Genomic DNA, 230,686 nt, shown 5'->3' with positions numbered 1-230,686 from the left:
GTGGTTGTGTGGCATCACAAGAAGGTGCACATATTCGTAAACGTGCGCCTTTTGTCGATATTATTTTTGGACCACAAACTTTTCACCGCTTACCAGAGATGATTGAACAAATTCGTAATGGTAATGGTCATCATGTGGTTGATGTTAGTTTTCCTGAAATTGAAAAATTTGACCGTTTACCGGAACCGCGTAGTGAAGGTCCTACAGCTTTCGTATCAATTATGGAAGGATGTAATAAATACTGTACTTATTGTGTAGTTCCTTACACCCGTGGGGAAGAGGTGAGCCGACCTTGTGATGATGTCATATATGAAATAGCTCAACTTGCTGAACAAGGGGTGCGAGAAGTTAATTTATTAGGTCAAAATGTCAATGCTTATCGCGGTCCAACCTTTGATGGTGATATCTGTTCTTTTGCTGAACTGTTACGTTTGGTTGCTGCTATTGATGGTATTGACCGTATTCGCTTCACAACTAGCCATCCAATTGAATTTACCGATGACATTATTGATGTCTATCGTGATACACCAGAACTGGTTAACTTTTTACATTTACCAGTACAAAGTGGTTCTGACCGAGTTTTAAATTTAATGAAACGAACTCATACGGCAATTGAATATAAATCAATTATTCGCAAATTGCGTAAAGTTCGTCCTGATATTCAAATTAGTTCAGATTTTATTGTTGGATTCCCTGGTGAGACTCACGAAGATTTTGAACAAACCATGAAATTAATCGCTGATGTTAATTTCGATCTAAGTTACAGCTTTGTCTATTCTGCTCGCCCAGGTACGCCCGCTGCGGAAATGGAAGATAATGTTTCTGAAGAAGAGAAAAAACAACGTCTCTATATTCTTCAAGAAAGAATCAATCAACAAGCAATGCAATTTAGTCGTCGTATGTTAAATACGGTACAACGTATTTTAGTTGAAGGCCCTTCTAAAAAGGATCTTATGGAGTTAACTGGTCGAACAGAAAATAATCGCATTGTCAATTTTGAAGGCCATCCGGATATGATTGGTAAATTTGTTGATGTTGAAATTACCGATGTTTATCCTAACTCATTACGTGGTAAAGTAGTGAGAACTGAAGATCAGATGGATCTACGGGTGAGTGAATCACCAATATCGGTTATATCTCGTACTCGTAAAGAAAATAATTTAGGTGTTGGTATTTATCAACCATAATTATAAAAAGTAGAGTAATTAAAATAATAATAAAAGATGATAATAAATTAGTAAGGAAAAGAAAATGTTTATTATATTTGGTACCAAAGGACGTGAAGTCACAGAAAATACAGGACAATTTAATTGCCCAAACTGTTGTTCTCAGCAGAATATTACCGGCGATCAAAAACAGCAACAGTATACGCAAATAAAGGTAGCTAAATATTTTACTTTATTTTTTATTCCTATTTTTGATTATGAAACTTTAGGTCGATATATTAAGTGCCAACATTGTAATTCTGATTATAATGAAAAGGTTTTAGAGTATATTCCACCTACATTTGAACAACAAGTTGCCTCTTATATTGAACAAGAGTTAAAAGGTGGCACACCGATTACAATGGTTGTGAATAAATTAAAAAGCCAAGGATTAGATAACGACCAAGCAACTAGTGCGGTGGATAATGTAGTTGGTGGCAATATTGTTACTTGCCATAATTGCAATATGGATTTCCTAAAAGGTATTGAAAAATGCTCTTTATGTGAAGGACGTATTGGTAATTAAAATAAACAATTTGAGGACATATCTTTGAATATTACGACATATGAAACAATGCTCGAACCAGCTGATAATCAGCGGCTTAATAGTCTTTGTGGTCCTTATGATGACAATATAAAACAACTCGAACGCCGTTTAGGAATTGAAATAAATCATCGAGGTAACTTATTTGCTGTAACTGGTGATGCAATCAGTATAAAAGCGGCGTCTGAAATATTACAATCGCTCTATAAGCAAACTAAAGTAAAAGATAAGATTGTTGATATTGAGCCGGAACAGATACATTTAGCGATCAAAGAATCAGGTGCACTAGAAAAAGCTAGTGAGCACTTACCTTCTTATGTTGATATGTATGCCAATAAACAAGTGATGATAAAAACTAAGCGTGGCGTGATAAAACCACGCACGCCTAATCAAGCACAATATATTGCCCATGTATTAGATTATGATATTGCGTTTGGTATAGGCCCTGCTGGTACGGGTAAAACGTATTTAGCTGTTGCTGCTGCAGTTGATGCACTGGAAAAACAACAAATTCGTCGAATTGTGTTAACCCGCCCTGCTGTAGAAGCCGGTGAAAAACTTGGTTTTTTACCCGGTGATTTAAGTCAAAAAGTTGATCCTTACTTACGTCCACTTTACGATGCATTATTTGAAATGCTTGGTTTTGAAAAAGTCGAAAAACTGATTGAAAAAAGTGTTATTGAAGTAGCTCCATTAGCCTACATGCGTGGACGAACTCTTAATGATGCTTTTATTATTCTTGATGAAAGTCAAAATACCACTATAGAACAAATGAAGATGTTTTTGACCCGCATTGGTTTTAACTCTAAAGCGGTGATCACAGGCGATATTACTCAAATTGATTTACCGCGTCATCAAAAATCGGGATTACGTCACGCGATAGAAGTGTTAAGCGAGGTTGATGATATTAGTTTTAATTTTTTCAAGAGCGAAGATGTGGTGCGTCATCCTGTGGTGGCTAGAATTGTTAATGCTTATGAAAAATGGGAACAACAAGAACACAAGCAACAACAGTCATAAACAGAATTTAGAGGAGCTAGATTATCTCTATTTCAGGTAAAAATCAAAAAGGCAATATTCGCGATCACTCAGCAGAAACAAATCTATTTCTGCGTAGAGCACTGTTTGCGTTTGTGGTAATAATTCTATTAGTTTTTGTATTATTAGCTAATTTAGCTGATTTGCAAATTTTAAACTTTAGTTATTACAGTACTAAATCAAACAATAATCGTATTGAAATTATCCCAATTCCGCCTAGTCGCGGTATGATTTATGATCGTAATGGCACGCCATTGGCGATAAATAATATTACTTATCAACTTAATATAGTTCCTGATAAAACTAAAAACCTTAACGAACAGTTTGAACAATTAAAAAAAATTGTTGATTTAACTGATGAAGATATCGAAAATTTTCAAAAGGAAAGACGAAATTATCGAGCTCATCGTCCAGTACCACTTAAAGAAAATTTAACCGATAAGCAGATAGCCCGTTTTATTGTTGATCAGCATCGTTTCCCATTTGTATCTATTGTTAAAATTCAACATCGATATTATCCATACGGCTCTTCGCTCACTCATATTCTTGGTTATATATCCAAAATAAACTCTCAAGATAAGCAACGCCTAGAAGAACAAAATAAAGCTAGTAATTATGTGGCCACATTTAATATTGGTAAAATGGGGATTGAAAGATATTACGAAGATGTCTTACATGGTACTGCTGGTAATGAAAAGGTTGAAGTAAATAGCCGAGGTCGTATTGTTCGTTTACTTGAACAACATCCACCACAAGCGGGTGAAGATATCTATTTATCTATTAACCTGAAATTACAACTCTATATTGAATCATTGCTTGCTGGTCGTAAAGCGTCAGTGGTGGCCATTGATCCCAATAATGGTGAAGTGTTGGCAATGGTTTCGACGCCAAGTTATGACTCAAATGACTTTGTTGGTGGTATTTCAAGTAAAAAATATAAAGAGTTACTAAATGATCCAAGTAAACCTCTTTTCAATCGCGCCTTACTCGGTGCCTATCCACCAGCTTCAACAGTCAAACCGTTTATTTCGATAGCGGCATTGAGTGAAGGTGTTGTTTCACCAAAGAGCGTAATTAATGATCCGGGTTGGTGGCAACTGCCAGGTACAGAAAGGCGTTACCGAGACTGGTTAAAATGGGGACATGGTCGTGTTGATGTTTTAAGAGCGATTGAAGAATCCGTAGATACTTACTTTTACCAAGTTGCTTATGATATGGGCATAGATCGTTTAAATTTATGGATGAAAAAATTTGGTTATGGTGAGCGAACTGGTATCGATATTTCTCCTAATGAAGAGTCACGTGCCGTCATGCCAAGTCGCGAATGGAAAATGAAACGCCATAAAAAATCGTGGTTACAAGGTGATACCATTCCAGTTGGTATTGGTCAAGGTTATTGGACAGCAACGCCAATGCAAATGGTTAAAGCATTGTCTATAATGATAAATAATGGTAAAACTTTTACTCCACACTTTTTATTATATAAAAAGAGTGACATTATTAATACCAATCAAAACCAACCAAAAATTGAACCATCAAAATATGTGGAAAACAACAGTCTTATTAATATTAATCCAGCCTACTGGGCATTAGCAAAAGAAGGTATGCATCGAGTTATGTTTGGTTCACATGGCACTGCACGAAAAGTTTATGCTGATGCTAAATATCAAGCTGCAGGTAAGTCTGGCACAGCTCAAGTTTATGGATTAAAAGAGAACGAAACCTATAATGCCAATCACATACCTGAACATTTACGTGATCATGCTTTATTTATTGCTTATGCACCTTATGATAAACCGAAAATAGCGTTGGCCATTGTTTTAGAAAACGGTGGAGGAGGTAGCTCTAATGGTGGTGCGGTCGCGCGTAAGATACTTGATTATTATCTGGAAGGTGATAACTCAGCAGAATTAAAAGATGACTCACCGAATATAGGACATGAAGATTAATTATGAGTAATATTAAGAGATCTTTTTGGCAAAAGATACATATTGATCCACTTTTTTGCTTATTTATCACCTTACTTCTTGGTTATAGCCTTTATATATTATGGAGCGCTAGTGGTCAAAGTATTGATATGATGCAAAAGCGGGTGATCCAAATAGTACTTGGTTTTTTTGCAATGATTGTCTTTGCTCAATTTTCACCAAGAACCTATGAAAAATGGGCGCCTTATCTCTATGTTGTATGTATTATTATATTATTATTAGTTGATATTTTTGGTTATACCAGCAAAGGGGCTCAGCGTTGGTTAGATTTAGGTGTTATTCGCTTTCAACCTTCAGAAATAGCTAAAATAGCCGTGCCTTTAATGGTGGCTAAATTTATTCATCGTGATGGTTGTCCACCACCGCTGAAAACTACCGTACAAACATTAGCTATTATTGGTGTACCATCGCTGTTGGTAGCAATGCAACCTGATTTGGGAACTGCTATTTTAATTATCATGTCAGGTATTTTTATCATCTTTTTGGCAGGAATTAATTGGCGATTTATTCTTTTTGCCTTGATATTGATCGCGATATTTTTGCCGATTATGTGGTTCTACTTAATGCATGATTATCAACGTGAACGGGTTTTAACATTATTTAATCCTGAGCGTGATCCTAATGGTACAGGTTATCATATTCTCCAGTCTAAAACGGCAATTGGATCCGGTGGAATATGGGGTAAAGGTTGGCTGCAAGGTACTCAATCACAGTTGGAATTTTTACCAGAAAGACATACCGATTTTATTTTTTCAGTTATTGCAGAAGAATTTGGATTTATTGGTTCTATTATTTTGTTAGTCTTGTTTTTATGCTTAATTATACGTGGATTAATTATTGCTTCACAGGCACAAACGACCTTTGGGCGAATACTTTCTGGTGGCTTAATTTTAGTCTTTTTTGTCTACGTATTTATTAATATCGGTATGGTCAGTGGCATCTTACCAGTTGTTGGTGTACCATTACCATTAATAAGTTATGGTGGCTCATCATTAGTCGTTTTAATGGCAAGTTTTGGCATTATGATGTCTATTCACACACATCGATACATGTTATCTAAAAACATATAACGGAATTTTTATCAATGAAAAAGAAATTTAAATTATCTTTTGGGTTATTGTCGCTCGCAATATGTTCTTCGGCCTCGGCGGAAATGATTTTTCCTATTCCCGCTATTCCACAATTAAATGCTGAAGCATATATCTTAATGGATGCCAAGTCTGGTGAAATTTTAGCACAATACAATGCTGAACAACAGCGTGACCCAGCAAGCTTAACCAAAATGATGACCAGTTATGTTGTTGGTCAAGCTTTAGAGTCAGGCAGAATTAAAAATGATGATATGGTTCTAGTTAGTAAAGATGCATGGGCAACAGGCAATCCTGTATTAAAAGGCTCGTCTTTAATGTTTTTAGAAGTCGGTAAAACTGTTCGGGTGGCAGATTTAAACAAAGGTATCATTATCCAATCAGGTAATGATGCGTGTATTGCGATGGCTGAACATGTTGCGGGTAGCCAAGGTGCATTTGTTAATTTAATGAATGAATATGCAAAAAAAATTGGCTTACAACACACTCACTTTGAAACTGTACATGGTCTTGATGCACCAGGTCAATATACAACTGCTAAAGATATGGCATTGTTAGGTCAAGCTTTAATTCGTGACTTACCAACAGAATACGCTATTTATAAAGAAAAAGAATTTACCTATAATCTTTCTAAACCACAATTGAATCGTAATGGTTTACTATGGGATACCTCGTTAAATGTAGATGGCATTAAAACCGGGCATACTGCAGCGGCTGGTTATAATCTTGTGGCATCAGCAGTGGATGGTAACACTCGTTTAATTTCGGCCGTATTAGGAGGTCGAACATTTAAAGGTCGTGAAGAAGAAAGTAAAAAATTACTTACTTGGGGATTTCGGTTTTTTGAAACGGCAAATCCAGTAAAACCGAATGATCCGTTAGTGAATAAGTCAGTTTGGTATGGTGATAAAAATAAAGTTAAACTCGGTTCTATCAATGGCGCATATATCTCAGTGCCAAAAGGCCGTGCAGCGGATGTTAAAATACAATACAGCATTGATGATTATATTTATGCACCAATTAGCAAAGGAACACCGGTTGGCAAAATCCAATTTTTATTAGATGATAAAGTTATCAATGAACAACCTTTAGTTACTCTTGAAAATGTTGAGGAAACTGGATTCTTCGGCGGTATTTGGGATTGGATAAAATTACAATTCCATAAATTTTTTAATTAATTTCTTCTTTATAGCCGCTGTTTAACTTTTATTTATGCAGCGGTTTTTTATTACTTGCTATAAGTAAATTCTAACTCTATAACATTTCAGTTACTACTATTTTTGGCGTTAAAGAAAATGTTTCCTCTCCTCAATATTTTGGTAATAAGTTGTATAATTTCCAACAAACATTAAGAATGATATAAATTCCTTGATACCTTTAAAATAGATGTATGGAGATTAAGCAATATTGCCAAATTATTAATAAATCTATAAATGTTTTTTGTTGACTTTCAAAAACTATTTTTTCATTATATTTTGCTAAAAAAATTATAGATAGTCGTTAAGGTTTATCGACCTAGGGAGAGGGTTCACCAAGATAAAGCAAAATTCGCGACATTGAGGAAAAGATCTCTTCTAAAATTAATTCTACAAATGAAGGTAACACAGAAAATAAATAAGTTAACATCATCAACCCACATAATAATGTCAGTGGAAAACCGACCACAAAAATTGATAGCTGTGGAGTGATTCGATTTAATAAACCTAATGACAGGTTAATAATAAGTAATAGCGTCAGTAAAGGTAACGCCAACATAACACCGTTATTGAATAGTAGGCTTGTGGTTTCAATCAAAGCTAAATAGCCATTTTCTTTTAACGGTGAAATACTAATAGGAATAATAGTAAAACTATTAGCTAAACCATAGATTAACCATAAATGGCCATCTAAACTTAGAAATACTAATAAGGCAGTAATATTAATTAAACGTGATAATACTGAGGTAGATGGTCCGCCAACAGGATCATAAACCGTCGCCATACCTAACCCCATTTGCATGCCAATTAATTCACCGGAAAACCTAACAGTCATAAAGGTGATTTGTACAGAATAACCGATTATGATGCCAATCATAATTTGTTGTCCAATGACCCAGATGCCCATTAGTGAATAAATGGTAAGATTATCGTCTAACTTTGGTAAGGGTAAAACAATCACAATCAGTATTGCTAAACCTATTTTGACACGGTTTGGTACTTCTCTTTCACCAGTAATAGGTGCGACCATAATTAAAGCTAAAATGCGGACAAAAGGAAGAAAACTTGATCTAACCCAAGAAAAATAATCAATATTCAAAAAATCCTGAATAGCTAAATCCATTAAAATTAACTTGTTAAGTTGGGAATATTCGTAATGACAAGGCTAATATAGTCGATCATTGTTGTTAGCATTGATGGGCCTAAAATAATTAGTACCACGATGACAGCCAAAATTTTAGGAATAAAAGTTAAGGTCATTTCATTAATTTGTGTTGCAGCTTGTAGTAAACTGACAATTAATCCTGTAACCAATGCCGCTAGTAATAGAGGACCAGCAATTGATCCGGCAACTTTGATAGCTTGCATGGCGAAATGGCTAATAAATTCAGATTGCATATTGATCCCCCTGCTTTATCTTTGCTAACTAAAAAAGCTTTGTGCTAATGAACCTAACAATAGGTGCCAGCCATCAGCTAGTACAAACAGCATAATTTTAAACGGTAGTGATACCGTTGCGGGTGGTACCATCATCATACCTAATGCCATTAAGGTACTGGCAACAACCAAATCAATTACCAAGAATGGAATAAAAAGCGTAAAACCAATTTGAAAGGCTGTTTTTAACTCACTAGCTACAAAAGCAGGAACCAAAATTCGTAGTGGGATTTCTTCACGAGTTTGAATTTCAGTAGCATGGGACATATTTACAAATAAAGCTAAATCACTTTCACGAGTTTGAGTTAGCATAAATTCGCGAAGCGGTTTAGTTGCCTCTTCTAGCCCTTCTTCCATGGTGATTTTTTGTTCAGAATAAGGAAGATACGCATCTTGATATATTTTATCTAGTGTTGGTGACATAATAAAAAATGTCATAAATAGCGCTATACCTAAAATTAATTGATTAGGTGGTGCTGATTGGGTGCCAAGTGCACTACGCAATAATCCTAATACAATAATGATACGAGTAAAACTCGTCATTAACAATAGAATAATTGGGATAAAAGTCAGTAAAGTTAAAAAAACTAAGGTTTCAACAGGTAATGACCAATTTTGCCCTTCTTGATTAGCTGTTTGAGCAACAATCGTTAACGGTGATAATCCTGCAAAACTATATTGGTTAACAAACAATAAGCTTAGCAAAATAATATGTTTTAACCGCACGATGAGTTGCTCCTTTTTGCAGCATTTAATACTGACTGCAATATCTGATTAAATGATTTATTTTTTGATGTTTGCTCAACACCCTGAGGTTCTGCTAATAACATTTCGGTATGTTCTTCATTTATAGTATGTAGTAATGTCATTTGCTGAGCAGTAACCCCAACAACCAGTAATTGATGGTCAACATAAACCAGAAGAATACGCTCTTTAGCACTTATATTGTATGTTGCTTTAACATCAATGAATTGCTTGGAGGATTTTCTCCAACCTGATCGTTTTAATATCCATCCTAAAAAAAAGATAACAGCAATTACACAAAAAAATGCCGAACCAATTTGGCTATATAGACCTGATTCTATCGAAAAAGACGATAAGGTCTGAACATTGTTGGTTAGGGCAGGCTCTGTCATGGTTATCTCAGTTATTTGCTTTTAGCGGCTTAATCTACGTACACGCTCAGATGGAGTCATAATATCGGTAATTCGTACACCATAATTGTCACCAACCACAACGATTTCACCTTGGGCAATTAAGTAACCATTAATGAGAATATCTAAAGGTTCGCCAGCCAAGCCATCTAAGGCAACAACCGAACCTTGAGTTAAATTTAACAAATCTTTAATGGTCATTTTGGTTCGACCAAGTTCAACACTTAGATTAACAGGAATATCTAAAATAAGATTGATATCTTGTTTTTTGATATCTGTTGGTTGTGGTGAAAGAGTTTCAAAAATAGCCTCTTTGGTTACTGACTCTTCATTAGCTACATTACTTGGTTGACTATCATCACCATTGTTTGGAATATCATTCATTGAACACTCCTTCATTCAATTGTTCTATAACTGGGTTGCTTATCTGTTCTACTTGAATTGCATATTGTCTGTTCACACTACCGTAATGACCTTTTAATACCGGTACACCACCAATGGTGACATCAAGGCTAGTTGGTTTTTCGATATCCAAAATATCGTTTACCTTTAAGGCCAATAATTTGGCAACTGTTGTTTGAATATTAGCAAAGTTAGCTACTAGCTCAACGGTTGATTGTTTAATACCGCTAGTCAGTGAACTCATCCAGACGTTATCATCTTGGTTAGTTTGATTTTCGCTCGGTGGCTTAATTAAAAGCTCTTTGATTGGCTCAATCATTGTATAAGGAATACAAATATAAAAATTAGCTTTAATGTTGCCAATTTCAACTAAAAATGTTGAGATTAATATAACATCGTCGGGTGAACTGGTGATATTAGTAAATCTGCTTTCTACTTCTGAACGAATGTACTCTATTTCGATATTGTAGACATCAATCCAAGAATTTTGGTAAGTGGTTAAGGCAAGATTTAACACCCGTCTAATGATTTCTTGTTCGGTGTGCGTATATTCTCGCTCTTTTTTATAAACATTCGATATATGTCCATCCCCACCAAAAAGCGTATCAACGACAATAAAAACTAATTCTGGCGAAAATGAAAATAAGCAACTTCCCCGTAAAGGGTTAAGATGAACTAAATTTAAATGATTGAGAGCCGAAACACTAGAAAACTCTTTAAACGTTTTCGATTCAATATGCGATGTAATAACATCAGTATTACGGCGTAATAAGTTAAATAATCCAATTCTAAACTGACGTGCAAAGCGTTCATTAATAATTTCTAACGCGGGTAGCCGCTCAGGGATAAAGTTATGTTTAACTGATATATCATAAGGTTTAACTTCATTCCGTTTACTTTGCGGTGAACGATAATTCTGCTCTACATCATTATTACTTATGTTTGCTGAATTTTCTTGTGAATACTCTGCTGAAGGTTCACTTATATCGGTATTAGATTGAAGATCATCAGACATGATAACTACCTTACAATAAAATCAGTGAATAAAACTTCATCAACTTGTACTGAACGTCTTGTATCGTATTGGCGAGATAAGGCCGCTTTTATCTGTTCTTGTAATTCAAGTTTGCCTGATTCTGTCTTTAAATTATTAATATACTGTTTAGAAGTTAAAAGTAATACATTACTTCTTACTTCAGGTAGATAATCTAATAATATATTCTTTTGTTCTTTATCAGCGACACGCAATACAATACCAACATAAAGAATTTTATTGGTTTCTAAATTGTCTTCAGATGGCGGTAGTGAAATAGTGAACGGTTTTAATGTTAAAAACACTGGTGATAACACTTCAGGCTCTAACTGAGCATTAGCCATATTTCTAGCTTGACTTTGTAACCATAAATAACCAGCGAAACCTGTTGCTACTAGAGTATTTAAAATAAGTATCACATTTAAAACACTTACTTTTTTATTTGTAGTTTCCATATTTATTATTGTCTCAATGAAATTTAACGAAATCTTTATAACTATCTAAATAACCAAAAGTTACCGAAATAATAAATCATGCTTTAATAATTAATTTGAAGAATAGGCAGTAAAAACATTACCTATTCAACCTTTTTGATATTTAGTTATCTAAATCTAATTTTGCATTAAATACTATTATTTAGGCAAAAATACTTAATCCTGACTGCGTGACATTTGAGCGATGTTCAGGTTTAGGTAAAGATTGATTTTTTTCATTTAATAACTGTTCTGTTTTTGATTGTTGTTCTTGTTTATAAGGTGAAGACTGTTTGGAATCATTCATCATTGAAGAATCACTGATATCGGTCTGTTGTAATGTAATACCGTGTTCTTCCAATGAAGTTCTTAACTGTGGTAGTGCTGATTCTAAAACGCTTTTAACCATGTTATGTGCAACAGCCATATGCAGGTTCATCTTGTCATCAATAAGTGCTAATTTAATATGCAGTGAACCAAGTTCTTCCGGATGTAATTTTATTTCCGCATTTTGAATACCTTGACGACAAATTAAGCTAATTTTTTCATTTAATGCGGTTTGCCATTTTGCAACATCCATTGGCATCGGTAAATTTAAGTCTAATGTTGTCTGTTTTTCAACTAGTGGTGTTGAAGTCGATAATAGATTTTGGCCATTTACCGCTGTTACTAATTCTGGTTCTTGGTTAGTATTGGCGATTTTGCTAGCAATAACTTGGTTTTCAAAAATTGATGATGATGTGGATAATAGATTTTGACCATCTGGTTCTTGGCTAGTATTGGCAATTTTACTATCAGTAGATTGGCTTTCAAAAAGCGATGCTGATGTAGATAATAGATTTTGATTATTTTCCGTTGTAACTAACGCTGATCCTTGGTTGTTCTTGGCAATATTGTTATCAACAATTGTTGCCGATATTTTACTATTTTCCGCTGTAATTAATGCAGGATCTTGGTTAGTATTATTAACCATTGTTGCAGTGGATAATGGCGTTTGACCATTTCCAGCTGCCGCTAATACCGATTCCTGATTGTTATTAGCGCTATTGTTATCAAAAAGTTGTTTTTCGGTAATCGGTGTTGATGAGGATAATTGATTTTGACTACTTCCAGCTGTCACTAATGTTGGTTCTTGGTTGGTATTAGCGATATTGCTATCAAAAAGTTGCTTTTCAGCAATTGGCGTTGATGTAGATAATAGATTTTGGCTATTTCCTGATGCTACTAATGCTATTTCTTGATTAGAATTAATGATTTTGTTATCAGCAAGATTGTTGGCAACGCTTTGTTGTAAATTGTTAAAGCTATTACTGCTTTGAGTCTTAGTAAGGTTGCTGTTTGGTAAAGTTTGATCTGCTTTTGCCGATTCAACTAAATTTATATTTTTTGAGGTTTTATGCTGATCATTTGCTTTGTTGATAAATTGTTCACTATTATTGATAGAAGTAAGGATCTCTGCCGCTTTTTGATCGATACTGGTTGGTTGTTTTACATTATTGGCAAGCTTGGCATCAAGAAGTGAATCATTGGCCTTAGTGTTCCCTTTTAACAATGGTTTATTCTCATCTATCTGTTCAATAGTCTGTCTGTTAGTGATAGCCATTGTTGACTCTTGTTCGGCTTGCAAATTGAGTGGTGATGCAAACAGCATGAATAATTCATCACTATTATTGCTATCTTCTTCCCTATTTAGCTTTTCTTTGAGCGAGTTTAAATTGATTAGTTTTTTATTGTCACTTAAATCTTGCTGTTTTTCAGTGAACTGTAACAATTGTCGAAAAAAATCGTCTTCAATAACAGATAACTCGCTGTCGTTAAATTCCAACGGTTGAGATGATATTAATGGTATATCGCTAAGTTTATTAATATTCATTCAAAATTCTCCTTGTTAACTGCTGTTGTGCAAATTCATCTGTTAATTTTTGTTGTAAACGAATTTGTTGTAACATTTGTTTTTTATCTTGTTTATCTAATAATGTGGTATAGGTCTTGAGGCTTTTTTGTGATTTATTAAGCTCATTAGTGATCTGTTTTTGTTTAATATCTAAGGTTAATAATAGCTTTTTCTGTTGTGCTATACCTAGTTCTATCGCTGAAAGGAAGGAATTAAAATTACTTAGTTCCGCTCCATTAATACCTTTTGATAAAGCCTTATTCAGGCGTTGTTGATATTCTTCATAATAATCATTTAAAACGTTAAGTTGTGATTGTGCATTACATTTGTTGTCGTGCGCATATTTTAATTTTATCAATTTGTCATCGACTGATTTTTCAGCTAACTTTTTTAATGTTAAAAAGGCAAATTTACTATTATATTGATTGTTCATTATTCTTTCCTAATTTGTCAGTTTGAATCTACAATACTGACTAATTGTTGATAAGCCTCTTGATAACTACAATGCTCATAAATACCTTGCTGTAAAAATTGCTGCATAGCAGGATAAAGCAAAATTGCTTTATCTAATATAGGATCGGTTCCTGGTATATAAGCACCAACGTTAATTAAATCACGATTTCGTTGGAAGCTTGAAAATAATTGTTTAAATACCCGTGATTTTTTTTCATCTTCTGGTTTAGTGAGATCTGTCATCACTCGGCTGATTGAAGCTTCAATATCAATAGCAGGGTAATGACCCGATTCGGCAAGTGAACGGGATAAGACAATATGACCGTCAAGGATGGCTCTGGCAGAATCAGCAATTGGATCTTGTTGATCATCACCTTCGGTTAACACGGTATAAAAAGCGGTAATAGCACCTTTACCTTTTGCATCATTACCGGCTCTTTCAACTAATGCTGGTAATTTGGCAAATACTGATGGTGGATAGCCTTTAGTTGCTGGCGGTTCACCGATTGCTAAAGCTATTTCACGTTGTGCCATGGCGTATCGGGTTAAGGAATCCATGATGAGTAAGACATTAAATCCTTGATCACGAAAATTTTCAGCGATTTTAGTGGCGTATGCTGCACCTTGTAAACGTAATAATGGCGATACATCGGCTGGTGCAGCAACAACAACAGAGCGTGCTAAACCTTCTTCACCTAAAATATTTTCAATAAAATCTTTTACTTCTCGACCTCGTTCACCGATTAAACCAACTACAATTATATCGGCTTTGGTATAGCGAGCCATCATGCCCAGCAAAACACTTTTACCCACACCAGAACCAGCAAAGAGTCCCATTCGCTGACCTTGCCCAACAGTTAATAATGCATTGATTGCACGAATGCCAACATCAAGAATTTGATGAATAGGTGCTCTTGTTAGTGGGTTGAGTGTTTTATTGATTAAACCTTCATATTCAATATTTTCAGGTAGTGGTTTACCATCGAGTGGTTTTCCCATTGCATCAACAATCCGACCTAATAAACCTATACCTAAAGGCAAAACTTTGTGGCTAAAATGCGTTAAATCGTATCGTGATGTGTAAACTCGGGCATCTAATAATATGCCGTCGGTAGATTCAAATGGCATTAAATATAAAGTTTTACCTTTAAAACCAATTACTTCACATTCAACAGCTTGGATGGTTCCATCTAATTGTCGTTCAACAAAACAGTTGGATCCTAATGGTAATTTTAGACCAACGGCTTCTAAAACTAGGCCAGAAGCTTTAACTAATCGACCATATTGGCGAATTAATGATGCAGATTGTAATTTCTGTTTCGCACTTTCAATTTTAGTTGCCCATTGCGTACAAAATTCCACTTTAATGCTCATCTCCATGCACACTGTCTGAAATGATTTGCCAGTGAGTAGTTACACTTGCGTCGATTTCATTAGTTTGGGTAAATATTCTGCAACCACCTAATTCAATATTAGCATCGGCAATAAATTGCCATTCATTTTGTTGCAATTTATCATCTATTAGAGGTTCAAGCCATACAAAATCCTTAGGATTTACTTTTACCACAATCGGTGGATTAACAACAGTGTTTTGTTCAATTAATGATTTTATGGTATACATTAATTGTCTTTGCTCAACTTCAGATAGAGAACCAATCGTCTTTTGGGCAGCGATTAAAGCTAGATCAAACAGCTTTGGAACAATTTTTTCATCAATTTGATTTATAGATTGTTGAAAGCTATCTGCTAATTTTTTGATTATATCTAAAGTTTTTAATTTTTCTTCAGTTAGCTGTTGCTCTATTTTTTCACGCCCTTCCTGTTGACCAATTTCTAACCCTTGCTCATAACCTGTTTGCTTGCCAACATTAAAGCCTTCTTGATAGGCTTCTTCTCTTGCTTGTTGTTTGATATTTTCTAATTCTAGCACTATTTCAGGGCTATTAATATCAATAACATCATCAGCCTTCTCTTGCATTTCTGCTTCAGGCTGATGCTCGCTTTCTTCCAACTCTTCTATTTTGTCTTGGTTGGTTGATGGTGTTAGTTCTGTTATCGCTAAATCTTGGAAGTGTAGCGGTTTCCAACTTGATGAATTAGTTTGGTTATACATATTCTTCATCATCATTACTTAGGATTATCTCACCTGTTTCAGCTAAACGACGAGCAATTTCCAAAATTTTCTTCTGTTCAGATTCAACTTGTGATAAGCGTACAGGTGGTCTGTTTTGTAAATCTTCGCGTAATATTGATGCAGCACGTTGAGACATATTTGATAATATTTTTTCGCGTAACGGTTCTGTTGCACCTTTCATCGCGATGATTAAAGTCTCATTATCCACTTCTTTGATAAGACGTTGGATACTCTTATCATCAACATCAACCAGATTTTCAAACAAGAACATTTCATCAATAATTTTTTGTGAAAGTTCATCGTCATATTCACGTATTGCATTGATAACAAGTCCTTCTTGCTGCGATTTCATTAGATTAATGATTTCTGCTGCGGTGCGGATGCCACCCATATTGTTAAGCTTCACATTTTGTCCATGTAGTAAGGTTGATAATGATGTTGATAACACTTCTAATGCTGAAGGTTCTACCCCACCGAAGGTTGCAATACGTACCATTACGTCATTGCGTAAATCGTCATCAAATAAATTTAAAATATCAGCAGCTAATTCACGGTCCAAATGAACTAATATAGTAGCAATAATTTGCGGATGTTCTTTCTCTATTAAATCAACGGCTTGAGCTGCTTCCACATAATTGAGCATTTTTAAACCATCTGTGGTATCTTCAATATTATTACCTAACAGTTCATCAAGTATGTGACCGGCTTTTTCAGTGCCAAGTGATTTTTCTAGGATTGTTCGCAAATAACCGTTAGTGTCGGTATTTAATACAGCGCAATCATCAAGTGCTGTTTGACACTCATTAAGAATATTTTTAAGTTGTTCTTGAGTTAATTGCGGTAACCCCATCATGGCACTACTAATTTGTTGTACCTCTTTCTGATTTAAATATTGCATTACTTTTGCAGCTAGCTCTTCACCTAAGATCATTAAAATTGTCGCTGCTTTTTGAGATTCAGTTAAACTCATTACTTGGTGTCCTTCTTATTCATCCAACCACGTATAATTAATGCCATTACGCGCGGATCTTTTTCGACAATTTTTCGAATGTATTGCTGTTGTTGCATATTATCTTCAAGAATTTTCTGTTGTAGTTTACTATGAGCTTTATAATCAAGCTTATCTTCAGTTATTATTGGGCTCTCAACTGAAGTGCTATCAGTTTTAATAAGATATTGTCTTTGGATCTTAAGCCATACTGAACGTAACACTTTACGCCATGCTAACCAGATAATGAAGATTAAGGTCAGATATTTAATCGCTGTTTTCAAAAAGTCGAAAACTTCATGTGATTGGAAAAATGCAGTTGTGTCACTATCATCATTTTGATCTGTGAATTTCATATTAGCTACGGTTAATGAATCTCCACGCGAGTCTGAAAAGCCCATAGCTTGACGGGCAAGCGCTTCAATATGCGTTAGTTCCTTTTCATTTAATTCTACCCATTGGTCGGTTGGGTAATTTTCGCTTTCTGAATTTTCTTCATTTAAAGATGCGGCTTCATCGGCTGTGATAAATTTATAATTAACTAAAACGGCTACTGATAAACGCTTGATACGCCCTTCTGGAATTTTGCTGTGAATAACTTGGCGATTAACTTCAAAATTCAACGTACTATTCGATTGTGAATGATACATTTTTTGTTTGCCGTCTTTATCATTTGCCGCTTCTCCATCAATTGGAGCACTTGGGGTTGGCACTGGTTGATTGGATAAAGCGCCTGGCACACCGCCTATAGTACCACTAGAAGCTATTTCTTGGTTCTGTACTTGTTGCTTACTGCGAATAGTTTGATTGGCAACATCGCTATTAGGATCATAGATTTCAGATGTTGATTCTTGGCGACTAAAGTCAATCTCAGCATTAACTTGTACCTTAACATTCTGTTTACCTAAAATCGGTATAATAATTTTCTCAACCCTTTCACGGATTAAATTTTCAACACGTTCGCTATATTCTAGCTGTGCAACATTAACAATAGCGTCACGGTATTTTTCACCCGTTAATAAATTACCATTTTGATCGATGATAGTTACTTTATCCGCTTGTAGTTCCGGTACACTGCTCGAAACTAAATGGATAATGGCATCAATCTGGCCTTGTGATAGACTACGACCAGGTAATAACGTTAATGCGACTGATGCGGAAGGGAATTTTCTCTCTCTAACGAATAAAGATGGTTTTGGCATTGCCAAATGGACTCTGGCATCATCAACACTACTAATGATTGAGATCGTTCTTGATAGTTCGCCTTCTAATGCTCGTTGATAGTTGATTTGTTCATTGAACTGACTCATACCAAAACTTTCTTTGTCGAGTAGTTCAAAACCGATAGAGCCGCCTTTTGGTAAACCCATTTGAGCAACACGCAGGCGAGTATCATAAATTTTATTTTCTGGAACTAAGATGGCTGTGCCTGAAGATGAAAATTTATAAGGAATATTCATCTTATCAAGTTGGCTGATAATCTCACCGCCATCTTTTTCATTTAAATTACTAAATAAAACACCATAATTATCGCTTTTAAGCCATAAATAGGCAATACTACTTACAGCAATTAAAACTACTCCTATAATAAGGAGTAGCATTTTTTGATTTTGTTTTAATTGATTGATAAACGGTAACTTATTCAATATTGATTCGCCTTTGTTACCCTCAGTCTGGCTATCCATATGTTTCCCAATTCTAAACAGGTTAGATTAATTCTATGGTTTATTATCTGTGTATTTAAAAAAATCAATAGCTAAAAAAGCACACGCTTTACCCTTTAGTTATCGCTTTTAGATTGTTTCCTTTATGATAATTTAGCGGGTAATTTGATTAAGAAGAATAAGTGAACTTTGTTATTATGAATAGTATCGAGGCTTTCAACCCTGCAATATTAACCAATCTAGGTTTTTCACCAGAACAACCAATAAACGACAAATATAGTTTTGTTGCTGAATTAAAAATGGCATTAGATAAAATTAGTCAAACACAAATAGAGGCTAGTAAGCAAGCTAGAGCTTTTGAGATGGGAGAACCGAATATCTCATTGAATGAAGTTATGGTTAGTATGCAAAAGTCTTCTGTTTCTTTACAATTTGGTGTTCAAGTTCGTAATAAACTAGTGGCTGCATATCAAGAAATCATGAATATGAATGTTTAGACCTTTATTCGATCGGTAACACTCAAGTTAATCGATAGTGTTTGGGTTTAAATAGTGTCGTTAATGAGTTGCCAATTTTTGTAAAAAGTTGGCATAACATATTTATTTTTATTGACTAAAAATAGTTAGTCTACTTCTCCCCCTGTTTCCCCTCGCCTTGTTATAATTTAAATCATTAATTAGTTTTTTATTTATAGCTGATACTGATTGTGACGATTTTATCGTTATCGTATTTTAAAATAGTGCTCTAAAACCAATAGCCTTTTATTATCTTGTATATAATGGATATAATTTGATCTACATATAGATTTTATTGCGAATGATGGAAAAGGGTTGAAAAAAATAATAGTAGTTGTCAGTTAATTACTATTTAGCATATCAACTAATTACTAAATATAGGTTTGTGTGTCAGTATTTAAACTCTTGCTATATCTAGTTACTTAAAGATTTATTTATATCTTGTCATATAATAACGTCATATTTTTAGAAATAGATTGCATGAAAGACTAATGAAAATTCCTAAGATAAAAAGGGGGAAATAATTTATACAAAAGTAGAGTCTTTTGGGGGGATGTCATTATAGTGAACTCCGTCACCAAATTATTGTTTCTATTAAAAGATGTGAATTATTGTGAAGTATCTTAATTATTGGTGTGAGTAAAAAGTATGCTTGATTTTAATTAAAATTAAAAAAGTTTGAGGAAAGGAGTTTTTAACTCATTAAAAAAACTCAAAAATCTTTTCCTCAATCTTAAATCTTATGTTATCTATTTTTAATTGGTTAACTAATTAACCCAATAGTTTTTATTAATTTATACTAAGTTAGCTATTTTTTGATAACTATCTATTTTAGTTTGATAATCAACTTGTTCACCAATTAGTTCAGCTAGTTCACTATGCCGTCTATGAATTAACTTTTCTAGTTGCAGTTGGTAGCTAAGAATATTCTTGATATACATTCGAATACTATCTTGCTGCGATGATGATATATCATTAATAAGATTTATATCATCATTTAGCTGGATATTTTCGGCTAATTGATGATATTTAGCTTGTAAATTGATTAATGATTCCCAGTTTTCTTGTTGCGCATTCTCTAGCATCTGTTCAACAACATAATTAAGTTGTTCATATTGTTCTAACAATAAATTGGCGTTCAACACTGATACACTCATTATTCTGCTATTTTTCGCCAAGCTTGCGCAATGTTATCAAGCAAATCGAAGCAAACTTGTAGTTTTTGTTTATCGCTATGTAAATTAGCCAAAACCAGTTGATGAATAATATAGTGATAAAGTTGATCTAAATTTTCGGCAATTTCCCCACCTTTTTCTAAATCAAGACAACTCTTAAGCCCATTATCAATGATATTAATTGCTTTTGAAATGGCTTCTCCTTTACCAGCAATATCGCCCTTTTCTATGTATAAACTAGCTAATTGTATGGAATTAAGAGCGGCGTCAAATAACAAAACAATAAGCTGGTGAGGCGAAGATTGACTAACACTGGTTTCTAAATCAACTTGTTTATAAGCTTGAGATCCCATTTTATACATTGTGTTGTCCTTTATTTTTTCAAATTTGCCATCATATCAAATTGTGAAGTTAAGTAAGTACTTAAACTATTCAATTCATTGATTAATACATCTAATCGAGTAAATTGCGCACGATAAAGATCAATGGTTTTGTCAATTGAATCATTGATTTGCTCATAGCGTTTATCTAATGATTTCAAGGTGGTATTTAAACCATCAGTTGCATTATCAATCGAGCCATTTCTATCGATGAAGCTACTGACTTTAGCGAAAATTTCGTTAGCTATACCCGTTTCACCATTACCCGTAAATAAAGTTGCTACCGCTTCACTGTTTTCTTTAAGTACATCTTCCAGCTGGCTTTCTTTAATAACCAAATTACCATTATTGTCCATATTTATACCAATTTGTGCCAATACTGAATATTCACCAGTTTGGCCTTTAGCAAATATTGAACGAATACTTTGATCTATGTTACGTAGTGTTGAATTACCAATCAGTGGGCCATTATCATCATTCAATTTATCTGAATTGGCTTCACTAGGAGTAAATTTAGTTAAGGTTGATATGGTTGATTTTAACTGATTAAAAGCCTCCACCCACTCTTTAAGTGCCGCTTGAGCTTTTTCATTGTCGGCCGTGATAGTTAAATTTTGTGGGGTGGTTGTTACCGCTTTTAAGTTGATATCAACACCAGGAATAACATCTTTAACTGTATTGGAACTACTATTAATAGCAATACCGTTAAAGTTAAATTTGGCATTTTTCGCTTCAACTACCTGACTCATTGCCGATGTACTTGGTTGATTAATATCAAAACCAATTAATGAATTGAGGTTATTATCATCTGATGATATAGACGTGATGGCTTGTTGTTCACCAGTTTCTTTCGATGTGATAACTAGCTGATAACTATTGGTTCCTGAACGTACAATCGTCGCATTTACGGTTGAGTCACTGGTTGAACCATCTGCATTAACAATCTGGGCTTGATTAATTGCGTTAGCTATCGATTCTAAAGAGGTTTCATCTTCAGCTAATGAGATATCTAACCTGTTGCCATTGGCTTGTTGAATGGTAATTGTGCGTGTTGAATTATTATTGCCTAACGCTATATTTTTATCATTAATGGCGTTGGTGGTAACGCTGTGAGCAGTGGCAAGTTGTTCCACATTAATCACATAATTACCTAATTGTGCATTGCTACTAACAGTGCTAGTAAAGTAGTTATCACTGCCTATCACTGTGCGAGCTTGGAAGAGTTCTTTTTTTTGCAATTTCGCTGTTGCACTGTTGAATGTTGATAGTGCACTTTTTAATTTACCAAAACCACTTATTTTATTATTAACTGCTTTTTGTTGCGCTTTTATTGGGGTTAGGCGATTTTTTTCAGAAGCTTCTAATTTATCTAATATTTCATTTAAATCTAAACCAGAACCAACCCCTAATACATTCATTGCCATGATTAATTATCCTATTGTGAATTCTTTTATCCTTCAATTTATCGACCAAAATAATAAAAAGTTTAGGTTGGATAGAAAATTTATTAATAATAAAAGAACAGATTGTAGTTGTTTGGTAAAAAGTGTATATTTTTTTAGTAAGTGAAATTTAAATAACAATATGAATTTTATACATAATATTGTTTTTTTGGTGTTGATTTTTGAGGATTAAATTTATTCTTGCTAAAAAATATTAAAGTTTCCTTTTTTTATACCGATAACTTAACCATCAGCAAAAATATTGAGTAATTTTTCAATATCCCGTTGATCTTACTAATTATATTAAAGGAGATAAAAAATGGCTCAGGTAATTAATACCAATACTATGTCTTTACAAGCAAGATTTAATCTTAATAAATCTCAAAATGCGCTTTCAACTTCAATTCAGCGCTTATCATCAGGTTTACGTATTAACAGCGCTAAAGATGATGCTGCAGGCCAAGCAATTGCGACCCGTTTTACAGCAAGCATTCGTGGTTTAACTCAAGCTGCACGTAATGCAAACGACGGTATTTCAATCGCACAAACTGCTGAAGGCGGAATGGACGAAATCACTAGTAATATACAACGTATTCGTGAGTTAACTGTTCAGGCACTAAATGATAGTAACACTGCTAGTGATCGTCAATCAATTCAAGATGAAATCTCAGAACGTCTACTGGAAATCGACCGTATTGCAACACAAACTTCGTTTAATGGCAAAAAAGTTTTAAATAGTACCGAGACACTTAATATTCAAGTGGGATCACTAGATGGTGAAATCATTAAAGTGAGCTTGATGGATCTTAGTACAGCTTCATTAGGTATCGATACTTTAAATGTAACATCAATAGTTAGCGGAGCAACTACTCCTGTAGTTCTATTGAGTACTATCGATAATGCATTAACAGATATTGCTCAATTACGTGGTAAACTAGGTGCATCACAAAATCGTTTTGAGTCGACTGTAGCTAATATTACCAATACTGTAAATAATCTTAGCGCTGCACGTAGCCGTATTGAAGATGCTGATTACTCTGTAGAAGTATCTGAAATGACTCGTAATCAAATCTTACAACAAGCTGGTACTGCAGTATTAGCCCAAGCTAACCAAATACCACAAAATGTATTAGCATTATTACAATAAGGTATATCTCTAGAATTTTAACTATTCTAATTTGGTACTATAGCAATAATGGTATTTTCATACCATTATTGCTAATAATGGTAATTACCTATTTTTTAATGTTTTATTCTAGACATTAACTGAGATAATTATTGTCATAATATCTGTTAGCATTTTTTTAATTGGTTCAGGAAATGAGTGATAGCTTGTATAACTCTCAAGGCGTAGTGAATCAAATCGATTGGCAACAGTATATCTATCTAGTTCGTAATGAGGCGTTAAAATTGGCGGTTCGTTTACCAATAACTATTGAACTTGATGATTTACTGCAAGTTGGCTACATTGGTTTATTAGACACGATAAAACGTTATGATGCTTCACAAGGTTATACCTTTACCACATTTGCTATTCCTAGAATAAAAGGAGCAATGTTAGACGAGTTGCGTAGTCGAGATTGGTTGCCAAGGCAAACTCGCAAAAGAATTAAAGATGTTACTAATGCTATTAACGAATTAGAACAAATCTTAGGTGTTCCACCTAATGATCACCAGATAGCTGCACATATGCAATTGTCGCTTAGTGAATATCATAAAGTATTATTAGATTCAAATTATAGCCAGCTCTGTTCTTTCGATGAGGTACAAACAAAATTAGGTGATAATTTGGATTCTCTGATCGAGTCGGACATAGATAACAACCCTTTTTCTACAATTATAAATGATGAAACGCGTAATATCATTATTGAGCAAATCAATAATTTACCTGAAAAAGAAAAGATGGTTTTAGTGCTTTATTATCAAGAAGAGTTGAATTTAAAAGAGATTGGCAAAGTATTGGATATTAGTGAATCTCGAGTAAGCCAATTACATAGTCAAGCTATTAAACGTATACAAAGCAAAATATAATATATTAAAAAAAAATAAAAAAAAGAAAAAAATTAAAAAATAAATTGAAAATAAATTGAAATGATTTTTTTATTGACCTTTGGCTTTTAAAAATGTAACTTTAACCAATATAAAGAAAATAAGCTGTATTTTAATAATTTTGCGTTTTTTTTGCGCACAATAAAGGATATGGATTGTGGTGGTTAAATTGGGAAATATACAAGATGATGATGTTTTGAAATGTATACATCATTTAAATCTTTCAACACTTTTATTAAGCCAACGGATGATTGAAAAAGATAAAGTGATGGCAATGTATCGATTGGGAATTGATGAAAAAACCGCAGATATTTTGAGTAATTTAAGTGCGTCTCAAATGTTGGTTTTATCGGAAACCAATCAATTAACTTTTCAATTTCGGTTTAAAAATTCAGCAATGATTGAAAAATTAACTGAAGAGTCTCGCATTAGTGATATAAAGCAAATGCATACAGGGATCCTTCTATCAAGCTTGCTTTTAGATTCTATTAATAAGTAGGTAAATAGTAAGATGAGTGGCACAAGTATTATTCAAGAATATAAAGAAGTTCAATTAGCTATTCGATTAATTACTCTTGGCGCTAGAATTCAAATGTTGGAAAGTGAAACCAATTTAAGCCGCGGAAAGTTAATTAAACTCTACAAAGAGATTCAAGGATGCCCTCCACCTAAAGGTTTACTTCCTTTTTCAACAACTTGGTTTATGACTTGGGAACCCAATATTCATTCAAGCATGTTTTATAATGCTTACCAATTTTTAGTTAAGCATGGCACTAAATCTGGTGTTCATGCTATTGTTAAAGCTTATGAGCTTTATTTAGAACAATGTTCTGTACCAAGTGATGAAGAGCCTGTTTTGGGATTAACTCGCGCATGGATTTTAGTCAAATTTGTTGAAAGTAATGTTATGCAGCAATCATGTTGTAAAGAGTGTAAAGGTCGCTTTATTACTCATGCTTACCAACCGCATAATAGCTTTATTTGCAGTTTATGCCAACCTCCTTCAAGGGCAGAAAAAAATAGTAAAACACAGGCAGAGAACAAAGCAAAATGTTTACAAGTTTTATCAATACCTAGCGCATTCAATTTGGTCACAGCAAATCAGATGATGATTTAGGTAAAATTTACAATTAATCAAAAACAAATTAGTTATATTTTATGGAGATAAAAGAGAGCCAATGCTAATAATAATAGGATATATTGTAGTTATCGCTTCTGCTTTAGTGGGTTACGTGTTAACTGGAGGGTATTTGGCAGTACTTTTTCAACCATTAGAGTTCCTCATAATTGGTGGTACAGCTATTGGTGCTTTTATTGTGAGTAATGAAAAAAAAGCAATAAAAGCAACACTTAAATCATTGGGTAGTTTATTTAAAACATCAAATTATAATAAAGCCCTTTATTTAACATTAATTAATTTAATGTATAACCTTCTAACTAAAGTGCGTCAAAATGGCGGATTATCAATCGAGCAAGATATTGATAATCCTAGAGAAAGTGCGTTATTTAAAAAATATCCACTCATTTTAGCCAATCCACAAATCTGTGATTTTATTACTGATTATTTTCGTTTAATGATCAGTGGAAATACTGATGTATACGAAATTGAAGCCTTAATGAATGAGGAAATAGAGACTTGTACTAATGAGTTAGAAAAACCAGCTTATGCCATTTCTTGTGTAGGTGATGGGTTGCCGGCTTTTGGGATCGTCGCCGCAGTTATGGGCGTTATTAATACATTAGCACAAGCAGACAGACCAGCCAATGAGTTGGGTGAACTTATTGCACATGCCATGGTTGGAACCTTTTTAGGTATTTTGCTGGCATATGGATTTGTTTCACCGTTGGCAGCTTTATTAAGGCAAAAAAATGCAGATACAGTAAAAATCTTAGAATGTATAAAAGTTATTCTTATTGCTAGTATGCATGATTATGCGCCACAAATTTGTATTGAGTTTGGTCGAAAAACTATTTTTTCGCATGAACGGCCTTCTTTCTTTGAATTAGAGAAATATATTCAAGAAGTGAAAGATAAAAACGCTAACTCAAAAGAAAATAGAGAATAATGAAAAATAAATCATTAAAAATAATTATTTCTAAAAAGAAGTCCAAGCATGGCATTACTCATCACAATGGTTCGTGGAAGATTGCTTATGCTGACTTTATGACCGCCTTGATGGCGCTTTTTTTAGTGTTATGGTTGATAACTAAATCAAGTCCAACAGAACTACAAGGGATCGCAGAATACTTTAGAACGCCATTGATACTTGGTCATCATGGTGGCAAGAACATTAGTGACAGCAATAGTCCTATACCTGGTGGTGGCGATGATGTCACTAAAGATTCAGGTGAAGAAAACGAAAACCCATTAAATGACGAACTGGTTAAGTCAGATCCTAATGAAGATGAGAGAAATAGGCTGATTGAGACTGCTCGTAAGATTTATGAAGAATTTGAATTAGATCCTAGATTACAAAAATTAGCGGCTAATCTTATTATTGAGCTAACTGAAATGGGGTTAAGAATTCAGATTTTAGCCACTGATGACAAACCGATGTTTGATGTTGGTAGTGCGGTTATTCATCCTAATATGCAAGAAATTTTGTACGCATTAGCACCAATAATTAATTCATTACCTAACAAAATGACACTATCTGGTCATACCGATGAGCGTCAGTATATAACTGGCGATCGAGGCTATAGCAACTGGGAATTGTCGGCAGACAGAGCAAATTCATCCAGACGAGAACTGATTGCTGGTGGATTAGATTCAAATAAGATTATTCGAATCATTGCGTTAGCTGACACGGTTGGTTTGAATAATTCTACTTACAGTAAAGATGCAAATCGTCGTATTAGTATTTTAATTTTAAATAAATCTGCTCAACAGTATATTGAAGAAGAAAATACAATGACAGGTATTGATTTTTTAAAACATTTTAAACAAAATCAATCAGAATAATATCAATAACCATAATTTGTTGAAGTGCTAAAAATTAAAATTAATTAAAAATCCAATTTTATCTAAAAAAAACTAAAGTTTTATGATTTTAGTCCGATACAAGGAATAACCCTTTAAGTTAATAAGTTTTATTGTTGACTAAATTTTTATTTAGGAGCTTTTATGTCAGGTTCATTGTTGAATTCAGGTATTAGTGGATTAAATGCAGCACAAAATATGCTTAATGTAATAAGCAATAATATCAGCAATACACATACAGTTGGTTATAATCGTCAACAACAAATTTTACGTCCAGCAAGGGAAACGAAATATAATTTTGGTTTTGTTGGTAACGGTGTAGTGATCTCATCAACGAATCGAGTCTTTAATGGCTTGGTTGTGGATCAATTACGTCAGGCACAGTCGCAAAATGGTGCGGCGAAATCTTATTATAGTGAGTTGTCAAAAATTGATAACTTATTAGTTGATAATGATACTAGTATTTCTTCGCAATTAAACAACCTCTTTGCAAGTCTAAATAAACTCTCTTCAAATGCTGGTGATTTAGCAATTAAACAATCTGTCATAAATGATCTTAACTCTTTAGTTGGTCAGTTTAATAAAACTGAATTGAGTTTAAAAAATCAGATTGCCGATATCAATTCTGAAATTGTTAACAATGTTAATGAAGTTAACTTTCGTCTTCAACAAATTGCTGAACTTAATCAAAAAATAGCAAGATTGGAAGCTGTAGGTAATGGTAATGAACCAAATGCATTACTTGATGAACGTGATCAATTGGTTAATGAATTATACGAAATAATTGGAATAACTGTTACTGAGCAAAATGGACAATATAATATTTCATTGCCTAATGGTTTAAATTTAGTCCAAGGATCATCAGTAAATCTATTATCTGTACAGCCATCTAAAGATGATCCATCTTTAAACGCGATTATTTACAGACATAATTCAGGGGCAACTCAAGAACTAACAAGTAAAAATATCGCATCTGGTCGACTAAATGGATTGTTATCTCTTCGTGATGGACCGCTTACTGAAGCTCGTAACCAATTAGGTTTGATCGCATTAAATTTAGCTGAACGCTTTAATGAAGTACATATGTCAGGTGTTGATGTAAATGGTGTCGCTGGCGAGAAATTATTTGACTATCATAAACCTAGTAGTATTGTTAATTCTCGAAATCAGGGTAATGCGACGGCTGCGATTAGTTATACGTCAGTAACTGAGGTAAAAGCGTCTAATTATAAGATTGAATTTAATGGCAGCGACTGGGTGGTAATCAGACAATCTGATAACCAGCAAATTACACCACGTGTTGTCGGTAGTACTTTAGAGTTTGATGGATTATCTATTGCAATAAGTGGCACACCAGTCGCAGGGGATAGCATCTTAATTAAACCTGTTGCCGATATAGCATCATCACTAGAGTTATTAGTTAAAGATGTGAATAAGCTAGCAACTGGTATTAATGATAGTGAAAATGGTCATGGCGATAACCGTAATGTAATTAAATTGCTAGATATACAAAATGAAAAACTAATTAATGGTACCAAAACCTTAAATACTGCGTATAACGCATTAGTTAGTTATGTAGGTGGTCAAACGCATACAGCCAAAGTTTCTGCACAATCTAGTCAGAATATTGCACAAGAGATTAATGCACAAAATCAAGAAATTTCGGGTGTTGATATTGAAGAAGAATATATTTCGATGCAAGTTTATATGCGTTATTACCAAGCTAATGCAAGAATCATTGATACGGCAACAGTAATATTTGATACCATTTTAGGTTTAGCTAAATAATAAAAGGATTTCGTTATGCGTATTAGTACTAATTTAATGTTTCAAAAACATTTAACAAGTATTACAAATACTAATGTAAAATGGCAAGAGTCAGGTTCGCATTTATCAACAGGTAAAAAAATATTAGCACCTTCTGATGATCCTATTGGCTCATCACAATCATTAATCCTAAAACAGGCTCAATCAAGAAATGATCAATTTCAATCAGCTCGCGAAAATGCTAATGACTCATTGAGTCGCCAAGAAACAGTATTACAAGAAGCAAATACTGTTATACATTCGATCCAAGAGACATTAGTTTATGCCGGTGATGAAACGTTAACAGATTTAGATAGATTAAATTTAGCCGATAAACTAAAAGGATTAAAAGAAGAGTTATTTTCTTTAGCTAATGCCAAAGATGCTAATGGTAATTATCTGTTTGCTGGTTATAAAAATGACACTCCGCCTTTTGTTATCAGTGCTGGTCAGGTTAGTTATGTCGGCGGTTCAGCAAACATTAATGTTTTTATCGATGAGACGCATGAAGTATCATTAAGTTTTACAGGCTCTCAAATTTTTATGACAGGTGCAAATCCTAATGCTGAAAGTAATATTTTTGCCAGTATTGATTATGCATTAGAAGCGTTAGAAACTGGTATCGATAGTTCTAATCCCGCGGCAATTGCGCAATTTAGAGATGGTTTATCCAAGGCTAGTCAGGGGATCGCTAATTCGTTTGAAAACATATCAACTGTTAGAGCGGCAGGTGGTAATGTATTAACTGAACTAGAACGACTAACTATGCATGGAAAGGCTTTAGATAATGAATTTGAAACACAAATTAGTTTGATTGAAGATGTTGATTGGTATGAAGAAATTTCAAAGTATATGATGCTACAAGTCAACTTACAAGCTGCACAATATACGTTTAAATCGTTACAAAATATGTCTTTATTTCAACAGGCGAATTAATTTAATGTGATTAACCTTTAGTTGGTTCAACATTAATATTACCGTTAAAAATAAGGAAGTAAAAGCTTCCTTATTTTTAACTTTTTAAGATCCATTTATCAAATATCACTTTATCTTCTCCATAAACACCACCAAATAGTATGGAAATATAAATTCATAAAATTAACTATGTTGTTTATGCTTTTTCAAGCATGAGCTAATTTAAACACGATCTAATTTATGGATACAATAAGCATATCAAATAAAAAGTTATAGCTTAGTTTCAAATATTATTTATGATTATAATGAAAAATTTTTCCCAAAAGTTATTGTAGCTGATAGTTTCTTTAATCAATTTGTGATGTAATTAATTGTGTCAATATTTGACAAATCAGTAGCAAGCAATTGGTAGCTATTTGGGATTAGCTGATGCTATTATAGCTAAACAATTAAACAATCAGCCAAGTATATTGGTCAATATTAGTACTCTATCGAACCATTATAACTAATATATGATTAGCACAGTCATTATTTATGATAACTAATCAAACATACCTCGGTATTGAACCTAACGTTTTACTAGGAACATAAAGCCATAACTTGACCTAATATAATAACGAATTATCTTTATAAACTATTCTTGAAAAGCAATATGTTTAAAATCAGATATCGATTTTGGTGGCGTTTTTTTAGTAATGTCTTCAATACGACTAATAATTTGAATCAACTTATCGCTATAGTTAGGATCGGTTGAATAGCGTGCTTGTTGCAACGCTTTAGCGGCGGTTCTCGCATCTGGTGCGTTAATCACTTCCTGATAGCGTGGGTTTTTGGTTAGTAAATTAAGATAATCAGCTAATGCGTGTTGTTTACTGTTATAAACTCTAAATTCGTCTTGAATTTTAACCATGCTGTCATTTATAAATTCTCGTGTTGTCGAGCGAGTTGAATTACCTTTCCATGATGAAGTTGCTTTTATACCGAAATAATTGTAACTTGATTGGTTATCTATTGTTTTTATTAGATTTCTACCCCACCCTGTTTCTAAAGCGGCTTGAGCAATAATAACTTCATAGGGAATACCAGAAGTTTTGGAAGCCTTTTTAGCTGTTTCAAACCACTCAACTACAAATTGAGTGATATGATCTTTATCTAAATCACTGTTTGAGTTTTGTAAAGCTAACTCGTTAGGCTTAGCTAAGTTATTGGCCTTATATTGTTGGTAAAGCCTTAGGCCTAATGCCTCTGGTGACAAATTTGATTGGTTATCACTAAATAATGATTGTGCTAACCTTATGTTATTTTGGTTATTATCAGTTTGAGATTGCCGATTATTAATATTAATCGGTGTGTTTGATTGGTTATTTAATTGTTTGTTAGCATCATTGGTTAGTCCAAAACCTTTATCTGTTGCAGGCTGAGTAATTTGTTGATCAGATACTGAAGTAAATAATTGCAATTCAGATTGCTCAGATAAATCGTTATTAGTAACGGTTTTTGGTATAGATTGCTCCAACAAATTCGTAAATTGTGTTTCAAACTTATCTGTAATTTGTTTGATATTTTCACTTGAACGACCGACTACATTGGGCCTTAATTGGCCCATGTCTGAAAAATCATAAGTAAAGCGATTAATGACCTGGTTTACTACATTTTTCATATCAATAATTCTACTTTATTGCCCTTTATTGAGACCATCAAACATTGTTTGCAAGGATAATTCATTGACGTTAGCTTGGGATAGATTATTGGTTTTATACTGCTGGTAAAGTATTTGACCTAATGCTTCAGGTGTTAAATTTGATGATTGGTTATTATCACCAAATAATGATTGTGCTAATTGCTTATTAGTTTGGTTATTATTATTGGTTTGAGATTGATTGTTAATATTAACCGCTTTGTTTGATTGATTGGTTAATTGTTTGGCAATAATGTCGGATAACCCAAAACCTTTACCTGCTGCTTGTTGAGCAATTTGTTGATCAAACATTGAGGTAAATAATTGCATTGAAGATTGATTAAATAAACCACCACTAGGCACAGCTTTGCGCATAGATTGCATCATCATATTTATAAATAATGTTTCAAATTGATCAGCAACTTTTTTGATACTTTCACTTGATCCACTAACTGCCTCTCGTCTTAATTGGCTAATGCTTGAAAAATCATAAGCAAAACGATTAATAGACTGATTTACTATATCTTTCATATCGGTATCCTACTTTAAATAGTTTCCAATGAGGCGTGTAAGCAACCTGCACTTTTTAATGCCTCAAGTATCGACATTAATTCTGTAGGATTTGCGCCTAATAAATTAAGTGAGTTAATAACTCGATTTAAATCAGCGCCAGAAGGTAAATTATGTAGTGCTCCGCCATCTTGTTGTATGCTAACTTCATTATCAGGAACAACAGCAGTCCTACCGCCAGCAAAAGGAGTATTCGGTTGGCTAACTCTTAATTGATTGTTTACAACAACAGATAAATTACCATGAGCAACCGCACAATTGTCTAATTGAACTCTTTGATTCATCACAACCACGCCAGTGCGAGTATTAATCACAACTTTGGCTGAAATTGGCGTTGAGCTAATTTCGAGATTTTGAATTTTAGATAATAATTTAACTCTTGTTTGACTGTCTTGTGGCATGATTAATTTAACGGTCATACCGTCTAAAGGAATTGCGATATTTTTTTGCACCTTGTTAATTGCTTCAGCGATTTTAGCAGCCAAAGTAAAGTCAAATTGGTTAAGGTGTAAGTGAATAGTCCTTTCTTCATCTAAACGAGTAGTTAATTCTCTTTCAATTGTAGCTCCACCAGGAATTGCTGCGCCCGCTGTTTGATTGACACTTACACGGCTTCCTCTAGCGCTTGCGCCCATACCACCAACAAAAAGATTACCCTGTGCAATGGCATAAACTTGGTTGTCGGCGCCTTTTAATGGCGTCATGATCAATGTACCGCCACGTAGACTTTTCGCATTACCTAATGAAGATACAACTACATCGATTTGTTGTCCAATACGAGCATAAGAAGGCAGTTTTGCGGTTACCATTACCGCAGCAACATTTTTCAACTGCATGTTACTAGCTGAAGGAACAGTAATACCTAATTGTGAAAGCATATTAGTTATACTTTGTATGGTAAATGGGGTTTGTGAGGTTTGGTCTCCAGTACCATCTAGTCCAACAACAATTCCGTAGCCAACTAAGGCGTTTTCACGTACACCTTGAACTGTAACTAAATCTCGTATTCGCTCTGCATAACTATAAGGTACAACAACTAGTACCATTAAGATAAAACAGATGAAACTACGTAATTTATTAAACATATTTAGACTCATTAAAATGGTGAAAGGTTTAAAAATAGGCGCTGCAACCAACCCATAGTTTGCGCTTCGTCAATGTAACCGTTACCTACATATTCAATACGGGCATCAGCAACTTGAGTTGATATAACGGTATTATTACCACTTATTGTTCTTGGATTAACAACACCTGAGAATCGAATAAATTCTGTTCCCTGATTTATGGCAATTTGTTTTTCGCCAATAACTTTTAAATTACCATTAACCATTACATCTTGAACGGTGACAGTAATTGTTCCGCTAAAAGTGTTTTTTGCATTTGCCCCACCAGAACCTTTAAAATCATTATTACCTGAGAAATCAGCATCTACTTTTCCTCGACCAACAAGCCCATCTAAAAATTTAGGTACTGTTGTTACCCCTAAATTTGTACTGCTATTACGGCCAGCATTAATCGATGAGCTTTTACTAGCACTAACGTTTTCTTGTAAAACGATTGTTAGTATGTCTCCAATATTGCGTGGCCGACGATCTTCAAACATTGGTTGATAACCATAACTACTTGGTTGTGAGGCTTGATAAATCGAGCCACTCGAATTTGCAATTACTGGCATTTGAGGAACAATACTCGTTTGCCCTTCAACCAATGGTTTTTTAGGTAATTGGCTACAACTAACTAAAAATAGTGCTACTAAAATATAAAGATATCTCATATACCTATCATTTTGTTAGATTTATAACTGATTTAAACGTTGCAACATTTGGTCAGAGGCCGATATTGCTTTACTATTGATTTCATAAGCACGTTGTACTTGAATCATGTTAACTAGCTCTTCCGCAACATTTACGTTAGATGTTTCGAGATAACCTTGATATAGTAACCCCGCGCCATTTAAACCTGGTGTATTTTCAGTCGGTGCCCCCGAACTTTCGGTTTCTAAATAAAGATTTTCACCAACGCTTTCAAGACCTGTTTCGTTGATAAACGTATGTAATGTCAACTGGCCAATTTGCACTTGGGTTGTTTGGTTAGCCAAAGTTACACTAACAATACCGTCTCGTGCCACAGTCATTTTGATGGCATTTGTTGGAATGTTAATTGTTGGTTGAATTTCATAACCAGTAGCGGTAACTAACTGACCGTTTTGATTAACTTGAAAAGCACCACTTCGTGTATAGGCAAGTGTTCCATCAGGCATTAGAATTTGGAAAAAACCTTGTCCGTTAATAGCGACATCATTACTGTTATCAGTTAATTCCAAATTGCCTTGGCTATGGATACGTTCTGTAGCAACAGGTCTAACGCCGGTACCAATTTGTAATCCAGAAGGCAATGTTGTTTGTTCAGATGATTGTGCACCCGGTTGACGAATAGTTTGGTATAATAGATCTTCAAAAACTGCTCGTTGGCGTTTAAAGCCACCAGTACTAACATTGGCTAGATTATTGGAAATTATATCCATATTCATTTGTTGCGCACTTAAACCAGTTTTTGCAATCCATAATGATTTAATCATTATTATTTCCTATTTTAATTAAGTTAATGATAATATTTGATTAGCTTTTTGTGCATTTTCATCTGCAGTAGAAATTTGTTTCATCTGCATTTCAAATTGACGAGCATGACTAATCAAATCCACCATTGCAGTAACAGGATTAACATTACTGCCTTCTAATACCCCAGTCATAAGTTTGGCGTTAGGGTTATCTTCTAACACTGCTCCACGGTTATTAATTGTTGCTTCAGTCGCATGGAAAAAACCATCATCACCTCGCACAATTTCATCACGTTCAAGGTGAACTTTTTTTATTTTTCCCCCTTGAGCAATGGTAGTGGGTTTATCGCCAGCACCTAAAGTTGATAAAGTCCCGTCTGCACTAACAGTAACTTGCGAATTCTGAGGAACAGTTAATACGCCATTATCACCAAGTAGTGGATAGCCTTTAATGTTAAGGGTACCATTTTCATCGATTTGAATTGCACCATCACGCGTATATCCTTCACTGCCATCAGGTAATTGTACCGCTAGCCAATCGTCTTGAGATAAGGCAACATCTAAATTTTGTCCAGTGTAATTAAATGCCCCCATTGTTGAATCGTATGTTGGGGTTGTTGCAGCAACCAGAGTCCTTGTTTGCATACTATTACCTACAATGGGAACCGCTTTCATAGCCACTAATTGAGCACGAAAGCCCACTGTTGATACATTAGCTAAGTTATGACTGGTTATGGACTGTTGATTTAATGTCTGGCTTGCACCAGACATAGCAGTATAAATAACGCGATCCATAAATATCCCTTAAATTATCTTAGATTAACTAAAGTATTAAGTATTTGATCTTGAGTCTTAATGGTTTGAGAATTAGATTGATAATTACGTTGAGCAACAATCATATTGACTAATTCTTGGCTCATATCAACATTCGATGCTTCAACAGCACCACTAGTTAATATACCAAAAGTCCCTGTATTGGCCATGCCTAATACTTCTCCGCCAGAATTAATGGTAGACCGCCAGTTATTATTACCAACTGGTTCTAATCCATTAAGATTAGCGAAATCAGCCATCGCAATTTGGCCTAATATCATTGTTTGTTGGTTAGAATAAACACCATAAATTGTGCCATCATCATTAATATTAAAGCCAATCAGATCACCTGCTGCAAAACCATCAGCGTAAGGAGATTTAACACTACCGGCTTCCTTACCTAAATTTTGTTGAGTACTGTTTAGATATGACAAGGTAAAAGTATTATTTGCTGAACCATTTATCCCATTAACATTAATAGTCATATCTGGATTACTAATTAATCTGCCTGCTGTGTCAAATTCCATTTGCCCTAATGGCTGAAGGGTGGCGGTTGGATCACTATTATCAATATAATGAACATCCCAATGGTTATCAGAGGTTTTTACATAAATAAGTTGAACATTATGTTGATTACCTAAGGAATCATAAGTTGTGATCGTGTTGGAGTAGTTGAAGGTATCAGAATCTTCTGCATCGACAGGTGACCTAACAGGTACTTCGTTATTTGAGTTTAAGTTTATTTGCATAGAAGCTTTAGTCGTTGCTGTTGCATTCAACATTACTTGCGAAATCTGTAATGGAGCAGGTGTTGCCCCTTGCTGAATTTTTGGAGGCATACCTGTTGTTGGATAACCAGTTAAGTGGAAGCCTTCTGTAGATATAATATTACGTTCAGCATCTAATTGAAACTGACCGTTACGGGTATAGTAGACTTGTCCGCCACTATCAATTAAGCGGAAAAAACCATTACCTGAAATTGCGACATCTAAATTATTATTCGTTGCTGTTGTTATACCATCATTAAAATTTTGCATAACATCGGCAATTTTTACGCCCATTCCTACTTTTGATCCAGCATAAAAATCAGCAAATGCGATGCTAGAACTTTTAAAGCCCACAGTTGCTGCGTTGGCAATATTATTACCAATGACATCTAAGTGTTTTGATGCGGCATTCATACCACTAATTGCTTGAGAAAATCCCATATTAACTTATTCTCCTTCAAAGAATTTGACGTACTTCGTCAATACTAATTGAACCAAGTATTCCTAAATCAAGTAATATTTGGTTGTTAACTTTGCTTTTAATTATTCCGTACACAAACGAGTAAGATAATGGTGTTGATGATATTTTTTTCCCATCAGAGCTAGCATCGACCGAAAACGTATAACTACCATCTGGTGCTTGTGTTTCATCATTGAGTTTGCCCGTCCAAGTAAAAGTACATACTCCAGCTGAAACCGGACCTAGATCAATCTCATTCACGACCTTACCGTTTTGATCTCTTATGGTGATAATCACTGAATCAGCATTACTTAAAAGTTCAAATCCGGACGGCGTGATAATTGTCTCTTTTTGGCTCTCTGAGTCTTCACCATCACTATTTGATGAGGCGACTAAAATTTTATTACCAGGAACCATGACCCCTTTGCCAATCATATTACTTGCATTAACTGACATACTATCGTCAATTTGACCTGAGACGACATTTAAAGTTGTATTAAGTCGTTCAATTCCCGCTAAAGTATTAATTTGTGCAAGTTGCGAGGTTAACTGGCTATTGTCCATGGGATTAGTCGGGTCCTGATTTTTCATTTGGGCAATAAGCAACGTCAGGAAATTATCTTGTAATTCCTGACTAGAGTTACCATCAGATGTAGTTTTTTTTACCGTTTGAGGACTTGCGGTACTTGGTGTTCCAGATACTGTTACATTTGAAATACCCATTAATTAAGCCCTTTTATTGCCCTAAGGTAAGTGTTTTTAGCATCAAACTTTTTGCTGTATTAATCACCTCAACATTCGCTTGATAACTTCGAGATGCTGAAATAGTATTAACCATTTCTGCCACTACATCAACATTAGGTTTTTGAATGTATCCTCTTTCATCAGCTAAAGGATGATTAGGTTCATACACTAAATTCATTGGTGCTGGGTCTTCAATCACTTCAGATACTTTTACTCCAGCTACGCTATTTTGGTAACCATAATTATCAACTTCGAAAATAACTTGTTTGGCTCGATAAGCTTGACCTGAAGTACTGGTAATACTATCGGCATTAGCTAAATTACTGGCACTAACATTCATTCGTTGAGTTTGGGCCATTAAAGCTGAACCTGAAATAGAAAAAATAGAGAAACTCATATTTGTTATCCTTGTTGTAATACGGAAACTACATTTTTAAATTGTTCACCTAAAAATGTTAAATTACTTTGATAATGAATACTGTTATCCATAAAAGCCGTTCGCTCTTGATCCATTTCAACAGTATTACCATCAGCCGATGACTGATAAGGAACGCGATAAAGAAGACGATAGTCAAGTGAACCCGTAATATTTGTTTGAATATGTCTTGCAGATGTAACACTAAGCTTTATACTATTAAAAGTATGTTGATTATTGATTGCTTTCTTTAATTCAACATTAAAGTCAATATCTCTAGCTTGATAATTAGGCGTATCACTATTAGCCACATTGGCTGCAAGTATGTTTTGTCGCTTTTCACGAACATCTAGTGCCTTTTCATGGAAATTAACAAAAGTATCTAATTTATTTAGCATAGAATGATCTCATTTTTTCTCAATATAAAGAATTTTAAGCAAATCAAAAAAAAATCATCGTATAAATAACGATAAAAATAGCCCTTATTTCAACATTCAATAATTGGTTGATACAGTAAAATTTAACCATCAATAGTATAAAAAAAATGCGGATATGCCTAATTTTATTAAATTTATATGTTTTTTTGCTATGTTGTGTACCTCAAAAATAGTTTTAGCCACATCGCTAGAAAAACAGATAGAAAAACAGATTAGTGATCTAGTTTATCAACAAATTAATGTTGAAAATGTTACTATTGATTATCCAACTTCAAAGCCTGAGTTAAATTGTGATGCACCGAGTTTAACGATTTTAAATAAAAATAAGCAATGGGGAAATTTGACTATTAGCGCCAAGTGTGAAAATAGCACTAAATATATTCAAATTTATGTTGCTGTGACTGGTAGTTATGTGGTGGCGAATCAATCAATAGGTGCTGGAACGCTAATGACGGAGCAACTGTTGAAAATACAATCTGGTCGATTAGATAAATTACCGTCAAATATTATTTTAAATAAATCTGAGGTATTAAATCATATTGCTTTACGTAATATCGATAAAGGTGAGCCAATAAAAAATTCAATGTTACAGAAAAATTGGCATGTTAAAGCAGGTCAGACTGTAAAAGTTATTGTTAATGATGATGGTTATTCAATTACTACTAATGGTAAAGCGCTTAGCAATGGTGCACTAGATGAATTAATAAATATCAAACTTAATACGGGTAATGTTGTAGAAGGTGTTGTCACGGAAGACGGCATCATAATTTTGAATAAATAATATTAATGATTTTTTGATTTTTGCCGATAATTGGATCAACTATCCTATAAAACCATAATCATAACATTAATTGAAGGTATATTATGAGTATAGACGCAACAAAAAAGGTTACTACCGTATCTGGGTTACCTAATCGTAATCTAATAAATAAGCAAAATAAAAAAACAAGGGTATCTGCGCCGCAATCGAGTAGTTTAACGTTTAATAGTAATGTTAAATTGAACCAAAACACTATAGCAATGTTACATTCCACTGAGAATGATATTGATATCAATAAAATTGAAAAGATTAAACAAGCCATTACTGAAGGTAAATTAGCCATCAATCCGCATAAAATTGCTGATGAAATTATTAAGCAAACTTTTGAAAATATTGACTGCTAGTTATTATTGAAGGAATGTCGTCATGTTAGAATTAGATAACATTTTTAATAGTATAACGGTTATGTTGCAGGATCTTTCAGTTATTTTAGAAGCTGAACAGCAAATATTAATTGAAAATAGTTCAATAAATGAATTGAATGAAATTATAAATCAAAAAAGCCAATTGCTTATTGAGTTAAAATTAATTGATGAAAAACGGCTAAAAGTAAGTGAACAATACAATGTGCAATCACCTTATAGTGAAAACCAAGAGATAGCTTTGAAATGGCAAGCAATTACAGATACTACTCAACGATTAGCTCAAATTAATCGAGACAATGGTATACTTATTCAAAATCGAATGAACGTAACTCAAAAATCAATCGATTATTTGAAAAACATGAATAATCCCTCTGTTTATACTTATAATGGTTATCAACAATCAGAAACTATTTCTTCTGAACGCGCTAAAGTTTAATCTTTTTGAGTTATCTAACGGTAAACGAGATAAATAACCGTTAAATTAGGGTCTTATTAAGCCAATAACTTTATCAAGTTGAGTTCATACTGTGTTATCAAGGTAAACGGTAATTAGATAATAAAATTGATTTAGTTAAGATATGGCTGATGATAGTGATCTAGATAAAAGTGAACAACCCACCGAAAGTAAATTAAAAAAAGCTAAGGAAAAGGGGCAAATTCCGCGATCTCGTGAATTGACATCGTTAATTATATTACTAGTTGGTATCATGCTGTTCTTGTCAATGGGCGCAAATTTTGTCGCTAGGTTAAAAACGATTATTAAACAAGCTATCTTGGTTGCCTACCGAACCGATGATGATAAACAAATTATCTTCAATTTAATTGATTTATTAAGCGCAGGATTTTGGGCGATTTTTCCTATTTTTTTTGGATTAGTAATTATTGCTATCATTGCACCACTTAGTGTTGGTGGTTTACTTTTTAGCTTACAATCAATCAAACCCAATTTTAGTAAATTGAATCCTATCAGTGGTTTTAAACGACTATTTGGGGTCCGAATTTTATCAGAACTATTTAAAAGCATTCTTAAAGTGGTTTTAATTGGTTTTGTCGCATCGCTTTTTTTAATAAGTCAATTTTCAAATATGCTTTCGCTACCAAATATGTATTTAAATAATGCATTATCGGATGCCATGCAGATGATTATCTATTCTGGATTATTATGCGTTTTAGCATTAATCCCTATGGTTGGGTTTGATATTTTTTATCAGATCTGGAGCAATTTTAGAAAATTAAAAATGTCAAAACAAGAAGTTAAAGATGAGTTTAAGGAACAAGAAGGAAACTCTCAAATCAAAGGTCGTATTCGCCAAGTGCAACAAGCAATGTCAAGGCGTCGAATGATGAGTGATGTTCCTAAAGCCAATGTCATTATAACTAACCCTACCCATTATGCTGTTGCGCTACAATATGATGAAAAAACCATGTCGGCACCAAAACTTTTAGCCAAAGGTACCGATAATATTGCTCTCAAAATTAAAGAAATTGCCAAAGAGCATAATATTCCACAATTAGAGGCTCCACCTCTAGCTCGTGCATTATATCGCTATGGTGAAATAGGAAAAAACATCCCAACAGAACTCTATGCGGCTGTTGCACAAATTTTAGCGTGGGTTTATCAATTAAAACGTTGGTATAAACATGGTGGTGATAAACCACGTAAACCGACAAATATTCCGATCCCTGAATCTTTATCAATGAATGAATAAATAAAGGCAACACTCTATTGTTATGATGAAATCAAAATTTACTAATTTATTATCAATAAATGCATTAAAGAAAGGTCATTATCAAATTTTAACTGGGCCATTGCTAATTTTATTGATTCTTTCAATGATGGTATTACCTTTACCAGCATTTGTTTTGGATCTGTTTTTTACTTTTAATATTGCATTATCAATTATCATTTTAATTGTTGCGTTGTTTACTAAGCGAGTCTTAGATTTTGCGGCGTTTCCTACCGTTTTGCTTTTTGCAACGTTATTGCGTTTATCCCTTAATGTTGCCTCAACTAGAGTGGTGTTACTAAAAGGCCATACTGGTAGTGATGCGGCTGGTCGAGTTATTGAAGCGTTTGGCCATTTTTTGGTTGGTGGTAACTTTGCTATTGGTATTGTTGTCTTTGTTATTTTAGTCATCATCAACTTTATGGTTATTACTAAAGGTGCAGGTAGGATAGCTGAAGTTGGTGCTCGCTTCGCATTAGATGGTATGCCAGGCAAACAAATGGCAATTGATGCTGATCTCAATGCAGGATTGATTGGTGAAGACGAAGCTAAAGCACGACGAGCAGAAGTTACCCAAGAAGCTGATTTTTATGGGTCAATGGATGGGGCAAGTAAATTCGTACGTGGTGATGCTATTGCCGGTTTACTAATTATGGTTATTACCATCGTTGGTGGCTTATTAGTTGGGGTTATTCAACATGGTATGACGTTATCAGATGCTAGTCAAACCTATGTACTTCTAACTATTGGTGATGGTTTAGTTGCACAGATTCCTTCATTGATTATTTCAACCGCTGCTGGTGTTATTGTGACTCGGGTTACTTCACAAGAAAACATTAGTGACCAAATGCTTAAACAGTTATTTAATAATCCACAAGTATTAATATTAACTGCGGTGGTTATTGGTTTACTTGGACTTATTCCAGGAATGCCAAATTTGGTATTTTTAATGTTTACTGCGATTTTATCACTAATTTCTTGGTGGTTAAGCAAACAAAAGAAAACCGAAAAGTCAATTGATAAAACAAAAACCAATGAACAAGCGACCAAATCTGTGAGCATTGAACCTTCTTGGACTGACGTAAGTATTGAAGATAGTTTAGCGATGGAAGTTGGATACGGACTCATTCCTATGGTTGATCAAAACCAAAATGGTGAATTACTTGGTCGAATTCGTAGTTTGCGCAAAAAGTTTGCGCAAACATTAGGTTTTTTACCGCCTCAAATTCATATTCGCGATAATCTCTCGTTATCACCCTACCAATACAAATTTTTCATAAAAGGTGGTGAAGTTGGCCAAGGCGAAATTATGAATAATAAATGGTTGGCAATCAACCCAGGTACAGTGACCGAAACCATAGAAGGTATTGAAACCACTGAACCAGCTTTTGGTTTGCCTGCATTTTGGATAGATAAAAACGATAGAGAAAAGGCGCAAATGTTGGGTTATACCGTTGTTGATACCAGCACCATGATTGCTACCCATTTCAATCATTTATTAACTCAATTTGCGAGTGACTTATTGGGTCGTCTAGAAACACAAGAATTACTCGATAGAATAAAACAAGAAGTACCTAAATTAGTTGAGGATTTTATTCCTGATGTAGTGCCATTAACTACTTTCCATAAAATTCTTCAAAACTTACTGGCTGAAAAAGTATCAATTCGTGATATGCGCACAATTATTGAAACAATTTGTGAACAGGCTCCAAACCAAAATGACCCATACCATTTATTGAGCGTGGTTAGAATAGCTTTAGGAAGAGTTATTACTCAGCAGTGGTTCCCAGGGGCTGGGCCTATAAGAGTCATCGGATTAAATATCAATTTAGAACGATTATTACTCCAAGCCTTACAAAATACCAGTAATGTTGAACCAGGTTTAGCGGAAGATATTATTAATCAAGTTAAACAAGCTATTCATCAACAAGATGCAATTGGTGCTCCGCCTGTTTTATTGGTTAATCATTCATTGCGGGCTATGCTTTCGCAATTTTTAAGAGCTAGTTTCCCACAACTGGCGGTATTATCAAACTTAGAAATAACTGATAACCGAGAAATTAAAGTGACATATCAAATTGGCAGCGACACGTGATAACACGTTAAATCTGCTGCCATTTAATTGTCACTTAAAATTTATTTGTTTTCAAAAATGGTCCCTTTTTTGAAAGGCGAATTTTTAAAAGTATATTTGGTTAATAAGATATAACTTATTCCACCAACAACAAAGCCGACAATCCATGTTAAGCTTACTTCATAAAATGCAGCCGCCGAACCGATTAGCATAGCTAGAATCGCGGCTGGATTATAGCCAGAGAATTGACCATTATTATCATATAACCTGTTTATATCAATTTTTTGGCGACGCAATAGATAATATTCCACCAATAAAATTGCCACAATTGGTCCCAAGAATGCGGAATAAATTAAAATAAATAAACCTAATCCTTTTGCTGAGGTATCTTGAACTAAAACCCAAGGGAAAGAAGCGATAGCTAATAACCCGGTAATGGTCACCGCTACTTTATATTTAGCTTTTGTTAATAACGTAATTACGTAAGCTGGTGGGATGATATTCGCAACGATATTTACCGCAACAGTACCTAACACGATAAAGGCTGATACCACGATGGTGATATATGGATTATTTACCACAATTGCAAATGCTTTAACTGGATTAGAGTTACCGGTGACTGACGCCAACATCACCCCAATGGTAATAATAAAGCCGTAAGCGACAAATATTGGTAAAAAATAGAGAAGACCTCTTTTGCGATTGCTAAAACCGCTTTTCAGTTCTCGCGAATAATCTGCTGCACTTAAGAAGATTGCAGCATAATTACCTAAAAACATCATAATAAAACCACAAAATGGTAATCCCCAAGTTCCTTCTGTGTTCACCCATTTATCTATAATAATCTCTTGATGATTATTGAGTAATATAATAAAGACATAAATTAATGCACAAAGAATAACTACTGAAATTAACGTTTCTACCCATTTTATGGCATGGAATCCATATAGTGATAAGACAATTTGGAAAAATTGCAAAATAAGGAAACAGATAAATACATTATTAAAATCGCCATTAGATAATATTTTAATAATTTCATTGAGTGCTGTTGCACCTATCCAACTTTGAAATCCATACCAAACGATAGCCGGGATGCCGCGTAGTAATGAAGAAATAATCGCGCCTTTTATCCCAAATGACATCCGCAGTTGTACCACGTAAGGAATACCGGTGCGATAACCTAAACGATCATTAAAGACAAAAATGGTGGTAATAATTAATATGGCAATAAACGTTGCGGCAAACGTTTGGAAAATATTCATGGTGGCAACACCCGCTACTACTAAGCTCGCCCCTAAAGTCATATTACCCAAATTCATACCATCACCAATCCACATAAAGGAATAGGCTAAAGGATTCATAGTTCGATCTTTGCTAGATTTGGGTAAGAGCGAACTATCAATCTGCGTCGGTGTCGTCGGTGATTGTGCTGTGTTATTCTTCATGGTTTTCCTTTCCTACTTATTTTTTATCTATTTTTTATTGTTTTATATAATGATTAACGTCGAATAAATGTCCCTCTTGGAGTTGAATCAACACCAGAATTTATCTGATAAATGGTTTCACCACGTAATAGTGTTTGCACAACTTGGGCGCCAATTTGTCGTCCTACATAAGGGCTAAATTTATTGCGATATTCGAGATCTTGTTCTTTTAATACATAGTTTGAATGAGGTTTAATAAAGATAATATCCGCGTCTTTACCAACTTTAATCGAGCCTTTGGCTGGTAAGTTATATCTTTCGGCTGGATTTTTAGCGATGATATCGGCAAATTGTTTTAACGACATACCACGCTTTTGTACAGCTTCATCAAACAGGATATCGACATTATTTTGTACTCCAGAGATTCCGCCCCATGCATCAAAAGCATTAGCTTTATCTTTTAGATCGTAAGTGCATGGTGAATGGTCAGAAACGGCCGTGATAATGTGACCAGCAAAGAGATACTTCCATAATCCTTCTTGAGCTTGTTGATCACGAATTGGTGGTGAACATTTTGCAATTGGTCCAATGGCGTCTAGCTGATCAGTAGTAAAATAGAGATAATGGATACAGGTTTCACAAGTCACATTTACACCTTCTTGGCGTGCTTTGATCACTTCCTCAACTCCTTCTGGGCAAGCTACATGGCAAATGTGAATTGGGCATCCAGTTTGCTTAGCAAAAAAGATAGCTCGACGAATAGCTTCAACTTCAGTAAAGGCCGGACGAGTAGCCACATATTGTGATAATGTGCTTTCGCCTCGCGCTTTAGCTTGTTGCCCTAAGATATCTGTAATGGCGGCATTTTCTGCATGAATGGCTAACACTTTACCGGTTTTGGCAATTTGGCGCATCCCTTCCCATAGGGCATAATCATTTACATTAGCAAAATCACCATCAAGATTGGGATCTCCACAGGTTGCCATAAAGCATTTAAATGCCGCGACGCCTTCTTCAACTTGTTCGGCAATACCATTATTAGTCAGGTTATAAGGTACTAAGCCACCATAAGAAGCTACATCGACATAGAGTTTTCCTTCACCGGCAGCATATTTAGTGCGAAGTGTTTCACCACTAGTTGTTGCTGGAAGTTGATTCAGTGGCATTTCAACAAAAGTTGTAACTCCGCCTTTTGCACATGCTTTGGTTCCTGTGACATAGCCTTCCCACTCATGACGTACACCGCCAGGTTCACTAATATGAACATGAATATCAACCATTCCGGGGCTAACAATCAAGCCCTCAGCATCAATAATTTTATCGGCTTGCACTAAATTAGGGCCAATTGCTGCAATTTTGCCATTTTTTATTGCAACATCGCTAAAGATCTCGCCAGATTCGAGAATAACAAGGCCATTTTTAATGATTAGATCGTACTGCATAATAGTTTTCCCAAGTAAAATGATTACAAATTAAACGTATAATAAATCATATTATCAGTATTATTGGTATTATCAAATTATTCATAATAATCTTTGATTTATGCAATAAACGTGCCAATTAATAAACAACTAAGTAATAACAGACATGACCTTATTTTCTTAGATTGATGATGCACTAAAATGATCCATTTGCATGCATTGGATTAATTGTTTTGCACTATTTTGGGGTAGTAGCAGGGAAGATTGCATTAGATGTATAAAATAAAAGATTAATTTATGTGCCTTACATTAAAATCAACCATTTGATTGTTGACTCTCTTAATGTAAGGCTTAATAAGAATATTATTCAGTGGCAACAGTAAAACGTTGTTTGATATGTTTTGCTTTTTCTGCTTCATCAATCATGGCGATCGCATAGTCAGCGTAGCTGATTTGACTTTTTCCTTGGCTGTTAACCAAAATTTCTTCGCCACCAACAATGTAATGACCTGTTCTTGGGCCATCAGCAATAAATTCAATCGCTGGACTTAGATAGGTCCATTGCACATCATTACAATTTCTTAATTGATCTAAAGCTTTCGCCATATTATTGGCTAATGGTTTAAATTCATCAGGGAAATCCGGTGAATCAACTAAACGAACAGTATGCTCTGGATTGACATATAAACTACCTGCACCCCCAACAACTAATAAACGATTAGGTTTACCGCTTAAAATATCGGTTAAATGTTTTAGACTAGTTTGATGTAGTGGTAGCGATTCAGGCGCCCAAGTACCAAATGCATCAATGATCACATCAAATGGTTTTAAATCGTCATAAGTTAATTGAAACAAATCTTTTACTAATACTTCCGCTTTTGAATCGGTATTTGAACTAGGATTACGCACGATTGCGGTAACATCATGCCCTCGAGATAATGCTTCTTTAACCAACAATTGTCCTGATTTACCATTTGCACCAATTACTGCAATTTTCATCTTATTCTCCTTATTACGATTTAGATAAATTAATTTTTTTAGCTTAATATCCAAAGTTTCTATTGTAAAGTAGGTACTAAGTAGTAATATAGTTACCAATTGGATACTATTGTTGAAATTAAAGGAAAATTATTATGCAGGCGATCGAAAATTTACCGCCATGTCCTGTTGAAACCACCCTATTATTAATGGGGGACAAATGGAAAGTGCTAATTGTTCGAGACTTACTTTCTGGCACCAAACGTTTTGGTCAACTAAAAAAATCACTCAACGGCATCTCACAAAAAGTTCTCACTTCGCATTTAAGAACGATGGAAAAAAATGGCTTAATTACCCGCAAAGTGTATGCCCAAGTGCCACCTAAAGTGGAATATACCTTAACCGAGGTTGGACAAAGCTTAAAACAGGTGCATGATGCGATGTTAGATTGGGGGAGCATCTACAAATTAAAATACAGTAAATAAGATCAGAATTAGCGATAATCTTATCATTGATATGATTATCGCTATTTTGTTCAATCTATATTACTATGATTTAATTGATATTCATTCCGTAAATTGATTATGAGTAAGTCACTAACTAATTTAACCATTAAAGATATTGCCAAATTGAGTGGTGTTAGTAAATCCACTGTTTCGCGAGTCATTAATCACGATCCAATGGTGAAGGAATCAACTCGCAATAAAGTGATGGCAATCATTGAACAATATCAATTTACGCCATCGAAATCGGCTAGAGCAATGCGTGGTTATGGTAATAAAGTTATTGGCATTATTGTCACTCGCCTCGATTCCATCTCGGAAAATCATGCTGTTCGAAGTATGTTACCCATTTTTTATGCTAATGGTTATGATCCGATTATTATTGAGAGCCAATTTAGTGCGCCTAAAGTTGAAGAGCACCTGAGAATGTTAAAAGAAAAACAAGCTGATGGGGTGGTGGTTTTTGCTTTTACTGGATTAGAGAGTTCTCGGTTAGCATTTTGGCGAAATAAATGTGTGGTTATTGCAAGGCCTTTTCCTGATTATTCTTGTATTTGTTATGACGATGTGGGTGCGGTAAACAAAGCATTAACCTATTTATATCAAAAAGAGAAACACAAAAAAATTGGTTATATCGGTATAACTAAACAAGATCAGACCACCGGTGAACTACGTTATCAAGCCTATACTGATTTTTGTCATACTCATAAAATTAAGCCAAATGCGGTGCTTGGTAAGTTAAGTTTTTATTCAGGTTATGAACTTGCTGAATCAGTCTTACTTGATTCGCCAACAGCGATCGTTTGTGCCACCGATTCAATTGCCTTAGGTTTAAATAAATACTTATCTGAAAAAAATATTAATAATATTGTTGTTATTAGTATCGGTAATAGCGATCTTCTTAATTTTTTATTTACCGAAACGATTATCGTCGATCTTGGTTTTGATAAAGCTGGCACCTATGCCGCAAATGAACTCTTGCAAACGCTACAGAGCGAAGTAAAAGCGAAAATCATTACGGTGCCTTCCCAAATTGTTAATTAACGATTTTTAATCCTATAGTGCGATATTGCCGCAAAATTGTGAGGTTTGTCACAAAAAGGGAACGTTCCCATTTATTTAAATAGTAATTCCATTTATGCTTAATCTCTATCAAATTAGGATCGAAATGATTTAACGAACCCCCCAAAATATTGGCTTAAATTAAAAATAAGGAGACTTAACAATGGCGAAAGCACCTAAAGTTTCAACTGCATCAATTATGCAATTAATTGAGCTGGTTGGTGGAAAAGAAAATATTGCTAGTGTCACCCATTGTTTAACCAGATTAAGATTTGCGCTTGCCAATCCGAAAATAGCCGATGTTGCAGCCATTGAAGAATTACCATTTGTCAAAGGTTGCTTTAATAATGCAGGCCAATTTCAAATTATTATCGGTACTGATGTTGACAGTTATTACAAATTACTCATTGAACAATTAAATATCGACGAAGCGACGAAAGAGCAAACTAAAGCCGCAGCTAAGCAAAATATGTCGTGGTTTGAACGGTTAATTTCAAACTTAGCTGAAATCTTTGTACCATTGTTGCCTGCTTTAATTGCTGGTGGTTTATTACTTGGCTTGCGTAATGTGATTGGTGAAATGCCAACTATTGACAATAAACCTCTAATACACACTTTCACTTGGCTGATACCAATTAACAATTTCTTATGGTTACCGTGTGAGGCTATCTTCGACTTCTTACCGGTGGCCATTTGCTGGTCTACGGTGAAAAAAATGGGAGGATCCCCCGTTTTGGGCATTGTATTAGGCATCACATTAGTTTCACCACAACTGATGAATGCTTATGATTTGGGCAAAATTGTTCCTCAAGTCTGGGATTTTGGTTGGTTTACCATTGCTAAAGTGGGTTATCAAGCACAAGTTATACCGTCAATTTTTGCTGGTTTAGCTTTAGGATGGATTGAAACACGGCTTCGTAAAATTATTCCTGATTACTTAAATTTAGTGATTGTACCAATCGTTGCCTTAATGCTGTCAGTTGTCTTAGCACACTTTGTTTTAGGGCCTATTGGACGCATGCTTGGCAATGGGATTGTTTATGTGGTTAAGTATTTAATGACCGGTGATTATGCCTTTATTGGTTCAGCTATTTTTGGCTTCTTCTATGCACCTTTGGTTATTACAGGTATTCATCACACCACATTAGCTATCGATATGCAGATGACCGAAAGTATGGGTGGCACGCCTATTTGGCCAATTATCGCCTTATCCAATATCGCCCAGGCATCAGCTGTGGTTGGTATCATCTTAATAAGTAAAAAACATAATGAACGAGAAGTATCTATTCCTGCGGCAATATCTGGTTATCTCGGTGTGACAGAGCCAGCGATGTATGGTATCAATTTACGTTATAAATTCCCGATGTTTTGCGCCATGATTGGTGCCGCTTGTGCCGGATTAATTTGTGGTTTATATGGAGTGTTATCTAATAGTATTGGCGTCGGTGGATTACCCGGTATCCTATCGATAAAACCAGTCTTCTGGTCGATTTATGCCTTGGCTATGTTGGTGGCGATTGTGGTGCCAATCGTATTAACCGCCATTGTTTACAAAATAAAACAGAAAAAAGGCACGTTAAATATCCGATAACGGTTATAAATAGGGGATTCTCTACGGTTTTAACCGCTGGTGAATTTGAATCTACTGATTAAAAATAAAGAGCAAGCGATGAATAAAATAGCTATTCCATGGTGGCAAAACGGTACCATTTATCAAATCTATCCTAAAAGTTTTCAAGCCAGTCAAGATCAGGCAACCGGTGATTTGTTAGGTATTATCAGCCGATTAGATTATCTAAAAAAACTCGGTATTAGTGCCATTTGGTTAACGCCGATTTATCCATCACCACAAATTGATAATGGCTATGATGTTGCCGATTATTACGATATCGACCCAGCCTATGGCTCAATGGCCGATTTTGAATTACTGATTAAACAGGCGCATGAGCGTGGGATCCGTATTATGATGGATATGGTGTTCAATCACACCTCGACCGAGCATCCATGGTTTAAATCAGCTTTAGATAAAGCCAGCCCGTACCGCTCATTTTATATCTGGAAAGATGCTAAGGCTGACGGTAGTGAGCCAAATAATTGGCGCTCCAAGTTTGGTGGTAAAGCATGGCAATGGCATGAACAATCTGGGCAATATTACTTACACCTATTTGCCAAAGAGCAAGCTGATCTCAATTGGGAAAATCCACAAGTTCGCAACGAAATTAAAAAAGTATGCCAGTTTTGGGCAGATAAAGGTGTTGATGCATTAAGATTGGATGTGATTAATTTGGTCTCCAAACAACAGGATTTTGCTGATGACAACAATGGTGATGGTCGACGTTTCTATACCGATGGTCCTAAAATCCACGAGTTTTTACAAGAGATGAGTCGCGATGCTTTCCAACCTAATGATCTCAAAACCGTTGGTGAAATGTCCTCGACCTCATTAGCCAACTGTTTGCAATATGCCTCATTAGACGGAAAAGAGCTCACTATGACTTTTAACTTTCATCATTTAAAAGTCGATTATCCAAACGGCTATAAATGGGCATTAGCCAAACCGGATCTACTCCAGTTAAAAAATATTATCGGCGAGTGGCAAACCGGGATGCATGCTAAAGCATGGAATGCCATTTTTTGGTGTAATCATGACCAACCACGAATTGTGTCGCGCTTAGGTAATGAAAACCAATATCACCGTGAATCCGCGAAAATGCTTGCTATGTTGCTATATGGATTACAAGGCACGCCATATCTCTATCAAGGTGAAGAGATCGGCATGACCAATCCACATTTTAATAATATTAACCAATATCGTGATGTTGAAAGTTTAAATATCTACCAAGAAAAAATAGCTGAAGGGATCAATGAAGCGGAAATTTTAGCCATATTAGCGAGTAAATCACGTGATAACAGTCGTACGCCTATGCAATGGGATGATAGCCTAAATGCTGGTTTCACAACGGGGCAACCATGGATTGAGGTAGCAAATAATTACTCACAAATTAATGTCAAAGCCGCATTGGCTGATCAGAATTCGATCTTTTACTGCTATCAAACATTAATTAAGTTACGTAAAGAGTATCCAATCTTTATTTTTGGTGATTATCAAGATTTAACCGCCAATATTGCTGATTATTGGTGTTACTTGCGCCGTTATAATAATCAACAACTATTAGTGATAATCAATCTAACCGAAAAACCGGTTAACTGGCAGTTACCAAAAAACTTACAAAGTACTAATTGGCAAAGATTATTGAGTAATTATCAGCAAGCAACGGCAGTCGGCGCTGAAATCCAATTAAGACCATACGAAGCATTATATTTATTGGCTAATGATGATAAATAATAAGCTTTAGTAAAATTGAATGTAAAAAAGCGCCGTTATTAAAATGAGCGCTTTTTTATTAATCATTATGATTGATATAAGTAATTACGCATCGTTAGCAAAACTGCTAATGCTTTTTGGCTATTAGGTTGATCAGGTAATCGCGATGATAATGATGCAGTTTCGATTTTTGCTAATAGTGATTCAGCAAGTTGCATAATCTCATCATAACTTAATTTACCCTGCTTAATGGCTAACAGTTCATCACGATTAGGTCGTTTATTGGTAATGGTTCCTTTTGTCATGATTTCGTAGGCAACTTGCAATAACCGAATAGTATGCATCATGTTTTTAGCATCAAAGTCATTACCATTTTCAATATTATTTTTATAACGTTGCTGATTCCGATTGGCGACCCATTGCCAATACGCTTTATATTCACGGCAGTGCGATGAGAAACCATCACGATTAAAACTCAAATAAGCCGTTACTTGAGAATCCATTTTAACCGAAGATAAACAGAGTTCCGTGGAATCTTCATGCTGAATAATGCCATGATAACCACAACTACCTGACGCATCATAGAAGAGAGCATATAAATCCCTACCATGAGGTATATTAACCAAACCACAACACTGTTGCTGTAAACCATTTTGGGTTAACCAGTTGGTCATTGGATAAGTATGTTGCCCTTGAATGATATAACAAAAATCCAGTACTGTTTTTCGTTTAACTTCTACTGGATTATTGATTTTTTTATTTAACCCTTTAGCTTTTTTTATTTGCGATATTGCATAATGAGCAAATGTTTGTTCGGTTTGTTTAGATAAAAAAAGATCGAGGGTCAACTGCTGCATAATCGGATGTTGATATAAAATACATTCCGAACTGGAAGCTAACACTTCTAAAATATTAGGGTTATTTTTAAGCAGTAATTCAACAAACCGGCCTAATTCATAATAGACAATATCATTAGAGGCATTACTAATTTGCGGAATGTACTCAAGTCCATAAAATTTTTCTTTTGGTAGGTAAAATACCCCTTTAATATCAGTATCGGATGTTTCCGTGGCTAATCCAAAAGCACGGCTACCACTGATAACTTCAAATAAGATTAAATTTTGCCTTTTTAAATCATCAATTGTCATCTGATATTCTTTTCCCTATTGCAAATCCATCAATGTTTTTATAAAAAATTGATCTAATTTAGCCGGTTTAAAATGTCGTTCAGTTATTGGCGCAACCTGTTGCAAGATATCATTCATCGACTGTTCAATAAATAGTAATATTTCAGGATCGATAGCGATAAGTTGTGATTCAGCCATGGTTGCTTTTTGCTCAATAATCTTATTGATTTTGTTACGTAAATTTTCGGGCAATAGCGTCAATAATGGTGCTATTGCCATCGGAGCGATTTGCTGTTTTTCTAAACACCATTTAGCACATAATAGTGGTCTTAACACATAAAATAACTTTTTGACACCAATTTGTTGTCCTTGATTACTTTGCCAAGCACTTTTCGCTATACCTAAATAGTGAAAAATATTACCGCGGGCATTAAAAAATTCTGCGCATAATTGCCATAATGGCTCAGCAATTGCAGCATTTTGCTGATAAATAATTGGTGACTGCAACCACTCAAATGGCGTAGTATTGGATTTGCGAATTAACTGTAACGTTTTTTTCAAATCCCACCCATGTAAATCCAACTCATCGTCGATTGGAAAAGTAAGATGAGAAGCAGGATTATCAATTGATAAATATTTATCAATTGGATGAATATAAATAAAACGAACATCATAATCACTATTTGGTGAGGGAAATCCCCATGCTCGGCTACCAGACTCGCAGGCAAAAATGATGTTAATGTTATATTGTTGTTCTAATTCAATAAGTTTTTCTTGTATACGGTTTTGCATTTTCAATAACATCCTTATTAATTTTTATAATAACCATCAATTGAACAAAATTTTTAATCATTCATTTCAGCTATTAATGCGGCTAAATCTTCTTTAATCTCGTCATCAGGTTCAATGATTGCCAGTTCTTGTACTGCCGTTTTGATCTTGGCTGACCATAATGACCGTTCCCAAGCTTTTATAGCATTTAATGCCATAGTTCGATGTCGTATTAGCGGGCTTTTTAAAGCGATTAATAATAAATCTTCACCAACCTCAGGAAAACGATCAAGTTCTTGTAATATCAGTAATAATATATAATGTGCATCATCTTCGCCGAATCCATCATCCAATGTAGGTCCGGTTGCGAGTTTAGCGAAATCATATTGTTGATTAGCTAATTGAATAACTTGTTGGATTCTTGATATTGAATCACTTTGCATCAAATTATTCCACTGATCACCATTATATTTTTTCTGATATTCAAATCGTGCTGGCCATGCATCAAAACCATATTGAGAATAAAGTTCTGCTGCTAGCGAAAATTGCTTCTCATTGATAGCCGTTAGTTTTTTTTCAATCAACTCTATCCATTTATCTTGTTGAATAAACTGATTAGCTTTTTCGATTATTTCATCTTTTATTTGTTCGTGCCAGTTAGGCGTATTTTCATCTACCTCTTCAGTAACAAAATTATGTATTAATTTAACCGTTCGTAATATATTCAGATCGACTAAGTTTGGTTGTTTAAGTAGATGAGTTAAATAACTGGCACAAACTTGAGCACCAACATCATAACAATATATATCCTCAGCTGGCCCACCGTTAATTAATGCTTCTAGAATTTCACCGATTGAGCTAATTAATTCATTATCAATACTATTTTGCTCTAACACCTTATCTAATTCACCAGCTACTGCGCAGGTATAAGCAAGATATTCATTCATAATGCTATTTTGATAACCGGCTCTTAACAACCAATCTTTACTTGCTGATGATAATGGATAGTTGGTTAATCGTTCGACGATTTGAATACGTCCCCAACCATCAACTTTTTGAGCTAGTTTCATTAAGGTATTTTCAATATCATTTTCAGATGATAATGTATTTTCTAATGCAATAGCAGAATATAAGCTAAACTCATTATGCATACCGAATAACATAAATAGTTCGGTTTGTTCGGTGGTAAAACAGCCCAATATAGCAATACTAAATTTAATGATTTCACGATCAGGGCTATTAATGGCTAACCAATAGACAAACTCATATAATTTATCAAAATCAACGTCAATGTTCGGTATTGCTTCAGCTAAATCATCAATAAAGCTTAATGTACGTTCAGTGGTGACTAAATTATACAGTTGCTCGATATTTGATTGATTAGGTTGTATTGTTATTTGTTGAAGCAACATTAGCATATTTTCTGCACAATTTTGTTCTGTTGATGCGCCGTGATGATTGATAACACCATCCATTGCTCCATTTGCCCATTTGAATTCGTTATTATCCAAAGATTCATCAGGGAGTGTTTCCGCTATCTCTGGTAATTTATCTGCATTTTGATAAGGGAGTAAAAACTGATAAATACTGATTCTATTGTTATCCCATACTATTGGGAATGGTTGCTCAGTTGTTGTGTTTAAATTCGTTGTCATTGTTTATCCTTAAAATATCTTATCGTTATCGTGAATGATTAATTGTTTATATCAAAATGCTATAAGTAATCATTAGTTATCATATTATTTCCGTCATGATCATCGAGGAAGTTATCCTCGATATCATTTATCCTTTCACACAGACCACTTGTCGTAGTTGATGAACAATCTCAACTAATTCATTTTGTGCCGTCATTACAGCATCAATATCTTTATATGCCATTGGAATTTCATCAATAACATTGGCATCTTTACGACATTCAACATGTGCAGTTGCTTTAATTTGATCTGCGATGGTAAATTTCTTTTTCGCTTCTGTGCGACTCATAACCCGTCCAGCACCATGAGAACAAGAGCAAAAACTTTCTTCATTTCCCAGTCCGCGAACAATGTAGCTTTTCGCTCCCATTGATCCTGGAATAATCCCTAATTCCCCTTTACGGGCAGAAACTGCTCCTTTACGAGTAACAAAAACATTATGTCCAAAATGATTCTCTTTTTGCACATAGTTATGATGACAATTTACGGACTGTATATAACTAGTGAACTCAATATTTAATGTATTTCTAATAGCCATAATAGTGTTATGCATCATAATTTCACGATTTAAACGAGCAAACTCTTGCGCCCAATTTACCGCCATAAGATAATCATCAAAATGTTCAGTCCTTTCAACAAAGTAAGCTAAATCATTATTTGGTAGATATTTATCAATAAAATAAGTTTCCATATCTTTTTTGGCTAATTTAATAAAAAATTCACCGATAGCATTACCGACACCACGCGAACCACTATGTAACATAATCCAGACTTGTTGATTTTCATCTAAACAAACTTCGATAAAGTGATTACCCGTTCCTAGTGTCCCTAAATGACAGTAATTATTTGTTTTTAAAAAACACGGATATTTTTCGGTTAATTTCTCAAATCCTGGTAAAAGCTGTTGCCAATATTGATCTACAATTGCTGGCGCATCTTGCCAACTTCCCTGATCTTGCCCCATATTTTTAGGCGTTGAACCATGTGGCACATTTTTTTCAATCGCTAAACGTAAAGGCGCTAGATCATCAGGTAAATCAGACGCAGTTAATGATGTTTGTACGGCCATCATTCCACAACCAATATCTACCCCAACGGCTGCTGGAATAATAGCGCCCAGAGTAGGAATAACACTCCCGATTGTTGATCCTTTACCCACATGGACATCAGGCATTACGGCAATGTGTTTAAAAATAAATGGCAATTGTGCTGTTTTTAGTAATTGTTCTTTGGCTTCTTGCTCGACTGGTACACCTTTAGTCCACATTTTTACTGGTCTTGAATTTTCAATTTTTATTACTTCATATTGACTCATTTTTATCTTCCTTTTACATCTGGGCAAAATGCACTCCGCCAGTGGTAATATCTTTATATTGGTTAGATTGCACTAAAGGATGTTACCGTTTATCCATTCGTTTATGACCAAAATTCTATTGGTACATTGCGCTATGAGCGCTTTAGTGCTGGTATCTTTTATCACCACAAAGTGACTTGATTATTTAATTTAAACCATCTCAACATATCTGAATATGCTTGCTTAGGTAGCATTAATATTGCGAAAAGCGTGCCAATAAATAAAAAACCATAGCAATTATTTTTTAATTATTTGTTTTTAAATAAGAATAAATGATTTTTTAAAATAAAGATAAAAATTATCATAGTATTTTTAATACACATTTTTATATAATTTTATATATCTATTTATAAAAATATATAAAATTATGAAAAAGAATGTCGTGTTTGGATTTTTAGGGAATGTATTGGATCAACGTGGTAAAGGAAAACGACGCTGGAAGAATTGGCGACCGACTATTGATTTATGTCATCAATCCGATATGCCAGTTACTCGATTAGAACTGCTCTATTCTCCGAACGATTATGAGCTACTTTGTACCATCGTTAAAGATATTAAGATTTTATCACCTCATACTGAAGTAAACCCCATTGAGGTAAACATTGATAATCCATGGGATTTTGAGCAAGTTTATACCTTCCTTTTTGATATTTCGAAAAACTACGCATTTAATTCAGAACAAGAAGAGTATTATTTACATATCACAACAGGTACCCATGTTATGCAGATTTGTTGGTTTTTACTGGCAGAATCACGCTATTTTCCTGCTAAATTATTACAAATGTCCCCTCCGAAAAAAGAGCCTCTGACCGAAAATAATGAAATTAATGAAATTGAGGAAAACGATCCGATTGCGCTTACCCCTTGCGGGATAATGAGTATTATTGATTTAAATTTAAATCGTTACGATAAAATCCTAACCCGTTTTCAGCAATATGCTCAGCAAGCGACCGAGCTATTAAAATCGGGCATCGCAACTCGTAACCCACAATTTAATCAGCTTATTGCCGAAATCGAACAAGTGGCGAGCCGTTCCCATGCACCTATTTTATTATGTGGACCAACGGGCGCGGGTAAATCATTTTTGGCAAAACAGATTTATTTACTCAAACAAACCAATCATCAAATCAAAGGACAATTTGTTGAAATCAATTGCGCCACTCTACGCGGTGATAGCGCAATATCAACCTTGTTTGGTCATGTTAAAGGCGCCTTTACGGGAGCAAATCTTGCGCGCACTGGATTACTTAAAAATGCCGATGGTGGTTTACTGTTTTTAGATGAAATTGGCGAACTGGGACTTGATGAGCAAGCGATGTTATTAAAAGCCATTGAAGAAAAACAATTTTACCCGTTTGGTAGCGACAAACCGATACACAGTGATTTTCAATTAATTGCCGGTACTAATAAAGATCTCAAACAGGCTATAGCGCAAGGTGAGTTTCGTGAAGATCTGTTTGCTCGAATCAATTTGTGGAGTTATCAACTACCGGGCTTAGTGGATAGAAAAGAGGATATTGAACCCAATATTGATTTTGAATTGGCGCGCTATGCCAAAGAATATGGCATTATGCCACGCTTTAATCAACAGTCACGCCAAGCTTATCTTAAATTCGCTACCTCACCACAAGCCTTATGGCAAGGTAACTTTCGTGAATTAAACAGCTCAATTATTCGCATGGCAACCTTAGCACCGCAAGCGAACATTACCACTGAACAGGTTGAACAAGAAATTAAACGCCTAAGTCAAAATTGGACTTCTACACAAAATAGTTATGATGACCTGATACCTAATGAAATTGATGAATTTGACCGTTATCAACTGGAAAAAGTGATCGAAATCTGCCAAAAAAGTAGTAGTTTATCAGAAGCAGGCCGACAATTATTTGCCATATCCCGAACCAAAAAACAACGCAGTAACGATGCTGATCGCTTAAAAAAATACTTAGCTAAATTTGGTCTGAGTTGGGAAAAAATACATAGTTACAACGGATGATCTAATAAAAAAATGATTTACTAGTTTACATATTAATAAACTTTGGTCTAGAATACGCCCACTTTCCTGAATAGTGCTGCTGCAGGAAACAGTAATTATCCTCTCAAATTGAGAGGACGGTATTTTATTGTTTTCTAGGTGGCTATTATGTCTACATTTACCCGTTTACAAAAACGTTTATCCCGATGTGGGATTGAAACTCATTTTAATAATGATATCTATACATTTAATAAACAAGATATTACAGCACAAGTACTGTTACCCAATCCGTTACCTTTAGAAGAAAAAGCAGTTGAGCAATTACTTGATTTTGCATCGGTAACAATGCCCAATAATGACGGCAAAGTTTGCGCTGCAAGGGCTACGCCGGACTTTCATCCCGGCGCGATTGCACCTGTTGGAAGTATTGTTGCCACTACTCCTAATTTAATTATTCCTGCGGCGATAGGCACAGATATTAATTGTGGTATGCGCCTGTTTACTACTGGTTTAAGCCTTAATGAGGTGACTGAACAAAAATCAAAACTCATTGAGCAATTAAAACAGGTGTTATTGCATGATGAGCGCGATGTGCCGGTTACACCCACATCTTTTCAAGCACTCTTTGATGAAGGCCTTACCGCTTGGTTGAATGCTTTACCACAACAAGGTTTATGGAATAGTGTCAATTTTGATCGACTAAGGCATGAGATTAGCAAAATTTCTGGCAATGATCTACTTTCAGCCGATAGCCAGTATGCTCCCGAAGCCTTTTTTGAAAAACGAGCGATTATTCGTCCGGCAAGTTTAGGCACAGTAGGTTCAGGTAACCATTTTGTTGAATTACAAATTGTTGATGAAATTATTGATCGCCATGTCGCTTATCAATTAGGTTTAAAGAAAGATGCTATTGTGGTTATGATCCATACTGGATCACGTGATGTCGGTTTTTATATTGGCAAACGTTGGCAAGATAAAGCCAAAGCATTATGGCCTGCTGATCAAAAATATCCTAAATCAGGTTTATTTGCTTTGACTGACAATCATGCTCAAGAGTATTTGCAAGCGATGGGTGTTGCTGCTCGTTATGCTTGGATAAATCGCATTGTGATCACAGAGCTGGTGCGTAAAACCTTTAACACACTCTTTAAGCAGGATGCGAGTCAATTATTGGTCGATATATCACACAATGTTATTTTTCCTGAAAATGGTATGAATATTCATCGTAAAGGCGCAACACCCGCACACTTAGGTGAAATCGCTTTAATACCCGGATCTATGGGTGATTATTCTTATGTTGCAATCGGAAAAGGTCATCCTGATTGGTTATGGTCTTGCTCGCATGGCGCAGGACGAGCAGAAAAAAGGCAAACGATGCGCAGTAAGAAATTAGCTTCAGATAACTCTTTATTGCCATGGCAATGCGTAACTTTGAAACAAGAGCGACTATTTGAGGAAGCGCCTGCTGCATATAAACCTATTACGCCCGTCATTCAAGCGCAAGAAAACGCTGGTTTGATTCAAACCGCCGTTAAACTTAAACCTTGGATAACGTTTAAAGTATGATGTAAAAAAGATTTCAGTTTCTTTAAAAAATTGGGATCTTTATAGAGAGTAAATAAAGATAATGGCTGATGTCATTATCTTTATTATTTTATTTCTATTATTGCTGATTTGATCTATTATTTTAATCAATCATTAATAACCGGCAGCCAAACCATCACCACGAGGATCGGTTGCCCCCATTAATCTATGATTATCGGCATCAATTAAAATTGCACCTGCATGCCCCATGGTATCGGTATAATCATCAACGACTTTCACATTATGTCCACGCGATTTAAGAGTATCAATAATATTCTTAGCAACTCGCCCTTCTATTTTAAGATCATTGGATGATGCTCCCCAAGTTCGCCCATGTAACCATCTTGGTGCATTAATGGCATCTTGAGGAGACAAATTAAAATCGACAATTCGCGTAACGATGGCAGCTTGAGTTTGTGGTTGCCCTTCTCCTCCCATAGTGCCATAGACCAGATACGGTGCACCCTCTTTAAATAACATAGCCGGATTTAAGGTATGAAAGGTTCGTTTATTGGGCTCTAAACGATTAATATGGTTGGGATCGAGTGAAAAAAAGCTCCCTCTATTTTGTAGCAAAATCCCAGTATCTTTGGCGACAATTCCTGAACCAAAATCATGATAAATACTCTGAATGATAGAAACCGCATTCCCTTGTGCATCAACAACGCCAAACCAAACCGTATCCCCTTTTGGATCTAATGGCTTAATATCGATACGTGCAGTTTGCATATCAATTTGTTTAGCTTGCTCTTGACCATGCTGAGAGGATAATAAGAACTCAAGCGGGATAGGGTTAAAATCAGGATCCGTCAAATATTTATCACGATCGGCAAACGCTTGCTTGGTCGCCTCAATGATTAAATGATAATAATCAGCACTGCCTTCGCCTAATGATTTAACATCAAAATTATTTAATATATTAAGAATCTCTAAAGAAGCCATCCCTTGTGTATTAGGAGGCAAATTATAAGCCGTATACTGTCGATAGTTAACATGAATAGGAGAAACCCATGTTGCTTTATGGTTAGCAAAATCATCTAAGGTCAACACACCGCCATGACGCTTTAAATCATCAACAATTTTCTGAGCAATATTGCCACGATAAAATACCGTTGCACCGTCATTGGCAATAGACTTTAATGAAGTTGCTAAATCAGGTTGTTTGAGAATTTCGCCGATTTGATAGACCTCACCATCGTTTTTTAGAAATACTCTTTTAAACTCATCAAAACGTTTAAGATCGCGAAACTCTTTATCCTTAGTATCAATATTGACTGTAGACAAATAATTTAAACTCGGTGAAACGGCAAATCCATGTTCAGCATAATTGATTGCCGAATCAAACAACTTATTCCACGGTAAAGAGTTATTCATACTTTTTGACGCATATTGATAAGCCTCATCCCAACCAGAAACCACGCCAGGGACGGTATTAGCAGCTAAATAACCACGCGACGGAATTTTATCTAACCCTTGTTGCTTATAAAATGCAATCGTCGCCAGACTACCCGATCGCCCGCTTGCGTTTAATCCCTTAATTTCTTTAGTTTTTGAGTTATAAATTATCCAAAAATTATCACCACCAATAGTATTCATTTGTGGATAAACAACCGCTAATGTCGATGCAACCGCAATAGCAGCATCAACCGCATTACCACCTTGATGTAACACATCCAGACCGGCTTGAGTTGCTAAATAATTTGGCGAAGTCACCATAACATTAGTTGTGATCGGATTAAGACATCGAGAAGGCGTCTCACAATATTTACCTGTTTCTGAAAAAGGCAACGGTTCCGCCTGACACAAGCCACTCACGAGCAACATACTTAATAACAGCTTAACTTTATATTTCTTTTCCATTTTAACCATTCCTCATCTATTAATGATAACTAAGGAATGCATTTTTTATGCCAAAAATTATAAACCCAAAACTATTAAGTAAAATTACCATGACATATCAATTCAGCACCAAAGACGTGAACTCTATCTTCAAGGGCAATAAATATTAATTAATTTAACTAAAAACAGCTCAATAACACGGAAACTATTAAAAAAAATTGCAATGAAACGGTATAGACTCCTGGATAATTTTTACAAATTGTGGAGTTTAAATAGCAAAAGAGAGAAGATTTGAGTTTAAAGATGAAAATCATACTAAACCAAACAAAAGGCTAAATGATTATTGCTAGAATTTATAATAACTAAAAGATGCGCAAATAAAAAATATCAGTAATATTATCGGTTTTGGTTAATCACTGCTCAGTATAAATAAAAATATGTTATATTGCTTTTTGAGTGATTTTATAAGATGTTAAAACTAAAATAATTGAATATTGTTAACTTAAAATACGTTTTATAAATGAAATGATTGAATTAAAAAAATCATTGCAAGGAATGGAGAATGGAAGATAATCAAAATGGAGCAAAGCAATTAGCTCAAGAACAAGAAAATATCACCTTTGAAAAACTCACGCCAACGACTCTTTCGCCTGATGAAATGCGCGGTTATAACGAAGCGCTCGATTTTGTATTCAAAGAAAAAGATTTGCTGAACATTGCTATTAGTGGACCTTATGCCTCAGGAAAAAGCAGTGTATTTAAAACTTATGAAGAAGAGCATGAAGAACTTAATGGTATTCATATTTCACTTTCTTATTTTTCACCTAATCTAAAGTCAAAAATAAAAAACAAAAATCCAGATGATGAATTCACTTTTAATGATGAATTAATGTTAGAAAGAAAGATTATTAACCAACTTATTCATCAAATCGATCCAAAGCAAATTCCCTCGACAGATTTTAAAGTTAAAGCTGAGTCAAAAAGCTGGATTAATATATTTTGGGCGAGCATTATTTCTTTGTTTTTCTGTTGTTTTATTTATATTGATAAAACACTATTAAATAAATGGTTAGAAGAGCCGACTCAATTAACTTTGATACTTATCGGTTCGTTATTTGCTCTGATAACTTTTGTTTCTTATAAATTTATCGATCTTCAAAATAGAAAAAATCTTATTAGAAAACTAAAAATTTTTCAGAATGAGATTGATATTTCATCATCAGAATGTGATGTTTCTTACTTTGATAAATATTTGGATGAAATTATTTATATCTTAGATAAATCAAAATTAGATTTTATCGTTTTTGAAGATATTGATCGTTATGATGATAACCTGATACTCAGTAAATTAAGAGAATTAAATTATATCTATAATAAAAGACAAAAAAATAATAAGAAAAAACTATTTAAATTTATTTATAAATCATTTGAATTTATTTGCAAACCATTTAAATCTATTTGTAATAAAATACAGAAAAATCACAAGGAAAAACAAAAGGAAAAACAAAAGGAAAAACAAAAGGGAAAACAAAAGGGAAAACAAAAGGGAAAACAAATCAAATTTATCTATCTAATTAAAGATGAAATTTTTGAATCAAAGGAACGCACAAAATTTTTTGATTTTATTTTACCTATTGTACCGGTTATGGATAACTCTAATTCATTAGGAAAAATGAAAGAACTATTTAAAAGTAAAAATATTTATAGTGATTTTTCAATATCTTTTTTAGATACTTTATCATTATATTTAGATGATATTAGGCTCATTAAAAATATTTGTAATGAATATATCATTTATAAGAAAAAATTACCCCATCAAGCCAGTTGGTTTAAAAAAGAAAATTTATTAGCTATTATCGTTTATAAAAATATTTTTCCAGCAGACTACTCGTTAACGCGCTTGGGATTAGGGCAAGGCGTTGTTCATCAAATTATTGAATCATTAATAAAACAAAAAAATTCTTTTTATGAAACTCAAATTGAACAACTTGATAGTAAAATCCAGTTAAAAAAAGAGGAAATTGAAAATTTAGAAACGAACCATTTAGAAAGTATTGATGAGTTAGAGGCTTTATATATCAAATTACCATCCGAAATTTATTCCGTTGACTATCAATTTGATGATGGAACAAAAATTTCTGATTTAAATAGAATAGAATTGATTTCTAGTTTGAAAAAAAATGACTATAAAATTAATAATGGGTATCGAGATAGCTATTCTCCTTATTATAAAGAAATTGATTGCAGACAATATTTTAATGATCTTGAGCAAAATAGCGAATATATGCGTAGGAGTGAAAAACTTAATATTATTCTATATAATAAAAAATTAATACTTCGAGAAGAAATTAGAATATTAGGAATAGATAAACTATCATTCAAATCATATAAGAAAATCTCTGAAATAATCAAAATTAATCAGGATAATAATATTTCTATAGATACTTTATTTAAAGATTTTATTAATAATTATTTAATAGAACATGTTGAGAATAAACAATATAAATCTGAGTATGATAAAGTATTATCTTCATGTTATTTTCCGCTATTACGTGTATTGCTTATTCAAGGTTATATTGATGAAAATTATAATGATTATACGAGTTTCTTTGATGAGCAAGGATTATCTCAAAATGACACGCTATTTCTGCGTAATATTAATGAACATATAAAAAATGACTGGGAATTTGAATTAAAAAAAACTGAGATAGTACTAAAAAGATTGAATTCCGACAATTCAAGTAAATTTAACGAACCTGCTGTATTAAATTACTCTTTATTAGATCATATTCTATCAACAAACAAAACAAGTGATTTATCTCAATTTATCAATTTATTAAAATCAAATCGTGAAATTGATTTTATTAATAAATATTTGGCAAAATCTTATACTTTATTAATAAATAACGACACACAATATCAACCTAAATACCTATGTTTATTTGTGAAAGAAATAAATATTCAATTATGGAATATATGGGATTCTATTAATATATTTGATAAAAGACTTTATGTTTATCTTTCGTTTATTCACAATCAACCAATAGAATTTGAAATCATGAATGAAGAGGATTATCTAAAAGATTTTATTGAACGCTCAACTGATTTTCTGTGTATTGATGAAGAATGGAATAGAATTTTTGATTTACTTGATAATAAACAAAAAATAACGAATGCTTTTGAAATAATGAATATTCAGTTCAAAAAAATTGAGCATTCAACCCCAGAACTCTTAGCATTAGTTGAAGCAAACAATTACTATAGATTAAACTATATTAATATAAAACATATATTAGAAAACAAATATAATCTAACCAATTTCGATTCTCACATTATAGAAACTATATTGTCATTAAGTAATGATGCGCCAATTAAAGTATATTTTAAAAGAAATCCTGCACCACTAGTCCTATCCATTGCTAAATCAGATATCTCAATAATCGATGATAATGAAGATACCTTATTATTTATTCTGAATTATAATTTTGATTTTGATGATTTTTATGATTTTTATGGTTTTAATGATTTTGATGATTTTGATTATTTTTATGATTTTGATTTTGATATACCTTTATCCATTCAAAAAGATTATATAAATAAAATTTCATTAACCATTAAAAATGATTATATAAATAAAATTTCATTAACCATTAACTTATTGGAACGAGTAACCGATAGAGCTATTTGGAATAAGCTACTTGAAAAACAAAAAATAGAATATTCAGCCGAGAATATTGTTTACTATTTTTTTAATTATGAATTGGAAGATGAACATGAAAATAAGGAAAGGAAAATCAATAATCAACTAGCCGATTTCATTAACAATGATAACGAAAATATAACACCACAACAGGCTGATTTAGAAAAATTAATATTAGATGAAGATGATCTAAATTTATTCTTTAGACAAATAATCCTTAATACTAAATTAAATCCTGATAAATACAGTATGTTAATTGCATGGTTTAATGGTAGATATTATCCAAACTTTGATTGTAAAGAGCTTAGTAAGGAAAATATATCAATTCTGATTCAGCTTAAAGCTATCGTTTTGGAAGAAGAACAAGATTTAAATTTTATAAGAGAAAATTATCCAGATAATATTCAAGAATTTATTATCCATAATTTTAACGACTATATTAACATACTAGATGAAAATTCTTGGCTCATAAATGATGAAGAAATCATAAGTCTTCTATCAGAAGAAATAAGCTTAAATAAGAAATTTTCATTATTAGCTTTAACGAAAGAACCAATTTCGATTAATAATAAAAATTATCCGACAAAATTACAAAACTATATTTTAAAAAATAACTTTGATGTTAGTGATCTCACTTATATAACCAATCATCAATTTTATAACTCTACTACTGATGAAATAAAAGCAACAATCAAGCATCTGTGCGTTGAATATCAGGAAGAAATTTTAGAATTTAGAAAAATTTCTTATAGTTTATTAATCGAATTACTAAAAATTACAGAGTTTTCACTAGACGATAAATATATTTTGTTATGTAACCAAATAAATCAGTTAAATATTGAAGAAACCTATCAAGCATTTAAAATTTTAGAACAAGATTCCACAAATCAAAGTCTTTTTTCAAATCTATTTATATTTAAAAGACCAAGTTTTGATGATACCACCTTAAATCAAAACATAATGGAAGAATTGAGTCAAAAATGGAAATTAAAATATGAAAGAAAAGATGGCAAAATTATGGGTTATGGACAGAAGTTAATTGAAAATTAAATTTAATTATTAACAATCTAAATTTATACATAAAAAAACTAACTAATTTAAAATTTTTTTATTTACCATTATTTGGATAAATACACTTTGCAATAGCACACCACTAATACTATAAGGTGGGAAAATTGTTTATAGATTTAGATTAGTTATAAGATTATTAATAATAGCTAATCAAAAAAGCGGATGTTTGTTCAAACGTATTATTAAAAAGCTTTAATTTTAAATTAGTTGAACGATTTAAAATGAAACGGCATAGACTTCTGAATAATTTTCACAAAAATATAATTGAAAGCAAAGGATAAAAAATTTTATTTAAAAATAAGAATTATGATTATCGGTTTAAATTAGTCGATATAAAGTATGTGCAAAATATGATATATTAAATTTTAGTTGCTTTTTCAAAGCATTAAGATAGAGATTTAAAGGTTTAAACAATATTAACTTTATCGACTATATAATTATAACGATTAAAATTAGGATTCGCTTTGTTAGTATTGAATTTAATATATAAATCAGCGAACAATGAAAGGATAAATGCTGATATTATTGTAAATAAATATTAATATACTGGAAGATATTAAAATAATAAGTAGGTATTATAATGTCAAGTACTGATTCAGTTAACATTAATAAATTAAGTGAGTTTGTTTCTTTTCTAGAGAAATTACCGAAAGGTTTTATTTTATCTAGAGGGCATTCTAAAGATTTTTCATTACTACCAGGAGCATTTCGGAAAGATTCAAGCGGAAACCGATTGTACAGTAAAGCTGAAATACAAAAATTTATTGAACATTTTGAAATTAATTCATATCCATATTTAAAAAATGCAAATGATGTCAAAGAAGATAAAGAGTTGATGGTTTATGCTCAACACTTCGGTTTACCTACAAAATTATTGGATTTTACATATTCACATATTATATCTTTAATGTTTTGTCTTGAAAATGCATTTGATGATAATGAATCAGACGATGGGGTTGTTTGGTTTTTAAATCCCTATGCTCTTAATGGAAAAAGTACCAATGGAGAATCAAAAAAAATTTTTATAATACCAAAAGATTCAAAATTATTAGATCAAATTTCAGGACCTGTTGTAGTTACTTGTCGCCGAATACATGAAAGAATAAGAACCCAAGATGGTTTGTTTGTTTATTTTCAAGAAGAAAATTATTCTAAATGTTTGGAAGAATATGCTGATGACTCTATTTTAAGAAAAGTAATCATAAATAGAGAAGCAAAAAAAGGAATCTTGAGATCATTAAATTCTCTAGGTGTTGGTTATCACTCATTATATCCAGAATTATCATCAGTTGCGAAAGATATAATTTTAAAGCAACACATTGAAGAATATATTAGAAGTTTAGAAGAGGATAATGATAATGAAGTTTGAAAACATTAATTATAAGGACCAAAACACTGCAATTAAAGATTTGATGCAACAAATTAAAAAAGGTTATAAATTACAATCTTTATCAGTTGAAGAGATTGATAATCTAACCAAAGATGATTTGTTAAATTATGTTGATTCAATAATTCTCCAGCCAGATTATCAACGAGAGTATAGGTATTCAGTTTCAGATGAAAGTCTATTAATAGAATCTCTATTACTCGAAATACCTATTCCAGCTATTTTTTTAGCTAATGATAAATTCAATGGTGTTCAAGTTTTGAATGTTGTAGATGGGCAGCACCGTTTAACTGCATTTTTTAGATTTTGGGAGAATAAGTTTGCTTTACAAGATTTAAATTTGTTAAGTGAATATAATAAACAAAAATTTTCTCAATTAGATATAATGATTCAATCGAAATTAGCATCATCCACAATTCAACAAATCATATTTAAAGAGTTTCCAGGAAAGGATATAGAGTTAGAAATATTTAATAGATATAATAAAGGAACTAAACCTCTTACTCCACAAGAAATTAGAAATGCAATTTATAGTTCAAAAGTAAATCAATATGTTAATAAGTTTTGTTCTGATATTTATATTAATAAAACAGATAAAATACTTGAACGTGTATATAATATAACTGAAGATCGCTATCTGAAGAAAAAAATACAAGAAAGTATTTTTGTTATATTAAGCATTCTTGAACATGGAATTCAAACAACGCATAAAAAATCCCCGGAATATGCGGAATCATACATGAGAGAAAAATCAGAACAAGAAGAAAATTTAAAAATTCAATTCCAAAAAATAGAAAACATTAAGGGTAATATAGAAAGTAATGAAGAATATAAAAATAAACTTACTGGTGAATACACAAGTAATGAAAATAAATATAAAAGCGAATTTAATAAACTGAATAGAAATTTTGAGGATTTTAATTATTTCATAAAATATATATCAACAAAAATAACTTATCCTTTTTCAAGAGAAATATATGGCGTTTCAAGTAGAAATTATAAATTTCAAATATCAATTGCCATGATTCTTGCAGGGATAATGAATAAGGCTTTTGTAGCAAATAAGACTATATCAGAATTAAAGTCTGTAGATAGTATTTTATCATATCTTAAGTCATCTTTATCTAAATCATATTTAGAAGATCGAGAATATAATGCTTCATCAACTAATACCTTTGAGATAGAAAAATTAATTAATGAGATAAAACTTGATGAGCTTTTTAATTAAAAATTAGACATTATCTTTTGTTAATTGAATATGATAATTAATTTTGTTCAAATATTTAGATACATAGTGCTCTCTATTTTTATAAAAATATAAACTTCAATTTATGGTTTAGAAAAGATAATGTTGGCGTAACCATAAAGATTTAAAATAAAAATATATGACTACAACCTAACAGATCTTATTTTTTTATATGCTATTTACCGTAATTAATGGACAATTTTGACGAGATAGTAGAAAAAAATTCAGAGACAGTAAATAGTTAACGAAATTCTCTTATATAATAATTCTTATTAGTTTAATTAATGGCATCTAAGCATAGATTAAAATATACCAAATTTGATAAGTGGATAAGACAATTATCAAATTGATTAAGTATAACAAACGCTATATTGAAGATACGTAAATTCAAAGGTTTAATATTAAACAGTAAAACTTATTCCACTTCTTTTAATTCACTAGCACTACAGATAAGTTTGGCTTTTATGGCTTGGTTTTTATCATTTGAATAATCCGCCCAGCAGCTTTTCATCGATGAATCAATTTTTTTGACCAATTGGACTTCATTGTGATTATAGCTGCAACTAACGTAGCTACCACCTTTATCATAGACAGAATTAACTTGCCAAGTGAGGTCATGTTTTTGGCCATCGATAATCCCAATTTCAGGCTTTAATTGGAATAATTTAACCGGTTCATCGGAATAAACACCTATACCACTGAGTAACAGGTGGCGATCTTTTTTATCGGAAACTTGCCAGCCTTCGGGAATATTTTCTAGCTCGGGATGGTCGGATTTAATGTTGATTCTGGCCGGGCAATCAATTTCGTCAGCATTGGCTATACTTATAGCTGCAAACCAAACCATTGCCACTAAACTTATACTGAATATCTTGCCTCGCATATCATCAATCCTATTTAAATTGTATCTTACTTATTGTTAAGATTTTTAATTATAGCAATAATTTAAATCAAGTTAGCTGATTATTCAAATTCTGTTTTATCAGAATTGTGTTGCGCGATACTGTAAATTAGGCTGTTTAATCCACTCTTGAGCATCAATGATTGCCAGTTCTCTGGCATCCTTCTGTTTTGTCACTGCCAGTACATGATTAGCTGCATTAGCGGCTAACTCAAAGGCATTTAGTTGTGATTTGCCATTAACTAAGTGGGCCGTGAATAAACTACAAATTAAGTCCCCAACACCTAATGGGCGATAAGGGAAGTCATATAGTGGTCGTGCAAGGTGATAGTTTTTCAATTTGGTGGCCAAAATCATCTCAAACAACTCTGTGGTTTTGCCTGCATGAACTAGATTTTTGACTAATACCGCTTGGATAGGTTGATTTTGTAGTTTTTTGATTGCTGTTTGTACATCGTCAAACGTCTTAATTTCGATATTCGATAATAATTGCAGTTCTAATAAATTGGGGGTGATATAGTCTGCGTGTTTGATGGCTTGTTTAGTGAAGAAATCAATAATATTTTGCGGCAATGAGCTACCTTTATAGATATCACCGCCCATAACCGGGTCGCAAACATAAATGGCATTCGGGTTATAGTATTTAATTTTTTTTACCGCTTCGAGGATCTCTTCGCCCTGTTCGGCAAGGCCGATGTAACCCGATATGACAGCATCAATTGATTTTAGAACGCCAATTTTTTCTAAGCTGTTTACTATTCGAGTAATTTGTTGAGCGCCCAGTACAATACCATCGTAATCAGGATAAACCGTATTACTCGATAGTTGTACTGTGTGGATCGGCATAACTTCAACGCCTTGTAATTGCATGGCCAATGTGGCAACTTTGTTGCCAGCATAACCATAAACAACATTAGATTGAATTGATAGAACGGTTTTCATAAATAGTCGCCTTTTTATTCATCATAATAGTGATAGCCACTTAATAGATAGATGCTGATAATGGATAGCATTGCTAAACCGCAATAAAATAAGGCTAATGGTAACCAATTAGTTCCGTGTTCATAAATAATATATCCACCCAACAATGGAATTAAGCTACCAAAAATGGCTGCGCAAGCTTGATAGCTCATGGATAAGCCGGTATAGCGAATTCTGGCTGGAAAAACTCGGCTTAAATAACCAGCTATTACCCCATAGAAACCACTGTAACAAAGTACATTTAATGAAATACCAATAATAAAGCTAGTTTTTGTTCCTGCCTGAATAATTGGAAACAACAGAAAGACTGACGCCATAGCGAATACCGCCGAGACAATTAAAAAGCGTGTTGCTGAGAACTTTTCTGAAAAGTAAGAGATAAATGGTTGCGCAATAAAGTGTACCATCGCAATCCAAAATAGCGCATCAACGATGACCTTTTTTTCAATACCAAGCGCCATAGTAGTATACCCAATCATTAGCGTATTAGAAAAAATACCACTAAATGACAGTACATTGGCGCATATGGCTAATATCAGTATTGGCGTTGCCTGTTTAAACACCTCAATAATTGGTACCGACTCTTTTTGTTTCAGGCTAGCTTGCTTTTTAGCTGATTCAATAAATACGGGTGACTCGGTTAAGGTAATTCTGGCAATGATACCAACAATTAATAGAACAAAACTGGCTAAAAACGGGATACGCCAATAACCACTATCAATAAGTTTATCAGTAGGCAAGCTAATGATATAAGAAAAAACCAGTAATGCGAGGATATTACCTGCCGGGCTACCCCACTGAGCAAATGATGAGAAAAAGTTTTTCAAGCCTTTCGGCGCATGCTCATTGGCCATTAATACCGCACCACCCCATTCACCACCGACAGCAATACCTTGTAATATTCGTAAGCCAACTAACAGTATTGGTGCGGTGATCCCCGCTTGTGGATAAGAGGGTAACAAGCCAACACACGTTGTAGCAATGCCCATTAACAGCAAGGTAATAATTAACGATTTTTTACGCCCCAAACGGTCGCCAATATGGCCAAAAATGATTGCGCCTAATGGTCGAGATAAAAAACCAACGGCAAAAGTGGCAAAAGCCCCTAAAACTTGCAAAAATGGATTATCATAAGGGAAGAAGAGCTGACCAAAAAATAATACTGATGCTAACGCATAGATATAAAAATCATACCACTCAATAGTAGTACCAATAAAAGCAGCAAAAGCAACTTTTTTAGCAGATGAATTGGGCATAGTTAGACCTTGGCGGAGCCGATGATGAATGTAGTTAGTTGAAACAGAGAAACTAACACAAAACCATTAATATCACAATTTGTAATCTGATAAGAGAGGGAAAATTATCTAAAAAGCCAAAGTATTAAAACACTAAAGTATTAAAAAACTAAAGTATTAAACCACAATGTCAGCTTTATAAAAATAGTTCGATGAATTAGTAAAACTCTATGTTTTATTCAATTATATATATTATGCTTAAAATAATTGAATTAGCTACTAGCAATGACTTAATTTTTTATTAAAAATTAGCTATTGCTAGTAATTTACTTGGCGATTATTATTCAATAATAAATTCTTCTAAAGGTGGATATTCTCTGATAACGCCTTCTAACGCCTTATTGTTACTTAGGATAAGTTGGTTGTTTTCCAATAATTCAATAGCTGGTTTAAATAATATATCTTCAATATTATCGGAATTGATCTTCATTAGCTCAACACTATAAGTCCAACAATTGTTAGGAAGCTTATCGTAAAGAAGAGATAAGACACATTTATTTTCATCATCAATAAAAATAAATTTACCAGCTTCTTCTTCTTCATCAAAATATTCACTTTCACGTACTGGGTATCTAAAATATGAATCTCGATGTACCATACTTTCCCAAAAAATAATATGAATTAATGGAAATGGCATTTCACTTATTGATTTATCAAAAACCGTTTCGCCACTAAAACATAATTGAAAGTTCAAATAGCCATAAGGTTCTGTTCCTGTTTTGGCATTTATCTTTGAAATCGGAACATTTAAGCTAATCCACTCACAAAACCAACCGTTGTTAAACTTTTTTGTTGTGTATTTTGTCGAATCTATTTTGTATTGCTTAGCATTTTTATCAAAATAGGCTTTGATTTTATCTGAAATAGTACTTTTTAACACCTCGACTTCTTCAGTGAATCTTTTGTACTCATTTAATGCATTGGTAATTGCTATACCTTGTTTGCGCATAATATTATTTTCCATTGTTGACCACTCCAATTAAATGTTAGATGAAGATACATCAGTTCCAATATTGCGAAAATGATAATTAATTTTTAAGTCAGGATCTATGTTGAGGTTTAGATTGGTGAAAGCGTTAAATGTTCTGAGATCTAAACAATCCAAAAAGCTGATTAAATCGTCCCCAATATTTCGAAAATGATAATTAATTTTTAAGTCAGAATCTATGTTGAGTTTTAGGTGAGAGAAAGAATCAAATTTTCTAAAATCTAAACAACCCAAAAAGCTGATTAAATCATCTAAATAATGCTGTAATTTTGGATTATGACTTTGATGCTTAATTTTATGTATTTTATGTATTTTATGTATTTTATGTAAAAAATTTAACCACGTTAAACTTTTCCAATTCTTATTTTTACTGGCTTTAATAGCATTAAACGTATCAACATAATTAGCTAAATAGATTAAATAAGATGTTGCATCCTCTTTTGTCGATTTAAAAAACTGCCACTCTCTTTCTATTTGATCTTCTGAAAAAGAATAAGCGCCCCATTTTAACTCAAATATATAAATTTCCTTTTTGCCATTCACGACGAAATTGAAGACAATATCAGGTTCACAACTTCTACGCTTATTATTAAAAGTATCTTTTTTAGATGGCCAAAAATCAATATTAGCTTTTATCTGTAACTTGCTATCATCAATTAAATTAGTTTTAATGCCAGCGATAGATGTAATGAAAAAATAAATTTCTTTAGCTTCAAAATAACGTAGTGGACCAAATATTGTGGAGGTAATGATATCTTCTCGAGGTATTCTAATATTATTTTGCTCTTTTAAAAGATAATGGCATTTTTTCTTAATAACTGCATGTAACACTTTCCAACTCCTTAATATTTTCAAACTATCAATAATAGTTCTTCCTGAAATTAGTTAGTAACACCGTTCGATAAATTAATCATAAATATCATGGTATTAATCAACTACAATATTTATTTTAATTGTAGTGATTATACATCGTATTACATAGGATCATAGGGATTTGTTAACTATATTATTTACCGTTAATATGGTTAAGGTTTAATCTAATTATATCCATTACCAATAACGACGTTAGTACTATCAATGCATGTTAACTGGTTAAGTTGGCAAATAGTGTTATTTTATTAAGATAACTATATTATTTAGATTACAAGTTATGATCATACGCCATTTTAAAATCCAATTTTGCCATATTGGTAAGGCTAATCAATTAAAAGCAATTTTTTAGTAAAACAGTTAGCTATAAATAATTGAGAACTAAATGATCTCTCAAGATTTTTTTAGAATCAAAGAAGATAAAATTATCTTATCAGGATTGCTTACCTAGTTATTATCCGTTTAGATATACTGCTAAGACTAATTATTTAGTATTGCGTATTAGTCTATTAATATGGATCCCCAAATAGACCACCTCATCATCGGATATTGAATAATGATAAGTTTGATCGATGTACTGTTTTACTTTTTCTGCAATATGCATCGCATAAGGATAATGCGAGGATATTTGTTGATAAAGATCATTATTATCTTCTTGTAATTGATTATGGGCATAAAATCGTTCTACAAAAAATTTAATATGGGTAATAAAACGGCTATAGTGAATTGATGAGGTATCAATTGGCACGCCAACGGAATACTTCACCAAATTCACTATCGAATTTATCATTTTGGCATATTGAAATGCGTTAAGATTTTGCGTGCTGGTGGTTTGAGCGTTAATCAGATGAAATGCAATATTGCTCGCTTCTTCTTCGGGAAAAGCGAGATCATATCTGGTATTAAGTAACTCAATAGCTTGCTTAGCAATATTAAACTCTTGTGGATAATAATTTTTTATTTCCCAATGTAGTTTGTTGGGGATGAACAGGCCCTGTTTAACTCTTTCGACCGCAAAGTAAATATGATCTGTTAAGGTTAAATAAATATTATTATTCAGTTTTCTGTTTAAGTCATTTTCAGCTAATGTGATGATTTCTTTGGTTATCTGAAAAAATTGAAAAGGCACTTCTTTAACTAAATCGGTGATATAAGCAAGCTTGACATTATTCTCTAAAAAGATTTTATCTACTCGCTCATCATCAATAGTATCACCTGGTTTTTTACCAAAACCAATGCCTTTGCCTAATACAATTTTCTCGATACCCTCTTCTTCGACTAAAACGACACTAGAATTTAATACTTTTACCACCAAAATCATTATTCACACCCCAGCTATTTGTCGTAAATAGCTTTACCATTGGTTTCAATCACTTTTTTATACCAATAAAACGACTGTTTTTTTAATCTAGCTAAGGAGCCATTACCTTCATCATCTTGATCGACATAAATAAAACCATATCGTTTTGACATTTGCGAGGTGCCAGCACTCACTAAGTCAATTGGTGCCCAACTGGTATAAGCAATTAACTCCACGCCCTCATCAATGGCCTCTTTCATTTGTTGAAAATGTTCTTTAAAGTATTCGATTCGATAATGGTCATGTACGGTATCACCCTCTAACTTATCAATCACGCCGATACCATTTTCGACAATCATCATTGGAATATTATAGCGGTCATAAAGTTCAATTAGCGAAATTTTTAGCCCTTTAGGATCGATTTGCCAGCCCCATTCTGAGGATTTTAAATAAGGATTTTTAACGCCTAAAACAGTATTACCTGGAGTCCGTTCAGCATTAGGATCTGCTGATTCTGTTATTGACATATAATAGCTAAAAGATAAGAAATCGACGGTATTTTGTTTAAGAAGTTGCTTATCGCCCTCTTCAAACTTAATATCAATTCCTTTTTGTTTTAAATTGGTCAATATAAGTTTTGGATATTCACCTTTAATCTGCACATCAGCATAAAAGTAATTTTCAAGGTTTTTTTTCAATGTCAATTCGACATCCATCGGTTGACAAGTTAATGGGTAGGTGGTTAATTTAGTTAGCATACAGCCTATTTTACAATCTGGAATTTTTTCACGGGCGATCTTGGTAACTAGTGCACTTGCTACAAATTGATGATGTAAAGCTTGATAGATATCTTGTTCAAGTTGCCCGTCTTTACATTTATTCGGAATAATTCCGGCTGTGGTAAACGGATGTCGATGGATACTGTCTATTTCATTAAAGGTTAACCAGTATTTTACATAAGCGCCAAACTGGTCAAAACAAACGGTAGAAAAACGGACAAAATCATCAATTACTGAACGTTTTACCCAACCATTATATTTAATACTTAATGCTATTGGCATTTCATAATGTGATAAGGTGACAATGGGTTCAATTGCAAGTCGTTTCATCTCTTTAAAGACATTTTTATAAAACTCAACGCCTTCAGGATTTGGCGTAAGTTCCTCACCTGTCGGAAACAGCCTTGACCAAGCAATTGATAAACGTAATGTCTTAAATCCCATTTCAGCAAAAAGTGCTAAATCTTCTTTATAGCGATGATAAAAATCAATCCCTCGTCGTTTCGGGTAATTTTTATCAGAAGGATCGTTTATTGCTGCCATTACTCCTTCACTGGTTACTGCCATATGAGCAACATAATCTTTGACATCGAGATTTGGTTTATAGGTTGCTATATCTGCAACAGAAAGTCCCTTGCCGTCAATATTCCATGCGCCTTCAACTTGATTGGCGGCTATCGCTCCGCCCCATAAGAAATTATCTGGAAATACTAAATTTTTCATCTTTTACTCTCCTTTGTTTAATATTTTCGGCTTTATTTCTAGAACAATATCGTCGTTAGTGACTTGTTTGTTTTCATTAATAGTGGAAATAGCATAGTCTTCTGGATTGGTGACTAAAAATATTACAGTAGGATCTAGTTGTTTATTTTTAATGATGTTGATATCAAATTTAATTAAATCATCACCAATATCGACAATATCGCCAACATTAACCAGTGTCTCAAAGCCATCTCCATTGAGTTGTACCGTATCGATTCCTATATGAAAAAGCAGATCAGCGCCATTATTTAGTTTAATATTTAGTGCATGCTTAGTGTGAAATACCATTGAAATAACCCCTTTACATGGCGATTTTAAAATTCCCTCGTTAGGAATAATGCCTAAGCCTTGGCCAACCATTCCACTTGAAAAAACATTATCGTTAATATCTGTCATGGGAATAACTTTGCCTGTAATAGGACTTCTAACTTCAATAACTTCATTTTTAATAATATTTTTTGTATTTTCATTTACTTTTTCATTTTCATTCTCACTTTCATCAGTTATTTCAACACGATCGGTAAAAAATACGGCAGAAAGAATAAATGCGACAAAAAAGGATATTCCTAAAGTAACAAAGGCCCAGACTATATTCATTGCATTGTCTTTATCAATAAACATAGTCATACTGGCTAAACCAGCACCAACAAGAACAAAAGATTTTAATAAAGTAAGACCAGCAAAAGCGCCTCCCATTGCCGCAGCACACATAACACTATACAGAACTTTTTTATTTACAATTGTTACACCATATAGTGCAGGCTCTGTAATACCAAAAAGTGCTGATATACCAGCTGAAAGAGCAGTAGATTTTAATTTACTATTTTTAGTTTTAATACTTACGCCAAAACAAGCGCCTGACTCGGCAATATTATGAGCTAAAGAGGCTGGTTGATATAACATTTCACATCCAGTTTTCCCTACGGCTTCAATAGCATAAGGAACCATCGCTTTATGCATGCCAGTTACCACCATAAATGGAAGTATTGCTGCTAACAATCCCGTTGCAATCCAAGAAAAATGTATATAGAAAAATATAATTATAGACGATAAAATTGTACCCATATTGTATCCAAGAGGTGCTAATAACAATAACGATACAGGGACAGTAAGCAATAAGCTCATCATAGGTACGAAAAAGATACGAATAACTTTAAATGAATATTTGGTGAAAAATCTTTCAATAACTGAATAAAAAAGAGTGGTCAAAATTGCTGGAAATATCTGAGCGGCATAATTGATATTCTCCAAAGATAAGGAAAAGAGAGTCGTGCCACTTTTTAGCATTGCTACCATATCAGGAAGTATTAACACACTCACTGCAGATGCAGCAACCAATGAATTAACTTTTAGTTTATTAGCAGTAGTAATGGCGACCAGTATCGGTAGAAAATATAGTGGTGCACTACCAATCAATTGTAAAATGTTATAAGTTGAACCCTGATCATCTATAAGACCTAACGTGGCAAATAATACAATGAAGGATTTCAATACACCACCACCAGCAATAGCAGGAATTAATGGTTGAAAGATAGAAATAAGAAAATCGAGGAAAATAGCTGTGAATTTTTTCTTTTTCTTAGGCTCATTACTAATATTATCTTTACTGATGTTACCAACTATTTTTGTTAGCTCGTTATATACTTCAATTACGTCATTACCAATAATAATTTGGCATTGAGCATTTATTCTTACTCCCATAACACCATCAATTTTTTCTAAAGCTGAAATATTCAGTAAGTTTTCATCCTTTAGATTGAATCTTAATCTTGTTGAACAGTGCTCTAAATGTATTATATTCTCTTTACCACCAATATTATCTAGGATGGCTTTTGCAATTTTTTGATAATCCATTACTTTCTCCTTTTTCTAATTGCAAAAAAAAAAGCAGGACCTAGATAAACTGTAAAATGTAATTAAACATATACAATTTATTTAGGTCCTGCCTGCTCTACCAGTCACATGCCTGTTTCATAAAATAAAACCATATAATATATATCAAGTCAATTTTGATTTAGAAGAAATGTGAGCTAGCTCTCAAAAGTTTACATAAATTAAAGTAAAATGAACTAACAATTGTTTTAATTTATTAAGATCTGAAATACAAAATCCCAAAAAATTGCTTATGAAGCTAAAAATAAAGGACAGAAAATTAAAAATAGAATCTGTCCATTTTAAGTTTTGATTTTAATTAAGAATCTTGGTTGCTTAGCGATTAATATATAGGTTCCGGTAAAGGGTATTCAACACCGTTATAATATAATATATATTCTCTTTTTGTTGATTCAGTGATTTCTTCAACACATTCCCCTTCGCTATTTACTTTAATGATACCCTTTTGCTCTTTATCGGAAACAATCAGATCTTTAAAATTATTGGTGCTACTGTTTCCTAATAATAAAACAGCATCATTGTTATGAAATTCACCTTTACAATTATACATTTCACCACCAGATGTTTTTAACACTAACTGATTAACAATGCGATTTAATTTTTCATTTTGCTGTACATAGAGGTTAATTTGTTGTTCATAAAAAGGGTAGACGCTAGAGCTACCGCGAAAACCAACCCGCACTCCAAAAGCTCGGGATTCACTATTGAGTTGATAACGAGCAGTATCGATTCCAAAACCAACTAATTGAATAGCATCACTTACAAACGCATCGGGTTCCCAATTATGAGCAATTACTTCACCACTTTGTGTATCAATAAGTAATACATCAAGATCATAAAAAATAGAATCATCTGATCCACGAGGAAACGGTAAAACCACAATTGTTTTACTTTCATCAGCAGGCCATATTTTACAAACGGGCATATCACTTTCACGAGAAGAGTGGTATTTTTCAAGTAATTGATCAATCCATTTTTCACAATCAGCACTACTTACCATAGGCAAACAAAGCGTAATCAGTAGTAGTAATTTTTTTATGTTTTTCGTTGGCGGGGATCCTTAATTTTATATCAACTGATTTTAAGTTATTCCATTAACCTTTATTTTTATCAAGAAGTTTGCGAATGGCTACGTGTACCGCAATACTGTATTTTATTTCTATAATATTAAATTGATAAATTTCATCACTAGGTTCAATAAATAGAATATTATCATTTACTATAAAATCACTGTAGATTTCTATATTATTTGTAGCTATCTTATTGTGAAAATTGAAAATAAAATCCAGTTAAAAAATATTATCACCCACTTTATTCGCAATATCAATTCGAATTGCTTTACTGTTGTTTTTCATTATTAACTTTGATTAAATTCTCAATTATTAGCATCCATTAGCTTGTTAAACAACACTTGATGTTCCACTGTCTTATCATCATTTAGTATTGAGATTGTTGAATTATAATTTTTGTTTTTTTCTCGGTTAGATTTGCGGGTATATCGGTGATAATTACCCTATCACACATAACCAAAATGTTAATTTGACTTAATCCAATAAAACTATGTTATATTATTGTTATTGATTTATTTATAAAAATTACTGTTTATGACTAAACGCAAACAGATAATTCATCATGAACTTATTCGTCTTACTAATACTTTGAGGGATAAATTTACTACCGACTTGACTAAAGTTTTGGGTTTTGATGCCAATACGATTGGACATAATTTAGGTATAGCGCGAAATTCTGTAAGCAAAGAATTAAATCAACTCACTTTGGATGGTTTAGTTTTAAAAATCAAATCTCGCCCCGTCTATTTTTTAGATAAAAAATCCTACGAAGAGTTGATTCAACGGCAATTAACAGTAAACGTTTATGATGAAAGTACCCAATATCAGTTATTACCGAAAGTTGCTGAACCGATAATAGATCCATTTAGCCAATTGATTGGTTATGATCGCAGTTTGAAAACGGCTGTAGAAAAAGGGCGTGCAGCGGTACTTTATCCTGATGGTTTACATGTATTATTAACGGGGGATTCTGGTGTTGGAAAAACTTATTTTGCTGAGTTAATGCATCAACTTAGAGAACAACAAAATAAGCAACCGGTCCCTTTTATCTATTTTAATTGTGCTGAATACTATAACAACCAAGAGTTACTTTCTTCACATCTATTTGGTCATAAACAAGGCGCTTTTACTGGCGCTTCGTACAATAAAGTTGGCCTGATTGAACAAGCTAATGGTGGCTTATTATTATTAGATGAAGTACATCGATTGAGTAATGAAAGTCAGGAAAAATTATTTTTAATAATTGATAAAGGAGAGTTTCATCCTTTAGGTTCAAGTGATAAACCAATAAAAGTTAATATTCGTTTAATTTGCGCTACCACAGAAAATATCCAATCAAGTTTACTGCGTACTTTTTTAAGACGTATTCAAGTTTATATTACGCTCCCTTCAATTGAGCAACGTAGTTTAGAAGAGCGTGCTGAACTTATTTTTCATTTTATATTACTTGAAAGCAGAAAGATAAAACGTATGATTGCTATTGATAAAATTGCTTTAATTTATCTATTAAGTAAACCGTTAAAAGGTAATATCGGACAATTAAAAAGTGATATTCAGTTTTTATGTGCCCAAGGATGGGCGGCAGATCTTAATCAACTATCCTCAACCTTATTGCTTGATAAGCGTTTTATTGAAGAACCCTGTGCGCCGACTCCAGAAGTGACCACATTAATTAATGCTTTATTCAAAAATGATGCCCAGATTGAGATATCTACCACAGATAAATTGCAGTTGAAAAATACCTTATCATTATTATCCGCTAAAGAAGATAGTGATCTTTTTTATACCTTATATTACCCAAGAATATGTGAATTTACGTAATAGTCATGTATCGCCACAAGAAACACTATCGATCTTAAAAAAGAAACTGCGAAATATTTTTGATTATGGCATCAATCAAAAAAATAGTGGGCATAGTCAATATTTACATAGTGAACAGTTAGAAAAACGAATTAGTAGCCTGACAGAATATATTGAAGAAATTTTGGGATTTGTTTTACAAGATCATCTTAAAAGTTTATTACATAAACACTTTTTAACCTTATTAGCTTATATACAAAAAGGATTAATTCCCAATTTGTATTCATCTAATTTGATTTTAGACCACTGTAAAGATGAGTATGAAAATGCAGTATTAGTTTGTAAGCGTATAGAAGCTATTTTTTATATCCAATGCCCGTCAACGGAAATAGTGTATTGGTGTTTATTTTTAAAAGAATGCCGTTTAAATCGCTTAAAAAAATCAGCGCCTGACAATTATAAAGTGATATTTATTGCTCATGGTGACACTACCGCAACCAGTATGGCTAATTATGTTAATCGAATTTTAGAATATCAACTAATCACACCGATTAATATGCCATTTGAGCAATCAGTGCATGACACATTAGCCATTTTAATTGAAAAAATTAAGCAATACGAATGCCAACAATTGATTTTAATTGTCGATACCGGTTCATTAGTTCATTTTGGCAATGTTATTCACCAATTATTCAATATTAATGTGTTACTTTTGCACAATATTACACTTTCAGCACTATTAGATTTTAGTTTAGATATAACTTATGCAGCCAAAGATTTTGCTGAAATAATTAATTTAATCCAAGATAAAAATATTGATTATAAGTTGTGTGATCAAGTCGATGAAGATCACGAACAAGTATTAATGATATCTTGTATTACCGGTATGGGTACTGCGGTTAAAATTAAAAATGTGATTGAAGAAAGCTTTAAAGAATTACTGATTAATACTCGCATATTGATTGTTGATTATAATGATATTCGTAGTCCGGAACGATTACGTAATATATTGAATACACAAGAGCGTGTAGTAGGTATTATTGGTACTTTTCAGCCAGAACTACCCGATATTCCATTTATCTCATTAGAAGAACTTTTCTCCGAGCAGGGTCCGGAATTGGTGATCAGCTTACTAAAACCTCATATGAGTGAGAATGAACGCCGGTTAATTATTGAAAAAAGCACCATGAAATTCATCGGTGCGTTAACATTAGAAAGTATCATTAACCAGATATCTGTATTAAATCCACAGCGTATCTTGCGGGAAATGGAAGATCTTTATCAGTATATTTGTCAAAAACTTGATCTGCATCCTTCCAAACAAGTGACACTTCGCTTTTTAATTCACTGCTGTTGTATGGTAGAACGTATTGTAATTAGTCGCAAACCATTACAGATGGCAATTGATAATCAGACAATTCATTCTAATTACGCGATATCTGTCATCAAAGAAGCCTTTTTACCTATTGAAAAGAGTTACACTATTCGCCTCTCTGATGCAGAATTTTTATATATCTATGAATTATTATACTCTTAGTTATTGATTATTAAGCAATAAATCATCGTCCTTGGTAGCTGACAAATTTGTTGGCACGTTTTTTGCTCCTGTTATTGTAAGTTAATAGTAATAAGGAGCAAAAAGTTGAATAACTCATCATCTCAAATTTTATTACTCACTCATGGCGATTGGGGAAAACAGCTTAAAGAAAGTTTAAGCATGATCCTTGGCAAAATCGAGGGAGTATTTGATATCGCGTTAACCGCTAACGATACATTCAATGAATTTTATGAAAAAGTTAAACAGCAAGTGGTTACCATGCCAAAAGGCTCGCTGATTCTTACTGACTTCATAAGTGGCACCACTTCTAATGTCGCAGCACGTCTAAGTCTTGATTACCCTATTGCGGTTATTTCAGGACTTAATGCTTTGTTGTTGATCGAAGCAATTAATCGAAAAGATGAAGGGCCACTAATGAATATCGTTGACGAGTTAGTCGGAGTTGGCCAAGAAAGCTGCAAAGATGTGCTAGCGGAAATAAAACAAAAATTTCAGGAGAACTAAAACTATGGCAAATATCGTGTTATGTCGAATTGATAGTCGTTTAATTCATGGTCAAGTCGTAACAAAATGGGTTGGTCAGTCTCAAGCCAATCGAATAGCTGTGGTTAGCGATGAATTGGAAAACGATCCATTTATGAAAAATATCTACTTAATGGCAGCTCCTCCGAATGTCAAAGTAGATTGTTTTGGTAATCAAAGCTTTGTTAAATCATGGTTAGAAAATCAACTTGGCGATGGAAATGTACTAGTGTTATTCCCTAATTTAACCACCGTTTGTCAAGCTGTTGAAATGGGATTCAATATTGATCAAATACAAGTTGGTGGCTTAGGTGGTGGACCTAATCGTAAAGCTGTTTTTCAAAATATTACTTTAGATGATGCTGATGTTGAGATACTCAAAAAACTTAAGCAAGCGAGTGTGAATGTTTACTTCCAAACCATCCCAGAAGATAAACCTCAACCAGTCGATGATGTTTTAAAAAAATATTAATGATTTATTTAATTAGGAGAGATGTATGAGTACCTTAATGATTGCAGTCTGCATGGGACTTTATTATTGGTTTGCTCGCTTGCGATTCGGTTATACCCTGTCAGCAATGCTTCTACAACCAATAGTTGTCGCCATTTTTGTTGGATTGTTAACCGGTAATATGCCTGCATCAATGATAATCGGTGCTGGAATGCAATTAGTCTACTTGGGGGTCACTTCCACACCAGGAGGTAATGTGCCATCAGACCCCGCTTTAGCTGCCTGTATTGCGATTCCAATTGCCGTACAATCGGGTATGGATACCAATATGGCAATTGCGCTTGCGATTCCATTTGGCGTTATTGGTGTTTTCGTTGATCAGTTACGACGTACTTTAAATGCTATATGGGTACATATGGCTGATAAACATGCCGAACAAGCAAATATGGGTGGCATTATGCGCTGTGCTTTTGTTTATCCATCTATTCTTGGGTTTGTTATTCGCTTTCCTGTTGTTTTTGCGGCGAATTTCTTTGGTCAGCCAGTAGTAGAAAAATTCTTAAGTTTAATGCCGACATGGTTAACCCACTCCTTTGAAATTATCGGTGGAATTTTACCTGCGTTAGGTTTTGCTATCACCATCATGGTTATCGGTAAGAAGAGTTTATTACCTTATTTTATTGGTGGCTTTTTCGCTGTTCTTTACTTAAAAGTTGATGTAATGGCTATGGCTATATTTGGAACCTGCTTAGCATTTTTAATTAAAGGTTTCGCAAATAAAGAGGATGTATAAGATGAATGGAAATCAAGTTAGTTCTGGTACTATGCAAAATGAATTGATTGAAAAAGCTAAACAAAGTAGTCGTTTAACTAAAAATGATATTCGTAAAGCTTGGCTTATCTACTATTTAGGTGCTGAGTTATCAAGTTCTTATGAACGTTTACAAAGTTTAATATTTTGTGCATCGATGACACCAATTATTAAAAAACTCTATCACACCAAAGAAGAGCAAGCAGAAGCATTAAAACGTCATTTGAATTTTTTTAATACTGAAGCAACGTTTGGCTCAATGATTCAAGGCATTGCTATTGCAATGGAAGAGCAAAAAAGTTTGGGTGAGAATATTTCTGATAGTTCAATAACCGGTATCAAAACAGGATTAATGGGACCGCTTGCTGGTATTGGTGATTCTATTATTTGGGCTGCTATTATGCCTCTTTTAATTGCACTATTTATCCCTTTTGCCGCTAATGGTAGTGCAATGGGAGGAATTATGCCATTAATTCTATATCCGGCAATTACCTTAATTTTGAGCTACGGTTTGATTAATAAAGGATATACCGTTGGTCGTGATTCCATTATTACGCTATTACAAGATGGTAAAATGAAGCAGTTAATTTATGGCGCCAATGTATTAGGGCTAATTATGATGGGCGCTCTCTCAGCTAATTATGTTAATTTAACAACGCCGTTAGTATTTAGTACCGCAGAAGGCACGAAAGTGGTAGTACAAGAAATAATTGATTCAATTGCACCAGGGTTATTACCTCTGCTTGCTGTATTCTCGATCTATTTCTATCTCATCAAAAAAGGACCTCGTTATACCACAATTCTTATATCTGTTGTGGTAATTAGCGTTGTTAGTTCCCTACTCGGAATATTATAAATTTTCTAGAAAATCAGCACTAAATATTAGCAATTTATTTAGTGCTGAAATTATAGTGAATAGTGATTAATCGGTGAATAAAAATGTCTATCTATGAAAAATATCATCTAAAAAAAGTGCTTAATGCATCTGGTCGAATGACAATTTTAGGTGTTTCGACACCACGAAAAGAAGTTACTCAAGCAGTGACTCTAGGTTTAAATGAATACTTTGAGATGAAAGATTTGATCGATAAAACCGGTCAATATATTGCTAAATTACTCAATGCTGAAAATGCGGTAGTTGTTTCATGTGCGTCAGCCGGAATTGTGCAATCGGTGGCGGCACTTATCGTCAAAGATGATCAAGATCTTCTATATAATCTTCACTCATCAAACAAATATGTTCCAAGAGAGATTATTGTACCCAAAGGGCATAATGTTAACTTTGGTGCGCCTATTGGAACAATGGTCTCATTGGGTGGCGGTATTGTTGTTGAAGCTGGCTATGCCAATGAATGTAAGCCAGAACATATAGAAGCAATGATTAATTCTGATACGGCAGCCATTTTATATGTGAAATCACACCACTGTGTTCAAAAAAGTATGTTATCTGTTGCTGAAGCATTAAGTGTGGCGAAAAAGCATGCGCTACCCTTGATTGTCGATGCCGCAGCAGAAGAAGATTTACAAACTTATTATCAACAAGGTGCAGATATCGTTATTTATAGTGGTGCTAAAGCAATCGAAGGTCCGACTAGTGGTTTAGTGGTTGGTCGTCATCAAGCAATCGAATGGGTAAAAAAACAATCTAATGGCATTGGTCGCCCAATGAAAGTTGGTAAAGAAAGTATTTTAGGATTAACCAAAGCTATCGAATTGTATATGAGTGAGCCAATTAATGAGACTGGCCAACAGATGATTGAAAAGATGACACCATTTATTACCAACTTAAATAAATTAAACGGGGTATCCGCTAAAGTTGTATGGGATGGTGCTGGTCGAGATATAGCGCGTGCTGAAATAAGCTTTGATAAAAATACAATCGGTAAAACGGCTAACGATATAGTAAAACTGATGAAAGAGGGTGATACCGCTATTTACTTTCGCGAGTATAAAGTCAATGAAGGGAAAGTTGATGCTGATGTTCGTAGCGTATCGGCAGCACAATTAGATGTAATTTATCAAAAAATTAAAACGATTATTCAACAATAGTTGTATTAAAGGAATAAAAGTATGACTAACAAATGTATCCCTAATTATTATCAAGATAGAGTGTGTCTAAATGTACTAGCAAATTCCATCGAAAATGCTAAAGAAGTGTATGAAGCAGCACAAACTTATGTTGTAGTTGGTGTTCTCTCTAAAAATTATCCTACTAATCAGCTGGCAATAACTGAAATGAAAAAATATGCAATGGCGATTGATAACGCTATCTCTATAGGTTTAGGTGCCGGTGATCCTAATCAATCTAAGATGGTTTCAGAGATTTCTAGTGTATTGCAACCACAACATATAAATCAGGTTTTTACGGGTGTTGCCACCAGTCGAGCATTACTCGGACAAGATAATACCGTCATCAATGGTTTAGTTTCACCAACAGGTAAAGTTGGATTGGTTAAAATTTCAACCGGGCCATTAAGTTGTAAAGCGCCAGATGGCATAGTTCCAGTTGAAACAGCTATTGAAATGTTAAAAGATATGGGGGGAAGCTCAGTAAAATACTTTTCAATGGATGGTTTAAAATATATTGATGAATTCAAATATGTAGCAAAATGTTGTGCTGAACTTAATTTTGCTCTTGAACCGACTGGCGGAATTGACTTAAACAATTATGCCACCATTTTAAAAATAGCCTTAGATGCTGGGGTTAAAAAAGTGATTCCTCATATTTATAGCTCAATTATTGATAAAAACAGTGGAAAAACAAAGCCTCAAGATGTAAAAACATTAATGGATATGACAAGAGAGTTGTTATAAATACTAAAATTAACTTAACAGTATTGACTGTTAAGTTAAGTGCACTTTAAACCTAAAATTCAATAAAATAACCTCATTTAATAAAAAATCACTCATAGCAAAATCTGTCAATTTTAGTTTTATTAAAATAAATTTATAATATTTGCATGATATTACAACGTAATACTGAAATTTTATTGGCTTGCTCTCTAATATCAAATGGAATAACTTCAAAAGAGTTTGTTTGGTTAAATTAAAATTTAGATATTAACCGCCAACGCCAAATTGAAGTTCGCTATTCAAAATTGATTTGGTGATGCCAATGTAATTAGCTAAGTAAAATAAGATATAGATCACATTTCTTGAATTTTAATTTGAAATAAATATTAGTTATATATACTATCGGATCCATTAAGGCATGTTACTGATTTAATTCAGGCAGGACCAAAACAAAAACTTATCTAGAAGGTAGGTTTTTGTTTTGGTCTTTTTTTTTGGATCTTTTAGAGTGAGTATATATATGGATTATCAACAGTTAGGAATACAAATTTTGCGGTTAGTTGGGGGAAAAGATAATGTTAATTCCTTGACTCATTGTGCAACTCGTTTACGGTTTGATCTTTTTGATAAAAATATCGTTGATTGCGATGCAATCATGAAATTGACTGGTGTTATTAGTATTGTAGATAGTGGAGGGCAGTTCCAAGTAGTGATCGGTAACGAAGTCCAACAAGTGTATCAAGCTATTAGTCAAAATTTATCTAACCAAGAACATGGCAAGGTAAGAAGCAAAAAGAAAGAAGGGATACTTTCATATATTATTGGCATTATATCCACTTCATTTACGCCTGTAATTCCTGCATTAACTGGTGCGGGGATGATTAAAGCGTTATTAGCTATATGTAAGTTAATGGGGGTGTTATCGCCAGATAGCCATACCTATTATTTGTTGGACATGTTGGCTGATGCGGCATTTTTCTTCATGCCTATTTTGTTAGCCTATGGTGCTGCAAGTAAATTTTCGTGTAATCCTATTTTAGCTATGACTATTGCAGGTGCAATGTTACACCCCAATTTAGGAAAATTAATGACGTTGGGTCAAAATGTCTCTTTTATTGGCATCCCAGTTAAATTAGCTGATTACTCAGGTTCTGTATTACCTATCATTATTACCGTATGGGCAATGTCTTATATTGAGCGCTTTGCTGAAAAAGTGACTCCATCAATGATAAAGTTTTTTATCAAACCGATGATTATTCTGTTGATAACAGGACCATTAGCATTAGTGATTATTGGTCCATTTGGCATCTTACTAAATGATTTAGTTGCACAAGGGGCGGGTTATATAAATAGTAAAGCCAGTTGGTTTATTCCAATGTTAATGGGCGGATTACAACCATTTTTAATTATCACCGGTACAGCTTGGGCTATGACACCAATTGCAACAGAACAGTTAAGTCGTAATGGTTATGAAATGATTAATGGCCCAGGTATGTTAGCCTCAAATATAGCACAAGGTGCAGCTACATTATGTGTAGCAATCAAAACTAAAAATAAAAATCTAAAACAGCTTGGGTATTCTGCTGGTTTCACCGCATTATTAGGTATTACCGAACCATCATTGTATGGCGTGACCTTAAAGCTAAAACGCCCATTAATTGCATCAATGATAGGTGGTGGAGTTGCTGGCGTTTATGCAGGGGTATCTGGATTATTACGTTATGCTTTTGTATCGCCAGGATTAGCTGGTTTACCGGCATTTATAGGTGATAATCCGATGAATATTGTCCATGCTCTGGTGACATGTTGTATTGCGATTGTCGTTACATTTGTATTGACATGGTTTATGGGATTTGATGATCCAATTGATGAGGATGATTTGGCTAAAACTATTGATACAGAATCAACATTATCTTCAACAAATAACTCTGTCGCTGCTGATTTGAGTAATGTTATCTTAAGCAGTCCTTTAACAGGAAAAGTAATACCACTATCAGAAGTAAAAGATGATGTTTTTTCAAAAAATTTGATAGGTGATGGTATAGCCATTGAGCCTAATCAAGGTAAAGTTGTTGCACCAATTAGCGGTAAGGTTGTCAGTTTACTTGAATCAAAACATGCGATCGGTATAAAAAGTGATCAGGGCGTTGAAATTTTGATCCATATAGGACTGGATACCGTTAAGTTAGGTGGCCAATTTTTTACAGCTAAAGTTGAACAAGGTCAGCGGGTTAATGTTGGTGATGAGTTAATTGAATTTGATTTAGCGGCTATCAATCAAGCTGGTTATATGACAACTACCCCAATAATTATTTTACATTCAGATCAGTATTTTGTTGAAAATTTTAAGAAAAATATGGTGGCAATAGGTGATGATCTGATATTAGTTAAAAAAGCAAATCAAGGTGATAATCATGTTCTATAAAACATTAAAACCGTTTCCTCAAAATTTTTTATGGGGAGGATCAACATCGGCTTATCAGTTTGAAGGGGCATGGGATGAAGATGGAAAATCTCCGTCAATTGTCGATATGTATTGTCATCCTGAAGATGTAGCCGATTTTAAAGTAGCAAGTGATCACTATCATCATTATAAAGAAGATGTGCGGCTTTTTGCTGAATTAGGCTTAAAAGCCTATCGTTTTTCTATTGCTTGGACGCGTGTTATTCCAGATGGTATTGGTGACGTTAATCAACAAGGATTAGATTTTTATCATAACTTAATTGATGAACTTAAACGTTATGATATTGAACCAATAGTAACTCTATATCATTTTGATTTACCCTATAAATTGGACAAACAAGGTGGATGGAGCGAACGATCAACCATTGATGCTTTTGTCCGATATACTGAAGTTTTATTCCGAAATTTTGGTAAAAAAGTTAAATATTGGTTAACAATTAATGAACAAAACACCATGATTCTTCATCCTGGGGCAATTGGTGTTCCTGAAAATGGTAAATTACCAGATAAGAAAACACTTTATCAACAAAATCACCATATGTTTATCGCTCAGGTTAAAGCTATGCAGCTATGCCACACTCTTTGTCCCAATGCTAAAATTGGGCCAGCATTAAATATCACTTCAATGTATGCTGAAACTTGCCGACCTGAAGATGCTATTGCTGCTCATAATTGGGAAACTATTCGATGTTGGAGTTTCCTCGATACCGCTATTTTGGGGCGTTATAATGCGTTATTTTTAAGTTATTTACAGGATAGAGGACTTTGCCCAACAATTTTAGAAGAGGATCTCGTTGTATTAAAAAATGCTCAACCTGATTTTATTGCCATAAATTATTATTCAACAGCAACAATTGCCGCCAGTAAAGGAAATGCTTCCGATATATCAGCCAGAGCTGGCGATCAACAAATCATGCTGGGTGAACAGGGAGTTTATCGAGCGGCGGAAAATCCTTTTGTCGACAAAACGGCTTATGGATGGGTAATTGATCCTATTGGTTTAAGATTAACCTTAAGAAAAGTTTATGAACGTTACAATTTACCCATTCTAATTACTGAAAATGGCATTGGTGCTCCAGATAAACTTAATGCAGATAATACTGTTAACGATGATTATCGCATCAACTTTATTAGCCAACATATAACCCAAATGCAATTGGCTATCACCGATGGTGTTGAACTTATTGGTTACTGCCCATGGTCTGTTATTGATGTGGTAAGTACTCATCAAGGTTATGGTAAGCGTTATGGTTTTATCTATGTAAATCGAGGCGAATTTGATTTAAAAGATATGAAACGTATCAAGAAAAAGAGTTATTTTTGGTATCAGAAATTAATTAAGGCTAATGGGCAATTGGATAAATTGACGTAACCGTTATGATAACATTTAAAGTTGATAAAATTTTAAATAACAGCCTAGTATTATCCAAAAATAGTGATAATAACGAGGTGATCCTGATGGGAAAAGGGATCGGTTTTAATGCTAAAGTTGGTGATCTGCTTGATGCTGAGCAGATTGAGAAATGTTTTGTTTTACAACAAATAACAGGTATTCAAGGTTATCTTAACTTAATTGAATCATTACCTGATGATTACATCGAGTTAACGAGATTTTTGTTAGACTATGCGAGCAAAACATTACAAACGACTTTTAGAGAAACGCTCTTTTTTACCTTATTAGATCACCTCAATTATGCTATTGAAAGATATTATTCAGGAGTGGTTATTCAAAATCGCTTGTTATACGAAGTGAAAAGCTTTTATCCTAAAGAGTTTGAAGTTGCAAAGTACGGCATAACCTATATAAACCAACGTTTTAATATTAGTTTACCTGAGGAGGAAGCAGGTAACATAGCCTTTCATTTAGTTAACGGTCAATCACATCAACAAACTATGCAGCACACGTTATTGTCCGTTAAAATGTTGAAGGATATATTCAATATTATTCAATTTAATTTTGCAATTCGAATAGATAAACAATCGCTACATTATTCACGCTTTTTAACTCATATGCAGTTTTTTATTCAGCGTATTTTTGAGCAGAAACAGCTACAATCTGATAATGATTTTGTTTTTCAACAGGTGATTAGGCAATATCCAGATGAGTTTAAATGTGCAAATGTCATTAAAAAATATTTAATTAATCAGCTTAATATCACGATTTCAAATGAAGAAATTCTCTATTTAATACTACATATCATTCGTATTGTACATTAAATCAAGCAAACAAAAGTCAGCTTTAATGTGTATATCGATAATTAATACCAAAATGAAAGATTATTGCTAATAATCGTTGTGCAACTTTATCATTTGCTGTTAATATTCGATGGTTAATTGTTCATTTGGATCTGTTTCAATATTCTGCAAATATGAAAAAATCGGTAAATCAGCTTCAGCCCAATCAAGATTATTTAGTTCATTAATATCTAGCCAACAAATTTTATTATGTTCTAAACATATTGGATCATTATCAATTAGCTGACAAAGAAAATTTGTTGGAAGGTAGCTTTAAAAATGTTTTTCAATACTATCAAAGGATAAATAGCTATATACCTTTCGAATAATAATTAAAGAAGTTTTTTAAACAGTTTAAACTGGCTACCAATAGGATAACGTTTTAACTTGATTAAATTTTACAGATAGAATGGTGTTAATATGATTGATTTATCGGCGGTTATTTTTTTAATACAGCAGTACTTTTAATGTGAATTGCTGGTCTTTTGGTTTAGATTGTTTGCTTAGTGTCATTGTTAATAGTCAGATTTAGTTAGTAGCTAATGTTATTAATCTAATGGTTACCTAAAGTTTATTGGGGCTATTTAATCTTATTTTCAACGGTTACTATGATAAATAACCCCATTATTATGACTATTTTCCGTTGCTTTATAAAACTGAAAATAGACGATTATTAGGGTTAGAAAATTTCACTTATGTGATTCGGTCTTGGCAAACTCTATTGATATTTGGGTTAGTAAAAATATCAAATTCATCATAACTGGTTGATGAAAATTCACTTACTACAGCACCTTCAGACCCGGCTTTAAACCAATGTTTAATATTTGGGTCGATGGTATATTGCTCACCGGGAACTAACACAATTTCTTGGCGGGCAGTATAGTATTGTTGATTATCGCCCTGCGGTAAAGTACCAGATATATTGGCCTTATTTTCACCTTCAACATATAAATATACTTTACCCCATCGACAACGAAATGTTTCTTGTTTTCCTCTGCTGCTGTTGATGTCAGGATGTCGATGTTCAGGGCAGGTTTGGTTGGGTAGTAATACCATTTCTTTGGCACAATATCGGTCAGTATTAATATAAATAATTAAGTTTAAACCTTCATTATTTATATTATTTAAACCAAAATCAGCAAACTCAATATTATTTAACTCTTGTTCGGTCAAAATAAGTTGAGCTTTTTTAAATAACTCTTTGACATTATTCTTATAATCTTCACTAACTAACATAATACACCTCATATAACTAAAACTAAGTCTATATTTAGTATTTAGATGGCTATGGTTTAATCGATAATGTCTTGCATAACCATCCAATTTTTATAGATTTAGCTGATTTTTATTGCATCTAAGTCAATATCTTTCTCGTCATCAATAGTGAGTTCATTGTTATCATCTAGATTGACTCGTTTTTTCAGTACAAATAATATAATTGCGGTAGCAAGTGAGCCCGCCATTAAGGCAATAAACCATTGGATAGGATTGACCATTGTCACCATTGCAAATAGTCCACCAGCTGGTGCCGGTGTAGCACTACCACACGCCATACTAATTGCACCGCCAACAGCGCCACCGACCCCGGTTGCTATTAAACATCTGAGTAAGTCATTAAAGATAATCGGATAGCAACCTTCAGTGATTTGGCACACTCCCATAGGAAATGCCGCTTTTAATGTTTCAACTTCATTGTGGGTATAAATATTTTTAGAAAATATTTTTTGCATAAAGTAAGCGATTGTCATACCAAAAGGCGTTACCATTGAGGCTAAAATCATAACTGCCATTGGTTCATAGCCATTTGGACCTAATGAAAGTAAAAACATGACCACGGTTTTATTGATTGGACCACCATAATCAATTCCGGAAAGAACACCTATAATTAATCCATATACAATTTTTTCACTGGTATTAAGATTTTTTAAGTAGTTCATCAGTAATTCAGTGAATGCAGCAATCGGGGTACCGACAACGTAATACATTATAAGGCCCATGGCAAACGCCGATAATAACGGAATAATCAAAACCGGTCTTAGCCCTTCAGCCCAATGTGGTACTTTAATTTTCTCTCTAAGAAGTAAAGCAATATAACCGGCAATATAGCCACCGATAAAACCACCGATAAAGCCTGCGCCGATATTAATCGCAATTAATCCGGTCAAAAAACCGGGAGCAATGCCTGGTTTATCGGCGATAGAATAAGAAATACCGGTAGATATCACTACAGGTAGCATTCCAAGAACTAATACCCCCATAGTCGAAAGCGCATCAACTAATCGGAAATCATCATGGAAACTATTCATGACTTGTCCACCAAATAGACTACCTATAGCGAGACAAAAACCGGCACTGACAACAATTGGTATTAAATATGATATAGCCGTTAGAGCATGGCGCTTTAACGCTATTAATTTGAACATCTTCATGTGCAACCTCACCTGTAAGATTATTGAGAAATAGCTTCTTCGATCTTCTTAATTAATTTATTGGGGGACTTTATGGCGATTTCCGTGGGGACCTCAATGATTTTTTTGTCGGCAAATCGTTCTCTACCAGATACTTTTACATCAATAGCTAATATAACAATATCAGCACTTTTGATTAATTCATCTGGAATTTCATCTTGTACGCCTATCGTACCTTGGGTTTCAATATGTATGTTATGCCCAGCATTTTTGGCCGCAGTGATTAATTTTTCCTTTGCAATATAAGTATGTGCAATTCCTGCAGTACAGGCAGCGATTCCAATAATATTCATAGCCTTTGTCCTTTTTAATTACAATTACTTGCTGATAAATTTGCTATCAGCAACTAGTGAAAATTTGTTTAATTTCCTGACTATCATTTGCTTTTAACAATCTATCAATAACATCATCATTACCAAGCTTACCGGCTAATTGTGCCAACAACATCAGATGTTCATTAGCACCATCATGATTAGCGCTGACTGAGAATAAAAATATTAATTTAACTCCTTTGCCATCAAGAGTTTCCCATTGAATTTCTTGGTTGAATTTCCCAATAGCAATACCATTTCGTAGTACGCTATCGCTTTGACCATGAGGAATAGCAATATAATTACCTATACCTGTTGCTCCCAATGATTCTCTATAATAGATATCTTCCAGAAATGAACTAATATCATTAATATAGCCAGCATTAAGTAGTTTTTCTGATAAAATCAGTAATGCTTCATTTTTATCTTTTGCATTAATATTGGTGGTAATGACTTGTTCATCTAAAATTTTATTTAATGACATAAACTCTTCCTCTTATTAAATGTAATAATCCATTGTTGGTTGCCGGTCGACAATTAACCGGCGTTTAACTTACATTTATTAATATGAACAAGCTGTTAGCTATTTGTTCTTATCTAGCCTTAAAATTTATCGATAATATAAAGATGCTTTATTATCAGCTTTAAATAATTTAATTTTTTGCTCCGCGACTCTTTGTGTCTCTAGCATGCAAGGTGGGAATAAAACATTAGGCTCTCTAATCTCGTTATTACCGCCATTTAACATCTCGCGTAATTTGTTAGCAAAACAGATTTTTATATCACTAGAAATGTTTATTTTGGCAATACCTAAATCAAGCGAAGCGGCAAGTTCATCATCAGCATTACTCGAACCGCCATGAAGTACTAATGGGATTGCGACCAGCTTATAAATTTCTTCTAGAATATCTAAACGTAATTTAGGAACTAAGTGTTTTGGATAAATACCATGTGATGTACCAATAGCAATCGCAAGAGAATCAATTTGGGTTTCTTCAACAAATTCTTTGGCTTTTAGCGGATCGGTGTAGATAATTTCACTGGCTCCCCCTTCAACGGTAGAACCTGTGTCGCCAATGGTGCCTAACTCTGCTTCCACTGATACGCCAACACTATGTGCTAATTTTACGACTTCTTTAGTAATCCTAATATTTTCCTCAAATGGTTGATGTGAACTGTCTATCATTACTGAGGTGAAACCCAATTGAATGGCATGGGCGACTTGTTGCATGTTGGCGCCATGATCTAAGTGAATACAAACGGGGATTTTACTGTGGTTACATTCATAAATAACTTGACTGATAAAACTGTCTTTTAAGAAAGCAAGCTCATCAGGGTGAATAGCCATTATAAATGGCGCGTTAAGGCGTTCAGCCGTTTCCATGACTGCAGTAAGTAATTGCCCACTACCCGCATTAAAAGCCGGGACAGAAAATTTATTTTCTCTTGCTATATCTAGCATTTGTTTACCAGTGATTAACATAAGCTACTCCTTAAATTGCTATTATTAACATTTTTCTTTTTTTGTTTTTCTTTTCTTTCTTTTATTATTTTATTCTTTCTTATTTGTGTCAATTGTTTTTTTATTTTCTTTTTATGGCTATTTTACTTTCTTATGTTTATCGGTTTTTTTTGTTTTATTTTATTTTGTTTTTTGTGTATTATTTAGATAAATCAAAATTTAAGGTGACTAATTATGTTTGCTGAAGAGAGACAACAGATTATTTTGAAAACAGTAATAGAAAATAAATCGATTACTGTTAAAGAGTTAGCCGCTTTATTAGACGTATCAATGCCGACTATACGTAGTGATATTGATATAATTTGTGCAAATTTTCCTGATATAGAGCGAACACATGGCGGGATTGTGTTATCGAATAAATTTATACATCAAACACCTTATGAAGAAAGAAAAGCACTCAATTTGAAGGAAAAACAGAGCATTGCTAATTTAGCGATATCTTTAATTAAACACAAAGATACAATTCTTATTGATTCTAGTTCAACGAGTAATGAAATCGCCAATAAATTAATAAATATTAATGTCAAAGTTACGATTATTACTACCGGTATCAATATCGCAATTAAGTTAAAAGAAAATCCAAATTTGACCGTTATTATTATTGGTGGCGTGTTGAAACCCAAATCAAATACCATACAAAACTCTTTTGATGATAGCGTTATAAACGCTTTTAATATTGATAAATATTTTTTTTCAGCCTCAGGGGTCTCACTGAAAAACGGTTTTTCTGATTATAATTACAATGAAGTTGTCGACAAAAAAAGGTTTTTAGCAAAATGCCAACAATCTATTGCGCTAATTGATTCAAGTAAATTTAATATTGATTCAAAATCTAGCTTTGCTCAATTAAAAGAGGTCGATTATTTAATAACAACTCAAGCTGTTGATAAAATGGTTATTGACCAATATAAAAAGTATGTAAAAGTTCTAACAGCTTGAAGATAAATAGCACTAAAGATGGTTTGGTTTAACAATATGAGGGCTAAAGAGCTGCTCTGCTATATTGGTGATATTAAAAAAATTGTTGGCGTAATGAGATCCATTTTAGTCGAATCAATTTGCTGAAAATAAATATGTTCTCGGTATTCAACCTGATTTAGGCTGACCAATGAATAAGCAAAAAGGTGGATTGATTTAAGTACCATTAGAGAGCTTTACCTGGTGGCTCTATTTTGATGTAGCTAATATATAATATACAAAAATAGTGTAAGGTATTTTAATGATGACTAGGATGAAAAATTTACATTTTAATTTAGTTAGCTGCTAGTCCTAATTGAATGTAATGAATAATATTTAATGGAGATAAATAATGAAACGATATGGTAGTGTTGAGGCGGGAGGCACCAAATTTATTTGTGCTGTTGGTAATGAAAATAATGAGATCATTATTAGTGAGGCTATACCAACCACAACTTATGAAGAAACAATAAAAAAGGTCATTGTGTTTTTTGAAAAAAATCGCGTTGATGCTTTAGCGATAGGTAGTTTTGGGCCAGTAGATCTTGATATTTCTAGTGAGCAGTATGGATGTATATTAAATACCCCAAAACAGGGTTGGACTAATGTAAATATTGTTTTACCAATACAGAAAGCACTCAATATACCGATCTTTTTTACCACAGATGTTAACTCAAGCGCTTATGGTGAAATGTATCTAAATGGATGTAATAACTTAGTTTATTATACAATTGGTACCGGAATTGGTGGCAGTGCCATTCAAAATGGTGTATTTATTGGAGGTATTGGCCATCCAGAAATGGGACATCAATTGATAAAAAAACATCCGCTAGATGTCAATTTTAACGGTGTTTGCCCATTACATGGTGATTGTTTAGAAGGACTAGCGTCAGGACCGAGTATTGAAGCGAGAACTGGTAAAAAAGGTCAAGAACTAGAGACCAATTCAACGGTTTGGGATATTCAAGCCTACTATATTGCTCAAGCTATTTTGAATACGACCTTAGTGATTAGACCGGAGTTAGTCATTGTTGGTGGCGGAGTAATGAGCCAACATCACATGTTAGATCGAATAAAAATGCATTTTAAAAAATTGTTAAATAATTATGTTACCATTGAAAATATTGATAAATATATAAAAACCCCGTCAGTTGAAAATAATGGTAGTGCAACAATAGGTAACTTTTTACTCGCCAAGAACTTATTAATTAAAAATTAATTTATTGCCATTGTATATGATGAGGTTGTTATATCTACCGAAATTGATATAGGAACCTCTGAATTTAAACCGAACTTACCCTGTTTTTTAAATTATAGATAGGCTAATCGCAAATGGATCATCATATAGCTTTTATTTAATATCCATTCAGATGCCAATTAGAGGTCATATATGGAAAAAATCTTACCAATATTGCCTTGTTTTGGGAGTTATATCACAAAATTTTTAGCTGGTTTGAAAAAATAGCCCAATTAAATTATAAGCAATAAAACCTAAAAAGTTCTACTCTACTTCTTTTTAAGGCGGCTTATAATTTCTGTTTTAATCTTGATCTGGTCAGAACTTTTTTCTCCTGATATTTTATTATTCATAATGGCGATAGCATTTTCGGCAATATCTTTATCATTTTGCTTCATTGACCAGATATTGTTAGCTAAGAAATTGAGCATAATATGTTCATCAAAAGCACCAATATTTAGATTATCCGGAATATATCCCAAATGCTGACGTAGAAAACTAATAATTCCTTCTAAAATAGGTAGTGATGAAGCGATAAAATTTTGCGGTATGTCGTTATGTGTTTCAATGTACTCTTTCATTAAAAGCTCGCCGTCATTAACTAAATCAGTTTGTGAATAAAAGACTTCACAATCTTTTTTGTCAATGCCGTTCTCAACCATGGCAGAGATAAAACCTGCTATACGTTCTTTTACTGGGGGTAAAATCGGCGCTCCCGCAAAAAAAACAATGGGTTTTTGGATGAGTTTAAACATTGATGATGTTAAGGCATAACCACTCTCAAAGTTATCAGACACAACCCATGAAGAGTCATTTTGAGCAAAATCACGATCTAAGAAAACGATGGGTTTATTAGATGTTTTGATATGATACATTTGTGTTTCTTCAGTAACCGGGACAACAAAAATACCATCAACATTTCTCTCTTCTAGTGAAGCAAGTAATTTTTTTTCATGTTCAGGATCATTATGAGTACAACAGATCATCAATCGATAACCTTTACTTCGACAAGATAATTCCATCGACTCAGCCAAGGATGAGAAAAAAGGGTTTGATAAATTAGGCACAATTAAGCCTAATGTTTCTGTTTTATTTAATTTTAAACTACGTGCAATATGGTTAATGGTGTAACCATACTTATTGACATAATCTTGGATCTTTTTCTGGGTTTTCTGACTGATACGATAACGTTCTGCTTGTCCATTTAATACTAATCTCACTGTTGTTATTGACAGATTTAATGCAGAAGAGATTTGCTCTACTGTTTTAGCCATTTTAGATCCTATAATTTATATATTAAGAGAGTATTATAAAAATTTCACAACGAAATAAAAACCTTTCCTTAGATCAGTAATAAATATTTAAGGTTATTTATATAGAGTAAACTTTAGAATAAATTAAGATATAATTTATTGGATTGGTAGCATAATGTTATTAAAAAACTTTAATTTCGTCTTTGGCTTTGTTTATTTGCATCTTCTGATTATTTGTTGATCTGTAATTATTCAATGAAAAATCTTTTTGCCAGAAATTGTCTTGCCAAGGTTTTGGCTGCTGTTAATTACAATTTCGATTGGTCATTTATATTAGTTAAAATGGATAGAAACTCATTTAAGTGATGACCACCTCTTATGGAGGTGGTTTTCGATTAGTAGTAAAAATGAAAATAGAATAAAAACCATTTCTAATCATTATTTCATTTATACTTTTGAAAATAGTCCTGAATCATTAAGAAGAGTAAGTAGTTGTTTAGCGATGGTTAAGTCTTCTTGTGCACTTAAACCGCTAACCCCAATACCACCTATAACTTTATGATCAAATTCAATTGGAATCCCACCAGTTGATGCAATAAGATTATGATCGTTGAGTGCAATTAAATTTAAATTGCCCATTTTAACCTCTTGTTCAACTAAATCGGTTCCTCGCCGTAAAATAGCTGCGGTATAAGCTTTACGAATAGCAATTTTTCGGGGTAATGGATAGCAATAAGGATGAGCTACAAAAACCAATAACTCACCATAACTATCAACAATAGCAACGGCAATACCACGATTATTATCTTGTCGAGCAATGTCATCTAACAAATTTGTCATACACTCAACCATTTTCGAAATATTGATAGGAACTATTTGCGAATAATAGTTATCCATTTGTTTCATTAGCTATATTCTCTTTTATAATCAGATTCAAATTATCAAGTTGCTTTTTGTATTCTTCTGATAATAATTCAAATGGTGCTCGAGTATTACCCAAATCCATAAAGTCTATTCCTGACATATATTTAGCCGATTGAAAAATCCCCCTATCAACCATATACTCTATGGCATAATTGATCATACCTTGTACTTTTTGAGCCTTATCAACTTGCCCACTATGGTAATATTGGCGAATTTTCAAAAAAAGCTCTGGTTGAATGTTGACGGTAGTGCCAATTGTTCCTTTAACCCCGGCGGCAAGACTAGAAAAATAAATTTCATCAAATCCATTATAAAAGATTTTATCAGGATACTCGCAGACCATACGTTGTAATGAATACATATTATGAGAGGTATGTTTCACTCCTAATACTTGTTGTTCTGAGAGCAACTCTCCAGCAAATTTTCTATCGAATTCAACTTTAGTAAATTGTGGAATATTGTAAAGAATCACTGGAATAGAGACAGCCGATAATACTGTTTTATAGTAATTAATGATCTCTTTTTGACTAAAATTATAATAATAGGGGGGAACTAAGGAAACAGCTTTAACTCCTGATTTTTCAGAATTTTTTGCAATTTTAACTGCATCAAGCGTCCTAACTGTACCCACATGAGCAATAACCGGTACTTGATCACCGACCGCTTTAACGATGGTTTCAGCTATTTGTGAACGTTCTTCAATATTCAATAATGGTCCTTCTCCCGAAGAACCACAACAATAAAACCCTTCAACTCCACGTGATAGTTGTTTTTTTGCCAATAAAGCTAATGCCTCATAATTTACCGATTCATCATGATGCATTGGCGTGACGATTGCCGAGAAAACACCGGCAAACTGCTGTTTATTGTCTACCATGCCGTCCATCCTCCATCCATAACGACATTTGCTCCTGTCATATAAATAGATGCATCTGACATTAAGAAAACAATTGCACCATTAAATTCATTTGCTTGAGCCATTCTGCCAATAGGAATTCGAGCTGTATAATTTTTTTGGAATCGTGGATCTTGATCTGCGCGTTGTACTCCCGATAAGGTTAACGTATTAACCCGAATATTATCTCGTCCCCAATAGGTTGCACAGTAACGAGTGAAATTATAAACACCTGATTTTGCAGCAGAATAAGCAACTGGTTTAATAAATGGAACACCGGTATCTTCTTTTTTATAAGAATAGATATCTTGTACAGGAGAAACAACACCATAAATGGATCCAATATTCACTATTGAACCAGATTTTCCAGCTTGTTTCATTCTTGCACCAACTTGTTGTGTCATTAAAAATGTTCCCACTAAATTTACTTCAACAACTTCTCGGAATACTTCCTCAGGAAAATTTTCAAATGGTCCTGATACTTCTGGTGGAGCACTTGGTTGGGTATCAATACCAGCATTATTAATTAAGCCGTCTGGTGTTCCCCATACATTTTCAATATCATCTAAGGCGTTAGTAATTTCATCTACTTTTGTAATGTTGACACCATAAAATCTAACGTTTTTAGAATCTCGAATATCATTAAATACTTTGTTAATTTTATCTTCACTACATGTTGAACCGAGCACTGCTACCAGTGCTCCACGTGAATGAAGTTCTCTAACATATTGAGCCCCTAATTGCCCAAAGCCGCCTGTGACAATGATAATTTTGTCTTTAACAGAAAATAGAGAATCTTGCATCATTAAACTCCTTCAATTAAATTTTGTATTTCTCTAAATATTCTCTATCAAGAATGATGCCATGCCCTGGTAACTCACTAGGGATATAATAGCCATTTTCTTCACGACCAGCTGACTTGAAGATACGTAAATCACTCCAAGTTCCACCATCAGTCATTTCTGAATAAGAGATATTTGGTACAGTTGTTAATAGTGATGCGCTAAGTTCCATAACAAAGTGCGGTGTCATTGGTAAATTATGTGCTCTTGCTACGGCAGCAATATCTAAATATCCGGTAATTCCCCCTACTCGACCTAGATCCGCTTGAATAAAGTCAGCGGCATTACCTTCAATATATTGAGCAAATTGATTAACATTATAAACATTCTCACCTAGCGCTATTGGTGTATTTACACGTTCACGCAAATGAATATGTCCGGTAATATCATCTGATGGTAATGGTTCTTCAATCCATAATAAATTTAAATGATCAAATGCTTTAAATGCTTGTAAAGCTTGAGGGAAATTCCATCCTTGGTTAGCATCGACCGCTAAAGGAAAATAGGGTACTGCTTCTTGGATTTTTGTTAATCGCTCAACATCTTCCTCTAATGTTGGTTTACCTACTTTCACTTTTGCCGCGAAGTAACCTTTAGCTTTCCACTCTTTAACCTGTTCAATAACTTCTTCGACCGATAAATGTAAATTAATACCACTACCATAGAGAGGTACTTTATCCCTTACTCGTCCTAAAATATCAATTATTGGCGTATTTAAGGTTTTACCTAGTAAATCCCAGTAAGCGATATCAAGAGCGGATAAAGCATGAGTCGTAACCCCGGCACCGCCAACATCATGAACGTGTTTATAACTACGATGCCATAAACCTCGTGGTGATAGTCGTTGGCCGATAACGTCAGGAATAATTTCCTTAATTAAAGCTGAAATTGTTGTCCCGCACCAACCTGAAGTATGACTAAAACCAGTACCGACAAGACCATTTGAGCCATAAACATCAACAATCGATACTTCTATATCTGTTACATGGTGAATTTGATCTCCCCAAGGGCCTTTCGGTAAAGGAACTCTTGAGGTCATTAATTCGATTCGTTCAATTACAGGCATTTGTAAATTTTTCATAACTATATCCTTTTATCTATATATAATTCTCTGTTACTAATTTAATATTCTTGTTTATTTCTGTTTGTTACTTTCTTCATGTCCAAATACTTCTGGCAAAATAAATGTTGCTGCTAAAAATGCTAGGAAAGGTCCAATTGAAACGATGGCCGCAGCAACCGGCACGCCAAGGGTTTTGAATAATGGGGGGAAAACTAATGTAGTAACAAAAGCAGTCACTTTAACAATAGTGTAACCAATACCGGATGCAATTCCTCTATACTCAGGTTTTGCTACTAGGGAAATAACTGTCATTCCACTTTCAGAATCCCAATAATGCCCCCATAACATTAAAGCGGCGCCAAATGTAATAAAGATAAAGTTTTGATCATAAAATCCGTAGGCTGCAATTAAAATACCAATGGTTACCATTAAGAAGCCCCACTGACTAATCCCTTTATGACCTAATTTAGGTAACAATAATGGGCCTACAAAAGCGGAGGTCGCAGCTATGCAATTTATAAAAATTAATGCTAGGTTATTTTGTATTTGTCCTGAGATTCCAATTGTTACTAGAATAAACGGTAAATAGAATGAAAATGCATAATTTTCAAATGATTGCACAGCACATGAGATCCAACCAAAAATTGTGGTTTTCTTTGAAAATTTATTTTTAAATACATCTTTTAATACTTGGTTAACTTTTGGTTGTTCGATATGTACATTTTCGTCAGGTAGTAATGCGTCTAAAAAATCATCTTTATAGAATGTTTTTGATGCGACTTTTGCTTCAATAAAACGACCTCTTTCAACTAACCAAGTTGGTGTTTCTGGTAGTTCTTTACGCATCATCAATAGTCCAAATGCTGGAATTGCCGGAACAGCTAAAACAATGCGCCAAATTAAAGAATTATCAACATTAGCTAATTGCAAAATGGTCACTAATAAAATTGCAGCAATGATTCCTAATGCAAACATAAATTGCCAACGGTTTGCCATAACTTCACGTTTCTTTTTAGGCATCACTTCCATAATATAAGTGAAGCCATTAGCAACATCAGCCCCAACTGGAATACCGGCAAAAAATCTTATTGCAGCTAGCCAATACATATCAGGTGCCATACCTTGTAAAATTGCGCAAATAGCAAAAAGGATCATTGAACCAAGGAAAATTGTTCTTCTGCCGATTTTGTCTGTTAGCCAGCCGCCCATTAACGCACCTATAACTGCGCCTAATTGTGTTCCTGCGGCGGTTAAACCTAATAACCAACTACTTGGGTGGTAAATATCGTTTAAAGCATAAATAATGAATGCCATGGAATAGATATCCCATGATTCAATTAATAAAGCGGTTATCATTAACCAACCAGCTTTTGTTGCCGATGGTGACTCTTTATTATCAAATATATTTTTTACCGATGAGATAAGCTCATCTATATTTCTTGTGGATGTACTCATATTATTACCTGTTACCTTTAACCAAATTTATGTAAAAAGCCCACACGTTATCAACACTAAGCAAAACATTTAGATATAACTAAAAAAATCTAAATGCATCGCCAGCGACTTTAACTTTTATTTTTTGGGTTAAACATTGAGCAACAAAAGCTTGTAATACTTCTGCAATTTTATCTTCATCAACGTAAGCAATAGTGATATGGTTACTTTGATGCCCAGCCATAAAATCATTACGTGATACACCATCTAAAACGGCATTCATAAGTGGCCACTCATAATTGGTTGCTTTACGGCGACGCTCAAATTCAGCTTCTGGTAATTCCACCGCATGACCTGTACCAATATGCATAATGACGTCAAGTCCTTCATAATGAGCTCTCGACCAAATAAAACGTCCTGCTTTACCTTGTCCGGCAATGGTTGAACCACCATAAGGAAAGAACATCACTGGTTGTCGATATCCTGTTGCGCCGGCAATGCCACCTTTAATATGTTCAAAAGGAACTGCGCCTGAGATTTCAAAATCCCAGTAAAAAACGCCGTTGTATTCACTACCCCATCTAACATCGTGTAAAGTTGTCTCGGCAGGTAAATTTAAGGAGGTAAGAAGATACCAAAGCATGGTTTGTGGAATTGCGGTACCCATATCAACTTCATTTATGCAAGCGATGGGTTTTCCTGAGGCAATAATATCGCCATTATCATCTGGGATCGGGAAACGCTGAGTTGAACCTATGGCACCCTCTGCAAAATCAGACGCCGCACAACTATCTTTCAAGCCCTGTTGATATTGAACTCCAATCGCGGATAAACCATAGCGTTTATAAAAGCGAGCCATGGCAATCATCATGGCACATTGCTCTTCAACTTGTTCACGTGTTAATTCTGTTTGAGGATCTGTACCAAATTGAAATTTCATGCCTTGATCTTCATACCATTTGAGACAAGCTTGACGTAACGATTTTGGTACTTTGTTCATTTCAACTAATAATGCCGATTGTGATAATGATTCAAGTGGCATACCAATATCGATCAATGATTTTTGTGGAAAAACGCCATTGATCATCCCCATACAAAAGGTATCAAACAGTCCTAAAATAGCTTTATGTTGTAAAATATAGTTACCAACTTGCCGCCCAATTTCTCCGGCTGATGTTGCCATGACAGGATGTACTGGTGAAATATCATGTAAATATTGAGTATTGTGTTGTACAGAACCATACTTTAACCAAGTATCTAAAGAGCTATTAAAAAAGTCATCGTCAAAATTCTCAGACCATAATCTTGAATAATTTTTCCCTAAGCTTGTTAATGTTCCCGCTAAACAAAGCATACCAACCAACCCTGGCCAAGTTCCTTCAAAATTAGCTAATAGCAAAATAGGTCCTCGATGATGAACTAAGCAAGGCGCAACATAATGTGAATACTGCCAAGCAGTTAAAAGAACAATTAAAGGGGCATCAGGGTCAATATTGGCAAAATGATCACAACCTTCACGTTGTGTTCTAAGAAAACCATGTCCTACTTCTGAATTAACGGGAAAGGCACGGGTTAGTTTATATCCACGTTTCTGTAAACACTCTTGTAGTTTGTGTTCAAATTTAAGCTGTGTAGGCCAGCATGTGGTATTTGCAGCTTCTCGCAAATCACCACTTGTAATCATGATGATTTCTTTATCATCACTTTTTTGTGGATTTAATTGTTTGGGTAATACGACTTGTAGCATTTTCTACTCCTTTTTTTCAATCGGATAAACTCATGAATTGGTTATACTTTTGTTGATCTTGATACATTTGCAAATAAACACGGTATTTGTGTTTATGAAAATTTTGGCTGTTAAAATTAGGTTTGATTGTGATACCGCTAGCTACCATAGATTGGGCGGCACTTTGAATATTTGGGAAAGCTTTAGCTGCCACTGCCGCTAAAATCGCAGCGCCAAGATTGACCGCGTCTTCCTCTTTGACTAAAACAATTTCACGACCGGTTACATCACTATATTCGCGTAACCACAGTGGATTTTTTGTTGCACCTCCACACATAATGATCTTATCAATCTGGTAACCAGATTCAGTTAGTGTGTCGATGATATGTAGTGTTCCATAGGCGATGGCTTGCAAGGTTGCTAAGTAAATTCTGGCTAAGCCCATAACCCCCGTTTCGAGTGTTAATCCTGAAATCATCCCTTTAGCATCTGCATTAGCTCTAGGAGAACGATTACCATGATGATCGGCTAAGATGTGTAGATTTTGTGTTGGACGTTGTTCTTTTTGTTCTAACTGATTAACATAGTGATTTAATAATTGATAATAATGACACTGTTTTTCTTCTGATTCTTTAACAATTTCCGGCCAAGCTGAATGTTGTCTAATTGTCCATTCTAAAAGCGCCCCGGCAGCACTTTGCCCGCCTTCGTTTAACCAAAAATTAGGTAACATTGCCCCATAATATGGCCCCCAGACACCTGGAACATAAATAGATTTTGGGTTGACTATCATATGGCAATTAGATGTACCACTAATAATAGCTAAACTATTTTTAGGATCACTACCGACTAATGCAACACCGCCAGCATGGGCATCAATAATTCCACTAGCAACAATTACCTTTTCAGTTAAACCGAGTTCAATAGCTGCTTTGGGTGTAAGTGTACCAACCGCCTCAGCCAATTCAGTTACCGACTTAGGTATTTTAGCGAGCACATCATTTAGTCCAATTTTGGCTAAGAATTTTTCATCAAATCGTTTTTTATGAGAGAGATAGTTCCATTTGCAAGTCAATGTACAAACACTGGCGACATCTGCTGAGGTTGACTTCCAAACTAGATAATCCGCTAAATCAAAAAATCGCCATGTTGCTTGATATCTTTCGGGGTGATTGTTTTTTAGCCATAAAATTTTAGGCAGTTCCATCTCAACATTAACTTCACCACCAACATACTTCAAAACCGGATCATTAGTTAAGTTAATATCAGTGGTCTCTTTTTTAGCTCTATGATCCATCCACATAATGATATCTTCATGCAATGATCCATTTTCCGAAACAGAAATTGGTGAGCCATCATGGCCGATAGCAACTAAAGAACATGTCGCATCAAAGCCAATAGAAACGATCTTATTTTTATCTATTTTTGCTTGAAGAACCGTTTCTTTTACAGCAGAACAAACTTGATCCCAAATATCAGAAGATGATTGCGCGACCCAATCAACATTCGAATGAAATTGTTGGATTGGTCTTACTGCAAATGCAATTCGATTACCTTGTTGATCGAAAATTGCACTTCGTACACTAGCCGAACCTACATCAACACCAATAAAATAAATTTCCATCTTTAAACTATCCTTTGCTAACTCGTGTTAGCAATATATTTAAATAATTTGGAACCAACAACAATAATTATGTGATTATGTGATGCAGATCATGAATATTAATGTAATTTATTGTTTTTTCAGCTATAAACCTCTAGTTGAAAATACCAGTAAAACCAACACTTCTTTACTGGATAAATGATATTTCTAGGATTAACAATATGATTCTATTGAATAAATATTCATAACAATTGAACAATTATGGTCAGATTAGTTTTAATTAATCGGTAAGTCTATTTGTCAAAGCCACTTAGCATTTAGTTTTAAATAAGTGTTCAGCTGTTGACTATTCACTTAGCAAATTTGGCTTCAATTGACTTTAAAAATTAATACAATTATTTGGTTATTAAAAATAAATAATAAAACCTAAGCAATTTATGGTAACTATTGCCAATAAAGATTTTAAAACTATCTTTAGAACGAGCACCATTATCCAACTGAATGCATCTATTTTTTTACTTAATTTGGGGGTAGTTGACGTTGATTGGTAGAGAAACGTTGTTGGGAGGTGGTGTTGAAAAAGATTTGGATTTAAAAAACTGTTATGGGGAGGTTTTGGAGTTTGGTGGTTGGATATGGGATTGAATTTAATCAAACCTTATTAATATTCGTTTATGAGTTTTAAATTGCCGAAATATATTCGCTTTTGTATCCTTAAATTAAGTTGTTCGAGCTTTAATCAGTTTTATCATGTTGTTAAATCTTAAATGCATAGCTAAAACTTTTCGAACACTCAGCTAAATGTTGATTTAAATAATAGAATGTGATCATTTAAGTTGCGTCCAAAATTCAAAATAGGAAAGTGACTGTCATATTTAGCTTCAGGTTGAAAAGTTAATTTGACAGTCTCTTTTTAATAAATCTATTTAGTAGTTAGTTGATTGAGAACATTTCTGAAACTGTTTAATCCAGCTTCTAGATTTTCGATAATTTCTTCTACGAGTTCATCTGGTTCTGGTAGGTTATCAAGATCGGTTAAACTTCTATCTTTTAACCAGAAAATATCTAAGCTGGTTTTGTCCCGTGTCAGTAACTCTTCAATAGTGTATTTACGCCAGCGTCCTTCTGGATTATTTTCGGGATGCCAGGTCTCTTTGCGTTTAGCAGGATTTTTCGGATTGTAACATTCGATAAAGTCGGCCAGATCGTCAAAACGCATTGGCTTTTTCTTCAGGGTGTGATGAATATTGGTTCGGTAATCATAAAACCACACCTCTTTTGTCCAAGCCTTTGGACTGGCCGGCTGGTTATCAAAAAACAATACGTTGGCCTTAACCCCTTGTGCATAAAATATACCAGTAGGTAGACGTAGAATGGTATGTAGGGTGGTATTTTCTAGTAGTTTCTTGCGAATGGTTTCTCCAGCACCACCTTCAAACAGTACGTTATCTGGTACAACTACTGCGGCCTTGCCGGTGGTTTTCAACATACTGCGGATGTGTTGAACAAAGTTAAGTTGTTTGTTAGAGGTAGTCGCCCAAAAGTCTTGCCGGTTATAGGTCAGTTCATCGGTTTCCTGCTCACTTTCTTCATTGGTGAAGCTCATTGAGCTTTTTTTACCAAAAGGTGGGTTGGCAAGAACATAGTCTACACTAACAGGACTTGTCGCAATAAGCGCGTCATTAGGAGATACTAGACTATCACCATCAATTTCACCGATATTATGTAGGAACATATTCATTAGACACAGGCGACGAGTATTGGCAACGATTTCGTTACCATAGAAAGTACTATGCTTCAGAAATTGCTTTTGCTCTTTGTCGAGAGCGGTATTTTCTGGATTTGTTAGAAAGTCATAGGCTGCCAGAAAAAATCCACCCGTACCACATGCAGGGTCAGCGATAGTTTTTCCGGGTTCTGGTCGAATGCATTCCACCATAGCGCGGATTAATGACCTTGGTGTGAAATACTGACCCGCACCAGACTTAGTATCTTCAGCGTTCTTTTCCAGCAACCCTTCATAGATGTCACCCTTAACATCTGCGCCCATCATGATCCATTGAGTACTATCGATCATATCAATCAGGCGGTACAACTTAGCTGGATCTTGAATCTTGTTTTGTGCTTTAGTAAAAATTTGGCCAAGCATACCTTTCTGCTTACCTAATTCACGTAGCAATTCTACGTAAAGCACTTCAAGCTCTGCACCTTTCTTACTAGTAAGCGCTTGCCAATTATATTTTGCCGGAATACCTACGTCACGAGAGTAAGGTGGTTTGGCGTATTCATCGGCCATCTTAAGAAAGATCAGATAGGTTAGTTGTTCAAGATAGTCGCCATAACCGACACCATCGTCGCGTAGGGTAGTACAAAAGCTCCAGACTTTTGAGATGATTGTTGATGTATTCATTATTACATTGTCCTAACTCGATAAATAAGTAAAAAGCGCATCAATGTGGCTTTCATATAAAGTTGATTTGTTGACAGCCATCTAATGACCAGACACTGATTGTTTCTTGTTTGTCTTTTTGGTTTTCTGAGTGTTGACGAACTCTTTTTCCGCCTGAATACGAGCTAACAGTTCACTAGCTGGTTCATCACTTGGGTCTTGTGGTACCAATTGACCAGAGAAAGCTTTTTTCAGGATCGATTGGCGTAGGGTTTCGGCTTTTGCTAGCTGTTTATCGATTTCAATTTCAGTTGATTTAATCATCGGAAGTATAGAATCCAACAATGATATCAGAACTTCTTGTTCTTGTATTGAAGTCAGAGGAATAATTAGATTTTGCAATTCACTACTATTGATATTATTGACACCACTTGTTGATTTTGCAGCTGACTCTATTTGTTGGCGAATAAGATGACTACTCATGGCTGCCAATAAATATTCTGATTTTATCATTTTTTTATTGGGTCTCAATCTGATTAAGTAGCCTGCAAATATGTGTTTTGTATCCTTTTCTTTGACAAGCCCACAACTGCCAACTAGTGATATGCTCCCATTGGAACGTATAGTTAATATGTCACCAATCATTAAGCGAAGATGATCGATCTCACCTTTTTCAAAGTTAGCAAACTTCAAATCAGTGTCATCTATTATTCCCGCTGAAATATTAGGAATACGAAGTACACTTTGCTCGCCAGTTTCATAATCACATTTAGCTGATGTACCGTAAACTGGTTCGTCAATTAAGTTTCCAAGTTTGATGTGAGACCAGCCAGCTGGTAGAAAAGCAAGCTTTAGATTTGATGTTTCAGACTGCAGAGTAAGTTGAATCAATTTCTTAGGTTTACCCGGTTTTTTCCCCTCTTTACCATTAGCTTCCCACTTTTTTACTGTAGCTTTCCAATCTTCCAGCTGTTCTTGATAGTGGGCTTCGCGTTCCTGTTGGATGCGGGCGAGAAGTTGTTCTGGGGATTCCAGCTTATCGGCATTCTTCTCACGCCACTTCGCAGTGAGCTTACCTTCAAAGGCATGTTTAAGTACAGCCTGACGGTAGACTTTAAGTTGTTCGCGGGCGGTTTTTAGCGCAGCAATGCCATTATCCAGCTCAGAGAATAGTTCTTCGATTTTTGCGACAATACGTTTTTGGTGATTCAAAGAAACCAAATAAACTGGGCATTTTGTTATATCGCTAATCCTTAAGTACTTAATAGTCGATCCACGAGCCCCAACCGTTATTTTAGCAATATGATACATAACCAAATAGTACAACCATTTACCATCTACTATTTTTGGTCTAATGACATACGTTCGTTGGTATGCGTTAAATTTACCCTTGTAATATTTTACGCTGAAATTTCCATTCCCAGCTAATAATACTGCTTCAGTATCAAATGCAGCTGTATTTATGGTTAGGTTTTCTTCGCCACATGTAAAAAAAGGGTATAATCCATTGGCATTTTGGGAATTAGCATCCAACTTTCCAGTTGTGATATATGTTACTTGACCAAGATTAGTTTTAACCATCACGCCACCAACTCCCGATTCAACTCCTCAATCACCCAGTCCATCTTGTCTCCAAATTGCTGGTACATGCCCATTAAACCACCTTTGGCATCAAAGGGTGTCATATCTAAATCATCGCGCTCAAAGTGAAAGGAGCTGGCGATATGGTCGCGAATGGCTTGTAGCCATTGCATTTGCTGTTCATTAAATTTTTCTGAGTTACTTGAATGGTACTTCATAATCCAATCCTGAAAATTCTTTCTTACAGTGTTAGTAAAAGGCTTGATTTTACTATCAATTCCACATACTCGGCGAACCAAAGCCACTAGAGCAATAAGTTCTGTTAGCGGGTTGTCACCTTGGTAGTTATCCAAATGGGTATAAGCCTGCCAGATACGTAATGGTGCTAGCTTAGGACGATCTTGCTTGAGTTTTTCCAACAGCGCTTTGATGTGTGGGTAGGTGACTTCAGACCGACGTGCAGGAGTATAAAAGTAAATGGTGAGAGCATCAATCTTATCGGCTTGCTCTTGCAGATAGTCGGCAAACTCCTGTATAAGCACCTTAGCGTTTTCGGTGGTTTCTCCCTCCCATTCAGCTTTAAGAACCGTATCCAGATCATCGTGAACGATGATTTGTTCTTTGTCACGACGGATAGAATCAATTAGCTCTATTAAGTCGCCATTAAACAGGTTTGCCACTTCACTCACCAGCTGTTGTTGAGCTTGGTTGCGGGCATCATCACCAGGATCGGTACCGACGGGTTGACCGACAATTTCCAAGGCTTTTTGTTCTATACGGTCACCATCAATAGCGTTGAAAAGTTCACTCACAATCGTAAGGAGTGTTGTACCGCCTGCTTTTTCAGCAATGCGGGCACGCTCTTTGTCATCAAGTTGTTTGTCTAATCGTGCTAGGCGTCCAGCTAGTGATGAAACAGTATCACTATCACTCGCCCCCATCATAACACCCATCGCCAAATCTTTAAACGATACACTAGGCTTGGTGATAAGAGGTTGGCTTGCCGTTTTAACTGACTTGGTGACACCAATTGCATCAACAATCACATAGTGTGTTTTGGCACTCTGTGCAGATGGTGTGACCTTTTGTAGGCTATCTTTATCCAGTGTACGGGTACCGCGCCCCTTCATTTGTTCAAAGTAGTTTTTGCTTTTAACGTCACGCATAAACAGTAGACATTCAAGCGGTTTTACGTCAGTGCCCGTGGCAATCATATCAACGGTGACAGCAATACGAGGGTAATAGTCATTACGAAATTGGGCGAGTACGGATTTAGGATCTTCACCTTTTTCAACCACATTACCTTTGGCGTCGGTTTTATCATTGGCGACACGGTAAGTGACTTTTTTGCAGAACTGGTTACTTTCACCAAACTCTTCACGCACGATTTGGATTATGTCATCCGCATGGCTATCGGTTTTGGCAAAAATCAGCGTTTTGGGCACTTCTTGGCGACCAGGAAAGATACTTGGCAGCGAATCTTTGAACGTACGAATAACTGTACGAATTTGATCTGGATTAACAATATCACGGTCAAGTTGCTTGGCTGTGTAAGTTTGATCCTGATCCTGTTGCTCCCAACGCTTGCGCCGAGTAGTACGCTCGCGGCGCTCTACCTGTTGCTTTGCTTTGATCTTTCCGCCTTGTTTGGTCTTTTCAGTTTCAATAATAAAAATTTCGTTGCCAACATTAACGCCATCGGCCACAGCTTTTTCGTGGTTATACTCGCTGACAACATTCTTACGGAAAAAACCGTAAGTACGGTTGTCTGGAGTGGCAGTGAGTCCGACCAGATAGGCATCAAAATACTCAAGTACCTGCCGCCATAGATTGTAAATGGAACGGTGACACTCATCAATAATGATCACATCAAAAAACTCTGGTGGGATCTTTTCGTTGTAAACAACTGGCAGTGGTTCTTTAGGCTTAGTGAATTGTTCCGCTGGGTTTTGTTCTTCGAGTGATTCGTCCAGAACCTCATCTTTTAAAATTGAGTACATACGTTGGATGGTACTGATACAAACTTGAGCATCTTTGGCAATATATTGGTTTTTTAATCGCTGAACTGTGTAAAGTTCGGTAAATTTTCGGTTATCATCATTCGGCACAAAGCTCATAAACTCTTGTTCAGCTTGTTCTCCAAGGTTTTTAGTATCCACCAGAAACAAAATTCGGTTTGCGCTTACTGGCTCGCGTAACAGGCGATAACTAGCAGTAATTGCGGTAAAGGTTTTCCCAGAGCCAGTAGCCATTTGTATCAGCGCACGGGGCTTGTCTTGTTTGAAAGATTCTTCGAGATTAGTGATGGCCGTAATTTGGCAATCACGTAGACCGTTTTTTAGCAGAACAGGGAAATCTTGTAGACGGCCTCGCAGGCTTTTAGGATCTTTGCACCACTTGGCGAGGGTTTCCGGACGGTGGAAGTTAAACACTTCACGAGAGCGTGGATGTGGGTCTAATCCATCTGTAAAGCGAGTGATGATGCCAGTACTTTCATAGACAAAACGCAACGGTTTACTATTTTTGACCCATTTCAATGTGGCGCTAGCATACCCTTGTGATTGCTCTTCAACCGTAGTGATCTTCTCGCCCCAGACTTCGGGTTTAGCCTCAATGACACCGACCGCTTGTTTGTTGACAAATAGCACATAATCGGCAGGGCCTACGTCGGTCTGGTACTCGCGAACTGCAATACCAGAAGAAGCAGAAAAATCGATTTTCTTTTTATTTTGTACTACCCACCCCGCTTGCGCGAGTAGTTCGTCTATTTGATCTCGAGCTTTTTGTTCTGGATTTTGATTGACCATTTATTTTCTCTTATAAATCACATCTACCACTATCAAACGTTATTAGTACCATTTAAATAGTTTAACGTATTATATATTTTATACTATCAAGTCTAAATTTCACTCAAGATAAATACAGCAACACGATAAGTGATGACCACCTATTTAACCAAATAGCATAAATATTAGGTTATTTTAAACCATAGCACTATCAAATTAACTTGTTCTTTTTATAATCATACAGATGAACTTACTAAAAATCTATCTATACTCTTTATAAGCACTGGGGTTTCAGTTAGCTTAAATTTATTCAAGTTTTTCAACACGTAGGATTTAAATCATTAACAATTACTTTTACTGAAACTCCTTTGCCACTTAATTTTTTGGTTAACGGCTCGTTACTAGCAATTTTGATTAATTAATGCATCATTTGATATGCAAAGTCGTTAAATTAATTAATGCCCAAATAGATATAATAAAAGAACGATTTAAGCAATTCTTATAATATATACCAATATAGTTAACGCCGTTTATTGGAAGTGTTAATTAGCGAGCATTATAAATCAGTTCAGTATAAATAAAATAAAAGTAATTTCTCTTAAGTATTGCAAATAAGGAGATTAACGTTATTTTTTCGATACACGCCAATATCAAACTATTTGTATCCGGGTTAGTATCCGATTTTGCACTTGATATGGGATAATCTTAGTTGACGCCAATTGACAAAGAAAATCTCTTGAAAGGTAACTTTGAAAAGGATTTAGACTTAAAAAACTAGCTTTAAGCTGGTGTTTTTTTTGAGTTAGCATCTGGACGCGGAATCGAATAAACATTTCAATTTATTGATCTATATAAGTATATAATAAAATAAAAAGCTAATTATCCTAATTTTTCCTTTTTTTCTCTAACTAAGAGCTGTATGACTTTAGCTTGTTTTAGTAGAATTAGGCGTTAAGCTCTTGTCTAGCACATGTAGATTAAAAGGCAAAATATTAACTATAGAATCAGAGCTTGCTTCAGGACTTCAAGCGCAAATTAAATTGAATATGCTATCCAACAAGGCATTCTCACTTTCAATACGGCGCAAAAGTTAACGAGGTATTGTCAATAAGCAGGTAGCTAACCTCTGTCCCACTTTAGAGCTTGAATTGCTTTTTGAGTTTACCTAAGCGGATTAATCAATCTAAAAGTAGTTTAATAATTAAACTACCTTTACAACTCTGTTTATTAACGTTTGTAAGATCGAGTCAGCTAAAGGCTTGCAAAATGGAGTGAAATTGATTTTGAACATAAAACATGGACTATACCTGCTGAAAAAGCTTGGTAATTTAGCTAGCTGCTTTGATTATGAAAATATGAGCATAATATTGCATTTCAACAAGTTGGTACTTTATGTTCTTATGATTATGTTTATGATACTAGTGAGAGTTTGTTGAAGATTATAATGGAAGCTCTATAACTAATGAATACAGTATGTTAAGTAATTTATAAACCTTGAATAATTAGTTAATAACCCTACAAAGTTTTAATATAAACTTTGTAGAGTGAATTTATTGATGAGTTCCTTTTGTTGGTAATTTACAATAGTGATTAACTTAAGTTAACAGATAATACACTTACCTAAATTTGAAAACTGATTTCATAATGTGCAAACACATCCTTATTATATTCCTAAAACTGACCATTCCAAATACGCTCACAAATAGTTTGGTATAGTTTTTGACGAGCATCTATATCAGCTTTTTTAAATTGATCATGTGGTTTAAATGGTAAATGGTATTCTGTTATCAATTTAGTGAAATTAGGGTTATTTTCATACGTTTTTTCACATAAAGATTTCGCTAATAAATTTTCTTTTAAATAGTGAGGCATTTTCTTTTCAAATGTCATATCACTATAGGATTGATTTGTTCCTCTAGGCAATAAAATTAAACCGCCTAACTTATTGCGATAGTTTTCAAATTCATATTCTTGCGCAAACTCATCTTGATGCTGTGTAAATTGTTTAGCCCAAATATGCTCAATTTCAAAAGGTTTACCTTGTTCTGGAAAAAAATATGTTTCCAAAGTTGTGTTTATCCCAGCGAGATTATCTACATACGCAGTAATACGAGATAGTAAAAATTTAATAAAGTTTCTATTATTATAAAGGCCTACATTATGAAAATTTTCAAATTTTTCTGTAATTTCTTTTGCTTTTTGACTTAAAATGAACCTAAGTTCCGATAATGATTTCCCTCTGATCTCTTTCACCAAAGTATACATTGTGTAGCGAATCGAGCTAGCTGCAAATCGACGATTATTTAAAGTACGTAGTACAGCAAACAGTTCGATATAACGAGCTACTAAATCTATTTTTTGTCGTACAACATCGGAAGAATCTTCTAGTTGTAAAGGAGCTAACATTAAAGGATAGCTTAATGTTGGTGCAATACCCCAGCAATCAATATAATAAACATGCTGTAGTGCCGGAGTAAAAGTACATTCGGCAGCTAAAATTTCTAGGTAAGCCCGTAAATAAAACTGAAATTCTTGCTCAATAAAGCGTTCAAAACTGGTATGATCTTTATTGTTTAAATTCATAATTGCTAGATTATCGCGAACCCAACTATGAAACCGAGTGCCAATTTTTTCAAAGTCCTCATTTTGAGCACCTACCTGTCCTTGACGGATTGTCCGAGCATATTGAGCTCTAAGTAATGCCTGAAAGAAGCGTAAATCTTCATCTTTTTCATATTTATGCAAATGTAACATCGATTTACGCCAAAGATCGTCCGCTTTTTTTCGTTTATCTGTATTTTTATAGTGAGATAGCAAGAAACCTTTAAGCATATCTGATGGCGTTAAATTTAGTCCTCTATCATTCATAGTTTCAAAAATGGTATAAGCATTTTCATCAGAATAAGCAATAATTTCGACCATAATGACGTTGTATTTGAGCCAGTCAATAAAAAAAGAGAATGACTCATTTTTTAATTCATCGGGAAATATTTCAACAATATTTTGATAACGCTGAGCCATATTACAGACTGAAGCATCATCATTATCTTGTATCGTATACATTCCTGTAGTGAAGAGATTATTAAGACAAGTGATACGTTCATCAACCGTAATATTAAAAGACTTATCCCCACGGTGCTCAGAAAAAATCATAGACTCTATTTTTTCTTCTATATCTAATTCTTTTTGTAAATTATTCAGATAAATCAATAATAGTGTCAGTGAGGTGAGTCGTTGTTGTCCATCAATAATACTACGCTTACCGCCCTCTTTAATACTCACCACAAAAGGGCCCAAATAATAATTATTATAATTGTTACCATCAGATCGACTATCACCTTGAGTATATTCATTTAAAAATGATGTAGTTAAGTCGGTCACCAGTTGCTCAATATGCTTTTGTTCCCAGCTATATTCACGCTGAAAATAATCAACAGTATATTTTTGGGCATTGAGTACATCAAATAAACAGCGGTGTTGTGCTTCTATTTTGTTTTCCAGCTTACTCATAACGGTTTCCTTACATATTTTATTCCGATTAAAGCTTATCATAAGAAAGTCTGAAAAACATTTGTATTTAAATTGTTTATTACTCATTGAATCAGAGATTATTTCATACATTAAAAAATCTAGCGATTGATGTAAATACACCAATTAAGCAATCGATTTTAAAAAATGTTTATGAAGTTACTTTGATAGAGAGTTTAAACAAAGATACCAATTCTCAGCATGTTAGTTATGAAGATGCCGATGTACCACCAAAGATGATAATTATTATTTACAAATAAAACCAAGTATGAATAAATTAATGATTAACATTTATTATGATTTTGATACCGGAATTAACTTTAATCTGTATGTATCATTGGATGTTGGCGCAGTATATACAATATGAACGTATGGAGTTAATTGTCAATGGAGACAACTCAGGCGCTGATATGGTATCTAACAGCAAAACCGCTGCTAGTTCTGGTACATCTTATAAAATAATTGAAAATTGGTTTGCTGATGTAATGGCTCGTTATATTTAGGGTGGTAAAATCAATGTTACAACTGTAGATGATAATACTATGTCTGAATTGAAATTCATCACAATGGACTGATTGGTCGGTGTTTATTATAATTTTTAACCAATAAAAAGGCAGAAAGCCTTTTTACCTGATTTTCTTAAGTATTGATGTTCGCATTTTAACATTTTTAATTATTAACCAAATCATATAAACAAGGTAATTGACTTAAAACGAATTATCTATCTAATTTTTCATTAGTGCTATCAAAATAGCTTGATAATTCGTTTTCAATAAAATTTACAGCCACATCTATACATTCAGTAAAATTTGAGGGAGTACCTTTAGTTGATTGTTCTCTATATCCAAGCACATCTTGAGCAAGACGATCGACATTTTTCCAATAGGGAAATGCTGAAAGCTCATCTTCTCTAACTGTACTTAGTCTTTTCATTGTTGCACCCTCATGATATATATGATAAATATCCTTTGCTATATGGTATAATTTAAGATCATTAGTCCCCAGCCAATTCTCAACAGGAAATTTTTTGTCTCCAATGATAATATCTAAGTTAATATCCTCTGATAAATTTGCTCCTGTTAACCAATGCAGATCCATCGCAGCATCAAAAGCATGATTGCGACATTTTTCTAAACTACTTCCATTTCTCAAAAAATTTTTCTTTATATATTGTCGCCGTTGTTTGATTTTTTCTGGTAACTTATTAATAGTGTTCGAATCAATACTCCAGAAAGCATATTTAGCAATTTCGAGATCATAAGCACTAACAATACCAATGAAATTAATAATACTATAAAGGTATGTCTCAAATTTTTTTTCAGGGCTAAAACACTTGTAATTTAATCTGATATTTTGTATCTGAAGCATGGACACATAATGAAAACCATAAACTGTTCTAGAATCATCTGGCAAACTTTTAAAAATAACTTTATTTTTCTCAGGATCAGAAGAGTAATCTCTAAACGTTGCTTCAGGATCATCAACATGACTTGGCCAAAATAGGCGACAAAAATTTTGATAAGCTTTGATGGATTTTTCAACCCATGAATCAGGCATTTCATTCAATCCAATTGCAGTTAAACATACTGGTGCTGTGTTTAATAATTTAACTAATGGTAAAAGCCCAACTCTTTGTACATCATCCAAAGTAGCAGTTGATGACAACTTTTCCATCCTCTGTAAGGAACAGTTATCTAAGTTAATTTGAACTATTTTATTTTCTTTAGAAAACAATTGTGATGCGTACTCAGGTGTAAGTATTTTTTCATCTTCATATCTAGAACGACAAGGGCGTATAAATACAATATCAGAACATTTATCCATTTGCAGATCTCACTAATAAAGTACCGTTTAGGATTAAATTAAACAATTTAAGCAACAGAAATTATTTTATTTTCTTTAGAAAATAAAGCATACTAATACTTGAAAAAATTCAAATAAAATAGTCAATTTATATTTCTATATGCTAGATTATATAGCCAATTTTTTTGATAAACCAAACTTTATGTTATCCTTCATAAAGGATAACATAAAATGACTGAATGACGATTTCTCTATGATTTTTTTGTCCAAATTCAGTTAGTTTTAGGTAAAACAATGACAAAATCAAAATCACGAATAAACTATCCCAATAAAGCTCATTTAAAGCTCATTTAAAACTCATTTAAAGCTTTATTAGGGGATGAAATAATTATCAATAGTCATTTTACTTTATCAAAAAACAATACTCCTCTATTTAGGTTTAGGTGTAAAGGCATAAAACGTAGCTGGGATTGTTGGTGTCAGGATGGAATAATTAGGTCTTTTTTAGTTTGTTAAGTCGAAGGCTTGTTTAATATTTAGTAATAGATGAATCTATTACTGCTGATTTATTTAATATATTATTGACACTTATTATATTAATCTTCTCGGGGTTAATTAAGCTAAACTTAATAGGATTATTGCTAGTATTTTCTTTGTTGCTATAGTAATCAGGTGAATGTCTTCTCCTATATTTACTTAATGATGTATTTTACACGATAAAAGCGTAAAGCTACAGATTATAACCAGTAGTCAATTCTTTATGTTATAACTTGTCTGACGTTTCCTATTTTTGTCGGTAAAATACTTGATGCTGACGGCGCTTTCTCTTTATGTATTGCTATGTTTATTTTCACATTGATATTCAAAGCTCACATTAAATATTTGATACAAAATACACATCATGATTTATTTAGTTTGTAGCTTTATAGATTGTTATCTTCAAATATCTGCTTTATTTCCCTTGTATATGTTTAATTTTTTAATAGTTAAAATAAAAAACTAAGCAATTCTTTTAAAATTTTTGTAATTAAAAACTTTAAAGTCATTCTAAGAAAACATGTCATTATTGAACTAAATATATCCTTTTTTCTTGATTTAGGGATAATTTTAGTTGAACTAGGGAAGTAGTGAAATAAGTTTAAAGACTTATCTAAAAAGCTTTAGACATAAAAAACCTGCTAGAAGCAGGTCTCAGAATTTGGTGATTGGTGCCCGGACGCGGAATCGAAGATACTGCTTAAAGTATTGGAGGAAGAGGATTGAGGGATTTTAGGTGAGGGAATGTATCCGAGGTTGTATCCCCCTCTTAAATATTATTGTAAATATACATTATACTTTTCATTATCAGCTTTAATTTTTAGTATATTACCAATATAAAACTTTAACTATAATTTCATTAAAACCCAAATTAATCTTTTGTTAATTTAAATTGTTTTCTTTTTTTACCTTTAACTAGATTAGTTTCTATTTTGAGTTTTTTTAAATACCCTTTCTTTAATAATAATTCAAAAAATGGCTTATATTTCCTATTATAATCAATCGTTAAAGTTGCACACTTTCCAACTTTTTCGAGACTAGGTATTTTTTTTAATAATTCGCTTATATTTGGATTAGTTAATCTAGGTAAATTTTTAATAACTAATTTTAGTTTGTTATCTTCATTTCCGTTACCAATAAATATTTTTATTAGTAAACTAATTGGATAGTTATGATTACGTTTATTTTTAAACATATCTAATAATTTCTGAGCAAGAATATTATCTGTTTGAATTACGTTTTCAGGAATTTTTTCAATAATCTTAATTCTTTTCTTCTCATTAAATTTTTCTGATTTGAACAATAAAAGATAATCACTACCTTTTATTATTTTAATAAGATTAAGTCTCTCCGAACTTTCAAATTTAAGAAATAATTCAGCATGCGTTTCCAATAAATTAATATGTTTATTTGGAAATTTATTTTTTAATAATTTGTAGTTGTCGTCAGTTAAATTCAAAATATGGTTATCAATTAGATAATTGATTTTACTATCAGAAAGTGTTGAAAGATATATGGAATTCCAATGTGGAAAAATATTTGCAAACATAAAGTAAATGTCATCATCAATTTCATTTTGACGTAAAATAGAGGCTTGAAAACTTATTTTATCTTGTTTGTTAGTTGATAATGTTTCAATTTCAATTTTTGTCTTAATCAATTCTTTTGTATTTTGTTCAATATTAAAAAAATCAATTAATGTTCGATTAATTTTTTTGGCACACTCTTCATAATAGTGATAAATATTTTTCCATAAAACTTCAACTTTTTGTTGCTCAAAAAGCAATGTTTGAATATCAACATTATTAATAGTTGAAGTATTTTTTATCTTAATAGGAAGTTTTTCAACTAATTCTTCTATTCGACAAAACTCTAAATTTTCATTATTGAATAAATTAATTATTAATGCTTCATCATCTAACAAATTAAATTTAATTAATTTTTCTAAACCATATTCATTAATATAAGTAATGGTTTCATTTTCATCTTTGGTCAATAATAATTTTTTCGATTCAAGTTTAGCAGGATAATCAAGTAAAATATTTAAATCATCATCATTAATATCGTAATTTTCCAAGTCATCGATAAATTTATCATATGACTTTCTAACTAAATAATAATGTAAGTTTAACTCTTTTAATTTTTCATAATTGCTTGGAGATAAAACAATCAGTTTTTTATAAATCGCAAACATTGCTTTCTTGGAATCAATAGAGTTTGCTTCGAGTTTTAAAAAGTCAAATGAATGTGAATCAAATATATTTACTAAAGCATAATAGCTAGATCTTGAAATAGTATCTTTTTTTAATAATTGTTCAAATAATTGATTAATATCTATATAGTTATAATCAGTAATTGTATCTTTTCGCAATTGATTATAATTCTCTTTATTATTAAGATATTTAATCAATGCTTCATCTAATGTTTCTTCTTGTTCTTCTTCGTAGTATATAAGTACATTGATTAGTTTTGTAGATATTAAATTCTTTGAAAATATTTCCGTCCATAAGGAACGTTCCTTAATATCTTCTATATTTGTTACATAATTTTTAGTATTTATACTTTTTATAATCTTAATTTTTATAGCTCTTTCTAAATCTTCATTATTTAGCACAGATAAAAAACAATCTTCATCCATTGAAAGACTTCTGATAACTCCTTCAAGAGGTAACTCTTGAATAATATAATCATTAATAAATTCTTCATTATTTGTTATATCTGAAGTTAATTTTTCCTGAATATTACTTTTGCGAAGATAAGTAGTTAAAATTTCATCCAGTTGATTTTCATCATAATAGGTAATAATGTTTTCCCATTTGGGTACTATTTTTTCTTCTGTTATAACGATTGGCCATATTTCTTTATAGTGGATATTATCTAATTGAGATAACGAGTTCTTAAGATTTTTAATTAATATAGTTTTTGAATCAACAGTTACATCGTTATTAAGTATATTAATAATGAGATCTTCATCTTCTTCAATTGCGTTATTTGGTTGTTGAGCACACATTACTTCTGAGATAAAAGTGCTTAGATTAGTATCGACATAATCTATCAGTGAAGTTATTGTACTATTGTTAACTATAGAATAACCTTTTTTCTTAAATTCGCTTAAGCTTAATAAATTTTTCTTTCTATATAAAATCAAAAAAATATTATAGAAATTAATTTGATAATGTTGTCCTTTTAGTAAAAAGTCGATTTCTGAAATAGAAACTTTAAGATCAATGTATTTAAATTTAATGTTTAATGAATTAATAACATCGTTTAATTTTCCAATATCAACTGTTTGGAATATACTAAAATATCTTTTACAATTTGTAATGTATTCAATAAGCTTGGATTTGTTTTTTAACAAACGATTGAATTGACTAATATCTAAATAATCAAGGATGTATTTTGCATAAAAAATATTTTGTTGTTCATCATCCGTTTGAAGATGTTCCCAAAAATTATCCCATTGATGACAAAATAAATAGATAAAATATGCAATAGAGTTTTTATATTTATCTTTGTTCTTGAAATATGTATCAATTAATTTTATTGTATCTTGTGGATATAAGTTAAATAACTGGCTTATTCTCACTAAGTGAGAGTATTTTGTTTTGCTGTTTTGTTTATGAAGGATAAGATAATCAATTAAATCACAATTAAAGACTTTTACTGACTCAAAGTCCTTTTCATCTAATGTTATCCGATCATACACTCCCTCTAGGTTGTTTAATCTAAAATCACAGGATAATTGTTTTTCACTTGGCAAAAAGTGTTTTATAAATAGGTGATCGTTAATTGATAATGCGTCTTTATGAAGTAATGAAATATAGTAATAATATTCTTCTGTTAAGTAACCATACTTAAGCAGATAATCAACAAGCTCATTTTCAGTTAAAAAAGTGATTTCATTACCAAATTCATTAATTAAATCACGTAATAAAACAGGATTAGATAATAGCTTTATTTGTTCGTCCGTTTTCTCATCTCGCTCTTTTTTTTCCTGTAACTCTTTTAATTTATCTTTAATAAATATTTTTTTGTTTTTATCAAAGATATTGCTTATGATGCTTTCTTCTTTACAATGTAGTTTTTCAAACTCTAGGGGAAAGAAATTTTTAATCAAAATAATGGAAAAAAGCTGGTTATAATCTAAATTTAGAGAATTTTGATTTTGAGAAATTATTAGTTCACAGTATATTTGATATTCATTCATGATATTTGTTAATAAACGCATATCATCAATATAAAAAGAAATCTTATTTAGAAAACCATTTGATAAATGGTCATTGCTATTTTTATTACGTATTTTCAGAAAATTATAAGAATTTGTGACGTTTATAAATGGTATTATAGGAATAATCAAATCAAAAAATTTAGTTTTGTTTTTAATTGTCTTTGAAAAATCTAGTTTTGTCTGATTTATATTATTTTTTTCTTTGTTTGATTTTGATTCATTAATTAATTCAAATAAGCAATCATTTAATGCATAGATAAATGTTACTTTTTTACCTCTTAGTTGTTTGGCATTATTAATTAAAAAATTAAGCTCTCTCAACTCTTCAAATATAGTTATATCATTGAATCGGTCTAAATCCTCTATAATTACAACATTAAATTTTTTTCTTTCAAATAAATAAAGGATTTCATCTAAGTATTCATTTAAAATTAAATGAGGTTCTTTCTTTTCCCCGTTAACTTCAATATCACCTTTAGCATTTAATTTAATGCTGTGAATTCCAAACTTTGCGTGATAAAGGATTTTCAAAAAATAAAATAATGATACAAACAAGAGGAACCAATATACTAATGCTATCAAATAATGCATCGGTGAATTTAGCAATAACTTATTAATTAAAGGAAGTTCAGATAAAATTCCTGGTTTAAAAAGAATTGAAAATGAGATTAGAAATATTGCTAAAATCATTAAAAAACGAATGGTACTCCAAATGCTAAATGCTTTTATACGTTTAAATCGGGAATCAGGAATTTTTCTAATATGTGCATGATAAAAAATTTGTTGAAGAATACTGAGCCTAATTTTTGATTGTATTTCTCCAGTATTGTCTTTATCTCTAAAGTTAGCGAGTGAAATATTGAGATATTTATATTTTTTAGGGTAGTCTTCTTTGAATGTTTTTAAAGCACTGCTTTTGCCCGCACCATAAGAACCTGTTATTGCAATATTTTGTACGCTGTTATCTTGAATACCAGCATTAATAATCTTGGAATAATATGCAATATTGTGATCTGTTCGCTTAGGTGCCAGCGATTCTAACCTAAAATCTTGTAATGTTTCATCTTTCACATAATAAATTCTATCATAGTTGATGGGGTAAATTTCTTTAAATTTCATTTTCTTTTAATTATTTATCAAATAGACAATTAAATATTCTTTCAAAAAATATTGATTAATATTATATCAGTTTTGTTTAATAGCTTAGAAAATATTCATATTGATATAAATTTTTGAAATTAAAAATCAGTTTATAACAAACCAATCCCGTGACATTAAGTTCAAATTTAATACAAATATAGTAACATTTTTGTGTAATAACTCACAAAATTTATACATAACAAGTTAAAAAATAATGACACAAAAAATATAATCATTAATAATTACCCCAATAAAGCTTTAAATAAACTTTATTGGGGTATTAACTAATCATCAAAATCATTTGGTTCTGTCAAAATACAATACTCTTCAGGAATACTTTTACCATCGTAATCGGAACTAAAACTTTCACCTGTATAATAGATGTAATTACCAGAATAAAATGTGCCACTTTGTTCAAATGCAATATCATGACCATATCGTTCATAATCAAAGTAGTTACTTAAATTGCCTAGCTCTTTTAAACTATAGCAGCCACTTTCTGCAATCCAATAAAAACCTAAATCATATTCATCAGAAATATTGGACAAGGATTGAAAGCAATCTAAGTTATCAGATAAATTAATTAAGTCAGTAATAGAATTAACATAGTCTCCAACATCAATAACTGCTTCATAAATTTCCATTTCATCATGACTTAATTCGTTAAGTTTACAGGCTAAAAAGTTTAATTCATCAAGATTACTATGTTCTGATATATAATTTGATACACCATAGACAGTTGATTCATAATCTGTTAAGAAATACTCATCATAGTTAATGCCATCAATACCAATTCGTTGAAAGCATTGTTTTACTTGTTCAGATGTTGTTGGCAAGGCAAGCCATTCGCCCACTAACTCACCTTCGTTATATTTTCCTAAATTGGTTACAAATACTGAGATCGTACCCGAACCCACCGCAGTGGATTCAGGGTATGACGATACATTCGGTAATGTTTGCATAAACATCTCCTTAAATTTTTAGATATTAAAATAATTGATTTTTGAAAAGAGAATTAAATAGTAGAGTGCTTTTTAAGCAGTTTTGAATTCATAAGGCATGACATATTCAGTTCGGATTGAATCTAAGTAATCAGCCCACCACTGAACCATTTTTGTTCGTTCAATAATGTGCTGTGCTTTATGAATATAAGCAGCCCTTACACCATTACGTTCTTGATGACTCATCTGGCGCTCAACAGCATCTCGTGACCAGAGATTAGATTCAACCAAAGCACTACAGGCCATTGTTCTAAACCCATGCCCACAAAGTTCTGTTTTGGTATCATAGCCAATAGAACGTAATGCTTTGTTTATTGTGTTTTCGCTCATTGGCTTTCTTGCTGAGTGATCCCCAATAAATACTAGTTCGTACATGCCACTAATTTCATGAATCTGTTTTAAGATTTCAATTGCTTGATCACTTAGTGGAACTAAATGAGGTGTTCTCATCTTGGAACCTCGTTGAGAATGAGGTACACCATCAATTTCTTCCCTTTCAGCAGGAATAGTCCAAATCTTTTTATCGAAATCAATTTCTAACCAACGAGCAAACCGTAGCTCACTAGAACGAATAAATATAAGTAGAGAGAGTTTTATTGCTAATTTGGTTAACTCTCGTCCTTTAAAATTATCAATGCGTTCTAAAAGTTCAGGTATTTTTTCGAGTTCAAGTGCAGGCCGATGATTCACTTTTACTTTACTCACTACCCCTTTTAGATCTTGAGCAGGATTATAAGAGATGTAACCATTTTGCACTGCATAGCGCATTATTGCTGAAGTAAGTTGCTGTAATCGGTTAGCGACTTCAAACCGACCATTTTCTTCAACAGCTTTAATTGGAACAATTAACTGACGGGTAGTTAATGCTGAAATAGAATAAGCTCCAATTTTAGGAAATAAATACAATTCTAATGTTCGTAGTACTTTTGCTCTATGTGGCTCAGACCAAGTTTTGTTATTGGTACACCATTTACGTGCAACTTGCTCAAAAGTAACTTGTATTTCATCTTCAAACTGTTTTGCTTTCTTTTCTACCTGCGGGTCAATATTTCTAGCTAGTAATGATTTGGCTTCATTTCGTATCTTTCTAGCTTCGCTTAATAAAACATTAGGATATTGGCCTATAGACATTAATTTTTCTTTACCATTGAAATAATAGCGAAAACGCCAATATTTAGAACCATTTGAATGAACAAGTAAGAATAAACCATCACCATCAGAAAGTTTATATTGTTTATTGTATGGTTTGGCGGATTTGATTTTTAAATCTGTCAAGGACATAACGAATTCCTCAATTATAAAAATTTAGATATAAAAAAAGCCACATATTTGACTATGTGGCTTGGGTGATAGAAATTTAACTGTTAATTAGTTTTAGTCTTTATCCATGCTTCAACTTCTTTTAGGCGCCAACGCGAGGATCTTCCTAGTTTTATAGGGAGTGGAAATTTATTCTGCTTTATCAAAGCATAAAACCATTTATCAGTCATGCCTGTAAGTGTGGTGATATATTTCATATCAACTAGGTAATCAGGATGTATTTGTGCATCCAAAGGGGGTAAGAATGTTGACATTGTTGTACCTCTATTGAGTGATGTGGGTTAATTACATTCAATAGATAGGTATCAACAATATTTTTTTACTACTTTTGATCATAAACTGCTCATTTTTACAAAGCAGTTTATAAGCATACTAATTGATTAATTTGCAACTCTATTTATAAAATTCATAATGGGTTGATTATAAATTTGATCAACATAGTTACTTTTATAGGCATTTTGAAAGCAAGATGATGACATACTTGAGTCGGATTTTACGGGGGGATATCCATCGACTTTAAATTCTAACTCACAACTCATTAATGATGGCTTTCTTTCACCTATTAGGACCCATTTTATTTTTTGCTGATAACTTTCAGTTTTTATATCTTTTTTGAGTTTTTCAAATTGATTGATTTCGTTAGTTAGGTTTTGATTATATGGATCAATTACTTTTTCTACAATATCTCTGACTATGCCATTTTCTACTCCCTCCAAATAGGCCAAAAGTTCCTGATAATTTTTAACAGATAATGTCTTTTTACCATCCTTCGTATTTAAGGTTATATTCTTGGCTGAATTACCTTGAAGTAGATGTAGATAAACCAATCTGGAGTAATAGTCATCATGAAGATCAAACAGTTCAACCTTTTTATTTAGTTGGTATTGTGTATTCTTATAAAACCTTTCAAAATTTAAACCATGCTTTTTTAATATTTCATTAATAGAGTCTATATCTTCTTCAATTTGTTTTGTTCTTTTAGCAATATCTTTATTATCTATATCGGTTATAGCTTCTCTTCTAGAATTTTTGTCATAAAAAAATTGATTATAACTTATAATTCCATCATTACCTTGTTCACTACCATAAATAGATTCGATTACATTATTCTGCCTATACCAACTAATTACATGTTGACCAAGATAATTAACTTCTTTATATCTCTCTCCTTCTCTGATTTCTTTTATGATTGTTTCTTTATTTGATAGAAGATATTTTCTATTTTCCTGATAGCGAGTTAAAGCATCGTTTTTTTCTATTTCAAGAAGTGCTTTCTTTAACTTTTCATAAATAACTAGTCTTGTTTTTGCTTCAATGTAACTTCTAGCTTTTGCATCAATGTAATTTTTATACACCGTATAATGGGGATAATTAACATTCTTATTTCGTTCTTCTTCTGTTTTAAATTTTTCATAATCATCTAATGTAATATTGATATTTTTATCTACAAACATAGTTTTTAAATTTTCTGCTATACCAGAAAATGTTAGGTTTAAAAATTGATTTGGACGATCCTTTTTAAATTCACAAGTATATTCAACAATATTTCGATCTCGTTCATCTTTATATGAATCCCATTTCATTTTATTACAGATATTTCGGTTATCAAGCGCATTACCGACAGTAAGAGTTGAGTCGATATTATCATACACATAATCTTTAACTTGCTTAACCTGTGATGAGTCTCCGCACGCCGTGAGAGTTAGTACTGATAAAATAATTGTTATTTTTTTCATTGCTATTCCTTATGGAAAAAAGAATTAATTAACTTTACTTAAATTATATTTTTGTGTGGTACCCGAAACTTAATTTGACGCAAGTTAGCTATTGTTTTAATTAAGTTTATATTTTCATCGATTATTTAAATAAAATCATATCGTTTAAACAGATCAATAAGATCTTATTGATCGTTAAAAACGATCAATTATTTACTTTGAAGACATTTTAAAATTAGAGCCAACCTCGCTCTGCAAAAGAAAAATACGATTGTTGAGACAATCAGATCTAATATTCGGATATCAACGATATTTAATATTTTTGTTAACTTTTGATTGATATTACAAACTACATTACTAAATTACGATTTACCTGATGGATGGTTATGGACAAAAATAACAGCTACTACATTATACTTAAATACTTGCTTAATTAGTTCTCAGGGATAGATTTCCAAAGAGTTAATTGTCCTCATAAAAAGGGTTCATATTTTAATTAACTGATGTTGATTATTTAGATACCTAGCAACAAAGAGTACTCTTTCATTTTGTTCTAATCTTAGTCTAAGATAGTCAATGATTTGATTAGATTTTGTGAATTGGTTATTTTCTATTTTCATCTACTTTTCGAACAATTTTAACGCTATTGTTTCAGTGAATTTTGTTGAATAGGAAGTTTTCATTTTTTCTCCTGTTAAGTTTGGTTAACGCACGATTTCTTTATATAAAAAACGGAAATAAATCAGATAAATTCATAATTAGATGAATTTTTGCATAAATAATTATTAGTGTTATTTTTCTAATTGAATTGATTAAATTGATTTTTAGCAAATTGGCCAATACGATAAGTAATAATACGATCTATAACTGCTCCCATTACACCGCCGATTGCTGGGATAGCCTTAATTAATTTTACACTTTGTTTTGTACTTAAAATAACGATTAGTTGTTTTGTGATGGAAAGACTTATTTGCCGAAATATTTCATTAGGCTGTTTCATTAAAGTTGCTAAACAAAATTGTTGTAATTTTAATTTACTAGATATTAAACATAATGATAAATAAATTAATATTTTTATTCGTGTATCACGTACATCGTGGCCTTGTAGTATCGCAATGGTTGTTGATAATCTCATTTGAATAAATAATACGCTTAAAGTATTTGCTGGTAGAGTAATAGTTAAACTTAAAATTCCCCCTAATCCTGTTATAAATCCGGCCATTGTTGCTTTATCAGCTTCTTGTTTAATTAGTTTATCAAGGCTATCGGAATGGAATGGAAAACGAGTTTTATGTTGTTCAGCTAATGTATAAGCCGAGGCTAAACCATAACCACCGGTCAAACAAAGCTGATAGAGTTTATCAAGTAGTAAAGGTAATTTATCTGACATATCATAATTCCTTATTTGTCGACTTAAATAAAGAATGAAAATGATAGTAAGATAAATTGAGTTCTATTAAATAGAGTAGGATTAATTGAAATATGAGGTAAATTAGCATTGTACACTCCTTATAATAAAATATAATTGAAATAAATAGTGGTATATTCAATTAATGATATCTATTTATAAATATTTATAATAAGAGTGTTTGTAGGCCATATAAAAATTATATAAAGCAAACATATTTATAATGTTTGCTTTAAGAATAAAATTAGCAATTAATAATACTACTTGTGTTTTCCATAACGTACTAAATTTTGTTTAGCGCGAGCCTTTTGTTCATCGGTTGTTTTATCTGAATTTAATATAATTTTAGCCGTGCCTTCAACTATAGCAGGTAATACATAAGTTATAGTTAATTGCCCAGATTGATAAAGTTTTTTACCAATCCATTTAATGCTACTTATAATATTACTATTCATCGTCATGTCCCGAACACTCTGGGCATGGAAAAGTAAAATTTACATCTCCGCCACATACAGGGCAATTATCCGGATGAGGTTCCTCACCATATTCAAGTGAACAAGGAATTACTCCTGTTCCATTACATTCACTACAGTCATACTTAGCCATATTATTTCCTTAAATTATTGTTGGATTAAATAATATAACTATTATCAAAAATGTATTACCTATTGTCATATTGTTTGTGCCGATCAATGTTTAAGTTATTGATCGTTACAAGCGATCAATAAATTTAGTTATGCCTTTATACGTTAATACACTATGAATAGAATTTTCTTTCTTCTATACTGATTTTACTATTCTAGCTAAAAAATTTTTAACAAGTTGTTTTTGAAAACTAATTCCACTGCACAGATTCCACTTTTATAACAATTGGCAACTGAATTTATAATCGCTTCATAGATTGCATATTGTGTAAAGTTAAAATATAAAATGGAGGAGAAGTAAAAAACAAATTATTAACAAAAAGCTGTTATCCAAACGGTACTTAAAATATTTGGAGAAAGTAATGTTAAATCAGATAAGTTTAACATATCCATATATGTATCTACTCCATATTGCCTCTGATAGGCAAAACCCATTCAGACTGGATATAACTTTCCATAACGTGTAAGTAGCGATTTATCATGAGCTTTTAGCTTATTTAGTATTAGAGCATAATATTTATCTATTTTTTATTCCTCTATATGAATTGGAGCTATATCAATGAGCCTGTTTTTTTATTTGTATAAACGTACTAAAGACTCATTGTAATTTTCCAAAATTAAGTAAACTGTTTTTGTATTACTAAATAGAGAGAGGTATTAAAAATTTACTTACACCGAGTGTTCTTGGTTTTCCACGATGGCTAGGTGGAGGAACTTCACTTAAAAAGAGACAATCACTATAACGTTTTTTAAATGGCTCTTTTTGTTCTGTTTTAGCTAAATAACTTAGCATATAACAAGCCGAACGAAATGCTTCATGATCATGATGGTTTATCATTTTTAACCCATTTATACAATAATTATTGCGTTGACAGTCATATAAGTAACCATTAGTCAGTTCATGCCATGCACGTTCTAATACAACATAAACAGGATAGTATTTTTGCCTTTTTTGACCATTTACATAAAAAATAGCATGGAAATGAATATGTTTATTTTGATTGAACTCCATAACAACAGCATACCCTACAATATCTAGTTCAAATTGCATTGCTTGAAAAAGTAAGCATGTGATTTCTTGTTTCGCTATATGAATATTTGTATTGAATTTATCATCCTTAGCATAATGAATGTCGATTCGAATTGGTAAAATTTTTGAGTATCTATCTTGTAATTTATTTAGGTGTGTAATTAGTTGCTGATTGAGTTGGGTATGAATAGTAAAGTTTTTATTTTTCATGTGATGGCTCTTATCAAATTAGAATCATTTGATAAGAGCTAGAATTATTTTTATATTATATAACTTGTTGATGAATTGTTCAGAGCAAATAAGAGTATATTTAGATAGTTTATTTTCTTTTATATAATATTATTAATTAACCTTAATTAATAATAGGTTAGTAATATTTTAAAGAAATTTTATGATTAATTTTACTACGTAAAATCCAGCGTAAAAAACTATACAAAAGTAATCAAAAAAACTAACATAAAAAAATACAAAAAATGTTATTAAGATAAATACAATAAATCGGATGGTGTTATGAAAAACAATGAAGAGAAAATAAGATTGGATTATCAGTTGAGTTTTTTAAAGAATAATGAAAGAGCATGCTTTTGGTTTTGGAAAAAAATAAAGGATTCTCTTGAAAAAGAAAATATCGATCCAGATTTGATGCTTAATATTGTATGTGCATACGACCATTCAACTAGGCAAATAAGTATACTTAATTATTTTTTACATCCTGAAATAAAATTAAATATTGATGATCTTAAGCAACAATGGGGTAAAATTGAAAGAGACGTAAAACCATTTAAATGGATAAATATTAAAAATAGAGATGAAGTTGTTAGTCTTTTATTAAAAATTCAAAAGATTACAAATACTCATACGGATATATTACATGAAATTATGCATTCTGACTCAAAAGAGTTGTACCAGTACATTCAATATTTTTTTGATGATTGGGATAATTCTAAAGAAGCTAAAGAGCTTTCACAAATTAAAATAAAAAAAGCATGGGATCAAAAAAAATATAGAGATAAAGTTAAAGGTAAAAAAGTATTAAATATTTATTTAGATTCCAAAGTTAAAGATGAATTGAAAAAACTAGCAAAAGAACAAAATAAAACAATAACAAGCGTTATTGAAAATTTAATTAATCGTGAAATTAAATTAATTAACAATACTAAAGCATTTGAAAAAATAAATAAAAATAGGACGGGTGTGGTATTGAATATAGGATCTTCTCAAAAAAAACAAGAGCCAGTTTCTAGTGGAAAAATTTTTAGATTTCCTGACAATGATCATGTAGATAGGTAATAATTCTAAATATAAATAAATTTACCATTTATATTTCTTAAAATACCTTTAAGGCAATTTTTAGTGGTACATAGTAATTGAATTAATATTTTTGTATAAATAAGAATGTTTATTAAGTATTTTTTTAAAATAGTACCATTGATTATTTTTGTTGTAATTATTTGGTATTTTTCAATATTCAAAATAATAAAACCTAAGCAATTTCTCTTAAGCATTACAAATAAAGGCCTTAAAGCCATTTTATGGATACACGCCATTATCGAACCAAATGTATCCGGGTTTGTATCCGATTTTGCACTTGATATGGGGTAATCTCAGTTGACATCGGTTGACAAAGAAAATCGTTTGAAAGGTAGCTTGGAAAAGGCTTTAGACATAAAAAAACCTGCTAGAAGCAGGTCTTAAAATTTGGTGATTGGTGCCCGGACGCGGAATCGAACCACGGACACGGGGATTTTCAATCCCCTGCTCTACCGACTGAGCTATCCGGGCAACAATGGAGCTGTATTAAACACGATTAGCGATCATCCGTCAATCCCTTTTGTAAAAAAATTTGAAAAAAACATGCTGATTGGTTGAAATTTAACTAGTTGTCACTATATTAATAGCTAATTTAGACTAATATCACTCTATTTTTAGAGGAATTTTTATATGCGAGTTTTTGGTTTTATTATATTTTTTATTTATGCTTATTTGGAACTGAGTCTGTTTATAAAAGTTGCTGATTCAATAGGTGTTTTTCTTGCTTTGATCGCCATTATTGCTAGTTCGGTTATTGGGCTGTATTTAATTACAAAGCAAGGTTTAAAAAACTTAAGTATTATGCAACAAAAAATTGCTAATCATCAAAGCCCTAAAGATGAAATTATTAAGAGTGTATCTTTGCTCTTCTCAGGCTTTTTATTGCTGATTCCTGGGTTTTTAACGGATATTTTGGGGGCGATTTTATTAATTCCATTTGTTCAAGAGTATATTGTTCGCTTTATTGTTGGCAAATTGCCTTTTAAAGTTCGTTCACTTTCTTCTAGCCGCAATGTACAAGTTAATGATGTTATTGAAGGGGAATTTGAGCGTAAAGATGACCAATAAATAATCAATTAAATTTTTTTTAATTTTATACGCTTGAAGAATTTAAAATAATCCCCATTTAATGTGGACTATATTATATAAATCATAATGGTATGATTTGTTCTTAATCATCATTTAAGTAAAAATTAGTGCTAGGAGATAACTAATGAAAATTCGTCCATTGCATGATCGTGTGATCATCAAACGCAAAGAAGTAGAATCAAAATCAGCTGGTGGTATTGTTTTAACTGGTTCAGCTGCTGGTAAATCAACACGTGGTGAAGTTTTAGCTGTTGGTAATGGTCGCATTTTAGAAAATGGTCAAGTTCAGCCACTAGATGTTAAAGTTGGTGATATTGTGATTTTTAATGAAGGATATGGCGTTAAGACAGAAAAAATCGATAACGAAGAAGTGCTTATCCTATCAGAAACCGATATTTTAGCCATTGTTGAAGCATAACTGGCAGATAATTTAACTTATATACAGAATTTAGGAGAAATACGAAGATGGCAGCTAAAGATGTAAAATTTGGAAATGACGCTCGCGTTAAAATGCTTAAAGGCGTTAATGTATTAGCTGATGCAGTTAAAGTAACTTTAGGTCCAAAAGGACGTAATGTAGTTTTGGATAAATCATTTGGTGCGCCAACTATCACTAAAGATGGTGTGTCAGTTGCTCGTGAAATCGAATTAGAAGATAAATTCGAAAATATGGGGGCGCAAATGGTTAAAGAAGTAGCTTCAAAAGCAAACGATGCAGCTGGTGACGGTACTACTACTGCAACTGTACTTGCTCAAGCTATCGTTAACGAAGGTTTAAAAGCAGTTGCTGCGGGCATGAATCCTATGGATTTAAAACGTGGTATTGATAAAGCAGTTGTTGCAGCAGTTGAAGAGCTTAAAAAATTATCTTCACCATGTGCTGATTCTAAAGCGATTGCCCAAGTTGGTACTATTTCAGCAAACTCTGATGAAACTGTTGGTACTTTAATTGCTCAAGCAATGGAAAAAGTGGGTAAAGAAGGTGTTATCACTGTTGAAGATGGTACTGGTTTACAAGACGAATTAGATGTTGTTGAAGGTATGCAGTTTGACCGTGGTTATTTATCGCCATATTTCATCAACAAACCAGAAACAGCAACGGTTGAATTAGATAGCCCATATATTTTATTAGCAGACAAAAAAATCTCTAATATCCGTGAGTTATTACCAGTATTAGAAGCAGTAGCTAAAGCAGGTAAATCTTTATTAATTATCGCTGAAGATGTTGAAGGCGAAGCATTAGCAACTTTAGTTGTGAATACTATGCGTGGTATTGTTAAAGTTGCCGCGGTTAAAGCCCCTGGTTTTGGTGATCGTCGTAAAGCAATGTTGCAAGATATCGCAATCTTAACTGCTGGTACTGTAATTTCTGAAGAAATTGGTTTAGAGCTTGAAAAAGCAACACTTGAAGATTTAGGTCAAGCTAAACGTGTGGTTATCAATAAAGATAACACAACTATCATCGACGGTGTTGGTGAAGAATCATTAATTAATGCTCGTGTTGAACAAATTCGTAAACAAATCGAAGAATCAACTTCTGATTACGATAAAGAAAAACTTCAAGAACGTGTAGCTAAATTAGCTGGCGGTGTTGCAGTAATTAAAGTTGGTGCAGCAACTGAAGTTGAAATGAAAGAGAAAAAAGCACGTGTTGAAGATGCATTACATGCGACTCGCGCAGCAGTTGAAGAAGGTGTTGTTGCCGGTGGTGGTGTTGCGTTAGTTCGAGCTGCTTCTGCAATTTTAGACCTTAAAGGTGCAAACGAAGATCAAAACGTTGGTATTAAAGTTGCGCTTCGTGCGATGGAAGCGCCATTACGTCAAATCGTGACTAACTGCGGTGAAGAAGCTTCTGTTGTAGTTAATGCGGTTAAAGGTGGTAAAGGTAACTATGGTTACAATGCATCAACTGAAGAGTATGGTGATATGATTGCCATGGGTATTTTAGATCCAACTAAAGTAACTCGTAGTGCATTACAATATGCTGCATCAGTAGCAGGTCTTATGATCACCACTGAATGTATGGTTACTGATTTACCTAAAGATGATAAAGCTGATTTAGGTGCTGCTGGTGGTATGGGCGGCATGGGTGGAATGGGCGGAATGATGTAATTCCCCTATTTAGCTAATAAAAATAAAAAACCACTCCAATGTGAGTGGTTTTTTATATCTAAAGCGATTATTAAAATATTAGTTTACAAATGTTGGTAGAGCGTTATTGAACCAATAATAATCAGCACGATACCGCCAATAAATGAGGCTTGTTTGCCAATTAAACAGCCGAGTTTTTTCCCTAACAATAATCCAAGTGTAACCATAATACAGGTTGCTAAGCCAATCATGGTCGATGCAAGATAAATATTGACACTGGCAAGGGCTAATCCAACACCAACCGCAAATGCATCGATACTGGTCGAAATTGCCGTAAGAACCAAAAGCAAAAATGATTTTTTGGTTGAGGGAATAGGTTTTTGATCGTCATTTTCACTGTTTTCTTCTTTAAAACTGTGATAAATCATGTTAATACCTAACAATAACATCACAGCAAAAACAATCCAGTGATCCCACTTTTCAATATATTGAAGTGCAATATAACCAATTAACCAGCCTAATATGGGGGTAATGGCTTCAACAAAACCAAATAAGATCCCCACTTTTAATGCACCTAGAAATGGTGTCGATTTGAGTGAAACACCTCGACAAATCGCTACCGCAAATGCATCAGTAGACATGGCTAATGCTAATAATAAAATAGCCAAAAAACTCATGATATTTACTCTTGCTTCTAATGAATGATATTTCTTTTAATTTTATGATTTATTTTTTTGATATTAAAAATAGATAGTTAGCTATCTTTTTATCGCCTTTATTTTTATAAAGTTCTGCTGCTTTTATAACATTGTTTCGGCGGCTTGAATCATATGCAAAAAGTTGTTTGAACATAAGATCTGCGGTTTTCTTATCGCCGTTTTGGATAGCACAATAACCATATTGCTCATAGGCGTCAGCTTTCCAGCGATGGCGATCGAGCTCAAGGCTTTTATTAAATTGTTCTTTGGCCTCTTGATAGCGATTTCTGCCACATAAAAAGGAGCCGTAGTGAACATGAAATAGGCCGTTACCTGGTTGCATTAAGGTGATACGTTGGTAAATCATTTCCGCTTCATTGTATTCACCAACATGTTGATCAAACATCGCCATTGCTAGCATCACCTGTGGATTTTTAGGTGAATATTGCGCGGCTAATTTTAGATTATAATGCGCGGCTTTAACGTTCTCTTCAGATTCGTTGGCCTTAGCTAAATAGCCTAACCCCAATCGCATTCTGGCTAATGCAGCAGCTTCCGGATCAAACTCTTCACGGGCGCTCGTCTGGCAACCTGCTAGCATGAGTATAACCAGACTACTTAATACTATTAATGCACCTTTCATCCACAACTCCTTTTCTCTTTTATGCTGTTTGTTGAATAAGGTTTTGCTTTTTATAAAGTGTTCGTTTAGTGCGATCGACAACTTCCCCCGCCAGTTGGCCACAAGCTGCATCAATATCATCACCACGAGTTTTACGAACAATTACCGTAAATCCATAGCCCATTAATGTTTTCATAAACCTATCAATTCGGGTATTTGAACATCGTGAATAAGGAGCACCAGGGAATGGATTCCATGGAATTAAATTGATTTTACTCGGCACATTTTTTAGAAACTTCGCCAGCTCATGGGCATGTTCAACACCATCATTGATTTGATTGAGTAACACATATTCGATAGTCACTTTGCCGTGATTAGCATTTGAAGTTGAAAGATAACGTAAAATTGAATCACGTAGCATCGCCATATTATATTTTTGGTTGATTGGCATGATTTCGCTGCGTATTTCATCATTTGGTGCATGAAGAGAAATAGCTAAAGCAACGTCAATCATTCCCGCCAGTTTATCCAAAGCAGGGACAACGCCTGAGGTAGAGAGGGTAACGCGTCTTTTGGATAAACCATAACCAAAATCATCCAACATAATTTCCATTGCAGGGGCGACATTAGATAAGTTAAGTAAGGGCTCACCCATTCCCATCATAACCACGTTGGTAATAGGTCTGTCGGCTAATTTGCCGGTGACACCAATGGCATTTGATGCTCGCCAAACTTGGCCAATAATTTCCGAAACGGTTAAATTGCGGTTAAAACCTTGTTGGGCGGTTGAACAGAATTTGCATTCTAAAGCACAACCGACTTGTGATGACACACATAAAGTTGCACGATCACGTTCAGGAATATAGACCGATTCAATCATCTGGTTATTACCAACATCTAATGCCCATTTAATCGTACCATCAGATGAACGCTGCTCGATGGCAATTTTAGGGGCTTTAATTTCCGCTAAGGTTTTTAGTTGTTCACGAAGTTTTTTGTTGATGTCGGTCATTAGATCAAAATCATCTATCCCAAAATGATAGATCCATTTCATCACCTGATCCGCTCTAAATGGTTTTTCTCCTAATGAAATAAAAAACTCTCTTAACTGTTGTCTAGTAAAGTTAAGCAAATTAATTTTTTCATTGGTTGGCGTTGTGGTATTTTGATTAGTTGTCACATCTGAACAATTGCCAGACGATTTTTGTGTAGCTGGTGTTAACATATGGCCTCGTTTTTACACATTATGGCTATTTCAATTTTTAGGGAAAGGATTATACTGTTTTTCAGCTTGTCTGGCTAATATAATCTTAATTACAGTGTCAATGATGAAAAAAATAATACAATTAAAAACAATTATCAATTTTACCCAAACTTTAACTCTACTTTTATGTTCAACATTTACTATGGCACAATCTATTCCGCTACATAAACTTACAGGGCAATTTAATGAAAAAAATGATAGCGATTTTATTGCTCTTGATTCAACAATATTACCGGTAAATAAAAAGGGCATGTATCTTCAAAAGGAGCCTGCCCAGCAGTTAATTAAAGCTTATAATGATTTTAAAAAATCGTATCCCGATATTCCGTTTATTGTGGTAAGTGCTACGCGTAATTACACTTATCAAAATGGTATTTGGCAACGTAAATGGGATGCCTTGTTACCTAAATTGGTAGGGCCACAAAAAATTGCCAAGAAAATTTTAAAATTATCTTCAATGCCGGGTACATCAAGACATCATTGGGGAACCGATATTGATATTACTAGTGTGTCATCGGAATATTTTCAAAATGATAAACAGGGTATTATTTTATATCAATGGCTACGTGAAAACTTACCAAAATATGGTTTTTGCCAACCATTTAGTGAAGGGCGAAATGGCGGGTATTTGCCCGAAGAATGGCACTGGTCATATAAACCAATTGCTAAACAATATTTAGTCCAATACAAGACGATACTCGAAACCAATCCACAAACGATTCTGCAAAATTTGAATTTTACTGGCTCTGATAAAATTACCCTAGAAAGCTTAGTAAAAGAGTATGTATTAACCGTTAATTCCGAGTGTTATTAGTGTTTTCGCCAATAAGGTAGTTTTATTGTCACCACTAAACCACCACCATCACGATTATTAGCTTGAATAGTACCGTTATGCATAATAACGGTCTTTCTGGCAATGGCTAAACCTAGGCCATATCCTTTACCTAATTGTGCTGATTGAATACGGACAAAAGACTCAAAAATACTCGATAATTTACTCGCATCGACACCCGGCCCACGGTCTTTAACTTCGATTTGCAAATATTTTCCTGCTTCTTTTAATGATACTTCAACCGTTTGACCGGCTTTAGAGAAGCGGATAGCATTACGAATGATATTTTCAATCGCCCGGCGTATCTGTTCGGAATTACCTTTAACAATAGAGTGGCTGATAGATGATAAGTTAAATTCTACCTCTATCGATTGGTGATTGGCTTCATAGTTAGCATCATTAACCACCACACCAATTAACTCTTTTAAGTCAAAATATTCATCGGTTCGATTATTCATTTCAGCCCGTGAATAATTCAATATTTCCCCAATTAGTTGGTCTAACCGTTGCGATTCTAACTCGATTCTAGCTAATGAAGTATCGATATTTTGTTTATTTTGTTGCGCAAGGCCGATTGCCAGTTGTAAGCGTGCCAGAGGGGTTCTAAGTTCATGGGAAACATCATGAAGTAGCGCTTGACGATCAGATATTAAGATGTTGAGTTGCTCAACCATCATATCAAAATCTTTACCTAATTCACTCAGTTCATCACGACGAGGTTTTAACTTTTTAAATAACCGAACCGACAGATCGCCTTGCGAGACGCGGAAAAATCCTTCTCTTAGTAACTTCATCGGTCTGGTTAAGTTCCAGGCTAAAAATAGACTGAACACTAAGCCAACACAGATCCCCATTAGTACAATGGGTGTTGGCATTGTAAACAGAGTTTTTTTAGTGTTGTTGCTGTGATCGGTTTTATCATCTTTAAATGATACCGAGTAAAGCGTACCATCTGGTGCAACCGCCATTCTTTGGTAGATATAAGTGGTCGGTTCAAGTTCATCGGTAATGATATTGACTTGATCATTTTGCGGAGAGACCAATTTTATCGACAATAAAACTCGCTCACGTTCGGGTAGATGGGCGATAAAATTGAGCGTCTCATCTTCACCGGCAACATGTAATAATTGTGCAATCATATCCACTTTAGTTGGCATATGATTTAAGAATCGTTGATTTTTATTCTCAATATAATAAGAGAACGCAATCCAAGTTAATTGGAAGGTAAGATAAAAGATTATCCAAAATATAATCAGTATTTTCCAAAATAATCGACGATTCATATTAAATCAAACCTACAGGATGGTTAACGAATACGGTAACCAACAGCTCTTATCGTTTCAATGGTTACATCATTTTGTGCCACTTGATGTAATTTTTGGCGGATATTGCTGATATGGACGTCGACGCTGCGATCATAAAGTTCACGAGCCCGACCAAGACCTATTTCAGATAATTCTTCTTTAGTCACCACTCGTTCACTATGTTTAACCAATAGAACTAACAAGTTAAATTCGGTAGAAGTTAAATCAATAGGTTGACCATTCCAAGTACATAGCCGTTGAGGGATATCTAAAGTTAAACCATTAAAATGATATTTTTTATCATCGACTAATTCGACTGAACGTTCATCAAAACGACGTAAAACGGCACGCAATCTCGCTAATAATTCACGAGGATAACAAGGTTTAGGAATGTAATCATCAGCGCCTAATTCTAACCCCAACACGCGATCAATATTATCACCTTTGGCGGTTAGCATAATAACTGGCATATTACACTGTTGACGAATGCTTTTAAGGACATCAATTCCATTAATATCAGGTAACATTACATCTAAAATTGCCGCACGATATTTACCTGATAGAGCTTCATCAATACCATCTTTACCTAAGTAAACACTTTTAATATTAAAACCTTCATTGGTTAAATATTCGCTAAGCATTTGCGATAATTCTACATCATCATCAATTAATAAAATATTTATCATATGTCGCCATTATTATTTAATTTTAGATAGTTTTATTATTGCAATAATAAAAAAAAAGTCAGGTGGATTTACTAAAATATTACATATTTTGCTCTATTCCTGATTAATTTATTTACTATGCAACCAAGTATAGAAATTTTAGATTTACGCTATTTTTACAGTGTGCATTTCAATCAAAAAACGATTAAATAAGGAGCTGTTAGTCGTAGTGTAATTTATTAATAACATCAGTGTTTGATTAATATTTTTACCTAACTCGTTATCTAATATGTGAACGGTACATTCAGTTTTCAAGTTAAATAGAATAAAATAGTCGCTTTATTAATTAACTGAACGTTTCACTATTTAATGTTAGCTATATGGAGATAAAAGATGGAACAACAAGTAATGTGGCAACAATTAATTAAATTGGTGAAACATGAGGTTTTACCGGCTCTTGGTTGTACCGAACCTATCTCGCTTGCTTTAGCGGCAGCTATTGCCAGTAAATATCTTAATAAAAATAAGATTAATCGTATTGAGGCTTATGTTTCACCCAATCTTATGAAAAACGGCATGGGGGTTACTGTTCCTGGTACAGGTATGGTGGGATTGCCTATTGCAGCGGCAATTGGCGCAATTGGTGGTGATGCTCAGGCTGGTCTTGAAGTCTTAAAAAACATCACGCCAAAACAAATTAACCAAGCTAAAGCCCTTCTTAGTGAATACAAAGTTAATGTAAAAATTGCGGATAACGATAAGGCGATTTATTCTGAAGCCAATGTTTATACGAGTAGCGATCATGTTAGGGTATGCATTGAAAATTCACACACTAACGTAATTTTGATCGAAAAAAATGGCGAAAGTATTTTTAAAGCTGATAGCAAAATACAAGATGAGTCTAACAATGAATCGATCATAAACCATATGTCAGTCAAACAGATATATGATTTTGCAACTCAAGCTAATTTTGAAGATATCGAATTTATATTACACTCTGCGGAATTAAATGACGCATTATCTCAAGAGGGATTACGACGAGAGTATGGATTAAGTATAGCCGCTACATTACATCAACAAACAAAAACAGGATTGTTGGCTGACGATCTATTATCCAAAGTAATTATTCGCACCACTGCGGCATCAGATGCTCGAATGGGCGGAGCGACATTACCGGCAATGAGTAATTCAGGTTCAGGCAATCAGGGGATAACTGCGACTATGCCAGTGGTGGTGGTTGCTGATTATTTAGAGGCTACGCCTGAACAATTAGCAAGAGCACTGATTTTATCTCATACTATTGCCATTTATATACATAGTAAATTTCCTCCGTTATCGGCACTTTGTGCCGCAACCACCGCCGCGATGGGATCGGCAGCGGGTATGGCATGGTTGCTTGGTAAAGGTCAATATGAACCGGTGGATATGGCAATATGTAATATGATTGGTGATTTGTCGGGAATAATCTGTGATGGTGCGTCGAATAGCTGTGCAATGAAAGTTTCAACATCAGTTTCATCAGGATTTAAAGCGGTATTGATGGCGGTAAATCGAATTCGCGTCACGGGTAATGAAGGTATTGTCTGTGATAGTGTTGAAACCACCATTAATAATCTAGGGGCGATTGTCAGTAATAGCATGAAAGCCACCGACACTCAGATAATAGATATCATGTCGCATAAAGCTTAATTTTACCCAAAGTGGTAAAATATTAAGCTTTTAACGCTTTTAATATAGCCAATCAGTATTATTTTTTAAAAATATGCTGGACAATATTATTTTTTATGCGTAATATTTCGTCCTGCTTCTATGGTGGCTATAGCTCAGTTGGTAGAGCCCTGGATTGTGATTCCAGTTGTCGTGGGTTCGAATCCCATTAGCCACCCCATTTTATATCGTATAGATGAAGCAACTCTAACGGCGAGTAGCGCAGCTTGGTAGCGCAACTGGTTTGGGACCAGTGGGTCGGAGGTTCGAATCCTCTCTCGCCGACCAATTTAATAGAAACGCCTACTCATTTGAGTGGGCTTTTTTATTATTACTACTCTATATTTAATTCGATGCGATAAGAGATTCGAGTCGAGTACCACGAGACAAATACCAATACCACACAACCACCAACAGAAAGCGTCCTTAATATATCCAGAGAACCTAATATAAAATTGTGTCAATACGGCAATATGGCAATACGGCAAGATACACACTGTCTTCATACCAGTATACTGTTGCAGCGGTCATCGAAAAATGAGCATAATCAGAATGTGTTGGCTGAATTAATCTTGGGGCGCCTGTTGTGCCGGCTGATATAATAATCACATTGTGTAAAATTGTTTAATTTTGCCTGTGTTGAAGTAGCCATCGCGTTGTCATTCCTTGTTTGCTGGGTTAAGCTGCCATGAAAGCGATTGTTGTTGACGTTGCCACAATTGAGCGTAAAGACCATTTTGGCGAAGCAGGGTGTCATGATCCCCTTGTTCCACCAAACATCCAGCATGCATAACAAGTATTTTCTGCGCTTTTTGTATTGTGTTTAAACGATGAGCAACAACTACAACGGTACAATGTTGAGATAAGTTTTCTAATACTCGGTGTATTGCCACTTCGGTAGACGCATCAACACTGGCAGTCGCTTCATCCAATAGGATGATAGGGGCTTTTTTTAATAATGCTCTGGCAATTGAAAGTCGTTGCCGTTCTCCGCCTGATAATGAGTAACCATTATCACCAAGAATTGTTTGATAACTATCCGGTAACTTTTGAATAAATTCATCAGCTTGAGCTAATTTAGCTGCCTGAATAACTTCCTCAGCAGTTGCGTTTTGATTACCCATCAAAATATTGTCAAATACTGATGCCGAAAACAAAACCACATCTTGAAATACCATGGCAATATTGCGATCTAAGATCTCACTAGCGATTATTTTAGTATCATATTCACCCCAAAGAATTTGACCAGAGTCTGGTACCCACATTTGCGCAATGAGTTGCAACAGAGTGCTTTTTCCTGAACCACTAGGGCCAACAATAGCCGTTATCGCATTACTCTGAATGTGGCAGTTAATGTTTTGTAAGACCGGACAGGATTGTTCAGGATAGGTAAAAGTGAGTTGCTTTACAGTAATTTCATTCGAGCTAGGGATTATAGAGACGTTCCCATCATTATATGTGGCCACCGGTGTTTCACTCAGTAGTTTTTTGATACGTTCCATGGCGCGTGAGCTAAATCGAAGTTTTATTAACCCATCGCCAAGTGTTTGTAATTGCCGATAGACAATCAGTGAAAAAAAATTGAGTAGGATAAAGTGCTGAATATCTAAACGTTCCTGAAACAACAAATATCCGCCTGATACAAGTAATAGTAGAAAGCTGAACTCACTAACAAAACCAAATAGTGCGACTAACGCAGAGGGTTTAGTTTCTAATACTAGTTGCGCTTGATATTGTTGAAACAACGCATTAGAAAGACGCTTCCAAGCTGTACCAAACTGACCAAAACAGCGAATAACGTTAATGCCTTGTATATAATCATATAACTCAGCTTGTGCATTACTCGCAGTGTCCAACATTTTTTCATCATAACGACTGATGACACGCTGCGTTAATGACATAACCCAAAAGGAAAAGGGAATGGTTATAATGACTAGCAAAGCTAAAAAGAGATCAATCCAACATAGCAGTGCCAATATTAATAACATCGTGACTATGGTGCTGGTAAAGACAGCTAAAAAATGCGACCACAGCCATTCAATTAGCTCAAGATCGGATGTTAAACGAACACTTAAATCCCCCGTTCGTTTTGCTGAAAACCAACCTAGTGGTAAAGCGTGTAAATGGTTAATAATTCGAATTCTAGCTTCAGCCATCATGGCATAAGTCCCACCAAAAACGTGGCTTAATGCCAAATTACTTGAATAAATTCGTCCCAACAGGCAGGACAATAAACCGACTGCGCTTAATAGGATTATCGGTAACGAAATAGTTTTATTGAAAACGGACAAGATAAGTTGTGCAACAATGTAATAACTTACTGTCAATAAGCAACCATCAAGTGCTGCCAGAGATAATCCTTTGGTTAGCCGACGATCTTGATAACCAGCCAACTGATAACCGGCGCGAATAAATTTAATCAGCATTTATTTTTCTCCATTCAACTCGATATCTTGCCAGAGTTGACAATAACAGGGACACTTCAGAAGTAGTTCGTCATGGCGTCCCTGACCAACCACTTTTCCTTGCTCGACAACGATTATTTGATCAGCATGGATAATCGTTTTAAGGCGATGGGCAATCATTAGCACACTTCGCCCATTGCAAAGATTGGCGATAGCCTGTTGAATAAGCCACTCGTTCTCACTATCTGCATAGGCTGTTGCTTCATCCAGAATTAAAAGAGGGGCATCTCTTAATAGTGCTCTGGCAATGGAAAGGCGTTGGCGTTCACCTCCCGATAAGCGGGTGCCATTTTCACCAATTGGGGTGTCATATCCTTGTGGTAGAGAGAGAATAAATTCATGAGCATAGGCTGCCTTTGTTGCAGCAATTACCTGATCAATATTGGCATCCGGTCGACCGAGTAATAAATTTTCCAAAACCGTGCCATTAAAAAGATATACATTCTGAGATACCATGGATATCTGTTTAAACAACTCTTCTATTGGCCAATGCTGGATATTGAGCCCACCCAAGGTGATTTCACCGCGATCACAGTCAAGTAATCGTGTTGCTAAATGGGCAATCGTTGTTTTCCCCGCGCCACTAGGCCCAACAATCGCAGTTAATCCATGTGGCAATGTATTAAAGGTTACCTCTTGAAGAGCTGGTTTTTGCTGATCGTAACGGTAAGAAACGCTAGAGAACGACAACACAAGATTTCCCATTGGTAAACTCGCCTGATCAATCACATCAGGTACTGTCATCTGTGATACATTAACTATCTGGTTAAGACGATCTAACGAGCCTTGCCGTTGGGCTTGTTCCGATAACGCAAATACAAGGCGTGAAAATGGTTGAACTATTACCGGAGCAACCAATAAACACAGTAACCAATCAACTGACGCTAAATCCCCATGAAAACAGCGCCAGGCTCCAATAGGCGCCACCAAGACTAAATTGCTTGAAAGTAAACAATTAAAACAATTCCAACCAAACATATTCTTTTTACAGTAGTTTTCTATCCAAGGTGCGACATTACGGATTGTCTGACTGAGTTGACGAAAAGAATCAGCTCTCAGTCCAAAACTTTTAATTACTGCAATGCCTCGGATATATTCACTTACTTTTTGGGCTATATTGAGCTGTAACTCTCCCCACTGACGCGCTTGTTCGGCACTGTGTCGCATAGATAACCATTGGCAGCAAAATGCGATTGGCAATAATAGAATAGCAACAAACGCCATCTGTACATCTATATAAAGTAACAATGATAATCCAACAATTGGCAGAGTAAGCGCTGAAGCCACATCGGGCAAAAAATGCGCCAGAAAAGCTTCTAATGCGGCGATATCATCATTAATTACTTTACGTAAATCACTTGCTGTATGAGCGCTGAAAAACGATAAGGGAGCTAATCCCAACTTATTGGTTAAATGCAACTTTAAATGATAAGCTAGCTTTAATGCGCCATGATGAGCACTAACATGGCTAATCACAATTAATCCCCAGCGAAGCAATATTGCAATGAATGCTGCTACTAGGCATGAATAGATAAGTTCAAGCGACACGGTGGCAATAGTCAGTTCTCTCACCATGATGTAAAGTATCCAAATGGGTACCAGCGTCATAATGGTTGAGATGATTGCTGTCAGTGTTGATATCCAAAAAGTCTTACCCATTAACTTTATTAATAGAATAAAACGCAGTGGTTCAGAAATGTTCATAACTGTCCTCGAACTTAGATGATCCTAACTTAAAAGAAATCAACTTTTATGTTAACGCCTGCTGTTAAGCCTTCGTTGAATTGAGCAAAAGCATTATTACCACGAGCGTAAGCGTATGCGCGGTAGCGTTTATCAAAAATATTGTTGATATAACCGGTCACAGTAATCCGTTCATTGGTTTGCCAGCCAAGACTTATATCAGTTGTACTGTAACTACCTTGACGTAGTTGATTACTACCATCAAAGTAAAGAGGACCAGTCATATTCACCGCTATTCTAGGCATTAGAGCGCCCATTGACGTTGCAACCAAGCCATCTACGCTAAACCCAGCTCCATACTTAGGAATAAACGGAACTCGATTATTAGCATAATCATCAGCAGTCACATTACTGGCAAACTTGGAGTGAGTTAAATTGCCATTTAGGGTTGCAGCCCATCCGGGGGTAAACAACCATTTTGCATCAGATTCAATACCAACGGCATTTGCACTACCCGCATTTTTCAATGTTTGAAACCCCATCGGACCTGAGTAAAGCTGCATATTGTTAGTATGGGTATAGTAGACAGCACTTTGAAGCTGAAAATCGTCAATTTCATAACGTGAACCAATTTCATAGTTAATCGATTTTTCAGCAGAAAAAGGCTCCGCTCGAGTACCGGCTTGTGGTGTAATAGTAAAGCCAGCAGCCTTATATCCCTGTGCGACGCGCGTATAGATACGCCAGTCTGGTGTTAAACGATAACCAACTGAAAACTGACCTAACACCTGATTATCACTATTATCCCCAGCTGACCAGGCGCTATTATTACCATAATGCGTCTTCGCTTTATCATGAGAAGCACGTAAACCTGCTCCCAGATCAAATTGGGAAACATGCAAGGTTCCATCCATATAAGTGGCTAATGATTGCGAGGTGACTGAGGAATCGGTTGTACTCGTTTTGCGACTTTCATCAATATCCAGTCGGTATAAGCCAAATACGCCATCCCATAAACGGTCATCGCCTTGTGTTGCTGCGCGAATTTCTTGGGTATTTTGATCCCAATGCTCCGAGGATTGAGCTGAGTAAGGACCATAAGGAAAACGACGTTCATATTTCAGTTGTTGCCAAGCACTACTAGCAGTCAGTAACCAATCGCCGAAATCATAACTTCCATTTAGAGTTTGACTATGTGTACGACGATGCATGCGCGGATCTAAACTACCGGCAGACGTTAATAGTTTGCGGCTGTGGGTATTTTTATAGTCTAAATAGGTATCCTGAGTTGAGTGAGTTCTATCTTCTGTTGCACTAAAATTGACTTCCCAAGGAGCGGTTATTGGCGCTAATCTGAATTTAATATTACCGGTATTTTCATCCGATCCCCCCAGTCTGTGCGAACCAGTAGATGAGTTATTGAATGCCCCCGGTTGTGACTGACGCAGTAATGTGATGCTGCCATAGAATACATCCTCTACCAGTGGACCACTGAGATTCAAACGGCTATGGTAACCTTTTCGGCTAGCACCACCACCATCAATATAACCACGAAATAGGTTATTAGGTTTGGCAGTACTAATATTCACTATACCGCCCTGCGCACTGCGACCATAAAGAGTGGCTTGCGGGCCTTTCATCATGGAAACATGATCAACGTCGATCAAAGACTGGACTAAATTAGTCGACAGTTGTGGTACACCATCAACATAAAATGTGATTGCCGGCGAATAAAGATCCTGAGCAGAAGAGATCCCCCTTAGTGATATCGCAGGAAATAGCAAATTACCACTGCTTTGTATATTCAAGCCAGGCAATACCCGAGAGAGTTTTTTAGTATTATCTACCCCCGCGGCTTCGAGTTTAGCCTGGGAAATGGTATTAGAAGATACATTCAGTGAAGAGGCTGCTTTATTAGATTGTTTACTTGCAGTTACAATAATAGTATCAAAGTCAGTTTTCTGATCGCTTTGTTTAGATACTTGTTCTGCCAGCAATTCTTCATTATATAACAAGCCTAATATACACAAAAATATAAGTTTTTTTTTCATCGATTATTATCCACTGTTACTTTTATTTTGAGCTAAAAACTCATTCTAAAATAGAAATTGGATAACGCTGGTGTACAAAATCTTCAAAAAAAGTATAATTAAGTATAATGATAATTATTATCATCTTGTTATAGATAGAGAGGTGACGGATGAAAACCATTCGCTATAGTAAAGATACCCGCAAACAGGCAACCAAAGACAAAAAACTATTTGAAAGTACTGAATGGTTTAACATACAAGGATTGCTTAATGCTGGTTTCGTAGAAATGGCGCCGTTACAAGATATTCGAAATAATACAAAGGTTGGTAAGCATTTATCGCTCGTATTTATGCTCAATGGCGCTGTACATCATCATATACATGGCTCCAAATCAGTCGTGTCTTATCAACCCAATAAGGTCTATCTCTCTTACTCACACGATACGATATATGGCACCGATTTTTTCCCTGCTAATTACAGTTATAACATCATATTGTTACAATTCCGTCCGGACGAGCTATTAAAGATATTCAATGAGTGCCCACTAAATAGCTATCGGGCGAATATGCAATTTTCTTCACCAAATTTCTGTATTTGGCGGTTAACACTTACACCGATGCTCAAAGATATAGCACAACGATTGCAAGCCGCCAGAAAGTCTTCTGATGCGTTATCGCAACTCAATATACAGCGATTAAGCCTTAACGCACTGTGGTTAACATTAGAGCAGTTAAAGAGCTCCTCATCGACAGATGGAGAACCGATCAAAAGCAGCTTAACTGGCCGAGATCGTAAAAATGTAATCAATGCACAATTATTTATACACGAGCACTTCCAAACTCATTTAATCATAAAAGATATTGCTAAAGTTATTGGTGTGAGTGAGTCTAAATTAAATAGAGACTTTAAAAAGGTATTCGATGTTGGTATACACCGCTACATTATCAACTATCGCTTGCAACAGGTGACAAAATTACTCAATGAAAGCACATTAACCGTCAGTGATATTGCAATTCGATGTGGCTTTACCTGTGCTGGTCATCTCTCCAGACGATTTGTTGAAGTGTTTGGTGTCACACCTCATGCTTATCGTTGTAATTAATACAAAATCTATACTGCTTTTAAGATTGAGCTTCGATACAAAAAAATAAGTACGAATAAAGCACAGCCTAAAGTAAGATTGAAGAGTGTAACGTAACCCATATAATAAGCCACTGTACCACCGATATAACCAGAACATCCGGCAGCAAGCGCTGCTCCGCATTGAAATAATGTAAAATCTAATCCAGCTTGCTTCAACGACGCTTGTGTGGTTAGGAACGAGTAAAGACAAACTAAGCCCACGGAAAAAGTGTAGTTAAAAAACAGATAGCTAACAATAAGCCATATTGCATTTATATCGGGCTGAAGACTTAATATGATAAAGCAGCTGATTGACAAGCATTTAAATAGTGTCGCCAATAAGAGTGCCCAGCGATAGCCTATAATCCGGATAAAGAGCATACCTGATAAAGTGCCTAGCATCCCACAAGCAGCACCGCCAAAACTGGTTACTTTGCCTAAATTCTCTAGAGAAAGTCCGGCGTCAATCGCAAAAGGAGATAGCATAGATGAAATTAAACGACCACTAATCTCAAAGAAAAAGACTAAAACGATCGCCTTTAGCATCATTGGTTGCTTTATTGTTTTAATAAGAGATGGTCTCTGATCGCTTTTTTCAGTAACAGGAAGCTGATTGATACTCGGCGCTAATAACAAAGGTAGCAATAAAAAGAGTAGTAATGCACTATAAACAAGTAAGGAGGATTGCCATCCCCATTTATCACATAGATAGATTAACCCGCCACCGCCTACTGCCATTCCTAAATAACCACATCCAATCCGTAATCCATTGCCGATACCGTATGATTTTGAATTTAAATTCTCAATCATATAAGCATCACAAGCAATCTCACTCGTGCAACAAACTAATGATAATAAAATTAATAGTGAAATTAGTGTGATGAACATATTTTCATGTACGAATGATAGGCCAATTAATATCACCGCCAGAGCCACTTGTCCTGCAATGACAATTTGTTTGCTGCGAATTTTCCCGGATGCAGTGACTCTATAACGCTCAACGCCACCCGCCCAGAGTACTCGAAGTGTCCAAGGAATCATAGCAAGTGACACTAAACCAATAGTGTACAAATCCACATCACGACTCCGTAGCCAAGCCGGTATCGCTTGAAAGACAATACCACCGATTAATGTTTGAACAAAATAAAATGAGCCAATTGCAAATATAAGTTTCAAAAGAACGCCACCATTAAATATAAAAATACCCACAAAAGTACAAAGTTTTTTTCATCGATTATTAGCCACTGTTACTTTTTTGGAGCCAAAAACCCATTCTAAAATAGAAATTGGATAATGCTGGTGTACGAAATCTTCAAAAAAAGTACAATCAAGTATAATGATAACTATTATCATTTGTTCATGGTAAGCATTGCACTGTTTTTATTAGATATTTTTATATGATTTATATAAATAGTAATGATTAACATGATAAGGTCTTCCTGTGATAAGGGTAGCAATTATCAAATTGATCTGGCTTAGCAATATATTTCTTAAGCAGCACATTAACTGTACTATATTAGAATTAGAAAATTTTTTTATCTTATTGATAGATTGTGAAAAAATTATAGCCGATATGTTTCGACGCTCGTCCACTGTCATGCTTTAACGAACCCTTTGGTATATTCGATTGGCCTAAGGATTGCTGCCGTTTTCTATATTTTTCGGGGATTATTCTGAGATTTGAGCAAAGGTAAAAAAATCTTAGGGTCATTTTTACATCTATCTGGTTTGGTAAAGACTAAAATTTTGATTGGTTTGATGCCGTGTCTTCTCTTGATGCAAAGCAAGGTAAATTTATAGCTGATAGATTGCTAAGCCCATTTTGCCACAATGTGATTTAGCAATAACATTAACAGACGATTAGTTGGCAAGATGGCGGCGTTTTTAGTCAATCTGCGCGCTATTTGCACGGCAACAGGTTCGTTAACTGGCTAGCAAAATTCATATAAATCAATCAACTCTTACATTAGGAGGCAATTTTATTCTCTCGACCAAAGAAAATATAGGCAATAACGGCAATAACACCGAAAACAAGAGAGAGCAAAAACATGATATAGTAACCATTGTTAATTGAAATTAGTTGAGCTTGCGTCAGATAGATAAGCATTCCTGATAATACTCCCCCAAATGCCCCACCAATCTGCTGTACAACACGCGTGATAGCACTCGTGTCCTTGATTTGATTTTTATCGCAAAATTCGAATGGAGAAGAGAGAACCGCAATCGTCGCAATACCCAACCCTGAACCTCGGATAATAAAACCAATAATTTCTGATAAGTTTCCGCCGATTTGAATTATTAATATACTTATGGCAGAGAATATTAATCCAATGCCAATAATTAAAAATGAATTTATCTCACTTAAACTTTGATAAATAAATTTTCTAGCTAACCAGGCACCTACACCCTGTAAAGCAAGTAGCAAACCAATATACGTGATAGCAATATTATCATTTATAGCTTGGATTAAAGGAAAAAAAATCATGAAACCAAAAAAGATAAGCGACGTCAGAAATCCCATAATTATTGCCAGTGAATATTGCGCGCTACTAAAGGCACTTAAATCGACCAGTTTAATAGCCGACCTATTGTTAACAAGAAGCGAAACTATCATCAAGCCAATCCCTAAAACCAGCATAATAATATTAGACATATCAAAAAAATGGCCAGAAGCGATATTTTTAATCGAGATAAAAAATAATATTAAAGCGATTAGGAATGTCATAAATACATAAATATTCATATTGTATTTAGACGTTTTATTATCAGGTACTGTCGTCCTACCAAAGAAAATAGCCAGAAGCACTAAGGGTACGTTAATAAAAAAGGCCATTCTCCAATTTAACTGTTCAGAAATAATCGCCCCCAAAATTGGTCCTAGTGCAGGAGCAAAGACTGACGGAATAGCCACTAATGCCATAATTGATTTTAGTCTCTGTTTACCAAAATAAGTCGCTATTATTGATTGAGTAATTGGAATTAAAATCCCCGCACCAAGACCTTGGATACCTCTAAATAAGAGCAAAGACACTAGATTATATGAGAAACCAACCAATACAGAGCCAACAAGAAAAATGATAATTGAGTATAGCCATGCTTTTTTGAGTCCAAAATTTTCATGTATATAAGGAGATAGTAATATACCCATAGCACAGGCCAGCATATATACAGTCATCGCCCATTGTATGAAAGTATAAGAGGTATTAATGTCATTGGAAATCGCGGATAAAATAACATTAACAATGCTATTATCTAATAATGGCAACACGCTAGATAGCGTCATAGCAAACACTAACTTTCTTTCGGCGGCTGTCAGCTCAAGGGTTTGTTTCATGACAAACTCTCTCTAAACGATATTTAGTTGTGCCGCGTGTATATATGCCATCAAAGGTTGTTGGCATCACTTCTTTATAATTTTTATGTTTTCCTTTCATGCATCTGTTACCTTCTCAAAACCAGACTATTAAACAATGAATAAATTTGCAAATTACTCATTAATGCGTATAAAAAACGATTATTTGGCTCATTTACAACTTATCTATTTATTGCTAACTTGTTATCTTGAATTTAATTAAGAGGACTTTAGGATAGCCAGTAGAATAGCCTTTTACTAGCCAATTTAAGCCACAAAATATCCCATCGGGGCCACATAAATGAATACGCCACTCATTTCTCCACAGCTCGCTTCCTCTGATAGTGAGCCGATGATCATATCGACAGTCAGCCACTCTTCCCAAAGAGTAACTCAGCGTCATGGTCATTCGAGAGGGCAATTACTCGGCACATTACAAGGTTTAATTTCAATTGCAGCTGAAAGTTGTCAATGGGTAATGCCCGCAACGCATGCGGTCTGGATACCGCCAAATGTACAACATAGTCTTCTTGGATCACATGGGGGTTTCGAGGGATGGAGCATCTATATACAAAAAAACGCATGCATTGAACTACCTGTCAAACCATGCATTTTAGCGTTATCTGGCTTATTGCGCGAAGCAATTACCCGAACCATGTCATGGCATAATTCAGAACTAGAACCGGAACAGCAGCGATTAATTGCCGTAATCCTTGATGAGATTAGAACCATGCCCCAAATCGAGCTAGCACTTCCAATGCCAAAAGATATGCGTCTGTTAAAAATCGCTTTAGCTTTGTCTGATAATCCTAGCGATGATAGAAATCTTAATGACTGGGGCGTTTGGGCTGGCATTTCTCGGCGCTCATTAACCCGTCGATTTACCAACGAAACTGGGTTTAATTTCACACAGTGGCGTCAAAAACTGCGTATGTTAAAAGCGTTAGAATTACTTGCTGCGGGAAAACCAATCACCGAAATATCTTTGTATTTAGGTTATGACAATATTAGTGGATTTATTGCTATTTTCCGACGAAATTTCGGAGTAACACCGGGAAACTACCAAAAAGCCATGAGAAATCGTCTCTCATGGTGAAACTTTACTAACTAAGATGATGAAAACCTTTCTGCGGTTTGCGATAAGTACAGCGAGACGGCTTTACTTTAACAACGATCAGCAAGATGAACATAAGATGTCAGTTAGTCGTCTCCCGCCGACTATGTTTATAAAAAGTCTGCTTATTGAGTAGACTTTTTTATTAATGCCATTATGTATTTGATACAAATCTCGCACCGCGAGACAAAGGAGCTTTCTGAGTATATTTACCTCTATATTTATTCTGATATTAATTACTTCACCTCTTAAAATCCCTAGATTGGTATTTATTCTATTGATTTAATTAAGTTAATAATAAAAATTGTGATCTACACAACAGTTTTGGTACTTAAAATTGACAACATGTATCTTTTTGACTATTTTTTAACAATAGTTACGTTAATTTAACGTATATCTGTTTTATAAAAAAGTCCAAACATGGAGTATGATTTTTTGGAATATCGTGAAATTGCTTCAAAAACTTATGTTGAAGAACAAATTAAAGCTAATCCGACTATTGTCAGTCAAAAATTGACAGAACGGGCACTAGCAGAACATTTTGGTGTAAGTCGTACAACAATAAGAAATGCTTTGAATGATTTAGCTATGGAAGGTTATGTATTCCAAGCTGAGACTGATGTCGAACAGCATAAAATTTTTGAGATTAACATGTTAAAAATGTCTTCTTTTAGTGAAGAAGTTAAAAAAGAAGATGATATTGACATTAATATAAAAGTTCTGAGCAATCAAATTATTAATATGCCGGCTGAACTAAGAGCCTTTTTTGGTTCAAACGAAAAATTGATTAGAATTATTCGACAAAGGATATTAAACAAAACCCCGCTTTCTTACGAAATAACCTATTTATCATCTAATAAGTTCAAAGGTTTAGAGCAAGTCGATTTAAATAATGTCTCTCTTTATCAATTTTTAAAAGAGCATTATCCAGTTAAACCTAGTCATGGCCGTGAAGAAATAACCTATGAGTTAGCAGCTGAAGATAAGGCTAAATATTTACAAGTTATTGATGGCACACCCATTTACAAAGTTTCCAGTAATAATTTTGATGATAATTTTCAACCATTTGAACATACCGAACAATATCTAGTAGGCAATCGATTTAAATATCATCTATCGGCTAAAAATATCTTCAATTATGGAGAAAAAAATAATGAAATTGTTTGAAAAAATAGCTGATCATTTAATCGAGAAAATTAACACCGGCCAATATGGTGTGGGTTCGGAATTACCTCCAGAAGTCCAATTACAGAAAGATTATGATGTTAGCCGAACAACTGTGCGTAAAGCCATTGATCTATTGGTAGAAAAAAATATGGTTGTTCGAAAAAAAGGTGTTGGTTTATTTGTTGCGCCAATGCTTTCTACGCAAAATATTTTAGAGATGACCGGTATTATTAAACCGGGTACTTATCAACATCACAAAAAAATTATCAAAGAAGCTTATTTAAGACAAGCGGGTCTTTATTACAGTCAATTACTGAAAATAAAACCATCAGAATTGATTTATTACATTAGTTTTTTAGAAATAGCAAAAAATAGTGTCGTGAAAGAAATTTTTATTTTACCACTTAACCATTTTCCTGATTTTCAAGTTTCAATAATAAAAGTGCTGTCTGCACTTGAAATCACCAATTCAGGTAAGAAAAAAGTCGATAAATTAGAACAAGATTTACAGCTTATTGTTGCCAATGCTGAATTAGCCAAACAACTACGCTGCCAAATCAATGAACCATTATTTAAAGTGTCTAATCACTATTTTGATATAAATAGCGAACCGATTGCCATTGAATACAAATTCGCTAGTAATACTAAATATGTGGTGGATTTCACCTAGGAGGAAAAACCAATGATTAAATTATTACGTGTCGATCACCGCTTATTGCATGGTCAGGTTGTTGTTTCATGGTTCGATAATGTTGGCGCTAATACTATTTTAGTTGCCAATGATGTGGTTGCTAATGATGAGTTTCGGAAATCAGCGATTCGGTTAGCTAAACCAGAAAATGCCAAACTGGTTATGAAATCAATTGATGACAGTATTGACGCTATTAATTCTGGTGTAACGGATAAATATCAGATGTTAGTTGTGGTGGAGTCAGTTGGAGATGCAGAAAAACTCATCCGCGGAACTCAAAGACAGATAACTAGCCTTAATTTAGGAGGAACTAAACCACGTGAAGGGACCAAGAATTACTCTAAAACAATTAATTTGACCGATTTAGAAGCGGATCTTTTAGCTGGATTGCAACAAGATGGTGTTGAAGTGTATATACAACAGATCCCAACTGAATCTAAGCAAAAATTTGAAAGATAGACTAAAAGGAATACAAAATGAGTATTGTTATTACAGCAATTATTTTAGCCTTGATAGCTATGTTGGCCAATGGTGAATATTTTTTAGGTTCATCAATGTTATCAAGACCTTTGGTTACTTGTACCTTAGCGGGGCTAGCAATGGGGGATATTTCACAAGGGATTATCATCGGTGCAACATTAGAGTTAGCGTTTGTTGGTTCTTTTTCTATTGGAGCATCTATACCACCAGAAATTATTTCAGGTAGTGTATTAGGAACAGCTTTTACCATTGGTGCCGGTAAAAGTACTGAAGTTGCTCTAGCATTAGGTATTCCAATTGCCTCTTTGGTTTTAATCGTTAAAAACTTATGTTTCTTATTTATTTTACCTTACTTTGTTCATAAAGCCGATAAGTATGCTAGTGAAGGTAATGGTAAAGGTATTGCTCGCATGAATATTTTAGGTGGTTTCTTTTCTATCAATTTACCAATTGGCTTAATAGTTGGTTTTTCATACTTATTTGGTAGTGAAGCGATAAAAAGCTTACTTGAGGTTATTCCTGAGTTTGTTATTAACGGTTTAGCAATTGCCACTGGTTTATTACCGGCATTTGGTTTTGCCATGTTAATGAAGATTATGATCAAAAAAACCAATGCAACATTCTTTATTCTTGGTTTCGCTGTAGCAGTATATATGAACGTACCTGTCACTGGTGTTGCCGTTTTTGGCGCTTGTATGGCGTTAATTCTCACCGGTTACTCTTCATTTACCGGCAAAAAACTTATCACCTCAGACAATCAAGAAGTTAATAATCAATCAGGCAAGGCTTTAGTAGGACAGGAGATCAATTATGAAGATGAAGAATTCTAATCTAATCACTAAAAAGGATTTAATGCGAACATTTTGGCGCTCTTTCACTGCTGAATGGTCATGGAACTATGAACGACAAATGAATTTAGGTTATTCTTTTGCGATTCGTCCTGCTTTAGAAAAGATTTATAGCCAAAAACCAGAACAATTAACCACTGCCTATCAACGACATTTGGAGTTTTATAATGTTACGCCATGGTTAATTACTTTCCCATTAGGTATTTCTATTGCCATGGAAGAGCAAAATGCTGTAAATAAAGATTTTGATGAAAGTTCAATAAATGACGTCAAAATTGCCTTAATGGGACCACTAAGTGGTTTGGGAGATTCATTCTTTTGGGGAACGTTACGGGTTATTGCCACAGGTATTGGTGCCTCACTGGCGATGCAAGGTAATATTCTAGGTCCACTACTATTTTTATTAATTTTTAATATTCCAGCCATTATCGCTCGTTATTTTGGTCTATTTATTGGCTATAACATTGGCGCATCTTTTATTGAAAAAGTGCAAAAAACCGGCTTAATGGATAAATTATCTTATGGTGCATCTATCTTGGGGCTCTCGGTGGTTGGCGCCATGGTGGCGACGATGGTGACACTAAATATGCCATTAACAATAGGATCTGGCGAAGAAGAAAAATCATTACAAGCCATTTTTGATGGCATTGTTCCGCAAATACTACCGTTACTATTTACTCTATTTATCTTTTTATTAGACAGAAAAGGTCTGAAAGCACATTGGATCTTATTACTGATTGCTGGTATCGGTATCTTTGGTGCTTGGAGTGGATTACTCGGTAAATAAAAAGGAATATGTAATGAAAAGTATTGCTGATTATGTAGCATTAGAACCTGAATACTATCAAAGTATTTTAGATAATTATCAAACATTGTTTGTTGATACTATTGATTTAAGCCAAGTTAAACAATTTAACTCAATTGTTATCTTTGCAACTGGTTCAAGTTCTAACGCAGCTTATGGGGCAAGACCTTTAATGAGTAAAATCTTAAAGGTTCCCGTTTATATTGAAGATCCTTCAATCGCTGCTAATTATTTACATTACAGCGATCCTAATACCTTGTATTTTGCTATTTCACAAGGAGGCGAAAGCTACTCAACGATTCATTTAGTTGAAGAGTTTATTAGGAGCAACCAAACTATCTATACGCTTACCAGTAACCCTGATAGCCCATTATATAAAATTAGTAATAATGTGTTATCTATGGGTATTCCGATTGAGGAAATGCCTTATGTCAGTGCGGGTTATAGCGTTACGATTCTTGATTTGATCTTAATTGCTTTAGTCATTGCACAAAAAAATGGCAGCATGGATGATCAACAATTTACCAGTTACTTCGATCAACTTCGAAAAGTTGCACGCTTGCTACCTAAAGTTATCGAACAATCCCAAACGTGGGTAGATCAATGTCAACACAAATTTAATCATTCGCAACGGGTCATATTTATTGGCTATGGTGCAACTTATGGTACCGCCAGAGAAGGTGAAACCAAGTTCACGGAAACTGTACGAAATAGTGCTTTTGGTAAAGAGCTCGAAGAGTATATGCATGGCCCATATTTAGGATTAGATGAGGATGATAATATCGTTTTCCTTGAGCCGCATGGCGTATTATCTGACCGTGCTGAATTGTTAAAATTATTTTTGACTAAACATGTTAAAAATATTTCGACTATTTATGCCAATAACAGTAGCAATCTTAAACCAGACGATTTGTGTCTTAATATTGATATAGATGAACTGTACGCATCACTATTTATGACGATACCCGTTCATCTATTAAGTTACCAAGTTTCAAAATTAAAAGGTCATAACCTTGAAAAATCAACCTATCCAGAATTTGATGAAATAACTAGCTCGAAAATTAAGAGGATTTAAAAATGAGAAAATATGACGAAAAAAAAGAATTAGACAGCATGAATGGTGCTTTAGCATTAAGACCACAAATCAATGAATTTATCGATAAAATCCACGAGCGTGGTTATAGCAATGTTTGTTGGTTAGGTATTGGTGGTACCTATGCATCATCAATGCAAGCAGTTGTCCATATGAAAGAAAAAACAGCGATTGAAACTTTTGTGCAACATGCGGCAGAATATTTAGTCACTGGCAATAAACGTATTACTAAAGATACGCTTATCATTATTTCATCAGTGACAGGTACGACACAGGAAGTGGTTGCTGCTATTGATAAAATTAAAAAAGAAGTAGGTTCAACGGTATTTGCTTTTATAGATAAAGCCGATACTACATTAGGCAACATGGCCGATTATGAAGTTGTTTACCCGATGAATGAACAGTTAAAATTCTTTATGACAGCCGATCGTTTAATGTTTTTAGCGGGTGAATTCCCAGATTATGATGAATTTTACCAACAAATGGATCAACATTTTGCCCAAAATATCGTAGCTGTTGCCAAAAAAGCCGATAGATTTGGTCAAGAAGTTGCTGAAAAACATCATAATGACTCAATGCATTATTTTGTTGGCACGGGTAATCAATGGGGTGCCACTTATTCTCATGCTATGTGTTATTGGGAAGAACAACACTGGTTACGATCAAAATCAATTGAATCAGCAGAATTTTTCCATGGTACGTTAGAAGTTATCGACCGTGACACAGCAGTCACTGTTTATGTTGGTGAAGATACCCAACGGCCATTAAGTGAAAGAGTAGCTAAGTTCTTACCGCAAATCTGTGGCAATTACACTATTATTGATACTAGAGATTATGAATTACCAGGTATATCGGAAAAATATCGTGGAAATCTTTCACCATTTGTCTTCCGAGCTATTAATAATCGTATCGATGCTTATGTTGAACATCTCAATCGTCATCCAATGACAATCCGTCGTTATTATCGTTGTTTAGATTATTAAAATAGGAACTTGACTCGATGATTTCTGTATTAGTCAGTACACATGGTTCAACAGCGAAAGGTTTAATTGAAACGGCGGAAATGATTTGTGGTAAACAATCTCAGTGTGAAGCTGTTTCGTTTGCTATGGGACAATCAACCGATGATTTTCAACAGCAACTGCAACAAAAGCTAAAAGCGTTACAACATTTTAGCTCGGAAATTGTCTGTTTTGTTGATTTAAAAGGTGGCACACCATTTAACACTTTAGTTAGATTGATGGCTGATTTTCCTAATATAGAAATAGTCACTGGGGTAAATGTGCCCATGCTGTTAGAAACTTTTATGCAACGCAGTGAGGTAAATCTAGCAACATTGTTACCAGATACTATACAAGCAGGCACTCAAGGGATTGAGCGGTATAATATGGCGGCGATGGCAGTAAACCAACCAAGTGATGAAGATTTCTAGAATCGACCGATCGCCAAACTAAAATAAGCCCGATAATTCGGGCTTTGTCTTATCAAAAAACAATTATCTAAATTGCCATAATAATCCCTGTTTTAGATGAAGCGTAAGCCAATACCAGTGAATAATCATCATTTGATATATTAAGATATAAATGGTAAAACTAGATAATTATTCTGGTTTTATTTTTTTCAGAGCATGATAAAAGGAAATCAATAATGTTCTTGTTCAAAAAGTATTTTTTTATCATTATCGTCTTTTTATCATTAGTGAACTGCATAAGTTGTGTATCTAACAACTCTTATTCATCAGTTGACAATTATGGTTGGATGGAAACCGATCAAGTACGCACCAATGAATGGTTATTAGCAAACTCACAGAAAAGCGAAAAAATACTTGATGCTCTGCCATGGAAAGCTTCCATTGAAAAACGATACAGAGAGTTAACAGCTTATGGAACTGAACCAATAATTTGCTGTATTAAACTAAATGGCAATAATACTTTTTACTTGAAACGAACAAGCGAGCATCCTTATAACCGTTTGTTTGTTAAAGATCGATTCGGCAAAGAAAGATTATTAGTCGACCCACCAGTTGGCTATATATATAATTTGTACCCTTCAAATGATGGTAAGTATGTTGCTTATGCTATTTCTGAAAATGACTCTGAAATTTCATCAATCAAAGTGATTAATGTAAAAACTAGAGCACATCTAGCCGATAGCTTATCCGGCATAACTGTCTCAAATTTAGTGTGGGCGAATGATAATTTATCTTTTTTCTATCATCGTAATAATTTTGCTGATTCCGGTCATCGAAAGTCAGGAACGGAGGAACTTTATCTTCATCGTTTAGGCTCCAATAGTGACAAGGATTTGGCTATTTTTGGTAAAGCTAATATTGAAAATTATCAAGCTAATATTGACCAATATACCTACTTATCGCTATCTGCCAATTGGGCAGTTGCTTCAGTAGAATCTTCAATATCCGGTGATACCATAGATTTGTATTTAACCGACTCTACTTCTCTTAATCTGGAAAACAAACATTGGAAAAAAATCATCGATAGAAAACAAAAAGTAACCAATTTTTTGCTGCGAGATAATTGGCTTTATTTGGCTAAATATAACAACTTTTCAGGTTATACTCTTTCGCGATTAGATCTTAATCATATCGATTCTCCAGAAGAAAAAATAATTGAATGGAAAAAAGGCGAATTGACTCGGTTTACAGTCAGTAAAGATGCTATTTATCTTGCTTATTATGAATCTGGAAAGTATAAATTCGTGGCTATTCCTTTTGCTGATCTGCATAACAGCAAATCGATTCCTGTTAGTGATGGTAACGAGGTAACGGCTATTTTTTCTAGTTCAGATCATAAAGAGATTTTATTTACCCAACAAAATTGGAATATACCACCAAAAATATGGCAATATGACCCTGATAGTCAGTTAATTGAAGATTCTAAAATAATAAAGACTGACGCATCACTATTTGCAGATTATGAATCAGAGCAAAAATGGGTTAAATCCAATGATGGCGAACTGATTCCACTTACACTTATTCATCGAAAAGGAATTAAACTTGATGGCAATAATCCAACTTGGTTAACGGCTTATGGCGCTTATGGCGAAAATAGTTATCCTAATTATTATGATACAGCTCGTTTAATTTGGCTTGAGAAAGGTGGAATTATTGCCATTGCCCATATTCGTGGTGGTGGAGAGTTAGGGCCTAAATGGCATCATGATGGAAAAGGAAAAAATAAGATAAATTCAGTCAATGATTTTATTAAATGCGCAAAATACCTGATTGATCATCGTTACACCAATTCATCCAAGCTAGTTATAAGTGGCGCGAGTGCAGGTGGTATTGTAATTGGCTCTGCATTAGCCAGAGATCCGCAACTTTTTGCCGCTGCATCAATTACCTCAGGTATGTTGAATATGAGCCGTTTAGATCAAATACCAATTGGTAGTGTGAATTTTGCGGAATTTGGTTCGCCTTTTAATAAACAGGAATTTAAAAATCTGCAAACTATCGATGCTTATCTTAATCTACGTAAAGGTGTTAACTACCCACCAGTGATGCTTTCAGTTGGTTTACAAGATGCACGAGTATCTCCTTGGCAGAGTGCCAAATTTGCGGCCCGACTCGGTGAGATAAATCGTTCTCAAAATGAAAACGTCTTTATTATAGCTAACCAAGAAGATGGCCATTTTATTAATTATTTTGTCGATATGATGGTGTTTTTTATGTGGAAAACAAATATTAGTGACTAGTTTATGATGAGCTAGTTTTTGTGTCACCTTCAGTTTTGTCTATAAAATTATATATAACATCACGTTATCATATCCGCGACTACAAAAATAATTCTTATCTGACTTGTTTTATGATGATATTTTGCTTTAATAGTCAGTAAATATTTCTTTATATAACATCTACCTTTGGAAATAAACTATGAAAAATGTTGGTTTTGTTGGTTGGCGAGGAATGGTTGGTTCTGTTCTTATGCAACGAATGGTTGAAGAACATGATTTTGATTATATCAATCCTGTTTTCTTTTCTACATCACAAGCAGGTCAAGCTGCGCCTACTTTTGGCGGTAAAACAGGAACATTGCAAAGCGCAGATAATATTGATGCGCTGCAAGCATTAGATATTATTGTGACCTGTCAAGGTGGTGATTATACTTCTGATATTTATAAAAAATTGCGGGCAACTGGCTGGCAAGGTTATTGGATTGATGCGGCTTCAACCTTGAGAATGGAAGATGAAGCAATCATCGTTCTTGATCCAGTCAATAAAGCGAATATCCAGACCGCTTTAGACAAAGGAATAAAGACCTTTGTTGGTGGTAACTGTACGGTAAGTTTAATGTTGATGTCACTTGGTGGATTGTTTGCTGAAAACTTAGTTGATTGGATTTCGGTTTCCACTTATCAAGCGGCTTCCGGTGGCGGTGCACGTCATATGCGTGAGTTACTTACTCAAATGGGAATGTTAAACGCCGAAGTGGCTAAAGAACTTCAAGATCCTAACTCTTCTATTTTAGATATTGAACGCAAAGTGACGCAAAAAATGCGAGATGGTAGTTTACCAACTGATAATTTTGGTGTGCCATTAGCGGGTAGCTTAATTCCTTGGATTGATAAGGCTCTTGATAATGGCCAAAGTCGTGAAGAGTGGAAAGGTCAAGCGGAAACCAATAAAATTCTAGGAACGAGTCAGATTATTCCAGTCGATGGACTTTGTGTACGAGTTGGGGCATTACGTTGTCATAGTCAATCGTTCACGATTAAGTTGAAAAAAGATATCAGTGTTGCGGAAGTTGAAAAGTTACTGGCAGCACATAACGATTGGGTTAAAGTTATCCCTAATGATCGTGAGCTTTCAATGCGAGAACTCACTCCAGCAGCGGTTACGGGTACATTAACTACTCCTGTAGGACGCTTACGTAAATTGAATATGGGTAAAGACTATTTATCTGCCTTTACGGTTGGCGATCAGCTATTATGGGGTGCTGCCGAACCATTACGAAGAATGCTTCGTATCTTAGCTTAATGATGAATAATAAAAGCCCAGTTGATGGGCTTTTATATTTTTATTATCAAACGATACTCGTGTTATTAGATTGTTTCTAACAAGGTCATTAACAGTGAACCGTTAAATAACGCTTGTTGTACTAAGGCAAATGCCCCAATTGCTGAACGGTCATTAAGTGATGAACAATTAATGGTAAGATTATTTCTTAACTCTTCTAAGCTTTGGGCATTTAACGCGCTATTTACCGCATTTAACAATACGTCTGGTGATTTAGTTAATTCGCCTGCCAACACAATTCGTTGTGGATTAAAAATATTGACCATCATGGCAACTGCTCTACCCAAATTTTCACCAGCATCTTTGACTAACTTAATTGCCAGTTCATCACCTTGATTAGCATATTTACAAATATTGGCAATATTACAGTCATCCAAACATAATTTAGTTGGATAACCCTGCTCAATCATCTGTTTAGCTCGAAGCTCAATCGCTTTATTAACTACTCGATTTTCCAAACAGCCAAAATTGCCACAATGGCAACGTTCACCTAATGCATCGATTTGAATGTGACCAACTTCGCAAGCACTTTGGTTATGGTTAGTTAGCAATTGTTGGTTAACAATTACACCGGAACCCACACCTCGATGCACACGAATCAAAATGGAATCATCAACATCTTGAGTTGAACCAAAATAACTTTCTGCTAAAGCTAAACTTTGAATATCATTGCCAATAAAAATCGAAACCTTGAACTTTTCTCGCAGGACATCAGCTAAAGGCCATGCTTTAACTTGAATATGGGGGGTATAACGAATAATTCCGCGTACAGAGTCAATCAAACCAGGTAATACTACTGATATCGCCACAAGGTGTTTTACTTTTTTGTTGTTTTGCTCTATGAATTGATCGATTAATGCAATTAAATACTCTTCGGCTGATTGTTGGGTAAACAAAGTTAATGGATAAACTTCGGAAACTAAACTGTTAGCGCCAAAATCATAAAGTTCAATGGTGACATGCGAACGACTCAATTGGATAGCAATAGTTTGATAGTAACCAAATTTTGCTTGTATTGAAACAGCAGGTCGCCCGCCTGTTGATTGTTGTGCATCAACTTCTTTGATTAAGTTTTTTTTAAGAAGTTGGCGAGTAATTTTGGTGATACTGGCTGGTGCTAATTGACTAATTTCGGCGAGTTGAATGCGTGAAACAGGGGCTTGCTGAACAACCAAACGGTAAATCATTGCATAATTTAATTGTTTGATTAGTTCAGCATTACCAACTAGGTGTAGATAATTAAAGGTCATATTTTATCTCAATACTTTCATTAACTATCTCACATTCTAGCGGGTCATCTCTCCATTAACAACCGTTTTCACGTTTGAAAAATCACGATCAAAAATAACCAAGTTGGCAATTTTATTTTCGGTGATGGTGCCAAGTTGTTTATCAACGCCAATTGCTTTTGCTGGATAAAGCGTTGCCATTCTTAATGCTTCATCTAACGCAATTCCAACATATTCAACCGCATTTTTTACTGCTTCAATCATGGTTAATGCTGAACCACCTAATGTGCCATTTTCATCAACACAACGGCCATCTTTGTAATAGATAGTTTTATCAGCAAATACCCCAGAAGTTAAATTAGAGCCGGCTAATAACATCGCATCAGTAATCAAAATTAAATGGTCTTGTTTAATTTTATGACTATTACGAATATTCGCCCAACTTACATGTTGTCCATCTGCAATAATACCAACATAAACTTCTGGTTCATCATAAATTGCACCAACAACACCCGGCTCACGACCAGTAATATAAGGCATTGCATTAAATAGATGCGTACCTAAACGAATACCGGCATTAAAACCACGACGGCAATCTTCATAATGGCCGTTAGAATGGCCAACAGAAACATGAATGCCAGCTTCAGCTAATTGTTTAATATAATGAGATTCAACTTTTTCAGGAGCTAACGTAATAATTTTTATTACATCGGCATTGTCACAAAGAAAGTCGATCATTTTTTGTGAAGGTTGGCGGATGTAATTGACGTTATGTATACCTTTCTTTTCAGGGTTAATATAAGGCCCTTCAAGGTGTAAACCTAATGCTTGGTTTGGATGTTTAGCCAAATATTCACACATTACATTTACTGCTTTAATCATAAATTCATCAGTTGAAGTGATTAACGTCGGTAAATAGCTGGTACAGCCATAAACAAGATTGGTTGCTTGCATTTTTTCTAATGTTTCAACACTTAACGCATCAAGTGTTTCATTAAATTGAACACCACCACAACCATTGACTTGAATGTCAATAAGACCCGGTGCGACGATGGCACCTTGTAAATCTTTAATGGTGATACCTGCTGGTAATTCTTCTTGTTTACAAACTTTGGCAATCTTATCGCCGTCGATTACAACGGCGTGATTTTCAAGAATTTCATAACCAGTATAAATACGGCAATTTGTTAATGCGTACATTGAGTTATCCTTTATAAAACGGTCACTTTAAGGTTATCAGCTTCCATTTGTTGGAAATATTTTAGAGTTTTCACTTTAAGATCATCAGTACTCGGCTCATCACAAACAATAATTGATGCAGGATGCATTTGTAATGCGGTAACTGTCCATAAATGATTAACTGATCCTTCAACACCAGCTTGTAAAGCTAAACTTTTGTTGTGGCCACAAACTAATAAGATCACTTCCTGTGCATCCATTAATGTTGCAACACCGATAGTTAACGCGTGTTTTGGAACTTGTTTGATATCATTATCAAAGAAGCGTGAATTAGCGATAATGGTATCTTCAGTTAAGGTTTTAATCCGCGTTCTTGAACAAAGCGAAGAACCTGGTTCATTAAAGGCAATATGCCCATCTTGACCAACACCACCAACAAAAATATTGATTTTACCATAGGATTTAATTTTTTCTTCGTATGCTCGGCACTCTTCATCAATATCAGGTGCATTACCATTTAATATATGGATATTGTTTTTATCAATATCAACATGATTGAAGAAATTTTCATACATAAAAGTGTGATAACTTTGTGGATGATCTTCAGGAAGGCCAACATACTCATCCATATTGAAAGTAACTACATTTTTAAAACTGACGTTACCTGCTTGGTATTGTTTAATCAGTTGTTGATACATAACTAGCGGTGAACTTCCTGTTGGTAAGCCTAATAAAAACGGACGATCCGCTGTCGGTTTAAATTGATTAATTTTGTTAACAATGCGCTGCGCTACCCAAGCGCCGACTTCTTGCGCACTTTCTAAAGGAATAAGTCTCATAAGATATAGCCTCTTCTGATATAATTAAATAAAATCTTTTTTTTTAAAGTAAAATATGTTGCGGGTATTCTACTATATTAAAGTAATTAATCAAAAAAAAATCGTGATGTAAATCACAAAAAGCAAACATTTAATTTGCGAAGTAAAATAATATAATGTCAAATATAGTTGACTTACACACTTTTACTTAACGATGTGATATTTCACTATTTTTAAGTAACTCCCAAATAATAATATGAGGTAAAACTTATGGGAATTTTAGCTTATTTACAACGAATTGGGCGCTCACTGATGGTGCCTGTGGCAGTATTACCAGCTGCTGCAATACTTTTAGGTGTTGGTTATTGGATTGATTCAGATGGTTGGGGGGCCAACAATATTGCTGCGGCATTTTTGATTAAATCCGGCAGTGCTATTATCGATAATATGCCAATCCTTTTCGCAATCGGTGTTGCGTATGGTATGTCTAAAGATAAAGATGGCGCAGCAGCATTATCTGGATTGGTAGGCTTTTTAATCATTACTACACTATTATCACCAAATACTATTGCCCTATTTGAAGGTGTTGATACCAGTGTAAAAGGTTGGGAGGCACAGATATCCCCCTCTTTTTTCAAGATAAATAACCAATTTATCGGTATTTTAGTTGGGATTATGTCTGCTGAACTATATAACCGCTTTAGTTCTGTTGAACTACATAAAACATTAGCTTTTTTCAGTGGTAAGCGTTTGGTCCCAATCATTGTATCTATGGTGATGTTACTTGTTTCTGTAGTGCTATATTTTATTTGGCCTATGGTCTTTAGCGCATTAGTATCTTTTGGTGAATGGATTAAGAATTTAGGTTCAGTGGGTGCAGGTATTTATGGCTTCTTTAACCGTTTATTAATTCCTGTTGGTTTACACCATGCGTTAAACTCAGTATTTTGGTTTGATGTGGCAGGTGTTAATGATATTCCTAACTTCTTAGGCGGACAAGGTTCTATTGATTCTGGTAAAGCGATTGCAGGTATAACTGGTCGTTATCAAGCAGGTTTCTTCCCTATTATGATGTTTGGTTTACCTGGTGCTGCACTGGCAATTTATCATTCTGCTAAAAAAGGTAATAAAGATAAAACAGCTTCAATTATGTTAGCGGCATCTTTTGCGGCCTTCTTTACTGGTATTACTGAACCTTTAGAATTTGCCTTCATGTTTGTTGCGCCTGTGTTATATGTAATCCATGCTGTTTTAACGGGGATCTCTCTATTTATTGCTGCAACCATGCAATGGATATCTGGATTTGCATTCAGTGCAGGTCTAATCGATATGTTGTTACAATCTCGTAACCCATTAGCTGTACATTGGTATATGTTAATTCTACAAGGTATCGTATTCTTCTTTGTTTACTATATCGTATTCCGCTTTGTAATTGTGAAATTCAATCTTAAAACGCCGGGTCGTGAAGATGATGTTGCTAATGCAACTGAAATTAGTGAAGAAACATCAGCACAAGAAAAAGCACCAGTTGGTGGTGATTTATCTAAACTTGCTGAACAATATATAGTAGTTATTGGTGGTAAAGAAAACTTAACTAATATTGATTCATGTATTACTCGTTTACGTTTGAATGTTCATGATACCGATCTAATTGATGAACAAGCAGCTAAAGCACTAGGTGCAATGGCAGTTATAAAATTAGGTAAAACCGGTGTGCAAATCGTGGTTGGTCAACAAGCTGAAAAGATTGCCGATCATATGAAAAAGTTAGTTTAATATAAATTTTATCTACTAAGTTTGTTTAAAATAATCCCCGCAGCTTATTATAGCCACGGGGATTTTTATTATTACTTGCAAAATTAGGTTAAATATTAATAAGATAATTTTCAAATTAAAGAATAAAAGAGTTGCGTAATCGAGGTTCTAAAGGTAATTAAAAGCGTAAAACCGCGTCTTGACTCGCTAGTAATTGGTGCAATTGTTTATTTTCAATTAGTTGGTTGGCAATATTGATGGTTATTTGGCTTAAATTCCGTTCATCTAATGATGCTTTACAGACATAAACATCTTCAATGTCATAAAGTTCCAACATATTAAAAGTGGCAATGTAATCACGCATTAATATCAACTCTGGATGTTGATTAGCTAATAGATGAAATACACCATCGCCGATAAAAAAGACCGATATATGATTGAATGTTGAAAGGGCTAAAGCGGTATCTAATGCTTCTCGACCTTTGGCAGTGCCATGTGGTGCTGAGCTAATAATGATTGCTACTTTTTTCATGTTATCTGCCTATATTTAAAATTGTAGAACTCGATCTGAACTTGCTACTGCTGCACTTAACTCTCCAAGACCAGTTAATTCAAAATGTTCGGCAAGATTGTCTACACTAATTCCTCGTCTTTGCGCAGCCGCTACACAGACCGTAAGCTTTAAGGAATATTGTTTAGCTAAGTTTTGCCAAGCTTTGATTAAATCAAACTCATCATTAGCCGGATCCGTATAACAGTTGGCGTTGTAAACACCATCCGCATAAAAAAAGATATTATCGATGAAATGATTAGTGCTTGAAAGCAGTATTTGCGCAAATTGATAAGCACAATAAGCAGATTGGGCCCCATAAGCAGGACCCATAACAACCAATGTATAACTTAATGGTTTCATTAGGTTGTTTTGCTGATAGTTCTTGTGTTTATTCTGTATCGGTAGCTGGAGCCGTCTCTTCATTGTGCTCTTTATCACTATCAATACCAAGTAGATCAATTTCAAAAACTAAAGTTGACGCAGGGGTAATGCTAGCTTTGTCACCTTGGTTTGGGAATCCTTGATCACCATAGGCTAATTCTGGGGGAACAACGAGTTTAATCTTACCACCGACACCAATAATTTGAATTCCTTCAGTCCAACCTTTAATAACACCATTAAGTGAGAAGGTTGCAGTTTGGTTTCGATCAAAAGAGCTATCAAATTTACGACCATCAGTTAATGTTCCAATATAGTGAACAATAACGGTATCATTCTCAGTTGGGTGAGGTCCGGTTCCTTCGTTAATAACTTTATATAATAAGCCTGATTTAGTCTTTATTACACCAGGTTCTTTGGCAAACTCTTCGCGGAATTTTTCACCAGCTGCAGTATTTTCAGCTTTTTGTTTTTCAAAACGAGCTTTACTTTCTTCTTGCACTCGTTTACCGAAAGCCTCTAGAATTGTGTTCACTTCTTCTTGGCTGAATTGTGACGAGTTTTTCATTGTTTCGTTAAAGCCGCTAATTAAATATTCTTGGTCAGCTTCAACTCCATTTTGCTCTAAGTTTGATTTTAAGTAGTTAGCAAATGAAGAACCTAGTGCATAAGATTCTTTTTGAGCTACAGTTGTAATTTTTATTTTCGCGTTTTGCTCGTCATCTTTTGCAGGTGCAGGAGTACTATTATTTTCAGTTGTATTTGCCGTTGTAGTTTTAGTGGTTGTTACCGGTGCTTTGCTTTTGTCTGTAGTTTTTTTATCATCACAACCAGCCAATGCTAAAACAATAGCACTACTTATCAATGTCATTTTAATAAATGATTTCATTTCACTCTCCAAGTTAAAAGATCTTTTAGCTAAATATTAATCGTATTATATATGATCTAATATTGGATAATATAGTTTTTACATATCATTTATATAATATAATTTATAATCAATTAAATTTATTTATTATTGAAAAACATAAAAACAAGGTTAAAAATCACTCCTTGAGTGAAAGTGGTTTCCTCAGTTATAATAGATACAATTTATAGTAAATAATGTATAAGGATAGCTATTTTGACTACCGAACTTAATACCCTTGATATTGAAGAAATTATCAGTTTACTGCCTCATCGTTATCCATTTTTAATGGTTGATCGCGTACTTAGTTATGAAAAAGGCAAAACATTAAAAGCCATTAAAAATGTGACTTTCAACGAACCTTTCTTCCAAGGTCACTTTCCTAATAAACCGATTTTCCCTGGTGTGTTAATTTTAGAAGCAATGGCTCAAGCGACAGGAATCCTTGCTTTCAAAAGCATTGAAGAACTATCGCCGGGTCAACTTTATTATTTCGCTTCAATCGATAAAGCGCGCTTTAAACGTCCTGTCGTACCAGGAGATCAAATCGTACTTGATGTTGAATATATTAAAGAGCGTCGTGGTATTGCATTGTTTCATGGTGTTGCAACAGTTGATGGTAAACTGGTTTGTGAAGCCGAAATGATGTGTGCCCGTAAATAATTTTGATTTTTGAAATATCCCAAAAGTATTAAGGAATTGCTATGGCAACGGAAATACACCCAAGTTCAGTAATAGAAAAGGGGGCAAAGATTGGTGATAATGTCAAAATCGGGCCTTTTTGTTATATTGGTGAACATGTTGAAATTGGTGACGGCACCTTTTTAAAATCACATGTTGTCGTCAATGGGCACACTAAAATTGGTCAGAATAATCAAATCTATCAATTTGCCTCAATCGGTGAGGTCAACCAAGATTTAAAATATCGTGGCGAACCAACTCGCACCGAAATTGGTGATCGCAATCTGATTCGTGAAAGTGTGACGATTCATCGTGGTACGGTTCAAGGTGGTGAGTTAACCCGTATTGGTAGTGATAATTTATTTATGATTAATGCCCATGTTGCGCATGATTGTATTATTGGTGATCGTTGTATTTTAGCCAATAATGCCACACTTGGTGGTCATGTGCAGTTAGATGATTATGTCATTATTGGCGGCATGACAGCTGTGCACCAATTTTGTGTGATCGGGTCTCACGTAATGGTTGGCGGTTGTTCTGGCGTTGCCCAAGATGTCCCACCTTATGTTATTGCTCAAGGAAATCATGCAACACCACATGGGGTCAACTATGAAGGGTTGAAACGTCGCGGTTTTAGTAAAGATGCGTTACAAGCCATTCGTAACACTTATAAAATCCTTTATCGAAACGGCTTAACCCTTGACGATGCCAAAGTTGAAATTCAATCGCTAGCTAAACAATATCCTGAAGTTCAATTGTTTATCGACTTTTTTGCTCGTTCAACTCGTGGCATTATTCGTTAATGACAGATAAACCCTTAACAGTTGCCCTAGTCGCTGGTGAAACATCTGGCGATATTCTTGGTGCAGGTTTGATTCGAGCTCTTAAAAAACACCATCCCAATATGCAATTTGTTGGCATTGCTGGCCCTCAGATGCAAGCTGAAGGTTGTAAAGCTTGGTACGAAATGGAAGAGTTATCGGTGATGGGCATTGTCGAGGTATTAGGCCGATTACGTCGTATATTAGCTATTCGTCGTGATATCACTAAACGTCTGATTGATCTAAAACCTGATATTTTTATCGGTATTGATGCCCCAGATTTTAATCTTGCCTTAGAAGGCAAACTTAAACAAGTTGGAATTAAAACCATCCATTACGTAAGTCCTTCGGTGTGGGCTTGGAAGCAAAAACGCGTATTTAAAATTAAACGCAATACCAATCTTATTTTAGCGTTTCTTCCTTTTGAAAAAGCCTTTTATGATAAATTTGATGTCCCTTGTCGTTTTATTGGTCATAAAATGGCGGACGATATCCCTTTAGAACCAGATCAAACAGCTATGCGTCAACAATTAGGTATTCCGCTTGATGGTCAATGCTTAGCTCTTTTGCCTGGCAGCCGTCATGCCGAAGTGGCTTTATTATCTGCCCCTTTTTTGCAAGCAGCTCAACTATTACGAGATAAATTGCCCGATTTACATATTGTGGTTCCTTTAGCGAACGCCAAAAGAAGACAAGAATTTGAGCAAATTAAAGCCGAAGTTGCACCACAACTTAAGGTGCAGTTAATAGATGGCCATGCGCGTGAAGCGATGATTGCTAGCAATTCAGCAATTTTGGCTTCAGGAACAGTTGCGCTTGAGTGTATGTTAGCCAAATGCCCAATGGTTGTGGGTTATAAAATGAAAGCCTTTACCTTTTGGCTGGCCAAAAAACTCATCAAAACCCCTTACGTTTCTCTACCCAATATTCTAGCGGGTAAAGAAATCGTCCCTGAGTTATTACAGCACGACTGTACACCAGAAAATATCGCTAATCATGTTCTACCCTTTTTAGATAGTGATAATGCCGAACTAAAAGCAACATTTTTGGCTTTGCATAAACAAATTCGCTGTAATGCTGATGAACAAGCTGCCCAAGCGGTATTAGATGTATTAGAGGATTCCCCTTGTTATTAGAGTTTACTTACCCGGATGCGACATTAATTGCCGGTGTTGATGAAGTTGGTCGCGGACCACTTTGTGGCGATGTCGTAACTGCTGCTGTGATTTTAGATCCGAATAAACCGATTGCGGGATTAACGGATTCTAAAAAGCTGACAGAAAAAAAACGTGAAGCCCTCTTTGATATTATTAAGCAAAATGCATTAGCATGGTGTGTTGCCAGAGCATCAGTTGATGAGATTGATAAGCTCAATATCCTGCATGCTACCATGCTAGCAATGCAACGCGCGGTGGCTGGCTTACCAATCAAACCAAATTATGTTTTAGTTGATGGTAATCGTTGCCCTAATTTTGGTATCCAAACTCAGGCGGTGGTGAAAGGTGACTTATTAGTCGCAGAAATTAGTGCCGCATCGATTTTAGCTAAGGTGACGCGGGATCGCGAAATGGTCGAGCTTGATAAGTTATACCCTCAGTATGGTTTATCCAAACATAAGGGTTATCCAACGAAAGACCATTTAAGGGCAATTGAAGAACATGGTGTGAATCATTTATATCGTAAAAGTTTTGCACCAATAAAAAAATTGTTACTCATTTAAGATCACCAGTTCTTATCAACAGTGATTAATAATGGTGAATTAAACATCGCAACTGGCGAAATTACCGTTTCTTGATAAGGGATCTTATCGCCATAACGTTCTTTTAATTTTTGTTTAACCGCTGAGGATGATAGGTTAAAATCTTTAATCGTTTGTAATTTACCAATTTTTAAATTAAGCGCTTTATTGTAAATTTTCCAAACTAATTCTGAGCAATAAATATAGTTATCATCCCAACCAAACCAAATATCGTAAGGCTTGTTTTCAAATGTGTGGGCGACTTGCTTTAAATTGGTAATTTCTTTAGCTGACAAAGTGCGATCTTTTAGCCGTTTAATCACATATTTTTTATTCTTTCCGCGATTTATCCATTTATCTAATGGCGTATAAACCACTTTACTCGCTGCTTCAAAAACATAAGGTTTACCATTTTTAGTAAAAATGATACCCATATGACTATAAGGTGACTTGGTTGCTTGCTCAACGGCTTTGCTTTGGTTTGATTGAGAAGATTGGAAAATGATATCACCATCTTGAGGTAGATAATCTGCGATAGCCGTATAGCTAGTGAAAAGTAATCCAATAATGAAAATATAACGCATAAACTATTACTTATAAAATTTAATCAATTAAGTTAATAGTATAATATAGAAACAGCTAATTAAAAATTTTTTAACTAGCTGTTAATGGTGTGATTGAATACTTAATCGCGATTGCTAAAAATGGAAGTTGATTTGGTTTTGTACATTACTTTGCTGGCACGAGCAAAGCGGATCGCTTTAAAAACCCCCAACAAACTAGCTTGGTGCATTCGATATAGCAATCGATGAATAATGAGTGCAAACCAGCCTTTTACATTCATTTCACTCTTTCCTGCTATTTTCACCACACCTTGTGCAGTATCGTGTAAAGAAATGATTGTACCATTATCAGTATACTTAAATGATTTTAATGGATTGTTATTTAGTATATTGATAATGTTTTCATAACAGATTTTAGCCATTTGATGCGCAGCTTGAGCGGTAGGTGGTGAAGCATGGCCATTATCTTGCATCGCATAAGCACTGTCACCAATAACAAAAATACTATCATCACGTGAAGTTTGCAATGTTGGTTTTACTACCAATTGGTTGGAACGGCTTGATTCTAACCCAGCAATTTCTTTCAAATAATCAGGTGCTTTAACCCCTGCAGTCCAGATCATAATATCTGCTTTGATGGTATCGCCTTCTTTTGGATAAAAACCATCACTTTCGGCTTTGGTAATCATGGTCTTAGTTAATACATGAATACCTTGTTTCTCAAGTGTTTTAGTGATGCTTGCAGCGGTCTTCTCAGGAAGAGCAGGTAAAATCCGATCGGTCGCTTCAATAACCGACACATCTAAAAGATCGGAACACATCTTATTACGACCGCAGGTGCCAAATGTTTCCACCATATGTGGTAGTTCAGAAGCTAATTCTACGCCGGTTGCACCACCACCCACGATAGCAATGCGGATTTTATCTTCCTCACTGCTTTGATCATTATCGATGATGGAACAAAAACTGGTAAATTTATTGATTAAGGTTTCTCGTAATCGTATAGCGGCATTTTGATCATCTAAGAAAATACAATGTTCTTTTACACCAGGTGTACCAAAATCATTAGAAGTACTACCAATGGCAATAACTAAAATATCATAATCAATAGTCAGCGTTTCGTCTTGATGATTAATGATAGTAATTTGTTTTTGGTCTCGATCAAGGCTAGTGAAGGTACCTTGGGTAAATTCGAAATTATGCTGTTGTCCTTGAGAAGCATAAAAAATATTATCAACTTGTTCATCAAGTACACCAGTTGCAACTTCATGCAACAATGGTTTCCATAAATGATAACTGTTTTTATCAATTAAGGTTATTTGAGCTTTTTCCGTTTTGCCTAACTTATCACCTAGGTTGGTAGCGAGTTCTAAACCGCCGGCACCACCACCAATAATAATTATTTTTTGCATATTTCAAGCCTTATTTTTTGAACTAAAAATATCATACTAAATAAGTAGGTTTTTATCTATTTCTTTTGACTGATAATATTTATAAATGAAATCTATTGAAATGGTAGTTTACAATTATTGAAATTTATTTAAGGGTGCAATAGAATATCTTTTAATGTAGTTGTAAATAATCCCATGTAGTAACCTTACTTTGGTATAAAATATAGCTTTGATTGTTTAAATAAAGCACTATATCTTGTGATATAGTAATCATTATTGATGTATATTAATTCTCGATTGCATACAATTATCCTAGTTCTTTTAGGCCTTATCTTACAATTGTCACTCAAAATAAATTTATGAATAAAAAAATATTTATTGTTATTACATTGATTGTTATTTTAATTTCGATGACGATCTTAATACGTGCTCATAATAGCCAGCTTATTTTACAAGGCGAAGTTGACGCACCCAATGTTAGCATTTCCTCAAAAGCCAAGGGGAGAGTGCAAGTTATTCATGTCAATCGTGGCGATGATGTTAAACAAAATGATGTTTTAATTACGCTCGATAGTCCTGAACTTTTAGCTCAAGTTAAAGCAGCTGAAGCTGGGCGGGATCAAGCTAAGGCGCAAGTTGAACTTTCGAAAAACGGCACTCGTGAAGAAAGTATCCGCTATTATGAAGCATTACTCGAACAAGCAAAAGTTGCTTATGACAACGCCTCGAAAGAGTACAATCGTAATAAAGCCATTTCGGCAAAAGGCTTTGTATCGCAATCAATATTGGATAATGCCCTTAAAACGCGTGATGCCGCTTATCAACAAGTTCTATCAGCTCAAGCGAATTTAGATCAAGCGCAAAATGGTGATCGTATTGAACAACGCGAAATCTATAATGCTAAATTAAAAGAGGCTGAAGAGCAGCTTAAACAATTACAGATTCAATATGATGATCTGCAAGTTAAAGCACCGGTCGATGGCGAAGTCGGTTCAATTCCTGCTGAAGTTGGTGAGTTGTTTAATCCTAATAGTCCTCTATTAACGGTTATTCGCTTACCACAAGCTTATTTCGTGTTTAACATTCGTGAAAATATTATGCCTAATATTCATAAAGGTGATCATGTTAAACTAGAAGTTCCAGCGCTTGGCAATAAAGAAGTTGAAGCTGAGGTGCGTTTTATCTCACCAATGGGTGATTATGCCACTAAACGAGCTACGCGAGCGACAGGTGATTTCGATTTAAAAACCTTTGAAATTAGACTTTATCCAACTAAACCTGTTGAAGGCTTACGCGCAGGTATGAGTACATTATGGAAAATAGACAACTAATTTCAGATTTCTGGCACCGGTTTAAAGATGCATTTAACGATGAAATCCCAGTTATATTTAAGCGCTTTACCTTTCATTGGTTAATGTGGATTTTACCGCTGATTATATTTGTTATCATCAGCAGTATTTTCTATCGAGGGGTATTATTTGACTTACCAGTAGGTTATGTTGATCAAGATAAAAGTACCTTATCTCGTGAAATTATTCGCGATCTTAATGCTGGAGCGCACGCAAATCTAACTAATTATGATAATCAGCTAAAAATGGCTGAACGTGATTTAGAGAAAGCTAAAATTTACGCTATTCTCTATATACCGCCTAATTTTGAAGCCGATGTGTTAGCCGGTCGTCAACCGACACCAATGCTTTATTATAATGCTTTATATTATAGTGCTGGTTTATATTCCATCATGGATTATTCCGGATTAATTGCCTCATTAAACACTCAATATCGTACCACTCTGGCTACCAGTATTGGTTTGCCGGTACCGAAACTTGCACAAGTTAATTTCAATTATGATGGATTATTTAATGCCAGTGGTAACTCAATGTACTTTCAGCAATTTTCTGCGGTAGTACATCTATTACAATTATTTGTAGTGACAACAACGATTCATATTCTGTCGCGATTACCAAAAAGAACTCGACCTAATTATCCATTTGTATTAGGTAAGCTAGCGCCTTATACCATTTGGTACACTATGTTATTAATGTTTGAAATAGCCATGCTGGTTCTATTTTCTGATGCTCGAGTATCAGGTTCGCCAGTCGCTATGATGTTGGTCGTGTTCTTTTATGTGATTGCGGCGCAAAGTATTGGTATTTTGCTCTATACGTTTACTAAAACAGTATTAGATGCTTATACCTATATTGGTGTGTTAGTCGGACTGGCATTAACCTATTCGGGGGTAGTTGTACCAGAACTGTCAATGCCGTGGATAGCGAGATTTATTTCGTCACTTGAACCTTTAACTTATGCGCTTAATAAATTGTTCGATCTTTTTTTGCGGCATTCTAGCTATCTATCCGTATTAAAAACCTGTGGTATTTTAATGATCTATCCAATCATTATCACAGTGCTAGTTAGAAAACGTTTAGTCAAACGTTTACATTCACAGTAAGAGGCAATATTGGGATGCTTAAGCTATTTTTATCTTCAGCTGTAAAGATGTTTTTTTATATGCTAATGCGACCAATGTGGCTGTTGCTGTTAGTGTCTGTCTCGTTAATGAGTTTAGTCTATGTAAATGGTACCATCACCAATTTGCCGGTTGCGATTGTTGATCAAGATCATACTACCACCAGTCGAAGTCTGATTCGTTCTTTAAATACCAGTTCTAAAATTGATGTGCTTACTTATGAAAGTTCATTAGAAGCTTATGATGATATTAACAGCCGTAAATTATTTGCGGTATTTACCATTCCCAGAGATTTTGAAAAACGCCTGTTAAACGGTGAAGACGTGACCATCCCTGCCTATGGAGATGCTTCTAGCCGTTTAGCTAATGGTTTGATACAAGTCGATATTCGAGGAATATATCAACAAATTTTAACCGAATATAATACCCGGGTAATGCGTAATGCTGGTTTTTCTGATCCGCAGATTAATATCATCTTATCGCCAATAAAAGGGCAAACTATGCCGCTTTATAACGCCGGTATCAGCTTTGCAGCAATTACTTTTCCTGGATTATTAGTCATGTTGTTGCAACACTCTTTTTTGATTGCTTCAACGCGTACCAACATCACTTTACACTCCTTGCCACAAGGCAAGCCACCGAGGATTGTTATCTTCGGAAGTTTATGCGGTCTTATTCCAATTTGGCTATTTTTGTCTTTGGTCCTATTTGGATTATGGCCTTGGGTGCTTGGTTACCGGCAATTAGCTAGCATACCGGCGATTTTGGTGATGACATTTCCGCTATTATTAGGCGTATTAGGTTTAAGTAAATTACTCACTGAATGTTTACACCGAACCGAGATGATTTATCTTACTTTAGCCTTTTTGACTACGCCGGTATTTTACCTTTCTGGTACTATATGGCCGCTTGATGCTATGCCGTTTTGGGTACAAACGGTATCGCGAATGTTACCATCAACCTGGGCGACCAATATGATTGCCGGTGTCAATCAGATGGGATTAGGTTTATCAGATAATTTATTTAATATATTTATGATTCTTTTTCTTGGGGCAATTTATGGGGCATTAGGCTTTTTTATTGCAGCATTACGAGAAAATAAGGTCAGAGGATATATCAAAAAAGTAAAAAAACTGATGCGCTCAAGTAATCAGAAAGTTAATAATAAATCCTCAATTAGTTAGTGTAAAAACGTGAATATACTATCAATTACTGTTATCATAACTACTTAATTTTCTAAAATAAATAACCAGTTGTATGCCCAATAAATATTATCCATGGATGATTAGTTTACGCCCTAAAACGTTAGTATTATCGCTTTCTGCTATTTTGATGGGAAATGCGCTTGCGTATTGGCAACAATCTTTTGATCTATTAATTATGCTGTTATCAATTATTACCGCATCGTTATTACAAATTTTATCCAATTTGGCCAATGATTATGGTGATGCAGTTAAAGGTAGTGATCAGCAAAACTTATTAGGGCATAAACGAGGATTACAGCTGGGATTAATCACCCTTGAACAGCTGAAAATTGCGCTTTGGATTACTGTTATACTATGTATTATGTCAGGGCTGGTTTTACTCGTTTTAGCCTGTAATAACTATCAACAGTTACTGATTTTTGTCTTATTGGGATTAGGTGCAATCATTGCGGCAATTACTTACACCATAGGGAAAAAACCGTATGGTTATATTGGACTAGGCGATCTCTCCGTTCTGATTTTTTTTGGCTTAGTTGCAGTCATTGGTAGTGACTATTTACAGACCAAAGTGTTATCAGCATCAATAGCTTTACCGGCAATTGCCAGTGGTTTGTTGGCGGTTGGAGTGCTTAATATTAATAATCTACGTGATTATGACAGTGATAAACAAAATCATAAACGGACATTGATAGTTTTGATTGGCAAAACTTACGGTTGTTGTTATCACTTTCTTTTATTAATGGTATCATTGGGTTTATTTGCGCTATTTGCTTACCAAAATCTCCATACTTATTACAGTGGATTATTTCTATTAACGTTACCACTATATATAAAACATATTTATTTGGTGTTTAAATTTAAGACAGCTAAAGAAGCAGCGCCGTTATTAATACAAATGGTCAAACTTGCTTTATTAACTAATGTACTTTATTGTTTGGGTATTATTTTGAGCTAGTTCACGTTTATGCCAAATTTATATAGTTTTACTTTATGTTAGCGTTATACTAGAATCAAATAGATATTACAGTTAAAGGAGACTCGACCATGGAATTTGAAACATCAATTCTTTGCGATTACTACCCAGAAGATGTAAATGTCGTAGAACCGATATTTAGTAACTTTGGTGGTGTGACTTCGTTTTCAGGCCAGATTGTTACAGTGAAATGTTTTGAGGATAACGGCATATTGTACGAAGTGTTACAATCCGATGGTGCAGGAAAAGTACTGGTTATTGATGGCGGTGGTTCGGTGCGTCGAGCATTGATAGATGCCGAATTAATCGATATTGCCCTGCAAAACCAATGGGAAGGTATCATTGTTTATGGAGCGGTGCGCCAAGTTGATTATATCGCCGATGCTGAAATTGGAGTACAAGCACTGGCGGCAATTCCTGTCGGCTCTGATGATCAAGGTGTAGGTGAAATAGATATTCGCGTTAACTTTGGTGGCGTGACGTTCTTCTCTGGCGACTTTATCTATGCTGATAATACTGGCATTATCTTATCTGAAATTGCGCTTGAAATAGACGATAAATAAATCGCATAGCATATTTATAAACCGCTTAATAAAAGTGTCCAACTTTATGGGGTCACCTCACTTTTACAGCGGTTTTTTAGGTAAAAAACTTTCCTCAACCTTTTGGCTATCGCACAGTATCTTGTGCGGTTCTTGTTCGGTTACGAATGTAACCACCCGTGACGGTAATGATTAATCCTGCTATTTCCATGTCTAATAATTTAATGGTTAGCTCAGGAATGGGTAAATTAACAAGGGACGCAATGGTATCAACTGGAATTGGTTGATGGTGAATAACGGCAAAAATGTCAGGATATAACACACTATTACTCTCTTGGTTATCAAAATCACTTTGTCTTTCAATTGTGGATAAAAAGCCACTATAATGTTCTAAAATATCAGTTGGTTCGGTGACTAAATAGGCACCTTGTTTGATTAAATAATGAGTACCATGGCTATTTTGATTATCGATATCCCCCGGCAATGCAAACACATCACGATTTTGTTCAAGCGCATAACGAGCAGTAATAAGTGATCCGCTTTTTTCCGATGCCTCAACCACAAATGTCCCTAAACTTAATCCACTAATAATACGATTGCGGCGCGGAAAGTATTCGGATCTTGCTTTTTCAAATGGATAAAATTCTGAAATGATAGCCCCATTTTGTGCCAAAATATCATTGGCTAATCTAACATTTGAACGAGGTGTAATTTGCGCTAAACCGCTCCCCAAAACGGCAATAGTATTTCCTGATACCTCAAGTGCACCACGATGACAGATCGCATCTAAACCCAGTGCCAGTCCGCTAGTTACCGTCAAACCATTAATGGCTAATTCACTAGCAAAATATCGTCCCCATTGTGCACCATACTCACTAAATTCACGACTACCTACCATCGCAATTTGTGGTGAATGTAATAACTGTTTATTGCCCATAACAAATAACAATGGCGGTGGTGAACTTATCTGTTTAAGCAATATTGGATAATCGGAATCACAATAGGCAATCAAATATTTGGCAGGATAAGGTGTGGCTAACCAATCGAGTACTGGTTCAAAATGAAGATAAGAGGTTTGAAAAAATTGCTCTTGAACCGTTTTGGATAAACCTAGTTTATCTAACAATAACGATACATCATTGATGTTATTTGGCAGACCATTGCTAAAGCAAAGACTAATTCGCTCAAAACAGCCCATTCTTTTATGACCAAGCATTGAAATTCGTAATAAAAATTCATATTTACTCATTACTGTCCTTTTTCATCTACATCGTTGCTTGGTGCCATATCTGGAATTGATTAGATATATTTGACCAATAGTCAACTAAGGCTATTCACCAGCATCATAAATGTTTACAATGTAGGCGAATCTGAAAAAACACAAAATTGAGGAGTAGATCGAAGAATTTATGGCTATTTTACCGGTATTACGTTTCCCAGACGAACGACTTCGCAAAATCGCAAAGCCTGTCTCTAATTTTACACCAGAGCTACAAGAAATTATCGATAACATGACCGAAACCATGTACGCTGAAAATGGTATTGGACTTGCAGCGACGCAAGTAGATGTGCATGAACAGATCATTGTAATTGATGTGTCAGAAGATCGAAGCCAGCTTTATGTGATTATCAATCCGGAAGTGATCTGCCAAGAAGGCGAAACTGGCATTGAAGAGGGATGTTTGTCGATACCTGACTGCCGTGGATTTGTACCAAGATCAGAAAAAATCAAGATCAAAGCATTAGATCGTGAGGGTAATCCTTATGAAATTGATGCTGATGAACTATTGGCGATTTGTATTCAGCATGAAATGGATCACTTAAAAGGAAAACTGTTTGTCGATTATCTCTCGCCATTAAAGCGTCAACGTATTGAACAAAAGATGAAAAAACTAGCTCGTGAAGAGCAAAAGAATCGATAGCATAAACCGCCACTAATTTGGCGGTTTTTCGTTTAAGTGACCATTATTTAGCGACAATTACCATCGCCGGTCGAATGAGTCGGCCATTAAGTGTATAGCCTTTTTGGATAGTATTTACAATCTGTCCTGACTGATGTTCAGGCGATTCAACCATACTAATTGCTTGGTGCAGATCTGGATTGAGTTGTGAATCAGCTGTATTGATTACATCAATGCCAAATTTTTTGACCGTATCTAAAAATGATTTCAAGGTTAACTCTAACCCTTCCACTGTTGCTTGGTGTTCTGGATTGTTTTTATCGGTAGATTCTAACGCACGCTCAAGATTATCAATCACCGGTAGTAGCTCATTTGAGAATTTTTCTAGCGCAAATTTACGCGCTTTATCCACATCTTGCTCAACACGTTTGCGAACATTATCAATTTCTGCTCGAGCACGAATCATTGCTTCGCTTTCATTTTTCTTAGCAATTTGTAATGCTTGTTCAAGTTCAGCAATACGTGCATCTTTAGCCTTTAACTGCTCTTCAACACTTACTTGTGATGGGGTTTGTTCTTCAGTTGTTTGCTCAGCAGCGGTTTCAATGTTTGTTTCATTTTCTGACATATTGTTCTCTTGTTCAGTCATACGGTACTCCAAATTTAGTCGAAAACTTAGTGAATAACAGTTATTATGGGGATAATTTTTATTATTACAAGTTTAACGATAAGATGATATCGTGTTTTTTAATTGATAACTAAAAAATAATTGTACTTAAGTCAAAAATAAACAAGGATATTTTATGGGTAGACCATTTAAATGTGTTGGTTTGGTTGGGATTCCACGTAAGTTAGAGGCGATTGAAACTCACCAAGTACTATATGACTGGCTAGTTAACTTAGGTATTGAAGTTTTGGTTGAAGATCAATTAGCTCAATACATTAAATTCCCTAACAATGTATATGCATCATTAGATACTATTGGTGAGCAAGCCGATTTAGCCATTGTGGTGGGTGGCGATGGTAATATGTTGCGTTCAGCCCGTCACTTATCACACTATAAAATCAAAGTCATTGGCGTAAATCGTGGTAATTTAGGTTTTTTAACCGATATTTCTCATGATCATGTCATCGAACAATTAACCCCAGTTATCAAAGGTGAATATGATGATGATCCTCGATTTTTATTGGAAGTATCAATTTATAGTGATGGTCAGTTAATTAATTCTGGTTTTGCGGTAAATGAAATAGTGGTTACCCCCAATACAGTTGCCCATATGATTGATTATGATGTCTATATCAATGAGCGTAATGCATTTTCGCAGCATGCAGATGGCTTAATTATTGCCACACCGACCGGTTCAACCGCGTACTCACTATCGGCCGGTGGTCCGATTCTTGCGCCACATTTAGATGCGTTAATTATTACACCAATGTTTCCACACTCGTTAGCGGTTAGACCATTGGTAATAAAAAGTGATAATCCTATCCATCTTAAATTTCCCACAACCGCGTTGGATCTTAATATTGCTTGTGATAGCCAAATTATTTTACCGATTAAACCGACACAAGATGTGATTATTCGTCGCTCAGATTATGAATTTAACTTAATCCATTCGAAAGATTATGACTATTTTAATAATCTCTCGAGTAAACTAGGTTGGTCGCAGAAAATGTTTTAGTGGAAAATTATTACTTCAAGTAAATTATCATTTAAAGATAAATCTATCTTTAAATGATAAAGGTTAACGCATAAACCGTTAATGATGAAAAGATTGCGGCGATCACATCATCAACCATAATACCAAATCCACCCGGCATGCGTTTATCAAACCAGCGGATTGGCCAAGGTTTTGCCATATCAAAGACTCTAAAAGCGACAAAAGCAATAGCAATCCATAAAACAGATATTTGTGGAATAAAAAATAGGGTAATCCACATACCAACAAATTCATCCCATACTATATGCCCAGAATCATGGGTGTGGGTATCATCTGAAGTTTTTTGACATAAAAAACAACCAAAAATAAAGGCGACAACTATTAACACCCAATATAAATACGGTTGCAAACCATCAAATAGCAGCCAAAGTGGAATTGCCATTGCTGATCCCATTGTGCCGGGCATAATAGGTGACATTCCCGATCCTAAACCCACCGCGAGTAGATGGATAGGATTTGTTAATTGGACATATTTTTTAAAGTCTCTATTTCGCTCTTGTTTTGTCATTATGTTAAAGGTCTGTTAGATAAAATAATGCCGACTTAAAGTCGGCAAAAAACGGTTTAGCTAAATCAAGCTAAGCATCAGTGATAATCAACTATATTATTCGTCTTTCGCTAACGTTGCAACCATTACCGCTTTTATCGTATGGAGGCGGTTTTCCGCTTCGTCAAATACAATGCTATGTTTTGATTCAAAGACTTCATCTGTCACTTCTAAACCATTTTGCAAACCATATTGAGCCGACATTTGTTTGCCCACAGTGGTATTCATATCATGGAAAGCCGGTAAACAGTGCATAAATTTCACATTTGGGTTGCCAGTTAATTCGATAACATTTTGATTGACTTGATATGGTGTTAATAATTTTACTCGTTCGTCCCACACTTCTTTAGGCTCACCCATTGAGACCCATACATCAGTATAAAGAAAATCTACATCTTTGACACCTGAAGCAACATCTTCCGTTAAAATAATTTTAGCACCGGTGGTTTTAGCGATTTCTTGGCATTTTTGTACTAATTCGGCTTCAGGTTGGCAAGCTTTTGGGGCAACTAAGCGAATTTCCATCCCCATTAATGCAGCACCTTCCATTAAGGAATTTCCCATATTATTTCGTGCATCACCTAAATAGGCAAATTTAACACTGTTTAATGCTCTATCGCCAATATGTTCTTTCATCGTCATAAAATCAGCTAAAATTTGCGTTGGGTGTGCTTCGGTAGTTAAACCATTCCAAACCGGCACGCCAGCATATTTTGCTAAAGTTTCAACAATTTCTTGCCCATAACCACGATATTCAATGCCATCATACATTCTACCTAATACCCGAGCGGTATCGGCAATCGACTCTTTGTGTCCGATTTGACTACCACTTGGCCCTAAATAGGTAACTTGTGCTCCTTGATCAAAGCCACCAACTTCAAAAGCACAGCGTGTACGGGTTGAGTCTTTTTCAAAAATAAGGGCAATATTTTTACCAACTAAATGTTTTTTTTCGCTACCGTGTTTTTTGGCTTTTTTTAATTCGATAGCAAGCTGAATCAGCTGGTTAATTTCTGCTGGGGTAAAGTCGAGTAAACGTAAAAAATGACGTTGATAAAAACCGTGCATATTGAGCTCCTAATATCGGTAAATATTGTTACGATTTTATTTGAATAATTATGCAATTTCAAGCTAAACATTTTTAATTTAGTTAATATTATTTTTTAATCTTTGAATTGTCTAAAAAATTAGATTTTATTATTTAATTATTTTTTATAATATCGCTTTTTTTGTTCAAAAAAGTGTAATAAAATGGCCAAACATTAGATCCTAAAAAAATAGTTAAATGAATTATTATTCATAATTATTGATTATTTAATCAAAGGTTGTTTAATCATGCAAACTTATGCCCTCCTTATGTTACAAGATGGTTCGCAATTTATTGGCAAATCAATTGGTGCTAACGGACAGACTGTTGGGGAAGTAGTATTTAATACTTCAATGACAGGTTATCAAGAAATCCTAACCGATCCTTCTTATTCGGAACAATTAGTTACTCTCACTTATCCCCACATTGGTAATGTAGGAACAAATGGTGCGGATGCCGAATCTAGCCAAATTTATGCAAAAGGGCTGATTATTCGCGATCTGCCGTTAATTGCGAGCAATTATCGAAGTGAAATGGATCTTTCCAGTTATTTAAAACAGCATAATGTAATTGCAATTGCGGATATTGATACGCGTCGTTTAACTCGTATTTTACGTGAAAAAGGGGCACAACATGGTGTGATCATTACCGCTAATGATAAACAGACCTTATTAGATAAAGCCGAAAATGCCAAACAGGAAGCACTAAATTATAAAGGGTTAAGTGGATTAGATTTAGCTAAAGAAGTGACTTGTAAGGAAAGTTACACATGGACTAATCGTATTTGGACAAGACAACAAGAGCATCCTACACCAAAAGCAGAAAGTGAATTACCTTATCATGTTGTTGCTTATGACTTTGGTGTTAAACAAAATATTTTAAGGATGTTAGTTGCGCGTGGATGTAAGTTAACTGTTGTTCCCGCTAAAACGCCAGCAAATGAAGTGCTGGCACTGAATCCGGATGGTATCTTTTTATCAAATGGTCCAGGAGATCCGGCGCCTTGTACTTATGCCATTGAAGCGATTAAGCAGTTTCTGACTACCGATATTCCTGTTTTTGGTATCTGTTTGGGGCACCAACTGTTAGCACTAGCCTGTGGTGCTAAAACTATCAAAATGAAATTTGGTCATCATGGAGGGAATCATCCGGTTAAAGATCTGGAAAATAATCGTGTCATGATTACCGCACAAAATCACGGATTTGCTGTTGATGAAAGCACCTTGCCAGCACATTTACGCGCTACACATAAATCCTTATTTGATGGTTCATTACAAGGGATTCATCATAATCAAAAACCTGCATTTAGTTTTCAAGGACACCCTGAAGCCAGTCCTGGTCCACACGATGCTGCGCCACTTTTTGATCACTTTATCGAATTAATTAAAATTTATAAGCAGGAGCAATAATATGGCTAAGCGAACAGATATTAAAAGTATTCTAATTATTGGCGCAGGCCCAATTGTTATTGGTCAAGCTTGTGAATTTGATTATTCAGGCGCTCAGGCATGTAAAGCATTACGTGAAGAAGGATACCGAGTAATTTTAGTTAACTCTAATCCGGCAACCATTATGACCGATCCTGAAATGGCGGATGCCACCTATATTGAGCCAATTCACTGGACATGCGTGCGCAAAATTATTGAAAAAGAGCGACCCGATGCCATTTTACCAACAATGGGCGGACAAACGGCATTAAATTGCGCATTAGAACTTGAAAAACAGGGTGTATTAAAAGAGTTTAATGTTGAAATGATCGGCGCAACCGCAGATGCGATTGATAAAGCTGAAGATCGCAAACGTTTTGATCAGGCAATGAAAAAAATTGGGCTGGATACCGCACGTTCAGGTATTGCTCACTCATTACAAGAGGCTTATGCGGTACTGGAACAAGTGGGCTTTCCTTGTATTATTCGTCCATCATTCACTATGGGCGGAACAGGCGGTGGCATCGCTTATAATCAAGAAGAGTTTGAAGAAATCTGTACTCGTGGACTTGATTTATCCCCAACCAATGAACTACTGATCGACGAATCACTAATTGGCTGGAAAGAGTATGAAATGGAAGTTGTGCGTGATAAAAACGATAATTGTATTATTGTTTGTTCGATTGAAAACTTTGACGCAATGGGCATTCATACCGGTGATTCAATAACGGTTGCACCTGCACAAACTTTGACAGATAAAGAATATCAAATCATGCGTAATGCCTCAATTGCAGTATTGCGCGAAATTGGTGTTGAAACTGGCGGTTCAAACGTGCAATTTTCGGTTGATCCACAAACGGGACGATTAATTGTCATTGAGATGAATCCTCGGGTATCACGCTCTTCGGCGTTAGCCTCTAAAGCAACCGGCTTTCCTATTGCCAAGATTGCAGCTAAATTAGCCGTCGGTTATACACTTGACGAGCTTTCCAATGATATTACTGGCGGTAAAACTCCTGCTTCTTTCGAACCGTCTATTGATTATGTCGTGACTAAAATCCCACGTTTTAATTTTGAAAAATTTGCCGGTTGCAATGATCGCTTAACCACACAAATGAAATCAGTGGGTGAAGTGATGGCAATTGGCCGAACATTCCAAGAATCGATGCAAAAAGCACTTCGCGGTTTAGAAGTCGGTGCGTGCGGATTGGATGAAAAAATCGATGATGCTAGCGATGAAAAGAATCTTGCTAAAATTCGTTACGAACTACATGAAGCAGGTAGCGATCGCATTTGGTATATAGCCGATGCTTTTCGAGCAGGTTTTACAGTTGATGAAGTGTTTTTATTAACTCATATTGATCGCTGGTTCTTAGTGCAAATAGAAGAACTAGTGCAAATAGAAAACCGCTTAAAGCAACAAACCATTAATGATCTTGATCAAGAGACATTATGGCAACTTAAACGTAAAGGCTTTTCGGATCTTCGTATTGCTAAACTGCTTAATACTCAAGAACAAGCCGTGCGAGATCTGCGCGTACAATATGATATTCACCCAGTTTATAAACGCGTGGATACCTGTGCAGCTGAGTTTTCAACCGATACCGCCTATCTTTACTCAACCTATGAACAAGAGTGTGAGGCCAATCCACAATTTAATCGTAAAAAGATTATGATTTTAGGAGGAGGACCTAATCGTATTGGACAAGGGATCGAATTTGATTACTGCTGTGTACATGCTGCTTTAGCTTTACGTGAAGATGGCTTTGAAACCATTATGGTAAATTGCAATCCCGAAACAGTTTCAACCGATTATGATACTTCCGATAGACTCTATTTTGAGCCGGTTACCCTTGAAGATGTGCTTGAAATTGCCCACGTTGAAAAACCTAATGGCGTGATAGTACAGTATGGTGGACAAACTCCGCTGAAATTGGCGCGAGCCCTTGAAGCTGCCGGAATTCCAATTATTGGTACTTCACCTGATGCCATAGACAGAGCCGAAGATCGCAAACGCTTTCAAGAAGTAGTCGATAAATTAAAATTAAAACAGCCTGTTAATGCCACCGTAACCGATATTGATGAAGCGGTAATCAAGGCAGAGCAAATCGGTTATCCACTTGTGGTGCGTCCATCTTATGTATTAGGCGGACGAGCAATGGAAATTGTCTACAATGAACAAGATTTACGACGCTACTTTAAAACCGCAGTAAGTGAATCCAATAATGCGCCGGTACTACTTGACCACTTTTTAGATGATGCCATTGAGGTGGATATTGATGTGATTGCAGATGGCGAACAAATCGTTATTGGTGGCATTATGGAACATATTGAACAAGCCGGTATTCACTCGGGTGATTCAGCTTGTTCACTGCCAACTCATACCTTAAGCCCTGAAATTTTAGCTGAACTGCGAAAACAAGCGAAACAATTGGCGTTTGAACTTAATGTAAAAGGTTTAATGAATGGGCAATTTGCTGTCAAAGATAATCAAGTTTATCTAATTGAAATTAATCCGCGTGCAGCCCGTACGGTGCCATTTGTCTCGAAAGCGACAGGCTTACCACTGGCTAAAATTGCTGCCCGCGTTATGACAGGGCAATCGCTGACCAAGCAAAATGTCACTCAAGAAGTGATTCCGCCTTATTACTCAGTTAAAGAAGTGGTATTACCGTTTAATAAGTTTAGCGGTGTTGACCCAATTTTAGGGCCTGAAATGCGCTCAACCGGCGAAGTCATGGGAATTGGTAAAACATTTGCCGAAGCCTTTGCCAAAGCACAGCTTGGCAGCTTGTCGAATATGAAAAAATCCGGCAAAGCATTACTTTCTATTCGTGAACAAGATAAACCACGTCTATTAGAAGTTGCTAAACGATTAATCGCTCATGGATTTACTATTGATGCCACACTTGGCACAGCAAAAGCATTGCAACAAGCAGGAATTGCCTGCCAAATTGTCAAGAAAGAGAATGAAGGTCGACCAAATATTCATGATCATATCAAAAATGGCGAGTACAGTTATATTCTTAACACAACGTCAGGGCGAGCTGCTATTGAAGCCTCTAAAATCCTGCGCCGTAGTGCTATCCAATATAAAGTCCATTACGATACCACTATGAATGCTGCTTATGCCACAACGTCGGCACTAGATTACGATCCTGCCAACAGTGTGATACCATTACAGGCACTTTATCAATAACCAAAAAGACGAGCAATGCTCGTCTTTTTTATAAATATATCAAGTTATAATTTATTTTTTAAGCCTTTCCTGCCGCCATCGCTAAAATATCTGCTTCGGTTAATTTATGAGTCGGATTAGCAAACGCGTAGCAAGTTGGTTTTTTATCAATAAAGACTTCAGCCGTGAATTTTAACTCTTTAATATCGTCAAAGATCCAAGCAGCAATATAGTAATTTTGCGTACCTTTTAAATGATAATAAAGATGAGAGCCACACTCTTTACAAAATGCTCTTTCCGCCCACTCTGATGAGTTAAAATGGGTAACATTTTCTTGTCCTTCTATCGTTAAATCACCACTGTGCGCTAAGGTCATTAAAGGCCCTGCACTCCATTTACGACAAGTTTGGCAATGACATGCACTAAACTCCGTATTGGCAAATGGTACAGATAATTTAACTTTTCCACACAAACAAGATCCATGATATTGAGTTGACATACTTATTTCCTTTTTTCTTATTAAAGATTTTATGTAATTGTAAAGATGTTAGCATAATGAATTGTCAACGAGAATAAATTTTGTAGTAAAAAAATATTGAGGAATGTATACCGTATAAGCATATAAGTAATTTTGGGTGGTAATAGTGTAGTGTGAAGTAACTTAGTAAGCCCACATGAATTAGTGAGCTTATTTGAGATAAAATAGATTGTTAGGATATCTAGTTTTAATCTTCTTTAGTGATTGGTTTCTTTAAGAATATTCCGTAGGAGATTGCACCTAATATAAGTAAACAAGCACCTAGTATAAATACATAACCAAAGCTGCCAGTGATATCTAAAATGATACCAGTAATAATTGGCGCCATAGCTGCACCAAGAAATCCACCAAAGTTTTGGATAGCACCCAATGAACCAACTTGATGACTAGGAGCAACATCAGCAGCTAAAGTCCAGATAACACCTGATGGTAATTGAGAGGCGAAATAGCCTACTGATAATAGAACAATACTTAATACAGTATTATCAATAAAAGCGATTGGAGCAACGGAAGCCGCTGCAATTATTGCCCCACCTACAATAGGAATTTTTCTGGCGTTGATAGGTTTAAATCCACGACGTATAGCATAATCAGAAATAATGCCACCTAAAATTACGCCAATAATTCCACAGAAAAAAGGAATTGAAGCTATCCAACCCATCTGTTTTAGCGTGAATCCTTGTTCTTTTTCCAAATAGCTTGGTAACCAAGTCAAGTAGACCCAAATAGTGAACATAATGCCAAAATTACCTAGGATCATAAACCAAGTCATTTTTTGTTTTAACAAATCACCCCAAGATGATTGTGCTTGTTTAGTTTTAGGTTCTTCTTGATTATTATCACCTTTTATTATTAATAATTCTTGTGGTGTTGGATCGCGATATATTTTTAGCCATACTAACATTACAAGTAGTCCAAATACCCCAATGATAATAAACATCCCACGCCAGCTCATCGTTAACATTAATATAGTTAATAGTGGAGGAGCGATAGCATTAGCTATTTGTGAGCCGGTATTAATAATCGAAACTGGTACGCCTCGTTCCTCTTTTGAGAACCATGTTTGTGTGGTCTTTAATCCCGAGGTAAAGAATGGTGATTCCACCACACCTAGTACGACTCGCATAGCGTAAAACATTGAGTAGCTATTTAAGAAGCCACATATGATAGTCACTATTGACCATAATCCAGATGCCCAAGAAAACATTTTTTTCGGACCAAATTTATCAACCAACCATCCTGCTGGTAAGTTAGCCAGTGCATAAGGCCAGAGAAAAGCTGACAGTAAAAATCCCATTTGTGTTTGCGATAAACCGAATTCTTGAGCAATAGTTGTATTGGCAATACTTAAATTTGATCTATCTAAATAATTAACGATAGCACCAATTACGAGAAGGATAATAAATCCCCAACGTAATTTTGGTTTAATTTTTTGTTGTGTTGTCATTTTTATTTGCACCTTTCTTTAGACAAAACCATCCCATAGACATATAAAAATATGCCTTTATTAATCAATTTTATTATAATTTAGCTTTAGCTTTTTTTACTGCTTCCAAAAAAGTTTGCGCCGCTTTTGTTACTTTACTCATATCATTGTCATGTGCTGCAGCTTTAGTAATATAGCTGGCAACACCGACACATACTGCACCAGCCGAAAACCACTGATGAACATTTTCTGGTGTTACTCCACCTGTAGGCGATATTGGCGCATGAGAGAGTGGTGCTAGCACCGATTTTATATAATTAGGATTAACAAACTCGGCAGGAAATAATTTTACAATATCAGCTCCAGCTTCTAAGGTATTTTGAATCTCTGTTGGCGTGTAAGCACCACTCATCGTTACTACTTGGTAGCGATTGGCAACTTTTATCATGTCTGGATTTAAATTTGGGCTAACGAGTAGTTCTGCTCCAGCCAAAATAGCAGCACGAGCTGTTTCACCATCTAATACTGTACCTGTTCCAATTAAAACACCTTGTTTTTTATATTTATCTGATAAATATTTGACTACTTGTAAGGCATTGGGTACCGCCATCGGAATTTCAATAACGTTGATTCCACCTTGTATTGCTGCTTCAGCAACTTCAATTGATTCACTGTCTGTTGCTAATCTAACAATTAATACAATTCCTGAATCAATAATTTTGTTTAAGTTTTCTAATTTGCGATACATTTTTTATCTCCAATAATCTTGGTTAGCTATTTATGTTATAGAGGTTATTTCCTGCAAATCCCAATTTCCTTGAAATTTGCAACGCGGTTTCTTTGACTAATTTAGCTATAAGTTGTTCTTTATCTTTTGTCATACCACTATATAAACTAGCAACACTGAATGACGCGACGGATTCATTTTCATGATTACGAATTGCAGAGCTAATGCAATACATATCTAGATTATCTTCTCTATCATCAATCGCATATCCACGTAATCTGGTATTGCTGGCATCTTCTAATACTTCTTTTTGATTGGTATGTGAGAGTGGTGTTTTGCTGGCATAAGGCTCTTCGCCTAAAATTTCAATTATTTTAGTATCACAGAACGCATACAATAATCCTTTGCCTAACCCTGTGGTATGTAAATTACGTCGAGATCCTAATTTAGCTGTTGGTTTTATCGTTGAATGATTTTCCGCTTTATCGATATAAACGATTTTGTCTTTATCCTTTACGCCGAGAAATACAGTACTGCCGGTTTGACGATTAAGTTCTTGAATGAATGGTCTTGCCGCATCAGCAATCCCCATATTGGTAATAACGGAACTTCCTATTTCAAATGCTAATAGACTGAGCCCATAAGTTTTTTGCTTATCATCTTTTATTTCAATAATTCCTTTATAAAGTAATGTTTGAATCAGTTCAAAGGCACTACTTTTAGGTAATTGCATCATTTCACAAATATTGTTAAGCGTCAAAAACTTGTCACTACTTACCAAGAGCAAAAGTAGATCTATGGTTCTGGCTGCCGATTTATTCAGTTTTAACGGTATTGTTTCTTTTTTCATGATTTCGCAAATGTGAACTGTGAGCTAGGTTCAATTATTAAACTTTATTTCTGTATTTAATATAACATGTCATATTATTATTGTATTTCAATTTTATAGGATATTATGCAAATTATTATTTAGTTCACATTAATGGTTCGCATTCATGAAATTAGGTTCGCAAATGCGAAAAAGGAGATGAAATATGGAAAAAAATGTAAATACAAAAGCTATCTTTCTTATTGGCGCAGCTGGCTCAGGAAAATCAACTGTAGGTAAATTTTTAGCTTCAAAATTACACTATTGTTACTTAGATAAAGATATTGTTGCTAATCGCTTTACCGGTGAGTTATTAATATCTAAAGGTTATGAGCCAACAGCTAGAGATGGATGTGAATATTATAAAAATCAAATAATGGAACTTGAGTATCAAACATTGTTACACATTGCTAGTGAAAATCTAAAATTAAATAATTCAGTGGTGCTTGATGCCCCTTTTTTGAGTTATTTTTCTGATAAAGATTATATTGCCAAGATGAATCAAAAATTTGGTTTTAACCAAAGTGATATCTATGTTTTAGATGTTTTTGTCCCACCAGCAATTTTAAAGCAGCGGATTATAGAACGTGATAATCCTCGAGATACATGGAAATTAGAAAATTGGGAAAAGTTTATTGCAGACACAAATCAAAAAAGATGTTTATGGCAGGGAGTTAAATATATAAAATTTGATAATAGCGCTGCTGAAATAGCAGAATCTTTTCTTTTAGATAGTTTTACCGATAAATAAATTGGCATAATACTGTAAAAATATTGATAATCGCATGCTTATTCGTATAAAAAATGCGATTATTTGGTAATGAATGCGTAAAAAAAGGGTCGTTTAGACTAGAAAGGTATTGCTTTATTATTTAATTACTATATTATAGCAACCTCTTTGACGCGGGGTGGAGCAGCTTGGTAGCTCGTCGGGCTCATAACCCGAAGGTCGTTGGTTCAAATCCAGCCCCCGCAACCAATTCTACCAAACCTTTCTCATATTCTTACAAACAACTAAATAATTACGCTGATTTTGGCACCGCAAGCAGTGTTGATACCGCTTCGCTAATGCGTCTAGCAATGTAACTATTGTTCATTGTATATAAATGGATACCATCAACGTTTTGTGAGACTAAATCAACAATCTGATCAATAGCATAAGCTATACCAGCATCACGAAATGCATCTGGATGATGTTCATATTTTTCCATCATCTGTTTGAACTTTTTAGGTAAATTTACGCCACACATTGAAACCATGCGTTCAATTTGATTTTTATTAGTAACTGGCATAATACCTGCTTCAATTGGTACATTAATATCCATATCATGCGCTTTATCTAAAAAGGCATAAAAATAGTCATTATCAAAAAATAGTTGTGAAATTAACTGATCGGTACCGGCATTTACTTTCTCTTTTAGATGGATTAAATCTTGTTTAAGCGTCGTTGCTTCAAGATGCCCTTCTGGATAGCATGCGCCAATAACATTAAAATCACCATTTTCTTTAATAAAGGTGACTAATTCGCTAGCAAAGCGAAAATCATCTTTAGGTGTTACATTGGGACTGATATCACCACGTAATGCTAATACGTTATCAATTCCAGCACATTTGAGGTCGTGAAGAATTTTTAGCATTTCGGCTTTGTCGAAGTTAATCCCCGGTAAATGGGCGACACTTTCAATACCATAAGTATGTTTAACTGCATGCGCAATATCAATCGTAGTTTGACCATTTAAACTACCACCAGCCCCATAAGTGACACTAATAAAGTCAGGTTTGAAGTAACCTAATTCGCGTAAAGTGCTATAAATTGTCTCTAATGGTGACGTTTTTTTAGGTGGAAAAACCTCAAAGGAGAATACTGTTTTTTGGTTAAATAATAAATTTGTTTTCATTGGTACCATCCATTCTTGCTATCTTTTTTACTCTACTGACATTACCGCCGCCTATAAAGGCGGCGGTAATTAAGACAGACAAAGCTAATTAACTTTATAAAAAACAGTGTTAATTAAGAGTCTTTCTCACTTCTAAGGTTGCTTGAACTAGATGTTCTAAGCTTTCAACTACTTCTTTTTCACCGCGAGTTTTTAAACCACAATCTGGATTAATCCACAATTTTTGCTTATCAATTTTAGCCACTAATTTTTCAATGGTTGCTTTGATTTCCGCAACTGGTGGTACGCGTGGTGAGTGGATATCATATACACCAGGCCCCACTTCTGTTTTAAAGTTATTTGCTTTAAGCACATCAATTAATTGTAGATTTGAGCGTGATGCTTCAAATGAAATAACATCAGCATCCATTGCATCGATATCTTTGATGATGTCAGCAAATTCGCTATAACACATATGAGTATGAATTTGGGTATCAGCTTGTACTTTGCTGTGAACTAATCTAAATGCCGGAATTGCCCAATCTAGATATTCACTATTCCAATCCGCTTTACGTAGTGGTAATTTTTCTTTTAATGCCGCTTCGTCAATTTGGATGACTTTAATGCCAGCCGCTTCAAGATCTAATACTTCATCACTGATCGCTAATCCAATTTGGAATACCGATTCTTTTTGTGAAATATCTTCACGAGGGAATGACCAGTTTAGGATAGTCACAGGGCCAGTTAACATGCCTTTAACAGGTTTATCAGTTAAACTTTGCGCATATTTTGAATATTCAACCGTAATTGGTTTAGAACGGGAAATATCACCCCAAACAATTGGTGGCTTAACGCAACGCGTACCATAAGATTGTACCCATGCTTTTTCAGTAAAGACAAAGCCATTTAAACTTTCACCGAAGTATTCCACCATGTCATTACGTTCAAATTCACCGTGAACTAATACATCAATACCGATCTCTTCTTGTAGTTTGATACATTCAGCAATTTTTTTCTTATTAAATTCAGTGTATTCATTTAGGCAAATTTCGCCTTTTTTGAATTTAGCACGATTTAAACGTACATCCGGCGTTTGTGGGAATGAACCAATAGTAGTAGTAGGTAATAATGGCAAATTAAAGGCTTTTTTCTGCGCAGCTTCACGTACTGAAAACTCAGGTAAACGAGTAAAATCAGACTCTTTCAGTGCCGCCACTTTTTGGCGGACCGCTTGGTTAGCGCCTTCACGTTCACGGGTAAACAGAGTTTGGTTAGCTTTGTAAGCCGCATTGTTATCAGGATTGGCTTCATTAAGTAATTGACCTAGTTCAGCAAGTTCTTGTAGTTTTTCTTGGGCGAAAGCAAAATAAGCACGTTGTTGAATAGTTAATTTCGTCTCATTTTGTAGCGTATAAGGTACATGCAATAATGAACACGAAGTATTTACCACCACGTTTGCCGCTTTTTGTTTAATTTTAGCTAATAAAGTTAAGGTTTTTTTGTAATCATTTTTCCAAATATTTTTACCATTAACGACACCGGCAAATAAAACTTTATCAACAGGGAAGCCATTATTTTCAAGTAAGGCTAATGTTTGCTTACCTTCAACAAAATCCAGACCAATACCATCAAACGGTAATGCAACCAGTTCTTTATAGCAGTCACGCACATCACCAAAATAGGTTTGTAACACAACTTTAGTTTTACCTTTAACTGATAAGATAGCTTGATACAGTTCGTTAAATAGTGCGATATCTTGTTGACTAAGATCCGTCACTAAAATTGGTTCATCAATGTGGATCCAGTCAGCACCAAGTGCAGTGAATTTTTCGATGATTTCTTGATAGGCTTTAATAATGTCTGCCTTAAAATCAACCAGTTGTTTGCTGCCTAAATATTGGGCTAATTTGAAAAAGGTTAATGCCCCAATAATAACCGGTTTAGTTTGGATACCTAATGCTTTTGCTTCTTGATATTCATCAAAAGGTTTTGTACTGGCGATTTTAATTTGCAGTGAATCTTCAATTTCAGGCACTAAGTAGTGGTAATTGGTGTTAAACCATTTCTTCATTGCTAACGCACGCACATCACCTTTTTCACCTTGATAACCACGCGCCATTGCAAAATAGCGATCGAGTTCAGGTAAACCTAAATCTTGATAACGTTTGGGAATAACATTAAGTAAACATGCAGTATCAAGTACGGCATCATAAAATGAAAAATCATTTGATGAAATAAATGCGATTTTTTGCGAAGCTTGTTGTTGTAAATGTTCCGCACGTAGTGCTTTTGCTTCACTTAATAATTCAGCTTGGGTTTTATTACCTTTAAAATAAGCTTCGGTGGCAAATTTTAATTCACGAAGCTTCCCAACTCGAGGGTATCCGATAACAGCAGTATTCATTTTGTCTTCCTTTCATCACATTTGGTTAGTAATAGGAAAGATAACAAAAAAAAATGTTATTGAATAATTCTAGTTTTTTATTGGTTGGTATAGTTTTTATCTATAATGAAATCATCCACCATTTTCACTTAATCAAAAATTAACTATATTTGTTTAATAGCCATATATTAAGATAATAAGAAATTCTATAGCATGATCAGCAATAGTTACTATGTGTATTATTCTTTATTTAATTTATTTTCTTGAACTTACTTTGATCTGTCCGTCATTAGGTAATGACCATATCGGTGTTATGACGACTCAGTCGATTTTGAACTTTTTTATTATGGTTTTTTTCTTGTTTAACTGCATTGTCAATATTCTGTATTGGCTATTTAAATCACATAAACATTGGTTTGATTATACTGCGGTTGGATTATTATTTGCGGTTATTATTTTTATCCCTGTGAATAATTTTATGGTGGAAAAGAAAAAGGAAGCTCGTCAATCAATTAGGGTTGAGCGACAACTTAGTGATATAAATGCAGATAGAGTGGTGAAGATTAACCTAAATATTTCACATAAAAAAATGATTAATAATTAATTTATCTTAACTTTAAACCCTCCTATCTTGATTGGGACAGAAGGGTAGTAAACAATATTCATTTTCGCCATTCACCATGAATCGGTCTAGAAAAGTGAGCGAGTACGGCAATCATACAGATCTCGATTGATACCCCCCAATAAATATGGCCTAAGATTTCACTCCATAACTCATAACCATTTAAATTCCACAACCAACCTATTGTTCCTTCAGGTGCATAAGCCGGATGACGGAAGCCTAATAGTGGAATAAAAAAGCCATGCATAACAACAGTAATAATTAATCCATAAAAGGCTCCATACCAAAGTCGGATTTTATTCCAAAAATAAGCGATAAATACATAAACAAAAGCAAAAGCGAAACTGAATAACCAGTGATAAAGGGTGACCGCGCCCAAAACGTTTGCACCTTGATAAATATAATCAAGGGAATGAGAATTAATGCCTAACCAACCAAGCCAAGCATCAATATGTGCCGCTGGTGGCGAAATTTCACCGGGAACTCGAGGTGGCATATTAACTTCAGATCCCCATTTGACTAATGAACTGATAAAACCACCAATAATTGTTGTCCAAATGATAATTTGACGATTTGTTTTATTTCCAAACATTGAAGTTATTCCTTACTATATTTAATAGAATTAAATTAAATAGCCAATAATATAAATAAAATGTGTTCTATCTAAGTTCTACCTAAATTCGGTAGGACGTTTTATCGTATATTCGTTTAAAACAAAATTTGCTTGCTCAGTATTACTTTTGGGGTGGACTAATATAGCTTTAATCAGTCATAATGGTTAGATGCCGACATACCGATTTATAGACTAATTACGGTTAAATAATATACGCTTTTAAATCTAAATAATACACATTATCCTGATCATAATTTCTAAAAAAACTTAAAATGGTTAATTTAATTGATAATGATTCTCATTATCATATATAATGGCAATATATCAATTTTGAGGTTTTGATTATGTTGAAAATATCCACAGTAAGTTTAGAAGAGATCAATAATACTGTTCATATTCCCGATCCAAATGCGAGTTTTCTTCGAAAGCTGTGGGCTTTTTCTGGTCCGGGGGCTTTAGTAGCGGTTGGTTATATGGATCCCGGTAATTGGATCACCTCAATTCAAGGTGGTGCGCTTTATAGTTATTTGTTGCTATCAGTGATATTAATTTCTAGCTTGATAGCCATGTTATTACAGGCCATGTGTGTCAAGATTGGCGTAGTTACCGGCATGGATCTTGCTCAAGCAACTAAATCAATGGTGGGTAGAAAGGTAGCATTTTGTTTATGGATATCAACTGAATTAGCGATTATTGCCACAGAAATTGCTGAGGTTATTGGTAGTGCCGTTGCTTTGAATCTTTTGTTTGATATTCCATTATTGATTGGTGTTTTATTAACGGTTTTTGACGTTGTTATTCTATTAATTTTAATGCGGTTTGGATTTAGGAAAATAGAAGCGATCGTCTTTTGTTTGATTGCGACAATATTTATTATCTTCACTTATGAAGTGTTAAGAGCTTCACCGGCATTGAGTGACATTATAAATGGCTTTATACCAAGAACGGACATTTTTACGGCTTCAATCAAAGGCCATGATTCAGCATTGGTTATTGCGCTAGGGATTGTTGGTGCAACTGTTATGCCACATAATTTATATCTACACTCTTCTATCGTTCAAACCAGAAAATATGACAGAAAGAATCGAACTAGTCTAAAAGATGCAATTAAATATGCCACCATTGATTCTAATATACAGTTATCCTTTTCGTTCATCATCAATTGTCTATTATTGATTCTTGGTGCTGCCCTTTTTTATGGCAATAATCCCGATGATCTTGGTCGATTTACACAGCTATATGATGCTTTGAAAGATCCAAATATGGTTGGGCCGGTAGCCAGTTCGATTATGGCAACATTATTTGCTGTGGCGCTACTAGCCTCAGGTCAGAACGCCACTATTACCGGCACATTAACCGGGCAAATCGTGATGGAAGGGTTTATTAATCTCTCTATTCCGCTTTGGGCTCGGCGAATGATTAGTCGAGGATTGGCGGTTACGCCAGTGATTTTATGTATCTATATCTGGGGAGATAAGGAAAATATTGTTGAGAATTTATTGATTTATACTCAAGTATTTTTAAGTATTGCCTTACCGATTTCAATGGTGCCTTTAATTTTGCTTACTTCAAATAAAAAAATTATGAAGGAGTTTGTTAATAGTAAGTTAACGATTATTTTAGGCTGGATAGCGACTATTGCACTAGTGGTTTTAAATCTGCAATTGATCTATGAAGTTATTGCTTCATTATATTAGCTCTGTTTTAGGCCATTGAAATTTCTCCTTATCAATGGCTTTTTTGAATTTTTAGTGGCCGATAAATCTCTCACTATCACTTATTTACTTATTTATTTAAAAAAATGAATAAGCTTTAAAAGTATCTTAAACCCTATCAGCACAATAATTCTAGCAAATATCCTCGAATAAAATCGTCATATTATTTAAAAAGCTGTGTTTATTTACAGTGTTATTATTGATATACTCGCATTAATTTTAATCAGTTGCATACACTTATTGAACTATTATGATAACTCAACTTACTATTAATAATTTTGCTATTGTCGATCAGTTGTTAGTTGATTTTACAACAGGAATGACGGCAATAACGGGGGAGACCGGCGCGGGTAAATCGATTGCGATCGATGCTTTAGGGCTTTGTTTAGGAAATCGTTCTGATGCTTCAGCCATTCGCAATGGCGCGGATCGGGTAGATATTTCTGCCAGTTTTGTTCTTGATGATACTCCGGCGGCACATTCGTGGTTAACCGAGAATCAACTTGATGAAGGTAATGAATGTATTTTAAGGCGAGTTATTAATCAAGATGGACGTTCTAAAGCATTTATTAATGGTCGCGCAGTGCCTATTTCGCAATTAAAAGATTTAGGGCAAATGTTAATTCAAATTCATGGACAACATGAACATCAACGTCTATTACGTAGTGATTATCAACAAATTTTACTTAATCACTATATGAATGAGCCGACATTATTGTCACAAATGCAACAAGCTTATAAGCAATGGAAATCTGCCACCCAAGCTTATCAGCAATACCAAGCTTCCAAACAAGAGCGGGATGCACACCTACAGTTATTGCAATATCAATTAAAAGAGTTAAACGAATTTTCTCCTATTGACGGTGAATATCAACTGATTGATGAAGAATATAAAAAGTTGTCAAATAGTGAGCAGCTAATTAATCTTAGCCAACAATCTATCATGCTATTAGATGAAGCAGATGAATATAATGTTAATAATATGCTCAATAGTGTGAAGCAGAGTATCCATGAGTTAGTAACATTAGATCCGTCGCTAAATGATATTTTAACAATGTTAGAAGAAGCCGCTATTCAAATTAAAGAAGCTAGCTATGAATTACGTCATTATAGTGAAAGCTTAGAGCTTGATCCGGCAAGAGTAATGCAACTTGAACAACGGTTATCAAAACAAATTGCCTTAGCGCGTAAACATCATGTTTCTCCCGAGGCATTACCCGAGTTACATCAAAGTTTATTAAATGAATTTAAACAGATTAATCAACAAGATGAACAAGGTGAGCAATTACAAGAAGAGATCAAAAAGTATCAACAAATTGCCCTTAAACTTGCCACTAAATTACATCAAAAACGATTAACAGTGAGTAAAACGTTAGCTAAAAAAGTCATGGCGATTATGCATGAATTATCGATGCCAAATGGTCAATTTAGTATAGATGTTGTATTTGATGAAAACCGATTGAGTGAAGATGGCGCAGACCAAGTCTGTTTTTTAGTGAGCACTAATGCCGGACAAGAGGCACAGCCTTTAGCAAAAGTAGCATCGGGTGGGGAATTATCACGTATTGCCCTTGCCATACAGGTTTTAACCGCACAAAAAATGGATACGCCAGCATTAATTTTTGATGAAATTGATGTCGGTATCAGCGGACCAACTGCCGCTAAAGTCGGACAGTTATTGAGGCAGCTTGGTGAGTCAACCCAAGTGATTACGGTTACCCATTTGCCGCAAGTTGCCGGTCAAGCCAATCAACACTATTTTGTCAGTAAGCAAACAACGGGTAAACAAACCTCGACAGATATGCAAAAATTAGATAAAAATGGGCGTATAAATGAGCTTGCACGATTGTTAGGTGGGGATAAAATTACCGATGCAACATTGGCCAATGCGAAAGAGTTACTTATTATCTAAATTAATTATGGTAATATAACGCTTTTAACAGAGATCGGAGAGTAACGAGATCATGAGTCTATCTGGTAAACATATCTTATTGGGGATAACAGGCGGCATTGCTGCTTATAAATGCCCTGATCTCGTTCGTCATTTAAAAAAAGCGGGCGCGCAGGTCCGTGTAGTAATGACTGAATCAGCGAGCCATTTTGTCACGCCAATGACACTGCAAGCGCTATCTGGTAATGCGGTATCACGTGATTTATTCGATCCTTCTGCCGAACTTTCGATGAGCCATATTGAATTAGCCAAATGGGCTGATTTACTATTAATCGCGCCGGCTACAGCCAATATTATTGCAAAAATGGCAAATGGTATTGCTGATGACCTTTTATCGACCATTTGCTTGGCAACACCAGCTAAGATCGTCATCGCGCCAGCTATGAATCAACAGATGTATAAAGCCGCGGCAACTCAACAGAATTTAGCGAGCTTAGCTTCACGTAATACCTTAATTTTAGGCCCCGATGATGGTTTCCAAGCTTGTGGAGATTTTGGTCCAGGGCGAATGGTTGAACCGGCAACCATCGTTGAACATGTTGAAGGTTATTTTCTCGCAACTGCAGCACTTGTTGGAACCGAAATTACCATTACCGCAGGCCCAACCATTGAAGAGCTTGATCCGGTTCGTTATATCAGTAATTACAGTTCAGGTAAAATGGGGTATGCTATTGCACAAGCGGCGGCGGAAATGGGCGCAACAGTAAATTTAATTAGCGGTCCAGTTAATTTAGCAACTCCCAATAATGTTAATCGCATTAATGTAAAAAGTGCTAATGAGATGTGTGATGCGGCGTTAAAGCTTGCTACAAAATCGGCGATTTTTATCTCTTGCGCCGCTGTTGCTGATTATCGAGCAGAAACTATTGCTAAGCAAAAAATTAAAAAAACTGATGATAATAATGAACTTGTGATTAAATTGGTTAAAAATCCTGATATTGTAGCTAGTATTGCTGCGTTAAAAAAGGGGCGTCCGTTTGTTGTCGGTTTTGCAGCTGAAACCAACAATATTAAGGCTTATGCCCTTAAAAAATTAACTACTAAGAATTTAGATTTGATTTGTGCTAATGATGTGTCTGATAAGAGCATAGGCTTTAATTCTGATCAAAATGCATTAACCATTTATTGGCAAAATGGCGAACAAACGTTACCATTAAGCAGTAAACAACAATTAGCAAGAGAATTACTTCAAGCAGTTATAACACGATATAAAGCGAGTCATGATGAAAAGAAAAATTGATATTAAAGTATTAGATAAACGTTTAGGTAACGAGTTTCCACTGCCAAGTTATGCTACCGAAGGTTCTGCTGGTATTGATTTAAGAGCGATGTTTGATAAAACAACGGAAATCAAACCAGGTGAAACAATCTTAACTCCAACCGGCTTATCAATGTATATTGCTGATCCTAGCTTAGCGGCATTAGTGTTACCTCGTTCAGGACTGGGTTCAAAAAACGGTATTGTGCTAGGTAATTTAGTTGGTTTAATTGATTCTGATTATCAAGGTCAATTATTTGTGCCAGTTTGGAATCGAAGCCAAACTCCATTTGTTATTGAACCGGGCGATAGAATTGCGCAATTAATTATTGTACCAGTCGTGCAAGCTGAATTTAATATTGTTGATGATTTTGTTGAATCAACACGCGGTGAAGGTGGATTTGGGCATTCAGGTAAGAAATGATCGTGAGTAACAAAAATAAAAATCGTAAAGAAGATATACTCCAAGCATTAGCAACAATGCTTGAATCCAATGAGGGAACACAACGGATAACTACAGCTAAATTAGCAGCAACGGTTGGTGTTTCTGAAGCAGCATTGTATAGGCATTTTCCAAGTAAGACGAAAATGTTTGAAAGTTTAATTGTTTATATTGAAGATATTTTGCTTTCACGAATTAATGTGATTATGCAAGATGAGCCTAAAACATTTACACGACTACAGCTTATTTTGGCTTTAATTCTTGGTTTTTCGGAAAAAAATCCAGGGTTGACGCGAATTATGACTGGGCATGCGTTGATGTTTGAGCAAGATCAATTACAAGAACGAATCAATCAATTATTTGAACGTATCGAAACGCAGATAAAACAAGTCATACGAGAAAGAAAGATTCGTGAAGGCGTGGCCTTTACCACCGATGAGCGTGTTTTATCTAGTCAGTTACTGGCTTTTTGCGAAGGGATGATGGCACGCTATTCTCGTTCTGGTTTTAAATATCTGCCAACAACCAATTTTGAAACCCGTTGGGCTTTATTAGCAAAACAGTTAGTTTAACCGATTTAATCGTAATTATTCACTTAACGATTTCTGTTATTTTTTACAGAGGATAATTTCATGAGTTTTGAAAATATAGCAAACCAGATTTGGTTATTTATTGAAAAATATGATGGCGTAGTAGTTAGTTATATAGCTCATTTTTGTTTTGCCATTGTTATTTTTCTCATAGGTCGAACAATTGCTAGATTTGTTGCTCGTCAACTAAGAAGAATTTTAACTAATCGTCATGTCGATCCAACAGTAGTTAAATTTGTTAGTTCGCTATCTTATTACGCCATTATAGTTATGACATTAGTTGCCGTGCTAGGGCAACTTGGTGTGCAAACCGCTTCAATTGTTGCGGTAATCGGTGCGGCAGGCTTGGCGGTAGGTTTAGCTTTGCAAGGGTCGTTGTCGAATTTTGCTGCTGGTGTAATCTTAATTATTTTTCGTCCTTTTAAAGTCGGGGAAACCGTGGTTATTAATAACCAAAAAGGGGATATTGATTCAATTCAAATCTTTTCAACCACTATTGTCACCCCAACAAATGAAGTAGTCGTTATTCCAAATAGCCAAGTAGTTAGTGCCAATATTATTAATTATACTCGCTTACCGGAAAGACGTTTAGATCTAGTGGTTAACGTTGGTTATAATTCAGATATTCAACAGGTTTATCAAGTATTAAGAGCGGCAGTAAACAAAACTGATAATATTTTAACCAATAAGGCGCCAACTATTCGTTTGGATTTGTTGGATGCTTCATCCATGAATTTTAATGTTCTTGTTTGGACGTTAAATGCTAATTATGGATCAGTTAAAGCGGCATTACTTGAAAATATTAAAAATGGCCTAACTGAAAATGGTATTAATATTCCGTACCCAACTATGGATGTAAATCTTAATTCCCAATCGTAATTTACAATTATGGTATTCCGTTGCTTGTCAGCAACGGAATGGCCTTTGAAATTAGATATCTTGATCCATATTTAATGCTGGTTTATCACAATCAGGACAACCAACAACTTTAGCCGGCACACCCGCAACGGTGGTATGTTTAGGTACTGGCTCTAAAACCACTGAACCGGCACCGATTTTCGCACCTTTACCGATTTCAATATTTCCTAAAATTGTTGAGTGGGCACCAATCATTACACCTTCGCGAATTTTAGGGTGACGATCACCATTTTCTTTTCCGGTACCACCCAGTGTCACTGATTGTAAAATAGAAACATCGTTTTCAATAACGACGGTTTCACCAATGACAATTCCGGTTGCATGGTCAAACATCACTCCGCAGCCAATTCTTGCTGCTGGATGGATATCCACGCCAAATACAATGGCAATTTGGCTTTGTAAAAAGGTTGCCAGTGATTTACGGTTTTGTTGCCAAAGCCAATGTGCAATTCGATAAGCTTGTAGTGAAAGAAAACCTTTATAATAAAGCAGCGGTGTAGAGTAGTAATTGGTTGCCGGATCACGAATATAAACCGCAAGTATATCAGTAATCGCCGCAGAGATAATGTTGTTATCTGCCTGATAAGCTTGTCTAGCAATTTCACGAATTTCCATTGCCGGTACAACTTGCGTCGCTAGTTTGTTAGCGAGAATGTAACTTAATGCACTATCCAAATTTTCATGATTAAGTAAGGTTGCATGAAAATAACTTGCTAACATTGGCTCACTTTCAACGAGCTTGGACGCTTCTTGTCGGATGGTTTGCCATAACATTTCAGGTTTAACTACTTTTTTGCTCGTATTCACACCAAGTACCTATATCGATTTAAAGGTTAGTTTCAATAGTTTATATTGTTTCGCAAACCAAGAATAGAAGCAAGCTTTCTCTAGTGAGATTATAAAATGGGAGCAATGTGTTCCCATTTTTACAATATCACAAAATAAATGTGTGGTTATTTTTCTATTTTTTTCTTACTGTCACTTAACGTAAATGTTGCGATAAATAGAATGACAAATACGATTGCCGCAAGGATATAGAAAGTCGTTGAATATCCTGTTTTATCAAATAATTTACCGACTATCCATGATAATACTATCACCCCAACATTGGATGAAATATTGAATCCCACTAAATATAAGGTAGATGATAGTCGTGCATCAAAGTTAGCTACAGCATATTTAAATACCGCTAGAATAAACAATGGTGTTTCAATGGCGTGGAAAAGTTTAACCAATGAAATTAGATAAACATTATCCAATGTTGCTGATAATGAGATTCGGCAAACCATTACCAAAGCCGCGGCTAATAATGCCTTTTTAGCGCCAATTTTGTTAATAAAATAAGGGGCTAAAATCATACAAGCTGCTTCTAAAAAGACTTGGAAAGAGTTTAAATATCCATAAATTTGATATCCTGTGTCAGGTTTTTCAAAGAAGCTAGTATAAAAATTTGGGAATAGTTGCTGATCATAAATGGTATAAAAACTGTTAGTACCAATTATAAAAAAGACAAATAACCAAAACTTTTTCATACCAAATAGTGAGAAAATTTCATTCATGGTAGGGATAGTTGGCTTTTGTATTACTGCTTTATCGGTTGCCGAAAATTGTTGCGTAGGTTTGTAAATTAAATTGATAGTGAAATAGACAGCGGCAACGGCAGACGCCATCCAGAAGTTAATATGGGGGTTGATGCCAAATAGAATCCCGGCAACAAAAGTTGCTGCGGCATAACCAAATGATCCCCAGAATCTTGCTGGACCAAATTCAAAACCAAATAATCGACTAATACGCTCAATAAATGAATCAATCAAAGCACATCCAGAGATAAAACCTGCACTTAAAACCGGAGCGCCAATACAAACACCTAAAATAAAATCATTGCGCAATAAAGGTTCATATACATAGATTAAGAACGGCCCAATAAGTAGCATGATAATACTTTGGAAGGTAATTACCGCTTTGCCGATCTGTAATTTATCTTGGATAATGCCATAAAAAATCATAAAAAACATGGCAGCAGCAGAATTAGCTGAATAAACAATCCCTAATTGTTCACCAGATAATCCAATTTCATTTTTAAGCCAAATGGCATAAAAAGACCACCATAATGACCATGCTGCATAAAAGGTAACAAGATAACCTGACGAGAACCAATAATTGCTATTTTTAATCATATCTATTTTCATTTTTATTCTCTTTTTTGTGGAAGTTTAACGTTAACATGTTAATGTTAACATTATTGTCATAATTGAAATAAAATAGAAACAATCAATTGTCATAAATGTTACTTTCCTCACACTTTTTATCATTTTTATTTGTGGTATCATCACACTAAGTGAAAATTAATTATTATTTTAATGCTGAGTAAAAGGATTGAACTATGGCTTCACTAAAGGATGTTGCTAGATTGGCATCAGTTTCATTGATGACGGTTTCGCGGGCAATCAATAATCCTGAAAAATTAAATAAAGATACGTATAAGAAAGTGAAGAAAGCTATTGAGGAGCTTAATTATGTCCCTGATTTATCGGCACGCAAGATTCGTGGTGATAATTCTGGTCCATATGCTATTGGAGTGCTGGCATTAGAAACTGCAACAACGCCATTTTCTGTTGAATTGCTTCAAGCAATAGAAAAAACCGCGCAACAACATGGTTGGAATACATTTATCGTCAATTTATTTGATGATAAAGATGCTGATCATGCGATTAATACTCTTTTATCTTATCGACCTAATGGCATCATCTATACCACAATGGGTTTAAGAAAGGTTCAGCTTCCCGATAAATTGCTAGGTAAAAATGTGGTATTAGCAAACTGTATTAGTGATTCAGAGCAACTGGCGTGTTACATTCCCGATGAATATACCGGTCAATATCAAGCTATGCAAAATGTGATAAACAAGGGATACCAAAAACCTTTATGTATCTATTTATCAGAAAATACCTTAGCTGGAAAAATTAGGCGTAAAGCTGCTGAGCAAGCGTGGTTAGATGCCGGTAACGATTTAAATGATATGAACAGTTATCATACTTCAATGTCACCCGAAAATCTTGCTTTAGAATATATGATGACGATTGAAATTTTGGCAAAGCATTGTATTAACAAACCTGATTTTGATGTATTAGTTTGTGGTAATGACCGAATTGCCTTTGTGGCTTATCAATTTTTACTTGGTAGAGGATTTCATATTCCCGAGGATGTGGCGGTGCTTGGCTATGACAACATGGTCGGTACCGGTGAACTTTTTTATCCTTCACTAACGACCGTACAATTACCGCATTACGAGATTGGTGAAAAAGCCGCCTTGCATATCATCAACGGTGAAAATGACAAGACTATTACTCAAATACCATCACCTTATTTAGCAAGAGAATCTTTATAACTTAAAAACCACCATTTCTGGTGGTTTTTTATAAATTATTCATAAATTGATTTTAATTGCCAACTCGCCAATTTGCTTATTTGGGTTTGTCCATTTTCGGCAAATAAGTTAATTACTCTTTTTGCCGGTAATTTAGGGTAAATACGGCTTGAAAGGCTATATAAATCTTTATTTACAAAAACTTCGACTGATGAGGCATCTACAAAAATATGCAGTGACAGTTTCTTCGTTTTGGGTAAGGGTACACTTCGATAACCTTTTAAGTCGATTCCAGAAAGACTTCGATCAAGAATGATACGGTTAGCTTGACGGTCAATATACAGTAAAGTCGCTTGTTTACCATCTGGCGTGGCAGCAAGTTGTAAGCCAAAACGTTCGGCATTACTATTGGCTAAATCAATTTCAACATTAAGTTCACAACTGATTGACTCAATTTCGGTGTTTTTTAACTCACTATTTAATTCGATATTGGTCAGTGATTTAGGTTGGTTCCGAAGCGCAACAAGTTCTTTTATAGGGCGATTACGAACTCTATTTTGGCCATCTAGGATTAATTCGCGTGGTAAAGTAAATGCTCCCATCCATTTATCGTGTTTACTTGGCATTTTCGATTCCCACATATCCATCCAACCAAACATAATACGACGGCCATCAGCCGCAAGGAATGATTGCGGTGCATAAAAATCATGGCCATAATCCAGCTCTTGGAATGATTTAATCACTGTGTATGGTTTACCTGGTTGCCAATCTCCGACAACATAGCCCGATTGGAATCGATTTCGATATTGATAACCTTTTGCCTGCATGCCTTGTGGTGAGAACATCAATATCCATTTATCGCCTAATGGAAAAAAGTCTGGGCATTCAAGCATATAAACATTTGGAGCAATATCACTAATGAGTACCTGATCGAATTTCCAATCTTTTAAATCAGTTGAATGATAAAGTAACACTTGACCGACATCATTGGTTTCTCGTTGGCCAACTACCATCCACCACTTACCATTTTGTTGAAAAACTTTAGGATCACGAAAATGCATAATCCCTTCTTTAGGAGTAAGTACCGTGCCATGTTTTTTAAAATTAATACCGTCTTTACTAGTGGCAAGGCATTGGGTTTCTCGGATATGTTCGTCATTACCTTGACCATTTAACCAGATGTGGCCAGTGTAAATTAAGCTCAATTCGCCATTATTATCAACGGCTGAACCGGAAAAACAGCCGCTTTGGTCATAATCATGATCTGGGGCAATAGCAATTGGTAATCTTCGCCAAGTAATAAGATCATCACTTACTGCATGTCCCCAATGCATTGGTCCCCAATTTTCATTATAAGGATGGTGTTGGTAGAAGGCATGATATTGTCCATTATAATAGACTAATCCATTTGGGTCATTCATCCAACCAGCTTGAGGTGCTAAATGGAAATGAGGATAATATTGTTTATTCATTTCTTCTTCTAATTTTTTTACCGCTTGGTTAGCTTTATCAATTGCGTTTGTCATAACATTCCCTTCTTTCATCATCAGTTAAGTTAATCTGGTTACATACTACATTAAATTATTTGTTAACGTTAACTTATAATGAAATAAACGTTAAAATATGTGATGATAGTCACATATTTTTAACGTTAACAATAAATTTTTTATAAATGATTTAGTTTATTGTTAATATTGACTATCAATACCTCAGCCAATTAGTGCTCTATGAGCTAATTTAATTAGTAATATGCTGAAACAATATGAATAATGTAATTCAACCCTATTCAACAATAATATGAGTGACAAAATGAAGAATACAAAAGTATGGTCTCTTGGTGATGCCGTTATTGATTTATTACCATTTGGTGAAATGAACTATCGAGCCTGTGCAGGTGGAGCTCCAGCAAATGTTGCTATCGGTATTGCTAAGTTAGGACTTCCTTCAGGTTTTATTGGTAGAGTGGGTAATGACCCATTTGGTCACTTTATGGAGAAGACTTTTTGTGAACATCATGTGGATTGCCAAAGTCTGGAAAAAGACGATGAACATAGAACAAGTACAGTTGTTGTTGATTTAGGTGAAAATGGTGAGCGAAGTTTTACCTTTCTTGTGTCACCTTCTGCCGATCAATTCCTATCTGAACAAGCAGTTCCTGAATTTAATCAAGATATTCTGCATTTTTGTTCTTTGGCATTAGTTGGACCAACATGTCGGCAAACGCTCAAAACCGCTATTGAACAACTGACTGCTAAAAATGGTTTGATTAGTTTTGATATCAATTTGCGTGAACAAATGTGGCAAGATAAAACTGAAATGCGCTCCGTTATCACCCAATTCTGCCATGATGCTGACATTCTTAAACTTTCAGACGAAGAGTTATTTTGGTTAACAGAAAATAATGATTTGCATATTGCCTTAAGAAAATTAGCGCAACATTATCCGGCACCATTAAAATTAATCACTAAAGGTAAAAATGGCAGTATTGTGTTATGGCAAGGTAAAACGTTTAATTTTGACTCATTTCATGTCAATAGTATTGATACCACTGGAGCCGGAGATGCATTTGTTGCCGGGTTGCTTAGCAGCATCGCCTCATCTGGTATGCCTGAAGATAAGTTAATGTTAGAAAGTATGATGACTATAGCCAGTGCCTGTGGTGCATTAGCAACCACCAAAAAAGGGGCATTAACAGCACTGCCAGACAGTGGGTTTTTACAATCATTCATTAGTGATAATCCCGCATTAGTCGCAAAACAGATGGGATAGTAATATGACTGAAAAAGAGAAAATGTTAAGCGGTTTACTTTATAACCCTGGTATTAATGAGCTTGAAAGCGAGCGACTTTATGCACAAGATCTCTGTTTTGCGCTAAATCAGCTACCTCCTTCAGCCGTAGATAAACGGCAACAACTTTTTAAAAAATTACTGGGTAAAATTACCCAGCAATTTACCATTATGCCCGGTTTTCAGTGTGATTATGGCTACAATATTGAAATTGGTGATGATTTTTTTGCTAATTTTAATTGTATTATCTTAGATGCGGCTAAAGTAACATTTGGTGATAATGTGCTTGTCGCGCCTAATTGTGGTTTTTATACCTCAGGTCATCCACTTGATAGCCAAACACGCAATAGTGGTTTAGAGTTTGCCAAACCAATAACAATCGGTAATAACGTTTGGATTGGTGGTAATGTTATTGTACTACCCGGGGTAACAATTGGTAATAATAGTGTTATTGCTGCCGGGAGCATTGTCGATCGTGACATACCTAGCAATGTTATCGCCATGGGTACCCCTTGCCGGGTATATAAAACATTAAAAGAGCATTAACAGCACTATCTGATAGTGCATTTTGGTAAGCATTTATAAGCGATAATCCTGTTTTATACGCTTAACAAATGGCGTAATAAAATGACAGAAAGTGAGAAAATATTAGCAGGTTTATTGTAAGATCTTGGTCTCAATTTACGTGCTAATAAATAACTTAATGCGCAAGATATCTGTTTTCAGTTAAATCAACTTTTGTATAGCAAAAAGGCATAGTCATTCCCTTAATGTAAACCTTTTAAAATTAAAATGGTTGACAATGCATAGTTATGTATTATGATGCACGTAGATTTATATTGATTCTTAAAAGGATTTTCTATGTCATTCAATGGCATTCGTCATGACTGGGTATTGTCTGAAGTAATGGATATTTTTCAGTTACCTTTCAATGATCTTATTTTCAAAGCACAAACCATACATCGACAATATTTTGATGCGAATAAAGTACAAGTTTCTACTCTGTTATCAATAAAGACAGGTGCTTGTCCTGAAGATTGTAAATATTGCCCTCAGTCTATCCATCATGATACTGGCTTAGAAAAAGAAAAATTACTTGAAGTACAAAGAGTAGTTGAAGAAGCAAAAGCCGCCAAAGCTGTAGGGGCTACACGTTTTTGTATGGGGGCGGCATGGAAACATCCAACAAATCGCGATATGCCTTATCTCTTGGAGATGGTAAAAGGCGTCAAAGCTCTGGGGATGGAAACCTGCATGACTCTAGGGCAACTATCCCAACTACAGGCCTACGCATTAGCCGATGCAGGTTTAGATTTTTATAATCATAATTTAGATACTTCACCTGAGTTTTATCAGCAAATAATTACTACTCGTACATACAGTGAGCGTTTACAAACATTGGCTTATGTAAGAGAGGCCGGCATTAAAATTTGCTCAGGTGGTATTCTCGGTATGGGTGAAACTTTAAAAGATCGAGCCAATTTATTGATACAACTTGCTAATTTAGACCAACACCCAGAAAGTGTTCCCATTAATAATTTAGTCAAGGTTAAAGGTACCCCGTTAGCAAATGAAAAAGATATTGAACCATTTGATTTTATTAGAATGCTAGCTGTCGCTCGGATTATGATGCCTAAATCTTATATACGTTTGTCAGCAGGAAGAGAACAAATGAGTGAGCCAATGCAAGCATTGGCTTTTTTAGCCGGCGCTAATTCAATATTTTATGGTGATAAGTTATTAACTACATCTAATCCGCAAGTCGATAAAGATAATGCTCTATTTGTTAAATTAGGCATTAATCCAGAGAAGATCCAAGATTATAGTGATGAGATACATAAGGCTGCTATTGTGCAAGCAATTAGTGAGCAAGCGCAAAATAATCAATCTGGCAACAATTTCTAAAATTTAAACATAACAATATTAATCTTAATTTTTTGGCCGATTGCTATAAGTTTGCGCAGGTTTGTCTTGCCCATAGATCTATTGTAAATACGTCTTCAATCGTGGTTGGTTCAGGAAAATCAAGTGCTTCTAAAACTGTTGCTACCTGTTTAGCAATATCCATAAAGCCGATTTGATTTTGTAAAAATGCCGCTACCGCCATTTCATTAGCCGCATTGAGTGCCGTTGTTGCCGCTTGTCCTTGATTGAATGCCTCAATAGCTAACTTTAAGCAAGGATAACGGTTAAAATCGGGTTGAGAAAAAGTCAGTGATGAAATTTGCGTAAAATCTAATGCCGGCACGCTTGATGAAATTCTATCTGGATAAGACATTGCATAAGCAATTGGCGTACACATATCAGGAATGCCGAGCTCAGCAATCACACTGCTATCTTGGTAACGAACCATTGAATGTATGATTGATTGAGGATGAATGATAATTTCCATCTCTTCTTCACTGGCATTAAACAACCAACGAGCTTCAATATATTCTAGTCCTTTATTCATCATGGTAGCTGAATCGACAGAGATTTTCTTACCCATTGACCAATTAGGATGAGCAACCGCTTGTTCAGGCGTAACTGTGGTTAATTGATTTAATGGTAAATCTCGAAATGGTCCTCCAGAACCGGTTAGGACAATTTTGGTGATGCCATAATCGGCTAAATTAGCAAATCCTAAATTTTGTTGAACTTGTGATGGCAGGCTTTGAAAAATCGCATTGTGCTCACTGTCAACAGGTAATAACTGTGCACCATATTGTTTAACTGCTTGCATAAATAAATGGCCACAAGTTACCAAAGATTCTTTATTCGCTAATAAAATCCGTTTGCCTTTTTTAATGGCGGCAAGGGTAGGTTTTAATCCTGCTGCCCCAACGATAGCCGCCATAACCATATCGACTTCGGTAAGTTCAGCCAAATTGCATATAGCTTGTTGACCATGGAATACTTCAATATTTAATTTTAGGTCTACGAGATTTTTTTTGAGTTGTTGAGCGGCTTCTTCATCAGCCATGGCGACATAATTTGGTCTAAATTCCAAACATTGTTCGGTCATTTTGCCGACATTCTGCCCACCAGTTAAAGCAATTGCTTTAAATAAATCTGGATTTTGCCGTATAACGGCTAAAGTACTACAACCTATTGAGCCAGTTGAACCTAAAATTGTTATATTTTTCATATTAGTAAATTAAACTTATATTGTTTTCAGCAAAAAATGAGATGAATCGCTCATCAGGCAGTTTATCAGTAATTACCTGATCGAACAAAGTTAATTCACTGATGAAAGCCGGCTTGATTTGGCCAAATTTAGTATGATCAGCAATTAAGATATTTTGACCTGATTTTTTCATTGCTTGATGTTTCATACTAAGCTCATCAAAATGATAACAGGTTACCCCTTGTTGAAGATCGATACCAGCAGCTGAAATAAATGCTTTATTCGGACATATAGAATCTAATTGACTGTGCTGATTTACACTTGTGAAGATAGCATTATTGAGTTGATAATGACCGCCACATAAAATAATTTTACATTTTGGCTTATTTTGCAGAGCTAAAAAGGCGTTAAGTGAATAACAGATGGCGGTAAAGGAAATTTCATTATCGATAGCATTAATAATGAAAGGCATGGTGGTACCACAATCGAAAAAAATTGTATCGTTTTCATTGACTAATTGGCTGACCAGCTTGGCAATATCACTTTTTTCCTCAACTTGTTTATCTTGCTGATCAGATACAAAATATCGTGCTATCGAATGACGGGCTTCATCGACAATATAGCCACCTAATACAATTAATGATGTAGGTAAATTATTAATATCTCGTCGAATGGTCATTTCTGAAACCGCCAATCGTTCGGCAGCCTCTTTTAAGTGTATCTTATCAGTGGTCTTTAGGATTTCAATGAGTCCATTAATTCTTTTTTGCGGTTGAGTTTCCATTGTTTTTCCTAAAACAGCAATAAGCTACATGAAATATATGTAACTTATTGTTATGATTGGTTAGTAATTGCTAGTTGACGTACTGTTACCTGAAACAATGGCGATACCAGCACTTGCACCCAAACGGTTTGCGCCAGCCTGCACCATTTTTTCAGCAGTCATACGATCACGAATCCCACCTGAAGCTTTCACGCCCACGTTTTCACCTACGGTTTCACGCATTAATTTTACATCTTCAACTGTTGCGCCAGAAGTACTAAAGCCGGTAGAGGTTTTGACAAAAGCAACACCAATATCTTTACAAATGGTACAAACCTTAACAATTTCTTCTTTGGTTAATAAGCAAGTTTCTAAGATGACTTTTAATGGTACTGAACCGCAGGCTTTAAATACCGCTTCGATATCATTTTTAACTGCATCCCAATTATTGCTTTTTAGCCAACCAACATTGATTACCATGTCAATTTCTTCTGCACCAGTCTTAACTGCCATTTCTGTTTCATAAGCTTTAGCCGAGGTAAGCATTGCACCTAGAGGAAAACCAACCACAGAACAAACTTTTACATCACTTCCTTTTAATAATTTAGCCGCTAAAGGGACATAGCCTGAATTAACGCATACTGAGTAAAAGTGATATTCTTTGGCTTCGTCACACAGTTTTTGAATCTGATCTTCGGTGGCATTCATCGCCAGTAAAGTATGATCGATATACTTTGCATAATCCATAAAGGTTTCCTTAAATATTTTAGTATTAATGTCAAATCTAATTTATGATCAATAAATAGATATAATGTTATTAAAATAACAAATACAGGAAAGTGATGTTATTTTAGTAACATTATATCGTTAATTTGTCAGAATTTGAAATATCAAAAGATGAGTTAATTTTTTCTATTAACCAATAAAAAACGCTCTGTTTAACTAAACAGAGCGCTTTTTATCTGAATAATCAATTTCTAAAAAATTAAAATTCCATTAATTCTTTTTCTTTATCAGCAAGTACGCTATCTAATTTTTTAATTGCCGCATCGGTTGCTTTTTGAATGAGATCTTGCGATTTACGTTCATCATCTTCAGAAATTTCTTTATCTTTCAATAATACTTTAATCTGATCATTGGCATCACGACGGATATTACGGATTGATACGCGTCCTTGTTCTGCTTCACCACGAACAATTTTCGTTAAATCACGACGACGTTCTTCAGTTAACGGTGGCAGAGGAACTCGAATAACGGTGCCGGCTGATGCAGGGTTCAAGCCTAAATCAGAAGTTAAAATTGCTTTTTCAATTAATGGTGTTAATGATTTATCAAACACGGTAATTGCAAGTGTTCTTGAATCTTCAGCAACCACATTGGCTAATTGGCGAAGCGGTGTTGGGCTACCGTAATATTCAACCATAATACCATCTAATAAACTAGGTGATGCGCGACCAGTTCGAATTTTAGAAATATGATTCTGGAAAGCCTCAATACTTTTTTCCATGCGCTCTTGCGCTTCTTTTTGAATCTCATTTAGCATAATAAAAACCTTTTTAAATAAATAAGACTAACAGGTAACTGTAGCCTGATTATTGATTAATGTTCCTTCTTGCTCGCCTAAAATGACGCGACGTAATGCACCCGGTTTATTCATATTAAACACACAAATTGGTAGATTATGATCACGTGCTAATGTAAATGCGGCTAAATCCATTACTTTTAATTCATCATCTAACACTTTTTCATAGTTAAGTGTTTTATAGAGTGTTGCATTGGGATCTTTTACTGGATCGGCAGAATAAACGCCATTAACTTTGGTCGCTTTTAAAACCACATCAGCTTCAATTTCAATCCCGCGTAGACATGCCGCTGAATCAGTTGTGAAAAACGGGTTGCCAGTTCCTGCCGAAAGAATAACGACTTTACCATGCTTAAGCAAGCTGATTGCCTCGGTCCAGCGATAATCATCACAAACGCCGTTTAATGGAATTGCCGACATCAAACGAGCATTAACTTCAATTCGGTGCAACGCATCACGCATGGCAAGACCATTCATAACGGTGGCAAGCATGCCCATATGGTCTCCAACAACACGGTTCATACCCGCTTTAGCAAGTCCTGCACCACGAAATAGATTACCACCCCCAATAACAACAGCAACCTGAACATTCATGTCGATAAGTTCTTTAATTTCTTGTGCCATACGATCAAGAACAGTTGGATCAATACCAAAACCTTCTTCACCTTGCAATGCTTCACCACTGAGTTTAAGAAGGATACGTTTATAGAAAGGGGTTACCATATGAAGTCTCACTATTTCGTTATTTAATTACTTAAAAAGCTAGCATAACTAGCTGGCAATCATTTTAAAATATTTTGCAGATAAACAAAACCGCCATGACGGCGGTTTTAATAAAACAATTAAGATTGTTTCGAAATCGCAGCAACTTCGGCTGCAAAGTCAACTTCGACTTTTTCGATACCTTCACCCACTTCGAAGCGGATAAATGATGCAACAGTCGCTTTTTTCTCAGTAAGTAAATCACCAACTGTTTTGCTAGGATCCATTACAAATGGTTGACCAGTAAGTGATACTTCACCAGTGAATTTACGCATACGGCCTTCAACCATTTTTTCTGCTATTTCACGTGGTTTACCAGATTGCATTGCAATATCGATTTGAATATTACGTTCATGTTCAACCACATCAGCAGGTACATCACTTGGGTCAACATATTCTGGTTTGCTTGCGGCAATGTGCATTGCAATGTGTTTAACTAATTCTTCATCACAACCGCTATTTGCTGCAACTAAAACACCAATACGGGCACCGTGTTGATAACTACCAACAACATCGCCAGCAATTTCTTTAACACGACGGATACCAATGTTTTCGCCAATTTTAGCAACTAGTGCCGTACGTTCTTCTTCAAATTTTGCTTGTAAAGCTGCAAGATCAGTGATGCGATCATTTAAAGCGGCAGTTGCTACTTTGTCGCTAAATGCTAAGAAGCCAGCATCTTTAGCCACGAAGTCAGTTTCACAGTTGATTTCTAAAATAACACCCACTTTTTTATCAGCAGAAATTTTAGAAATAATTACACCTTCAGCTGCTACACGACCAGCTTTTTTAGCTGCTTTTGCTTGACCTGATTTACGCATGTTGTCGATAGCAAGATCGATATCACCATTTGCTTCAACTAATGCTTTTTTACATTCCATCATACCTGCGCCAGTTCTTTCGCGCAGTTCTTTTACCATAGAAGCGGTAACTTCAGCCATTTTTAAATCCTCTAGTTAACCATTGTGATGATTGTCATTAGAATGGGTCGATATTTATTATCGACCCTGAAAATATTTGAGTTTATTACTCTGCTGCTGGAGCTTCTTCAACAAAGCTTTCTTCAGATACTGGAGATTGATTTTGTTCACGACCAGAACGAACTGCTTCAGCAACCGCATTTGCATATAATTGAATTGCACGGATCGCATCATCATTACCTGGAACGATATAATCAATACCATCTGGATCTGAGTTAGTATCAACAACAGCAATGACTGGAATACCTAAATTGTTAGCTTCTTTGATTGCGATGTGTTCATGGTCAGCACCAATAACAAAAATCACATCGGGTAAGCCACCCATATTTTTAATTCCACCCAAGCTATTTTCTAATTTAGCCATTTCACGAGCACGCATAAGTGCTTCTTTCTTGGTTAATTTATCAAATGTACCATCATTAGCTTGTGTTTCTAAATCTTTAAGACGTTTGATTGATTGACGAACTGTTTTCCAGTTAGTCAACATACCACCTAACCAACGGTGATTAACGTAGTATTGTCCACAGCTTTCAGCTGCTTGTTTAATTGCTTCACTCGCGGCACGTTTAGTACCAACAAATAAAATTTTACCTTTACGCGCAGCAATCTTGTTTAATTCAGCTAATGCTTCATTGAACATTGGTACTGTTTTTTCAAGATTGATAATGTGAACTTTGTTACGTGCACCAAAAATAAATGGTTTCATTTTTGGGTTCCAATAACGAGTTTGGTGTCCAAAGTGTACACCTGCTTGTAACATATCGCGCATTGATACTGTAGTCATGATTTCCTCATTTTTACGTTGGGGTTATGCCTCCACATATCCGCTTTAGCCGACCTTATTACTTTAAGCAAAAGGCACCCCGGCAAAGAGTAATGATATGTGTGTGTTATAACGTTAATTAATGAAATTTATGCTGCTATTTCGCTATTTTTCTCAGTGAAAATAATATGAAATGTAGCGCGCGTTTTATATCATATTTAGTTAAAAATTACCAGCAGTATTTAATTTTATATGATTTTAAGTATAAATTGTTGGTTGGTCATTATTTAACTAATTGTTGAAGTGGTTAATTTATAAGCTAACGAAGTGAGTTCATTAGCTTATAAAAGATAAGTTGCAGGTGGATTTGGATAATTAAGCTTTTTTAACAAAACAAGCCTTGAGCATGACTTTCATTCCATCAATTTTACAATCAATTTCATGATCGCCGTCTACTAGACGAATGCTTTTAGCTTTAGCCCCTTTTTTAAGAACGGTTGATGATCCTTTTAATTTTAGATCTTTAATCAAAATAATATCGTCACCATCAACAAGTAAATTGCCATTACTGTCTTTAACTTGTAATTCATCATTTGTTGAAGTTTCTTGATTTGGATCCCATTCGTGTGCACATTCAGGGCATACATAAAAGGTACCATCATGGTAAGTGTGTTCTGATTGGCAAACTGGGCAATTAGGTATAGATTCCATAGCTTTTCATTATTCCAAGTTAAGTAAAATGGTGGTTACTATAGCAAAAAAAGGTTATTTCGTCATGGTATTCTCTTTTTAAGAATTAGTTATACCTATTTATTATTTGGGTTTGACACTGCACACTGCAATATAGTTAAGGTATTTTTTATTTTTTCTAAATGTTTTAAACATTTTCAAAAATTGTGGCCGATTTTGTTTATGTAATGCATTACGCACAATTTTTAGCGCACCGAAAAATCCCTCATCAATAATCATTCCCTTCGGTGACATTAGCGTCATAGGAGAGTGTACAGATTTTATATGACTAAAACCTATGCTGGAAAAAAGATTTATCCAAGCATTATGGCTCATAGGCTGAGCATTAACATTGATCGCATGATGGATTTGTTCCATTACGTCTTGAGAATGTTCGGGGTTTAATAACATAATGTCATGGGTTAATAATTTTCCACCTGGTTTTAATACTCGAAAATACTCTTTGAGTAAGTGAGCTTTCGCCTTATTTGCATACATGGTTAGCATCGCTTCATTAATTACAATATCAAAGCTGTTATCAGCAAAAGGTAATTTTGAAGCATCAGCTTGTTTTATATCAACTGATTCGCTTAGATTATTTTTGATAACATTTTGTTTAGCTTTCTCTAATGCCATTTTATCCATATCGATACCAATAATATGGCAATTAAATCGCTTGGCTATTTCGATAGAGGTGGTCCCCATATTGCATGCGATTTCTAACACTTGGCTTTGCGGTGTAAATTCAGCTTGTTTGAATAACCAGTCAGTTGCTTTTTTTCCGCCTGGTCGTAAACGTGTTTTACCGAGACGGGCCAAAAATTTATGGCCAGCTTCTTTTTTATTGTTTTCCATGGTAGATCCTTCGTTTAATTAATTTTGATTTCTCTTAACATGATTAATAACATTTTAGCTTTTGTCGGAGCTTCAACGGCGTGAGGGATATTAGCTGGCATTCTCACAATTGTTCCCGGTTCTGCTTTAACAGGCTTATCATCAATGATTAAAGTTAGTTGGCCTTCTAAAACCATAACGAGTGCATCAAATGGTGCACTATGTTCAGAAAGTCCTTGTCCTTTATCAAAAGAAAATAAGGTTAGATTACCGCCTGAAGTCTTAGCTAAAATACGGCTAGCAATACCTTGCTCGGTTTCATTAACTAATGAAATTAAATTAAGTGCTTGTGCTGGGGTAATTGTATTATTTGACATAGGGTTCTCCTGATTGTTACTAAATGCTAAATGAAAAAGTAGTGATCATTTTTTAACCTCTACTCTTAGCATAGGTTTTAAGTAGTTAAATTACCGCTATTAATATAAATAAAACATTATATTTCATATGGTTATTCTAATTAATAATAATGCATTACCAATTGAAATAAGAATTATTATCAATTATATTGGCATCATTCTAAAAGTATCATCAGGTAATCCCTATGACATTTGTCAAAACCATGCCAGCTCAATCTGAGATTTTAAATTGGTTAAATCGTGTAAAGTTGTTTGATGGGGTAACTACTGATGCATTAAAACCAATTATTGAAAATGCCAATTATTTGGAGTTTAGTACTGGCGATTTGATTAGTTATGAAGGTATGCTATTCTCCGGTTGTTCTTTAGTTATTACCGGCAAAGTTGAGGTGTTTCGGAACACTTATTTAGGTGAAGAGAAAATTTTTGGGATATTTTCTCCTTATGAATTAGTTGCGATAGCCGCGGTATTTATGCCCCATAACCGTTTTCCTATGACCATCAGAGCAAAAACGCATTGCAGTTTGTTATTGTTAGAAAAAAGTAGCGTATTACAAGTTTGCATGAACAATCCAATTATTATGCAGCGTTTGTTAGTTCAATTTAGTACAAAACTTTACGAACAAATCAATAATATCGATTGGTTAACATCAAGCTCGGCAGAACAACGATTAGCTGCTTATATCTTATCTCAGTCATCGAAACATGATGTGAGTTTTGTTTTACCAATTTCACGTAGCCAATTGGCGACTAAGCTTGGGATCCGTTATGAAACTTTAAGTCGATTAATGTCGAGTTGGCGTAAGCAAAAAATTATTGAAATTGAATTAAATAATATAAAAATAATAAATAAATCGTATCTTAATGAACTTACGCTTCCTTCAAAACGTTCATTTTAAGTAGCGGTATCTGACAGCATTACTGTCAGATACACTTTTTTAGAAGTGGTAAACAAGCCCACTATTAAGATTGAATCCCATAGCTGGGAATAAGGTATTTTCTTGTTTTGATTTTACTACTTTATTTGCAACCGAGGCGGTAGCATAATGCTTGTTGGTTAGGTTATCCGCAGTTAAATAAGCCGACCAACCATTAGGATTTTGATAATTAATTTTAAAGCCTAAAGCTGCATATTTATCTCGATATTGAACACTCATATTATTGGCATGATCAACCGGCGTATTGGTTGGAGACCAGTGAATATTTGGGCCAAGTGTCCAGTTATCATATTTATATAAAATTTCGGCAGTCATCGTATTTTTAGGGATGCCGGCAATATAATTACGATTGTATTCGCCACCCATAAAACGAAAATCGTTATACGTCCAAGTTAGACGATATTCGATATCGCCAGAAGCAAAAATTGAAGGTATTAGCCCTTTTAGGCCTGCTTCTATTCCTTGATGACGTGTTTTGGCACCATAATTAAATACCCCTATTGCCGTTCCACTTGAGTCGTACGTGGTAATATATTCATTTTTAATGATGCTCCGATATAAAGCAATATCCCAGTTTAGCTCTTGGGTTATCTTTCCATTACCACCAATTTCAGCAGTAATGCCTTTTTGACGATTTAATTTGTTAATTTTGGTTTTCATGCCATCGCTAGTAATAATTTCACGGAAAGATGCTGGTTCGTTACTGGTGCTTAAATTGGCATAAAATCGCGTATCATTGGTTTGATGCCAAATTACCCCTAATTTAGGTGACCAGAATGTCCATGATTGATCAAGCGCGTTTTTATTGTGCCGCGCATCAACATTTCGTTTAGCATGTGTAACTTTAGTATCTAAATTGAGTTGCCATTCATTGTTGATTTGCCATGAGGAGCCAATGGATCCATATACGTTTTCTGCGGTAGCATCATATTTTCCCAGTGAACGTTTATTCATTTTGGTATGACGTCGATTCATGAATAATTGACGATCAAGATTGGTTTTATCCCATGCGAGAGCCGCTCGATAGCTAAAATCATCAAAGGTCGCATTATAAGTTAATTGACTACCAATAGTGTTACTATCACTTAAAATATAATCGGTTGGCGTAACAAAATTATCATGTGTATGCTGATACCATAAACCTAGCTCAATCGATTGGTTATCTAGGGTCCAATTTGCGCGGTTAGCAATACGCCCCTGTTGAACATTACGATGCGGATCTCGCATCTGCACAACTTTAAAAATACTCGTTGGATCACTTTTGCTTTTACGTTGCGATAAAGGTCCTGGAATATCAAAACGTAAATCTGTCCAACTTAACCATGTTCTATTTTCAAAGTTTTCATTACGATAACCAAAGTTGGATCGAACCGTTTTCCGTTGTGAGGTTGAATGATCTCGATAACCATCAAAATGGTCATAAGATAGGCTAATGCGACCATCCATATCATAACCGCTATGACCTAATGCGATTTGCGCGGCTTCTCTACCAAATGCTCCATATTCATAACGAGCACTACCAAGTTCATCTTTTCCTGTGTATGAGATGAAATTCAATTCTCCACCTAAACTATTGGCTTGAGGATGGGTATTATTGGCTCCACGGTAGACTGAAATTAACCGAGCTTCACGCATATCTAAGGTACTAATATGGAAATCACCATCAGCATCAGTGATAGGTAACCCATCTTGTAATAGTAAGACTCCTCTTGAAAGTGGGGCGCTTTGCACCCCGGAACCTCGAATATTCAACCTTGGTTGATCTGTGCCGCCGAAAAAGTTTTGAATAATAATTCCGGGTTGATAATCAAGTGCATCTTGTAGTGTGGATAGTCTATTTTCCTGTTCTGGAATGATCAAGTTAGTCGCCCCAGCAGTTTGTTTCAGTTTAGCTTGTTCCTGCTGAAAAGTCGGAGACAATGAATTTTTTTTGTCATCATTATCATTAGGGTTAACTATAATTGTATCATAACTGTTCTCGGCTAACGCATAACCGCTAAACATCATGGGTGAATAGAATAGGGTTAATATACTTATTTGAATAACTTTATTTTTTCTGCACATAATATCTCACTTCTCATTTGGTTTAATGATAATGATTATTATTTGCACGAATAATAAGAAACACTATGACATTTATCAAATATGACAAAAAATAAATAAGAAAAGTTTGAGATATAGACTATCTCCAGCTTTTGTTAATCAACAATAATATTGTAAATTATTTTCTTAGTTGCTTTTTCTTTGTCTAGCTAATACCTTTAGCAGCTATATATACGGCAGCATTTTCACTGATATCGCCTTTATCTTGATACATTGGTCTAAATAGGCTAATTAACCTGTTTAATTGGAGTAGTTTAATATTGAGGACAATAAAAAAGGTGCACATAGTGCACCTTTTTTGAGCTGATTAAGCTTAAATTATTTAATAACTTTAGCAACAACACCAGCACCAACAGTACGACCACCTTCACGGATAGCGAAACGTAAACCGTCTGCCATTGCGATTGGGTGAATTAATGATACTGTCATTTTGATGTT

At 34.6% G+C, this 230,686-nt stretch carries 200 protein-coding genes, 4 tRNA genes and 2 pseudogenes (1 of these 206 cut by a window edge); 90 read left to right on the top strand and 116 right to left on the bottom strand.

Annotated features, from left to right (window positions below):
* The 6 genes from miaB to DKK79_RS14200 all read left to right on the top strand — a co-directional run.
* A protein-coding gene (gene miaB, locus DKK79_RS14225) for a tRNA (N6-isopentenyl adenosine(37)-C2)-methylthiotransferase MiaB (RefSeq protein ID WP_110424614.1) crosses the window boundary here: on the top strand, positions 1 to 1,187 show its 3' portion. 241 nt of this gene lie to the left of the window's left edge; 1,187 of the gene's 1,428 nt are visible here — the last part of the coding sequence; the start codon falls outside the window, past its left edge; the stop codon is at positions 1,185 to 1,187.
* A 64-nt stretch (positions 1,188 to 1,251) separates the two neighbouring features.
* A complete protein-coding gene (locus DKK79_RS14220) occupies positions 1,252 to 1,731 on the top strand; it encodes a zinc-ribbon domain-containing protein (protein ID WP_110424613.1) in 480 nt (159 codons plus the stop codon).
* A gap of 24 nt (positions 1,732 to 1,755) precedes the next feature.
* Positions 1,756 to 2,769 (top strand): PhoH family protein, encoded by a 1,014-nt coding sequence (locus DKK79_RS14215; protein ID WP_181415334.1) that lies wholly within the window; start codon positions 1,756 to 1,758, stop codon positions 2,767 to 2,769.
* Positions 2,770 to 2,798: 29 nt separating this feature from the next.
* Entirely contained in the window at positions 2,799 to 4,736 is a 1,938-nt protein-coding gene (gene mrdA, locus DKK79_RS14210; RefSeq protein WP_110424611.1) for a penicillin-binding protein 2, read from the top strand.
* 2 nt (positions 4,737 to 4,738) lie between these two features.
* Positions 4,739 to 5,845, top strand: coding sequence for a peptidoglycan glycosyltransferase MrdB (gene mrdB, locus DKK79_RS14205; protein ID WP_034883533.1), 1,107 nt, complete (start codon positions 4,739 to 4,741; stop codon positions 5,843 to 5,845).
* A gap of 14 nt (positions 5,846 to 5,859) precedes the next feature.
* Positions 5,860 to 7,041 carry a serine hydrolase gene (locus tag DKK79_RS14200; protein WP_034883534.1) on the top strand — a complete coding sequence of 394 codons (1,182 nt, stop codon included), beginning with the start codon at positions 5,860 to 5,862 and terminating at the stop codon, positions 7,039 to 7,041.
* A 337-nt stretch (positions 7,042 to 7,378) separates the two neighbouring features.
* Here the strand turns inward: DKK79_RS14200 and fliR are convergent, their stop codons facing one another.
* From fliR to fliF, 13 genes and pseudogenes are all read right to left on the bottom strand, one after another.
* The gene (fliR, locus tag DKK79_RS14195; RefSeq protein WP_220019300.1) at positions 7,379 to 8,158 is read right to left on the bottom strand and encodes a flagellar biosynthetic protein FliR; all 780 of its coding nucleotides are present in this window, start codon (positions 8,156 to 8,158) and stop codon (positions 7,379 to 7,381) included.
* 29 nt (positions 8,159 to 8,187) lie between these two features.
* Positions 8,188 to 8,457 (bottom strand): flagellar biosynthesis protein FliQ, encoded by a 270-nt coding sequence (gene fliQ / locus DKK79_RS14190; protein ID WP_034883535.1) that lies wholly within the window; start codon positions 8,455 to 8,457, stop codon positions 8,188 to 8,190.
* A gap of 24 nt (positions 8,458 to 8,481) precedes the next feature.
* Positions 8,482 to 9,222: a flagellar type III secretion system pore protein FliP gene (gene fliP / locus DKK79_RS14185; RefSeq protein WP_034883536.1), complete on the bottom strand. Its 741-nt coding sequence runs from the start codon at positions 9,220 to 9,222 to the stop codon at positions 8,482 to 8,484.
* Complete coding sequence (gene fliO, locus DKK79_RS14180) at positions 9,213 to 9,632, bottom strand: flagellar biosynthetic protein FliO (protein ID WP_034883537.1); 420 nt, start codon at positions 9,630 to 9,632, stop codon at positions 9,213 to 9,215. The genes fliP and fliO overlap by 10 nt, the downstream gene beginning before the upstream one ends.
* A 21-nt stretch (positions 9,633 to 9,653) precedes the next feature.
* Positions 9,654 to 9,917 (bottom strand): annotated as a pseudogene (gene fliN / locus DKK79_RS14175) (flagellar motor switch protein FliN); the annotation flags it as partial.
* Between the two features lie 109 nt (positions 9,918 to 10,026).
* Entirely contained in the window at positions 10,027 to 11,067 is a 1,041-nt protein-coding gene (fliM, locus tag DKK79_RS14170) for a flagellar motor switch protein FliM (protein WP_034883539.1), read from the bottom strand.
* Positions 11,068 to 11,072: 5 nt separating this feature from the next.
* Complete coding sequence (locus tag DKK79_RS14165) at positions 11,073 to 11,540, bottom strand: flagellar basal body-associated FliL family protein (protein ID WP_034883540.1); 468 nt, start codon at positions 11,538 to 11,540, stop codon at positions 11,073 to 11,075.
* Between the two features lie 181 nt (positions 11,541 to 11,721).
* Positions 11,722 to 13,431 carry a flagellar hook-length control protein FliK gene (locus DKK79_RS14160; RefSeq protein ID WP_110424608.1) on the bottom strand — a complete coding sequence of 570 codons (1,710 nt, stop codon included), beginning with the start codon at positions 13,429 to 13,431 and terminating at the stop codon, positions 11,722 to 11,724.
* Positions 13,421 to 13,885, bottom strand: a complete 465-nt coding sequence (fliJ, locus tag DKK79_RS14155) for a flagellar export protein FliJ (protein WP_034883542.1) — start codon at positions 13,883 to 13,885, stop codon at positions 13,421 to 13,423. The genes DKK79_RS14160 and fliJ overlap by 11 nt, the downstream gene beginning before the upstream one ends.
* Positions 13,886 to 13,902: 17 nt before the next feature.
* Positions 13,903 to 15,279, bottom strand: a complete 1,377-nt coding sequence (gene fliI / locus DKK79_RS14150; RefSeq protein ID WP_034883543.1) for a flagellar protein export ATPase FliI — start codon at positions 15,277 to 15,279, stop codon at positions 13,903 to 13,905.
* Positions 15,269 to 16,018 (bottom strand): FliH/SctL family protein, encoded by a 750-nt coding sequence (locus DKK79_RS14145; RefSeq protein WP_181415333.1) that lies wholly within the window; start codon positions 16,016 to 16,018, stop codon positions 15,269 to 15,271. Before DKK79_RS14145 ends, fliI begins: the two co-directional genes overlap by 11 nt.
* The gene (gene fliG / locus DKK79_RS14140) at positions 16,011 to 17,009 is read right to left on the bottom strand and encodes a flagellar motor switch protein FliG (protein WP_110424606.1); all 999 of its coding nucleotides are present in this window, start codon (positions 17,007 to 17,009) and stop codon (positions 16,011 to 16,013) included. Before fliG ends, DKK79_RS14145 begins: the two co-directional genes overlap by 8 nt.
* Positions 17,009 to 18,712 carry a flagellar basal-body MS-ring/collar protein FliF gene (gene fliF, locus DKK79_RS14135; protein ID WP_110424605.1) on the bottom strand — a complete coding sequence of 568 codons (1,704 nt, stop codon included), beginning with the start codon at positions 18,710 to 18,712 and terminating at the stop codon, positions 17,009 to 17,011. The genes fliG and fliF overlap by 1 nt, the downstream gene beginning before the upstream one ends.
* Positions 18,713 to 18,888: 176 nt before the next feature.
* Between fliF and fliE the strand changes: the two genes are divergently transcribed.
* A complete protein-coding gene (gene fliE / locus DKK79_RS14130) occupies positions 18,889 to 19,188 on the top strand; it encodes a flagellar hook-basal body complex protein FliE (RefSeq protein ID WP_110424623.1) in 300 nt (99 codons plus the stop codon).
* 812 nt (positions 19,189 to 20,000) lie between these two features.
* On the opposite strand, the gene fliT is transcribed toward fliE, so the two are convergent.
* The 3 genes from fliT to fliD are packed head-to-tail and all read right to left on the bottom strand — an operon-like array spanning position 20,001 to position 22,185.
* Entirely contained in the window at positions 20,001 to 20,363 is a 363-nt protein-coding gene (fliT, locus tag DKK79_RS14125; RefSeq protein ID WP_034883548.1) for a flagellar protein FliT, read from the bottom strand.
* Positions 20,363 to 20,743, bottom strand: a complete 381-nt coding sequence (gene fliS, locus DKK79_RS14120; RefSeq protein WP_034883550.1) for a flagellar export chaperone FliS — start codon at positions 20,741 to 20,743, stop codon at positions 20,363 to 20,365. Before fliS ends, fliT begins: the two co-directional genes overlap by 1 nt.
* Before the next feature lie 11 nt (positions 20,744 to 20,754).
* Entirely contained in the window at positions 20,755 to 22,185 is a 1,431-nt protein-coding gene (gene fliD / locus DKK79_RS14115) for a flagellar filament capping protein FliD (protein WP_110424604.1), read from the bottom strand.
* A 337-nt stretch (positions 22,186 to 22,522) separates the two neighbouring features.
* Between fliD and DKK79_RS14110 the strand changes: the two genes are divergently transcribed.
* From DKK79_RS14110 to flgL, 8 genes are all read left to right on the top strand, one after another.
* Complete coding sequence (locus DKK79_RS14110; protein ID WP_034883553.1) at positions 22,523 to 23,350, top strand: flagellin N-terminal helical domain-containing protein; 828 nt, start codon at positions 22,523 to 22,525, stop codon at positions 23,348 to 23,350.
* A gap of 173 nt (positions 23,351 to 23,523) precedes the next feature.
* Positions 23,524 to 24,234 carry an RNA polymerase sigma factor FliA gene (locus tag DKK79_RS14105; RefSeq protein ID WP_034883555.1) on the top strand — a complete coding sequence of 237 codons (711 nt, stop codon included), beginning with the start codon at positions 23,524 to 23,526 and terminating at the stop codon, positions 24,232 to 24,234.
* A 196-nt stretch (positions 24,235 to 24,430) separates the two neighbouring features.
* Positions 24,431 to 24,751 (top strand): flagellar transcriptional regulator FlhD, encoded by a 321-nt coding sequence (gene flhD, locus DKK79_RS14100; RefSeq protein WP_034883583.1) that lies wholly within the window; start codon positions 24,431 to 24,433, stop codon positions 24,749 to 24,751.
* 12 nt (positions 24,752 to 24,763) lie between these two features.
* On the top strand, positions 24,764 to 25,369 hold the full coding sequence (flhC, locus tag DKK79_RS14095) for a flagellar transcriptional regulator FlhC (protein ID WP_110424603.1): 606 nt from the start codon (positions 24,764 to 24,766) through the stop codon (positions 25,367 to 25,369).
* A gap of 61 nt (positions 25,370 to 25,430) precedes the next feature.
* Positions 25,431 to 26,318, top strand: coding sequence for a flagellar motor stator protein MotA (gene motA / locus DKK79_RS14090; RefSeq protein WP_034883557.1), 888 nt, complete (start codon positions 25,431 to 25,433; stop codon positions 26,316 to 26,318).
* Entirely contained in the window at positions 26,318 to 27,214 is an 897-nt protein-coding gene (gene motB, locus DKK79_RS14085; protein WP_110424602.1) for a flagellar motor protein MotB, read from the top strand. The genes motA and motB overlap by 1 nt, the downstream gene beginning before the upstream one ends.
* Before the next feature lie 162 nt (positions 27,215 to 27,376).
* Complete coding sequence (gene flgK / locus DKK79_RS14080) at positions 27,377 to 29,020, top strand: flagellar hook-associated protein FlgK (RefSeq protein WP_110424601.1); 1,644 nt, start codon at positions 27,377 to 27,379, stop codon at positions 29,018 to 29,020.
* Between the two features lie 15 nt (positions 29,021 to 29,035).
* The gene (flgL, locus tag DKK79_RS14075) at positions 29,036 to 29,974 is read left to right on the top strand and encodes a flagellar hook-associated protein FlgL (protein ID WP_110424600.1); all 939 of its coding nucleotides are present in this window, start codon (positions 29,036 to 29,038) and stop codon (positions 29,972 to 29,974) included.
* Positions 29,975 to 30,587: 613 nt separating this feature from the next.
* On the opposite strand, the gene flgJ is transcribed toward flgL, so the two are convergent.
* Genes flgJ through flgB form a run of 10 tightly spaced genes read right to left on the bottom strand, consistent with a single transcriptional unit; the run spans position 30,588 to position 38,355 of the window.
* Positions 30,588 to 31,613, bottom strand: coding sequence for a flagellar assembly peptidoglycan hydrolase FlgJ (gene flgJ / locus DKK79_RS14070; protein ID WP_110424599.1), 1,026 nt, complete (start codon positions 31,611 to 31,613; stop codon positions 30,588 to 30,590).
* 15 nt (positions 31,614 to 31,628) lie between these two features.
* Entirely contained in the window at positions 31,629 to 32,162 is a 534-nt protein-coding gene (locus DKK79_RS14065) for a rod-binding protein (protein ID WP_034883560.1), read from the bottom strand.
* 14 nt (positions 32,163 to 32,176) lie between these two features.
* Positions 32,177 to 33,286, bottom strand: coding sequence for a flagellar basal body P-ring protein FlgI (locus DKK79_RS14060; RefSeq protein ID WP_034883561.1), 1,110 nt, complete (start codon positions 33,284 to 33,286; stop codon positions 32,177 to 32,179).
* A gap of 11 nt (positions 33,287 to 33,297) precedes the next feature.
* Positions 33,298 to 33,975, bottom strand: a complete 678-nt coding sequence (locus DKK79_RS14055) for a flagellar basal body L-ring protein FlgH (protein ID WP_034883563.1) — start codon at positions 33,973 to 33,975, stop codon at positions 33,298 to 33,300.
* 21 nt (positions 33,976 to 33,996) lie between these two features.
* On the bottom strand, positions 33,997 to 34,779 hold the full coding sequence (gene flgG, locus DKK79_RS14050; RefSeq protein ID WP_034883564.1) for a flagellar basal-body rod protein FlgG: 783 nt from the start codon (positions 34,777 to 34,779) through the stop codon (positions 33,997 to 33,999).
* An 18-nt stretch (positions 34,780 to 34,797) separates the two neighbouring features.
* Positions 34,798 to 35,553 (bottom strand): flagellar basal body rod protein FlgF, encoded by a 756-nt coding sequence (locus tag DKK79_RS14045; RefSeq protein ID WP_110424598.1) that lies wholly within the window; start codon positions 35,551 to 35,553, stop codon positions 34,798 to 34,800.
* Positions 35,554 to 35,567: 14 nt separating this feature from the next.
* Positions 35,568 to 36,779, bottom strand: coding sequence for a flagellar hook protein FlgE (gene flgE / locus DKK79_RS14040; RefSeq protein WP_034883566.1), 1,212 nt, complete (start codon positions 36,777 to 36,779; stop codon positions 35,568 to 35,570).
* Positions 36,780 to 36,795: 16 nt separating this feature from the next.
* On the bottom strand, positions 36,796 to 37,521 hold the full coding sequence (locus tag DKK79_RS14035) for a flagellar hook assembly protein FlgD (protein ID WP_110424597.1): 726 nt from the start codon (positions 37,519 to 37,521) through the stop codon (positions 36,796 to 36,798).
* Positions 37,522 to 37,534: 13 nt separating this feature from the next.
* Positions 37,535 to 37,939 (bottom strand): flagellar basal body rod protein FlgC, encoded by a 405-nt coding sequence (flgC, locus tag DKK79_RS14030; RefSeq protein WP_034883568.1) that lies wholly within the window; start codon positions 37,937 to 37,939, stop codon positions 37,535 to 37,537.
* Between the two features lie 5 nt (positions 37,940 to 37,944).
* Positions 37,945 to 38,355, bottom strand: coding sequence for a flagellar basal body rod protein FlgB (gene flgB, locus DKK79_RS14025; RefSeq protein ID WP_110424596.1), 411 nt, complete (start codon positions 38,353 to 38,355; stop codon positions 37,945 to 37,947).
* Positions 38,356 to 38,545: 190 nt separating this feature from the next.
* Here flgB and flgA point away from each other — a divergent pair, with 190 nt between their 5' ends.
* From flgA to flhA, 5 genes are all read left to right on the top strand, one after another.
* Entirely contained in the window at positions 38,546 to 39,175 is a 630-nt protein-coding gene (gene flgA, locus DKK79_RS14020) for a flagellar basal body P-ring formation chaperone FlgA (RefSeq protein ID WP_181415332.1), read from the top strand.
* Positions 39,176 to 39,258: 83 nt separating this feature from the next.
* Positions 39,259 to 39,558: a flagellar biosynthesis anti-sigma factor FlgM gene (gene flgM, locus DKK79_RS14015; protein ID WP_034883570.1), complete on the top strand. Its 300-nt coding sequence runs from the start codon at positions 39,259 to 39,261 to the stop codon at positions 39,556 to 39,558.
* A 22-nt stretch (positions 39,559 to 39,580) separates the two neighbouring features.
* Positions 39,581 to 40,015 carry a flagella synthesis protein FlgN gene (locus DKK79_RS14010; protein WP_110424594.1) on the top strand — a complete coding sequence of 145 codons (435 nt, stop codon included), beginning with the start codon at positions 39,581 to 39,583 and terminating at the stop codon, positions 40,013 to 40,015.
* A gap of 142 nt (positions 40,016 to 40,157) precedes the next feature.
* Complete coding sequence (gene flhB, locus DKK79_RS14005) at positions 40,158 to 41,288, top strand: flagellar biosynthesis protein FlhB (protein WP_034883572.1); 1,131 nt, start codon at positions 40,158 to 40,160, stop codon at positions 41,286 to 41,288.
* 25 nt (positions 41,289 to 41,313) lie between these two features.
* Positions 41,314 to 43,401 carry a flagellar biosynthesis protein FlhA gene (gene flhA / locus DKK79_RS14000; protein ID WP_110424593.1) on the top strand — a complete coding sequence of 696 codons (2,088 nt, stop codon included), beginning with the start codon at positions 41,314 to 41,316 and terminating at the stop codon, positions 43,399 to 43,401.
* A 41-nt stretch (positions 43,402 to 43,442) separates the two neighbouring features.
* Here flhA and DKK79_RS13995 read toward each other — a convergent pair whose 3' ends face one another.
* The 3 genes from DKK79_RS13995 to DKK79_RS13985 all read right to left on the bottom strand — a co-directional run bounded on the left by DKK79_RS13995 (position 43,443) and on the right by DKK79_RS13985 (position 47,224).
* A complete protein-coding gene (locus tag DKK79_RS13995) occupies positions 43,443 to 44,825 on the bottom strand; it encodes an NCS1 family transporter (protein ID WP_110424592.1) in 1,383 nt (460 codons plus the stop codon).
* Between the two features lie 53 nt (positions 44,826 to 44,878).
* The gene (gene allB, locus DKK79_RS13990) at positions 44,879 to 46,246 is read right to left on the bottom strand and encodes an allantoinase AllB (RefSeq protein WP_110424591.1); all 1,368 of its coding nucleotides are present in this window, start codon (positions 46,244 to 46,246) and stop codon (positions 44,879 to 44,881) included.
* 342 nt (positions 46,247 to 46,588) lie between these two features.
* Positions 46,589 to 47,224 (bottom strand): NAD(P)-dependent oxidoreductase, encoded by a 636-nt coding sequence (locus DKK79_RS13985; RefSeq protein ID WP_110424590.1) that lies wholly within the window; start codon positions 47,222 to 47,224, stop codon positions 46,589 to 46,591.
* 134 nt (positions 47,225 to 47,358) lie between these two features.
* Between DKK79_RS13985 and DKK79_RS13980 the strand changes: the two genes are divergently transcribed.
* From DKK79_RS13980 to treC, 4 genes are all read left to right on the top strand, one after another.
* A complete protein-coding gene (locus DKK79_RS13980) occupies positions 47,359 to 47,688 on the top strand; it encodes a winged helix-turn-helix transcriptional regulator (RefSeq protein ID WP_110424589.1) in 330 nt (109 codons plus the stop codon).
* Between the two features lie 99 nt (positions 47,689 to 47,787).
* Positions 47,788 to 48,750, top strand: coding sequence for a trehalose operon repressor TreR (gene treR / locus DKK79_RS13975; RefSeq protein ID WP_110424588.1), 963 nt, complete (start codon positions 47,788 to 47,790; stop codon positions 48,748 to 48,750).
* A 181-nt stretch (positions 48,751 to 48,931) separates the two neighbouring features.
* Positions 48,932 to 50,359, top strand: a complete 1,428-nt coding sequence (gene treB, locus DKK79_RS13970) for a PTS trehalose transporter subunit IIBC (protein ID WP_110424587.1) — start codon at positions 48,932 to 48,934, stop codon at positions 50,357 to 50,359.
* Between the two features lie 78 nt (positions 50,360 to 50,437).
* A complete protein-coding gene (treC, locus tag DKK79_RS13965) occupies positions 50,438 to 52,114 on the top strand; it encodes an alpha,alpha-phosphotrehalase (protein ID WP_110424586.1) in 1,677 nt (558 codons plus the stop codon).
* A gap of 65 nt (positions 52,115 to 52,179) precedes the next feature.
* On the opposite strand, the gene DKK79_RS13960 is transcribed toward treC, so the two are convergent.
* From DKK79_RS13960 to DKK79_RS13945, 4 genes are all read right to left on the bottom strand, one after another.
* Positions 52,180 to 53,241 carry a nucleotidyltransferase domain-containing protein gene (locus DKK79_RS13960; RefSeq protein WP_110424585.1) on the bottom strand — a complete coding sequence of 354 codons (1,062 nt, stop codon included), beginning with the start codon at positions 53,239 to 53,241 and terminating at the stop codon, positions 52,180 to 52,182.
* A gap of 15 nt (positions 53,242 to 53,256) precedes the next feature.
* Positions 53,257 to 54,012 carry a nucleotidyltransferase domain-containing protein gene (locus DKK79_RS13955; RefSeq protein WP_110424584.1) on the bottom strand — a complete coding sequence of 252 codons (756 nt, stop codon included), beginning with the start codon at positions 54,010 to 54,012 and terminating at the stop codon, positions 53,257 to 53,259.
* A 53-nt stretch (positions 54,013 to 54,065) separates the two neighbouring features.
* Positions 54,066 to 55,646, bottom strand: a complete 1,581-nt coding sequence (locus tag DKK79_RS13950) for a hypothetical protein (RefSeq protein ID WP_110424583.1) — start codon at positions 55,644 to 55,646, stop codon at positions 54,066 to 54,068.
* Positions 55,647 to 55,773: 127 nt separating this feature from the next.
* Positions 55,774 to 57,000: an RtcB family protein gene (locus DKK79_RS13945; protein WP_110424582.1), complete on the bottom strand. Its 1,227-nt coding sequence runs from the start codon at positions 56,998 to 57,000 to the stop codon at positions 55,774 to 55,776.
* A 406-nt stretch (positions 57,001 to 57,406) separates the two neighbouring features.
* Here DKK79_RS13945 and rtcR point away from each other — a divergent pair, with 406 nt between their 5' ends.
* Positions 57,407 to 59,035, top strand: a complete 1,629-nt coding sequence (gene rtcR / locus DKK79_RS13940; protein ID WP_110424581.1) for an RNA repair transcriptional activator RtcR — start codon at positions 57,407 to 57,409, stop codon at positions 59,033 to 59,035.
* Positions 59,036 to 59,182: 147 nt separating this feature from the next.
* On the top strand, positions 59,183 to 60,580 hold the full coding sequence (locus DKK79_RS13935) for an RtcB family protein (RefSeq protein WP_110424580.1): 1,398 nt from the start codon (positions 59,183 to 59,185) through the stop codon (positions 60,578 to 60,580).
* A 132-nt stretch (positions 60,581 to 60,712) separates the two neighbouring features.
* On the opposite strand, the gene ggt is transcribed toward DKK79_RS13935, so the two are convergent.
* On the bottom strand, positions 60,713 to 62,458 hold the full coding sequence (gene ggt / locus DKK79_RS13930; RefSeq protein ID WP_181415331.1) for a gamma-glutamyltransferase: 1,746 nt from the start codon (positions 62,456 to 62,458) through the stop codon (positions 60,713 to 60,715).
* Positions 62,459 to 62,999: 541 nt separating this feature from the next.
* On the opposite strand from ggt, the gene DKK79_RS13925 reads away from it, so the two are divergent.
* From DKK79_RS13925 to DKK79_RS13915, 3 genes are all read left to right on the top strand, one after another.
* Positions 63,000 to 67,187: a YobI family P-loop NTPase gene (locus DKK79_RS13925; protein ID WP_181415330.1), complete on the top strand. Its 4,188-nt coding sequence runs from the start codon at positions 63,000 to 63,002 to the stop codon at positions 67,185 to 67,187.
* 601 nt (positions 67,188 to 67,788) lie between these two features.
* Positions 67,789 to 68,577, top strand: coding sequence for an FRG domain-containing protein (locus DKK79_RS13920; RefSeq protein WP_110424577.1), 789 nt, complete (start codon positions 67,789 to 67,791; stop codon positions 68,575 to 68,577).
* On the top strand, positions 68,567 to 69,823 hold the full coding sequence (locus tag DKK79_RS13915; protein WP_110424576.1) for a DUF262 domain-containing protein: 1,257 nt from the start codon (positions 68,567 to 68,569) through the stop codon (positions 69,821 to 69,823). The genes DKK79_RS13920 and DKK79_RS13915 overlap by 11 nt, the downstream gene beginning before the upstream one ends.
* Before the next feature lie 433 nt (positions 69,824 to 70,256).
* Here DKK79_RS13915 and DKK79_RS13910 read toward each other — a convergent pair whose 3' ends face one another.
* From DKK79_RS13910 to DKK79_RS13870, 9 genes are all read right to left on the bottom strand, one after another.
* Positions 70,257 to 70,724 (bottom strand): STY0301 family protein, encoded by a 468-nt coding sequence (locus DKK79_RS13910; RefSeq protein ID WP_110424575.1) that lies wholly within the window; start codon positions 70,722 to 70,724, stop codon positions 70,257 to 70,259.
* 99 nt (positions 70,725 to 70,823) lie between these two features.
* Positions 70,824 to 71,684, bottom strand: a complete 861-nt coding sequence (pdxY, locus tag DKK79_RS13905) for a pyridoxal kinase PdxY (RefSeq protein ID WP_110424574.1) — start codon at positions 71,682 to 71,684, stop codon at positions 70,824 to 70,826.
* A gap of 14 nt (positions 71,685 to 71,698) precedes the next feature.
* Positions 71,699 to 72,979: an MFS transporter gene (locus tag DKK79_RS13900; RefSeq protein WP_110424573.1), complete on the bottom strand. Its 1,281-nt coding sequence runs from the start codon at positions 72,977 to 72,979 to the stop codon at positions 71,699 to 71,701.
* 319 nt (positions 72,980 to 73,298) lie between these two features.
* On the bottom strand, positions 73,299 to 73,982 hold the full coding sequence (locus DKK79_RS13895; protein WP_110424572.1) for a hypothetical protein: 684 nt from the start codon (positions 73,980 to 73,982) through the stop codon (positions 73,299 to 73,301).
* A gap of 15 nt (positions 73,983 to 73,997) precedes the next feature.
* Entirely contained in the window at positions 73,998 to 74,837 is an 840-nt protein-coding gene (locus tag DKK79_RS13890) for a hypothetical protein (protein WP_110424571.1), read from the bottom strand.
* 523 nt (positions 74,838 to 75,360) lie between these two features.
* Positions 75,361 to 76,197, bottom strand: a complete 837-nt coding sequence (gene licT, locus DKK79_RS13885) for a BglG family transcription antiterminator LicT (RefSeq protein WP_110424570.1) — start codon at positions 76,195 to 76,197, stop codon at positions 75,361 to 75,363.
* Positions 76,198 to 76,211: 14 nt separating this feature from the next.
* Complete coding sequence (locus DKK79_RS13880) at positions 76,212 to 77,678, bottom strand: glycoside hydrolase family 1 protein (RefSeq protein WP_110424569.1); 1,467 nt, start codon at positions 77,676 to 77,678, stop codon at positions 76,212 to 76,214.
* Between the two features lie 3 nt (positions 77,679 to 77,681).
* Positions 77,682 to 79,571, bottom strand: a complete 1,890-nt coding sequence (locus DKK79_RS13875) for a beta-glucoside-specific PTS transporter subunit IIABC (protein ID WP_110424568.1) — start codon at positions 79,569 to 79,571, stop codon at positions 77,682 to 77,684.
* A 361-nt stretch (positions 79,572 to 79,932) separates the two neighbouring features.
* The gene (locus DKK79_RS13870; protein WP_110424567.1) at positions 79,933 to 80,610 is read right to left on the bottom strand and encodes a hypothetical protein; all 678 of its coding nucleotides are present in this window, start codon (positions 80,608 to 80,610) and stop codon (positions 79,933 to 79,935) included.
* A gap of 604 nt (positions 80,611 to 81,214) precedes the next feature.
* Between DKK79_RS13870 and DKK79_RS15015 the strand changes: the two are divergent.
* The 10 genes and pseudogenes from DKK79_RS15015 (at position 81,215) to DKK79_RS13820 (ending at position 93,296) form a co-directional block, all read left to right on the top strand.
* Positions 81,215 to 84,017: pseudogene (locus tag DKK79_RS15015) on the top strand (sigma 54-interacting transcriptional regulator).
* A gap of 105 nt (positions 84,018 to 84,122) precedes the next feature.
* Positions 84,123 to 84,542, top strand: a complete 420-nt coding sequence (locus tag DKK79_RS13860; protein WP_034884330.1) for a PTS sugar transporter subunit IIA — start codon at positions 84,123 to 84,125, stop codon at positions 84,540 to 84,542.
* Positions 84,543 to 84,546: 4 nt separating this feature from the next.
* Complete coding sequence (locus DKK79_RS13855) at positions 84,547 to 85,032, top strand: PTS system mannose/fructose/N-acetylgalactosamine-transporter subunit IIB (RefSeq protein WP_034884328.1); 486 nt, start codon at positions 84,547 to 84,549, stop codon at positions 85,030 to 85,032.
* 25 nt (positions 85,033 to 85,057) lie between these two features.
* Positions 85,058 to 85,804, top strand: a complete 747-nt coding sequence (locus DKK79_RS13850) for a PTS mannose/fructose/sorbose/N-acetylgalactosamine transporter subunit IIC (RefSeq protein ID WP_034884326.1) — start codon at positions 85,058 to 85,060, stop codon at positions 85,802 to 85,804.
* A 1-nt stretch (position 85,805) separates the two neighbouring features.
* A complete protein-coding gene (locus DKK79_RS13845) occupies positions 85,806 to 86,678 on the top strand; it encodes a PTS system mannose/fructose/sorbose family transporter subunit IID (protein WP_258363469.1) in 873 nt (290 codons plus the stop codon).
* A gap of 83 nt (positions 86,679 to 86,761) precedes the next feature.
* Positions 86,762 to 87,871 (top strand): DgaE family pyridoxal phosphate-dependent ammonia lyase, encoded by a 1,110-nt coding sequence (locus DKK79_RS13840; RefSeq protein WP_110424565.1) that lies wholly within the window; start codon positions 86,762 to 86,764, stop codon positions 87,869 to 87,871.
* Between the two features lie 21 nt (positions 87,872 to 87,892).
* Positions 87,893 to 88,636 carry a 2-dehydro-3-deoxy-phosphogluconate aldolase gene (gene dagF, locus DKK79_RS13835; protein ID WP_110424564.1) on the top strand — a complete coding sequence of 248 codons (744 nt, stop codon included), beginning with the start codon at positions 87,893 to 87,895 and terminating at the stop codon, positions 88,634 to 88,636.
* Positions 88,637 to 89,135: 499 nt separating this feature from the next.
* The gene (locus tag DKK79_RS13830; protein WP_110424563.1) at positions 89,136 to 91,040 is read left to right on the top strand and encodes a beta-glucoside-specific PTS transporter subunit IIABC; all 1,905 of its coding nucleotides are present in this window, start codon (positions 89,136 to 89,138) and stop codon (positions 91,038 to 91,040) included.
* The gene (locus DKK79_RS13825; RefSeq protein WP_110424562.1) at positions 91,030 to 92,451 is read left to right on the top strand and encodes a glycoside hydrolase family 1 protein; all 1,422 of its coding nucleotides are present in this window, start codon (positions 91,030 to 91,032) and stop codon (positions 92,449 to 92,451) included. The genes DKK79_RS13830 and DKK79_RS13825 overlap by 11 nt, the downstream gene beginning before the upstream one ends.
* 5 nt (positions 92,452 to 92,456) lie before the next feature.
* Positions 92,457 to 93,296 carry a PRD domain-containing protein gene (locus DKK79_RS13820; protein ID WP_110424561.1) on the top strand — a complete coding sequence of 280 codons (840 nt, stop codon included), beginning with the start codon at positions 92,457 to 92,459 and terminating at the stop codon, positions 93,294 to 93,296.
* Positions 93,297 to 94,007: 711 nt separating this feature from the next.
* Here DKK79_RS13820 and DKK79_RS13815 read toward each other — a convergent pair.
* The 5 genes from DKK79_RS13815 to DKK79_RS13795 all read right to left on the bottom strand — a co-directional run bounded on the left by DKK79_RS13815 (position 94,008) and on the right by DKK79_RS13795 (position 97,576).
* Positions 94,008 to 94,550, bottom strand: a complete 543-nt coding sequence (locus DKK79_RS13815) for a D-lyxose/D-mannose family sugar isomerase (RefSeq protein ID WP_181415329.1) — start codon at positions 94,548 to 94,550, stop codon at positions 94,008 to 94,010.
* Between the two features lie 98 nt (positions 94,551 to 94,648).
* Positions 94,649 to 95,743, bottom strand: coding sequence for a PTS fructose transporter subunit IIC (locus tag DKK79_RS13810; RefSeq protein ID WP_110424559.1), 1,095 nt, complete (start codon positions 95,741 to 95,743; stop codon positions 94,649 to 94,651).
* 20 nt (positions 95,744 to 95,763) lie between these two features.
* Positions 95,764 to 96,075 carry a PTS fructose transporter subunit IIB gene (locus DKK79_RS13805; protein WP_110424558.1) on the bottom strand — a complete coding sequence of 104 codons (312 nt, stop codon included), beginning with the start codon at positions 96,073 to 96,075 and terminating at the stop codon, positions 95,764 to 95,766.
* A gap of 46 nt (positions 96,076 to 96,121) precedes the next feature.
* A complete protein-coding gene (locus DKK79_RS13800) occupies positions 96,122 to 96,577 on the bottom strand; it encodes a PTS sugar transporter subunit IIA (RefSeq protein ID WP_110424557.1) in 456 nt (151 codons plus the stop codon).
* Positions 96,578 to 96,703: 126 nt separating this feature from the next.
* The gene (locus tag DKK79_RS13795; RefSeq protein WP_110424556.1) at positions 96,704 to 97,576 is read right to left on the bottom strand and encodes a ketose-bisphosphate aldolase; all 873 of its coding nucleotides are present in this window, start codon (positions 97,574 to 97,576) and stop codon (positions 96,704 to 96,706) included.
* Positions 97,577 to 97,789: 213 nt separating this feature from the next.
* On the opposite strand from DKK79_RS13795, the gene DKK79_RS13790 reads away from it, so the two are divergent.
* On the top strand, positions 97,790 to 98,554 hold the full coding sequence (locus DKK79_RS13790; RefSeq protein ID WP_110424555.1) for a DeoR/GlpR family DNA-binding transcription regulator: 765 nt from the start codon (positions 97,790 to 97,792) through the stop codon (positions 98,552 to 98,554).
* Between the two features lie 367 nt (positions 98,555 to 98,921).
* Entirely contained in the window at positions 98,922 to 99,791 is an 870-nt protein-coding gene (scrK, locus tag DKK79_RS13785; protein WP_034884678.1) for a fructokinase ScrK, read from the top strand.
* A 287-nt stretch (positions 99,792 to 100,078) separates the two neighbouring features.
* Here the strand turns inward: scrK and DKK79_RS13780 are convergent, their stop codons facing one another.
* The 12 genes from DKK79_RS13780 to DKK79_RS13720 all read right to left on the bottom strand — a co-directional run bounded on the left by DKK79_RS13780 (position 100,079) and on the right by DKK79_RS13720 (position 119,815).
* The gene (locus DKK79_RS13780; protein ID WP_110424554.1) at positions 100,079 to 101,083 is read right to left on the bottom strand and encodes a LacI family DNA-binding transcriptional regulator; all 1,005 of its coding nucleotides are present in this window, start codon (positions 101,081 to 101,083) and stop codon (positions 100,079 to 100,081) included.
* Between the two features lie 426 nt (positions 101,084 to 101,509).
* Complete coding sequence (locus tag DKK79_RS13775; protein ID WP_181415328.1) at positions 101,510 to 101,902, bottom strand: GlcG/HbpS family heme-binding protein; 393 nt, start codon at positions 101,900 to 101,902, stop codon at positions 101,510 to 101,512.
* A gap of 49 nt (positions 101,903 to 101,951) precedes the next feature.
* Positions 101,952 to 102,863: a dihydrodipicolinate synthase family protein gene (locus DKK79_RS13770; RefSeq protein WP_110424552.1), complete on the bottom strand. Its 912-nt coding sequence runs from the start codon at positions 102,861 to 102,863 to the stop codon at positions 101,952 to 101,954.
* Complete coding sequence (locus tag DKK79_RS13765) at positions 102,857 to 103,684, bottom strand: SDR family oxidoreductase (RefSeq protein ID WP_110424551.1); 828 nt, start codon at positions 103,682 to 103,684, stop codon at positions 102,857 to 102,859. Before DKK79_RS13765 ends, DKK79_RS13770 begins: the two co-directional genes overlap by 7 nt.
* Positions 103,685 to 103,700: 16 nt before the next feature.
* Entirely contained in the window at positions 103,701 to 104,804 is a 1,104-nt protein-coding gene (locus DKK79_RS13760; RefSeq protein ID WP_034884418.1) for a mandelate racemase/muconate lactonizing enzyme family protein, read from the bottom strand.
* Positions 104,805 to 104,858: 54 nt separating this feature from the next.
* A complete protein-coding gene (locus DKK79_RS13755; RefSeq protein ID WP_110424550.1) occupies positions 104,859 to 106,241 on the bottom strand; it encodes an MFS transporter in 1,383 nt (460 codons plus the stop codon).
* A 79-nt stretch (positions 106,242 to 106,320) separates the two neighbouring features.
* Complete coding sequence (locus DKK79_RS13750; protein WP_110424549.1) at positions 106,321 to 107,967, bottom strand: signal transduction protein; 1,647 nt, start codon at positions 107,965 to 107,967, stop codon at positions 106,321 to 106,323.
* A gap of 16 nt (positions 107,968 to 107,983) precedes the next feature.
* Positions 107,984 to 109,570, bottom strand: coding sequence for an FGGY-family carbohydrate kinase (locus DKK79_RS13745; protein WP_110424548.1), 1,587 nt, complete (start codon positions 109,568 to 109,570; stop codon positions 107,984 to 107,986).
* A gap of 901 nt (positions 109,571 to 110,471) precedes the next feature.
* A complete protein-coding gene (locus DKK79_RS13740) occupies positions 110,472 to 111,959 on the bottom strand; it encodes a class I SAM-dependent DNA methyltransferase (protein WP_110424547.1) in 1,488 nt (495 codons plus the stop codon).
* Between the two features lie 81 nt (positions 111,960 to 112,040).
* A complete protein-coding gene (locus DKK79_RS13735) occupies positions 112,041 to 113,519 on the bottom strand; it encodes a restriction endonuclease subunit S (RefSeq protein ID WP_110424546.1) in 1,479 nt (492 codons plus the stop codon).
* Positions 113,519 to 116,326, bottom strand: coding sequence for a type I restriction endonuclease subunit R (locus DKK79_RS13730; protein ID WP_110424545.1), 2,808 nt, complete (start codon positions 116,324 to 116,326; stop codon positions 113,519 to 113,521). Before DKK79_RS13730 ends, DKK79_RS13735 begins: the two co-directional genes overlap by 1 nt.
* Before the next feature lie 1,650 nt (positions 116,327 to 117,976).
* Positions 117,977 to 119,815 carry a DUF262 domain-containing protein gene (locus DKK79_RS13720; protein WP_110424544.1) on the bottom strand — a complete coding sequence of 613 codons (1,839 nt, stop codon included), beginning with the start codon at positions 119,813 to 119,815 and terminating at the stop codon, positions 117,977 to 117,979.
* 314 nt (positions 119,816 to 120,129) lie between these two features.
* On the opposite strand from DKK79_RS13720, the gene DKK79_RS13715 reads away from it, so the two are divergent.
* On the top strand, positions 120,130 to 120,336 hold the full coding sequence (locus tag DKK79_RS13715) for a hypothetical protein (protein ID WP_110424543.1): 207 nt from the start codon (positions 120,130 to 120,132) through the stop codon (positions 120,334 to 120,336).
* A 214-nt stretch (positions 120,337 to 120,550) separates the two neighbouring features.
* Here the strand turns inward: DKK79_RS13715 and DKK79_RS13710 are convergent, their stop codons facing one another.
* The 11 genes from DKK79_RS13710 to DKK79_RS13665 all read right to left on the bottom strand — a co-directional run bounded on the left by DKK79_RS13710 (position 120,551) and on the right by DKK79_RS13665 (position 134,869).
* Entirely contained in the window at positions 120,551 to 121,657 is a 1,107-nt protein-coding gene (locus DKK79_RS13710) for a hypothetical protein (RefSeq protein WP_110424542.1), read from the bottom strand.
* A 1,387-nt stretch (positions 121,658 to 123,044) separates the two neighbouring features.
* Positions 123,045 to 127,520: a YobI family P-loop NTPase gene (locus DKK79_RS13705; protein WP_110424541.1), complete on the bottom strand. Its 4,476-nt coding sequence runs from the start codon at positions 127,518 to 127,520 to the stop codon at positions 123,045 to 123,047.
* Positions 127,521 to 127,825: 305 nt separating this feature from the next.
* Complete coding sequence (locus tag DKK79_RS13700; protein ID WP_110424540.1) at positions 127,826 to 128,503, bottom strand: antirestriction protein ArdA; 678 nt, start codon at positions 128,501 to 128,503, stop codon at positions 127,826 to 127,828.
* Between the two features lie 72 nt (positions 128,504 to 128,575).
* Positions 128,576 to 129,823, bottom strand: coding sequence for a tyrosine-type recombinase/integrase (locus DKK79_RS13695; protein ID WP_110424539.1), 1,248 nt, complete (start codon positions 129,821 to 129,823; stop codon positions 128,576 to 128,578).
* 83 nt (positions 129,824 to 129,906) lie between these two features.
* Complete coding sequence (locus DKK79_RS13690; RefSeq protein WP_110424538.1) at positions 129,907 to 130,116, bottom strand: helix-turn-helix transcriptional regulator; 210 nt, start codon at positions 130,114 to 130,116, stop codon at positions 129,907 to 129,909.
* A 126-nt stretch (positions 130,117 to 130,242) separates the two neighbouring features.
* A complete protein-coding gene (locus DKK79_RS13685; protein ID WP_110424537.1) occupies positions 130,243 to 131,598 on the bottom strand; it encodes a hypothetical protein in 1,356 nt (451 codons plus the stop codon).
* A gap of 341 nt (positions 131,599 to 131,939) precedes the next feature.
* On the bottom strand, positions 131,940 to 132,011 hold the full coding sequence (locus tag DKK79_RS15010) for a JAB domain-containing protein (RefSeq protein WP_110424621.1): 72 nt from the start codon (positions 132,009 to 132,011) through the stop codon (positions 131,940 to 131,942).
* A gap of 365 nt (positions 132,012 to 132,376) precedes the next feature.
* Positions 132,377 to 132,967: an EcsC family protein gene (locus DKK79_RS13675; RefSeq protein WP_110424536.1), complete on the bottom strand. Its 591-nt coding sequence runs from the start codon at positions 132,965 to 132,967 to the stop codon at positions 132,377 to 132,379.
* Positions 132,968 to 133,245: 278 nt separating this feature from the next.
* A complete protein-coding gene (locus DKK79_RS13670) occupies positions 133,246 to 133,440 on the bottom strand; it encodes a hypothetical protein (protein WP_086356975.1) in 195 nt (64 codons plus the stop codon).
* On the bottom strand, positions 133,433 to 133,591 hold the full coding sequence (locus DKK79_RS14560; protein ID WP_165755212.1) for a hypothetical protein: 159 nt from the start codon (positions 133,589 to 133,591) through the stop codon (positions 133,433 to 133,435). Before DKK79_RS14560 ends, DKK79_RS13670 begins: the two co-directional genes overlap by 8 nt.
* A 678-nt stretch (positions 133,592 to 134,269) precedes the next feature.
* Positions 134,270 to 134,869, bottom strand: coding sequence for an inovirus-type Gp2 protein (locus DKK79_RS13665; RefSeq protein ID WP_110424535.1), 600 nt, complete (start codon positions 134,867 to 134,869; stop codon positions 134,270 to 134,272).
* A gap of 300 nt (positions 134,870 to 135,169) precedes the next feature.
* On the opposite strand from DKK79_RS13665, the gene DKK79_RS13660 reads away from it, so the two are divergent.
* Complete coding sequence (locus DKK79_RS13660) at positions 135,170 to 135,949, top strand: hypothetical protein (protein ID WP_110424534.1); 780 nt, start codon at positions 135,170 to 135,172, stop codon at positions 135,947 to 135,949.
* 416 nt (positions 135,950 to 136,365) lie between these two features.
* On the opposite strand, the gene DKK79_RS13650 is transcribed toward DKK79_RS13660, so the two are convergent.
* Positions 136,366 to 136,441, bottom strand: a tRNA-Phe gene (locus DKK79_RS13650).
* 159 nt (positions 136,442 to 136,600) lie between these two features.
* Between DKK79_RS13650 and DKK79_RS13645 the strand changes: the two genes are divergently transcribed.
* From DKK79_RS13645 to groL, 3 genes are all read left to right on the top strand, one after another.
* Complete coding sequence (locus DKK79_RS13645; RefSeq protein WP_110424532.1) at positions 136,601 to 137,038, top strand: FxsA family protein; 438 nt, start codon at positions 136,601 to 136,603, stop codon at positions 137,036 to 137,038.
* A 145-nt stretch (positions 137,039 to 137,183) separates the two neighbouring features.
* Positions 137,184 to 137,477, top strand: a complete 294-nt coding sequence (locus DKK79_RS13640; RefSeq protein WP_034884480.1) for a co-chaperone GroES — start codon at positions 137,184 to 137,186, stop codon at positions 137,475 to 137,477.
* 47 nt (positions 137,478 to 137,524) lie between these two features.
* Complete coding sequence (gene groL, locus DKK79_RS13635; RefSeq protein WP_034884482.1) at positions 137,525 to 139,171, top strand: chaperonin GroEL; 1,647 nt, start codon at positions 137,525 to 137,527, stop codon at positions 139,169 to 139,171.
* Positions 139,172 to 139,254: 83 nt separating this feature from the next.
* Here the strand turns inward: groL and DKK79_RS13630 are convergent, their stop codons facing one another.
* From DKK79_RS13630 to DKK79_RS13620, 3 genes are read right to left on the bottom strand one after another with little or no spacing between them, the layout of a single operon-like run.
* Positions 139,255 to 139,827 (bottom strand): manganese efflux pump MntP, encoded by a 573-nt coding sequence (locus DKK79_RS13630; protein ID WP_110424531.1) that lies wholly within the window; start codon positions 139,825 to 139,827, stop codon positions 139,255 to 139,257.
* Positions 139,828 to 139,876: 49 nt separating this feature from the next.
* A complete protein-coding gene (locus DKK79_RS13625; RefSeq protein WP_034884488.1) occupies positions 139,877 to 140,491 on the bottom strand; it encodes a tetratricopeptide repeat protein in 615 nt (204 codons plus the stop codon).
* Between the two features lie 19 nt (positions 140,492 to 140,510).
* On the bottom strand, positions 140,511 to 141,695 hold the full coding sequence (locus tag DKK79_RS13620; RefSeq protein WP_110424529.1) for a bifunctional tRNA (adenosine(37)-C2)-methyltransferase TrmG/ribosomal RNA large subunit methyltransferase RlmN: 1,185 nt from the start codon (positions 141,693 to 141,695) through the stop codon (positions 140,511 to 140,513).
* 103 nt (positions 141,696 to 141,798) lie between these two features.
* Between DKK79_RS13620 and DKK79_RS13615 the strand changes: the two genes are divergently transcribed.
* Positions 141,799 to 142,548, top strand: a complete 750-nt coding sequence (locus tag DKK79_RS13615; RefSeq protein WP_181415327.1) for a M15 family metallopeptidase — start codon at positions 141,799 to 141,801, stop codon at positions 142,546 to 142,548.
* On the opposite strand, the gene DKK79_RS13610 is transcribed toward DKK79_RS13615, so the two are convergent.
* Positions 142,545 to 143,849: an ATP-binding protein gene (locus tag DKK79_RS13610; protein ID WP_110424527.1), complete on the bottom strand. Its 1,305-nt coding sequence runs from the start codon at positions 143,847 to 143,849 to the stop codon at positions 142,545 to 142,547. The two genes, DKK79_RS13615 and DKK79_RS13610, sit on opposite strands and share 4 nt — an antisense overlap.
* A 23-nt stretch (positions 143,850 to 143,872) precedes the next feature.
* The gene (locus DKK79_RS13605) at positions 143,873 to 144,553 is read right to left on the bottom strand and encodes a response regulator transcription factor (protein ID WP_110424620.1); all 681 of its coding nucleotides are present in this window, start codon (positions 144,551 to 144,553) and stop codon (positions 143,873 to 143,875) included.
* 375 nt (positions 144,554 to 144,928) lie between these two features.
* Between DKK79_RS13605 and DKK79_RS13600 the strand changes: the two genes are divergently transcribed.
* From DKK79_RS13600 to DKK79_RS13590, 3 genes are all read left to right on the top strand, one after another.
* Positions 144,929 to 146,224 (top strand): L-cysteine desulfidase family protein, encoded by a 1,296-nt coding sequence (locus tag DKK79_RS13600; protein WP_110424526.1) that lies wholly within the window; start codon positions 144,929 to 144,931, stop codon positions 146,222 to 146,224.
* A 123-nt stretch (positions 146,225 to 146,347) separates the two neighbouring features.
* Positions 146,348 to 146,423 (top strand) — tRNA-His (locus DKK79_RS13595).
* A 30-nt stretch (positions 146,424 to 146,453) separates the two neighbouring features.
* Positions 146,454 to 146,530, top strand: a tRNA-Pro gene (locus tag DKK79_RS13590).
* Between the two features lie 371 nt (positions 146,531 to 146,901).
* Here DKK79_RS13590 and DKK79_RS13585 read toward each other — a convergent pair.
* From DKK79_RS13585 to DKK79_RS13575, 3 genes are read right to left on the bottom strand one after another with little or no spacing between them, the layout of a single operon-like run.
* Positions 146,902 to 148,668 (bottom strand): ABC transporter ATP-binding protein, encoded by a 1,767-nt coding sequence (locus DKK79_RS13585; RefSeq protein ID WP_110424525.1) that lies wholly within the window; start codon positions 148,666 to 148,668, stop codon positions 146,902 to 146,904.
* Positions 148,669 to 150,411 carry an ABC transporter ATP-binding protein gene (locus DKK79_RS13580; RefSeq protein ID WP_110424524.1) on the bottom strand — a complete coding sequence of 581 codons (1,743 nt, stop codon included), beginning with the start codon at positions 150,409 to 150,411 and terminating at the stop codon, positions 148,669 to 148,671.
* Positions 150,412 to 150,440: 29 nt separating this feature from the next.
* Positions 150,441 to 152,441 (bottom strand): TonB-dependent receptor, encoded by a 2,001-nt coding sequence (locus tag DKK79_RS13575; protein WP_110424523.1) that lies wholly within the window; start codon positions 152,439 to 152,441, stop codon positions 150,441 to 150,443.
* A gap of 149 nt (positions 152,442 to 152,590) precedes the next feature.
* On the opposite strand from DKK79_RS13575, the gene DKK79_RS13570 reads away from it, so the two are divergent.
* Positions 152,591 to 153,523 carry an AraC family transcriptional regulator gene (locus DKK79_RS13570; protein WP_110424522.1) on the top strand — a complete coding sequence of 311 codons (933 nt, stop codon included), beginning with the start codon at positions 152,591 to 152,593 and terminating at the stop codon, positions 153,521 to 153,523.
* Positions 153,524 to 153,531: 8 nt separating this feature from the next.
* Here the strand turns inward: DKK79_RS13570 and DKK79_RS13565 are convergent, their stop codons facing one another.
* Positions 153,532 to 154,719, bottom strand: coding sequence for an MFS transporter (locus DKK79_RS13565; protein ID WP_181415326.1), 1,188 nt, complete (start codon positions 154,717 to 154,719; stop codon positions 153,532 to 153,534).
* Between the two features lie 790 nt (positions 154,720 to 155,509).
* Positions 155,510 to 156,877 carry an MFS transporter gene (locus DKK79_RS13560; protein WP_110424520.1) on the bottom strand — a complete coding sequence of 456 codons (1,368 nt, stop codon included), beginning with the start codon at positions 156,875 to 156,877 and terminating at the stop codon, positions 155,510 to 155,512.
* A 319-nt stretch (positions 156,878 to 157,196) separates the two neighbouring features.
* On the opposite strand from DKK79_RS13560, the gene DKK79_RS13555 reads away from it, so the two are divergent.
* The 11 genes from DKK79_RS13555 (at position 157,197) to asd (ending at position 168,086) form a co-directional block, all read left to right on the top strand.
* Positions 157,197 to 157,991 carry an AraC family transcriptional regulator gene (locus DKK79_RS13555; protein WP_110424519.1) on the top strand — a complete coding sequence of 265 codons (795 nt, stop codon included), beginning with the start codon at positions 157,197 to 157,199 and terminating at the stop codon, positions 157,989 to 157,991.
* A gap of 453 nt (positions 157,992 to 158,444) precedes the next feature.
* Entirely contained in the window at positions 158,445 to 159,176 is a 732-nt protein-coding gene (locus DKK79_RS13550) for a GntR family transcriptional regulator (protein WP_181415325.1), read from the top strand.
* Entirely contained in the window at positions 159,163 to 159,846 is a 684-nt protein-coding gene (locus DKK79_RS13545; RefSeq protein WP_110424517.1) for a GntR family transcriptional regulator, read from the top strand. Before DKK79_RS13550 ends, DKK79_RS13545 begins: the two co-directional genes overlap by 14 nt.
* 12 nt (positions 159,847 to 159,858) lie before the next feature.
* Positions 159,859 to 160,326, top strand: a complete 468-nt coding sequence (locus DKK79_RS13540) for a PTS sugar transporter subunit IIB (protein ID WP_034882331.1) — start codon at positions 159,859 to 159,861, stop codon at positions 160,324 to 160,326.
* Between the two features lie 17 nt (positions 160,327 to 160,343).
* On the top strand, positions 160,344 to 161,177 hold the full coding sequence (locus DKK79_RS13535) for a PTS mannose/fructose/sorbose/N-acetylgalactosamine transporter subunit IIC (RefSeq protein WP_110424516.1): 834 nt from the start codon (positions 160,344 to 160,346) through the stop codon (positions 161,175 to 161,177).
* Positions 161,158 to 161,982 (top strand): PTS system mannose/fructose/sorbose family transporter subunit IID, encoded by an 825-nt coding sequence (locus tag DKK79_RS13530; RefSeq protein ID WP_034882335.1) that lies wholly within the window; start codon positions 161,158 to 161,160, stop codon positions 161,980 to 161,982. The genes DKK79_RS13535 and DKK79_RS13530 overlap by 20 nt, the downstream gene beginning before the upstream one ends.
* 13 nt (positions 161,983 to 161,995) lie before the next feature.
* Complete coding sequence (locus tag DKK79_RS13525) at positions 161,996 to 163,075, top strand: SIS domain-containing protein (protein WP_110424515.1); 1,080 nt, start codon at positions 161,996 to 161,998, stop codon at positions 163,073 to 163,075.
* Positions 163,076 to 163,077: 2 nt separating this feature from the next.
* Entirely contained in the window at positions 163,078 to 164,076 is a 999-nt protein-coding gene (locus DKK79_RS13520) for an SIS domain-containing protein (RefSeq protein WP_034882339.1), read from the top strand.
* 17 nt (positions 164,077 to 164,093) lie between these two features.
* Entirely contained in the window at positions 164,094 to 164,525 is a 432-nt protein-coding gene (locus DKK79_RS13515) for a PTS sugar transporter subunit IIA (protein ID WP_110424514.1), read from the top strand.
* 215 nt (positions 164,526 to 164,740) lie between these two features.
* Entirely contained in the window at positions 164,741 to 166,804 is a 2,064-nt protein-coding gene (locus DKK79_RS13510) for a prolyl oligopeptidase family serine peptidase (protein ID WP_110424513.1), read from the top strand.
* A gap of 178 nt (positions 166,805 to 166,982) precedes the next feature.
* Positions 166,983 to 168,086, top strand: coding sequence for an aspartate-semialdehyde dehydrogenase (gene asd, locus DKK79_RS13505; protein ID WP_110424512.1), 1,104 nt, complete (start codon positions 166,983 to 166,985; stop codon positions 168,084 to 168,086).
* 65 nt (positions 168,087 to 168,151) lie between these two features.
* Here asd and DKK79_RS13500 read toward each other — a convergent pair whose 3' ends face one another.
* From DKK79_RS13500 to nagB, 3 genes are read right to left on the bottom strand one after another with little or no spacing between them, the layout of a single operon-like run.
* The gene (locus DKK79_RS13500; RefSeq protein WP_034882341.1) at positions 168,152 to 169,375 is read right to left on the bottom strand and encodes an ROK family protein; all 1,224 of its coding nucleotides are present in this window, start codon (positions 169,373 to 169,375) and stop codon (positions 168,152 to 168,154) included.
* Positions 169,376 to 169,411: 36 nt separating this feature from the next.
* A complete protein-coding gene (gene nagA, locus DKK79_RS13495) occupies positions 169,412 to 170,554 on the bottom strand; it encodes an N-acetylglucosamine-6-phosphate deacetylase (protein ID WP_110424511.1) in 1,143 nt (380 codons plus the stop codon).
* A gap of 11 nt (positions 170,555 to 170,565) precedes the next feature.
* Positions 170,566 to 171,372, bottom strand: a complete 807-nt coding sequence (gene nagB, locus DKK79_RS13490; RefSeq protein WP_034882343.1) for a glucosamine-6-phosphate deaminase — start codon at positions 171,370 to 171,372, stop codon at positions 170,566 to 170,568.
* 249 nt (positions 171,373 to 171,621) lie between these two features.
* Here nagB and nagE point away from each other — a divergent pair, with 249 nt between their 5' ends.
* Complete coding sequence (gene nagE, locus DKK79_RS13485; RefSeq protein WP_034882344.1) at positions 171,622 to 173,127, top strand: N-acetylglucosamine-specific PTS transporter subunit IIBC; 1,506 nt, start codon at positions 171,622 to 171,624, stop codon at positions 173,125 to 173,127.
* 157 nt (positions 173,128 to 173,284) lie between these two features.
* On the opposite strand, the gene tusC is transcribed toward nagE, so the two are convergent.
* From tusC to fkpA, 3 genes are read right to left on the bottom strand one after another with little or no spacing between them, the layout of a single operon-like run.
* Entirely contained in the window at positions 173,285 to 173,638 is a 354-nt protein-coding gene (tusC, locus tag DKK79_RS13480) for a sulfurtransferase complex subunit TusC (protein WP_034882345.1), read from the bottom strand.
* A 15-nt stretch (positions 173,639 to 173,653) separates the two neighbouring features.
* Positions 173,654 to 174,019 carry a sulfurtransferase complex subunit TusD gene (gene tusD, locus DKK79_RS13475; protein WP_034882346.1) on the bottom strand — a complete coding sequence of 122 codons (366 nt, stop codon included), beginning with the start codon at positions 174,017 to 174,019 and terminating at the stop codon, positions 173,654 to 173,656.
* A gap of 28 nt (positions 174,020 to 174,047) precedes the next feature.
* On the bottom strand, positions 174,048 to 174,926 hold the full coding sequence (fkpA, locus tag DKK79_RS13470; protein ID WP_034882347.1) for an FKBP-type peptidyl-prolyl cis-trans isomerase: 879 nt from the start codon (positions 174,924 to 174,926) through the stop codon (positions 174,048 to 174,050).
* A 234-nt stretch (positions 174,927 to 175,160) separates the two neighbouring features.
* Between fkpA and fabZ the strand changes: the two genes are divergently transcribed.
* Genes fabZ through rnhB form a run of 4 tightly spaced genes read left to right on the top strand, consistent with a single transcriptional unit; the run spans position 175,161 to position 178,166 of the window.
* Positions 175,161 to 175,607 carry a 3-hydroxyacyl-ACP dehydratase FabZ gene (gene fabZ, locus DKK79_RS13465; RefSeq protein ID WP_034882348.1) on the top strand — a complete coding sequence of 149 codons (447 nt, stop codon included), beginning with the start codon at positions 175,161 to 175,163 and terminating at the stop codon, positions 175,605 to 175,607.
* Between the two features lie 41 nt (positions 175,608 to 175,648).
* Entirely contained in the window at positions 175,649 to 176,428 is a 780-nt protein-coding gene (gene lpxA / locus DKK79_RS13460) for an acyl-ACP--UDP-N-acetylglucosamine O-acyltransferase (RefSeq protein ID WP_034882349.1), read from the top strand.
* Positions 176,428 to 177,582: a lipid-A-disaccharide synthase gene (gene lpxB, locus DKK79_RS13455; RefSeq protein WP_110424510.1), complete on the top strand. Its 1,155-nt coding sequence runs from the start codon at positions 176,428 to 176,430 to the stop codon at positions 177,580 to 177,582. The genes lpxA and lpxB overlap by 1 nt, the downstream gene beginning before the upstream one ends.
* The gene (gene rnhB, locus DKK79_RS13450) at positions 177,573 to 178,166 is read left to right on the top strand and encodes a ribonuclease HII (protein ID WP_034882351.1); all 594 of its coding nucleotides are present in this window, start codon (positions 177,573 to 177,575) and stop codon (positions 178,164 to 178,166) included. Before lpxB ends, rnhB begins: the two co-directional genes overlap by 10 nt.
* A gap of 2 nt (positions 178,167 to 178,168) precedes the next feature.
* Here the strand turns inward: rnhB and DKK79_RS13445 are convergent, their stop codons facing one another.
* Together DKK79_RS13445 and DKK79_RS13440 are read right to left on the bottom strand one after the other, a co-directional pair.
* A complete protein-coding gene (locus DKK79_RS13445; protein WP_034882352.1) occupies positions 178,169 to 178,768 on the bottom strand; it encodes a YiiX family permuted papain-like enzyme in 600 nt (199 codons plus the stop codon).
* A gap of 101 nt (positions 178,769 to 178,869) precedes the next feature.
* Positions 178,870 to 180,159, bottom strand: a complete 1,290-nt coding sequence (locus DKK79_RS13440; RefSeq protein ID WP_110424509.1) for an NAD(P)/FAD-dependent oxidoreductase — start codon at positions 180,157 to 180,159, stop codon at positions 178,870 to 178,872.
* 338 nt (positions 180,160 to 180,497) lie between these two features.
* Here DKK79_RS13440 and DKK79_RS13435 point away from each other — a divergent pair, with 338 nt between their 5' ends.
* The 5 genes from DKK79_RS13435 (at position 180,498) to rraA (ending at position 185,349) form a co-directional block, all read left to right on the top strand.
* The gene (locus DKK79_RS13435) at positions 180,498 to 181,469 is read left to right on the top strand and encodes an HlyD family secretion protein (protein WP_034882353.1); all 972 of its coding nucleotides are present in this window, start codon (positions 180,498 to 180,500) and stop codon (positions 181,467 to 181,469) included.
* Positions 181,451 to 182,590, top strand: a complete 1,140-nt coding sequence (locus tag DKK79_RS13430; RefSeq protein WP_034882354.1) for an ABC transporter permease — start codon at positions 181,451 to 181,453, stop codon at positions 182,588 to 182,590. The genes DKK79_RS13435 and DKK79_RS13430 overlap by 19 nt, the downstream gene beginning before the upstream one ends.
* Positions 182,591 to 182,604: 14 nt before the next feature.
* Positions 182,605 to 183,792 carry an ABC transporter permease gene (locus DKK79_RS13425; protein ID WP_034882356.1) on the top strand — a complete coding sequence of 396 codons (1,188 nt, stop codon included), beginning with the start codon at positions 182,605 to 182,607 and terminating at the stop codon, positions 183,790 to 183,792.
* 73 nt (positions 183,793 to 183,865) lie between these two features.
* On the top strand, positions 183,866 to 184,768 hold the full coding sequence (locus tag DKK79_RS13420) for a 1,4-dihydroxy-2-naphthoate polyprenyltransferase (RefSeq protein ID WP_034882358.1): 903 nt from the start codon (positions 183,866 to 183,868) through the stop codon (positions 184,766 to 184,768).
* 89 nt (positions 184,769 to 184,857) lie between these two features.
* Positions 184,858 to 185,349 (top strand): ribonuclease E activity regulator RraA, encoded by a 492-nt coding sequence (gene rraA / locus DKK79_RS13415; RefSeq protein ID WP_034882360.1) that lies wholly within the window; start codon positions 184,858 to 184,860, stop codon positions 185,347 to 185,349.
* Positions 185,350 to 185,455: 106 nt separating this feature from the next.
* On the opposite strand, the gene dprA is transcribed toward rraA, so the two are convergent.
* On the bottom strand, positions 185,456 to 186,577 hold the full coding sequence (dprA, locus tag DKK79_RS13410; protein ID WP_220019287.1) for a DNA-processing protein DprA: 1,122 nt from the start codon (positions 186,575 to 186,577) through the stop codon (positions 185,456 to 185,458).
* A gap of 160 nt (positions 186,578 to 186,737) precedes the next feature.
* Between dprA and def the strand changes: the two genes are divergently transcribed.
* A complete protein-coding gene (gene def / locus DKK79_RS13405; protein WP_034882366.1) occupies positions 186,738 to 187,250 on the top strand; it encodes a peptide deformylase in 513 nt (170 codons plus the stop codon).
* Positions 187,251 to 187,293: 43 nt separating this feature from the next.
* Here def and grpE read toward each other — a convergent pair whose 3' ends face one another.
* The gene (gene grpE / locus DKK79_RS13400) at positions 187,294 to 187,878 is read right to left on the bottom strand and encodes a nucleotide exchange factor GrpE (RefSeq protein WP_110424508.1); all 585 of its coding nucleotides are present in this window, start codon (positions 187,876 to 187,878) and stop codon (positions 187,294 to 187,296) included.
* Positions 187,879 to 188,032: 154 nt separating this feature from the next.
* On the opposite strand from grpE, the gene nadK reads away from it, so the two are divergent.
* Positions 188,033 to 188,911, top strand: a complete 879-nt coding sequence (gene nadK, locus DKK79_RS13395; RefSeq protein ID WP_034882371.1) for an NAD(+) kinase — start codon at positions 188,033 to 188,035, stop codon at positions 188,909 to 188,911.
* Between the two features lie 49 nt (positions 188,912 to 188,960).
* Here the strand turns inward: nadK and DKK79_RS13390 are convergent, their stop codons facing one another.
* Both DKK79_RS13390 and argF read right to left on the bottom strand, forming a co-directional pair.
* A complete protein-coding gene (locus DKK79_RS13390; protein ID WP_034882373.1) occupies positions 188,961 to 189,458 on the bottom strand; it encodes a phosphatidylglycerophosphatase A family protein in 498 nt (165 codons plus the stop codon).
* Positions 189,459 to 189,554: 96 nt separating this feature from the next.
* Positions 189,555 to 190,565, bottom strand: a complete 1,011-nt coding sequence (gene argF / locus DKK79_RS13385; RefSeq protein WP_110424507.1) for an ornithine carbamoyltransferase — start codon at positions 190,563 to 190,565, stop codon at positions 189,555 to 189,557.
* A 267-nt stretch (positions 190,566 to 190,832) separates the two neighbouring features.
* Here argF and carA point away from each other — a divergent pair, with 267 nt between their 5' ends.
* Both carA and carB read left to right on the top strand, forming a co-directional pair.
* The gene (gene carA, locus DKK79_RS13380; RefSeq protein ID WP_110424506.1) at positions 190,833 to 191,993 is read left to right on the top strand and encodes a glutamine-hydrolyzing carbamoyl-phosphate synthase small subunit; all 1,161 of its coding nucleotides are present in this window, start codon (positions 190,833 to 190,835) and stop codon (positions 191,991 to 191,993) included.
* 1 nt (position 191,994) lies between these two features.
* Positions 191,995 to 195,210: a carbamoyl-phosphate synthase large subunit gene (gene carB, locus DKK79_RS13375; protein WP_110424505.1), complete on the top strand. Its 3,216-nt coding sequence runs from the start codon at positions 191,995 to 191,997 to the stop codon at positions 195,208 to 195,210.
* A 58-nt stretch (positions 195,211 to 195,268) separates the two neighbouring features.
* On the opposite strand, the gene DKK79_RS13370 is transcribed toward carB, so the two are convergent.
* From DKK79_RS13370 to DKK79_RS13355, 4 genes are all read right to left on the bottom strand, one after another.
* Positions 195,269 to 195,688: a GFA family protein gene (locus DKK79_RS13370; RefSeq protein WP_110424504.1), complete on the bottom strand. Its 420-nt coding sequence runs from the start codon at positions 195,686 to 195,688 to the stop codon at positions 195,269 to 195,271.
* Positions 195,689 to 195,914: 226 nt separating this feature from the next.
* Positions 195,915 to 197,174: an MFS transporter gene (locus DKK79_RS13365; RefSeq protein WP_034882378.1), complete on the bottom strand. Its 1,260-nt coding sequence runs from the start codon at positions 197,172 to 197,174 to the stop codon at positions 195,915 to 195,917.
* 73 nt (positions 197,175 to 197,247) lie between these two features.
* A complete protein-coding gene (locus tag DKK79_RS13360; RefSeq protein WP_110424503.1) occupies positions 197,248 to 197,901 on the bottom strand; it encodes a hypothetical protein in 654 nt (217 codons plus the stop codon).
* 22 nt (positions 197,902 to 197,923) lie between these two features.
* Positions 197,924 to 198,730 (bottom strand): IclR family transcriptional regulator, encoded by an 807-nt coding sequence (locus DKK79_RS13355; RefSeq protein ID WP_110424502.1) that lies wholly within the window; start codon positions 198,728 to 198,730, stop codon positions 197,924 to 197,926.
* A 184-nt stretch (positions 198,731 to 198,914) separates the two neighbouring features.
* On the opposite strand from DKK79_RS13355, the gene DKK79_RS13350 reads away from it, so the two are divergent.
* Together DKK79_RS13350 and DKK79_RS13345 are read left to right on the top strand one after the other, a co-directional pair.
* Positions 198,915 to 199,499, top strand: a complete 585-nt coding sequence (locus tag DKK79_RS13350) for an AAA family ATPase (RefSeq protein ID WP_110424501.1) — start codon at positions 198,915 to 198,917, stop codon at positions 199,497 to 199,499.
* A 151-nt stretch (positions 199,500 to 199,650) separates the two neighbouring features.
* Positions 199,651 to 199,727 (top strand) — tRNA-Met (locus DKK79_RS13345).
* A gap of 43 nt (positions 199,728 to 199,770) precedes the next feature.
* On the opposite strand, the gene metF is transcribed toward DKK79_RS13345, so the two are convergent.
* Complete coding sequence (metF, locus tag DKK79_RS13340; protein ID WP_110424500.1) at positions 199,771 to 200,646, bottom strand: methylenetetrahydrofolate reductase [NAD(P)H]; 876 nt, start codon at positions 200,644 to 200,646, stop codon at positions 199,771 to 199,773.
* 109 nt (positions 200,647 to 200,755) lie between these two features.
* Positions 200,756 to 203,029, bottom strand: coding sequence for a 5-methyltetrahydropteroyltriglutamate--homocysteine S-methyltransferase (metE, locus tag DKK79_RS13335; RefSeq protein WP_110424499.1), 2,274 nt, complete (start codon positions 203,027 to 203,029; stop codon positions 200,756 to 200,758).
* Positions 203,030 to 203,240: 211 nt separating this feature from the next.
* Here metE and DKK79_RS13330 point away from each other — a divergent pair, with 211 nt between their 5' ends.
* Positions 203,241 to 203,612 (top strand): hypothetical protein, encoded by a 372-nt coding sequence (locus DKK79_RS13330; protein ID WP_110424498.1) that lies wholly within the window; start codon positions 203,241 to 203,243, stop codon positions 203,610 to 203,612.
* Positions 203,613 to 203,670: 58 nt separating this feature from the next.
* On the opposite strand, the gene DKK79_RS13325 is transcribed toward DKK79_RS13330, so the two are convergent.
* Positions 203,671 to 204,222 (bottom strand): YagU family protein, encoded by a 552-nt coding sequence (locus tag DKK79_RS13325; RefSeq protein ID WP_034882391.1) that lies wholly within the window; start codon positions 204,220 to 204,222, stop codon positions 203,671 to 203,673.
* 365 nt (positions 204,223 to 204,587) lie between these two features.
* Between DKK79_RS13325 and DKK79_RS13320 the strand changes: the two genes are divergently transcribed.
* The 6 genes from DKK79_RS13320 to DKK79_RS13295 all read left to right on the top strand — a co-directional run bounded on the left by DKK79_RS13320 (position 204,588) and on the right by DKK79_RS13295 (position 211,078).
* Positions 204,588 to 205,940, top strand: coding sequence for an Nramp family divalent metal transporter (locus tag DKK79_RS13320; protein ID WP_110424497.1), 1,353 nt, complete (start codon positions 204,588 to 204,590; stop codon positions 205,938 to 205,940).
* Positions 205,941 to 206,208: 268 nt separating this feature from the next.
* Positions 206,209 to 207,870, top strand: coding sequence for a DNA repair protein RecN (recN, locus tag DKK79_RS13315; RefSeq protein WP_110424496.1), 1,662 nt, complete (start codon positions 206,209 to 206,211; stop codon positions 207,868 to 207,870).
* A gap of 52 nt (positions 207,871 to 207,922) precedes the next feature.
* Complete coding sequence (coaBC, locus tag DKK79_RS13310; protein ID WP_110424495.1) at positions 207,923 to 209,149, top strand: bifunctional phosphopantothenoylcysteine decarboxylase/phosphopantothenate--cysteine ligase CoaBC; 1,227 nt, start codon at positions 207,923 to 207,925, stop codon at positions 209,147 to 209,149.
* Positions 209,133 to 209,591 carry a dUTP diphosphatase gene (dut, locus tag DKK79_RS13305; RefSeq protein ID WP_110424494.1) on the top strand — a complete coding sequence of 153 codons (459 nt, stop codon included), beginning with the start codon at positions 209,133 to 209,135 and terminating at the stop codon, positions 209,589 to 209,591. The genes coaBC and dut overlap by 17 nt, the downstream gene beginning before the upstream one ends.
* Positions 209,588 to 210,181, top strand: coding sequence for a nucleoid occlusion factor SlmA (gene slmA, locus DKK79_RS13300; RefSeq protein WP_110424493.1), 594 nt, complete (start codon positions 209,588 to 209,590; stop codon positions 210,179 to 210,181). The genes dut and slmA overlap by 4 nt, the downstream gene beginning before the upstream one ends.
* Positions 210,182 to 210,241: 60 nt before the next feature.
* Entirely contained in the window at positions 210,242 to 211,078 is an 837-nt protein-coding gene (locus tag DKK79_RS13295; protein WP_110424492.1) for a mechanosensitive ion channel domain-containing protein, read from the top strand.
* Between the two features lie 51 nt (positions 211,079 to 211,129).
* Here the strand turns inward: DKK79_RS13295 and cysE are convergent, their stop codons facing one another.
* Together cysE and DKK79_RS13285 are read right to left on the bottom strand one after the other, a co-directional pair.
* Entirely contained in the window at positions 211,130 to 211,891 is a 762-nt protein-coding gene (gene cysE, locus DKK79_RS13290) for a serine O-acetyltransferase (RefSeq protein ID WP_110424618.1), read from the bottom strand.
* Between the two features lie 179 nt (positions 211,892 to 212,070).
* Complete coding sequence (locus tag DKK79_RS13285; protein WP_110424491.1) at positions 212,071 to 213,306, bottom strand: oligosaccharide MFS transporter; 1,236 nt, start codon at positions 213,304 to 213,306, stop codon at positions 212,071 to 212,073.
* A gap of 194 nt (positions 213,307 to 213,500) precedes the next feature.
* On the opposite strand from DKK79_RS13285, the gene DKK79_RS13280 reads away from it, so the two are divergent.
* Complete coding sequence (locus DKK79_RS13280) at positions 213,501 to 214,505, top strand: LacI family DNA-binding transcriptional regulator (protein ID WP_110424490.1); 1,005 nt, start codon at positions 213,501 to 213,503, stop codon at positions 214,503 to 214,505.
* A 35-nt stretch (positions 214,506 to 214,540) separates the two neighbouring features.
* On the opposite strand, the gene DKK79_RS13275 is transcribed toward DKK79_RS13280, so the two are convergent.
* Positions 214,541 to 216,010 (bottom strand): glycoside hydrolase family 32 protein, encoded by a 1,470-nt coding sequence (locus tag DKK79_RS13275; RefSeq protein ID WP_110424489.1) that lies wholly within the window; start codon positions 216,008 to 216,010, stop codon positions 214,541 to 214,543.
* Positions 216,011 to 216,293: 283 nt separating this feature from the next.
* Between DKK79_RS13275 and DKK79_RS13270 the strand changes: the two genes are divergently transcribed.
* The 3 genes from DKK79_RS13270 (at position 216,294) to bioB (ending at position 219,177) form a co-directional block, all read left to right on the top strand.
* A complete protein-coding gene (locus DKK79_RS13270) occupies positions 216,294 to 217,253 on the top strand; it encodes an aminoimidazole riboside kinase (protein ID WP_110424488.1) in 960 nt (319 codons plus the stop codon).
* A 4-nt stretch (positions 217,254 to 217,257) separates the two neighbouring features.
* Positions 217,258 to 217,818, top strand: coding sequence for a sugar O-acetyltransferase (locus DKK79_RS13265; RefSeq protein WP_110424487.1), 561 nt, complete (start codon positions 217,258 to 217,260; stop codon positions 217,816 to 217,818).
* Between the two features lie 315 nt (positions 217,819 to 218,133).
* On the top strand, positions 218,134 to 219,177 hold the full coding sequence (gene bioB, locus DKK79_RS13260; RefSeq protein ID WP_110424486.1) for a biotin synthase BioB: 1,044 nt from the start codon (positions 218,134 to 218,136) through the stop codon (positions 219,175 to 219,177).
* Between the two features lie 43 nt (positions 219,178 to 219,220).
* On the opposite strand, the gene ispC is transcribed toward bioB, so the two are convergent.
* From ispC to DKK79_RS13210, 10 genes are all read right to left on the bottom strand, one after another.
* Positions 219,221 to 220,399 carry a 1-deoxy-D-xylulose-5-phosphate reductoisomerase gene (ispC, locus tag DKK79_RS13255; RefSeq protein ID WP_110424485.1) on the bottom strand — a complete coding sequence of 393 codons (1,179 nt, stop codon included), beginning with the start codon at positions 220,397 to 220,399 and terminating at the stop codon, positions 219,221 to 219,223.
* Between the two features lies 1 nt (position 220,400).
* Positions 220,401 to 221,162 (bottom strand): DNA-binding transcriptional repressor DeoR, encoded by a 762-nt coding sequence (deoR, locus tag DKK79_RS13250; RefSeq protein ID WP_110424484.1) that lies wholly within the window; start codon positions 221,160 to 221,162, stop codon positions 220,401 to 220,403.
* Positions 221,163 to 221,222: 60 nt separating this feature from the next.
* A complete protein-coding gene (gene deoC, locus DKK79_RS13245; RefSeq protein ID WP_034882413.1) occupies positions 221,223 to 221,888 on the bottom strand; it encodes a deoxyribose-phosphate aldolase in 666 nt (221 codons plus the stop codon).
* A 238-nt stretch (positions 221,889 to 222,126) separates the two neighbouring features.
* Positions 222,127 to 222,684 carry a ribosome recycling factor gene (gene frr / locus DKK79_RS13240; protein WP_110424483.1) on the bottom strand — a complete coding sequence of 186 codons (558 nt, stop codon included), beginning with the start codon at positions 222,682 to 222,684 and terminating at the stop codon, positions 222,127 to 222,129.
* A 27-nt stretch (positions 222,685 to 222,711) separates the two neighbouring features.
* Positions 222,712 to 223,446, bottom strand: coding sequence for a UMP kinase (gene pyrH / locus DKK79_RS13235; RefSeq protein WP_110424482.1), 735 nt, complete (start codon positions 223,444 to 223,446; stop codon positions 222,712 to 222,714).
* Between the two features lie 119 nt (positions 223,447 to 223,565).
* Positions 223,566 to 224,426, bottom strand: a complete 861-nt coding sequence (gene tsf / locus DKK79_RS13230) for a translation elongation factor Ts (protein WP_110424481.1) — start codon at positions 224,424 to 224,426, stop codon at positions 223,566 to 223,568.
* Between the two features lie 85 nt (positions 224,427 to 224,511).
* Positions 224,512 to 225,249, bottom strand: a complete 738-nt coding sequence (gene rpsB / locus DKK79_RS13225) for a 30S ribosomal protein S2 (RefSeq protein WP_034882419.1) — start codon at positions 225,247 to 225,249, stop codon at positions 224,512 to 224,514.
* Between the two features lie 354 nt (positions 225,250 to 225,603).
* Entirely contained in the window at positions 225,604 to 225,939 is a 336-nt protein-coding gene (locus tag DKK79_RS13220; protein ID WP_110424480.1) for a zinc ribbon domain-containing protein YjdM, read from the bottom strand.
* Positions 225,940 to 226,041: 102 nt separating this feature from the next.
* Complete coding sequence (locus DKK79_RS13215; protein WP_110424479.1) at positions 226,042 to 226,812, bottom strand: class I SAM-dependent methyltransferase; 771 nt, start codon at positions 226,810 to 226,812, stop codon at positions 226,042 to 226,044.
* A 14-nt stretch (positions 226,813 to 226,826) separates the two neighbouring features.
* Entirely contained in the window at positions 226,827 to 227,168 is a 342-nt protein-coding gene (locus DKK79_RS13210) for a cupin domain-containing protein (protein ID WP_110424478.1), read from the bottom strand.
* A gap of 224 nt (positions 227,169 to 227,392) precedes the next feature.
* Here DKK79_RS13210 and DKK79_RS13205 point away from each other — a divergent pair, with 224 nt between their 5' ends.
* A complete protein-coding gene (locus DKK79_RS13205; RefSeq protein ID WP_110424477.1) occupies positions 227,393 to 228,106 on the top strand; it encodes a Crp/Fnr family transcriptional regulator in 714 nt (237 codons plus the stop codon).
* Between the two features lie 39 nt (positions 228,107 to 228,145).
* Here DKK79_RS13205 and DKK79_RS13200 read toward each other — a convergent pair whose 3' ends face one another.
* Positions 228,146 to 230,209: a TonB-dependent receptor family protein gene (locus tag DKK79_RS13200; protein WP_110424476.1), complete on the bottom strand. Its 2,064-nt coding sequence runs from the start codon at positions 230,207 to 230,209 to the stop codon at positions 228,146 to 228,148.
* A gap of 357 nt (positions 230,210 to 230,566) precedes the next feature.
* Positions 230,567 to 230,686, bottom strand: a 120-nt coding sequence (locus DKK79_RS13195) for an EF-Tu C-terminal domain-related protein (RefSeq protein ID WP_219999817.1), incomplete at its 5' end; no start/stop codon positions are given.

The organism is Gilliamella apicola (assembly GCF_003202915.1).
GTDB lineage: Bacteria > Pseudomonadota > Gammaproteobacteria > Enterobacterales > Orbaceae > Gilliamella > Gilliamella apicola_Q.
Note: the sequence above shows the minus strand (reverse complement) of the source record. Positions and strands in the feature narration are given on the sequence as shown.

Excerpts from the sequence above, each read along its gene's own strand:
- DKK79_RS13815 (WP_181415329.1), bottom strand. The coding sequence starts at position 94,550 with ATGTTAGTTAGTGAAGATTATAAGAATAATGTCAAAGAGTTATTTAAA.
- DKK79_RS13775 (WP_181415328.1), bottom strand. The coding sequence starts at position 101,902 with ATGACAAATTTGTTAGATGACATTGCTCGACAAGATAATAATCGTGGT.
- DKK79_RS13525 (WP_110424515.1), top strand. The coding sequence starts at position 161,996 with ATGAAAAGTATTGCTGATTATGTAGCATTAGAACCTGAATACTATCAA.
- tusD (WP_034882346.1), bottom strand. The coding sequence starts at position 174,019 with ATGAAACCATTAAGTTATACATTGGTTGTTATGGGTCCTGCTTATGGG.
- DKK79_RS14110 (WP_034883553.1), top strand. The coding sequence starts at position 22,523 with ATGGCTCAGGTAATTAATACCAATACTATGTCTTTACAAGCAAGATTT.
- flgC (WP_034883568.1), bottom strand. The coding sequence starts at position 37,939 with ATGAGTTTCTCTATTTTTTCTATTTCAGGTTCAGCTTTAATGGCCCAA.
- DKK79_RS13690 (WP_110424538.1), bottom strand. The coding sequence starts at position 130,116 with ATGTCAACATTCTTACCCCCTTTGGATGCACAAATACATCCTGATTAC.
- DKK79_RS13960 (WP_110424585.1), bottom strand. The coding sequence starts at position 53,241 with ATGACAATTGATGATTTAAAAAGGCAAAATTTAATCTTATTTGAAGTT.
- nagA (WP_110424511.1), bottom strand. The coding sequence starts at position 170,554 with ATGTACGCATTAACAAATTGCCGTATTTATACTGGTTATGAAATTCTT.
- DKK79_RS13660 (WP_110424534.1), top strand. The coding sequence starts at position 135,170 with ATGAAAAACAATGAAGAGAAAATAAGATTGGATTATCAGTTGAGTTTT.
- fliJ (WP_034883542.1), bottom strand. The coding sequence starts at position 13,885 with ATGAACAATCAATATAATAGTAAATTTGCCTTTTTAACATTAAAAAAG.
- DKK79_RS13530 (WP_034882335.1), top strand. The coding sequence starts at position 161,158 with ATGAAGATGAAGAATTCTAATCTAATCACTAAAAAGGATTTAATGCGA.
- DKK79_RS13435 (WP_034882353.1), top strand. The coding sequence starts at position 180,498 with ATGAATAAAAAAATATTTATTGTTATTACATTGATTGTTATTTTAATT.
- grpE (WP_110424508.1), bottom strand. The coding sequence starts at position 187,878 with ATGACTGAACAAGAGAACAATATGTCAGAAAATGAAACAAACATTGAA.
- DKK79_RS13880 (WP_110424569.1), bottom strand. The coding sequence starts at position 77,678 with ATGAAAAATTTAGTATTTCCAGATAATTTCTTATGGGGCGGAGCGATA.
- motB (WP_110424602.1), top strand. The coding sequence starts at position 26,318 with ATGAAAAATAAATCATTAAAAATAATTATTTCTAAAAAGAAGTCCAAG.
- DKK79_RS13215 (WP_110424479.1), bottom strand. The coding sequence starts at position 226,812 with ATGGAAAACAATAAAAAAGAAGCTGGCCATAAATTTTTGGCCCGTCTC.
- flhA (WP_110424593.1), top strand. The coding sequence starts at position 41,314 with ATGAAATCAAAATTTACTAATTTATTATCAATAAATGCATTAAAGAAA.
- DKK79_RS13645 (WP_110424532.1), top strand. The coding sequence starts at position 136,601 with ATGCGAGTTTTTGGTTTTATTATATTTTTTATTTATGCTTATTTGGAA.
- allB (WP_110424591.1), bottom strand. The coding sequence starts at position 46,246 with ATGCAGTACGATCTAATCATTAAAAATGGCCTTGTTATTCTCGAATCT.
- DKK79_RS14060 (WP_034883561.1), bottom strand. The coding sequence starts at position 33,286 with ATGTTTAATAAATTACGTAGTTTCATCTGTTTTATCTTAATGGTACTA.
- DKK79_RS13445 (WP_034882352.1), bottom strand. The coding sequence starts at position 178,768 with ATGCGTTATATTTTCATTATTGGATTACTTTTCACTAGCTATACGGCT.
- DKK79_RS13740 (WP_110424547.1), bottom strand. The coding sequence starts at position 111,959 with ATGAATACATCAACAATCATCTCAAAAGTCTGGAGCTTTTGTACTACC.
- fliG (WP_110424606.1), bottom strand. The coding sequence starts at position 17,009 with ATGAGTTTAACTGAATCTCAAAAAGCAGCGACAATTTTAATGATCTTA.
- DKK79_RS13535 (WP_110424516.1), top strand. The coding sequence starts at position 160,344 with ATGAGTATTGTTATTACAGCAATTATTTTAGCCTTGATAGCTATGTTG.
- DKK79_RS13515 (WP_110424514.1), top strand. The coding sequence starts at position 164,094 with ATGATTTCTGTATTAGTCAGTACACATGGTTCAACAGCGAAAGGTTTA.
- cysE (WP_110424618.1), bottom strand. The coding sequence starts at position 211,891 with ATGTTATGGCAAACCATCCGACAAGAAGCGTCCAAGCTCGTTGAAAGT.
- DKK79_RS13640 (WP_034884480.1), top strand. The coding sequence starts at position 137,184 with ATGAAAATTCGTCCATTGCATGATCGTGTGATCATCAAACGCAAAGAA.
- DKK79_RS13275 (WP_110424489.1), bottom strand. The coding sequence starts at position 216,010 with ATGACAAACGCAATTGATAAAGCTAACCAAGCGGTAAAAAAATTAGAA.
- DKK79_RS13420 (WP_034882358.1), top strand. The coding sequence starts at position 183,866 with ATGCCCAATAAATATTATCCATGGATGATTAGTTTACGCCCTAAAACG.
- metE (WP_110424499.1), bottom strand. The coding sequence starts at position 203,029 with ATGAATACTGCTGTTATCGGATACCCTCGAGTTGGGAAGCTTCGTGAA.
- DKK79_RS13615 (WP_181415327.1), top strand. The coding sequence starts at position 141,799 with ATGAAAAAAATAATACAATTAAAAACAATTATCAATTTTACCCAAACT.
- DKK79_RS13765 (WP_110424551.1), bottom strand. The coding sequence starts at position 103,684 with ATGCAAGATTCTCTATTTTCTGTTAAAGACAAAATTATCATTGTCACA.
- DKK79_RS13625 (WP_034884488.1), bottom strand. The coding sequence starts at position 140,491 with ATGAAAGGTGCATTAATAGTATTAAGTAGTCTGGTTATACTCATGCTA.
- DKK79_RS13365 (WP_034882378.1), bottom strand. The coding sequence starts at position 197,174 with ATGACAACACAACAAAAAATTAAACCAAAATTACGTTGGGGATTTATT.
- tsf (WP_110424481.1), bottom strand. The coding sequence starts at position 224,426 with ATGGCTGAAGTTACCGCTTCTATGGTAAAAGAACTGCGCGAAAGAACT.
- DKK79_RS13540 (WP_034882331.1), top strand. The coding sequence starts at position 159,859 with ATGATTAAATTATTACGTGTCGATCACCGCTTATTGCATGGTCAGGTT.
- DKK79_RS13555 (WP_110424519.1), top strand. The coding sequence starts at position 157,197 with ATGAATACGCCACTCATTTCTCCACAGCTCGCTTCCTCTGATAGTGAG.
- DKK79_RS13745 (WP_110424548.1), bottom strand. The coding sequence starts at position 109,570 with ATGGAAATTTATTTTATTGGTGTTGATGTAGGTTCGGCTAGTGTACGA.
- asd (WP_110424512.1), top strand. The coding sequence starts at position 166,983 with ATGAAAAATGTTGGTTTTGTTGGTTGGCGAGGAATGGTTGGTTCTGTT.
- dut (WP_110424494.1), top strand. The coding sequence starts at position 209,133 with ATGAAAAGAAAAATTGATATTAAAGTATTAGATAAACGTTTAGGTAAC.
- DKK79_RS13425 (WP_034882356.1), top strand. The coding sequence starts at position 182,605 with ATGCTTAAGCTATTTTTATCTTCAGCTGTAAAGATGTTTTTTTATATG.
- DKK79_RS13330 (WP_110424498.1), top strand. The coding sequence starts at position 203,241 with ATGTGTATTATTCTTTATTTAATTTATTTTCTTGAACTTACTTTGATC.
- pyrH (WP_110424482.1), bottom strand. The coding sequence starts at position 223,446 with ATGGTAACCCCTTTCTATAAACGTATCCTTCTTAAACTCAGTGGTGAA.
- DKK79_RS13430 (WP_034882354.1), top strand. The coding sequence starts at position 181,451 with ATGGAAAATAGACAACTAATTTCAGATTTCTGGCACCGGTTTAAAGAT.
- bioB (WP_110424486.1), top strand. The coding sequence starts at position 218,134 with ATGTCATTCAATGGCATTCGTCATGACTGGGTATTGTCTGAAGTAATG.
- DKK79_RS13210 (WP_110424478.1), bottom strand. The coding sequence starts at position 227,168 with ATGTCAAATAATACAATTACCCCAGCACAAGCACTTAATTTAATTTCA.
- DKK79_RS14010 (WP_110424594.1), top strand. The coding sequence starts at position 39,581 with ATGTTAGAATTAGATAACATTTTTAATAGTATAACGGTTATGTTGCAG.
- rpsB (WP_034882419.1), bottom strand. The coding sequence starts at position 225,249 with ATGACTACAGTATCAATGCGCGATATGTTACAAGCAGGTGTACACTTT.
- DKK79_RS13795 (WP_110424556.1), bottom strand. The coding sequence starts at position 97,576 with ATGTTAATCACTGGTAAACAAATGCTAGATATAGCAAGAGAAAATAAA.
- DKK79_RS13875 (WP_110424568.1), bottom strand. The coding sequence starts at position 79,571 with ATGGATTATCAAAAAATTGCAAAAGCCATCCTAGATAATATTGGTGGT.
- DKK79_RS13715 (WP_110424543.1), top strand. The coding sequence starts at position 120,130 with ATGATTTTGATACCGGAATTAACTTTAATCTGTATGTATCATTGGATG.
- DKK79_RS13545 (WP_110424517.1), top strand. The coding sequence starts at position 159,163 with ATGAAATTGTTTGAAAAAATAGCTGATCATTTAATCGAGAAAATTAAC.
- nagE (WP_034882344.1), top strand. The coding sequence starts at position 171,622 with ATGGGAATTTTAGCTTATTTACAACGAATTGGGCGCTCACTGATGGTG.
- DKK79_RS14035 (WP_110424597.1), bottom strand. The coding sequence starts at position 37,521 with ATGGGTATTTCAAATGTAACAGTATCTGGAACACCAAGTACCGCAAGT.
- DKK79_RS13710 (WP_110424542.1), bottom strand. The coding sequence starts at position 121,657 with ATGGATAAATGTTCTGATATTGTATTTATACGCCCTTGTCGTTCTAGA.
- coaBC (WP_110424495.1), top strand. The coding sequence starts at position 207,923 with ATGAGTCTATCTGGTAAACATATCTTATTGGGGATAACAGGCGGCATT.
- DKK79_RS13900 (WP_110424573.1), bottom strand. The coding sequence starts at position 72,979 with ATGCCCAATTCATCTGCTAAAAAAGTTGCTTTTGCTGCTTTTATTGGT.
- DKK79_RS13840 (WP_110424565.1), top strand. The coding sequence starts at position 86,762 with ATGTCTATCTATGAAAAATATCATCTAAAAAAAGTGCTTAATGCATCT.
- recN (WP_110424496.1), top strand. The coding sequence starts at position 206,209 with ATGATAACTCAACTTACTATTAATAATTTTGCTATTGTCGATCAGTTG.
- DKK79_RS14045 (WP_110424598.1), bottom strand. The coding sequence starts at position 35,553 with ATGGATCGCGTTATTTATACTGCTATGTCTGGTGCAAGCCAGACATTA.
- DKK79_RS13360 (WP_110424503.1), bottom strand. The coding sequence starts at position 197,901 with ATGTATCGCAAATTAGAAAACTTAAACAAAATTATTGATTCAGGAATT.
- argF (WP_110424507.1), bottom strand. The coding sequence starts at position 190,565 with ATGCACGGTTTTTATCAACGTCATTTTTTACGTTTACTCGACTTTACC.
- DKK79_RS13780 (WP_110424554.1), bottom strand. The coding sequence starts at position 101,083 with ATGGCTAAAACAGTAGAGCAAATCTCTTCTGCATTAAATCTGTCAATA.
- DKK79_RS13830 (WP_110424563.1), top strand. The coding sequence starts at position 89,136 with ATGGATTATCAACAGTTAGGAATACAAATTTTGCGGTTAGTTGGGGGA.
- def (WP_034882366.1), top strand. The coding sequence starts at position 186,738 with ATGGCTATTTTACCGGTATTACGTTTCCCAGACGAACGACTTCGCAAA.
- DKK79_RS13995 (WP_110424592.1), bottom strand. The coding sequence starts at position 44,825 with ATGAAGAATAACACAGCACAATCACCGACGACACCGACGCAGATTGAT.
- fliD (WP_110424604.1), bottom strand. The coding sequence starts at position 22,185 with ATGGCAATGAATGTATTAGGGGTTGGTTCTGGTTTAGATTTAAATGAA.
- DKK79_RS13950 (WP_110424583.1), bottom strand. The coding sequence starts at position 55,646 with ATGACAACGAATTTAAACACAACAACTGAGCAACCATTCCCAATAGTA.
- deoR (WP_110424484.1), bottom strand. The coding sequence starts at position 221,162 with ATGGAAACTCAACCGCAAAAAAGAATTAATGGACTCATTGAAATCCTA.
- DKK79_RS14560 (WP_165755212.1), bottom strand. The coding sequence starts at position 133,591 with ATGGCTAAGTATGACTGTAGTGAATGTAATGGAACAGGAGTAATTCCT.
- DKK79_RS13700 (WP_110424540.1), bottom strand. The coding sequence starts at position 128,503 with ATGCAAACATTACCGAATGTATCGTCATACCCTGAATCCACTGCGGTG.
- fkpA (WP_034882347.1), bottom strand. The coding sequence starts at position 174,926 with ATGAAATCATTTATTAAAATGACATTGATAAGTAGTGCTATTGTTTTA.
- ggt (WP_181415331.1), bottom strand. The coding sequence starts at position 62,458 with ATGGAAAAGAAATATAAAGTTAAGCTGTTATTAAGTATGTTGCTCGTG.
- flhB (WP_034883572.1), top strand. The coding sequence starts at position 40,158 with ATGGCTGATGATAGTGATCTAGATAAAAGTGAACAACCCACCGAAAGT.
- dprA (WP_220019287.1), bottom strand. The coding sequence starts at position 186,577 with ATGAGTAAATATGAATTTTTATTACGAATTTCAATGCTTGGTCATAAA.
- frr (WP_110424483.1), bottom strand. The coding sequence starts at position 222,684 with ATGCTAAATGAGATTCAAAAAGAAGCGCAAGAGCGCATGGAAAAAAGT.
- rtcR (WP_110424581.1), top strand. The coding sequence starts at position 57,407 with ATGAAAAAGAATGTCGTGTTTGGATTTTTAGGGAATGTATTGGATCAA.
- fliT (WP_034883548.1), bottom strand. The coding sequence starts at position 20,363 with ATGAGTGTATCAGTGTTGAACGCCAATTTATTGTTAGAACAATATGAA.
- DKK79_RS13600 (WP_110424526.1), top strand. The coding sequence starts at position 144,929 with ATGGAACAACAAGTAATGTGGCAACAATTAATTAAATTGGTGAAACAT.
- lpxB (WP_110424510.1), top strand. The coding sequence starts at position 176,428 with ATGACAGATAAACCCTTAACAGTTGCCCTAGTCGCTGGTGAAACATCT.
- DKK79_RS13280 (WP_110424490.1), top strand. The coding sequence starts at position 213,501 with ATGGCTTCACTAAAGGATGTTGCTAGATTGGCATCAGTTTCATTGATG.
- DKK79_RS13760 (WP_034884418.1), bottom strand. The coding sequence starts at position 104,804 with ATGAAAAATTTACAAATGCCTGTAATTGAACGAATCGAATTAATGACC.
- DKK79_RS14105 (WP_034883555.1), top strand. The coding sequence starts at position 23,524 with ATGAGTGATAGCTTGTATAACTCTCAAGGCGTAGTGAATCAAATCGAT.
- nadK (WP_034882371.1), top strand. The coding sequence starts at position 188,033 with ATGGGTAGACCATTTAAATGTGTTGGTTTGGTTGGGATTCCACGTAAG.
- DKK79_RS13270 (WP_110424488.1), top strand. The coding sequence starts at position 216,294 with ATGAAGAATACAAAAGTATGGTCTCTTGGTGATGCCGTTATTGATTTA.
- DKK79_RS13955 (WP_110424584.1), bottom strand. The coding sequence starts at position 54,012 with ATGCAAAACCGTATACAAGAAAAACTTATTGAATTAGAACAACAATAT.
- DKK79_RS13355 (WP_110424502.1), bottom strand. The coding sequence starts at position 198,730 with ATGAAAAAAGAAACAATACCGTTAAAACTGAATAAATCGGCAGCCAGA.
- ispC (WP_110424485.1), bottom strand. The coding sequence starts at position 220,399 with ATGAAAAATATAACAATTTTAGGTTCAACTGGCTCAATAGGTTGTAGT.
- flgA (WP_181415332.1), top strand. The coding sequence starts at position 38,546 with ATGTTGTGTACCTCAAAAATAGTTTTAGCCACATCGCTAGAAAAACAG.
- DKK79_RS13870 (WP_110424567.1), bottom strand. The coding sequence starts at position 80,610 with ATGGTAAGTAGTGCTGATTGTGAAAAATGGATTGATCAATTACTTGAA.
- fliO (WP_034883537.1), bottom strand. The coding sequence starts at position 9,632 with ATGACAGAGCCTGCCCTAACCAACAATGTTCAGACCTTATCGTCTTTT.
- DKK79_RS13520 (WP_034882339.1), top strand. The coding sequence starts at position 163,078 with ATGAGAAAATATGACGAAAAAAAAGAATTAGACAGCATGAATGGTGCT.
- DKK79_RS13705 (WP_110424541.1), bottom strand. The coding sequence starts at position 127,520 with ATGAAATTTAAAGAAATTTACCCCATCAACTATGATAGAATTTATTAT.
- DKK79_RS13730 (WP_110424545.1), bottom strand. The coding sequence starts at position 116,326 with ATGGTCAATCAAAATCCAGAACAAAAAGCTCGAGATCAAATAGACGAA.
- dagF (WP_110424564.1), top strand. The coding sequence starts at position 87,893 with ATGACTAACAAATGTATCCCTAATTATTATCAAGATAGAGTGTGTCTA.
- DKK79_RS13720 (WP_110424544.1), bottom strand. The coding sequence starts at position 119,815 with ATGAGTAAGCTGGAAAACAAAATAGAAGCACAACACCGCTGTTTATTT.
- DKK79_RS13440 (WP_110424509.1), bottom strand. The coding sequence starts at position 180,159 with ATGCAAAAAATAATTATTATTGGTGGTGGTGCCGGCGGTTTAGAACTC.
- DKK79_RS14145 (WP_181415333.1), bottom strand. The coding sequence starts at position 16,018 with ATGTATAACCAAACTAATTCATCAAGTTGGAAACCGCTACACTTCCAA.
- flhC (WP_110424603.1), top strand. The coding sequence starts at position 24,764 with ATGAGTGGCACAAGTATTATTCAAGAATATAAAGAAGTTCAATTAGCT.
- rraA (WP_034882360.1), top strand. The coding sequence starts at position 184,858 with ATGGAATTTGAAACATCAATTCTTTGCGATTACTACCCAGAAGATGTA.
- DKK79_RS13200 (WP_110424476.1), bottom strand. The coding sequence starts at position 230,209 with ATGTGCAGAAAAAATAAAGTTATTCAAATAAGTATATTAACCCTATTC.
- DKK79_RS13920 (WP_110424577.1), top strand. The coding sequence starts at position 67,789 with ATGTCAAGTACTGATTCAGTTAACATTAATAAATTAAGTGAGTTTGTT.
- fliF (WP_110424605.1), bottom strand. The coding sequence starts at position 18,712 with ATGGATAGCCAGACTGAGGGTAACAAAGGCGAATCAATATTGAATAAG.
- deoC (WP_034882413.1), bottom strand. The coding sequence starts at position 221,888 with ATGGATTATGCAAAGTATATCGATCATACTTTACTGGCGATGAATGCC.
- DKK79_RS13855 (WP_034884328.1), top strand. The coding sequence starts at position 84,547 with ATGGCAAATATCGTGTTATGTCGAATTGATAGTCGTTTAATTCATGGT.
- DKK79_RS13845 (WP_258363469.1), top strand. The coding sequence starts at position 85,806 with ATGAATGGAAATCAAGTTAGTTCTGGTACTATGCAAAATGAATTGATT.
- carA (WP_110424506.1), top strand. The coding sequence starts at position 190,833 with ATGCAAACTTATGCCCTCCTTATGTTACAAGATGGTTCGCAATTTATT.
- flgJ (WP_110424599.1), bottom strand. The coding sequence starts at position 31,613 with ATGAAAAATGTAGTAAACCAGGTCATTAATCGCTTTACTTATGATTTT.
- motA (WP_034883557.1), top strand. The coding sequence starts at position 25,431 with ATGCTAATAATAATAGGATATATTGTAGTTATCGCTTCTGCTTTAGTG.
- DKK79_RS13850 (WP_034884326.1), top strand. The coding sequence starts at position 85,058 with ATGAGTACCTTAATGATTGCAGTCTGCATGGGACTTTATTATTGGTTT.
- DKK79_RS13265 (WP_110424487.1), top strand. The coding sequence starts at position 217,258 with ATGACTGAAAAAGAGAAAATGTTAAGCGGTTTACTTTATAACCCTGGT.
- DKK79_RS13390 (WP_034882373.1), bottom strand. The coding sequence starts at position 189,458 with ATGACAAAACAAGAGCGAAATAGAGACTTTAAAAAATATGTCCAATTA.
- DKK79_RS13810 (WP_110424559.1), bottom strand. The coding sequence starts at position 95,743 with ATGAAGATGTTCAAATTAATAGCGTTAAAGCGCCATGCTCTAACGGCT.
- fliI (WP_034883543.1), bottom strand. The coding sequence starts at position 15,279 with ATGAGCATTAAAGTGGAATTTTGTACGCAATGGGCAACTAAAATTGAA.
- nagB (WP_034882343.1), bottom strand. The coding sequence starts at position 171,372 with ATGAGACTTATTCCTTTAGAAAGTGCGCAAGAAGTCGGCGCTTGGGTA.
- tusC (WP_034882345.1), bottom strand. The coding sequence starts at position 173,638 with ATGAAAAAAGTAGCAATCATTATTAGCTCAGCACCACATGGCACTGCC.
- DKK79_RS13205 (WP_110424477.1), top strand. The coding sequence starts at position 227,393 with ATGACATTTGTCAAAACCATGCCAGCTCAATCTGAGATTTTAAATTGG.
- flgB (WP_110424596.1), bottom strand. The coding sequence starts at position 38,355 with ATGCTAAATAAATTAGATACTTTTGTTAATTTCCATGAAAAGGCACTA.
- DKK79_RS13910 (WP_110424575.1), bottom strand. The coding sequence starts at position 70,724 with ATGCGAGGCAAGATATTCAGTATAAGTTTAGTGGCAATGGTTTGGTTT.
- DKK79_RS13980 (WP_110424589.1), top strand. The coding sequence starts at position 47,359 with ATGCAGGCGATCGAAAATTTACCGCCATGTCCTGTTGAAACCACCCTA.
- DKK79_RS13755 (WP_110424550.1), bottom strand. The coding sequence starts at position 106,241 with ATGAGTACATCCACAAGAAATATAGATGAGCTTATCTCATCGGTAAAA.
- DKK79_RS13985 (WP_110424590.1), bottom strand. The coding sequence starts at position 47,224 with ATGAAAATTGCAGTAATTGGTGCAAATGGTAAATCAGGACAATTGTTG.
- DKK79_RS14065 (WP_034883560.1), bottom strand. The coding sequence starts at position 32,162 with ATGAAAGATATAGTAAATCAGTCTATTAATCGTTTTGCTTATGATTTT.
- DKK79_RS13805 (WP_110424558.1), bottom strand. The coding sequence starts at position 96,075 with ATGAATATTATTGGAATCGCTGCCTGTACTGCAGGAATTGCACATACT.
- fliM (WP_034883539.1), bottom strand. The coding sequence starts at position 11,067 with ATGTCTGATGATCTTCAATCTAATACCGATATAAGTGAACCTTCAGCA.
- DKK79_RS13895 (WP_110424572.1), bottom strand. The coding sequence starts at position 73,982 with ATGGAAAATAATATTATGCGCAAACAAGGTATAGCAATTACCAATGCA.
- DKK79_RS13295 (WP_110424492.1), top strand. The coding sequence starts at position 210,242 with ATGAGTTTTGAAAATATAGCAAACCAGATTTGGTTATTTATTGAAAAA.
- DKK79_RS13285 (WP_110424491.1), bottom strand. The coding sequence starts at position 213,306 with ATGAAAATAGATATGATTAAAAATAGCAATTATTGGTTCTCGTCAGGT.
- DKK79_RS13500 (WP_034882341.1), bottom strand. The coding sequence starts at position 169,375 with ATGACCTTTAATTATCTACACCTAGTTGGTAATGCTGAACTAATCAAA.
- DKK79_RS13510 (WP_110424513.1), top strand. The coding sequence starts at position 164,741 with ATGTTCTTGTTCAAAAAGTATTTTTTTATCATTATCGTCTTTTTATCA.
- groL (WP_034884482.1), top strand. The coding sequence starts at position 137,525 with ATGGCAGCTAAAGATGTAAAATTTGGAAATGACGCTCGCGTTAAAATG.
- DKK79_RS13675 (WP_110424536.1), bottom strand. The coding sequence starts at position 132,967 with ATGTCAGATAAATTACCTTTACTACTTGATAAACTCTATCAGCTTTGT.
- DKK79_RS13630 (WP_110424531.1), bottom strand. The coding sequence starts at position 139,827 with ATGAGTTTTTTGGCTATTTTATTATTAGCATTAGCCATGTCTACTGAT.
- DKK79_RS14220 (WP_110424613.1), top strand. The coding sequence starts at position 1,252 with ATGTTTATTATATTTGGTACCAAAGGACGTGAAGTCACAGAAAATACA.
- DKK79_RS13695 (WP_110424539.1), bottom strand. The coding sequence starts at position 129,823 with ATGTCCTTGACAGATTTAAAAATCAAATCCGCCAAACCATACAATAAA.
- DKK79_RS13580 (WP_110424524.1), bottom strand. The coding sequence starts at position 150,411 with ATGAACATTTCTGAACCACTGCGTTTTATTCTATTAATAAAGTTAATG.
- DKK79_RS13350 (WP_110424501.1), top strand. The coding sequence starts at position 198,915 with ATGGAAAAAAATGTAAATACAAAAGCTATCTTTCTTATTGGCGCAGCT.
- carB (WP_110424505.1), top strand. The coding sequence starts at position 191,995 with ATGGCTAAGCGAACAGATATTAAAAGTATTCTAATTATTGGCGCAGGC.
- DKK79_RS13735 (WP_110424546.1), bottom strand. The coding sequence starts at position 113,519 with ATGGTTAAAACTAATCTTGGTCAAGTAACATATATCACAACTGGAAAG.
- DKK79_RS13220 (WP_110424480.1), bottom strand. The coding sequence starts at position 225,939 with ATGGAATCTATACCTAATTGCCCAGTTTGCCAATCAGAACACACTTAC.
- flgK (WP_110424601.1), top strand. The coding sequence starts at position 27,377 with ATGTCAGGTTCATTGTTGAATTCAGGTATTAGTGGATTAAATGCAGCA.
- treR (WP_110424588.1), top strand. The coding sequence starts at position 47,788 with ATGAGTAAGTCACTAACTAATTTAACCATTAAAGATATTGCCAAATTG.
- DKK79_RS14055 (WP_034883563.1), bottom strand. The coding sequence starts at position 33,975 with ATGAGATATCTTTATATTTTAGTAGCACTATTTTTAGTTAGTTGTAGC.
- fliE (WP_110424623.1), top strand. The coding sequence starts at position 18,889 with ATGAATAGTATCGAGGCTTTCAACCCTGCAATATTAACCAATCTAGGT.
- fliS (WP_034883550.1), bottom strand. The coding sequence starts at position 20,743 with ATGTATAAAATGGGATCTCAAGCTTATAAACAAGTTGATTTAGAAACC.
- treB (WP_110424587.1), top strand. The coding sequence starts at position 48,932 with ATGGCGAAAGCACCTAAAGTTTCAACTGCATCAATTATGCAATTAATT.
- DKK79_RS13570 (WP_110424522.1), top strand. The coding sequence starts at position 152,591 with ATGAAAACCATTCGCTATAGTAAAGATACCCGCAAACAGGCAACCAAA.
- DKK79_RS13685 (WP_110424537.1), bottom strand. The coding sequence starts at position 131,598 with ATGAAAAAAATAACAATTATTTTATCAGTACTAACTCTCACGGCGTGC.
- DKK79_RS13770 (WP_110424552.1), bottom strand. The coding sequence starts at position 102,863 with ATGGTAGACAATAAACAGCAGTTTGCCGGTGTTTTCTCGGCAATCGTC.
- DKK79_RS13560 (WP_110424520.1), bottom strand. The coding sequence starts at position 156,877 with ATGAAACAAACCCTTGAGCTGACAGCCGCCGAAAGAAAGTTAGTGTTT.
- licT (WP_110424570.1), bottom strand. The coding sequence starts at position 76,197 with ATGATTTTGGTGGTAAAAGTATTAAATTCTAGTGTCGTTTTAGTCGAA.
- slmA (WP_110424493.1), top strand. The coding sequence starts at position 209,588 with ATGATCGTGAGTAACAAAAATAAAAATCGTAAAGAAGATATACTCCAA.
- DKK79_RS13935 (WP_110424580.1), top strand. The coding sequence starts at position 59,183 with ATGTCTACATTTACCCGTTTACAAAAACGTTTATCCCGATGTGGGATT.
- DKK79_RS13915 (WP_110424576.1), top strand. The coding sequence starts at position 68,567 with ATGAAGTTTGAAAACATTAATTATAAGGACCAAAACACTGCAATTAAA.
- DKK79_RS13925 (WP_181415330.1), top strand. The coding sequence starts at position 63,000 with ATGGAAGATAATCAAAATGGAGCAAAGCAATTAGCTCAAGAACAAGAA.
- DKK79_RS13945 (WP_110424582.1), bottom strand. The coding sequence starts at position 57,000 with ATGAGTCAATATGAAGTAATAAAAATTGAAAATTCAAGACCAGTAAAA.
- lpxA (WP_034882349.1), top strand. The coding sequence starts at position 175,649 with ATGGCAACGGAAATACACCCAAGTTCAGTAATAGAAAAGGGGGCAAAG.
- flgM (WP_034883570.1), top strand. The coding sequence starts at position 39,259 with ATGAGTATAGACGCAACAAAAAAGGTTACTACCGTATCTGGGTTACCT.
- DKK79_RS13790 (WP_110424555.1), top strand. The coding sequence starts at position 97,790 with ATGTTTGCTGAAGAGAGACAACAGATTATTTTGAAAACAGTAATAGAA.
- DKK79_RS13620 (WP_110424529.1), bottom strand. The coding sequence starts at position 141,695 with ATGTTAACACCAGCTACACAAAAATCGTCTGGCAATTGTTCAGATGTG.
- flgE (WP_034883566.1), bottom strand. The coding sequence starts at position 36,779 with ATGGGATTTTCTCAAGCAATTAGTGGTATGAATGCCGCATCAAAACAC.
- DKK79_RS13670 (WP_086356975.1), bottom strand. The coding sequence starts at position 133,440 with ATGAATAGTAATATTATAAGTAGCATTAAATGGATTGGTAAAAAACTT.
- mrdB (WP_034883533.1), top strand. The coding sequence starts at position 4,739 with ATGAGTAATATTAAGAGATCTTTTTGGCAAAAGATACATATTGATCCA.
- metF (WP_110424500.1), bottom strand. The coding sequence starts at position 200,646 with ATGAAAACAAATTTATTATTTAACCAAAAAACAGTATTCTCCTTTGAG.
- DKK79_RS13610 (WP_110424527.1), bottom strand. The coding sequence starts at position 143,849 with ATGAATCGTCGATTATTTTGGAAAATACTGATTATATTTTGGATAATC.
- DKK79_RS14165 (WP_034883540.1), bottom strand. The coding sequence starts at position 11,540 with ATGGAAACTACAAATAAAAAAGTAAGTGTTTTAAATGTGATACTTATT.
- DKK79_RS13825 (WP_110424562.1), top strand. The coding sequence starts at position 91,030 with ATGTTCTATAAAACATTAAAACCGTTTCCTCAAAATTTTTTATGGGGA.
- DKK79_RS13370 (WP_110424504.1), bottom strand. The coding sequence starts at position 195,688 with ATGTCAACTCAATATCATGGATCTTGTTTGTGTGGAAAAGTTAAATTA.
- DKK79_RS13750 (WP_110424549.1), bottom strand. The coding sequence starts at position 107,967 with ATGCTACAAGTCGTATTACCCAAACAATTAAATCCACAAAAAAGTGAT.
- DKK79_RS13665 (WP_110424535.1), bottom strand. The coding sequence starts at position 134,869 with ATGAAAAATAAAAACTTTACTATTCATACCCAACTCAATCAGCAACTA.
- treC (WP_110424586.1), top strand. The coding sequence starts at position 50,438 with ATGAATAAAATAGCTATTCCATGGTGGCAAAACGGTACCATTTATCAA.
- fliQ (WP_034883535.1), bottom strand. The coding sequence starts at position 8,457 with ATGCAATCTGAATTTATTAGCCATTTCGCCATGCAAGCTATCAAAGTT.
- DKK79_RS14200 (WP_034883534.1), top strand. The coding sequence starts at position 5,860 with ATGAAAAAGAAATTTAAATTATCTTTTGGGTTATTGTCGCTCGCAATA.
- DKK79_RS13575 (WP_110424523.1), bottom strand. The coding sequence starts at position 152,441 with ATGAAAAAAAAACTTATATTTTTGTGTATATTAGGCTTGTTATATAAT.
- DKK79_RS13320 (WP_110424497.1), top strand. The coding sequence starts at position 204,588 with ATGTTGAAAATATCCACAGTAAGTTTAGAAGAGATCAATAATACTGTT.
- DKK79_RS14160 (WP_110424608.1), bottom strand. The coding sequence starts at position 13,431 with ATGAATATTAATAAACTTAGCGATATACCATTAATATCATCTCAACCG.
- DKK79_RS13800 (WP_110424557.1), bottom strand. The coding sequence starts at position 96,577 with ATGTCATTAAATAAAATTTTAGATGAACAAGTCATTACCACCAATATT.
- pdxY (WP_110424574.1), bottom strand. The coding sequence starts at position 71,684 with ATGAAAACCGTTCTATCAATTCAATCTAATGTTGTTTATGGTTATGCT.
- DKK79_RS13820 (WP_110424561.1), top strand. The coding sequence starts at position 92,457 with ATGATAACATTTAAAGTTGATAAAATTTTAAATAACAGCCTAGTATTA.
- flgL (WP_110424600.1), top strand. The coding sequence starts at position 29,036 with ATGCGTATTAGTACTAATTTAATGTTTCAAAAACATTTAACAAGTATT.
- flgG (WP_034883564.1), bottom strand. The coding sequence starts at position 34,779 with ATGATTAAATCATTATGGATTGCAAAAACTGGTTTAAGTGCGCAACAA.
- DKK79_RS13585 (WP_110424525.1), bottom strand. The coding sequence starts at position 148,668 with ATGCTGATTAAATTTATTCGCGCCGGTTATCAGTTGGCTGGTTATCAA.
- DKK79_RS13325 (WP_034882391.1), bottom strand. The coding sequence starts at position 204,222 with ATGTTTGGAAATAAAACAAATCGTCAAATTATCATTTGGACAACAATT.